This is a genomic window from Crossiella cryophila (genome assembly GCF_014204915.1).
GTDB classification, from domain to species: domain Bacteria; phylum Actinomycetota; class Actinomycetes; order Mycobacteriales; family Pseudonocardiaceae; genus Crossiella; species Crossiella cryophila.
This window is the reverse complement of the sequence record NZ_JACHMH010000001.1, coordinates 5,357,192-5,587,877: the sequence shown is the minus strand read 5'-3', so window position 1 is coordinate 5,587,877 and position 230,686 is coordinate 5,357,192. Positions and strand designations below refer to the sequence as shown.

Genomic DNA, 230,686 nt, shown 5'->3' with positions numbered 1-230,686 from the left:
CGGCCGGATGCCCGCTGATCTACGCGATCAGCGGGCATCCGCTTGTGATCACCCTGCTGGCCAACCGTTGCTCAGGTCAGTTGGGCACAACGACTTCCTGACCAAGCTTGGCTTCAACAGTGCTCGTATCCAAAGGATCAAGCAGATAATCCCGCGCCGTCACGGACACCTTTACCAGCCCCTCCCCTGTCTGGATCTCGCTCTCCGGACCCACGATCTCGCCGGCACCGGACGAAATCGTGGTCGGGCCATACCTGTCACTGGCAGGAGTCTTTCCGCCAGCGAACACGGATTCATACGCCCAAATGCTCGGCGTCAACTCCGGAACTCCGCCAATCTGAATGTTGCTCATCCTGATCTGATACACCACCTTCCCCTGCTTCCCGTAGGCGCAGAACGTGAAGGTGGCCTTTCGAGTACCGTCAGCCGATGCCTGCGTAACCGGGGCCTGACACTCGAACTGCTCCTGCGGGGCGGCCGAAGCAGCAGCAGGCAGTGCGATCAAAGAAGCACAGGTTCCCAGCAAGGCAGTCAAGGTCACTACCGTCCGATGTAAGCTTGTGCCCATTTCAGCCATTCCTTCCACTAAATAGTCCGAGCCACCAAGAAGGCGCGGCCGACATCCTAGAGAACCACGACATCACTCTTCACACTGGCGGATACCGACTGCGCGGCATCCGCGCTTGTGACTTCCACGTCAGCATTGAGTGTCGCAAGTCCTGGCTTCATTCCAGGATCAGTGGCGGGCAACGTGGAAAGCTCGGTGTTCCCGGCCGCCCCGACAAAAGTTCCGTTGAGGGTGGCGACGATCGGATCCCCGGCAGCAGGCTTGACCGAGAGGTTGGCGCCAGCCGTGTGACTGCCGGTGTCCGCTACCCAATTGACGGAATCGAATTTCTGGAAGTTACCGAACTCGACGCGAACTTTGATCTTTCCAGCCGTGCTGGCCGTCAGCGGACTAGCACACAGTCGAACATCCACACGATGGTTTGAGTCCGCGGAGTATCCCGAGACCCAGTCGCCACACTTGAGATTTTCCTCTTCAGCAGAGGCCCCCGGCGCGAGCAGCACGGATGACACCAGCCCTGCTAATGCGCCCAGAATCAAGCTCCGATTCTTTCCGGTATTCACCAGAACACCCTTTCTGATCCAGCAGAAACCACAGGAACGGTCAGCCATTCTTCAGCAGCAGTACTGCGCATACCCAATTCGCGCACCCAAGCACGCGCAGGCGCCTGCCTACAGGCCGAAAATCTTGAGCACCTTCCTGATGATCGGGATGATGATCTTAAGAAAGGGCCCGATCACAGGAATCGACCCGAGAGCATTACCCAGTGCTTCCATAATCTGATCCAACATCACATACCTCCGACTTTTGGGATGATTTCCGCCGACACGCGGCTGAATGTCGTACCCATACAAGCGGTCTGCCGCGGAAGTCCTGCGGCTCGACCTGACCTCAAGCTAGCGCAGCAATGAATACGATCGCCACCATCCAGCCCATCATTATCCCGATGACCAGAATCGCTTCAAGCTATACGCCACGCCACAACCGCCACCGCGCACTGACCCGTGTGTTTTTCCATCAACCGCCCCGGTCCCCACTTCTGGGTCATCCCCTTGACTTCAAGTTCCGCGCTGACCTGAACTGACTTACCTCGATCAACCTGGCCCGTTTCACCACGTGTCGCCTGATTCCCGAGTTGGAGAACCCGATGGATGACCTGCCGGACTTCAGCCTCACGCAGTTGTTCTATTTCGCCGCCGCCGCCGAAGCGGAAAACATCTCCACCGCAGCCCGGGAACTGCACGTCTCCCAGGCGGCCATGTCCGCCGCCATCAAACGACTAGAGGCGGAGTTCGGCTTTCCGCTTCTCTCCCGTTACCAGTCCCGAGGTGTCACGGTCACCCCCGCTGGCAGACGCCTACTCCCCATGGCCAGGAAGTTGCTCCGCGACGCCGCCGCCCTCACGGCCTATACGCGGCAGGCGGACGAGGTCGCCGGCGTCCTGAAGATCGGCTGCCTTTCCCTGATCACCCCATTCGTGCTCCCCCCGGTACACCGGCAGCTCGCCCAGCGTCACCCCGCCCTGTCCCCGCAGGTGACCGAGGCCGGGATGGAAACCCTGCGCGAACTGCTGCGAGCGGGCACCCATGAGCTGGTCATCACCCATCCCGTGGACCCTGCCGACGAATTCGCCACCGTCCACCTCGCCGACCTGCGCCCCTACGCGATGGTCGCGGCAGATCACCCCTTCGCCGGGATCGGGCGCGCCGGTCTGGCCGACCTTGCCGGGGAACCGCTGCACACCAACGTGGAGCCCGGCCCGCTCCAGTTCGTCCGGCGGCTCTTCGACCGGGCCGGCCTGCCCGCGCCACAGGTCAGCCCAGTCGGTTCGTATGAGATGTTGCGGGGCACGGTGTCGGCGGGCCGGGGATTCGGCATCGTGTACTTCCGGCCGGCCACGCCAGTGACCCTCGACGGCGGCCGCGTCGCCCTGCTCGAACTCACCGACGACCTCGGCACGGCGCCGGTGGGCATCCAGATGTTGCCCGGCCAGCGACCAAGCCGCCGGATCGAGGCATTCATCGCCGCCTGCCGCACCGCGCTGACCACCGGCGCAGGCACACCGGCAGCCCAGGGACCGGCGGAATCATGCACGATATCGCATCCGTTGACGAAGTAAATAAACCTTCCTAACCTCAGCTCATGTCTGAGACTCCGCGAGGCAGAAGGTCTCAACCCACCCGCGACGCCGCCAACGCGCCCCGCCTCGCGGAGCTGTACGACGACGCCATGCGGCGCCCCTCCCGCCGCACCGTCCTCCGGGTCGGCGCCCTGGGCGCCGCCGCACTCGCCACCGGCGGTGTGCTGGCACCCGGGACCGCCGCCGCCGCGCCGGCCGGTCCGACCGTGTTGCTCAACGCCGACATCGTCGCCGGGTCGGCGTTACGGCCGTTCGGGCGGCATCTGGCCTTCGGCGCGGACGCCGCCCGCTCGGTGGTGGTCTCCTGGCAGACGCCGGCCAGGGTGACCGCGCCCTACCTCCGCTTCGGCACCAGTCCCGGCGAGTTCGGCTCGGCCGTGCCGGCCGAGGTGCGCGCGCTGACCAGTGATCTGGCCTGGCAGAAACCGGATCACACCTTCTCCCCGCACCTGGGCAAGGCGGTCACCCAGCACTACCACCACGTCCGGCTGGACGACCTGCTGCCCAACACCACCTACTACTACCTGGTTGGCCACCAGGGTTACGACCCGACCACCAGTGGGCGGATCGGCGAGCTGGCCACCTTCCGGACCGCGCCGACCCCGGCCGGTGGCGGCGCCTTCGCCTTCACCGCCTTCGGCGATCAGGGCGTGAACTACAACGCGCTGGCCACCAACAGCCTGGTCGCCGATCTCGCGCCCCAGTTCCACCTGGCCATGGGGGACATGAGTTACGCGCTCAACGGCGAGGGCGGCCACCCGGCCGAGGACATCTACGACGCGCGCAAGTGGGACTCCTTCTTCGCCCAGAACGAGCCGATCGCGGCGGAGATCCCGTGGATGGTCGCGCTGGGCAACCACGAGATGGAGGGCTGGTACGACAACTTCGGCTACGGCGGGATGCGGGCCCGGTTCTCCATGCCGGACAACGCCTGGGCCGGATCGACCTGTGTCTACTCCTGGCGGTACCAGAACGTCGGGCTGCTCAGCCTGGACGGCAACGACATCTGCTACAACAGCCCGTCCAACCTGAACTACACCGAGGGCAAGCAGCTGCGCTGGCTGGAGGCGCAGCTGGCCAGGTTCCGCGGTGATCCGACCATCGACTTCATCGTGGTCTACTGCCACCAGTGCACCTACTCCACTTCGGACTCCAACGGCGCGGAGCTTGGCGCGCAACAGAAGTGGGCCCCGCTGTTCGACCGCTACCAGGTTGACCTTGTCCTCAATGGACACAACCACGTCTACGAGCGCACCGACCCGATCCGCGGCGACAAGGGCACCCGGACCGCGCCGATCCGCAGCACCGTCAACCCGGTCAAGGACGGCACCACCTACATCACCGCGGGCGGTGGCGGCGAGAGCGTCAACAAGTGGACCGACCGCGCCATCGACGACTCCTACCTGGGCCACGTCCGGGACGCCACCGCGACGATGCGGCTGGACCAGCAGGACGGTCCGACCGAGCTGATCAAGGTGAACTGGTCCCGGGTGCGTTACCGGGGCTACAGCCTGGTCTCCGGCGAGGTCACCCCGGCCGCCAACGGCAATCCCGCCCAGCTGAGGATCCGCGCGCTCACCGAGACGGGCGTGCTGGTCGACGAGATCACCCTGCGGCGCGGCTGATCCCTAGCAGATAAGGCTTCCTCATGTCTGAGACTGCGCACTACTCGCGGCGGGCCTTGTTCACCGCGGGCACGTCGAGCCGTACAACCGTTGCCCCCGGCCAGAAACTGCGCCCACTCGGCCGACACCTGGCCTACGGCGCGGATCCGTCCAAGCAGGTGGTGATCTCCTGGCAGGAACTCGGCGCGGTGACCGGGCCCTACGTGCGGCTCGCCACCGAGCCCGGCAAGTTCGGCCCGCCGATCTCCGCCGAACCACGCACGCTCAAGAGCGAACTGTCCTGGCAGCACGGCGAACACAGCTTCCCGCCACACGCCCCGCCCACCATGAGCCAGTACTACCTGCACGTCCGGCTGGGCAACCTCTCCCCCGGCACCACCTACCAGTACGTCGTGGGCCACCAGGGCTACGATCCCCTTGCCAGCGGCCGCATCGGCGAGATCGCCAGCTTCCGCACCGCCCCGGCCGTTGGCAGCACCGCGCCGTTCAGCTTCACCGCCGTCGGCGACCAGGGCATCGGCTACAACGCGCGCCAGGCCAACAGCGCGATCACCGACCTGGCCCCGGCCTTCCACCTCGCCCTTGGCAACCTCAGCTACGCCATCACCTCGGGCAAGGCGGGCGTGGAGGGCGGGCACACCGACACCGACCAGTACGACGCCGGGCGCTGGGACGCCTACTTCGCGCAGAACGACCTGGCGGCCTCGGGCATCCCGTGGATGATCGCGCTGGGCAACCGCGAGATGGAGGACTGGTACTCCGGCAACGGTTACGGCGGCACCACGGCCCGTTTCGCCATGCCGGACAACGCCTGGAGCGGCTCGGTCGGCGTCTACTCCTGGCGGTACCAGAACCTCGGGCTGCTCAGCCTGGACGGCAACGACATCTCCTACCGCAACACGGCCAACTACGAGTACAGCAAGGGCAAGCAGCTCAAGTGGATCGACAGTCAGCTGGCCAGGTTCCGCGCTGATCGCACCATCGACTTCATCGTGGTCTACCTGCACCACGCCCCCTACTCCACCGCCGACGGCGGCGCGGAGCTGGTGGCGCAACAGAAGTGGGCGCCGCTGTTCGACAAGCACAAGGTCGACCTGGTGCTCAACGCGCACAACCGCCTCTACGAGCGCACCGACCCGATCCGCGCGGGCAAGGGCACCCGGCAGGTCAAGCCGCGCGGCACGGTCACCCCGGCCACCGACGGCACCACCTACGTCACGGCCGGTGGTGGCGGCCAGGCCCTGGACGCGATCAACAAGAACGCCCCGGAGAGCTACCTGGGCCAGGAGAACACCGGCGGCACGCCGACCATGCGCTGCTTCAACAAGAACAGCTCGAAGTTCACCGAGACCAAGGTCAGCTGGTCCCGGGTGCGCTACCGCGGGTACAGCCTGGTGGCGGTCGACGTCACCCCGGCCGCGAACGGCTCGCCCGCCCAGCTCAAGGTCCGCGCGCTGGCCGAGGACGGCTCGCTGATCGACGAGATCACCGTGCGGAGGTAGCCCGAACTATTTAAGTCAGCTGATTGACTTACTTCCTCCTCGTGGCCATGCTGGTGGCAGAAGCACCCACGAGGAGGAGTCGGCGATGACGCAGAGCCAGGCCGGGCAGCTGCCGCGTTTCCCGTTCGAGACCGAGGCCGCGCTGGAGCCACCCGCCGAGTGGGCCCGCTACCAGGCCGAATGCCCGGTCGCGCACGTGCGGCTGGCCAGCGGCGACGAGGCCACCCTGCTCACCCGCTACGACGATGTGAAGAGCCTGCTGGCCGACCCCCGGTTCACCCGGCCGACCGCGGCGGACAACGCGGCCCGGGTCGCCGACACCGAGTCCGGCGGGCTGTTCAACAGCGAGATGTCCAACGTGCTGCCCCAGCACGGCGAGGGGCACCTGCGCTGGCGGCGGATGGTCGGCAAGTGGTTCACCGCCCGCCGGATGAACGCGCTGCGACCGGCGATCGAGGCGATGGCCGAGCAGCTCGTGGACGAGATGGTCGCCAAGGGCGGACCGGCGGATCTCAAGGCGGCAGTGGGCTTTCCGCTGCCGGTGTGGGTCATCTGCGACCTGCTCGGCGTGCCGGACGCCGACCGGGACCGGTTCGCGCACTGGTCGGACACGTTGCTCAGCATGACCCGCTACACCCAGGCCGAGATGGACCTGGCCCAGCTGGAGTTCGCCCAGTACATGGCCGGGCACATCGCGGCCAAGCGGGCCGCCCCCGGCGATGACCTGCTCAGCGCGCTGATCGGCGAGACCGGGCCGGACGGCGAACCGATGTCGGATCCGGCGCTGATCGCCACCGGCATGGGACTGCTGATCGCCGGGCACGAGACCACCGCGAACATGATCAGCAAGATGGTCGCGATGCTGCTGGCCGACCGGAGTCGCTGGGAGCAGCTGCTGGCCGATCCGGTGCTGGTGCGCACCGCGGTGGAGGAGTCGCTGCGGCTGGACGCCAACGCGGGCTTCGGCATGGCGCGCTATCTCACCGAGGACCTGGAGATCGCCGGGACCACGTTGCCCGGCGGCACCACCGCGGTGTGCAGCATGGCCGCGGCCAACCGGGACGAGGAGGTCTTCACCGGCGCCGCCGAGATGGACCTGACCCGCAGCCCCAACCCGCACCTGGCCTTCGGCGCCGGGGCGCACGCCTGCCTGGGTCAGCCGCTGGCCAGGACCGAGTTGCAGGTGGTCCTGGAGGTGCTGTTGCGCAGGCTGCCCTCGCTCGAACTGGCCGTGCCGGTGGCGGAGTTGCGCAAGGTGGAGGGGCTCGCGGTGGGCGGATTGCGGGAGCTTCCGGTTCGATGGCGGTCATGACGACGAGCAAGGCCGCACGGGCGCAGGCGACCAGGGAGCTGATCCTGGCCGCCGCGGAACGGCTTTTCGCCGAGCACGGGGTGTTCGCGGTGTCCAACCGGCAGGTCGGCGAGGCCGCCGGGCAGGGCAACAACACCGTGGTCGGCTACCACTTCGGCACCAAGGCCGACCTGGTCCGGGCCATCATCCAGCGGCACGCCGACCCGGTGGAGGAACACCGCGGCCGCCTGGTCGCCGAAGCCGGTGACAGCCGGGAGATCCGGGACTGGATGCACTGCCTGGTCCAGCCGATCGTCGACCACCTGGCCAAACTGGACACGCCGACCTGGTACGCCCGCTTCGGCGCCCAGGTGATGACCGACCCGGCCCTGCGGGCGATCATGATCGAGGAGGCGCTGACCTCCCCCTCGATCAACCGGATCGTGGACGGCCTGCACCACAGCCTGCCCGACCTGCCTGCCGAGGTCCGCGCCGAACGCAGCGACATGCTCCGCCAGCTGCTGGTGCACATGATCGCCGAACGCGAGCGCGCCCTGGCCGAGGGCACCGACACCCCCAGGTCCAGCTGGCAGGCGGCCGGTGTGGGCCTGATCGACGCGCTGACCGGGCTGTGGCTGGCCCCGGTCAGCACCCCGACCGAGAAGGACGAACGACCATGAAGATCAGCGTGGACCAGGATCGCTGCTGTGGCGCGGGAACCTGCGTGCTGCTCGCGCCCACCGTGTTCGACCAGCGCGAGGAGGACGGCATCGTGCTGCTGCTCGACCAGGAGCCGCCCGCCGACCTGCACGAGATCGTGCGCGAGGCGGTCAGCGTGTGCCCGGCCGCGGCGATCGCGGAGCTGGCCTGATCAGCTTGCTTTCCACACGGTGGCGGCCAGGTGGGCGCCGCCGAGCGCGCCGCCGTAGTCGTCGAGCCGGGTGCGGACGATCTCGGGCTCCGGGCCCCAGTCGCCGAGTGCGTCGAGTGCACTGTGGATTCCCGGCCGGAACAGCGGCAGGTACCGCGCCGCACTGCCGCCGAGCACGACCAGGTCGGGTCCGTACAGGCTGAGCAGGGTGGCGAGCCCCGCGGCGATGCGGGTGCCGTGCTCGCGGAAGGTGGCCAGGGCCAGGTGGTCGCCGTGCGTGGCGAGGTCGGCCAGGTCGGCGATGACCCGTTCATCGGTGCCGGAGCGGCCAAGGACGCGGGCCGCGGTGCGTTGCAGGGTGCTGCGGGAGGCGGCCTGTTCCCAGCAGGCGGTGCGGCCGCAGTAGCAGGGTTCGGTAGGCAGGGCGACGGCGAGGTGGCCGCCCTCGGGGTGGGTGCCGTCGGGCAGGCGGAACGGCGTGCTGCCGGTGAGCAGGCAGACGCCGACGCCGGTGCCGAGGGTGATGTGCAGTGATCGCGGTGACTGCTGGGCGGCGCCGGTGGCGCGTTCGGCCAGTGCCGCGCAGACCGCGTCGTTGTCGATCACCACCGGACCGGGCACCAGGGCGGCGAGCATCGCGGTGATCGGCAGTCCGGTGAAGGCCGGGAGCGTGTCCGGGTTGCGGATGACACCGTGCGGGTCGATCGGTCCGCTGGCGCCGACACCGACCGCGACCGGCCGGAGTCCCTGGCCGACCGCGCCGAGGTGCTCGCGCAGGAAGGCGCGGACGGTGCCGGGGCCGCCGGTGTGCGGGGTGGGCGCGGTGCGCCGGGCGAGCACCGCGCCGCTGGTCGGCTCCACGGCGACGAACCGGCTGCCGGTGCCGCCGAGGTCGATGCCGAGCACCACCGCGGTCATCAGCGGGTCGTGGTGATCTTGCGGCCGTGCACGAAGGCGCCGGGGACGACTCCGTTGGCCTGGGCCAGGGCGACCGCGAAGAGTTCGGCCACCACCGCGCCGGCGGCGAGTGCGGATCCGCCGGGCACGGGGATCGAGGTCGTGGCCTCGACGCGGGGATCGCCGACGACGATCACCTGGGAGCCCGCGGTGCGCAGGTCCTTGGCCAGGCGCTGGAGAGTCGGGTCCGGTTCGTGGTCCGGTGGGAGGAACAGCAGGGCGGTGTGGCCCTCCCCCGCCAGTTCGAAGGGGCCGTGCCGGAACTCGCCGCCGACATAGCCTTCGGCGGCGATCTTGGCGGACTCCTTGATGACCAGTGCGGCGAACCGGGCAGTGGCCGCGGTGTCCCGGATCCCGATGCAGGACAGTCGATGCCGGGGATGCGCTGCCGCGGCGAGTGCCCTCCGCAGCCCGTGATCGTCGAGCACCTGCCGGACGGCCGCGGCCGCCGCTGGCAGTTCGGTCCGCCGCACGCGCTCGACGTCCTCGCCAGCGAAACCGGCACGCAGCAACCGGTGCACGGCGAGGGTGTTGAGGTAGCTCTTGGTGCTGACCGTGGCCTCCGGCCCGCTGTGCAGTGGCAGCAGGAGGTCCGCGGCGAGGGCGAGTGGACTGGTCCGGTCGTCGGTGATGCCGACCAGCGTGGCGGGGGTGATCCGGCCGCCTTGCCTGCGGTCGAGCAGTTCGGTGATCTCGCCGCTCGCGCCGGACTGGGAGGTGACGATGAGCAGCGTGTCGGGGGTGATCAGGCCGCCGTCGTCGAGGAGTTGACCGGCGTCAACGCTCCAGGCCGCGGTGCCTTGCGCGATGAGGTGTCGCCAGGTCGGGATCCCGGCGAAGTGGGAGGAACCCATGCCGGTCAACACGATCCGCGGCCAGGCCCGGCCGGTGAGGGCGTCCAGTGGCGGGATGGCGGCTTCGGCCAGGCGCAGCAGAGCGGCGGGTTGCTCGGCGATGTCGTGTTCGAACGGGGTGGTCATGCCTGCTCCAGCACGGCGTCGACGGGGGTGATGTCCAGCAGGGCGGCGGCGATCCGGGCGCCGATCATGGCGGTGGGCAGGTTGATGTTGCCCCGGCTGATCGCGGGCATGATCGAGGCGTCGGCCACGTGCAGCCCGGCCAGGCCGCGCACCGCACCGCGTGCGTCCACCACCGCCGCGGGGTCCGTGCCAGGCCCCATCTTGCAGCTGCCCGCCGGATGGCAGTAGTTCACGATCCGGTCCAGGGGGTCGCCGGTGCTCGCCTCCCGGCCGAGGATGGCGGCGAGTTCGGGCTGGGTGGTCATCGTGCGGAGCAGCTCGGCCGCTTCGGACAGGACCAGCCGGTCGTAGCCGTCGGGATCGGTGCCGTAGCGGTGGTCGATGCGCGGCAGGTCGTGCGGATCGTTGCTGCGCAAGGTGATCCGGCCTTCGGAGCGGGCGCGCATGGCACCGCCGTAGAGGCTGATCGGCGGCAGGCCGGGGTGGCCGCTGTTCGCGCCGGCGACCATGAAGACGTGGATGTCGTAGGGCCCGTTGTCACAGCGCGAGGAGCGGGCTCGGCCGACGGTCTGTTCGTCGGGGTGCCACGGGGTCCGGGCGAGGTCGTCGAGGAGGCCGTCCTTGCCGTGGAAGTCCAGCTGCACGCAGGAGTGGTCGAGCAGGTGACCGCCCACGCCCGGCAGGTCGGCGACGACGGGGATGTCGAGGGCACGCAGGTCGGCGGCGGGTCCGACGCCGGACCGCAGCAGCAGCGCCGGGGACTGGTAGGCGCCGCAGGCGATGATGACCCGGCCCGCGCGGACGGTCCGCGCTCCGTCGGGGCTATCGATCTCGACGCCGATCGCGGTGCTGCCCGCGAACAGCACCCGGCGCACGGTGGTGTCCCCGGCGATGGTCAGCCCCGGCCGGTGGCGCACCGGGTCCAGGAAGGCCAGGCTCGCGTTCCACCGGACGCCGTCGACGATGTTGACCGGCATGGGGCCGATCCCGACTCCGGCTTCGAGGTCGTCGAGGTCGTCGGCGAAGGGCAGTCCGGTGCTCATCCCGGCCCGGACGAAGGCGGCCTGGGCCGAGGTCAGCTCGTCCATCCGGTAGCGGCGGACCCGGAACCGGTCACGAGTCCAGTGCAGCAACGGTTCCACGGTCGCGGCGTCCCAGCCGGGGTTGCCCAGCCGGGCCCACTCGTCGTAGTCCTCCCTGGCGCCGAGTGCGGCGGTGCAACCGTTGTGCGCGGAACAGCCGCCGATCACCTTGGCGCGGGGCAGGTCCAGCGTCCGTCCGGAGTGGACGGTGCCGGACAGGCCCCAGTCGTGGGACAGCGGGATCGCCTTGGCGTCAAGGACATCAGCGGGCCAGCGTCCGTCGGTGAAGTGGCCGTAGTCGGGCCCCGCCTCGACGAGTAACACGGTCTCGGTGCTGTGCGCGGCGAGGAGGCCGGTGAACGCGGCGCCGCCGGTTCCCGCGCCGACGACGATGGTGTCGACCTCGTCAGGGAGGTGGACTCCGGACATGGCTGTCTCCTGGGAATGGTGATCGCGGGTGCGTTCAGGCCAGGCGGAGCAGGGTGCCACCGGCCTGCACGGCCTGGCCAGCCTCGGCGTCCAGGGCGGCGTCGGTGACGATCAGGTCGGCGGCGTCCAGGCCACCGATGCGGGCGAAGGCGGTCTGGCCGAACTTCGAGGAGTCGCAGGCCACCAGGCAGCGGCCGGAACTGGCCAGCGCGGCACGTTTGACCGCGGCGTCCTCCACGTTCCACTCGGTCAGCCCGGCGGTGACATCGAGTGCGGAGACGGTCATGACGAAGGTGTCGAAGCGGTGGTCGGCGAGCGTGCGCTCGGCCGAGGGCCCGATGAAGGAATGCTCCTCGGGCCGGATGCGCCCGCCGGGGACCATCACGGTGGTCTGCGCCGAGGCGGCCAGGATGTCGGCCACCCGCAGGTTCAGCGCGCAGACCGTCAGCCGCCGCCCGAGGAGTGCCTCCGCGATCGCCATGCCGGTGCTGCCACCGTCCAGGACCAGGGTCTGACCGTCGACGAGTTCGCCGGCGACCTCGGCCGCGATGGCCCGCTTGGCCTCGGCGTGCAGCCGGGTCCGCAGGGCCAGCGGCGGCTCGAAACTCCCGCTCTGCAGGCGGATCGCGCCACCGTGGGTGCGGCTCAGCAGCCCGTCCGACTCCAGCTGGGCCAGATCCCGGCGGATCGTCATGTCCGAGACCGACATCCGGGTGCTGAGTTCGGCGATGGTGAGCCGCCCACGCGCGTTGAGCAACTGCAGGATCGCCTGCTGGCGTTCGCCGGCTTGCACCCGGTTCTCCCTCGCCCACTACCCACCGTATCGAACATCTGTCGTGTGCAAGTAGACATGTTCGTGTTCGTTTTGGCAAGCAGTGTTCGTTTTGATGTTCACTTGCTCGACCGGGCTAGGCCGTGGCCACCGCCGCGATCCCGGCCAGCACCAGTGCCGCCCCGATCAGCCTGCGCACCGGGTTGGCCTCGCCGAACCAGCGCCAGGCCAGCAGCGCACCGAGCACAATGGACAGTTCGCGAACCGGGGCCACCACACTCAGCGGCGCCAGCCGCATCGCGTACAGCACCAGCACATAACCCAGTGGCGACAACACCGCGACCACCAGGACCTCGGTGCGGTAGGTCCGCCACACCGCGGCGACCCGCTCGGGCCTGCGCAGCGCCACCGGGGCGAGCATCAGGCTCTGCGCCAGCGAGCCCAGGCAGAAGTAGATCAGCGGCGGGACCGCGAGGGTGGTCACCGAGTAGGCGTCCCACAGCGTGTAGCTCGCGATCGCCACCCCGGTCAGCCCGCCGTAGACCAGGCTCGCGTTCAACGCGCCACGCTGGGAACTGGGCCCCAGCCCGATCACGAACACCCCGGCCACGATCGCCGCCGCGCCAAGCAGTCCCGCCCAGCCCGGCCGCTCACCCAGTACCAGCACCGCGGCCAGCACGGTCAGCAACGGACCGCTGCCACGGGCCACCGGATAGACCACCGACATCTCCCCCACGGCGTAACCGCGTTGCAGCACCAGCGCGTACACCGCGTGCAGCACCGCACTCACCCCGACCGCCAGCAACCAGGTCCACCGCGCCGGGGTGTCGCCGAAGACGAAGGCCAGCACCGCGACCGGTCCGCAGATCACCACCGAGGCGACCTGGTAGAGCCACACGAACGCGGCTCCGCCGTCCCCGGCCCGCTTGGCCGCGAAGTTCCACAGCGCGTGTGCGATCGCGGCCAGCAGTACCAGCACGATGGCGGTCACCGAACCTCCGGCAGGGTCTCGAATGGACTATTCGGCCTCATCCTTGGCTGGCAGACCGGGCCGGTCGAGTGATTTTGTCCGCACCACTCCCGGCTGATTGACAGCGACGATCTTCACCAGCGACCCTGCAATCAAGGCGAATGCCTTGTGCCACAGGGGGGTTCGAATGCCGGTACGCAGGCTGGGCAAAGTACCCGTGATCCTCGTCGCGCTCTGCGCCCTGATCTCCATCAGCTGGGTCACCCCACAAACCCAACTCCGCATCATGCCCCTGGGCGACTCCATCACCGAGGCCCCCGGCTGCTGGCGCGCCTACCTCTGGGACCAACTCCGCCGCACCGGCCACACCAACATCGACTTCGTCGGCACCCGCACCGGCGGCGGCTGCCCGGTGGGCCACGACCGCGACCACGCGGGCTACAGCGGCTACCAGGCCACCTTCATCGCCAGGGAGAACCTGCTGCCCACCTGGCTGGCCGTGGCCAGACCCGACGTGGTGCTGATGCACCTGGGCACCAACGACCTGTGGTTCGGCCAAGGCACGGAGGCGGTGCTGCCCGCGTACACCAAACTGGTCGAGCAGATGCGCACAAACAACCCGGCGATACGGATCCTGCTCGCCCACATCATCCCGATGGCCCCACCCAACTGCACCTCCTGCGCCAAGCAGGTAGTGGACCTCAACACCGCCATCCCGGCCTGGGCCGCGACAAAGTCCACCGCCCGCTCCCCCATCACGGTGGTGGACCAGTGGACCGGCTTCGACCCGATCACCGACACCTATGACGGCGTGCACCCGGTTGACTCCGGTTTTCGCAAGATGGCGGATCGGTGGTTTCCTGCGGTGAGCGCGGCGGTGTGCGCGGCGACGGGTAAGGTCAACTGCCCGAAGGCCTGACCGGCGAGCAGTGGCGGTTCAATACACAGATCGGGTGCACCGGAGTTTTCTGATGACGGAACTTTTCGAGGACAGCGACTACTACACCGGACCTCAGGTCGATTGGGACATGATCCGCGTGGCTGAGAAGGACCTTGGGGTGCGGCTGCCACGCGGCTACATCGAGATGCTGCTTGTCCGGAACGGTGGCACCCCGCGACGTCGCTGCTGCCCCACGACTTTTCCCACGTCTTGGGCCGATGATCACTTCGAGATCAGCGGGATTCGGGGAATCGGCGGACCTTGGGGAATCGATTCCTCGTCGGGACTGGGTAGTTCTTACCTGATCAAGGAGTGGGGCTATCCGGAGATCGGTGTAGTGTTTTGCGATACTCCTTCGGCTGGCCATGACACTGTCATGTTCGACTACTCCGAGTGTGGCCCGGAGGGCGAGCCCGCGGTTGCCTATGTCGATGAGGACCGCGTTCCTCGACGAGTTGCCTCATCCTTTGACGAATTCATCTCGATGCTATTTGATGACAATGTCACCGATGCGAGCATGGCTTGAGGGCGAGCACTGGCTGTGGCGGACATGTCCGCGTGCGATCCCATTGAGGTCGATGGGATGATCAATCTGGGCTTCGATGGCGACGGACGTCTTATTGGCATTGAGGTTCTGGCGGCCACCTCAAAGCTGCCCCGGCGACTGCTCGACGCAGCGAAACGATTGGACATCGCAACGGAGTAGGCGCGATTATGCGTCTGCTTGAGGGGGGGTGATGATGGAGGAACCTCATGCCGGTCTCGACCGGGCCGAGGTTGAGGCGATCACCCAGCGCTGGGTGCGGAATTCCCATCGGCGCACCGATGATCCGGACTACCCGGACGAGTGGTACTACGAGCAGTGCGGTGGGTGCCGGTACTGGTTTCCGCTGGCCGGTCAGCTCGGGTATGACTTCGGGGTTTGTGCTGGGGCCGGGTCGCCGTTGGTGGACACGGTGCGGTTGAACATGACGGGTGCGCGGCTTTTGTGAGCGCGGGGCGGTGGTCGGTGCCCAAGGACATGTAGCCGGGTCAGGCCCGCAGCCGGGGGAACAGGGTTTCCGCGTTCCCCCGGCTGATCGCCTGACGCAGTCCGGGTTCCAGCGGGTACTGGTCGAACTGCCCGTCCAGGAAGCGGATCGCGGGGGCTGGGGCGAAGGGGTAGTCGCTGCCGTAGGTGATGTGGGTGGGGTCGGCTACTTCCAGCAGGCTGGGGAGGGTGGCGGGGCTGGCGGAGAGGGCCAGGTCGTAGTGGAACTGGCGTAGTACGGCCAGGTGTTTGGGGATCTGGTGTTTTTGGTCCAGCAGGGTCCAGGCTTGGCGGGGTTTGGTTTGTTTGCTCAGCATGGTTAGCAGGATTCGGTAGGCGATGTAGGGGACGAAGCCGCCTGCGTGGGCGAGGATGAATTTGATTCCTGGGTAGGTTTTCAGGGCGCCGGAGAGGATCAGGCTGATCGCGGTTCTGGTGGTGTCCAGCAGGAAGTCGGCGGTGAAGGTGGGGATGCCGGGGACCGGGTCTGCTGGGAGTTCGCCGGGGTGGATGAAGACCGTGGTCTGGCGGCGGTGCAGGAAGTCCAGCAGTGGGGTGAAGGCTGGGTCGCCCAGGTAGTGGCCGTTGTTGTTGGCCAGTAGGACGATTCCGTCGGCGTGCAGGTCGTCCAGGGCGTATTGGGCTTCGGCGAGGGCTCCTTGGACGTCGGGGAGGGTGAGGGTGGCGAAGAAGCCGAAGCGGGTGGGGTGGCGGGCGACCAGGGCGGCGCAGAACTCGTTGACTTCCCTGGCCCAGCGGCGGGCTTCGGGGGTGTTGCCGAAGTGGACGCCGGGGGTGGACAGGGACAGGATGCCGGTTTGGATCTGGTGGCGGTCCATGAATTTGAGGGCGGCGGGTTCGGACCAGGTGGGGAGGTCTATGCCGCCGGGGCGGATTCCCTTGTCCGCCAGCCACTTCGCGTAGCGGGGTGGGACTACGTGCTGGTGGGTGTCGATGCGGTGGGCGGGGGGCATCTGGGGTCCTTGTCAGGGGGCCGGGCGGAGGCGGCGTAGGGGCAGGTAGCGGCGGCGGTCGGTGACCAGGACGGTGGCCAGGGCGCCGATGGTCAGCCAGGTGAGCAGGGCGGTGATGCCCGCGGGCAGGCCGGGGGTGCCGATGGCGGCGGCGCGCAGGGCGAGTACGGCGCCGTGGGTGGGTAGGTAGGCGGCCAGGTCGTGTAGGGGTTCGGGGAGGGTGGAGACCACGCCGGTGGCCGCGCCCAGGACCAGGACGGCCAGGGAGGCGAGGCGGCCTGGGCGGCCGAAGATGGCTGTGACGGCTTGGTTTACCGCGACGAAGGCGCAGGCGGCGAGTAGGGCTACGGCGAGGAAGCCCAGGGTGCCGGGGAGGTCCAGGTCCAGGGTGGGGATGGCGATCGCGGTGATGGCCAGGGCGGCCAGGGCCGCGGCGGTGGCGCCTGGCACGGCGGCGCGGATGATGATGCGCCAGGTGGGTTCGCGGGCGGTGAGTACGGCGTCCGGTACCGCTCTGGTGACCAGGTAGGTGGCCAGGGCCAGTGCCCACAGGGCGAGGGCGGCGAACAGGGTGATGGCGAGGGCGCCTGCGGGGGTGCTCGCGGTGGTGGCGGTGGTGGGTTCGGCGGCGACGGTTTTCAGGTGTGCGCGTTCGGCGGAGGTGTAGGCGGGGACCTGGTCGCGGCCCTGGTCGAGTTTGCCTGCCAGTTGGTGGGCGCCGTCGTTGACCTTGGTGGTGCCTTCGCTGAGTTGGCCGGTGCCGCTGGCGAGTTCGGTGGCGCCGGCGGCGAGTTGGGTGGAGCCGGTGGCCAGTTGGCGGGCGCCGGTGTTGGCCTGCCGGATGCCGGTGTCGAGTTGGCGGGCGCCGGTGGCGGCGGTGGCGATGCCCTTGGCCAGGGCGGTGGATTTGTCTGCCAGCTGGGCGGTGCCGGTGGCTACCTGGCGGGCGCCGGAGGCCAGTGCCCGGATGGAATCGCGGGTTTGGACGGCGGCGGCGCGGACGGTTGCCTTGGCTTTGTCGATCTTGTCGGCGTCGGTGCTGAACTTGGCCGCGGCCCGGGTCAGGTCCTGGCAGAAGCGGGGGTCGCCGCCGCCTGCCTGGCAGTTCTGGGCCAGGCGCTGGAACTCGGCGGCGGCGGACTTGGCCGAGGGCAGGGCGTCGATGGCGGCGATGATCCGGTCGGCCAGTGGCAGCACGGTGGCGGCGAGTTGTTCGTTGCCCTTGGCCACGGCGTCGGCGCCCTGGGCGAGCTGGCGGGTCAGCTTGGGGAGCTGGGCGGTGTCTCGTTCGGCCTGGGTTAGGCCGGTGGAGAGTTGGGCGGATCCGGTGGCCAGTTGGCCGGTGCCGGTGGCCAGTTGGTCGGCGCCGTTGGCTAGTTGGGCCGAGGCGGTGCGGAGTTTTGTGGCGCCGTCGGCCAGTTTGCGGGTGCCGGGGACCAGTTGGCCGGTGCCGTCGGCGAGCTGGTCGGCACCGTCGGCGGCCTGGCCGAGTTGGTCGTGCAGGGTGGAGAAGCCGAGGTAGATGTTGTCGAGGTAGGTCTCGACGATCTGGTTGTTGAGGGCTTGGCGGGTGGCCTGGCTGACTCGGTCGGCCAGGGCCGGGTCCAGTGCTCCGGCGGTGGCCGAGGTGCGGACGTCTAGGACGGCTTTGGTGGCCTGCAAGGGCTTCGCGGTGGCGGTGGAACTCGCGCGGGCGGAGAAGTCCGAGGGGATGGTGACCACGGCGGTGAAGCGGCCCTGGGCCAGGCCGTCGGCGGCGTCGGTGGCGCTGGTGAGCACCCAGGTGTAGGCGGAATCCTTGCTGTGGGTGAGTTTTCCGGCCAGTTCGCGGCCCAGTGGCACGATTTGGCCGTTGACGGTGACCGGTTCGTCGTTGTTCACCACGGCCGCGGTGGCCGCGCCGTGCGCCCGTTCGGGTTCGTGGAAGGCCCAGGCGAGCAGGCCCATCACGATCACCGGCACGGCGATCAGGCCGGCCCAGGTCTTCCAGGTCAGCGGTCCGGCGGCCAGGGCGCGGGCGGAGTTGGCGAATGGCTTGAGCATCAGCGGACCTCGGCTGGCTGGGGGGTGAGGGCGTACAGGTGCGCGGTGGGTGGCAGCAGGTCCCGGATGCGCTCGGGGTCCTGGCAGGTCAGGACAAAGGAGGTGGGGCCGGGCGCGGCCAGTGCGGTGCGCAGGGCGTCCCTGGCGCCGGTGTGCAGCACCAGGTCGGCGTCGTCGAGCAGGACCAGGCCGGCGTCGCCCGGCAGTGCGGCGGCCGGGTCGGCGGTGTCCCGGCAGCGGATGATCGCGACCTCGCGGCGCAGTGCGTGCGTGTGCTGCGGCAGCACCCGGCCGAGCACCTTGAGATCGCCGTTGAGCGCGCTGACCCGGCCGGCCAGGGTGAACAGCAGCGCGGTCTTGCCGACCGGGCCCGCGCCGTGCAGGACAAGGACTTCGCCGCGCGGCAGGTGCAGGTTGACGCCGGTGCAGACGGGGCGGCCGCGGTCGTCGTCCAGGCTGAGGTCGCGGGCGCTGACCGCCTCGTCGACGCCCGGCCAGTCGGTCAGGCGCAGTTCCCGCATCAGCGCGTCGCCCTCGGCGTCGAAGACCGGCAGCGCGCGGTCCAGCTTCGGCGGCAGGCCCCAGGCCCGGTGGCCGAGCAGTTGCAGCACGGCGGGGACCAGGGTCATGCGGACGAGGAAGGCGTCCACGAAGACGCCGACGGCGAGGCTGAACGCGATGGGTTTGATGGTCGCGCTGCCCTCGGGCACGAACGCGGCGAACACGCCGAACATGATCACCGCGGCGGCCACCACCACCCTGGAGGCGGAGACGAAGCCGGTTTCGATGGCGTGGTGCGGATCGCCGTGGTGCACGTAGTCCTCGCGGATCCGGGAGACCAGGAAGACCTCGTAGTCCATCGCGAGTCCGAAAAGGACACCCATCAGGATGATCGGCAGGAAGCTGATCACGCTGCCGGTGTGGCTCAGCCCCAGGACTTCGGCCAGGTGGCCTTGCTGGAAGACGAAAGAGGTGGCGCCGAAGGCCGCGCCGACCGAGAGCAGGTAGCCCGCGGTGGCCTTGACCGGCACCCAGATCGAGCGGAACACCATGGCCAGCAGGATCAGCGACAGGCCGACCACCAGCACGCCGAAGGGCAGCAGCGCACCGCCGAGCTGGGCGGAGACGTCGATGCCGACCGCGGTGATGCCGGTGACCGCGGTTTTCGTGCCGTAGGTGGCCAGGAAGTGCGGGGCCTGCTCGCGCAGGCGGGTGACCAGTTCGTCGGTCTGTGCGGAGTCCGGGGCGGTGGCCGGGACGATCTGGATGATCCCGGTGTCCCCCTTGGGGTTGGGTGTGGCCAGCGGCACCGAGGCGACCCCTGGCAGGGTGCGGATCTCCGCGGCGAGCTTGTTGACAAGGCCGATCGGGTCGGTGCTGGTGATGATGTCGGCGGTGACGATCAGCGGGCCGTTGAAGCCGGGACCGAAGTGCTCGCCGATGACCTCGTAGGTCTGCCTGGCCGGGGTGCCGTGTTCCTCGGTTCCGTTGTCCGGCAGGGCAAGGCGGAGGTCCAGGGCCGGGATCGCGCACACCGCCAGGCCGGTCACCACGGCCAGCACGGTGAGCAGTGGCATCCTGGTCACCGCGCGCACCCACCAGCGCGCCATCTGGGGCGCCGGACGTCGGGGCTTGCCGGAGCGGCGCGGTTTGGCCACGCGGGGGCGCAATCTGTTGCCCGCGAAGGACAACAGCGCGGGCACCAGGGTGATCGCGATGCCCACCGACAGCGCGACCGCGACCGCGGCGGCCACGCCCATGGTGGTCAGGAACGGGATGCCGGCCACCGCCAGCCCGAGCAGCGCGATCACCACGGTCAGCCCGGCGAAGATCACCGCGGACCCGGCGGTGGCGGTGGCCCGTGCGATCGACTCCTCCACCGGCAGGTCGGCGGCGAGCTGGTCGCGGTGCCGGGAGAGCAGGAACAACGCGTAGTCGATGCCGACCGCCAGGCCCAGCATCACCGCGAGCATCGGTGCGGTGGAGGAGATCGGCGTGACCAGGGTGGCCAGGTAGACCAGTCCGGCGGACAGGCCAACCCCGATGACCGCGGTGAGCAGTGGCATCAGCGCCGCGATGAGTGAGCGGAACATCAGCAGCAGCACCAGCAACGCGATCGCCAGGCCAAGGCCCTCGGTCGGGCTGAGCTGGGGCACTCGGTTGGAGAAGGCGTCACCGCCGGTGAAGACCTGGGCGCCGGGCACCAATCCGGTCAACTCGGTGGCGATGCCGGAGAGCGCGGATTTGGTGGCCGGGTCCACCTGGGCCAGTTCGACCTTGAGCGGTACCGCGATCAGCGCGGCGCGCCCGTCGCCGGAGATCGCGCCGGAGACGTTGTCCCCGAACGGATCCACCGCGGTGGCCACCTGCGGGACGGCCTTGATCCGCTCCACCGCGCGGGCGACCGCCGCCCTGGTCGCTGGCTGGTCGACGGCGCTGCCCGCGGGCACCAGCAGCACGAGTTGCGCCGAGCTGCCGCTGACCTCGGGGAAGACCCGCTTGAGGTGGTCGAGGGCGTCCTGGGACTCCGAGCCGGGGATGGCGAAGGTGTCGTCCGTGCCCTGGTTGAGCAGCACCGCCGCACCGCCGGCGGCGGCCAGCACGACCAGCCAGAGCGCCACGACCAGCACCCTGGCCCGCGCGGCGGCCCGGCCCAGCCGGTAGAGGAACGAGGACACGAGCGACTCCCTCGGTTGGATACACCGTGCATCCTAATACACGCTGTATCCTATGCACGATGTATCCGATTGCCTCGATAGGGTGGCGCACGTGACAGCGATCGAGGGCGCGCGAACCACACGACGGCGGGCGGAGACCCGGCGGCGACTGATCGAGGCGGCCCGCGAGGTGTTCAACCAGCACGGCATCCGGGACGCCCCGGTCGAGGCCATCTGCGACCGGGCCGGGTTCAGCCGGGGCGCCTTCTACTCCAACTTCGACAGCAAGGAAGACCTGTTCCTGGCCGTCTACGAGTCGGAGATGGGCGCGCGCACGCAGCGGCTGCGGATCGCGGTGGACCGGGCCGCCGACCGGGTGCACGCCACCGGCCAGGACGCGGTGATCGAACTGGTCGGCCAGGCCGCCGAGTTGTTCATGACCACCCTGGTCGCGGACGAGCAGTGGTACCTGCTGGTCGCCGAGTTCCGCGCGCAGGCCCTGCGCCAGCCCGAACTCCGCGGTCCGACCGCGGCCGCCGAGACCCGGTTCCACCGCGGACTCGGCGAGATCATGGCGGCCCTGCTCGACCGGCTCGGCATGCGGCTGACCGTGGCGCCGGAGGATCTGGTGCAGGTGGTGGTGGCGCTCTACGAGACGATGCTCACCCGTGCGCTGCTGGACGGTGCGGCGGACCGGACGCACGACCGGTACCTGACCCGGATCCTGCCGCAGCTGCTCACCGGCATGATCGCGAGCAACGAGTAGCCGGACCGGGCCTACTCCCCCGCGATCGCCGCCGGCAGGAACTCGCGGCCGCTCAGACTGGTCGCCCCGGCCAGGATCGCCTCCGGCTGGATGCCGTGGCGCAGGCGTTCCCGGTGCACGGCGGCCAGCACCTCCGCCCCCTGGCCTGGCGCGCCGAACTGGTGCAGGGCGGTGGCCAGGGTGGTCAGCACGATGAGGGTGAAGCTGATGTCCTCGGTGCGCAGGTAGCGGTCCAGCGCGGTGCGCAGGGCGGTGAGCGCGGCGGTGGCCAGGTGCGGGGTGGTGCGGGCGCGCAGCAGCAGGGCCTGGCCGAGGTGGTGGGTGGCCCAGCCTTCCAGCCAGGGCAGGTTGTGCCGGCGGGCCAGTTCGGCGGCCTCGGCGAGTTCGGACTCACCGGCCGCGGACTGTCCACTGAGGACCAGCGCGGCGCCGTGGGCCATCCGGGCGCCCGCGGTCAGCCAGGGTTCGGTGACCGATTCGCCGAGGGCCAGGGCGGCTTCGGCGTGGTGGGTGGCGCGGGCGGGGTCGGCGAGGGCGATCGCGCCGAAGGCGGCCTGGTAGTGGGCGCGGCCGCGCAGGGCCCGGTGTTCGGGGGTGTCGCCGGTGGCGGCGAGGGCGATGGCTTCCAGGTAGGGGACTTCGGCGCTGAGCAGGCCGGCGCCGCTGAAGCCGAGCAGGTCACCGCGGACGATCAGGGCGCGGGCCCGGTCCAGGGCGGGTGCGTCCGGGGCGGCGGTGCGGGCGGCGTCGAGCAGGGCGGCGGCTTCGGCGAAGTGGCCGCCGCGGATCCAGAACCAGCCGAGCAGGCCGATGGTGCGCAGGGCCTGGACCGGGTCGTGGGTGATGTCGTGCCGGATGCCCGCGCGCAGGTTGGGGAGTTCGGTGGTCAGGGAGCGGATGATCTGGCCGTCGTGCGGGAAGTTCAGGTCCTCGGCACTGGCGGCGACCAGGGTGCGGACCCAGTGGGCGTGCGCGGCGGCACTGCGGGCGGGGGCCGGGTCGTGTTCGCGGCAGTACTCCCGGACTGATTCCAGCAGCCGGTAGCGGGTGGGGTTGCCGGTGGTGTCGGCGCTGAGCACTGATTTGGCCACCAGGGAGGACAGGGCGGCCAGGGGTTCCGGCTGGTGGACGGCGGCTGCGGCGGTGTAGGTGAAGCCGCCGTCGAAGGGCCAGAGTCGGTGCAGGAAGGCACGATCGGCGTCGGAGAGCAGGTGCACGCTCCACTCGATGGCCGCGCGCAGGGTGCGGTGCGGGGTCAGCGAGCCGCGGGGGACCTCGCCGAGCAGGGTGAAGCGGTCGTCGAGACGGTCCAGGATCTCGCGTGGGCCAAGGATCCTGGACCGGGCGGCGGCCAGTTCCAGGGCCAGCGGCAGGCCGTCCAGGGCGGTGCAGAGGGCTTCGAGGTCGTCGGCTTCGGCCGGACTGGGCTGCCAGCCGGGGTGGACCGCCTGGACGCGGTCGGTCAGCAGCGCCACGGCCGGGCCGGGGGTGCCGTCGGGCAGCCGGATCGCCAAGGGGCGCACCGGGATCACCTGTTCGCCGTCCAGGCCGAGCTGTTCCCGGCTGGTGATCAGCAGGCGCAGGCCGGGGCAGGTGTTGAGCAGCCGGATGGCGAACTCGGCGACCGGGTCGGTGAGGTGCTCGCAGTTGTCCAGGACCAGGGTGCCGGTGCGGGTGGCCAGACCGGCCAGCACGGTGTCCGGATCGGCGCCGGAGATGCCGGTGGCGGTGGCGACCGTGCCGAGCAGCAGCGTGCCGTCGGCCAGGTCGGCGAGCCGGACCAGCCAGGGGCCGTCGGTGTCCCGGACCCGGTTGGCGTGTTCCAGGGCGAGCCGGGTCTTGCCCACCCCGGCGGGTCCGGTGAGGGTGACCAGCCGGTGTGCGCGCAGTCGGGTGCCGAGGTCGGCCAGCTCGGTGTCCCGGCCGGTGAAGGAGGTCAGCGGGGTGACCAGGGCCTGGCGTGGCGGTGTGGTGGGCTGGAGCAGGTGCGGGTCCTGGGCGAGCACCTGGTGTTCCAGGTCGCGGAGTTCGGGGCCGGGGTCGATGCCCAGGTCCTCGGCCAGCACGGTGCGGGCCCGGCGCAGCGCCGCGAGTGCGTCGGCCTGTCTGCCGCCGCGGTAGAGCGCGAGCACCAGCAGCGCCCAGCGGCTCTCCCGGTAGGGCGTCTCGGTGATCAGCAGGTCCAGTTCGGGGACCGCGCCCGCCGCGTCTCCCCCGGCCAGCCGGGCCGCGGCCCGGGTTTCCAGGGCGACCTGGTGCAGTTCGACCAGTCGGCTGGTCTCCGCCTCGATGAGTTCGGCGCCGGGCAGGTCGAGGTAGGGCCGGCCGCGCCAGAGCCGCAGTGCCTGCTCCACCGCGGGCAGGGCGGCGGCCGGGTCGGTGGGCAGGAGCCGGCGGGCGCGGGCGAGTCCGGCCTCGAACCGGGCCACGTCGGTCCACTCCGGCGGGATGATCAGCTGGTAGCCGCCGTGGCCGCGGGCCAGCCGGTGCCGGTCGGCGGGGCCGAGCAGGCCGCGCAGCCGGGAGACGTAGACCTGCAGGGTGGCGGTGGCCCGCGCCGGGCCGGGCTCGCCCCAGACCGCGGTGGCCAGGGCCGGGTAGCTGAGCACGTCCCCGCGGGCGGCGATCAGCGCGGTGAGCAGCCGCCGGGGCACCGGTCCGCCGAGCTGGACGGGCAGGCCGTCGCAGGTCACCTCGGTGTGGCCGAGCACGTGGCAGGTCAGCACCCGAGGACGCCGAGGAACACGCGTTCGACCTCGTCCAGCGCGCCCAGGTCGCGGCGGGCCCTGGCGAGCACGACCGCGCCTTCGACCGCGGCGAGCAGGGCGAGCGCGAGGCCGGGGGCCGGGGGCTTGCCCGCGCCGCCGAGCAGGGTGGCCAGGGGTTCTTCCCAGCTGGTCAGGGCGGCGGTGACCGCGGTGCGCACGTCCGGGTGATCCACCGCGTCGTCGACCACGGTGGCCACCAGTGGGCAGCCGAGGGTGAAATCGGTGCGGCGCAACTCCTCCCGCCACACCCCGACCACCGCGCGCACCACGTCAGCCGGCACCGGCGGCGGGTCGAGATCGCGGGCGGCGCGCAGCAGTCCGGCGATCCGGCCCGCGTTGCGTTCCAGGACCGCGACGATCAGTTCTTCCTTGCCGCCGGGGAAGTGGTGGCCGAGCGCGCCGCGTGCGGTGCCGGCGGCCGCGACGACCTCGCGCAGGCCGGTGCGGGCCACGCCGCGGGTCCGGAACAGTCGTTCCGCGGCCGCGATCGTGCGGTCCCTGCTGTCGGTGCGCTTCCCCATCGGGCGGACTCGCTCCCTTCCCCGTACTCGGACGACTGTCATAGTATCGGCCACTCGACTAGGACGACTGTCCGAGTATCCGAAGGGGGATCACCGTGGCTGAGTTGTTGCGCCGAACCCTGGCTCACCGGGTGGGCGCCGCGCTGGACGTGCGCTGGGGACGGCGGCTGGCCCGGCGCGCGGTGCCGCGGCCGCCAGGGGTCCGGCTCGCCAGGCTGGCCACCGCGACCGTGCGGCATCTGGACACCGATCCGCGTGGCGAGCGGGCCGTGCCACTGGTGGTGCTGCTGGCCGATCCGCCGGTCACCGTGGAGTCCTATGTGGACGTGGTGGAGTTGTTGCGCCCCAGTCATCGGGTGGTGGTGGCCGAACTGCCCGGCTTTGGCTTCAGCGCCCCGCTGCGTGGTTACGACTTCCGGTTCCACCCGGTCAACGACGTGCTCGCCGAGTTCCTCACCGGTCTTGGCGGGTCGCACACCACGCTGGTCGCCCCGTGCGGTGCGGCCTACTGCGGGCTGGACCTGGCCGGTCGCCGTCCCGGCCTGATCGATCGGCTGGTGCTGTCCCAGGCCCCTGGCTGGGCGGCCGAACTGGCCTGGCGGGACGCGCGAAACCGGGTCACCAAGGGAATGCTGCGCCGCCCGGTGCTCGGTCAGCTGCTGCTGCGGGCGGTGCAGGCCGACCGCGGCGGCGAGTGGTTGCGCCAGGTCTGCGCCACCCCGGAGGTGCGGGAACGCCTGCTCGCCGACTTCGCCGCCGCGTCCACAGCGGGTGCGTTGTTCAGCCTGGCCTCGGTGTTCCAGCAGTACCTCGCGGGTCCGGCGCCCCTGGTCGATCCCGGCGGCACCGAGGTCATCGCGCTGTGGGGTGCGGCCGATCCCAGCCACGCGCGCACCGATCCGGACAGCATCAAGACCCTCGCACCGGCGGCGACCGTGCTGCGGCTGCCCGGCGTGGGGCACTTCCCCGAACTCGAACGGCCCGAGGCGCTCTCACGCGTGTTGTAAGGGTTTTGCAGGGGCCGGGTGCCAGGGTGCGGCATCAAGGAGGGAACTCTCATGCACGTAGTCGTGGGCGCCACCGGGGGAACCGGTACGGCGCTGGTGAAAGAACTGCTGGCGCGCGGCGAGAAGGTCAGGGCGGTCAGTCGCGGTGGCGACTCGGCCATCCCCGGCGCGGAGGCGGTGGCCGCGGACGCCAGTGACGCCGGGCGGATGCGCGAGGTCTGCGCCGGGGCCACCGCGGTGTACAACTGCGTCAACCCGCCGTTCCAGCAGTGGCGCTCGACCTTCCCCGAGGTGATCCGGTCACTGGTCGCCGCGGCCGGTTCGACCGGCGCGGTGCTGGCCTTCGCCGACGACACCTGGATGTACGGCACGGTGGACGGGCCGATGACCGAGGACACCCCGGTGCGCCCGGTCACCGATCTCGGCGTGCTGCGCGCGTGGCTGGCGGAGCTGACCATGGCCGCGCACCACCGGGGTGCGGCACAGGTGGTGATCGCGCGCGGCGGCGAGTTGTACGGCCCCGCGGTGGAATCGGTGCTGGGGCAGAACCTGTTCGGCCGCGCGGTGGCCGGGCGCAGGCCGATCTGGTTCGGCAACCCGGACCTGCCGATCACCCCGACCTACATCGGGGACTTCGCCGCCGGACTGGCCACCGTGGCCGCCGATCCCCAGGCCTGGGGCCAGGTCTGGCACGTCCCGCACACCGCGCCGACCACCGGCCGGGAGTTCGCGGCCACCCTGGCCGGACAGCTCGGGCAACCGGCGAGGCTGACCGCGGTGTCGGAGACCATGGTGACCCCGCTCAAGCTGATCTCGACGGTGGCGAAGTTCGGCGCGGCACTGCTCTACCAGTTCGACCAGCCGTTCGTGGTCGACGGCAGCCGTTACCTGGCCCGGTATCCCGGCAGCGCGGCAACGTCCTATGTGGACGGGATAAGCCAGACCGTGGCCTGGTACCGGGAGAACCGGGCGCGGATCCGGACCAGCATGATGCCGAAGTGACCGGACGGCCCAGGCCGGCTGCCCTGTTATGATCCCGCGATGCGGCGGGTCCCCATTGGCGAGCTGATCTCGGTCGCCGGTCACAATTTCCACGTGCGCCAGGACGGCGATCCCACGGCCAGGCCACTCGTCCTGCTGCACGGGTTCCGCGGCTCGATGCACTGGTTCGACCGGCTGACCCCGTTGCTGGCCACCGATTTCCGGGTGATCCGGGTCGACCTGCCCGGCCACGGCTGCACCGGCGGCAGCACCGACCTGGACGCGTTGTCACAGGGTCGCGCCGTCGCGGCGCTGGTGAAGGAACTCGACCTCAGCGACGCGGCGGTGGCCGGTCACTCCTATGGCGCGGACGTCACCCTGGCCCTGGCCGCGCAGTCCGACCGGGTCAGCGCGGTGGTGGTGATCGCCCAGGGCCCGGACTACACCTACGCCTCGACCCCGCGCGGCAGCGCCTTCCTGGTCTCCTTGTTCAGCGTGATCGCCCGCACCATCGCGTACTGGCCGGTGACGCACTGGATTTCCCGTTTCCTGCCAGGGAAGAACTTCGACAACCCCATCCAGGCAGTCCTCGACCAGGCCGCGACCGCGCCCCGCCTGACCCGGATGATCTTCGTTGACCGGGGCCCGATCCTCGCCCAGCACCCGCTCGACGCCCAGCTCCGCGACCTCGGCCTGCCCAGCCTGGTGATCCTGGGCGAGCAGGACCCCTACTACGACTGCGCCAAAACCACCGCCCGCTACACCGCAGCCGGTGTCCAGGTGAAGGTCATCCCCGGCGCGCCGCACTCACCGTTCCTGGCCCAGCCGAGCGCGGTCGCCGGCCTGCTGTGGGAGTTCCTGCGCCGGTGACCTACCCGGTGACGGTCCGCTCGAAGAAGTACCAGTACTGCTGAAGGTGTGGCGGGATCTCGGTGCCCGGGTACGGGTCTCGCCGCACGAACCCCCGCGACTGGTACATGCCCTGGGCGTCGGCCATGAAGCGCGCGGTGTCGAGCCGGATCGTCGAGGCGTCCAGCCGGGCGGCCTGGTCGAGCAGGCCGTCCAGGAGCCGGGAGCCGACGCCCTGACCGCGCCAGGCCGGGCGGACGTACATCCGCTTGATCTCCGCCACGCCCGGTTCCAGGGTCCGCACCGCCCCGGTCCCGGCCAGCTCGCCGGACTCGGCCACCGCGACCAGCAGCACACTCGCCGGCGTGGCGTACTCGGCCAGGCCGGCCCGCATGGCCGAGGGGTCGGTGGGTGAGTCGACGCCGAAGGTGGCCCGGAGCTGTCCGGTGGCCCAGGTCATGTACTCGACCAGGAGGTCACCGACCGCGTCCGCCTCGGTGCGGAGAGCGGCGGGGCGGACGGTGAGCACGGGGTGCGACATGATCGCAGGCTCTCACACCGGCCGGCGGCCGTCGGCCGGCACGTCAGTCCCGCGCGGCCACCGAGCGGCGGTCGGCCAGCACCCGCTGCTTGGCGTTCTCGATGTGCTCGCGCATCCGCGCCGCCGCCCGCTCCGGATCGCCCTCGGCCAGTGCCTGGTGCACCGCGCGGTGTTCCTCGGCGGCCAGGCCGGGCGCGCCGCGGGCCGAGCCGAGGGTGGCGAAGAACCGGAACCGCTGCACCTGGCCGCCGAGTGCCTGGTAGGCCCTGACCAGGAACGGGTTGTCCGCCTGGGTGGCGATCAGCAGGTGGAAGCGCTCGTCGATCAGCCAGTAGGAGCTGAACACCTTGTCATCCGGTGATTTCGCGGCCGCGGCCAGTTCGTCCACAGTGGACAGGACATCGGCCAGGAACTCCGGGGTGGTCCGGCGGGCCGCCTCGTGTGCCAGCGCCGGTTCCAGCACCAGGCGGGCGTCCATCAGCTTGATCAGCTCGTGTTCGCTGAGCAGCGGCGCGACCCGGTAGCCCTTGAGTGCCTCGCGCCGCACCAGGCCGGTGTGCTCCAGCCGGGCCAGGGCCTCGCGCAGCGGGGTCTGGCTGACATCGAGGTCGCGGGAGAGCGCGCCGATGTTGACCGGTTCGCCAGCCGACCACTTGCCGTCGGTGAACTGCGCGAGCAGCACCTCGTACATCTTGTCCGCGAGCGGCTGCCTGCTGGACTTCCGCGGCGAGGCCATCCCCAACCCTCCTTCTCGACGCGTCACGATAGCCCGCCGGTCGAAACTATACTATTGACATCGATCCTATAGTTTCGGCATGAGCAAGCGAGTCCTGGTCACCACGCCCTACCTCGAACCCGGCGGGGAGGTGGACCGGCTGCTGACCGAGGCCGGGTTCGACACCGTCTTCGCCCCCGCCTCGCTGCGCCAGGCCACCGGGCTGAGCCTGACCGGCGTGGTGCGCGAGGCGGACGGGATCGTGGCGGGCACCGACGCCTTCACCGCCGAGGTCATCGCGGCCGCGCCCCGGCTGCGCGTGTTCGGCCGCTGCGGGGCGGGGTACGACAACATCGACGTGGCCTGCGCGACCCGGCACGGCGTCGCCGTCACGCACACCCCCGGCGCGAACCGCCGCTCGGTGGCCGAACACGTCCTCGCGCTGATGCTCAACTGCGCCCGGCTCATCCCGCAGAACACCGCCGCGATCCGGGCCGGTGACTGGGCCCAGCGCAGCGGGTGCGAACTGCACGGCGCCACCCTCGGCCTGGTCGGGCTCGGCGCGATCGGGCAGACCGTGGCCCGGCTCGCGCTGGCCCTCGGCATGCGGGTGCTGGCAACCGAGCCCGACCCGGACCGGGAGTTCCTGGCCGAGACCGGCGTGCGCGTCCTGCCCCTGCCCGAACTGCTGGCCGAGGCCGATTTCGTCAGCCTGCACCTGTTCCTGGCCGAGTCCACCCGCAACCTCATTGACGCGGAGGCGTTGCGCGCCATGAAAACCAGCGCCTACCTGATCAACACCGCTCGCGGCGGGATCGTCGACGAACAGGCACTGGCCGAGGCCCTGGAACGCGGCGAACTGGGTGGCGCGGCGCTGGATGTGCTTGCCCAGGAACCATTACCCGCCGACAGCAGGCTGCGCGGGCTGGACAACGTGCTGATCACCGCGCACATCGGCGGCGCCACCACCCAGGCCCGTTCCCGGTCCAGCCTGCTGGCCGCCCGGCAGGTCGTCGACGTCCTGCACGGGCGGGTGCCCGCACACCTGGTCAATCCCGAGTACGCCCGGGAGGTCCGGTGATCGACATCGACCGGCTGGCCGCGAACCTCGGCTGGCTGTTCACCGAACTGCCCTTCGCGCAACGCTTCGACGCCGCGGCCGCCGCCGGGTTCACCGCGGTGGAGTACGCCGACCCGTACCCCTTCCCGGCCGCCGAACTACAGCGCAGGCTCACCGACGCCGGCCTGGTCCAGGTGCTGATCAACTCGCCGCAGCGCGGCACCGGCACCGCCTGCGTGCCGGAGCACATCGCCGAGTTCCGCGCCGGCCTGGCCCTCGCCCTGGGCTACGCGGTCGAACTGGGGGCGTCCTTCCTGCACGTGCCCGCCGGGATCCGCCCAGCGCACCTGAGCCGGGATCGCGCGTTCGCCTGCTACGTGGCCAATATCGCCTGGGCCGCCCAGCAGGCCCGCGACACCGGCGTGCGGATCGTGCTGGAGGCGCAGAACAAACAGGACAAGCCGGGTTTCCTGCTCGACGACCAGGCGCACGCCGCCGCGGCGGTGGCGGCGATCGGCGCGGACCACGTCGGCCTGCTCCTCGACGTCTACCACGCCCGGCACGACGAACCCGATGTACTGGCCGCGCTGCGTGAGTTCCTGCCGCGGACCTGGCACGTGCAGATCGCCGACGTGCCCGGCCGCGGCGAACCCGGCACCGGCGACATCCCGTGGCCGGAGGTGTTCGCGCTACTGGAAGCGCACCGCGGCTGGATCGGCTGCGAGTACCGGCCGAGCAGTCCCACCGGCCTCGGCTGGCTGCGATGACCAGGGTCGCGCTGATCAGCGCGACCCCCGGCGCCATCGGTCCGGCCAAGTCCGCCCTGGCCGAGCGGTTTCCCGCGGCGGAGCTGTGGAACCTGCTCGACGACAGGCTGCTCTCCGACGCGCGCAACGGCGTCACCCCCGAACTGGCCGAGCGGATGCGGCGGCTGATCGGCTACGCGGTGGACGGCGGCGCGGACGCGGTGCTGCTCACCTGCTCGCTCTACGGCCACCTCGCCCGCACCAGCACCGCGCCGGTGCCGGTGCTCGCCCCGGACGACGCCGCCTTCGACGACGTGCTCGCCCGCCACCCACGCCGGGTGCTGGTGCTCGCCTCGATCCCGGCGGCCCTGCACGATTCGGTCACCCGCCTGCGCGACAGAGCCCCCGGACTCCACGTGGTCGGCGTGCACGCACCCGAGGCTTTCGCCGCCACCGGCGACACCAAGGCGCTGACCGACATCCTGCTGCGTGCCTGCCAGCAGGAGTCCACTGTGGACGCCGTGCTGCTGGCCCAGTACACCCTGGCGCCCGCCACGGTGCCGCTGGCCGCGCAGACCGGCCTGCCGGTGTTCTCCGGCCCACGCAGTGCGGCAGCCCGGCTCAGAACGTTGGTGGGCCAATGCTCGGGGTGATCGCCGACGATGTCACCGGCGCCACCGACGTGGCCGTGTCGTTACGCCGCAACGGGTTGCGCACCCTGCTCTACTTCGGCACCCCACCGCCGGAGACCGAACCACCCGCGGCCGAGGCCGTGGTGGTGGCCTTGCGCAGCCGGATGATCCCGGCCGCTGCCGCGGTCACCGACTCGCTGCGCGCACTGGGCTGGCTGCGCGGGCACCGGGTGCGGCAGGTCTACTTCAAGTACTGCTCCACCTTCGACTCCACCGCCGAGGGCAACATCGGCCCGGTCCTCGCAGCCCTGGCCACCGCACTCGACGCCAGGACCGTGGTGACCACCCCCAGCTCACCACAGCACGGCCGCACCCAGTACCGCGGCCACCTGTTCGTCGGCGACGAGCTGCTCGCCGACTCCCCCATGCGCGACCACCCGCTGACCCCGATGCGCGACTCGAACCTGGTGCGCCTGCTGCAGGCCCAGGTCCCCGAACCGGTCGGCCTGCTCGGCCACGACACCGTGCGCGCGGGCGGCGCGGCGCTCCGCCGGGCGATCCGGCAGGCCACCGCCCACTACCTGCTCGCCGACGCCACCACCGAGGAGGACCTCCGGGTGCTGGGCCGGGTCCTGGCGGAGGACCCCCTGGTGGCCGGGGCGGCGGGTCTGGCGGGCGGACTCGCGGCCGCGCTCGGCCGCGGCCACCCACCCGAGGACGAGTTCGACCTCGGCGGCCCGGCGGCCGTCCTCTCCGGAAGCTGCTCCGCCCGCACCCTGGAACAGGTCGGCGAACTCCTGCGCCTGGGCAGACCGGCCCACCGCCTCGACCCGATCGCCCAGCCCGACCCGGAAACCCTTGCCGCCCAAGCCCTCGACTGGTTCGACACCACCACCGGCCACGGCCCGCTGATCTACTCCACGATGAGTCCGGCCGAACTGCGCCACACCCAGGACGCCCTCGGCGTCGAGGGCTCGGCCCGGATCCTGGAACGCGCCACCGGCCTGATCGCGGTCGGCCTGGCCCGGCGCGGGATCCGCCGGTTGATCACCGCGGGCGGCGAGACCTCCGGCGCGGTGGTGGCCGCCCTCGGCGTGCGCGGCGGCGCGATCGGCCCCGAGGCCGCGCCCGGCGTGCCCTGGATCCGCCCGGTCGACCCCGCACATCCCTTGCTACTGCTCAAATCCGGCAACTTCGGCGCGCCCGACCTGCTCGCCACCGCCTCCACACCCCACCGAACGGACCCGCCATGTCCCCTCGCCCCGTGATCACCCTGTTCAGCGCGCTCGCCGTGCGCACCGCCCTCGACGACGTGCTGCTCCCGGCCTTCACCCTGGACGCCAGGGTCGACATCGAGGCCAGCTACGACCCGACCACCGTGCTGACCCAGCGCATCACCGCGGGCGCCCGCCCCGAGCTGGTGATCGCGATCTCGGACGCCTTCCCGGCCCTGGCCGGGCTGGGCGCCATCGACCCGTCCTCCCGCCGGGTGCTGGCCCGCAGCGGCATCGGCATCGCCGTCCCAGCCGGCACGACCCCGCCCGATCTGTCCACAGTGGACTCCTTGCGCACCGCGCTGACCGCTGCCCGCTCGGTCGCCTACTCCCGCACCGGGGCCAGCGGCATCCACTTCGCCGCCCTGATCGAGGAACTGGGCATCGCCGGGCAGGTGAACGCCCAAGCCACCGTGCTGCCCAAGGGATTCACCGCCACCGCGCTGCTCGACGGCCGGGCCGACCTGGCCGTGCAGCAACTCAGCGAACTGGCCGCCGTGCCCGGCGTGCGCATCGCCGGTCCACTCCCGGACGAGGTCCAGCAGCACAGCGAACTCTCCCTCGCGCTGTCCCCGGACGCCGGCCTGTCAGCGACCGGGCTGGCCCGTTACCTCAGCAGTCCGGTGGCGGCGGCCGCCTTCGCCGCGGCCGGGCTGTTACCGGCATGAACGCCGTCTACGCCCTCGGGGCGTTCATCGCGGTCATCGTGCTGTGGAACGCGGTGTTCAAGCGCAACATCGGCGAGGCCATGGTGGTCGGCTTCCTGGTCACCGCCGCCTTCGCCGGTACCGACGCGCTCGCGGTCGGCTGGCAGGGCCTGCTGGACGGGCTCAAATCCGAGATCACCTTCGCCGCACTGGCCTTCGTCTTCGTCAGCGAACTGCTCACCTGCACCGGCCTGGTGCAACGCCTGGTCGACATCCTCAGCTCGCTGCTGGGCCGCCGCCGCGGTGGCTCGGCCTACGCCGCGACCGTGGCCGCCGGGCTGTTCGGCGCGGTGGCGCACAACGGCGCGGCGATCGTGGCCACCATCGGCTCCATCACCATCCCCTGGCTGAAACGCTCCGGCGCCAGCGGCGAGACCGCGGCCCTGGTCCTGTCCGGCAACGCCGGGGTCGGCGCCACCTTCCCGTTCAGCGGCGCGTTCTTCCTGCTGCTCGCCGCGCCCACCGTGCTGCCCGTGCTGGGCACCGGCGGCATGGTCGCCACCATGTTCGTCACCGGCGCCTGGATGGTGCTGATGCGCCTGATCGTGGCCCGGCTGATCGTGGCCAGGCGCGGGGTGGGCGCGATGAACCCGGCCGATGTGCACCCCGTCGGCCGGACCTTCCGCGCGGGCTGGACCTCGCTGCTGGTGCTGGCCTCGGTGGCGGTGCCGGTACTGCTCACCGCGCCGCCGACCAGAGACCTGGTCTCCGCCCACGTCGGGGTGGCCGTGGACAAGGCGATCCCGATGCTGGTGTGGCTGCCGGTGGTGATGCTGCTGGTCGGCCTGCTGGTCGAACGCCGGAACCTACCGAACGGTCGGGCGCAGTGGTGGGACCTGCTGGGCACGGTCGGCCCGAAACTCGGCCTGGTCGGCGTCACCATGATCGCCGCCTTCGCCGCCTCCAACGTGCTCACCACCCTGGGCCTCGGCGCTCAGCTCGCCCCGCTGCTGACCGGACTCACCGGACTGTCCCCACTGGTCGCGGCCATCGTGGTCGGGCTGGTGATCGTGATCGTGGCCGGACCGCTCAACACCACCTCCACGGTGGCCGCCATCGGCCCGGTCGCTTTCGCCGCGCTGACCGCGGCGGGCATCCCGCCGCACGTGGCCTTCGCCGCGATCCTGGTCTGGGCCTCCTCGGAAGGCTGCTCGCCGCCCGGCGCCGCACCGCTGTACGTGGCCGCTGGCATCGCCGGGATCAACCCGGTCCGGGTCTTCCTCCCGGTCGTCCTCTACTACCTGCTGCCCACCCTGCTCTTCGGCGTGCTGATCGCGGTCGGCGTGCTGTGGCTGCCCAGCTGACCCCCAGGAGCGTGCGCCCGTGTACCGGATCCTGCTGTTCGCCACCCGCCTGTGCCTGCTCGCCTTCCTGCTCGGCGGCGTGGCCGTCATCGCCGGTCAGACCACCGGCATCCTGCTCGGCTCCGGCCGGCTGGTGCGGGTCTTCGGCGACTCGGTGGCCGATGCCGTCTGCGCCACCGCGGCCCTCGCGGGCGTGTTCGCCTTCCTACTGCGCTACACCGGGGAGGGCAGGGCGGAGCTGACCGAGGAGTGACCGGCGGATGTGCCGGTGCGATCATCGCCACATGACGGATGACGGGCGGCGCGATCTGGCGCGGATGCGGGCCTCGGCGCGGGTGTGGCCGGAGCTGCGGTGCGAGCCGGGGCCGGACGCGGGCTTCCCGGAGGACGTCAACTTCGAGCGGCGGGCCGAGGTGCTGCGGGCGTTGCAGCACGACCGGCGGCCGGGAGACCTGGAACTGGTGCGCTGGCTACTGGCCCAGGAGGTGGCGCAGTGCAGGCGGTCGTGGGGGCTGGCCGAGGAAACCCAGCTGGCCGGGTACCTGCTCGCGGAGTACCGGCAGGTCGAGGACGTGTGGTTGCAGTGGGACCTCAAGTCAGCGAACTTCGACACCCAGTGCGGCTACGACGGGCTGTACCTGGTCGCCGCCGGGGTGACGGCCACGATCGAGTTCGTGCGGGCGAGCGAACACGCCGACCGGGACGCGGTGCTGGCGTACCTGCACAACGCGGACGGCGTGCCGGAGTGGTCCGAACCGGAGCTGGCCGCCTGGTTCGCGGCCCGGCGCGAGTGGTTCCCGGCCACGCCGGGCTAGGCGGGCCCGGCCGGACGGTCGGGCGGGTAGCATCGCCGCCGTGCCCGGCAGCGTTCCGCCACCGCCCCAACGCGGTCTGCTCACCGAGACCATCTCCCGGCAGCTCCGCCAGGAAATCCTCTCCGGTGAACCGGCCACCGGCGCCAAACTGCCCTCCGAACGTGAGCTGGCAGTGCGATTCGGGGCCAGTCGCAACGTGGTCCGCGAGGTGCTGCGCCGACTGGAGGCCCAGCACCTGATCGAGATCGCGCCAGGGCGGGGTTCGTTCGTGGCGCAACGGTCCGCGGCGGAGGCACACAGCTACGACGCGCTCTACCGCACCAGCAGGCCCACCGTGCGCCAGGTGATGGCGGCCCGGATCGTGCTCGAAGTGGAAACCGTCGCGCTGGCCACCCAGAACGGCAGCGAAGCCGAGGTGGCCGCGATCCGGGCGGCGCACGAGCGGGTGCTGGCCGCCACCGACGTGGTGACCAAGGCCCAGGCCGACGTGGACTTCCACGACACCATCGCCGCGGCCGCGGGCAACCCGGTGCTGCGGATCATGCTGGCCTCGATCAGCGGGATGATGTTCGAGATCATGCTGCGCTCCAACTCCGACACCGCCGACCCTGGTCCGGGAGTGCCGCACCATCCGGAGATCGTGGCCGCCATCGAGGCCCGCGACGTCGAACTGGCCCGGCACTGCATGCACGAGCACCTCGCCCTGGCCGGGCGCAGCTGGGGGCCGGAGGCGGACCTGAGCGTGGACGTGATGGCCTCCCGGCAGCTGGAGAACCTGCTCGACCGGTCGGCTCAGCGCAGCAGCTGACCGAGCACGGCCTCGTAGCGCTCCCGGTCGAACCTGATCGTCGGCAGCGCGGCGTAGTCCGCCGAGGGTCCGGGCTCCTGGTCGCTGCCGTACTCCCAGGCGAAGTCGGTCCAGCTCACTGTGTCCTGGTCGTGGGTGACGCGGACGGCGAAGACCCCGCAGTCGAGGTCGGCGCAGCGCGCGCAGCCGTACAGCGGCACCCGCCCGGAAGGCAGCACGCCACCGGGCCTGCCGAGCAGCGCGCGCAGGTCGTCGAGATCGCGGGTGGCCAGCACGCTGGAGTCACCGGGAGTCGGGCCCGCGCAGTCGAACCGGGACATCCAGCGGGCCAGCGGTGCGCCGTCGATGTGCCAGTCGGCCAGGTTCGGATCGGCGCTCGAACGGCCGACGGAGAGCAGGTTCGCCATGCGTGCGGAGGCTAGTCGGTGATCGCGTTGAGGTAGTGGGCCAGTGCCGGGCCGCCGCGGCTCATCTCGACCAGTTCCAGGCGCAGGCCGTCGCTGGTCCGGTGGTAGCACACACCCGGTTCGGTGTCCCCGGCCAGCACCACCGCCTCGGCCTCCAGCGGGAAGCCGGCCGCGGTCATCCTGGCCGACTCCGCGCGCACGTCGTGTGCCCAGAAGCCCAGGTGGTGCAGGCCGGGTTCGGACCACACGGTGCCGGGGGTCAGCTCAAGCAGTTCCAGGTAGGGCGGCCCCTGCCTGGACATGGTGAGCATCGGGCCGGTGTGCGGCGGGCCGTCGCCGGTGACCTGGTGGCCGCTGCGCACCGGCGGCAGCCAGCGCAGGCCGAGCAGGTCGGTGAGTTCGGCCATGGCGCGGTGCAGGTCGGACACGACCACGCCGAGGTGGTAGTCCGGAACGATCACGGGCATCGCTGGGTCCCTTCGCCGGGGTGGAGCCTGGGACCCGAACAATACGACCGACCGGTCGGACTTATTGTGTTAGGTTGTTCACATGCCGAACGCGAACTCCGGGGGTGACGGCCGCCGACAGCGTGGCGACCGCACTCGGGCCGCCGTGCTGGACGCGGCCGTCGACCTGGCCTCCACCGACGGTCTCGACGGCCTGTCCCTGGCCCAGCTGGCCGGACGGCTCGGGGTCAGCAAGTCCGGGCTGTTCACGCACTGGCCGGACAAGCAGACCCTGCAACTGGCCGTGATCGACCGCGCCCGCGAGCAATGGGCCGACCTGGTCGTCCGCCCGGCACTGGCCGAGCACACCGGTGTCCGGGCGCTGTGGGCGGTGCACGAGCGCCGGCTGGCCTTCTACGCCGACGGCGTGCTGCCCGGCGGGTGCTTCTTCGTCGCCACCCAGGCGGAGTTCGACGACCAGCCGGGCGCCGTCCGGGACCGCCTGGTCGCGCTGCTGCACGAGTGGGTCGACCTGCTGTGTTCGCTGACGACGGAGGCCATCGCGGCCGGGGAACTGCGCGCGGACACCGATCCCGCCCTGCTGGCCTACGAACTCGACGCACTCGGCCAGTCCGTGGTCACCCGGGCCCGCCTGCACGACGCTGACACCGCCTTCGGGCACGCCCGCGCCGCGGTGCTCACCCGGCTGCGCGGCCTGTGCCTGCACCCGGACCTGCTCCCGAGGCGGTAGCGCCGCCCCCTTGCCCCGGGGCGGGCTCGGACGTACTGTCTGGCCGAACTGGTCCTACCAGTTGGACCACGTGAGGAGGTGGGCCGCCGATGCCGTCGACCCGGCGCGGGTTCCTCACCATGCTCGGGGCTGTTTCCGCTGGTGCCGCCCTCGCGGGCTGTGGTCAGGGCAGTCCTGGGCGGGACACGCCGTTGCGAGTGCTGGCCGCCAACCACGTGTGGACGCGGGCGGTACGGGAGCGGATCGGCGAGTTCGAGGACCTGGTGCGCAGGCGGGTCACCATCAGCATGCTCACCGGCGATCAGCTGGCCAGTGCCTACAACGTCAAGCTCAACGCCTCGGCCACCGACATCGACGTGATGATGGTGCGGGCGCTGCAGGAACAGGCCCTGTTCACCCGCAACGGCTGGCTGGCCGACCTGACCGACCTGGTCGGCGGGGACGCCGAGTACCGCTGGTCCGACTTCCAGCAGGCACCGCGCACCGCCTCGATCGTGGCCGGGCGGGTGCGGTCGGTGCCGGTGGTCACCGAGCGACCGGTCCTCTACTACCGCAAGGACCTCACCGGCCCGCCCGGCACCCTGGCCGAACTCCTGGACAGCGCGGTGCGGCTGCATGATCCGGGGCGCGGGGTGTTCGGCGCGGTCGGGCGGGGGCAGCGGACCGGGGCGGTGACGCAGTGGTCCAGTTTCCTGTACTCCCACGGCGGTGACTTCGTGGTGGACGGGCGCTCGGCCATCGGCAGTCCGGCCGCGATCAGCGCCTACCAGTACTACGGCGAACTGCTCGGGCGGGCGGGGCCGCCGGGGGTGGCGAACATGAGCCTGGAGCAGGCGATGCCGGTGTTCGCGCAGGGCAAGGCGGCCTTCTACGTGGACGCGGACGCGATCTACACCAGCATCGTCGACCCCAAGACCTCGCTGGTGCGGGACCGGGTGGGCTTCGCACCTTTCCCCGCCGGTCCGGCGGGGTCCAGACCCTACAACGTCCCGTCCTGGAGCCTGGGCATCAACCGATACTCCTTGCTGCAAGAGGATTCCTGGCGGTTCCTGCGCTGGGCCTCCTCCCCCGCGATGGTTTCCGCCTTGCAGGCCAAGGGGATTCCGGGAGCACGGGAGTCGGCGTGGGCCGATCTGGCCACGCTGACCGGGTTCCCACCGGAGCTGGCGGCGGCGATGCGGGTCAACGCACGCAACGGGATCGGCTCGGACCGGCCGCGGGTGTTGCAGGTCGGGCGGGCCCGGGACATCGTGGGCGCACCACTGGTGGCCGGGGTGCTCGGGCAGCCGGTGGCCCCGGCGGCGCGGGCGGCCGATGTGGAACTCGCCGCGTTCCTGGTGCGGGACAACCGGCATCGGGAGCAGCGGTGACCGGGGCGCAGCGCAGGCTGCGCTGGCTGATGCTGGGACCGGCGCTGGCCTTCGTCGGGTTGATGATCGTCTTTCCGCTGGTGTACACGCTGTACCTGAGTTTCACCGACGCTTTCGGCGCGGTGAACGCGGAGGCGGGGTTCGCCGGGCTGCGCAACTACGCCGACGCACTCGGTGACGGGCGGCGGTTCTGGCCCGCGTTCTGGCGCACGGTGGTGTTCACCGTGGGCGCGGTCGCGGTGGAGGCGGTGCTCGGACTGGCGCTGGCCATGTTGCTGCGCAAGGCTTTCCGCGGGGTGCGCTGGGTGCGCACGGTGCTGATCGTGCCGCTGCTGACCGCGCCGGTCGCCATCGGTGTGCTGTGGCTGCTGATCCTGGACCCCACCAACGGCGTGGCCAACCACCTGCTGACCGCGATCGGCCTGCCCCGGCAGGCGTTCCTGGGTTCGGTGTCCGGATCGCTGCCCACGCTGATGGCCATCGACGTGTGGCAGTGGACGCCGATGATGGCGATCCTGTTGCTGGCCGGGCTGTCCACGCTGCCGACCGAACCGGAGGAGGCCGCGCTGGTGGACGGAGCCAGTGCCTGGCAACGGTTCCGGCACGTGGTGCTGCCGATGCTGCTGCCCGCGCTGACCGCCGCGGTGCTGCTGCGCACGGTGGACGCGCTCAAGACCTTCGACCTCATCTACGCCACCAAGGGCGCGGGCGGCGGGTCCGCCTTCGAGGCCGAGACACTCAACGTGCTGGCCTACGGGCTCACCTTCGACTACCAGGAGTACGCCCTGGCCTCGGCGGTGCTGGTGCTGTTCACCGTGGTCATCGTCGGGGTGGTGCTGGTCGTGCGCCGCCGCCCGGGACGGGAGGCCGTGTGAGCGCGAAGTCCTGGCTGCGCGGTGGCGCGATCACGGTGGCACTGCTGGTGCTGGTGCTGCCGGTGGTGTGGATGGTCGCCTCGGCGTTCAAGACCAACGTGCAGATCACCGATCCCGGTTCCTGGCTGGTGTTCACGCCGACGCTGGAGAACTTCGGCAACGTGCTCTCCGGCGGCGAACTGCCCTCCTCGATGCTCAACTCGCTGATCGTCGGCGTCACTTCCACCGCGCTCTCGGCGGTGCTGGCGGTGCCCGCGGCCTGGGCGGTCGGCCGTTTCCGCTTGCACGGCACGGGTTCGCTGGTGCTGGTGGCCCGGATCGTGCCCGCGATATCCCTGCTGGTGCCCTGGTACTACCTGTTCGCCCAGCTCGGCCTGGTCGGCAGTCACGCGGTGCTGGTGCTCAGCCACATGTTCGTCTCGGTGCCGCTGATCCTGTGGGTGATGATCAGCTTCTTCGAGGGCCTGCCGGTGGAGCTGGAGGAAGCGGCGCAGATCGACGGGCTCACCCCGTTCGGCACCTTCCTGCGCATCGCGCTGCCGCTGGCCATGCCGGGTATCGCCACCGCCTGCGTGCTGGCCTTCATCTCCAGCTGGAACAACTTCATGTTCGCGCTGATCCTGGCCGATGAGGACACCAAGACCCTGCCGGTGACGTTGTTCTCCTTCGTCTCCTACGCGGGCACCGACTGGGGTGGGCTGATGGCCGCGGCCACCATCACCACCCTGCCCGCGCTGGCGGTGGCCCTGTTGGCGCAGAAGCACATCGTCGCCGGGCTGACCGCGGGCGCCACCAAGGGCTGAGTGCCCGGAGAGAGGTAGCAGTGAAGATCGTCGACGCGAGCGTGCTCGTGTGCGGTCCGGGCCGCAATTACGTGACCGTGCGGATCGAGACCGACGAGGGCGTGACCGGCCTGGGCGATGCCACCCTCAACGGGCGCGAGCTGTCCGTGGCCGCCTACCTGTCCGAGCACGTGCTGCCCACCCTGATCGGCGGCGACCCGCAGCGCATCGAGGACACCTGGCAGCAGCTCTACCGCGGCGCGTACTGGCGGCGCGGCCCGGTCACCATGGCCGCCATCGCCGCGGTGGACCTGGCGCTGTGGGACATCAAGGCCAAGGTCGCCGGACTGCCGCTCTACCAGCTGCTCGGCGGGGCCAGCCGGGACCGGGTCCGCACCTACGGGCACGCCGCCGGCCGTGACCTGCCCGAGCTGTTCGACTCGGTGCGCGCCCGGCAGGCCGAGGGCTATCAGGCCATCCGCATCCAGTCCGGAATCCCCGGCCTGCAACGGGTCTACTCCATCGCGCAGACCGAGAACACGCCGGGGATGCCGGTGGTGGAGGACTGGGACACCGCTGCCTACCTGCGGCACATCCCGGGTGTGTTCGAGGCGGTGCGCAACGAGTTCGGTCCGGAACTGCCGCTGCTGCACGACGTGCACCACCGGCTCACCCCGCAGCAGTCCGCCCGGCTGGCCAAGTCCCTGGAGCCCTACGACCTGTTCTGGCTGGAGGACTGCACCCCCGCCGAGGACCAGTCGGCGCTGCGCCTGGTGCGGCAGCACAGCACGATCCCGCTGGCCATCGGCGAGGTCTTCAACACCGTCTTCGACTACCAGACCCTGATCACCGAACGCCTGATCGACTTCGTCCGCTCCCCCGTCACCCACTTCGGCGGCGTCACCGCGGTGAAGAAACTGCTGGATTTCGCGGCCCTGTACCAGATTCGCAGTGGGCTGCACGGTCCGGCCGACATCTCCCCGGTGGGCATGGCCGCCGCGGTGCACCTGGGCCTGGCCGTGCACAACTTCGGCATCCAGGAGTACTCCGGCTACCCGGCCCAGGCCGCCGAGGTCTTCCACCCCGGCTACACCTTCACCGACGGCCACCTGCGCCCCAGCGAGGCCCCCGGCCTGGGCGTCACGCTGGACGAGCAGGCGATGGCCGCGCACCCGTACCGGCGGGACTACCTGCCGTACAACAGGTTGCTGGACGGCACCCTGCACGACTGGTGACCCACCGGCCCAGGTGCGGCCGAGGACCAGGACGAGGAAGCAGCAACCCCGGGGTTCACCGCCCGGGGCACGGTGGCCTGCCCTGCCCTGGCGGAAAGTGATCCACCCAGCCACGCATACCGAGGCGGCGTGGGGCGGCCGCGCAGATGGTTTCCGCGACGCGGTCGGCGTCGACGTCGAGCACCCGGGCGATGGGGTCGTTGCCGCCGGTGGCCACGGTGCGCCCGTCGGGGTTGAACGCCAGCGTCCACACCGCCTCGGGGTGGCCGGTGACGACCGCGGACTCCGAGGGGTGGCTGGGATCGCCGACATCCCACAGGCGCAGGGTGCGGTCCCAGCTGCCGGTGGCCAGGGTGCGGCCGTCGGAGCTCAGCGCGACCGCGTTGACGTTGTCGGCGTGCCGCACCACGGCCAGTGCGGTGGCCGTGCCGGTGTCCCACAGCCGCACCGTGCGGTCCCAGCTGCCGGTGGCCAGGGTCTTCCCGTCCCGGCTGAGCGCGACCGAGCTGACCCCGTCGGTGTGCCCGGTCAGCACGGCCAGTTCGTTGGGGCGGCGGGGATCGCGGAGGTCCCACAGCCGGGTGGTCCGGTCCCAGTCCGCGGTGGCCATCCTGGTGCCGTCGCCGCTGAAGGCGATCGCGTTGACCCCCTTGCGGTGCTGGGTGAGCACCGACAGCCTGCTCGGCCGACTTCCCGCAGCGACCTGCCACAGCGAGACCGTGGCGTCCAGGGCGGCCACGGCGAGGACCGGACCGTCCCCGGCGAAGGCGACGGCGCTCACCGGCTGGCCGTGTTCGGTGATCTCGTGCAGCGCCACGGGTTTCCGCGGATCGCCGAGGTCCCACAGCCGGGCCGTGTGGTCGTGGCTCGCGGTGGCCAGCAGGCGCCCGTCGGAGCTGAAGTCCAGTCCGCACACCGAACCCCGGTGACCGGCCAGCACCGCCACCTCGGTCCGGTCGCGGGTGTCCCACAGCCGCACCGTGTGATCCCGGCTGCCGGTGGCCAGCAGCCTGCCGTCCCGGCTGAAGGCCACCGCGCAGATCGAGTCGCCGTGACCGGCCAGGGTGGCGCCCGCCAGGTCCCACAGCCAGGTCGTGGCGTTCTTGCTGGCCGCGGCCAGGCCACGGCCGTCGGGGCTGAACGCCACCGACAGCACGTGGCCGGTGAGCCCGCTGAAGGTGGTCAGCTGGCGGCCGCCCGCGACCTCCCACAGCCGGGTCTCCCGGTCCAGGCCGCCGGTGGCCAGCAGCCGTCCGTTCGGGCTGAACGCGGCGGTGCGCACCACGTCGGTGTGCCCGGTCAGCACCCTGGGCGGCGCCTGCGGCGCGGCCAGGTCCCACAGCCGCACGGTGCGGTCCTGGCCGGTGGTGGCCAGCAGGCCGCTGTCCGGGCTGAACGCCACCCAGGTCACCGCCGCGGTGTGGCCGCGCAGCACGCGCGGCGCGCCGAGCCTGCCCGGCCCGGTCACCTCCCACAGCCAGGCGGTGCCGTCCCGGTTCGCGCTGGCCAGGTGCCTGCCGTCGGGGGCGAACGCCAGTGCCACGCTCACCGGCGGAACCGCGACCGCCGGCAGCTCGGCCGGCTGTCGCGGTTCCGCGGCATCCCACAACCGCACCCGGGAGTCGCCTGCCGCGGCCAGCACCCGGCCGTCCGGGCTGAACGCGACGGAGTGCACGCTCCCGGTGAACCCGGTGAGCACGGCCATGGTGCGCGGTGCGGCGGGATCGCCGATGTCCCACAGCCGCACCGTGTCGTCCCAGCTGCCGGTGGCCAGCAGCCTGCCGTCGGCGCGGAAGGCGACGCTGTGCACGTTCTCGGTGTGCCCGGCCAGGATCGCGATCTCCTTGGGGCGGCGCGGGTCCGCCAGGTCCCAGAGCCGGGCGGTGCCGTCCTTGCTCGCGGTGGCCAGCAGTCGCCCGTCCCGGCTGTAGGCGGCCATGTTCACCTCGTCCTGGTGTCCCAGGAGCTGGGTGGCGTACGGCGTGGTGAACGTGCTGAGCAGCGCGCCGCGGGTGCCCGTGGTCTGGGCCATGCGGTAGGCGGCCAGACCCAGCTGGGCCGCGGCCTCCGGATCGGCCGCGCGCAGCGCGTGGGACTGGGCCGCGACCTGCTGGCCGACCGCGATATCGCGTTGCCGGGCGGCGGCTTCGCTGGCCCGCAGCGCGTACACGGTGGTGCAAGCCGCCAGCACCAGGCACACGGTGAGCAGTCCGACCAGCCTGCGCATCCGGCGGGCGCCGCGCCGGGCGGTGAGCGCTTCCCCGGCCCGCGCGGCCATGCTCGCCTCGAGGAACTCCCGTTCCCGCCCGCTGAGCACCGAAGCGCTGTCCCTGGACAGTTCGGCGGCCTGGTCGAGGTGGGTGCCGCGGTAGAGCGCGCCGGGTTCGCGGCGCACCTGCTCCCACGCCTCGGTGGCCTCGGTGAGCCTGCGGTGCAGCCGGATCAGCTCCCGGTTCTCCGCTGCCCAGCGCCGCAGCCTCGGCCAGCGGCGGATCAGCGCCTCGTGGGTGATCTCCACCGTGTCCTGGTCCAGCGTCAGCAGCCGGGCGGTGGCCAGCCGGTCGAGCACGTGGGCCACCGCCGGGTCGGCCAGGTCCAGTTCACTGCGGCGGATCCGGCGTTTGGTGTCCTCGGTGCCCTCCCCCGGCGCGATCAGCCGGAGCAGCAGGTTGCGCGCGAGGCGTTGCTGATCCGCGGCCAGCCCCGCGTACACCGACTCCGCGGTCTGCGCGAGCGCGCCGTCGATGCCGCCGGAGGCGAGGAACCCGATCAGGGTCAGGGTGTTCCCGCGTCGCCGCCGCCAGGTCTCCAGCAACGCGTGCGAGAGCAGCGGCAACGCCCCCACCTGGCCGTGCGCGTCCGCGATGAGCCTGGCCAGCAGCGCGCCCTCCACGGTGCTCCCCGCGGTCACCGCGGGCTGCACGATCGCCGAGCGGAGTTCGTCGGTGGTCATCGGGCACACCGCGACCTGTGCCTGCCGCAGCTTCCCGAACAGCTGCGGATAGCCGGTGCAGTGCGGGTAGAAGTCGGCCCGGACGCCCAGGATCACCCGGCACCGGCTCTGCCGGCCGGCGGCCAGGGCCAGCAGCAGGTCGATGAACCGGCCGCGTTGCCCCGGATCGGCGCACAGGGTGAAGACCTCCTCGAACTGGTCGACCACCACGACCAGCTCGGCGGCGTCCGGCGCCGCGGCCAGGCGCGCGTGCGCCAGCTCCACCGCGGACCGCGGCTCCGTCGCCACCGGCGTCCCGCCGAGGGCCAGGCCCAGCTCCTCGACCGGATTCGCGCCGGGTGAGAACAGCAGCACCGGCCAGTCCGCAGGCAGCCGAGGGAGCAGTCCGGCCCGCAGCACCGAGGACTTGCCCGCGCCCGAGGCGCCGAAGACCGCGACCAGTCGCCGCTGCCGCACCAGCGACCGCAGCTCCTCCACCAGCCGTTCCCGGCCGAAGAACCAGTCCGCGTCCGCCCGCTGGAAGGCCGCCAGTCCGACGTAGGGCGCGGCCTCGCCGTCGGCGGCGGGCGGGGTCTCGGTGCCGACCTCGACAGCCACCTCGTGCCAGCGGCGTTCCCACCCGGCCTGGTCACCGGCGCAGCCGCGGACGTAGGCCAGGGTCACGGCCAGCGTCGGCAGTTTCCGGCCTGCCGCGGCCTGGGACAGGCTGGCCACGGAGTAGTGCACCCGCTGCGCCAGCACGCGATAGGTCGGGCTGCCCGCGGCCTCGCGCAGTGCGCGCAGATCGGCCGCAAAGCGCAGCAACGCGTTGTCCCCGTTGTCCAACGGACGTTCCACCCGTGGCACGGCGTTCACCCCCCAGTTTCGCCCGCGCCATTGTGACCGGCGGAAACAGGGCACACATCGGCCAACCGGCCGCACCGGGTTGTTCACGCCTTGGTTGTTCACATCGGCCCGACGACCGTGAACAACCGCCAGCTCCTAGAACTACCCCCACGCCACACCCGCTCGTCCTAACTGGGGGAAAGAGCAACCATGGGAACGTCTTCCGCACCCGTACGCGGCCGGTCCACCACCGGCCGCGTCGTGTTGTCCGTCCTGGTCGCCGCGATGGTCGCGAGCGTGGTGTCCTCGGTCCCACCCGAGCCGGACCGGCCACCGGCGCCCACCCCGGTGGCCGCGGCGCCCGACGCGGCCACCGCCGTCGCGGCGGCCGTGCGGCAGAACTCCCCGGTCGAGGTGCTCGGCGAACGCACCGGGACCCGGACCGTGCTGGCCCATCCCGACGGCAGGCACACCGCGAAACTGACCGCCCAGCCGACCCGGTTCCAGCGGGACGGCGCCTGGGTGCCGATCGACCGGACCCTGCACGCCCGGCCGGACGGCGCCATCGCGCCCAGGGCGGTGGCGGAGGACGTGGCCCTCTCCGGTGGTGGCACCGCGCCGTTGCTGAGCCTGGCCGACGGGGAGAACCGGCTCGCCCTGCACTGGCCGGACAAACTGCCCACGCCCCGGCTGGCGGGCAACGAGGCGACCTATCCCGAGGTGCTGCCCGGCGTGGACCTGCTCATGCGCGCCGAACCACACGGCTACCAGCAGCTGGTGGTGATCAAGACCGCGGCGGCGGCGCGGAACCCCGCGCTGGCCAGGATCGGGCTGCGGGCCGAGACCAGCGGGCTGTCCCTGACCGCCGACGAGCACGGCGCGCTGCGGGCGGTGGACCGGGCGGGCAGGCTGGTCTACAGCTCAGCGCCCTCGGTGATGTGGGACGCGGGCCGCACCCGCACCGCGCCGGTGGGCGTCGAGGTCGCCAAGGGCGTGCTGACCCTGGTGCCGGACCAGGGTTTCCTGGCCGACCCGGCCACCGTGTACCCGGTGACGGTGGACCCGACCGTCACCCCCTTCCACAAGTCCCAGTGGGCCACCACGCTCTCCGGCAAGCCGGGCACCACCTACTGGGGCAAGAGCGCGGACCCGAACCACCCGGACTGGGCCCAGGTCGGGCAGTGCTACAACGCGCACGGCGACTGCCGCGGCATCGGCGAGGCGTGGGCCTACTTCCAGTTCGAGACCGGCTTCCTCAGCGACAAGAACGTGCACTGGGCCAGGTTCTACACGGTGCCCGCGCACAGCCCGAACTGCAACACCTACACCCACCTGATGCGGCACTTCCACCACGGCATCAACGGTGACATCCGGTGGGACAACCGGCCGGTCGGTCCGGCCTGGACGGAGTTCCCCGCGCCGCCGGGCGTGGGCTGTGCCGGGCACCGAGGGGTCGAGATCGACGTCGCGGGCGCGCTCAACCGCGGCGGTACCACCACGTTCTCCCTGCAGGCCCTGCACGGCGGGGTCCAGGAGGCCTGGCGCAAGTACTACTCCGGCAGCACCTGGGTGGAGGTGGAGTGGAACCGGATCCCGCTCGACCCGACCGGTCTGCGCACCGATCCGCCGCTGCCCCAGCCTTGCCGGTGGTGTGCGGGCGTGTCCTACACCGGCGACGCCTCGCTGCGGATGATCGCCGAGGTGGCCGACCCGGACCAGGACCAGGTCAGGGCGAGCTGGCGGGCCCAGGTGCAGGGCAGGCCGCTGTGGACGAAGGACGCCGATGACTTCAAGCCCTCCGGGGTCAGCCACGACTGGGTGCTGGACCTGAGGAACGAGCACGGCAAACAGGTCGCCTGGTGGGTGCACGGCGTGGACCGGGCCACCGGCGGCGGGGCCAGCCACGGACAGGCGTTCGCGGTGGACCGGGTCGGCGTCACGGCCAAACCGGAGGTGCGCAGCGCGGCCTACCCGGAGGACAACGACTGGCACGGTGGAGTGGGCGTGCCCGGCTCGTTCACCTTCGCCCCCGGCGCGACCTGCGACGCGCAGAACTCCCAGGGCGTCTGCGATATCGACCACTACCGCTACGGCTGGACGAACCCGCCATCGGCCGGGTCCAAGGTGAACGCCGACGCGCTCGGCGGCCCGGCGACCGCGCAGCTGGCCCCGCCGGGGGACGGGCCGCGGACGCTGTACGTGCAGAGCGTGGACCGGGCCGGGCACGCCAGCCCGATCAAGGAGCACCGGGTCTACGTGCGGCCGGGCACCGGCCCGTACGCCAAGTGGTCGATGGAGGGCAATGTCAACGACACCGCCTTCCTCGGTGACCGGCACGGCAGCACGCAGGGCACCGTGACCTACGCGCCGGGCGCGGTCGGCTCGGCGATGGTCACCGACGGCGCGCCGGGAACCCAGGTCACCGCGCCGAACGCGGTGCGCACCGACTCGGGCTTCTCGGTCTCGGCCTGGGTGAAGCCGGCCCAGACCGACGGCGCCCGGCGCACCATCCTGCGCCAGGACGGCACCACGCAACCGGGCTTCGAACTCCGCTACGACGGTGCCACCAGGTCCTGGGTGATCGCCTTCGCGCAGGAGGATTCGGCGCGGCCGGACCAGGAGGTCTACCTGGTCCGCTCGACCATCGAGCCGGTGGCCGGCATCTGGACCCACCTCGCCGCCACCTACGACCCCGCCTCCCGGCAGATCGCCCTCTACGTCGACGGCGTGCCCGCGGGCACCGCGCAGCGGCGGGTGGCCTGGCACGCGGGCGGCCAGGTGCGGATCGGGCCGGACTGGAGCGGCGCCCTGGACGAGGTGGCGCTCTACGACCGGGTGCTCTCCCCGGCCGAGGTCGGCGCCGAGGTGCGCAGGGACAACGTGCAGACGGGGTACTGGCGGTTGGACGACAAGGACGGCCGGACCGCGGCCAACTCCGCGGAGGGCGGCGAGGCCGGGATCCTGCACGGGGACGCCAGATTCACCGAGGGCGGCGCGGTCAACCGGTCGCTGCAACTCGACGGTGACGGCGACCACGTGGCCACCACCAGGCCCGCGGTGCGCACCGACCGGAGCTTCTCGGTGGCCGCCTGGGTCAAGGCGGACCGGTTCGTCACCGGCGGCACCTCGATGACCGCGGTGAGCCAGGACGGCGACCGGCACAGCGGTTTCTTCCTGCAGTACAACAGCGAGCACAACGGATGGCTGTTCACCAGGTTCGTCGAGGACGAGGACGAGATGCCGCCGGTGGCCTGGATCGGGTTGAAGGCCAAGCAGAAACCGGTGGCCGGTGTGTGGACCCACCTGGCGGCCACGTTCAACGCCGCCGACCGGAAGATGACCATCTTCGTCAACGGCGAGCACGGCGGCGAGATGACCCTGCCCACCGCACCCTGGCACGCCGGCGGTCCGCTGGTGATCGGGCGCGGCAAGTTCAAGGGCAACCCGGTCGATCACTGGCCGGGCGCGGTGGATGAGGTCCGCACCTACAGCCGGGCGCTCTCCGCGGCCGAACTGGAGGGCATCGTCACCCGCAACCAGGTGCTGGCCGGGTCCTGGAAGCTCAACGGCGACCTGATCGACGACAGCCCGAACGCCCGCAACGGTGAGGCCAGGGGCAATCCGGCGTGGACGGCCGGTCAGGCCTCGATCCCCGACCCGGCGGACATGGCGCTGAGCCTGGACGGGGTCGACGACCACGTGCGCACCGCCCCGGTGGTGGACACCACGCAGAGCTACTCGGTCTCGGCCTGGGTGCGGCTGACCGAGCGGCAGTCGGGCTGGCACGCGGTGGCCAGTCAGGTCGGGGCGAAGGTGCCCGCGTTCACCATGGGCTACAGCGGTTCCGACGCGAATCCGCCGCACCGCTGGGTGGCCCAGATCAACGGTCCGGACGCGAACAACCCGAGGGTGACCAGGACGACCTCGGACGTCCAGGCGCAGACCGGGGTGTGGACCCACCTGGCCGCGGTCTACCGGGCGGGCACCGGCGAGCTGACGCTCTACGTCAACGGCGCCCAGTCCGCCTACGCCAAGCTGACCGATCAGCCCACCTTCAACGCGCAGGCCGGTTTCGAGATCGGGCGTGGCCTGTGGAACGGCGGGTTCGGTGAGTTCTTCCGCGGCGCCGTCGACGATGTGAAGGTGCACAGCCGGGCGCTGTTCGGCGAGGAGATCCGGGTGATGGCCGGTCGCGATCCGGCGCTGGTGCACCACTACCGCTTCGACGAGGGCGGCGGCAGCACGGCGGCGGACGCGGTCGGCGCGCGGCCCGCCACGCTCAGCGGCGCGGTGTACGGGCCGGGGCGGGTGGGCAACGCGGTCCGCTTCGACGGCAAGGACGACGTCGCCTCCACCACCGGGGTGGACCTGCGCACCGACAGCGCGTTCACCGTCTCGGCCTGGGTCAACCTGGACAAGCCCGGACCGTGCGCCGGGGTGTGCACGATGACGGCGGTCAGCGCCGACGGCGGGCGGACCGGCCAGTCCAGCAAGTTCCGCCTTGGCCACCGGATCGACAACGACCAGGCGCCGGACGGCAAGTGGGTCTTCGAGATGCCCGAGCGCGACGGCTCGGTGACCGAGGCCGCGATCTCGGTGCGGCCCAGTCAGTTCAACACCTGGGTGCAACTGGTCGGGGTCTACGACGCCAGGGCCGGTCAGGTCTGGCTGTACGTACACGCCGGTGGCGAGGAGGCCGATGTGGACGATGGCACGCTGCTCGGCCCCTGGCATGCCGAGGACGGCGCGCTGCGCGTCGGCCGGGGCCAGCGGGACGGTGCGGCGGCGGGTCACTGGCGGGGCAGTGTGGACGATGTCCGGCTCTACGCGACCGGGCTGGAGGCGGAGCGGATCACCGCGCTGCACCGGTCCTACGCGGCCAGTGCCGCGGCGCCGGAACTGCCGGTGGCCGGTGGCGGGCACTGGCGGTTCAACGAGAACAGCGGCAGCACCGCGGTGGATGCCAGCGACCGCGCCCAGCCCGCCACGCTGCGCGGCGGGGTGAGCCGGGCCTCCGGCCGGGAGGGCACCGGGCTGCGGCTGGACGGCACCAGTGGGTTCGCCGAGACGGCCACCCCGGTGGTGAACACGGCGCAGAGTTTCTCCCTCAGCGCCTGGGCCCAGGTGAGCCGCAACTCCGGCGACCACCAGACCGTGGTGGCCCAGGACGGCGCCACGCAGAGCACTTTCCTGTTGCAGTACCAGCCATCCACCGGCCGGTGGACCTTCGAGGTGCCGGTGGAGGGCAAGGACAGCATCGTGGTCTGGTCGGCCGAGCCGGGGCAGGTGGGGCTGTGGACACATGTCGCGGTGACCTATGACGCGGTGCTCAAACAGGCCCGCTTCTACCTCAACGGCATGGTCTCCACCGTCCACGTCGGACTGTCCATTCCGGAGTCGACGGGGAAGTTCACCATCGGGCGGGGCAAGCGCAAGGGCGGTGACATCGACTTCTTCGCGGGCAACCTGGACGATGTGCGGGTCTTCGACCGCAGGGCGCTGACCGAGGGCGAGATCCGCAGGCTGCACGACGACGTGCCGGTCCAGAACCACGGCACCTGGTCCTTCGAGGGCTCGGTTGCCGACACCTCGCCCAGGGCCGCGCCGACCACCGTCTCCGGCAGCACCCGCTACGAGCCGGGGATCCGCGGTCAGGCGCTGTGGCTGGACGGCCGCACCGGCTCGGCGGCGACCCAGCAGCCGAGTGTGAACATGCTGGACAGCTTCACCGTCTCGGCCTGGGCCAAGCTCACCAGTGCCGGGGCCGACGCGACCATCCTCGGCCAGGACGGCGCCCGGATGAGTGGTTTTGTCCTGCAGTACAACAAGGACATCGGCCGCTGGGTCTTCGGCGCGGCCAAGCAGGACGCCGACCTGGAACAGCTCGTGCACGCGCATTCCCCGCGCGCGCCGGAGCTGAACACCTGGACCCACCTGACCGGCGTCTACGACAACGCCGCCCGCGAACTGCGGCTCTACGTCAACGGTGAACTGGTCGACGTGCAGGACAACGCGCCGCTGTGGCCGGCCTGGGGTGGCTTCACCCTCGGCCGGGGCAAGGTCAACGGCCAGGCAGCGAGTCACTTCGCCGGTCTGCTGGACGAGGTGCGCACCGACCTCGGGATCGTGCCCGCCCAGGAGATCGCCCAGCGGGCCGCCACTCCGGCTCCCCCCGGCGGGCAGCTGGCCCGATTCGTCACCGCCTCGGGTCAGCGCGGCACGGCCAACTCCGCGGCCAACCCGGCCGATCCGTTCGACCCGGTGCCGGCCGGTCACCGGTTCGACCGGCCGCTGGGCAGGCTGCTCCCGGCCGAGCAGCCCGAGACCCGGCTGCTGGTCACCTGCCGGGCCGGGACCGAGGAGTTCACCTCCACCGACCCCACCTGTGCCGGTGGGACCAAGGTCGCCGACCTCGGCTGGGCGTACCAGAGCCCACCGGAGACGGTGCCCACGGTCGCGCTCTACCGCTGTGTCAGCGGAACCGACCGGTTCGACTCGCTCGACCCCGGCTGCGAGGGCGGGACCCAGCAGGAACTGCTCGGCCACACCGTCGCGCAGGCGCCACTGGCCACCTACCGGCACACCCAGGACGAGGAGCTGACCACCACGATCCTCGGCGCCGCGCCGGGCTATCGACTGGAGGGCACGCCGGGCCTGGTGCTGCTGGCCGAAGTGGACGGCACGCGACCGCTGTGGGCCTGTCGCAAGGGCCTGGACTCCTACCTCAGCGCGGACACCGCCTGCGGCGGGGACACCCAGGTCGGCGCGGTCGGCCGGGTGTGGACGGAGCCGCGGCCCGGCTCGTCGAGCACGCCGCTGCACCTGTGCCAGACGGCCCGCGGTGAGCGGTTCAACTCCACCGATCCGAACTGCGCGGCGGCGGGCACCCCGCCCGCCGTGCTGCTCGGCCACCTGCTGACCACGGGAACCAGGGCGGATGGGCGATGAGACAACACTGGATGAGACGCGTTGTGTCCCGGGCGGTGCTGGTCGTGCTGACCGCCGCACTGCTGCCCGCACTGCCGGTCGCCGCGGCCGCGGCGGCCTCCCCCGGACCGTCGGTGCCGTTGCCTGGCACGAACTCGGCGGCCGTGGCGGCCGAACCGGGTCAGTCCCGCGGGCCGGACGAGGCATCCCGCCGGGCGCTCTCCGGCGACCAGTCCCCGATCGCGAACACCCCGGACGCCGGCACCCCGGCGGCGACCTCGCTGTCCCCCTCGGCGACCTGGGAGGTGGCCGCGCACAGCGGTGACTTCAGCTGGTCCTACCCGCTGCGGGTGCCACCGGCGCCCGGCGGGCTGGAGCCGGATCTCGCGCTGTCCTACCGTTCCTCCTCTGTGGACGGTCGTTCCAGCGTGACGAACAACCAATCCTCCTGGATCGGCGAGGGCTGGGACCTGTGGCCGGGCTTCATCGAACGCAGCTACGGCAGCTGCCTGGACGACGGCCACCAGACCGGGGACCTGTGCTGGCGCAACGACAACGCCACCGCCTCCTTCCCCGGCTCGGGCGGCACGCTGATCCGCGGCGAGGGCGACACCCGGTGGCACCTCAAGTCCGACGACGGGGCCAAGGTCGAGCGGATCCGGGATCCCGGCCACCGCAACGGGGACAACGACGGCGAGCACTGGAAGATCACCACCACCGACGGCACCCAGTACTGGTTCGGCTCCCAGCCGGACTCCAGGTCGACCTGGACGGTGCCGGTCTTCGGCGACGACCGCGACGAGCCCTGCAACCGCGGCACCTACGACACCTCGCACTGCGTGCAGGCCTGGCGGTGGAACCTGGACAAGGTGGTGGACCGCAACGGAAACGCGATCCGCTACTTCTACGAGCCGGAGACCAACCGCTACGGCCTGAACATCAAGAAGGCCGGCGTCGACTACATCCGCGGCGGCACCCTGCAACGCATCGACTACGGCCTGCACGAGGGCCTGTCCACGCCCGCGACCGGACGGGTCGAGTTCACCCTGGCCGACCGCTGCGTGCCCGGCCTGCCCGCGGCCTCCTGCGGGCAGGACAAGACCGGGAACTGGCCGGACACCCCGCTGAACCTCGGTTGCGGCACACCGGAATGCGATGACCACGTGCCCTCGTTCTGGACCACCAAACGACTGACCGCGATCACCACGATGGTCCGGCGGGGCACGGACTACACGCCGGTGGACCGGTGGACGCTGGGCCAGCTCTACCCCGAACCCGGCGACCCCAGCGGCCAGCGCAAGGAGAACGCCGCGCTCTGGCTCAAGGAGATCAGGCACACCGGCCTGGTGCACGGTTCGATCGAACTGCCGCCGGTCACCTTCGAGGGCACCCAGCTGGCCAACCGGGTGGACGGGCCGGGCGACGGCCGCTCCGCGATCTGGCGGTACCGGGTCACCGGGGTGATCTCCGAATCCGGCGGCGTCACCTCGGTCAACTACGCCCCGACCGAGTGCACCCCGGCCAACGTGCCCGCCAAGCACGAGGACAACCGGATGCGCTGCTACCCGGTGAAGTGGAAGAAACCCAGCGGCGCGGTGGAAACCCAGTGGTTCCACAAGTACGTGGTGTCCTCGGTGATCCAGTCCGACCTGGTCTCCAGCAGCACCCAGACCGAGACCCGCTACGAGTACCTGGACGGCGCGGCCTGGCGCTGGGACAACTCGGAGTTCGCCAAGGAGGAGACCAGGACCTGGAACGAGTTCCGCGGCTACGGCCGGGTGCGCACCCGCACCGGCGCCACCGACGACCCCGGCGGCAGCCCGGTGGCCATGATCGAACAGCGCTACCACCGCGGCATGCACGGCGACCGCGGCCGCCAGGAGATCCGGGTGTCGGACTCCCTCGGCGAGTCCGGCACGAGTTCCCGGGTGGACTGGGACTGGTTGCAGGGCATGGAATTCGAGACCACCACCTACGCCGACGGGCAGAGCGCGGACCCGGCGGTGCTGGAACGCACGGTCAGCCACCCGGTGTGGCACGGCCCGACCGCGAGCCGGGATCCGCACCAGTCCTACATCGTGCGCAACGGCACCGAACGCCGGTTCACCGCGCTGGCGTCAGGCGGCTTCCGGCAGACCAAGACCGTCACCTCCTACGACCACCCTGTCGCCCCCGGCCTGTTCCCGACCAGGGTGGACGACCTGGGTGATGTGGCCACCGGCGCGGACGACCGGTGCACCACGACCGCCTACTCCCCCAACACCACCACCTGGCACCTGGACCTGCCGGTGGGCGAACGGGTCGTCTCGGTCGGGTGCGGCAGCACGCCGAGGTTCCCCGAGCACGCCCTGTCCGAGGGCCGCTTCGGCTACGACGACCGCGGCAACAAGACCAGCGTCGAGGTCGCCAGGGAACGACCGGCCTCCGGTCCGGTGTGGACCTCCGCGGGCACCGCCAAGTACGACCGGCACGGCCGGGTCACCGAGTCCACCGACCCGATGGGCAGGCGGAGCACCAACGGGCACACCCCGGCCGAGGGCGGCCCGGTCACCGCGGTCACCGCGACCAGCCCGGCCACCCAGACACTGCCCCAGGGCCTGGTCACCACGACCACCCTGGAACCGGCCACCGGGACGGCGGTCAAGGAGGTCGACCCCAACGGCCGGGTCACCGAACTGGCCTACGACGCACTCGGCCGCCGCACCCAGGTCTGGCTGGCCAACCGGCCCCGCTCGGACAATCCCAGGGGCAGCACCGAATACGCCTACCAGATCCGCCGGGAAGCGCCCTCGGTGGTGACCACCAGCCAGGTCGGCCCCAACGGCGCGCACACCACCAGCACCGCCCTGTTCGACGGGTCGCTGCGGCCACGGCAGACCCAGCGGGCCGCGGCCGGTGGCGGACGGCTGCTGGTGGACACCCGGTACGACTCGCACGGCCGCGCTTACAAGACAACCCAGCCCTACTTCAACGCCGACCCGGTGGACGGCGTGCTCCGGGTCGCCGCCGACACCGAGATCCCCGGCCTGACCCGCACCAGGTTCGACGGCCTCGGCCGGCCGGTCAGCGCGGTGTACCAACAGGGCGCGCACGATGCCTGGTCGAGCACCACCGGCTACGGCGGCGACCGCACGCACAGCACACCACCGAACGGGGGCACCGCGACCACGGTGCTCACCGACGCGCACGGCCGCACCACCGAGCGCCGCCAGTACCACGCGCCAACGCCGACCGGGAGTTTCGAGGCCACCAGGTACGCCTACGCGCCCAGCGGCCAGCTCGCCGAGGTGACCGGACCGGACGGGGCGGTGTGGCGCTTCGGCTACGACCTGCGCGGCCGCCGGACCAGCTCCACCGACCCGGACGCGGGCCTCACCACGATGGAATACGACGACGCGGGCAGGCTCACCTCGACCAGGAACCAGTTGGGCCGCAGCACCTTCCGCGGCTACGACGAGCTGGGCCGCAAGACCGAACTGCGGGAGTCCGGGCCCACCGGGCCGGTGCTGGCGCGCTGGACCTACGACACGGCGGGGGCGGGCAAGGGCCTGCCAGCCACCGCGACCAGGTTGCTCGGCGCGGACAGCTACACCAGCAGGATCGGTGGCTACACGGCGCTGAACAAGGTGCTGAACACCTCGGTGACGCTGCCCGCCAGCGCCGGACTGCTCGCGGGCACCTACACCTGGGGCTTCGGCTACGGCGCCGACGGCACCGTCACCGGCGAGACCTACCCGGGCGTGCCGAACGCGGACAACCTCGGCGCGCAGACGGTCAACCACGACCACGACCACTCCGGCAGGCCCACGGTCACCCGCACCGGCGGCGGGGTCAAGCTGGTCAGCGGCACGCTGTACACCCGCTACGGCGAGGTCGAGCGCCTCGAACAGGGCGCCGAACCGCGCCGGGCCTGGCAGTCCTTCTACTACCACACCAGCACCCGGCGCCTGATGCGGTCCATTGTGGACACCGAGACGGCGGCCCCGATGCGATCGGACGTGCACTACACCTACGACAAGGCGGGCACGATCACCTCGATGGCCGACCGGACCCTGGAACGGCCCGCCGACATCCAGTGCCTGCGGCACGACCACCTGCGCAGGCTGACCGAGGCGTGGACCACGGCGGCCGCGCAGTGGCGGGAACCCGACGGCACAACGGATGGCGGTTGCACGGCCGAGCCCGGCGACTCCGCAGGGGCTGACGGCCCCGCGCCGTACCGGCACTCCTACCGGCACGGCCCCGGCGGCAACCGGGTCGAGGAAACCCACCACGTGGCAGGAGCCAAGCGCACCAGGGAATACCGCTACCCCACCGGGTCCCAGCCGCACACGCTGCGCACGGTGGCCGGTCCGGCAGGCACCGAGAGCTACGACTACGACGCCATCGGCCAGCTCACCCGGCGGGTCACCCCCGGCTCCGACCAGACCCTGGAGTGGGACGCCGAAGGCCGTCTGGCCAAGGTGACCGGCACCGGCGGCGAGACCGGCTACGTCTACGACGCCGACGGCACCCGCCTGCTGCGCAAGGATTCCGGTGGCACCACGCTGTACCTGGGCAAGCAGGAGGTCTTCCTGCCCGCGGCCGGTGGCAAGCCGACCGTCACCCGCTACTACAGCCACGGCGGGAGGATCGTGGCCATGGCCAAGGGCGCCACGATGACCTGGCTGGCCGGCGATCACCAGGGCACCGGCCAGGTGGCGGTCAACACCGAGACCCTGGCCGTGTCCCAGCGCCGTCAGCTGCCCTACGGCGGCCCGCGCGGGGAGCAGCAGGGGGCGTGGCCGGGGGAACGCGGTTTCGTCGGGGGCACCATGGACGCCTCGACCGGGCTGACCAACCTGCGGGCCCGCGAGTACGACCCCGGCACCGGCCGGTTCATCAGCCCCGACCCGGTGATGGACGTGGCCGATCCGCAGCAGATGCACGGCTACTCCTACGCCAACAACAACCCGGTCACCTTCAGCGACCCCTCCGGCCTGGCCTGCAGCGGCCCGGACGGCATCGGCTGCGGTCACAAGGTCAGCAAGGAGGGCTACGGCGACCAGCGGGACGACGGCAACCGGACCAGGTACAAGGCGGCCCAGAACAGGTGGGTCAACAACTACCGGGCCGAACGGGCGCGGATCCAGGAGAAGCTGCGGCAGCCGGTCCGGCGCAACGGCGACGGCATCCGCTGTGCCGACGGCGCCAAGACCTGCAAGACCTCCGTTGACGCGGACGCGGCACGGGAACGCCACCGGCGGGATCTGGAACGCTCGCAGGTCATCAGGGAGCAGATGAACGCGACCTTCCCCAAGGAGGCCAAGGCGTTCATCCTCGAACTCGACGGGGTCAACTGGGCCAGTTTCGAGTCGGGCTCGGTCTGCATCGAGGCGGGCGGGGGCGTCCTGGTGCACGCCTCCGTGACCGGGTGCATCAACTGGGACTCGGTGGGCTTCACGGTGAGCGGCAACGTCAAGGGCGGCCTGAAGTTCGGTGGTGGCGCCAGCATCACGGTGGTCGTCCGGGCCAACGACCAGGCCGCGGACAAGGTGGACGCGGGCCTCAACTTCAGCGGAGAGGTCGGCCCGAAGGTGATCGCCGGGGTGGGCGGCGGGGTCAAGGCGGCCGCCGAACACAGCCTGCTCGACGGCGGTCGCAGCGCCTCGCTCGAATTCGAGTTCGGCACGGGCGCGGACGTCAGCCTCGGCGGCGGGTACGTCCAGCTCGGGCTCAACCCTGGGTACCGGAAGAAGTGGGACGAGTTCTAGTCCACTGTGGACAGTCTCCGGCGGGTACTGACCCCAACGCGGGGTCAGTACCCGCCGGATGCCTCGGCGAGTTCCCGCCAGATCACCTCGGCCGGGCGTTGCGCGGAGTTCTGGTTGACCACCACGGCGATGGTGAGGCCGCGGTCGCGGTCGGTGCCCGCCATGGCGGTGCAGCCGACGTAGCTGCCGCCGTGGCCCTGCCAGCTGCCGCCAGCCGTCTTCGTCCGGTAGGTGCCCATGCCGTAACTGCGCTCGAAGTCCTGGCTCCGCAGTGCCTGCGGGGTCGGGGTGACCATGTGCCGCAAGGTCTCCGGGCGCAGCAGGTTGCCGCGGGTGAACAGCGCGTCGAGCACCAGCCCCGCGCCCATGGCGGTACCGGCCAGCAGGCCGTCGGTGAAGGGCAGGCCGTACAGGTCGGTGGGGATGCCCCTGGCGCCGTGGGCGGTGAAGAAGTCGGTCAGGGAGCCATTGTCGTGGCGGGTGTAGCCGTGCGCGAACCGTTGCAGGGCCTGCGGGGAGCGTTCCGCGGTGACCTGCTGTTCGGTCAGCGGTGCGCGCGGGGTGCCCGCCCGCCGCAGGAAGTCCCGGTACGCCTGGCGGAATGCCTCGTCGCCGCCGGCGATCGTGGTCAGGAGGTGGCCCAGCACCAGGTAGCCGGTGTTGGAGTAGTGGAAGTTCGCCCCGGGGTTGGCCGGTTCGCGGATGGCCGGTCGCAGCATCTCGAAGGTGTAGGGGCGGTTCGGGTCGTACCGGTCACCGGGTGGGAACAGCGGTTCGGTGGCCGGGTCGGCGTAGACGTCCGGGTAGCCGGTGGTGTGGGTGAGCAGCATCCGGACCGTGACGACCCGCGCGCCCGGCAGGTCGTCGCCGAGGTAGGCCGAGATCGGCTTGTCCAGGTCAAGCACCCCGTTCTCGGCCTGGTGCAGGGCGAACGGGGTGAGCATCAGCTTGCTGAGGCTGGCGAAGGCGAACATGGTGTCCGCGCCGACCTCGCGCGGCGGGCTGATCACCGCCAGGCCACGCACGCCCGACCACACCACCTGGCCACGGCGGATCGCCACCGCCTGGACGCCTGCCGCGCCGAACCTCCCGGCAGCCCGCTCCAGTGCCTTGTCCATCCGTTCGTCCATCCTCTTCGTGAGTTCGGGACCCGGCACCGCGGCGGCAGGCAGCACACCGGCCAGGCCGAGCACCAGGACGAGCACGTACTGCCGGATCCGGCCCCTCATGCTCGCTCCTCCTGGTCGCTGGCGCACGGCCCGGCCGTCATCGCAGCACGCCGTAGCTGGTCGGCAGCCCGTCGATCCGGACCGTCGCCCGCCGTTGTCCCGGCCCGGCCAGGGGGTCGCGGTCGTCCACGGTCAGGGTGAACGCGCGTTCAGCGCCGGTGCCGAGCCTGCCGACGCCGGTCACGCTGAACCACCCGTCGGCGGTCTGCAGCCTGCCCAGCCGCACCGAGCGCAGCACGCCACTCGGCCCGGCGACCAGGACCCCGCCCGAGGCGTACCTGGCGCCCTTGCGCTGGGTGAGCGCGGCCGCCACCACCGTGCGACCACCACCTTCCAGTGGCCGCATGACTCCGGCCGTGGTCACCGAAAGGTCCTTGCCGACGTTCTGCGGGCGGGTCGGCATGCTGGAGGCACGCCGCAACGCCTGTCCGGCGGTGGCGTGGGTGGGTTCGCCGTTGGCGAGGGCGAGTTTGCCGTTGACGAAGACCCAGCGCACGCCCACCGAGTACTGCCTGGGCTGTTCGAAGGTGGCCCGGTCGGCGATGGTCTTCGGGTCGAACACGGTGACGTCGGCGGCCATGCCCTCGGCCAGGTAACCGCGGTCGACCATGCCGACCATGGTCGCGGGCAGGCCGGTCATCTTGCGGATGGCCTCTTCCCAGGACAGCAGGCCGCGCTCGCGGACGTAGCGGCCGAGCACCCGCGGGTAGCTGCCGTAGTGGCGGGGGTGGGTTTGCGCGGACTCGGTCACGCCGCCGTCGGAGGAGAAGGCGACGAACGGGTCGGTGATGAAGTTGGCCAGGTCCGTTTCCGAGCCGATGTGCATGACGGCGAGGATGGATCCGTTGTGCGCCTTGAGCACCCGCATGATCGCCTCGCCGATGCTGACCCCGCCGTACTCGGCCATCAGGTCGGCGATGGACTTGTTGGCCAGATCGGGCAGCACCACCTTGTCCGGGGTGCCGACGTCGTCGCGGACGAACGCGCTGGTCTCGGCGTCGATGCGGGGTCGTAGCGCCGGGTCGGCGAAGCGGGCCAGCATCGCCGCCGTGCCACCGTCCTTGGCCCAGCCCGGCACGTAGAACTCCAGCGCGGTCGAGGCGGCGGTGTACGGGTAGACGTCGCCGCCGGCGTGCGTGCCGGAGTCCCGTGCCTCGCGGAGCAGGCGCAGCATGGTGGCGGATTTGCCCCAGTTGCCCGGACCGGCCACCTTCAGGTGCGTGATCTCCGGCATCAGTCCGGCGGCCTTGCCGATCGCGATGTCCTCGGCGGTGGATTCGACCACCTGGTTGGTTTCGTCGCGGATGTGGTCGGTGAACATCGCCCGCCAGGACCGGGCGCCGCGCACCACCTCGGCGACCTCCTGGGTGCGCGCGTAGGAGGCCGGCGGGTAGCCCAGTCCACCCGAGACACCCCAACCTCCTTGGCGCATACCGCTTTCGATGCGGGCGCGCATCTGGGCGGACTGGGCCGCGGTGGGGCGGGTGTCGCGTTCGCCCATGGTGGCCTGCCACACCGTGTTGAAGCCGACGTAGGGGGCGACGTTGATGCCCTTGGGTTCCGCGTCGAGTTGCCGGAGCTGCTGGTCGATCTCGTACGCGCCGCCGCCGTCCGGGCCGATCAGTTCGGTGGTGACGCCCTGGGTGAGCGAGCTTTTCGCGCCTGCCAGTGGCGGGCCGGTCTCGGTGTGCGCGTGCACGTCGATGAAACCAGGGGTGACGTACTGGCCGGTGGCGTCGTAGCGGGCGCGAGCGCGGACCCGGCCGAGGTCGCCGATCCGGTGCACCCGGCCGTCCCGGATGCCGACATCGGTGATCCGGCCGGGTGCGCCGCTGCCGTCGAAGACCTTGCCGCCGTGGATGATCGCGTCCAGTTCGGGTGGTGGGGCTGCGGTGGCCGCGGCGGGCCAGGACAGCAGGAGTCCGGTGGCCAGCACGGCCGCCACCGCTCGCCGGGACTGCACGGTCATGGCGCGTTCTTCCCTTCTTCGCGAGCAGTCAGCCGCGAGTGGTGGCGGCTGTAGAGCAGGTACACCGCGAGCGCCAGTGCCAGCCAGCCGCCGAAGAGCAGGTAGGTGGCGGGCGGGAGCTGGTAGATCAGGTAGGCGCAGCAGCCGATCGACAGCAGTGGCACCACCGGGTAGCCGGGCACCCGGAAGCCGCGTGGCAGATCCGGTTCCCGGCGCCGCAGGATGATCACCCCCAGCGAGACCACCGCGAAGGCGACCAGGGCGCCCATGCTGGTCAGGTTCGCCAGCGCATCAAGGGGGACCACGGCGGCGATCAGCGCGACGAAGCCGCCGACCAGCACGGTGCCGGTCACCGGGGTGCCGCGGCGGGGTTCGATCCGGCAGAACACCGGCGGGATGATGCCGTCCCGGCCCATCGCGTACAGGATGCGGGTCTGGCCGTAGAGCACGATCAGGATCACGCTGACCACCGAGATCACCACCCCGGCGGAGAACACCGGTCCCGGCCAGCCCATCCCGGTGACCTTGGCCAGGATCGCGGACAGTCCGGCGGACTGGCCCTCGAAGGCCGTCCACGGCTGCGCGCCGACGCCGACCAGCGCCACCAGCACGTACACCGCGGTGATCACCAGCAGTGCGCAGAGGATGGCCAGCGGCAGGGTCCGGCGCGGGTTGCGCACCTCCTCCCCCGCGGTGGACACCGTGTCCAGGCCGATGAAGGAGTAGAAGACGGTGGCCGCGGCCGCGCCGATACCGGCGAAACCCATGGGGGCGAACGGTTCCAGGTTCCCGGCGTCGAACCCGGCCGCGCCGACCACCACGAACAGCACCAGGATCGCCAGCTTGAGCAGCACCATCACCGTGTTGACCACCGCCGACTCGCGCGCGCCCCTGACCAGCAGCAGGCAGCACAGTCCGACCAGGACCACCGCGGGCAGGTTGAGGTAGCCGCCGTTGCCGGGTGGCGCGGAGATGACCGCGGGCAGCTGGGCGCCGAAGAGGCGCTGGGTCAGGTCGTTGAGGTACTGGCCCCAGGTGACCGCGATGACCCCGGCGGAGACCGCGTACTCCAGCAGCAGGCACCAGCCCACCGCGACCGCGGCCAGTTCGCCCAGGGTCGCGTAGGCGTAGGAGTAGGAGGAGCCCGCGACGGGCACGGCGGAGGCGAGTTCGGCGTAGCACAACGCGGTCAGCGCCGCGGTGACCGCGCCGAGCACGAAGGAGAGGATCACCGCGGGTCCGGCCTTGGGCACGGTGGTGTTGAGCGCGAAGAAGATGCCGGTGCCGATGGTGCCGCCGATGCCGATCATGGTGAGCTGGAAGACGCCCATGCTGCGGCGCAGGCCACCGCTGTCCGCCTCGGCCTCGACCGCGAAGGCCCGCACTGGTTTGCGCCTGAGCAGCTGGTGCCGCAGCGGAACGCCGGTTCCCAAGTGGACCTCTTTCCGTCGCCGAGAGGTCCCGCCATCCTGGCCGCCCGCGCCCGGCCCGTCGTTGGCGGAACCGCCTACAGTTGCGCGGCCCAGATGGCGGAACCGCCCAACATCCGCCGGTGACCGCAACCGGTCACGGAAACATCGCCGAAACCTGCCGACTGGTCGGCTGCTCGCATGACCTACACGGCGAAACGCCGGACCTTCCTGGTGACCGGTGTCAGCGTGGCGATGGTGCTGGCGGGGGCTGCCCCCGCGGCGGCCATCAGCGGCGGCAAGCAGGCCACCGGGGTGTACCCGTTCATGGCCTCCCTGCAACAGTCCGACGGCACGCACTTCTGCGGCGGCACCCTCATCCGTCCACAGTGGATCGTCACCGCGAAGCACTGCGTGCTCGACCGCGACGGGAATCCCAAGGACCCCGCCAAGATCCGGGTCCGGCTGGGCAGTGACAACCGCACCCAGGGCGGCGAGATCCGCCATGGCGCGCGGATCGAACCGGACCCGGTGGCCGACTCGGACCTGGCCCTGCTCAAGCTCGACACACCGTCCCGGCGGACCCCGGCGGCCTTGCCCCGCACCGAGCTGTCCCCCGGCGACGCGGTGCGCACGATCGGCTGGGGCGACCACGAACTGCCGGAGAACCCGGGCGACCCGTGGCCGCCGCCCCCGATCCAGCTCCGGCAACTCGACAGCCGGCTCCTCGACCCCGCGCGCTGCCTTGGCATGAGCGGCGAGCCGATGTCGCCGGGCGAGTTGTGCATGGCCGCGCTGCCGGGCGCCGGGAAGTGGCCGCAGACCACCCGCGCCGGTGACTCCGGCGGCCCGCTGCTCAAGCGCGCCAACGGGATCTGGACGGTGCACGGCGCGGTCTCCCGCGGCACCCGCGATCAGCACGGCGTCTACGGGTCGGTGCACGGCGCGCTGCGGTGGATCAAGGACACGCTGCGCCGGAACTGAGCACCTATGCTGGGCCGGTGCGGATGACCGAACCGCCCAGCATCGGCGGCACCAGCGAGGAGCTGTACGCCCTCGCCGACGCCATGGCCGCGGTCATCGGCGGTTCGGTGTCCATCGAGGACCTGGACAACCGGGTGCTGGCCTACTCCTCGGTGCCCGAGCAGCGCATCGACGAGCTGCGCCGCCGCGGCATCCTGGACCGCCGGGTACCCGACCAGCCCGAGCAGCTCAGCCAGTACCGCCAGGTCCTGGCCGCGCCGGGGATCGTCCGGCTGCCGGTGCTGGCCCCCGACGAACTCCCCCGCGCGGCGGTGGCCATCCGGGACGGGGAGCGACCGCTCGGCACCATCTGGGCCATCGAGGGGCACACGCCGCTGGGCGCCACGGGTGAGTCCGCGCTGCTCGACGGCGCCCGGCTGGCCGCCACCCACCTGCTGCGCCACCGCGGCGCGGCCGAGTTCGACCGGCAGGTCCGCGAGGACGCCCTGCGCGGCGCGCTGACCGGCGACGGCCCGATCGGCGACACCAGGGTCCGGCTCGGCCTGCCCGCCCCGCCGCGGCTGACCCTGCTGGCCTTCGCCCCGGCCCGCCCACCCGAGGGCGAGCCCACGGTGGACGGCCGGCTGGCCGCGGCCGCCGCCCGGCACTGGGCCGCGGTCTCCGCCGAGGCGGCCACCGCCACCATCAACCGCACCGTCTACGTGCTGCTGCCCGACGACCTGCCGGCCACCGCCCGCCGCCTGGCCGAACAGGCGGTCGCCGCCCTGGACCGCGGCCTGGACGCGCCGGTGCGCTGCGCGCAGAGCCGCACCACGGCCGAGGTGGCCGACCTGCCCGCGCTGCGCACCGAGGTCGACGGCATCCTCCGGGTCACCACCGCCGACCCTGACGGACGGCCGGTCGCCGCGCTCGGCGAGGTGCACGCCGGGGTACTGCTCGCGCACCTGTCCGACGAGCTGGCCCGGCACCCCGGCCTGCGCCACCCCGGCATCGAGGCGATGGTCGAACACGACCGCACCCGCCGCACCCACTACACCGCCTCGGTCACCGCCTGGCTGGACGCCGCAGGCAACATCGGCGAGGCCGCGCGCCGCCTGACCGTGCACCCCAACACCCTCAAGTACCGGCTCCGCCGCGCGCACGACCTGTTCGGCCTCGACCTGTTCGGCCACCCCGACGACCGACTCTCCTGCTGGCTGCAACTACGCCTCCAGCCACCCCCACCCCGCTAAACCAACCCCCCCCCCATCGTGTTGGCCGTTCTCGTACCCAGTCTTGGCCGTTCTCGTACACAGTCTTGGCCGAACTGGTACACCCCTCGGCCAACACACCGACCACAACGGCCAACACAGCGCCCATAACGGCCAACACACCGTCCAGTTCGGCCAACACACCGTACGAGAACGGCCAACACGGTGTTCAGGCTGCTGCGCGGGGTTGGGTGAGGCGGAGTTGGGTTAGGAATTCGGCGTTGGAGGTGGTGGCGCGTAGGCCGTCGAGGAGTTTGTCCACGGCGTGGGCTGGTTCGGTGTGGAGTAGGGCGCGGCGGAGGGTGTGGGTGGCGGCCAGTTCGGCTGGCGAGCACAGCAGTTCGTCCTTGCGGGTGCTGCTGCGGCGGACGTCCACCGCGGGGTAGCGGCGCTGGGCGGCGATCTTGCGGTCCAGGGTGAACTCGGCGTTGCCGGTGCCCTTGTACTCCTCGTAGATCAGCGCGTCGCCGAGTGAGCCGGTGTCCACCAGTGCGGTGGCCAGGATGGTCAGCGAGCCGCCGCCCTCGATGTTGCGCGCGGCGCCGAGGAAGCGCTTGGGCGGGGTGAGCGCGGCGGCGTCGACCCCGCCGGAGAGGATGCGGCCGGACAGCGGCGCGGCCAGGTTGTAGGCCCGGCCCAGCCTGGTCAGCGAGTCCAGCAGCACCACCACGTCCCGGCCCTGCTCGACCAGGCGTTTGGCGCGTTCGATGGCCAGTTCGGCCAGCAGGATGTGCTCGGCGGGCGGCTGGTCGAAGCTGGCCGCGATGGTCTCGCCGGGCATGGCCCGGCTGAAGTCGGTGACCTCCTCCGGGCGCTCGCCGACCAGCACCGCCATCAGGTGGCACTCCGGGTGGTTGCGGCTGATCCCCTCCGCGATGGCCCGCAGCACCGTGGTCTTGCCCGCCTTGGGCGGGGCCACGATCAGCGCGCGCTGGCCCTTGCCGATCGGGGTGAGCAGGTCGATCACCCTGGTGGTCAGCAGGTGCGGTTCGGTTTCCAGCCGCAGGCGTTCGCGAGGATAGATCGGGGTGAGGTCGGTGAAGGCCGGTCGGCGGGCACTCTGCAACGGGCTGAGTCCGTTGACCGTATCCAGCTGGGTCAGGCGGGGTGTGCCGTTCCCGGCGGACTGGGCGAGGCCGGTGACGAGGTCGCCGCGGCGCAGGCCGTGTGCGGCGACCAGGGCCGCCGGGACGGCGACGTCCTCGGGTCCCGGCAGGTAGCCGTCGAGGCGGAGGTGGCTGCGGTTCGCCGAGGTGTCGAGCACCCCGGTGACCGTGTTGGCGTGGTCGGTCATGGGATTTTCTTTCGGTTCGATGGATCACTGTTGATCACTGAGGTTGATCGAGACACCCGTTCGGACTGGGGGAAGGCCAATGCTCAGGCCACATCCGGCAGTGCTTCTCCGGGATCTCACACACACGCTTCGGGGGACATTTGTCCGGAACCCGCAAGCGGTAGACAACGCCAAGCTAGCAGAGGCCGGGCCGGGCGACCAGTGGGTTACCGCGCGGCCCGCCCCGCCGCCCCGGCCCGTGATCTAGGCGTTACCGCAGGTCCGGGTAGTGCGGAGGTTGTTTGTACGGCGGGAGCGCCGACACCAGACAACCTCAACCCGCGTAGACCTTGAGCCGTCCGGGTCCTACCGGGGAGTTCTGGACGTGAGGGGTCAATGTGAACACAACGAGGGTCAGCACGAACGCACTATCAGTCGGCCCGGTCAGCCGGGCCTGGGACACGGCGGCGGTCACCGGCACCGTACTGGGCACGGGTCACCCGGCACGGTGCGAACCGCAGCAGGTCCTGGCGGTCTCGCACCGCATCTCCTGGTGACCGGCCGGCGGTAGTCCAGCAGTCGGCTCCACGCGCTCCGTTCCCCGGGCGCGTGGAGCCCGCGGAACGAACTAACCCGGGCCGAGCCCGCGCAGCAGGGCGTCGAGGCCCAGCCGCCAGCGCCGGTCCACCGACTGCTTCGAGCCGCCGAGCCGCAAGGCGCTCTCCGCCGCGGCCAGGCCCTGGACCATGGTGAAGTAGACCAGCGCGACATCGGCCGGGTCGCCCACGATCAGTCCGGCGTCCAGGGCGGCCCTGATGTGCTGGACGAAGATCTTGCGGACCTTGACCCCGGCCTTGACCTCGGCCGCGGTCGGGTCGAAATCGGCGAACGGCCGGGCGAACATCACCTCGGCCAGCACCGGGTGCGCGCTGACGAACCGGCGGAAGCCCTCGGCCAGCCGCCGCAACGCCCTGAGCGGATCCTCGGTCGGCGGCAACGCGGACAGCTCGGCGGCCAGCAGCCGGAAGCCCTCGAAGAAGACCTCCCTGACCAGGCCGGACTTGTCGCCGAAGACCTCGTAGATGGCGGGCACCGAGGCGTTCGCCCTGCTGGCCACGGTGCGCGTGGTCAGCCCGGCCACGCCCTGCTCGGCGAGCACCTCCAGCGCACTGGCCAGCCCGCGCTCGCGGAGGGCGTCGGTGCGCTGTTTCACCCTGGGCACACCGCCGACCCTAGCACTTCGTCCACATAGGCTGGACAGACGTTACGGAACAACGATACGGAACGGTGGTACAAAGGACCGGTGACCCTCTCCGTGACCCAGCTGCTGCGCGAGCGCAGGCGCCAGGGCAGCATCCCTGGACAGCGGCGCGATGACGCGCGCCTGGTGCTGTTGATCGAGGGCGGCAGCTCTCGCGGCGCCTACTCCAGCGGCATGACCATCCCGATCGAGCGCCAGGGCCTGTTGCCGCTGTTCGACGCCGTCTACGGCAGTTCGGCGGGTGCGCTCAACGCCGCCTGGCTACTGTCCGGGCGCGCGGAGCGCACCATGCACGCCTGGTGGGACCCGGTGGTCATGGGTTCGACCATCAACCTGCGCAACGCGCTGCGCCGCAAGCCGGTGGTGGACACCGGGTTCCTGGTGGACACCGTGTACACCAAGATCATGCCGCTGGGGTTCCAGGAGATCCTGGACAATCCGGTGGAGTTCCACCCGATGGCCACCGACGCGCTCACCGGCCAGGCCGTTGACCTGCACGAACACCTCCGGGACCAGGCAGGCGTGCAGGCCGCGCTGCGCGCCTCGACCGCGATGCCGATCCTGGCGGGCGACCCGGTGCGGATCGACGGGCGGTCCTATGTGGACGCCGGACTGAGCGAGACGGTCCCGGTGCGCACCGCGCTCACCCAGGGCGCCACGCACCTGGTCGCGTTGCGCACCCGGCGTACGGACGAGGTGGCCACTCCCCCGTCCTTCGTGGAGCGCCTGGTGGCCAGGCGCTGGTTCACCCGGCACGCGCCGGGCACGCTCGAACCGTGGCTGCGCGGCAATCTGATGCGGGCCGAGGAGGAGCGGCTGCTGGCCGAACACCCGGCGACGCTGCAGATCCGCCCGCCGCTGGGCAGCACCCGGATCGGCCGCACCGAACGCCGCCCGCACCTGCTGCGGGCAGCGGTGGAGGCCGGTCACCAGGCCGCCGCGGCCGAGCTGGCCGACTGCGTGGACGAGCCGCTGCCGCGCTGACTCAGTCCGCGGCCAGCACCCGCGCCAGCAGTGCCGCCGGGGACAGGCCGAGGGCGGCGTGGGCCTGGTGCGCGGTCAGCGAGGCGATGCCGTGCACGCCGACCAGGCGGGTGAGCGCGTCGGCCTCGCTGTCCGCTGGATGCCGCGTCAGCCAGGCCGCGCACCAGCGCCGGACCAGCGGAATGGTGGTCGAGCGCAGGTCGGCGCCGGAGGCTTCGAGGAGGTCGTGCCGGAAGAGCAGGTCGAAGGCGTGCGGGCGGCGCACGGCGAAGTCGAGGTAGCCGCGGGCGAGCCGCTCCGGCGATTCGTCGGTGCCGTCCAGTTCGGCGCCCAGTTCCCCGGCGATCCGCTTGGCCAGGTGCCCGAGCAGTACGTTGCGCGCGGGGAAGTGCCTGCGTGGCGCCCCGTGCGAGACGCCGCAGCGGCGCGCGGTCTCCCGGATGGTCACCGCCTCCGCCCCGCTCTCGTCGAGCAGTTCGGCGGCCGCGTTGAGCAGCTGTTCCCGGAGATCGTCCGCCACCATCGGCCAGTCCCTTCGTAGACAGCGTCTACTCTAGCTTGTAGACACTGTCTACGTGATAGCTCTGGGGTTGTTGGCGGTGGCCGCGCTGTGCCACGCCGGATGGAACCTGCTGGTCAAGTCCTCCGCGCAGCAGGGGCCCGAGTTCGTCTGGCTGTACTCGGTGATCACCGCGCCGGTCGCACTCGGCCTGCTGGGCTGGGCGATCGCACGGGGCCCGGTGCTGCCCTCGGTGTGGCCGGCGCTGGTGAGCATGCTGCTGCACACCGCCTACGCCGTTGTCCTGCAACGGGCCTACCGGGCCGGGGAGTTCTCGGTGGTCTACCCGGTCAGCCGGGGCACTCCGCCGGTGCTGGTCACCCTGGCCGGCATCCCCGCGGCGGGCTGGCCGGGGCTCCAGGTGTGGAGCGGCGTCGGCCTGGTACTCGGCGGCGTGCTGGCCCTGGACCGGATGTGGACCCGGCCGGGGGTGGCCCGCGGCACCCTGCTGGGCCTGGCGGTCGCGGTGTGCAGCTGCGGCTACACCCTGTGGGACGCCTACGCGATCACCACCCTCGGCGCCCAGGTACTGCCCTACCTGGCGGTGGCCAACCTGGGTCAGGTCCTGATGCTCACCGCGGTCATCCGGCCCCGCCGGGAACGCCTCGGCCCGGTGCTCGCGCACTGGCGGCGGGCACTGCCGATCGCGGTGCTGATCCCGGCGAGCTACGGCCTGGTGCTGGTGGCGATGACGCTGGAACCGGTGTCCGCGGTGGCCACCGGCCGCACCCTCAACGTGGTGCTCGGCGTGCTGCTCGGCGTCCTGGTACTGCGCGAACGCCTGACCGCCTGGCGCGTGGCCGGGTTGGCCGCCGTCATCGGCGGCGTCCTGCTCGTCTCGACCTGACCCGGAGGATCCCCATGCCCGACCTCGTCTGCCTGCACGCCGCCGCCAGCAGTCCCGCCACCTGGGACCGGCTGCGCCCCGGACTCAGCGGGATTGCTCGGCCAAGGGGCGCAACGCATCCAGGAACTCCGCGTTCACCGGCGGCATGGTGCCGTCGTTCCGGCCGGTGGATTGCAAGGTCACCCTGGGGCAGCCCAGCTGCTCCGGCTCCCGCCGCTCGGTGCTGATGAACCGGCTGGCCAGGTCGAAGGTCGCCACCTCGCGGGCGGTCCGCGCCTCGCGCACGACCACCGTGTAAGTGGCGCTGTGCAACAGGATCGCGCTGCCGTGGTAGCGGCACATCCGTTCGTCCGTGCCCAGTGCGGCGTAGTACACGCAGGCCACCAGCCGGGCATCGGTGCCGCGCTCCGCCGTGGGCCGCCACCGCGGCGGCAGGGTGAACCCGGTCAGCTCGTCCACGCCCACCGGGCGGTGCGGGAGCTGACCGCCGGCCAGCAGTTGCCGGTCGGCACTGGCGCGATCGAACACGGCGATGGGATGCGGACCGGGTCCGGTGTAGGCGGGACCCTCGGGGTGGTGCGGCACCGCGGCGGGCACCGGCTGACCCGGCGCGGGCGCGGCGGGACACACCTGGTGCGGCGCACCGAGATCCGGTCCGGTGGGTCGCTGGAACGGCCACCACCTGGCCGCCGAGGCCAGCACCAGCCACCCGATCAGCAGCACCAGCAGTGCCTTGAGCCACCACAACCTCGGCATGCCCGGACGCTACCGCGAGTGCCCGGGATCGATCCCCGCCCGGTCAGCCCCCGCAGGGCGGGGCGTAGTCGAGTTCGGGCAGGTGCCGGGCCCACTGTTCCCGGCTGATCGGCCGGGCGCCCGCGCACAGCCCGGCCTGCGCGCGGGTCACGTCGGTCTCCCACAGCCGCGCCGTCCGGTCCGTGCCGCTGCTGGCCAGCAATCGGCTGTCCGGGCTGAACACCACCGCGCCCACCTGGTCGGTGTGCCCGGTCAGCGTGCCCACCTGCTCCGGCCGGTGCGGCTTGGTCACGTCCCACAGCCGGATCGTCCGGTCCGCGCCCGCGGTGGCCAGCAGCCTGCCGTCCGGGGAGAACGCGAACATCCACACCACGCCGGTGTGGCCGGACAGCGTGGCCAGTTCCCGCGGGCGGCCAGGGTCGGAGATGTCGAGCAGCCGCACGGCTTTCGCCGGTTCGTGCCAGGTCGCCAGCAGGCGGCCGTCGGGGCTGAAGGAGCGGGCGGTGACCATGTCCTCCCTGCCGGTGGGGAACTCCACGACGACGGGGTTGGCGGGATCGCGCACGTCCCACAGGCGGGTGTGCCACTCGCCATCGCCACCGGTGGCCAGGGTCCGGCCGTCTGGACTGAACAACACGGTCCAGACCATCCCGGTGAAGTACGGGCGGCGGACGATCCGGCGCGGCTGCTCGTCCATGGCCCACAGGCTCAACGCGCCCGGACCGCCGATGGCGAGCAGGGTGCCGTCGGGGGAGAAAGCCACCGCCGCGCCCGATTCGGGCAGCACCGCCAGGCGCCGGGGTGCACGGGGATCCGCCAGGTCCCACAGCCGCACCGCGTCCTCCTGGCCGACCGCGAGCAGCTTGCCGTCCGGGCTGAACTGCACCGACCGGATCGGGCCGACACCGCCGGTGACGGTGGCCAGTTCACGCCGTTCCCTCGGGTCGGCGAGGTCCCACAGCCGGGCGGTGCCGTCCCAGCTGCCGGTGGCCAGCATCCGGCCGCCCGGCGCGAAGGCCACCGCGGCGACCACATCGCGGTGGCCGACCAGTGGCAGCGCCCGTAGTTCCTGCAGGCGCACGCCCTGGTCGGCGTCGGTGGCCGCGATGGTCGAGCCGTCGGGGCTGAACACCGCCGAGGCGCGGCCGCCGGGGATGGTGGTGATCGCGGTGGGCGCGCCGCGGTCGCGGACGTCCCACAGGATGGTGCCGCCGCCGGTGGAGGCCAGGGTGGTCCCGTCGGGGCTGAACGCGATCGACCACACCGCGCTGGGGTGGCCGGTGAGCACGGCGCCGGGCACCGGTGTGGCCGGGTCGCCGACCGCCCACAGCCGGACCCGGTTGTCCCAGCTGGAGGTGGCCAGCCAGCGGCCGTCCCGGTCGAAGGCCACCCCGGTGATCAGGCCGGTGTGTCCGGAAAGGACTCCCAGCGGCCGGGGCCGCACCGGATCGGCCACCTCCCACAGCCGCACCGTGTCACCGGAGGCCACGGCCAGCACCCGGCCGTCCCGGCGGAAGGCGACCGTGGTCGAGCGGACCGAGTCCGAGGCCGAGGCACTGGCCGGGGCGGACAGCTCGCGTGGCCGCCGCGGATCGCGGATGTCCAGCAGCCGCACCGATTTCTGGTTGGTGGCCACCGCCAGCAGTCCGCCGTCGGGGCTGAAGGCCACCGAGGCCACGGCCGCCGCGCCACTGGGTTCGGCCCACACCTGCGCCGGTTTGCGCGGATCGCTGACATCCAGCAGCCGGATGCTCGACTCCCCCACGGTGGCCAGCAGCGGACCGTTCGGCGCGAAGGCCACCGCCAGCAACTTCTCCGACAGCCTGGTCAGGCTGATCTCCGCGGGCGGCCCGGCGACCTCCCACAGCCGCAGGGTGGCGTCCCCGCTGACGGTGGCCATCCGCCTGCCGTCCGGGGCATAGGCGGCGTAGACGTCGGTGCTGGTGTGCCCGGACAGCCGGGCCGAGCGCGGCGCGGCGTAGGCGCTGAGCAGGGTGTCCCTGGTCTCGGCCAGCGGCGCGATCCGGTGCGCGGCCAGCACCAGCTGACCGGACAGCGCCGGGTCGACCGCGCGCACCGCGTCCGCGCCGGTGAGCACCCGCCGGGCGATGGCCACGTTGCGCTGCTCGGTGGCCTCCTGCTCGGCCCGCACCGCGTACCCGCCAGCCGCGGTGGCCAGGATCAGCAGCACCGACAGCAACGCGACCAGCCGCCGCAACCGGGTGGCCTGCCGCCGGGCTGCGGTCGCCTCGGCCTGCTCGGCGGCCACGCTCGCGGCCAGGAACCGCTGCTCCACGTCGGTGAGCACGGCCGTGGCCGAGAAGTCCCCGGCCACCGCCAGGCGGCTGCCGCGGTAGAGCGTGCCGGGGTCGTGCTCGTGCGATTCCCACACCTGGGCGGCCTCGGTGAGCATCCGGTGCACCCGCAGCCCGGCCCGGTCCTCGGCGATCCACTCGCGCAACCGCGGCCAGCAGCGCAGCAACGCCTCGTGGCTGAACTCCACGGTGTCCGCGTCCACGGTCAGCAGCCGGGCCGCGGTGAGCCGGTCCAGCACCGCGCCGGTCTCCAGCTCGTCCCGGCGCACCCGCCGCTTGGCCGGTTCGGCGCCGTCCGGGAAGGCGATCAGCCGCAGGAACACCCGGCGCGCGATCTCCCGTTCCGGCCCGGTGAGCCCGGTGTAGACCTGTTCGGCGGTGCGCGCGATGGCGTGCTCGATCCCGCCCGCCGCCTCATATCCGGCCAGGGTGAGGGTGGCCCCGCTGCGCCGCCGCCAGGTCTCCAGCAGCGCGTGCGAGACCAGCGGCAGCACCACCGGCTGACCGGCGGCGTCCGCGATCAGCCTGGACACCAGCGCGGCCTCGACCATGCAGTCCGCGTCGGCGGCAGGCCGGGTGATCACCTGCCGCAGTTCCTCCGGCCCCATCGCGCCGATGAGCAACTGCCCGCCACGCAGCGCCGCCACCAGTTCCGGGTACCGCCCGCAGCGCCCGAAGAAGTCGGCCCTGACCCCGATCACCACCCGGGCCCGGCCCTGTTCCGCGGCCGCCACCAGTGCCTCGACGAACTCGGCCCGCTCGGCCTCGTCCTCGCAGAGGGTGAAGACCTCCTCGAACTGATCCACCACGACCAGCGGATCGTCCCCGCCGACCCGTGCCGTGAACTCGGCCATCGGGTGCTGACCAGGGGTGAACAGCACCGAGGGCCCCTGCGTGCGAGCCAGCAGCCCCGCCCGCAGAACCGAGGACTTGCCGGCCCCTGAGGCCCCGAACACCCCGGTGAACCGGCGCTCGCTGGTCAGCCCGAGCAGCTCCCCGACCACCGCGTCCCGGCCGAAGAACCGCCCGGCGTCCGCGGCCTGGAACGGCGCGAGCCCGACATAGGGCGCGCCCGTCTCCACCGGCTCGTCACCGGCGGTGAGTTCGGCCGACACCCGCCGCCACCGCTCCTGCCACTGCCCGGCATCGCCGCCACAGGCGCGCACATAGGCCAGGGTCACCGCCAGGCTCGGCAGGGCCCGGCCGGCGGCGGCCTTGGACAGCGCGGCGACCGAGTAGTCCACCCGCGCGGCGAGTTCGCGGTAGGTCGGTGACCCGGCCGCCGCGCGCAGCTCCCGCAGCTCGGCGGCGAAGCGACCGAGCGCGCTGTCCGCCGCGTCCAGCGGCCGTTCCCCCCGTGGCACGACGGCCTCCTGATCGCACTTTGGGGCAGCCGAGCGTTGTTTCTGATCATCGCCCCGGCGGTAAACAACGCGGTCACGGTAGACCCACCGCACATACCCCGTACAGCCGAAAGAGACTTCCTGATGACGAATCTGACTGGGTTCGCCAGACGCCTCGCCCTGGTCACCACGGCGACCGCGATGCTGGCGAGTGCGGTGGCCGTGCCGAGGGCGGTGGCGGCCGATCCGGGGATCTCCCCCGAGCAGTTGTCCACCGCGTTGTTCAGCGCGGCCGTGCAGCTCAAGGACAACGGCCGCACGCACGATCGGAACCTGCTGCTCAGCGCCGAACTGGTGGACTGGCGGGCCAAGAACCCGGGTGCCTCCGCGGACGCGCTGGACCGGCATGCCGCCGACGTGGAGCGGGTGGTCGGTCTGACGGTGGCCCCGGCCACCGAGCGGGACCTGGTGCCGGACGCGCTTGGCCGGGGGGTCGAAGCGCTCTACGCCATCCCGGAGGTGGACAAGGGCGGTCCGCAGCTCAAGGTGCTGCTCGGCGCGCTGACCACCCGCGATCTCAAGGCGACCACCGCGCCGGAGGAACTGCGCGGGGTGCTGACCCAGATCACCGCCTCCTCCATCGAGATCGCGCCGACCATCTGGAAGGCCCTGCGCGAGGCCGCGAGCCAGGACGCCACCCTCAACGGCGTCTGGAAGAACCGGCTGGGCAAGGCCACCGTCGCGGAGACCGCCGCGGTGGACCCGGCCGCGCAGCTGGACGCCCTCAAGCAGCTGCCGCAGATCAAGAAGGTCATCGACGTCGAGGCCATCCAGGCCGGGTTCCAGCAGGGCTTCCCCGAGGGCATGGCGGCACTGAGCAAGCAGATCAAGCCGCTGATCAAGGTGCTCGGCGACCCGAACTCGCCGGACACCCCGCTGGGCAAGGCGCTGGCCTGGGTCAAGGAGCACGTCGACCCGGTCACCGGGGAGATCAAGCGGCCGACCGAGGACAAGCTCAAGCAGTACGCCGAGGACGCCAAGAAGTTCGACGAGTACCTGGACAAGGTCAAGGGCGGCCTGTCCGCCCTGGCCACCGTGGCCAAGGTGCTCAGCCCGCGCTACGCCGCGGACCTGGTCAAGTTCGCCGACGCGCTCTACAAGATCGGCAAGCACGTGGCGCCGATGATCAACGCGGTGGCCGCGCTGGGCACCGCCATCGCCGCCGGTGCGGCGATCGGCTCGATCGTGCCTGCCATCGGCACCGTGATCGGCGCGGCGGTCGGCCTGGTCACCACCCTGGTCGCGTTGCTCGGCTCCGGCGGCGGCCCCAGCCCGGAGCTGGAAGCCATCCGGAAGATGCACACCGAGATGCGGGAGAGCTTCAAGCAGCTCAAGGACTTCCTGATGGCCTTCCACCAGGACGTCAGCGTCCGGTTCGACCGCATCGACGCCACGCTGAACCTGATGTACGGCGACATGCTGCGCATGTTCGACGAGGTGCTGCTCGCCATCGCGGGGGCGGACTGGCGGTTGACCCAGCGGATCAAGGACCTGCATGGCGAGCTGCTGGGCATCGCCTCGAACATGCAGTCCAACCACCAGCAGCTGATGGCCGCCATCCAGGCCGTCGGGGCCACGAACTTCCGCGGCGCGGTCCGCAAGTACCTGGACTACGCCGCCCGTGAGGGACGTCCGATCCCCTCCTTCGACCAGGGCAACGACAACTACAAGGAGGCCGCGCAGGCGTTCTCCGACGCCGGCGACGATCTCGCCCGCACCGCCCTGTTCATGCACAACGGCCAGGACGCGGCGCCGGAGAGTGTGTTGCCCGGCAACAACTCCACCTTCCTGGTGAACTACCTCAAGACCTGGGCGGTCAACAACGCCGGCACCCAGTACGGCAACGGCCACCCCGGCTCCGGGGTGCCCAACGCCGACCTGCTGGCCACGGCGATGCGCTCCTACGCCGTGCTGATGGAGCAGAACCCGGCGCTGGCCGCGCAGGAACAGCTGGTCGAGCTGAACGGCAAGAAGACCGTGGCCAGGGTGCAGGACCTGCTCAACGCGGGCGAGGACGTGATCGAGGCGGCCCGGCGGTTCAACCAGCCCCGGTTCAAACCGGCCGCCGGACCGTGGGTGGCCACCAACACGCTGCTGGAACGGCTCAAGCAGGACAACGCCGCCCGGCTCACCGAGCTGGCCAACGGGCTGAAGCGGTACGAGTCCGACCCCGCCGTGCAGAAGCCCGATCGCCCGTTCAACCTGTGGGCCGACCGGAACCAACAGGTCGAGGGCTTCATGAAGCCCGACGACGTCCCCGTCCTCCGGTGCGAGAACCCCACCGACGACTCGACCATCCCGGACATGCCCGCGTTCATCAAGAGCGACAAGCTGCCCGCGCCACTGCGGCTGCTCAAGCAGCTCCACGACGGCATGGACCTGCGGACCTGCTGGGACCGCGTACGCGACAACCGGACCGACTACGAGCAGTACGAACTGCCGCACGAGGTCATCATCCCGTGCAAGTGGGGCCAGCCCGCGCACGTGGTCTGCTCGAAGTTCACCAAGGTCGCGTACCGGAAGAAGGTGCAGCTCGACGTCTCGTTCCAGGTCCGGGGTGTGCTCCCCGGCCACTCCGGCAAGTTGGACCTGGCCACGGCCCACGGCCTGGGCACCGTGACGTTGTGCGAGTTCCCGGGCAAGATCATCGCCGATGACGAACCGGGTGAGGGTCCCTGCGTCCCGCACGAGCCCGGACTCACCAAGAAGATCCGCGAGCCGCGGTACGAGCCCAAGGCGAGCACCGTCCACGAGGGCTACACCAACCTGACCCACCCGCTGATCGACAAGACCCTGGCCGAGCGCCGGGCCGCCTACTACGGGCTGATCACCAACGACGTCAAGGACCCGACGCCGCGGCTGCCCGAGGCGGTCCGGGTGGACACCAACCTGCGCCTGCTGCGCGCCTACCTGGAGGTCGGTTTCCCCACCGCGTTGCAGAGCGACGCGCGGTTCCGGGAGCTGATCTACGGCACCAAGGCGATCCCGTCCTCGCTCAACGTCCGGCCCTCGGTGGTCGGCGAGGTCAACCCACTGGCCACCCTGTTCGCCAAGGCAGCGCAGAACGCGGCCGCCCAGCTGCCTCCACTGCACGAGCAGACCGTGTTCAACCGGTCCGAGCTGCCCAACTGCACCGCGGCCCCGGAACAGGTCACCACCCAGGACCCGGTGGCCCGCTGCCTGGTCACCATCTCCGGGCTGCGCCGCGGCGCGCTCGGCGAGCGGATCGAGTTCCACTCCACCGATCTGGTCACCAACCCGGCCGCCCAGGACCCGCAGGTCACCACCGCGCTGATGCGGGCGCTGCGGATCCAGACCAAGGCCACCCACCCGGACTACCCGCTGGATCCCCCCGGCGAGCCCAACCCGGTGCCGCCTGCCGAGATCGGCAAGACCGTGGGCGGGACCGGCGCCTCCGCGCGGGCCACGCTGAACGGCAAGCACTTCATGGTGTGGCAGGGCAGGCAGGACGAGGTGCTGGTGGCCACCAGCGCTGACGGCAAGGCGTGGTGGCCGCCGGTCACCATCTCCGGTCCGCACACCTCCGGTGAACTGCCGGTGCTCGCCGCCTTCCAGAACAAGCTGGTCGCGGTGTGGCGCAGTGGCGCGTTCTCCTGGTCGGACGGCAACAACGACCGCACCCTGGCCATCTCCACCAGTACCGACGGCCGGACCTGGACCACACCCGCCCGGCTGATGCCGATCACGGTGGGCAGCAGCGGTCTCAGCCTGTCGGTGCAGAACGACCGGCTGCAGCTGATGTTCCGCGGTCCCGGCGCCGACCAGGGCAAGTGGATCACCTCCAGCCACGACGCGAAGCACTGGAAGCGGCCCCGGCCAGCCGAGAACAACGGCGGCACCAACGCAACGCCCGGACTGGCCACGCTCAACGGCACCCTGGTCCAGCTCTGGCGCGGCGCGCACGACGATCAGGCACTGTGGTTCGCCACCAGTGGCAACGGCATCGACTGGAACAACCAGCAGCTGCTGCCCGGCGCGCTGGCCGAGTCCGGGCCGAGCCTGACCGAGTTCAACGGCAAGGTGTTCGGCCTCTGGCGCAACGGCCGCGACGACGGCCTGTCCGTCAGCGACACCGCCAACGGCGGGGCCTGGGCCGCACCCAGGGCGGTGCACGCGCAGGCGCACGCCGTCGGGGTGCCCTCGCTGGGTGTGGTGGGCGGCAGGCTCGCCGCGATCTGGCGCAACGCCACCGATCCCGACCGGGTGGACGTCTCCACCAGCGCCGACGGCATCACCTGGTCCGCGCCCGAGCCGATCGGCAAGCTGGCCTTCGAGGCCCGGCACCAGCACACCGAGGCGATGATCACCGACGCGACCCAGCTGTGGGCGCGCAACGAGCGGGAAGCCGCCGTGGCCAGGGCCAAGGAAGCCCTGGCGCTGGCCAGGGAACTGGTCCGCGAGCGGCCCTCCTACGCGGCCACGTTCGCGCAGTGGATCCGGCACCCGGTCGGGCCCTACCTGTCCGAGTCCGGCAAGCTGGACGAGTCGATCGCCCTCTACGACGAGGCCATCGCCGCCTACCGCAGGCTGTCCCAGCAGGAGCCGCAGAACCTCGACCACAAGCTCAACGAAGCCGCCACCATTGTGGTGCAGGGCAGCCGGATCTGGGACAAGGGCGAGAAGGACCGGGGCCGCGACCGGGCCCTGGCCGGCGTCGACCTGGCCCGCCCGCTGGTGTCCAAGGGCCCGCGGTACGCCTCGGAGTTCGCCACCTGGATCCGCTGGCCGGTCAGCGCCTACCTCGCCGAGACCGGCAAGGTGGACGAGTCGATCGCCCTGCTGGAGGAGGCCGTGCAGGCCGCCCGCCAGGCGGGCAGGCAGGAGCCGGACAACCCCGAACACAAGCTGCACGAGGCGGATGCCCTGGTGTGGCAGGGAAATCGCCTGTGGTACAAGGGCGAGAAGGCCCAGGGGCTTGGCAAGGCGGTGGAGGGCGTCAACGTCGCCCGCACCCTGATCGGCAAGGGACCGCGCTACGCCGCGCACTTCGCCACCTCGGTCCGCTGGCCGGTCAGCGCCTTCCTCGCGGAGAGCGGCAGACACGACGAGGCCATCGCCCTGCTGGGTGAGGCCGTGACCGCCGCACGTCAGGCGGGCCAGCAGGAACCCGGCAACCACGAGCACAAACTCAACGAGGCCGATTCCCTGGTCTGGCAGGGCATCCGCACCTGGGACAAGGGCGAGAAGGACAAGGGCAGGGACAAGGCCCTGGAAGGCGTCACCGTCGGCCGCGTCCTGGTGGACAAGGGCCCGCGCTACGCCGCCCAGTTCGCCACCTGGATCCGCTGGCCGGTCAGCGCCTACCTCGCCGAGACCGGCAAGGTGGACGAGTCGATCGCCCTGCTCGGCGAGGCCGTCGCCGCCGCACGTCAGGCAGGCCAACAGGAACCCGGCAACCACGAGCACAAACTCAACGAAGCCGATTCGCTGATCTGGCAGGGCATCCGCACCTGGGACAAGGGCGACAAGCCCGGCGCGCTGGCCAAGGTCCAGGAGGGCCTCACCGAGGGCCGCAAGGTCGCCGACAAGGGTCCGCGCTACGGCGAGCAGTTCGGCACCTGGCTGCTGTGGCCGGGCACGGACTACGCGGTGGCCAACGACAAGAAGCCGGTCGCGATCGCCATGGCCACCGAGGCGGTGGAGGTCTTCACCCGGCTCACCGCGGCCGATGCCAGGTACCAGCCGAAACTCGACTCCGCCAAGCAGCGGCTCGCCGCGCTCCAGGGCTAGAAGGAAACATCACCATGGGACAACGCATGCGCACACTGATCCTGGCCGCCGCCATCGCGCTGGTCGGCACCGGCCTCACCCCCGCGGCCTCGGCCGCCCCTGCCGAGGACCTGCGGGTCGTCACCAGCGGGAATGGTTGCCTGGCCCCGCTGTGGGGCAGCCCGGATCCCGGCGCCTACATCAGTTTCGAGCTGTGCGACAAATCCAGGCCCCAAGCGTGGCGCATTCTCCGCCACGACGGGACCTGGTTCGGCCTCCAGTCGGCGGCCTCCGACCTGTGCCTGACCGTGCTCAACAGCGGCGCCGGCCACGGTGAGGACATCGTGCAGCAGCCCTGCGCGGGCAGCCCGAACCAGCGCTGGCGATCCGTCGCACGTGACCCCTTCGCCAAGTTCCTCGAGCAGCACGCCCAGCACAGCGACAAATGCCTGAGCGCGGGCTACATCCAGCACACCGTGCCCACCGAGGTGGTGCAGATGGACTGCCAGAACATCCACTGGCAGAAGTTCTCCCTCGAGGTCTGGTCACCGGCCGGCTGAGCACTCCGCACCCCAATCCCTTACCACGAAAGGATTTTCCCATGCGGAGATGGTTATCCGCGCTCACCTGCCTCACCGCCGCACTGGCGGTCACGCTGCCTGCCGCACCGGCGACGGCGTCCACTGTGGACAGACAGGCCGCCCCGCCCGTGGCGAAGGCGGTGCCGGGCAGCCAGGTCGCGCTGGCCAAGCAGCACGACGACCTGACCACCGCCGCCTACGTCGACGACGGCGGCGCGCTCACCGTCTCGTGGGCGACCTACACCAACCCGTGGCACCCGGCGGTGCGGATCAGCGGGCCGCTGGCCAAGCCGGGTTCGCCGGTCGCACTGGCCAAACAGGCGCCCAAGCGGCTCACCGCGGCGTTCATGGACACCACCGGCAGACTGATGGTCGCCTGGGTGGACGACACCGCGTCCTGGCACCCGCCGGTGGCGATCAGCGGCCCGGTCGGCGTGCCGGGCGGCCACGTGGCACTGGTCCCGTGGCTGGTCCCTGGCCTGTCACCGGTCGAGATCGGTCTGACAGCCGCGTTCCTGGACAAGGACGGCAAACTGAGGTCCACCACGGTCTTCCAGACCGAGGACTGGCCGGAGCCCACCCTGATCGATGGCCGGGAAGGCAACCCCGGTCAGGAGATCGTCGGCACCATCCAGGACGTGGACGGCTCATTCCGGCAGGTCTTCGGCTGGACCGTGCCGAACGGACTGGTGGCAGGCCACCGGGACGGCAAGACCGGGCAATGGAGACTGCCGAACCTGGTCGCCAGTGAGCCGGAATCCGGCAGCACCAGCGGTGGTGTGGCGATGACCCGCATCGCCCCTGGCACGGTCGGCGCCGCGATGGTCTACGGAGCCGGGACGGGCGGCCAGGTCCGGGTCACCGCGGGCGTCGACGATCGGCCGTGGTTGTGGCCGGCGCGGATCGGGATGGGTGGGCTGAGCCTTCCCCGCGAGGCCAAGATCGCCCAGGCCATGCACGACGACGAGACGATCACCGCGGCCGTACTCGGCAGCGCGGGCACGTTCAACGTGGCGACCGCGCAGGTCGGCCGCGCCTGGGGCGACCTGCGGGCGGTGAGCGGCCCGGTGGGACCCGCCGGAGCGCCGATCGCGATGACCAAGCAGACCGACGAGCAACTCACCGCGGCCTTCATCGGCGAGGACGGACAGCTCACCCTGCTGTGGGCGGATGAGAACCACAGCTGGCACGGCCCCGGCAAGGTCCCCTCGGCCGACGCCGAGGTCAACCGGCTGCTGGACGACGCGCGGGCGCGCTGGGTCCGGGGCGAACGCGACCAGGCCATCGCCACCACCCGCCAGGCGATCACGCTGGCCCGGCTGATCACCGGCTACGACCAGCGCTACGCGGTCACCCTGGGCGACGCCCTGGCCGACCCGCTGGCGACCTACCTGGCCGAGACCGGCAACCGGGACGAGGCGATCGCCACTCTGCGCGAGGCCGCCGAGATCTTCACCAGGGCCGGTGACCGGGCGCGGGCGGACGCGGCCAAGCAGCGGCTCGCCGGGTTCGGGGTGTTCACCGGCCGGTGGATCCTCCAGCAGAGCAACGGCTACACCGTGCACCTGGACGCCGGCCTGGCCGACACGGCAGGCGGGTTCACCGCGACCGCCTCCTTCGACGGTGTCAACGGAACGATCGTCGGCGGGAAGGTCAGCGCCACGGGCACCTCCTTCGAGATCCACTGGGCCGACGGCGTGGTCGGCAGGTACACCGGGCAGCGCGGCGCGGACGGCCGGTGGACCGGCGAGACCGTCCGGCTGACCGGTGAGCCGATCACCGCGCGGTGGACGGCGACCGTCGCCACTCCGTAGCCCGCTCCCTTACCACGAAAGGACTTCTCCCATGCGGAGATGGATATCCGTGCTCACCGCGGTGCTGGTGGCGAGCGTGCTCGCCCCACCCGCGCAGGCCAAACCCAAGGCACCGCAACAGAACCCGGCCGCGGTGACGCTGCAACGCGCCGAGGTCTTCTTCCGCACCAACGACGAGGACAAGGACCACGACACCCGGGTCAAGATCGTGGTCACCGACCAGAACGGCACCGAGGCGGCCGTGGTCGAGGACACCTTCGGGCACTTCGACGACAACAGTGACAACGGCCCGTTCCCGATGCGGATCAACCCGATCCCGAAGGATGTGATCAACGCCGGGATGACCACGATGGTGATCGATCCCAACGGGAACGACACCTGGAAGTTCAACCTGCGGGTCGGCCTGTTCTTCTCCGACGGCACCCGGATCGGCACCGATCGCGACGGCCTGGAACTGTCCGAAGGGGACACCACCAAACGCTGGGCCATCGCTGACTACCCCGGCGAGTACCAGCGGATGGACTTCAGCTGGATCGCGCAGCCGGACACCCTCACCGACTCGGTGCGGGACGGCTACGCCCGGCGGATTCCGGCACTGCTGTGGGAATCCTGCGTGCAGCCGGACAACACCGGCCGGGGTGAGGGCTCGGCGAGTCACGTGGCTTCCAGCGCCGCGCTGCTGAAACTGATCGAGGACCCGACCGGGCGGGCCGAGATGGCCAGGGCGCTGGGCACCGACCCGCCGCTGATGGCCGATCCGACCGGGCTCTACCGGCGCTGCCTCGACCGGCTGGCCCCTGGCTGGCGGCCGCCGCCGACCGGCGCCCGCGACCAGCTCAGCACGCACCCCGGCTGGCGGCGGGTGATCAGCGACCTGATGCGGATTCCGGCGCACGCCGGGAAACCGGGCACGGACGCGGTGACCTTCTGCCGCACCGACGGATCCGACACCGAGGACTGGGACATCACCATGTCCCTGGCCATGCGGGCCTGGGGTCAGGTGCGCACGGTGCCGCACTCCGTCCTCTTCGGACTGGAGGATCCCGGCTCGCACCCGGCCAAGATGGCCGAGCTGGCGAAGGAGGTCGCGGCCAGGTTGTGGTTGCAGGGCGCCGGCGCCGCGGTGGACGAGGTGGTGTGCAACATCTCCGGGGTCGACGTGCCGGAGACCGAGAACCACACCCTGATGATCCGCAGCACCCGGTTCCTGCACAACGAACTGCTGCCGCCGACCCAGATCCCGGCACACCGGCCGAAGTACATGGTGGAGTACAACCGGGACTCGAACCCGGACAACGGGAGCAACGGGCTTCGCGGGTACCTGCGGGACTTGACCGCGCAGTGGCTGCGGGAGGACTTCAAGGAGTACAACGCCCGGCCCTACGCGCGCTACCAGATGATCGGGCTGCTCAACCTGTACGACTTCGCCCTGGACCAGGCGATGCGCCAGGATGCCAAGAAGGTGCTGGACTTCCTTGCGCTCAAGCACGCGGCCACCTCCCAGGACAACCAGCGGGTGGCGCCGTACCGGCGCAAGCTGGTCGAGCAGTCGCCGTACCTGTTCCAGGGCAGCACCACCGATTCCATGTTCGAGGCGTGGGTGGGCGGGCTGCCGCAGCCGGTCCGGCCCGCCGCGGGCGCCGGCAGCTTCAGCGGGGAGATGGCACTGGCCGCGACCGCGAGCTACCGGCCGCCGAACTGGATGGCCGATCTGCAGCTGGACACCCGGCACCGGGACTACCTGCAGTACTTCAACGGCCGCAACCAGCACGAGGTGGCCTACGGCGGAAAGGACTTCACCATCACCGGCGGCGGTCGCCGGACACCGTGCCCCTACCCGGGACCCGGCGGCGTCTGCGTTGGCGCGGGCAACGACGAGGGCACCATGCAGCCGACCGTGCTGATCCCGCGCCAGCTGCGCACCGACACCGCCAACACCACGGACAACCCGAAGTACTTCGACAACGTGCGGCTGCAATCCTCCTGGGGCAAGCACATCTCCTGTGTGGAGCGCAACATCGCCTGCGGGGAGAAGCTGATCGTGCCGGACCGGGTGGTGCGGGACAGCCTGGACTGCCGGATCACCCTGTCCCAGCCCGGACAGCCGCTGGAGATCGGGCTGCGGTTCGACCGCTCCTGCTCACCGGAACCCGGACTGTCCTACACCGGGGACTGTTTCTTCGCCTACGGCAAGCAGATCGCACTGGCCACCGGCCTGCCGGAGATGGCCTACCTGGTGACCCACTCCTGCGAGCCGGGCAGCAGCGACGCGGACCGCAAGAAGTGGTTCGAGGCGTTCGTGGAGTACATGGCCATCCAGGGCAACCCGCGTTCGGAGTGGGACCGCTGCGAGGGGCCGAACCAGTACTGGATCAAGGTGCACACCAAGCAGCCGCCAGCGGACCGGATCGACCTGACCGGGGTGACCGAGGGCAGGCCGGTGACCGCGCACGCCACCATGTGCACGGACGAACCCGGCTTCGAGCTGATCATCAACGGCCAGGGCGGTTTCCCTGGCGCCGGCGCGCTCAGCGGTGACCTCACCCTGACCGGCGGCCGCTATCCGGTGTCCAGGGTCTCCCTGGCCACCACGCCGGACCGGACCTCGGCGGCCGGTGAGCAGATCGCGCTGACCGCCACCATCCACGACACCGACAACCGGGTGCCCACCGGCAAGGTGGCCTTCCTGGACGGCGCGCGGGTGATCTCCGAACAGCCGGTGACCGTGGCGGCCGACGGCACGGTGTCGGCGAAGATGCTCACCATCCGGGGCTTGCAGCTGGGGGCGCGGCGGGTCACCGCGGTCTACAGCGGGGACGCGGTGTTCACCGGGGCCGCGGTCACCGAGACGCACACCGTCCGCCCGAACCTGGCCTACGCCCAGGAGCTGATGCAGGTGGGCAAACAGCTGTGGGACCAGGGTGATCGGCAGGGCGGATACGTCCGGGTCGCCGCGGCGATCGAACTGATCCGCGCACTGGCCACAGCTGATCCGGCGCACCGCCAACAGATGGCGGAGTGGCTGGCCAACCCGGCGGCGAACTACCTCGGCGAGCTGGGCCGCCACGGTGAGGCGGTCGAGTTCGTCACCGAGTCCACCGCGCTCTACGACCAGCTGCTCCGGGAGAAACCGGGTGACCGGGGCCTGCTGGACGGACTGATCGGCGCACTGTGGGAGGCCGTGGCCATCCACACCCGCACCGGCGACACCGCAAAGGCCGAGGCCGCCCGGCAGCGGCTGTACCAGCTCGGCGTGTTCACCGGGCGGTGGATCATGACCCAGTCCAACGGTTACGTGGTCACCCTGGAGATGACCGGCGACCGGACCGGCGCGCTGGGTGGTAGCGGCACCTACAACGGCGTCGCCGGGGAAATCCGGGACGGGCGCCGGACCGTGGACCGGGTGGAGTTCGTCATCCACTGGATCGACGGCGCGATCGGCAAGTACACCGGGCAGCGCGGGGCCGACGGCAAGTGGTCCGGCGACTCCGTCCGGCTGACCGGCGAACCGATCACCGCCACCTGGACGGCGATCCAGCCCTGAGCCGCAGCCACCGCGAGTCCCGGTGACTGGGACTCGCGGTGGCCCGGCCCGCCCGGCCGCTGCCAGCCTGACCGTCAGCACGCAGGACGGGAGGAACGCATGAGCGACCGGGTGATCGCCCTGCCGGAACCGGATGCCGACGAGACCGGGCCGTACGCCCACCTCGGCTTCGCCAAGGCCCGGCCGGGGAGCGCGGAGCGGGTGGAGGAGCTGATCCTCGGGCTGGCCGGGCCGTTGCGCGCGGCGCCGGGAGCCATCGAGTTCCACGTGCACCGGGACCGCCAGGAGCCGGACCTGTTCGTCATCTACGAGGTCTTCCGCAGCCGGGAGGACCTGGCCGAGCACCTGGCCCAGCCGCACACCCAGGAGTTCATCCAGGCGATCCAGCCGCACGTCGAGGGCCCGCTGCGGCAGCAGTTCCTGCGCATGTGCAGCACGCTTCCCGCCCAACCGGTCGGTAGGGAGTGACGTCGTGGGACTGCTGATCATCGTGCTGGTCACCCTGACCGCCCTGCTGCTCCGCCGCCTCTGGGCGAAGCTCACCCGGACCCCGCTGCCGGTGGTCACCGCGCGCCCCGGCCGGACCGGGGCGGTACGCCGGTTCCTGGACGGCCTCGGCAAGGCCAAGCAACCTCCCCGGACCGCCCCGGTGCTCACCGCGCCGGAGGTGGACCGCTGGCGGCGGGCCGCCGAATCCGCCCGGCGACCGCGACAACCACAGTCCACAGTGGACTGCGAGGTGCTCGTGGTCGGCGCGGGCCCGAGCGGGCTGATGACCGCGGCACTGCTGCTCCGGCAGGGCGTCAAGGTGCGCATCGTCGATACGAACGCCGGTCCGGCCACCGAATCCCGGGCGTTCGCCGTGCAGGCCCGCACCATCGAACTCTTCCACAGCCTCGGCCTGGCCGAGGAGCTGTCCCGCCGCGGCGTGGTCACCACCGGCATCCGCTTCCACATCAAGGGCCGCGAGGTCGGCGGTCTCGACTTCGACCGCTCGAAGGCGGCCGGCACGCCGTACCAGCACATCCTGATGGCCCCGCAGGCCGAGGTGGAGGAACTGCTGCTGCACGACCTGGCCCGGCACGGCCTGACCGTCGAACGCGGCACCCGCCTGGACTCCCTCACCCAGACCGGCGCCGAGGTCACCGCCCACCTGATCCGGGACGGCCACCCCGAGCCAGAGCTGGCCATCAGCTGCCGCTACCTCATCGGCGCGGACGGCGCGCACAGCGCGGTACGCAAGGGTTTGGGCCTGGCCTTCGACGGCGACCGGTACGCCCAGCGCTACCTGCTCGCCGACTGCCGGGTGGAATGGCCGTTCGACCACGCGCACTTCCGGGTCTTCATGAACCGCGAACGGATCGGTCTGTTCCTGCCCCTGCACGGTGCCACCACCTCCAGGGTGATGACCACCGACCTGTCCACTGAGGACGGTGCACGCGGCCCGCTGTCCCTGGCCCACCTGCAGGAGGAACTGCGCGCGGCCATGGGGGTGCCGGTCACGTTGAGCGATCCGGTGTGGACCAGCCGGTACCAGGCACACCTGCGCCAGGTGGCGGACTACCGGCTGGGCCGCTGTTTCCTGGTCGGCGACGCCGCGCACATCCACTCCCCCGCCGGCGGCCAGGGCCTCAACACCGGCCTGCAGGACGCGGCCAACCTGGCCTGGAAACTGGCCGCCGTACTGCGCACCGGCGCGGACCCGGCCCTGCTGGAGAGCTACAGCCGGGAACGGCACCCGGTCGGCGTGCAGGTGCTCAAATTCTCCGACCGGCTCTACAAGTTCGCCGCCGGATTACGCGGCCGGCGGGCCCGGCTGCGCGATGCGGTCGGCCCGTTCCTGCTCGGCCGGATGTCGGCCGCACCACTGCCGCACCGCAAATCCTTCGCCAGGATCTCCCAGCTCGGTCTGGCCTACCCGCCCAGCGCCTACAACGTCAACGAGCTGCTGTACTCCCTCAAGGGCCCGCTCGCCGGCACCCGCGCCCCGGACGCCCGGATCAACCAGGGACGGCAGCTGTTCGACCTGCTCCGCGACTACCGGCTGCGGGTGGTGGCCCTCTCCCGCGTGCACCTCACCGAACCCGAGATCGCCGCGCACACCGCCCAGCTGCGCAGCATCGCCGACTTCGGCGGCGGCCTGGCCACCCACCTGATCGGCCGGGTGGCCGGACGGCGGGACGACCGGGTCGAGCAGGCCGACAACGTCCAGGTCTTCGAGCACTACGGCCTGACCGAACCGGACTCGCAGGCGCTCTACGTGATCCGCCCGGACGGCCACATCGCCTGGCGGATGGACACCATCGACTACGACGCCTGCCGCCGCTTCCTGGCCACCCTGCACGGCGGAATAGCGGCCTGCGAGGACTACCGCCAGGACCAAGCTGCCTGAAAACGCCCAAAATTGGTGGCGTGCGTGCGAATAATGGGAGCCGATGTCCGTACAGCTCGCATTTGGCCTGGCCGCGGGAGCTGGGCTGCGCTGCTGGCTGCCCACCTCCGGCGGCCGCCTCGCACCCAGACCGGCCGAGGACCGCGCAGGCGCGCACCCACCCGGCGCACCCGTCGCCATCGGACCGGCCGAGGCCGGACCCGAGGCGGTCCGGGAGGCGTGCCGACAGCTCATCCTGTTGCTGGACAAGGGACCCGAGGCGGCCGCGGCAGGCGTTGACCTCGGCGGCGGCTTCACCTCGGCGCGCCTGGCCGGGGCGCACGGCGACCGTCGGGACGCGGTGCTGGCCGCACTGCGGGTGCTCGGCACCGACGGCGCGGACCGCCTGGGCGACCGGACTGCCCGCCTGGTCGCGTTGTTCGGACCGTCGGCGACCAAACGGGTCGGCGCGGCCGCACACGCCGCGGTCACCGAGGAACGCTGGGCCGCACTGGGCCTGGCCGCCGCGGCCTCGGACCTGCTCGGCCCGGAACAACTCGAACGCCTGCTCGAACTACGCGCCCCGGACGGCATCGACCCGTTCCCGCGCGGCGCGGCCTCCACCCTGGCCGGACACCTGTCCCTCGCCCTGAGCGGCTATCCCCAGCCCCGGCGACTCGCGCTGATCCTCAGCCTGTGGGAAGAGGTCTGCGCCCGACTGGTCAAGCGGCAGCGCCTGGCCGGCCTGGCCTCGACCCAGACCAAGGCCGACCGGATCGAGAAACTCCGCACCCGCCACCAGGACTACTTCAACACCGCGATCCTGCGGCAGGCGACCTACGCTCTCGGCAACAGCATGACGCTGGCCACCGCGGCCCGCTGGCAGCCGCCCCGCTGGTGGGCCACCTGGGAACTGACCTGGTTGCTGCACGACGCCATCGCGTCCACCGCGCTGCTGCGGTTCGCCAGGACCGTCTTCGACGAGGGTCTGGCGGCCGCCGCCGAGAAGCACCGCGGCGAACTGCTCGCGGCCGACTCCCTCCTCGACGAGGAAACGCGATCCAATGCCGCCCGCCGCCAGGAAGGCGTCTACAGCCACCCGGCACGGCCGGGGTGCTATGTGCACCAGGTGCTCCAGCTCCTGGAGCCGGGACGGGCGATCACCCCGAAGACCGAGACCGCGGTGCGGACCCGGATCGCCATGGCCCGCAACTACGGCGAGGTCGTCATCGACGCGGTGACCCAGCACCTCCCCACCTTCGAGCGGCAGTACCTGCACCACTGCTGGAACCGCCAGCAGCGCTGGCAGGCAGGCCACCTGCGCAGGTGGCGGGCTGCGGCGGGGTACACCAGGGCGCCGGGCGGCTGGGAGCAGCCGCCGCTGGAGGACTCGCACGCCAAGGAGCTGACGCAACCCCTGGCGCAGCGGCTGGCCGCCAACCCGGATGCGGATCCGGTCACCGTGGAGGAACCGCACGACCTGCTGTGGTACGCCGACCTCGCCGACGCGCTGGCGCCCTTCGACGGCCACGAGTCGGCCACCGCGGTGCCCGGTGAGTCGATGCCCGAGCTGTCCTACGCCGGGCCGCCACCGGGTCAGGAGCAGCCGCGGCCCGACTCGGTGCCGCTGGCCGTCGCCGCGGTGGCCCAGCTGGTCGCCTTCGGCGCGAAACCGCCGCCCCGCTGCCGGAGCTGGACGGAACTGGCCGAGGGGGTCAGCGCGGCCGCGGTGATCGCCGAGGCCAGCGTGGGCGCCTTCCCCATCCCGGCCGAAGTGTCCACTGTGGACAAGCAGGTCATCCCGGGCGCGGACCTGGTGGTGGAGCTGGGCCGCGAGCCGCGGCAGCTCGCTGCCTGGTCCGGCTACATGGGCAACTGCATTGGCGACGCCTGGTACGCCGACCTGGCCCGCAGCGGGCAGTGCGTGCTGATGGCCCTGCGCGACCCGGTCCAGGACCGCATCCTGGCCAACCTGGACATCCGGCGGCAGACCGGCGGCTGGCACGTCTCCGACCTGCGTGCGCGCTTCAACGACAGTCTCGACGCGGACCTGGTGGCGCACATCAAGACCTGGGTGGCCGCCCTCCCCGCGCCCGCCCCGCCCGAACCCGAACCCCTGGAACCCGCCCCGCCGACCCGGGCCCGCGGCGGCTCCCGCCGGACCGCGGCCGCCCGCCTGCCCGCCGACCTCACCCGCGGCCTGGCCGCCGAGGTGGAACGGGAACTGGCCAGCACGGCGGTCGCCGCGGCCCGCCGCACCTACGTCGTACTCGCCCGCGGCCTCGGCCGGGCCGGACACCCGGCCGACTTCGAGCCGGAAGCCGCGGTGATCGCGCTGAAACGCCTCCGCCCGGCCGAGCACGTCGACCTGGTCCGCACCGCCCTGGCCACCGGACTCGGCGCCTCCGCCCTCTGGCACGCCACCCGGGTCCGCCCGCTGACCACCGCGGTGGGCCGCCTCGACCCGGCACAACGCGAGTACGACCGGGTCGCCACCCTCACCGGCCCCGGACCCCTGCCACGTTCACTGCGCGCCCTGGTGCGCCGCGCCGCGATCACCCCCGCGCACGCCATGGACGAGGTGGCGCGGGCGATCAGGACGGCCATCGGCGCACTGGCCCACGACGAGATCCTGGCCCGCTCGGTGGCCCGGCGGCCCGCACCCGAACTGGTGTGCGCACTGGCCATCGCGGCCACCTGCGCTTCTCCGTCCACAATGGAGGGACTGGTGCGGGTGAGCGAGCCGAAGAAGGTGACCGTGCCCGGTTTTCCCGCGAGCACGTTGTTCGACGAGGACGGCCCGTGGCAGCGAGCCCTGCCCTCGGCGGCCGAACTCGGCGCGCCGGTGCGGGACTTCGCCGAGCGGATCGCCGAGCACGGGCTGCTCATCCCGTCGGCGTTGCTGGGCAAGGGCGGCTGGCCCGCACTCTGGCAACGGGCCCACCGCTGACCTGAGCCCGGTCGGGCAAACTGCTGAGAGTAGGTTGGGTCAATGGCCTGTCGGATCAGTGAACTCGTGCTCGGTTGTCACGATCCCGAGGTGCTGGCGCGATTCTGGTGCGCGGTCCTGGACTTCGTCGTGCTCGATACCGAGGACGACGGCTCGATCGAGATCGGGCCGAGGGAGGGCTTCGGCGGGGCGCAGCCGACGCTGGTCCTCAGCCGCCAGGACGAGCCGGAGCAGGGCAGGTCCCGGCTGCACATCGACGTCAACGCCACCGACCGCGATCGGGACGCCGAGCTGGCCCGCCTGCTGGCGCTCGGCGCCCGCCCGGCCGAGGTCGGGCAGACCGGCCAGGAGCAGTGGCACGTCCTGCTCGACCCGGAGGGCAACGAGTTCTGCCTGCTCAAAGCCCGTCTCAACCCGCTCTGACGCCCACTGCCGGGCTGAGGTCCATGTGCACCCGGTAGTCCACGATCCGGTCCCCGTCCAGCCAGATCACCGTCACACACGGCAGTGCCAGCTCGCCGCCGCCGGGCGCCTCGGTCTTGATGGTGAAGCGGCAGAACAACTGCTGCCCCACCACCGCGACCTGTTCGACCACATGCCGCACCCACGGCAGCACACCCGCCGCGCCCGCGGTGGCCTCGACGATGGCGGCCCGGCCGGTCAGGGCAGGGTTGTTGGCGAAGGTGTAGGTGGCGTCCTCGGCGAACCAGGCGCCGAAGGCCGCGGCGTCACCGGCGTCCACCGCGGCGCACATCGCGTGCACCATCGCCTCGTACCTGGCCCTGCTCATCGTTGCAGGGACAGGCCGTGGCGGGCCATCACCTGCGCCACCAGGGCCATGTCGCGCGGGCCGGGCGGCAGTTCGCTCAGCTCGCGGTAGTAGTTCTCCAGGCCGGGCGGGGAGACCACCGCGACGATCCGGGTCTCCTCCTCGAACGGGTTGCTGAACACGTGCGGCACCCCGCGCGGCATCAGCAGCGAATCCCCTTGCCCCAGCACGTGTTCCACTCCGTCGAGTACCACCCGGACCCGGCCCTGCACACAGGTGAACAGCTCGTCCTCGCGGCTGTGGATGTGCGTGGGCGGGCCGCCCAGTCCCGGCGGCACGATGTACTCGAACAGCGAGTACGCGCCCCCGGTGTCGGCTCCGGTCAGGCGGACCTTGATGCCCAGGCCGATCGCGCCCACGTCGACGCCCTCGCCGGAGCGGCAGACGTGCTGTGCCGACCGGGTGGTCGTCTCGGCGTTCCCGTTGGTGTCCATGGTGTCCCTTCGTGCGATCAGAGCGTGACGCGGGCGGCGGTCTCCGGCGCGGCCAGGCGCTGGAGCAGGGCGGGGGTCAGCGCGCGGTAGGCCGCGGGCGCCACCGGGTTCAGCCAGTGCGTGGCGCGGACCCGGCTGGGGATCTGCACGCCGAGGTCGCCGAGCACCTCGTCCACGTTGCGCATGGAGAACGGGATGATCTTGGTGCCGCGGCAGTGGTGGGTGTCGGTGGCCTCGTCCATGAAGGCGAGCTGGCCGAGCACATCGGCCCGCCGGGTCGCCACGTCCGGCAGGGTGAGCGCACCCGCCAGGTCGGCGGCGATCCACAGGGCGGCCATCTCGGCGTTGAGCGGGCTGAAGAAGGAGGAGTTGTAGCCGTTGAGGTACAGGCCGGGCACTTCGAGGGGCTGGATCTGGCGGTACAGCAGGAAGTTGCCGCGCTCGTCGAAGAGCCGCTGCTGCACGGACTCGGTCAGGAAGGGCACGCCCTGGGTGAAGCCGGTGGCGCAGACGACCAGGTCGGCGGGCAGCACCGAACCGTCGGCGAGTTCGGCGACCGGCCTGCCGTCCCGCTCGCCGAGGCTGGTGATGGTCTGGTCGCGGCGCACCTTGATCGCACCCGCGGCCACGCCCTCGAAGAAGCCCTCGGTGGCCAGGCCGATCGCGCCCTTGACGATGTCCTCCATCCGCCCGCCCGGCACCAGGTCGTGCCGTTTGAGCCCGAACTGGCGCACCGAGACCGTGCCAAGGGAGTTCAGCAGTGCGCGGCGCAGCCGGTTGCCGGGGCCGTGCAGGAACTTCTCGAAGCCGCGCAACCAGCGATAGCGGAACAACGCCTCGCCCATCCTGGTCAGCAACAGCATCTTGAAGTTCACCACCCCGGCGATCTTGCGCGGCACCTTCCACAGCAGCTGCCGGGCGATCACGTCGGTGCTGGCCGCGACCTTGCTGATCGGCACGGTCACATCGCACGCCGACTTGCCGTAGCCGACCACCAGCACGTGCCTACCGAGGGCTTGGTCGACGTCGTGGAAATCCGAACCGGCCAGCAGCCGCCCACCCACGGCGGCGAACTCGGCGCGGCCGGGGAACTCGGGCACCGAGGGCTCGCAGAACACGCCGTTGGCCACCACCACCCGGTCGAAGGTCGCGGTGCTGGTCCCGGCCGCCGACCGGGTGGTCACCGCCCAGGCATCACCGTCCTGGACGACCGCCTCCACCGTGGCCGCCAGCCGCAGGCTCGGTTCGAGTCCGAATTCGGCCACATAGGACTCCAGGTACTCCTGCACCTGGGCGCCGGTCGGCCACTCCGGCAGGTGCCGGGGCATCGGGAAGTCGGTGAAGGAGTACTGCGCCTTGGGGCTCTGGGTGGTGAGACCGGGATAGCGGCGGGTGCGGCTCCACACCCCGCCGACATCGGGGGTCCGGTCGAAGACCAGGATCTCGTGGCCCGCTGCCAGCAGAACCTTGGCGGTAGTGAGTCCGGCGACCCCGGCGCCGATGATCGCGACCCGCATGCTGTGTCCTCCTGGTCCGACCTGGTGGGACCACAGTCTCTGACCGGCGGCCGCCGGGACCAACCGAGAGTCCCGGTCAGCGGGACTCGATCTTTCACTCACGGCCCGGCCCAGCGCCTGCTGGAGTAGGCCCGGCTGGCCGCCGCCGCGGCCATCCGCACCGCGGGCCCGATCCGTTCGGGCAGCACGACCGCGCTGGGACCGGTGACCGACAGCGCCGCCACCACGCCGCCGACCGCGTCGAAGATCGGCGCGGCCACGCAGCTGATGCCGACGATGCCCTCCTCCCGGTCATAGGCCCAGCCCCGGTCCGGGATGGCGGCCAGTTCCCGGCGCAACGCGGTCGGGCTGCTGATCGTGCGCGGGGTGCGCCGGTGCAGTCCGGCGGCCACCACGGTCTCGAAGGTCTGCTCGTCGGAGTAGGCCAGGATGGCCCGGCCCAGGCCGGAGCAGTGCGCCGGGATGTTGCCCCCTACCTGGTCCAACATCGGCATCGGGCGGTGCCCGGAGATCTTCTCCACCACCAGCACCTGGGCGCCGTCGAGCACGCCGAGCTGCACCGTGGTCCGGGCCGCCGCGTAGAGGTCCTGCAGGAACGGCAGCACCGCCTCACGCAGTTCGCGCCGCACCGGCACCAGCCCGGACAGCTCGAAGAGCCGGTTGCCGATCCGGTACCGCTCGCCCTGCTTGTCCAGCCAGCCGAGCTGGATCATCCGGGCCGCGGTGCGGTGCGTGGTCGAGCGCGGCAGGCCCGAACGGCGCACCAGTTCGGCCAGGCCGAGTTCGCGGTGGTCGGCGTCGAAGGCGTCCAGCAGCGCGGCGGCGCGTTCCAGCGAACCACCGGCCACCTCGGCCGCGGAGTCCCGGCGAGTGGGACTCATGCTTGGTCCTGCTCGGTCATGACCGGACTGTAGGACGCGTGACGGAGAACAACCAGTCCACTGTGGAACGCACCGCGCTGGTCGGCGGCGGCGCGGGCGGGATCGGCGCGGCCACCGCGGCCGCGTTGCTGGCCGCCGGGCACCGGGTCGTGCTGGCCGGGCGCACCGGGCACACCCTCGCCGCGACCGCCGCGGCCCTGGGCGGCGGTGTGGACCACCTGGTGTGCGACCTGGCCGACCCGGCGGCCGCGACCGCCGCCGTGGCCGAGGTGCGGGCCAGGCACGGCTCGCTCGACGTGCTCGTGGTCAACGCGGGCGGCCCGGCGCCCGGCCGGATCCTGGCCATCGCCGACGACCAGTGGCACCACAACCTGGACCTGCTGGTACTCGGCCCGCTCGCCCTACTGCGGGCCGCGCTGCCGCCGATGGCCAAGCGGGGTTTCGGCCGGGTGGTGGTGATCGGCTCCACCGCGGTCCGCCAGCCGCAACCGGGCCTGGCCGCCTCCACCGTGCTGCGCTCGGCGATGACCGCGGCGGCCAAGCTCGCCGCCCGCGAGTACGCCCACCGCGGCGTCACGGTCAACACCGTCGCCCCCGGGGCCACCGACACCCCGCGCCGCCTGGCGGTGCTGCGGGCCAGGGCCCGGGCCGCGGGCCTCGACCTGGCCACCGCGATCACCCAGGACCAGGCCGAGATCCCGGCGGCGCGGGCAGCCGATCCGGCGGAGATCGCCGCCGCGGTCGCGTACCTGGCCTCGCCGGCGGCAGGCTACGTCAACGGCACCGTGCTCACCGTCGACGGCGGCCGCACCGAGCACCCCGGGTGAAAGGACACCACCGATGGCCACTTCCGGCCCCGCCTTCAACATGGCCGACTTCCTCGCGGGCATCACGCACGCGGTCGCCCCCGGCGGCCAGCGCCCACTGGTCGTGCACGACGAGGACCTCGACACCATCCCGCCCGGCTCGGTGCCCAACCCCACCACGCTGCGCATCGCGGGCACCCTGCCCACCGCCACGTTCGAGTTGTTCCGCCAGGTGATCCCGGCCGGGGAAAGCTCGGACATGCAGCGGCACTACCACGAGACCGTGCACTTCGTGCTGTCCGGCGAAGGCCACAGCGAGATCGAGGGCGAGGCCGAGCCCGTCACCTGGCGCACCGGCTCGTTCGTCTACACCCCGCCGTGGGCCTGGCACCGCCACCACAACGGCTCCGCCACCGAACCGGTGGAGTTCCTGACCATCGAGAACTCCCGGCTGCTCGGCCTGTTCGGGCTCGCCCGCAGGCAGAGCGCCGGACTCGTCACCCTCGCCGAGGCCAAGGCCCGGTTCGACCACCAGGAGGACACGTGAGCGCTGCCACGCCGATCCCCGAGCACGTCAGCGTCTGGGCCGAACTGGCCGATCTGGACCACACCCTGCGGCACGTCGAGGTCCCCCTGGGCACGGGCACCGTGCGCACCAGGGTCCTGCAGGCGGGCGCGGGCCCGGAACTGGTGCTGCTGCACGGCACCGGCGGGCACCTGGAGGCATACGCCCGCGACCTGACCGGTCTGGCCAGGGACTTCCGGGTGACGGTCTATGACATGGTGGGTCACGGCTGGTCGGCACTGCCCGACCAGCCCTACACCATCGACGTGCTGGCCGAGCACCTCGTGTCCCTGCTGGACGTGCTCGACATCGAGCACGCGCACCTCTCCGGCGAATCCCTGGGTGGCTGGGTGGCCGCCTGGACCGCAGCGCACTACCCGGAGCGGGTGGACCGGCTGGTGCTCAACACCCCCGGCAACATCGCCAACAAGCCCGAGGTGATGCACCGGCTGCGGGAGAGCACGATGGCCGCGGTGCTGGACCCGAGTGCGGACACGGTGCGCCGCCGGGTGGAGTTCCTGTTCCACCACAAGGAGATGGTCACCGAGGAGCTGGTGAACCTGCGCCGCCAGGTCTACTCCCGGCCCGGCTTCGTGCAGGCCATCACCAACACCCTGGTCCTCCAGGATCCCTTGGTGCGCAAGGACTTCGCCTGGGACCCGTCCTGGGTCTCCCGGGTGCACGCGCCGACCCTGTTGCTGTGGACCAGCCACGACCCCACCGGCGGCCTGGACGAGGCCGAGTTGCTGCTGGGCTGGCTGCCCGACGCCCGCCTGCACGTGATCCAGGACGCCGGGCACTGGCCGCAGTGGGAGAAGGTCGGCGAATTCCTCGACGTCCACCGCACCTGGCTGCTGCTCGGAAAGGACCCCTCCTGATGGCGGAGATCATCGGCTTCGTCGGCCTGTCGCACAGCCCGTTCGCCGCCCTGCTGCCGCCCGCCGACGAACACGGCCCCGGCGGCCGGTTCCTGCGCGACGCCGAACGCGTGCACCGCGCGGTGCGACGGCTTGAGCCGGACGCGGTGGTCGTCATCGGCCCCGACCACTTCCACGCCAACTTCTACGACGTGATGCCGCCGTTCGTGCTCGGCGTCGAGGAAGCCGTTGGCTTCGGCGACTTCGGCAGTACTGCGGGGCCGCTGCCGGTGGCGGACAAACTCGCCTGGTCGGTCCACAGTGGACTCGCCGAGGCCGGGTTCGACCTGTCCCTGTCCTATTCGCTCACCGTCGACCACGGCATCGTGCAGAGCTACGAGATGGTCACCGGCGGCACCACCGTGCCCATGGTGCCCCTGGTCGTCAACACCGCCGCTCCCCCACTGCCCGCACCGCGACGCTGCCTGGAACTGGGCTGGCAGCTGGGCACCGCGTTGCGGGCCGCGGAATTCCCGGGGCGGGTGCTGGTGGTGGCCAGCGGCGGGCTGTCGCACTGGTTGCCCTCCAACGATCCGCGCGATCCGGCCGTGGTCGGCGAGCGCCGCGCCGCGCTCATCCACGGCCGGGCCGACGCCCAGGCATTCGCCGCCGCCCGCGAACCCCGGGTGCGCGCGATGGGCGGCAATCCGCAGGCCAGGGTGGCCGAGGAGTGGGACAACTGGTTCCTGGAGCGGCTGCGGGCCGACGACGCGGGCGCGATCGCCGCACTCGGCCACCAGGGCATCGAGGAACTCGCGGGCACCGGCGGGCACGAGGTGCGCTGCTGGCTGATCGGCCAGGTCGCGGTCGGCCTGCCGCTGGTGTGGACCAGCTACGAGCCGGTGCCCGAGTGGATCACCGGCATGGGCATCGGCGCGACCTTCCCGGTCGACTGAGGGCCTTCAGTCCACCGGCTGTGCGAAGCGGGGGCCGCGGCGTCGGCCCCCGCTTCTGTTGTGCGCCAGTGCTTTCAGTGCTGCGCGAGGTCCAGCGCGATGTCACCCAGGAGGTCTTCCTGGCCGCCGACCAGTCGCCGCCGCCCGGCCTCGGCCAGGATCTCCCTTGCCTGTACACCGGTTCGCTCGGCCGCGGTCTCGGCGTGCCGCAGGAACGAGCCGTACACCCCCGCGTAGCCCAGCATCAGCGTGTCCCGGTCCACCCGCACCGGCCGGTCCGGCAGTGGCCGCACCAGGTCCTCGGCCGCGTCCTGCAAGGCGAACAGGTCCGCGCCGTGCGCCCAGCCGTGCAGTTCGGCGACCGCGGCGAAGGGTTCGATCGGGCAGTTGCCCGCGCCCGCGCCAAGTCCGGTCAGCGAGGCGTCCACCCTGGTGGCGCCCTCCTGCACGGCGACCACCGAGTTGGCCACCGCGAGGGAGAGGTTCTCGTGCGCGTGGATGCCGATCTGGGTGGTCTCGGCGAGCACGTCCCGGTAGGCCCGGACCCGGTCGCGCACATCGGTCATCAGCAACCGGCCACCGGAGTCGGTGACGTAAACACAGTGCGCGCCATAGGATTCCATCAACCGGGCCTGGGCGGCCAGCTCGGCGGGCGCGGCCAGGTGGCTCATCATCAGGAACCCGGCCACGTCCATGCCCAGCCCGCGCGCGGCGGCGATGTGCTGGGCGGCCACATCGGCCTCGGTGCAGTGCGTGGCCACCCGGACCGAACGCACCCCCAGCTCGTGCGCGCGGCGCAGATCGGCCACGGTGCCGATACCGGGCAGCAGCAAGGTGGTCAGCCGCGCGGTGCGGATCGCGCCAGCGGCCGCCTCCAGCCAGGCCCAGTCGGTGTGACTGCCCGGCCCGTAGACCAGGGACCCGCCGCCGAGGCCGTCGCCGTGCGAGACCTCGATGGCGGCCACGCCCGCCGCGTCCAGCGCGCCGGCGATCCGGGCGACCTGGTCCGGGGTGATCCGGTGCCGCAGGGCGTGCAGGCCGTCCCGCAGGGTCACGTCTTGCAGGTAGAGCTTCACGTCCGGACCTCCGCTGCTGTCCCGACCAGGTGGTCGGCGATGGCCTCGCCGGTGCGCAGCGCGGCGCTGGTCATGATGTCGAGGTTGCCCGCGTAGCCGGGCAGGTAGTGCGCCGCGCCCTCGACCTCCAGGAACACCGAGACCTGGTGCGTGACCGGCTCGCTGGTGAGGGTCCTGGGCTGGTCGGCGGGCACCGGGGTGAGTTGCACGGGCTGTTTGAGCCGGTAGCCGGGCACGTAGGCGGCGACCGTGGCCACCATCTCGGCGACCGCGGCCCGGATCGCGTCGTGGCCGGCCGGGTCGGGGGCGTTGACCAGGGCGAGCACCGTGTCCCGCATGGTCATCGGCGGTTCGGCCGGGTTGAGCACGATGATCGCCTTGCCCCGGCCCGCGCCGCCGACCTCGGCCAGGGCGTGGCCGGTGGTCTCGGTGAACTCGTCGATGTTGGCCCTGGTGCCGGGTCCGGCCGAGCGGGAGGCGATCGAGGCGATGATCTCGGCGTAGGGCACCGGGACGACCCCGGCCAGGGCGGCCACGATCGGGATGGTGGCCTGGCCGCCGCAGGTGACCATGTTGACGTTGTGGGCGTCCAGGTGGCGGTGCAGGTTCACCGCGGGCACCACCATCGGGCCGATCGCGGCGGGGGTCAGGTCCACGATGCGCTTGCCGTGCGCGGACAGTACCGCCGCGTTGTCCAGGTGCGCTCGTGCGGAGGTGGCATCGAAGACGATCTTGATCTCGGCGAAGCCGGGCAGCCCGAGCAGCCCGTGCACGCCCTCGGCGGTGGTCGGCACACCCAGCCGGGCCGCACGCGCCAGGCCATCGGAGGCGGGGTCGATCCCGGCCAGGGCGGCCAGTTCGAGGGTGCCGGACAACCGGAGGATCTTGATCATCAGGTCGGTGCCGATGTTGCCCGAGCCGAGCACCGCGACCTTGGTCCGGGCGCTCACCCGGTCACCGCCGCGAAGCTCGCCCGCACCCGGCCGAGCCCGGTGATCGTGGCCGCCACCCGGTCCCCCGCCTGGACCGGCACGACCGGTCCGAGCGCGCCGGTGAGCACGACCTCCCCCGCCCGCAGCGGATCACCCAGTTCCAGCGCGGTGGTGGCCAGCCAGGCCAGCGCGGTCAGCGGATCGCCGAGGGTGGCCGCACCGGTCCCGGTGGACACGACCACGTCATTGACGCTCATCGACATCGCCACCTCCCTCGGCACGAACTCCGCCAGCCGGACCCGCTCGGTGCCGAGCACGAACAACCCCGCCGAGGCGTTGTCCGCGACCGTGTCGGCGAAGGTGATGTCCCACCCGGCGATCCGGCTGTCCACGATCTCCAGCGCGGCCACCGCGTACGCCACGGACGCCGCCACCGACTGCTCGTCGAAGGGTCCGGCGGTGAGGTCGGCGCCGAGCACGAAGGCCACCTCCGCCTCCACCCGCGGCGCTACCAACCGTTCGGTCGGGAGAGCCGCGCGGTCCGGAAAGGCCATGTCGGCCAGCAGCACGCCGAAATCGGGCTGGTCCACGCCCAGCTGTTGCTGCACCGCGGGCGAGGTGAGCCCGATCTTGCGGCCCAGCACGGCCGCGTCCACCGGGATACCCAGCCGCTGCACGGTGTAGGCGGCGATGACGTCACTGCCGATCAGATCGCGGACCGGGGCGCAGCCAACGCGGGTGCGCCGGGCCTCGGCGAGCCGGTCCGCGGCCAGGCGCACCGGCGTGGCCACGGGACTGAGGTGCGGGTTCATGCCGCCATCGTCACCGCCCCGACCGCCCGGACGGCAGGGAAAAGTTCCGCTCAGCGGAACTCCGTGCGACCATCAGCGAATGACCGTCCCGAACACCCTGCTGGGCAAGGTGATGATGGTCCTGCACGCTTACGGCATCGACGACGAGGAGCTGGGCTTCGCCGAACTGGGCAGGCGCACCGGCCTGGCCAAGGCCACCCTGCACCGGCTGCTCGGCGAACTGGTCGAGGTCAGGCTGCTGGACCGGGGTGAACGCGGCTACCGACTGGGCGGTCACCTCTTCCAGCTCGGCATCCGCGCCTCGGTGGAACGCCGCCTGGTCGAGGTCGCCACCCCGTACCTGGAAGACCTGTACGAACGTACCCACGAGACCGTCCACCTGGGACTCCGCGAGGGCCACGAGGTGGTCTACGTGGCCAAGATCGGCGGCCACCGCCAGGCCGCGTCGCCGTCCCGACTGGGCGGTAGGTTGCCGTTGCACGCCACCGCGATCGGCAAGGCCCTGCTCGCGCACGCCCCGCCGCACGTGCTCGCCGAGATCCTCGCCGCGCCACTCACCCGCCGCGCCCCACGCACCGTCAGCACCCCCGGCGCGCTCCGCCGCCAGCTCCGCCAGGTGGCGAGAACCGGGGTGGCCTATGAGTTCGAGGAGTCCCGGATCGGCCTGGCCTGCGTGGCCTGCCCGGTGCTGGACCAGGACGACCGGGTGGTGGCCGCGGTCAGCGTCGCGGGCCCCACCACCCGGTTCCACCCGCAGGCCCACGCCGCCTCGGTGCAGGCCGCCGCCACCGGCATCGCGCTGACCCTGGCCCGGCGCGCGGCCCTGACCGCGGACCCGGCCAGGTGACCCGCTACGCCCGCGGTGCGGCCTGATCGAGCTGTTCGCGCAGGATGTCGCCGTGGCCGGCGTGCCGGGCGAACTCCTCGATCATGGCGAGCAGGGTCCAGCGCAGGCTGACCGTTCCCTCCAGGGGCATGTGCTTGGTGTCGTCGAGGTCGAAGCGGGCGGCGATCTCCCGTGATCGCAGGCTCGCGCGCTCGAACTCGGCGATCACCCCGGCCAGGGTCTCGTCGTCGGTGACGGTGAAGGTGCCCTCGTCCCGTTCGGAGTATCCGTCGCATTCGGACGCCTCCAGTCCCGCCCAGAACCGTTGGAACCAGATCCGTTCGGCGCCCGCGGCGTGCTTGAGCAACGAGATCGGCGTGGTCAGGGAGGCGACGAGCCTGCGGCGGGCGTCCGCTTCGGAGAGGCCGCGGACGGTCTCGATCAGGGCCGCGCGGTTGCGATCAAGCATGTTCTCGATGATCGCTCGTTCGGTGCCGTCGGTGATTCTGTTGGTGGTCATGGGCTTTCACTCCATTCTCGGGCGAGGCGGGGTTCGCGGACAGCGACATGTGTCCAGAAGGTGGAACAGGAGGGGAACGACGAGGCGTTCGATGCGGGTGGAAGCACAACACCGCGGTGGCCGGGCAGATCCATTGAAGGCGCCGACGTCGTCACCGTACCACCCGGTCCCGGCACGCGGCGGCCACCCCTCCGGGTGATCCACCTACGACTTTGGTGCTACCCAACAGTGCCGTCAACGCCGATGCCCCCACCCACCCCACCAACAATGCTGAACCTGTCCCCCCACCGAAAGGCCCCCAATGCGCCGGATAGTGCTGGCCCTGTCCCTGGTAACGGCTGCCCTGCTCGTCCCGACCGTCAACGCCGCCGCCCTCGACACCGCTTCCCCCGGCGCGCACAGCCTGGGCGACCGCCTGTTCCCCGACCTGGGCAACGGCGGCTACGACGTGCTCGACTACGACATCCGAATGACCTATGTGGACGGTAGCCAGCTGATGCCGGCCTCGGTCACCATCCGCGCCAAGGCAACCCAGCCCCTCTCCACCCTGAGCCTCGACGCCGCCGCCCAGCAGATCAAGTCGGCCACAGTGGACGGACGCCAAGCGGAGTTCCGCCAGGACAAGGAAAAACTGCTCCTAGGCCCGGCGGAGCCACTCCGCGCGGACGGACTGTTCACCATCCAGATCGACTACACCGCCGACCGCGGCAAGAACCCGACCCCGCCAGGCGTCAACCTGCCATCAGGGATGAAGTGGCCGATCACAGCCTGGGTGGAGACCCCCGACGGCTTCGCCGTGATGGGCCAGCCCGACCGCGCCCACCTGTTCTTCCCGAGCAACGACCATCCCAGTGACAAGGCCAAGTTCACCTTCCACCTGACCGTGCCGAACGACCGCACCGCCGTGGCCAACGGCGACCTGGTGACCAAGGAGCCGCACCCGGACGGCACCACCACCTGGACCTACCACACCAAGGACCCCATGCCCACGCACGTGGTGCAGCTGGCGGTAGGCCGCTTCCGCGCCCTCAACCAGGTAGGCCCGGACAACCTGCCGATCCGCAGCTACCTGACCACAGCCCCGTTCCAGAACATGAACCTCACCGACGACATGGAACGCACCGCCCGCAAAACCCCGGACCACGTGGCCTGGCTGACCAAGGAACTGGGCCCGTACCCCTTCACCCGCTACGGCGTACTCGGACTGTCCAGCACCTACAACTCGGTAGCCCTGGAAACCGCCACCCTGTCCACCTACGGCGCCGCACTGTCCCTCCCCCCGGAGAAACAGGCCCCCACCATGGTCCACGAGCTGACCCACCAGTACTTCGGCGACTCGGTCTCAGTGTCCACCTGGGACGACATGTGGCTGAGCGAGGGCCACGCCCGCTTCTACGAACGCCGCTACGCGGCCAGCCAAGGCTGGATCAACCTGGACCAGGAACTGAAGTCCCAATACCAGTCCGACCAGAAGAACCGCACCACCACCGGCCCCGCAGGCCACCTGAAAAACCCCTACAGCGTCCTGTTCGACACCAACGTCCCCGGCCAGCTAACCCTGGAAGGCCTACACACCCTGGTCGGCCCCGACACCTTCCACCGAATCGAACAGACCTTCCTAGACCGCTACCGCCACAAATCCGCCAGCACCCAGGACTACATCACCGTCGCCAACGAGATCTCCGGCCGCGACCTGACCGACTACTTCCACAACTGGCTCTACGGCACCACCACCCCACCCATGCCCGGCCACCCGGACTGGACCAGCTGACCCCACCCCCGCCACAGCCCCGCAGGCTGTTCCCCGCCGTTCTCCCCGTGCTGTTCGGTCTCCTGGTCTATGGGCTGGCTCTGGTTGTACTTGGCCGTCACGTTGGTGACTGGGTGCGGTTGAACCGCTCGATGCTCCTATGTGTGTCAAGTGGTTCGTGGGAGTGCGTGGAAGATCTCTCGGGCGACGCAGCGTTTGAGGCATCGGATGATCTCGCGTTTGGTGAGGCCCTCGGTGGTGCGGCGGTGCAGGTAGGCGCGGGTTGGTGGGTGTTGCCGCATGCGGGTGACGGTGGCCATGTAGATGGCTGATTTGGCTGCGCGGTCGCCGCTGCGGGAGAGGCGGTGACGGCCGGTGGTCCGTCCGCTGCTGGCCGGTTGGGGTGCGACGCCGCAGAGTCGAGCGAAGGATGCCTCGCTGGCGAGTCTGTCGGGCTTGTCGCCGACTGTGACGAGGAGTTGTCCCGCAATTTCGGCACCGATGCCGGGCAGGGCCATCAGCTGGGGTGCTGCTGTGGTGAGGAGTCGGCGGAGTTGGCGGTCGAGCGTGGTGATCTGCTCGGTCAGGGTGTGGATGCGGCGGGCGAGTTCGTGGATGGCGGTGGTCGCTCCGGTGTGCAGTAGCCGGGCGGGCTGGTCGATCAAGGTGGCGAGGTCATCGTGGTCGGGACGCAGGTTCAGGCAGTGGTTGATCAGCGTGCGACCACGGAGCGTGCGTAGTGGTTCGCGGAGGTTGTCGGGTGCGGTGACGATCAGCACGTGCAGCGTGTTCACCGCCTGGGTGCGGGCCTTGACCGCGGACCCGCGGGTCAGGCGCAACATGCGGATGACCTCGACCGCGCCGTCGCGGGACTTCGGGATGGCGGTGGCCCCCTGGCCCAGCACGGCGCGGGCGGCCTGCTCGGCGTCGAGTCGATCGGACTTTGGACTTTCCGGCTGCCCGCCTGGCATGCCGGTTGGGTCGGTTGATCTCGATGACGGTGACGTCATTGCGGGTCGGTGACCAAGCCGGCGCGGCGCCGTAGCTGCCGGTGCCTTCGCCCCCGACCGCGATGACCCGGCCGTGGGTGTTGAGCCAGGCCAGCAAAGCGCGATGGCCCTCGACCGTGGCAGGGAACTGCTGATCGGCCAGGACCGACCCGCTCTCGTGCAGGACAACTGCGTGATGGGTGTCTTTGTGGGTGTCGACACCCCCGATGACACCCGCGATGGTGCTTCTCATGCTTGAACCGCTCCACTCGTTGCCGCGATGGCAGCACTACCCGACCGGGTGGGTGGACAAGCCTGTGACGGGGCTTCTGGCCAAGCTCCTATCAGGTCACGCCCACCTGGTCGGGGTGCTCAACGGCGGCGTGGACCTAGTCATAGCCCAGCCCCGGACCGCTCGAGGACGGCGGCCGCGGCCATGGACTCGCCGGCCACCACCGGGCGGGATCTTGCCGATCTTCTTGACGTCGAGGTGGATCAGGTCACCGGGGGCCGGGTGGCACGGATGCGCTGCCCGGTCAGCGGATCGCACTCGGCCAGCCGTGGCATGTCCCGCCGGGTGAGGATCCGCGAGACCGTGCGGGCCGGGACACCGGTGGCCGCGCTGATCCGGGCCGGGCCGCACCGCAGCTCGATCCGGGTGGCCACGACCTGGTCCTCAACCTGGGTGCAGGTGTGTGCGGGCATGCGGTGTGACCGGCTGGAGCGATCGTCCAGGCCCGCGACTCCTTCCTCGCGAAAGCGGCGGACCCGGCGATGCGCGCATTGCCGGGAGACACCCAGCACTTTGGCCACGTGGGCGACCGGTCTGCCAGCGGTGATCCGGTGAAACCAGGACCAGGCGTCCATGCGCGGTCAGGCGGGCGTTGGCGGGTCCCATCGAGGCCTCCGGCTGTGGTGACTGACGTCGCAATCACCACCGCACCCGGCGGCCGCACCCATGATCAAGCCGACACCCCGTCACCAACCTCATGACCAGATACACCTGGTCGCCCACACGCCGTTCCCCATTACGGCACCCGGCAGGTCTGGAGCGCCGCGCACCAGCTCGGCGCCTCGTTCGGCATCCCGCCCGGTCCAGCGCCGCGCACCATCCCGGTCACCGCCAGGCGCGGACTGCCCGGCACAGTGGTCGACAGGCTCCGCCGCGCCGGCCTCGGCGTCTGGCCCAGCGACCTCAGCGCGAGCCGCTTCCCGAGCGTGCCCCTGGCCAACCGGCTCCCAGCGGTTCTACTGCTGCCCCTGTCTTCACCCAGACCCCAACACTTCAACGGCGGATCAGCGCCACCATCGAGAAGCCACTGGGCCGGAACGTCACAATGGCCCCACCGGAGGTGCGACCACCCGATCCCGCCGCACGAACAACACCAGCACCGCCGCCACCAAACAGGCCGCCGCCAAGGCATACAGCCCCCAGGTGACCTCCCCGGTGGCCTCCTTGATCAGGCCGAAGCCGTACGGGGCGACGAAACCGCCCAAATTACCCAGGGAGTTGACCACCGCGACCACCGAGGCGATCGCCACCGGGTGCACGTTGCCCTGCGGGATGGTCCAGAACAGTGGGCTGGCGCTCTTGAAGCCCATCGCGGCTACGCACAACAGCACCAGCGCGAACACCGGCGAGGCCACCGCCGCGAGGTAGGTCGCGATGGCGGCCACCACCAGGGCGGCGATCAGCAGGGGTTTGCTGCGGCCGGTGCGGTCGGAGGCGCGGCCGGTCAGGTACATCGCGACGATCGCGCAGATCCACGGTAGTGAGGACAGCAGGCCGACGGTGACGTCGTCGGCGCCGGAGATGCGATGCACGATGGTGGGCAGCCAGAAGGTGTTGGCGTAGATGGAGAGCTGGATGGCGAAGTAGATGAGGCAGAACAGCAGGATCTGCGGGTGCAGCAGCATCCGCCAGCGGGAGACCGGGCCGTCGGCGGTGGCTCGGCGGCCGGCGTCCTCCTGTTCGATCGCGTTGGATAGCGCTTTCTTCTCGTCCCCGGAAAGCCAGGTGGCGGTCTCGATGCTGGTGTCCAGCCTGCGGTAGGCGAACAGGCCGACCACCACCGACAGCGTGCCCTCCAGCACGAAAAGCCATTGCCAGCCGGGGATGCCGAGGAAGCCGTGCATGGCGAGCAGGGGTCCGGAGAGCGGGCCGGAGATGGCCGCGGCGATCGAGGAGCCCGCGACGAACAACGCCGTGGCGCGGCCGCGGTGGGAGGAGGGCAGCCAGCGGGAGAAGTAGTAGATGATCGCCGGGAAGAACCCGGCCTCGGCCGCGCCGAGCAGGAATCTGAGCAGGTAGAACGACATCGGGCCCTGCACGAACACCATGGCCGCGGACACCACGCCCCAGCTGACCATGATCCGGGTCAGCCAGATCTTGGGGCCGTAGCGTTCCATCAGCATGTTGCTCGGCAGCTCGAAGAGCGCGTAGGCGATGAAGAACAGCCCGGCGCCGAACCCGTAGGCGGCCGCGCCGAGACCGACATCGGCCTCCAGGTGCCGTTGCACGTAGCCGATGTTGCCGCGGTTGAGCTGGTTGCAGATCAGCATCACGATGAACAGCGGCACCACCCGCCGGAACACCTTGCCCACCGCGAGATCCAGAGGTCCGACCATCCCCGGACTCTAGGTACTGCCCGGGAGATCGGTAACCGTCATCAGTCGGGGAACAGTGCCCGCGGTGTGCTGGGCAGCCAGGCCGTGACCAGCAGGCCACCGGCCGGGCGGGCCGCCAGGTCCAGGGTCCCGTCGTGGGCGCGGACGATGCTGCGCACGATGGCCAGGCCGAGGCCGACGCCGACCTGGTCGTCGGTGCGCACGCGTTCGGTGCCGCGCTGGAAGGGTTCGGTGAGGGTCGGCACCAGTTCCGGCGCCAGCGGCCGGCCGGTGTTCGACACCCGCAGCACGCTCGCGCCGTGCCGCGATTCGGTGTGCACGGTGACGGTGCCGCCGACGGGCAGGTTGTAGACGATGGCGTTCTGCACCAGATTGGCCACCATCCGCAGCAGCAGCGCGGCCGACCCGGTGGTCGGGGCCGGATCGCCGGTGACCTCCAGGGTGATCTCGCGCCGTTCCGCCAGCGGCAGCAGGGTTTCGGCGACCTCCTCGGCGAGCAGCGACAGGTCGACGGGGTCGCGGGTGAAGCCGCCGCGGTCGCTGCGGCTGAGCAGCAGCAGCGCCTCGGTGAGGTCGATCGCCCGCTTGTTGGCGGTGTGCAGGCGGTCGATCAGCTCGCCCCGGTCCTGGCTGGGATCGGTGCGGGCGACCTCCAGGAGGGCCTGCGAGATCGCCAGCGGGGTGCGTAGTTCGTGCGAGGCGTTGGCTGCGAAGCGTTGCTGTTCGGCGACGTGGGATTCGAGCTGTTCGAGCATGGTGTCGAAGACGTCGGCGAGTTCGCGGAACTCGTCCTGGCGGCCGGGCAGCCGGATCCGGTGGGACAGCGAGCCGTTGGCGGCCAGCCGGGCCGCGTCGCCGATCCGGTTCAGCGGCGCGAGCATCCGCCCGGCCAGGAACCAGCCGCCCACCAGGCCGATCAGCAGCAGCACGACCATGGCCACCGCCACCGCCTCACCGAAGATGCGCGACAGCAGGTACCGGTTGGGGCTGATCCCGAGCAGGCCCTGCTCCTTGTTCGGCACGTGCCGCAGCAGGTACAGCCAGGCCACGGCGATCAGCACACTACCGGTGACCAGCACGACCCCGGCGTAGCTGACGGTGAGATTCAGCCGGGCGCTCGCGCCAGGACGCCTATCCACGGGCATCGCCGGTGTCGATCCGGTAGCCGACGCCGGAGACGGTGGCGATCAGCCAGGGTTCGCCGAGCCGCTTGCGCAACGCGGAGACGGTGATCCGCACGGCGTTGGTGAACGGGTCGGCGTGCTCGTCCCAGGCCCGCTCCAGCAGCTCCTCGGCGCTGACCACCCCGCCCTCGGCCGCGACCAGGACCTCCAGCACCGCGAACTGCTTGCGGGTGAGCGCGACGTAACGCCCGTCGCGGAAGACCTCGCGGCGGAACGGGTCCAGCCGCAGGCCGGCGATCTCGCGCACCGGCGGCCGGGCGTGCCCGCGCCTGCGGTCCAGGGCCCGCAACCGCAGCACCAGCTCCCGCAGCTCGAAGGGTTTGGTGAGGTAGTCGTCGGCGCCGAGCCCGAACCCGGACTCCTTGTCGTCCATCCGGTCGGCGGCGGTGAGCATGAGGATCGGGATACCGCTGCCGGAGGCCACGATCCGCCGGGCGACCTCGTCACCGGAGGGGCCGGGGATGTCGCGATCGAGCACCGCGAGGTCATAGGAGTTCACGCTGAGCAGCGCCAACGCGGTGTCGCCGTCGCCGGCGATGTCGGCCGCGATCGCCGCCAGCCGCAGCCCGTCCCGGACCGCCTCGGCCAGGTGCGGCTCGTCCTCCACGATCAGCACACGCATACCCGGAGCCTATGCAGCCTGGCAGATCGGCGACACCCGGACCTCGGATCTGGCGCGCCACCAGCGGCGGGAGATCAGCGCGGCCAGCACGGCTCCGGTGGCGTTGAGCAGCACATCGTCCACAGAGGACACCCGATCCAGCCACAGCACGTACTGGAGGATCTCGATCATCAGCGAGCTGCCTGCCGCGACCGCCAGCACCCGTCTGAGCGACCCCATCGCGAAGAACCGCATCGGGGCGCAGAACCCCAGCGCCGAGAAGACCAGCAGGTTGCCGATGATCTGGCCGGTGTCCATCTCCAGCAGGTCCTGCAACGGCACCAGGCTGGTCCGCCCCGGCACCAGACCGGCCTGGCTGCCCGGCGTCAGGGTCAGCACCACGAACGGCAGCGTCCCGTACACCAGGAAGACCTCGGCCACCGACCGCCGCCAGGCCCACCCCGTCGGCGTGCCGCCTGCCCGCCGGAACACGGCCAGCGCGCACACCACCAGCCCGGCCACCGGTAGCGCGAGCACCGTGCTCGCCACCAGGCCGGTCTCCGTGCCGATCCAGTCCTGCCACTTGTCGAGCACTCTTACTCCGCTTTCCTCAGAACGAGATTGTCTTGCCGTACCAACAGAAGTCAGGGCGGGCCCATGATCACGTTCTGCTCCAGCTCCAGGATCTCCCCCAGCGGGATGTCGTCATAGTTGCTGAGCACCACGCCGACCCAGCCGCTGTCCAGGTAGAGGTTGTAGTTGACGCTGGTGCCGGGGTTGGTGCCACCGCGCCCGGTCACCCACTGTCCTTTGTGGATCGACATCGGCATGGTGTAGTTCGTGAACGCCGGGAAATCGGGCGGCGGGCCACCGAACTTGCCCCGGCCGATCGGGAGCTTGGCCTGGGTCAGCAGATCCGCGTAGGCCTTCTGCAACACCGTGCCGTCGCGCAGCCCCTGGGCGAACCGGGCCAGGTCGGCCGCGGTGGCGAAGCCGCCGTTCCCGGCGTGGTCGATGAAGGCGCGGGCGTTGTTCTTACCCGGCTCGAACGGACTCAGGCCGCCCTTGTCCAGGTTCCGGACCGCGTCCACCCGGCTGCCGTCGGCCTGCCGCATGTAGGAGTGCGCGATGTGCGGCTCGGTGAGCCACTGCGTCCTGGTGAAGAACCCCGACCCGGTCATGCCCGCCCGCCGGAAGATGTGCTCGTGCACGTAGTCCCAGTAGGTCAGGCCGGTCACCGCCTCCACGATCTGCGCGGCGACTACCAGACTGCCTTCGGTCCGGTCGGAGTCCGAGCCGGGGGCGAATTCCAGCTTGCCCTGCCGGGCCCATCGCTCCCAGTACTCGTGCACCTCTTCCTTGCGGTGGAAGACGCGCTGCAGGTCGTGCGGCGGGTGGACCATCCCGGAGGTGCCGCTGAGCAGGTGGTGGACCTGTACCTGCTCCAGGATGCCGGTGGCGAAGCCCTTGAGGTGGGTGCCCACCGGCTCCCACAACCGCACCCGGCCCTGCTGCGCGAGCTGCAGGATGGCCACCGCGGCGAAGGGCTGCACCGCCGAACCGAGGTTGACCGCCACACCATCGTGGTTGCGGATGCCCTTTTCCTTGTCCGCCATGCCATAACTGCGCGAGAGCACCGTCCGCCCCCGGTAGGACAGCAGCACCGTCCCGCAGAACTTGTCCTCAGCGGCCAGCTTCGCCACGAACCGGTCGTAGGCCCCGCCGGGCAGGGTGTCCGGCGGCAGCCGGTCCTGCCGGGAGGACTCCTCCGGCGCCGCGTGTCCCAGCCCGGCGCCCGCCAGCGGCGCCCCGGCCACCACACCGGCCGCCAGCCCGCCCCAGCCGAGCAGCCGCCGCCGGTCGATGGCACCTGCGGAATCCGAGTTCATCCCCACGGTCCTCTCCTGGCCGGCGCACCGACCGTTGTCGCTGATCGGCTCCACTGAAGTCCTCGGACTGTTGTCAGGGCGTATGCGGTTTTCGATACGCCCGCGATACATCCCGCCCCACCGCGAAAGACCCGGCCCCATGGCGGACATATGCCCTCCGAGGAGCAGTCCGTCCTAAGGAGAAGCCCCCGTTGAGACACCACCGCCCGCGGGCCGTGCTCGGCCTCGCGCTGAGCACGGTCCTCGCCCTCGTGGTCGGGACACCCGCCGCCGCGACCACGGCCCCCACCAGCCCGCCCTCCGCCACCGGCAACGCCGCTGGTGGCCACTGGATCACCCTGGTCACCGGTGACCGGGTACGCACCGACGGCCAGGGCCGACCAACGCAGTTCCGGCCAGCGCCGGGCCGGGAACGCATCCCCGTCACCGTCCGCTCGGTCGGTACGCACGTCTACGCGGTGCCAGCCGACGCCGAGGTGATGATCGCCGAGGGCAAGCTCGACCGGCGGTTGTTCGACCTGGCGCTGTTGAGCCGTCCCGAGTACACCGCACGCAAGGGCCTCGGGCTGCTGGTGTCCGCCCAGGGCGGGGCGCCCGGGTGGCGGCGGAGTGGCGCGGAGGTGACCCGGTCGTTCCCGCGGATCGGGGCCGAGGCGGTGACGGTGGCCGCTGATCGCGCCGGCAGCATGTGGGAAGCGCTTACCGTCGGTAGTGCCAAGGAGCGTCGGCCCGCGCCGGGCGTGAGCACGATCTGGCTGGACGCGGTGCATCGGGCCGCGCTGGATCGCAGTACCGGGCAGATCGGTGCGCCCGCGGCCTGGCAGGCCGGGCTGGACGGCAAGGGCGTCAAGATCGCGGTGCTGGACACCGGGGTGGACCAGACCCACCCGGACCTGGCGACACAGGAGATCGCGGAGCAGAACTTCACGCCCGCGCCGGACAACAAGGACCGGGTTGGGCATGGCACGCACGTGGCTTCGATCGCCGCGGGTAGTGGGGCCAGGTCCGGGGGGAAGTACAAGGGTGTGGCGCCCGGTGCGCGGATCCTGGACGGCAAGGTGCTCGGGGATGACGGCTCGGGGGCGGAGTCCGGGATCCTGGCCGGGATCGAGTGGGCGGTGCAGCAGCAGGCGGACATCGTCAACCTGAGCCTGGGCGGCCAGGACAGCCCGCTGCTGGACCCGATGGAGATCCTGATCAACAAGGTGTCCGAGCAGACCGGCACGCTGTTCGTGATCGCCGCGGGCAATGACGGGCCTGACTCGGTCGGCTCGCCCGGCAGTGCGCAGGCCGCGCTGACCGTGGGTGCGGTGGACCGTGGCGACAAGCTCGCCGGTTTCTCCAGCACCGGGCCGCGCAACGGCGATGGCGCGATCAAGCCCGACCTCACCGCACCCGGGGTGGCCATCGGCGCGGCGGCCGCGGCGGGCAGCAGGCTGGGTGCGTCCCGGCCCAGGCCCGCCGAGGGCTACATCTCCCTGGACGGCACCTCGATGGCCACCCCGCACGTGGCCGGGGCCGCGGCGATCCTGGCCCAGCGGCACCCGGACTGGCGGGGTGAGCAGCTCAAGGCCGCGTTGATGTCGGCGGCGAAACCCGGTGCGCACAACCCGTTCGAGCAAGGCGCGGGCCGGGTGGACGTGGCCAAGGCGATCACCCAGACCGTGTCCGCGGACAGCTCGCTGTCCTTCGGCACCGCGTTGTGGCCGCACGGCGACGACACGCCGATCAAGCGGGATCTGGTCTACCGCAACAGCAGCGACCAGCCGATCACGCTCTCACTCAGCGCAGAGGGCAAGGGCCCCAACGGTTCTGCCGCACCGCAGGGCTTCTTTACCCTGGGCCATCAGACGCTGACCGTGCCCGCCCGCGGCACCGCGGGCACCTCGCTCACCGCCGACACCAGGCTGGGCGGGGACGACGTGGGCACCTTCAGCGCCTACGTCACCGCCACCGGCGGCGGCCAGTCCGTCAGCACCCCGGCCGCGGTCACCCGCGAACCCGAGCGGTACAGCGTCACGATCAAGGCCATCGACCGCAAGGGGCAGCCCGCCGCGGACTGGCGGGCCGAACTGCAGGGCGTCACCGGGGAGGGCAAGGGCTCCTACCACCAGCTCGGCACCGGTCTGGAAACCCTGCGGCTGCCCAAGGGCCGCTACCTGATCACCGGGCGGAGCTGGGTCGGCCCGGAGCAGCCGGACGCCAACTACAACTGGTTCAACGGCGGCAACATCGAGGTCGGCGCGGACACCACGCTCACCCTGGACGCCCGCCAGGCCAAGCCGGTGGACATCCGGCTGCCCGATCGCGAGGCCGTGCAACGGCATTCCTACATCCGAGTGGGTCACAAGACGCCGGGCATGGAGTACGGATTCGGGTTGCTGGGTCTGCCGTTCAACGTGCTGCACACCGCGCACGTCGGTCCGGCGGGCAAGGCGGGTGAGACCGAGGAGCTGCTCGTCGGCGCCTACGCCGGGACCGCCGAACGCACCGAGTTCCACCTGATCGACCAGTCCAGCACGCTCACCAGTTTCTGGACCGGCTACCGCAAGCACCTGACGAACCGGGACCTGGTCACCGTCACCGCCGCGGCCGGTGGCACCGCGCCGGATCGCACCGGCTTCCTGTTCGCCAACGCCGCCACCGGCGACAGCACGGTGATCGCCGGCGCCTTCGGTTACGCCCTCCCGCACACCCGGACGATGCACCTGTACTCGCCAAGGCAGGAATGGGGTTTCCGCTTCGAGCAGGACCACGGCAACACCACCGAGGCAGCCTGGGAAACGGAGGACGAGGTGCTCAAGCCGGGCCGCACCCACCAGAAGACGTTCAACACCGGCGTGTTCGGCCCAGCCCTGCCCGAACAACGCCGGGCCGGGCTGTTCCGGGACGGCGACATCCTGCTCGGCGGCCTGCCGTTCTTCGCCGACGGCCAGGGCCGCACCGGCGGTTCGGTCGTCGACTCCGGCTCGACCGTGCTCAAGCGGGACGGCCAGGTGATCGGCTCCACCGACCGCCCACTGGACCCGGAGACCTTCTTCTCCCTGCCCTCGACAGCAGGCCGATACGAGTTCAGCACCACCGCCAACCGCAAGGACCTGGCCACGATCAGCACCTCGGTGACCACCACCTGGGGCTTCACCTCGGCGCACACCGAGGGCCTGACCAGGGTGCCGGTCTCGATGGTCCGGTTCACCCCGGCGCTCGGCCTGGACGGCACGCTGCCCGCGCACTCCTGGCAGCGGGTGCCGCTGACCGTGCAGGGCGCGGCAGCCGGTGACCAGCTCAAGTCACTGACCGCGGCCGTCTCCTACGACCGGGGCACCACCTGGGAGCAGGCCTGGGTCGCGGGCGGGGCGGTGTTCCTGGTCAACCCGGCCAAGGGCAGGAGCGTGTCACTGCGGGCCACCGCGGTGGGCAAGGGCGGGGACACGGTCACCCAGACCGTGCTCGACGCGTATCTGACCAGGTAGCGCGGGGAAGAACACGAGGCGCCCTGCCGACTCCCCACGGCCGGGCGCCTCGTGCTGTTCAGCGGTCATGCGGAAGTCATCGATTCTCGGTGCTCATTTGTACTGTCCGGCCAATTGCGGATCGCCATAGTGTTCGCACAGTCACTCAAGGTGAGAAGCAGAAAGCCAATCGTGCACACCGCAGGAAAGGACTCCTCGTGAATCTGCCCAGGTTCATCCGCTCGACGTCGGTGGTCGCTGTCGTCACGACGGCGATCGTCCTGTCCCTCACCTCCGCGGCCAGCGCTTCCAGCGCGTTGTACTGCCCGCCGGGCCTGACCCTCGACACCTCCAGCATCACGCACAATCAGGGAGTTCCGTGGACCACCACCTATACCTGCAAGAACTCTGACGGCTCAATCAGCGCAGTGAACACTGTTTCCGGCTATCACTGAGAAATCCCGCTCGTGGTGTCCTGGGCCCCGTTTCACGGCGGGGCCCAGGACACCATGTGTTCAGCGACCCGGAAACGCCTGGTCGTACAACGCTCGCAGCTCGTCATCCGCCGGACCGCTGTACCCGCAGCCCATCACCTGCCGGTCCGCGGCCGCGACCAGGTAGGTCTGACCAGGCTCCGGCGCCAGTCCGGCCAGGATCGCCGAACTGGCCGCGCCGGCGTTGCGGACCTCGGCGAGGTCGGTCTCCGCGCCGGTCCAGGTCCGCTTGACCTGCAACGTGACCAGGTTGTCCACCACCCGCAGCACGGTGCCCTCGAAGGCCAGTCCGGCGGTGGTGGCCAGGTGCTGGGCCTCGGGTTTGGGGCAGCGGCCGCCGGTGTTGTCCTCGCGGTCGGTCAGCGCGTTCACCGTGGTCTTGCCGCCCGGCGGCGGCGAGGTGGTCGCCAGTGGCGGGCTGGTGGAGTGTGGGGTGCCGGTGCCAGAGGGCGGCCGGCCGGTGGGGCTCGGCTGGGTCGCGCTGCTGTCCGGCACGCCCGTGGCCGTGCCCGGGAACGTGCCCGTGACCGGTCCCGGCCGCCCGCTCGCGGTGGGCAGGGCGATGAGTGGACCGGGGCCGGGTTCGGTGCCGCCGCTGCCACCGCTGGTCAGGGCGATCACCACGACCGTCGTCGCGACCAGGGCGCCGGCGCTGATGAGCACCAGCGGACGTCGGAGGAAGGGCGGGCGGGGTGTGCGGACCTCGAACGCGGCGGTGCTGGCGTCGGCGAGCAGGCGCCGGGTCTGCTCGGGTGGCAGGGGGCGCAGGCCGGCTGCCGGGTCGGCGCGGCGCAGCCGGTCGCGCAGGTTGTCCTCGGTCATGGCCGCTCCACTTCCGCCTGCGCCCGCTCGTGCTCGGGCAGCATGGACCTCAGCTTCTGCCGTGCCCGGTGCAGGCGGATGCTGACCGCGTTCGGGCTCAGCCCCACCACCAGGGCGATCTCGGCCGGGCCGAGTTCCTCCCAGGCCCACAGCCGCACCAGTTCGGCGTCCACCGCGGACAGCCTGGCCAGTGCGGCGGCCAGTTCCGGATCCGGATCCGACCCGGCCGGCGGCGGCTCGGGCGGGGCCTGCTCCGGCGGCCTGGCCAGCTGCCAGATCCGCACCAGTAGCCGGTCCTGCCTGCGGCGCGCCCGCTCGGCGTTGGCCAGGCAGTTCCGCGCCACGGCGTAGGCCCAGGCCAGCGGCTCGACCGGGAGTTCGGCCCGCCGCCGCCAGCAGACCAGCAGGGTCTCGGACAGCACGTCGTCCGCGGTCGCCGGATCCGTCCGCCGGGCCAGATACCGCCGCAACGGCTCGATCAGCCCCTGCGCGACCGCCTCGAACCCGGCCTGGCGCGGCTCCACGTCCACCTGCTCCACCCTGGGATATGTCCGGCTGCGCACCCAGTCTTTCAGGGACGCCTCAGCGAGTCGGGCCAGGCTCCGGGGGCAGGCCAGGAGTCCTCGACCAGGCGGCGCAGCCGGTGCAGCGAGGGGCTGGCCGCCCGGTCCGGCGGGTGCACGATCAGGTCGCGGATGGCGTAGGCCAGGGTGTACAGCCGCAGCCGGGCCGCGGGGTGCGGTCCGGTGAAGGCCGCCGGGTAATCCTGTTCAAGCCAATGCAGCACCCTCGGATGGGTGTCGGTCCCGACCAGGTGGTCGGTGTCGGCGCGTTCGCAGAGGCGTTGCAGGTCCAGCAGCGGCGGCCCGAACCGCACCCACTCCAGGTCCAGCACGGTCAGCTCACCGGAGTCGGACCACAGCAGGTTGCCCAGCTGGAGATCGCCGTGCATCAGCCCGTGCGCCGCCGGATCGTCGACCGGCTGGCCCAGCGGTGCGAGCTGGTGCAGCAGCCCGGCGGCGGCGCGGAGCAGGCCGGGGTCGACCTGCGGCAGGCCGGTGGCGTGCTCGGCCAGCTCGGCCGCACGCGCCACCGGCAGCGGGGTGAGGTCGGCGCCGAGCAGGCCGGTGATCCGGTTCTCCGGGCGGTAGGGGCGGTCCAGCAGCAGTGCGGTGAGATCCGGCGGTGGTGTCCACTCGTGCAGTTCCCGCAGCATGGCGGCGAGCTGGGACACCGCCGACCGGCGTTGCCCGGTGCTCAGCGCGGGCCAGCACTCGTCGAGCGGGCGGCCGGGCACCAGGCGGGTCAGCGAGTAGGCGAGCTGAGCCCCGTGGATGAACAGCGTGCCGTGGTCCAGGACCTCCGGGCGGCGGATCGTGGCGGGCAGCTCCCTGGTCACGGCGACCTCGCGGCCGATCCGGGCGACGTCGCCGCGCCAGGACACCCGCAGCACCACCGGGCCGCGGTGCTCGTCCTCGATCGACCAGGTGTCGTTGGAGTGACTGAGGATCCGCCGGGGTGGCGCGAGTGGCCGCAGTCCGGCGGTGGCGCACACGTGGTCGAGGCGGGCATCCTGCGGCGGGACGGTCACCGGCTGATCCTCGCACCCGGCCTCAGTCCTTGAGGAAGCGCGACAACTCCGCGATGACGAACCCCGGGTTCTCCTCCACCAGCCAGTGCCCGGCCTGGGGCACGTCCACCGCGCGCACGATGTTGGTCAGTCGTGGCGCGGCCGTGGCCTTGATCGCCTCGGCCTGGCCCTGCGCCGCCAGGACCAGCGCCGGGACCCGCACCGGCGCGGCCGCCACGGTGTCGCGGACATCCTGGTCCAGGCTGCGGTACAGCTCGAAGCCGCCGGAGAGGGCCCCGGGACGGCGGTAGGTGCGGGCGTACTCGGTGATCTCGTTGTCGCTGAACGGGGATCGGTCGCTGGTGCCGCCGAAAGCCGTGCCACCAAAGGAGACCTGGGGGTAGAACAGGGCCAGGTACTCGCGGACGTTGTCCCCCACCACGGCCTCCGGCACGCGGCGCTGGGAGTGGAAGGCGATGTGCCAGCTCAATGATCGGTAGGTGGCGGCGTTGATGCCGGGGCCGGGCAGCGGCAGGTCGAGGTAGCCGAGCTGTTTGGTGTCGGCAGGAAATTGGGCGGCGTACTGGAAGGCCACCGCCGCGCCCAGGTCGTGGCCGATGACGCGGGCGTCGCGGATGCCGAGGCGGTCGGCGATCAGGGTGTGCACGTACCGGGCCAGGGTGGCCTTGTCGTAGCCGGTCGGGGTGCCGGTGCTGTCGCCGAGTCCTGGCAGGTCGATGGCGTAGACGGTGTGGTTCTCGGCCAGTGCGGGCATGATCGGCCACCAGCCGAACCAGGTCTGCGGCCAGCCGTGCAGCAGCACCACCGGGGTGCCGCGGCCGCCGGTGACGTAGTGCATCCGGACGCCGTCGACCTCGGCGAACTCGTGCCGGAAGGTCTTGGCGAAGGCCGGATCGCCGTGGGTGGCGGTGGCGTGCGCGGGAATCTCGGCGGCGGGCGGTGTGGTGCAGGCGGCGGTGCCGATCAGCAGGGCCAGGGCGGTGGCGGCGATCCGGCGGGCGGGGCGGCGGGTTGCGGTGATCATGGCGTCCTGTCCTGGGGGTGGCGGGCGGTGACGCGGCCAGTCTCGCCAGGGGTTGCCGGAACTGGCACGGATTCTTGCCGTTCTGGCAACCTGGGGCCATGGACGACGATCTGGATCAGGTGCTCGACGCGGTCGGCCCCCGCCTGCGCGCGCTGCGCACGGCCCGCGGTCTCACCCTGGCCGAACTCGCCGCGGGGACCGGGATCTCGGAGAGCACACTGTCCAGATTGGAGGGTGGGCAGCGCAAGGCGACCCTGGAACTGTTGCTGCCACTGGCCCGCGTCCACGACGTGCCGCTGGACGACCTGGTCGGCGCGCCACGCACCGGCGATCCGCGGATCCACCTCAAGCCGATCCGGAAGTTCGGCCTGACCTTCGTGCCGCTGTCCCGGCGGCCGGGCGGGGTGCAGGCGTTCAAGATGCTCATCCCGGCCCTGCCCGAACCGGCCGAACCCACCCCGCAGACCCACCCCGGCTTCGAGTGGCTCTACGTGCTCAACGGCCGGCTGCGCCTGGTCCTCGGCGACCGCGATCTGACCCTGCCCGCCGGCGAGGCGGCCGAGTTCGACACCTCCGCGCCGCACTGGCTGGGCAGTGCCGACGGCGCGGCGGTCGAGGTGCTGGTGCTGTTCGACCCGCAGGGCGTGCGGGCGCACGTGCGGACCACGCCGGAGCGCTAGCACAGGGTTACGCTACAACATGTAGCTAAATTAGCCCGATTGGCGTATTCCCTGCCACCGTCGACTCGGATAGCGTCTTTTTCCAGGGGGGCAATTCCGGGACCAAATCCCGCAGAGGGGAAAACATTCGAGCAATTCCGCACACCTGACTTCACGCTGGGCGAAAATCGCCATGCAGGTTGCCGCTGTTGTCGGCATCGCTTTTGCCGGGGACGTCATCGCGGCTCCGACCTGCACCGGGACCAACCTGAACCGCGGTGGCCCGATCTTCTTCATTCGAAACTCCTTACCTCTTAGGGGATAGATTTATGAAAATCAGTTCGCGCTGGTCGAAAATGACCAAAAAGGCCACCGCAATCGTCGGACTGGCCATTGCCGGCGGCCTCCTCGCGGCCAGCCCGGTCAGCGCCGCGCCCGCTCCCGCCGCATCGGCGCCCACCTCGCCGGTCACCACCGCGGGTGCGCTGAACTGGGTCTGCGCCGGCTCGTCGATCCCGGCGAACCACGTCATCACCATCGTCGGCAACGGGTGCAGCGGGCTCGGCAACTGGTTCGTGGTGCCCGTGAATCCGACCGGCATGTGGGTTTGCCAGATCTCGCCCATCCCGCCGGGCTACGTGATCAGCCTCTCCGCGCCCGCCTCGAACTGCGGCGCCTTCGCCGGCCGCTACTTCATCCGGCCCGCCTGATCGTCAAACCGAGTTGCGCCCGGCCGGAGACTGATACCAGGTCCGGCCGGGCCGTCTTGCCAGGGGGAACACGGAGATCAGCGCATGGGTGCGATGGACGCGGTGGCGAGCCGGGTCGCCGGTGGGGCCACCGTGACCTTCCGGCCCAGCGGCTCCTCGATGGTGCCGCTGATCCGCAGCAAGCAGCAGGTGGTCGTCGCCCCGGTCGACCCGGCGAAGGTGGAGGTCGGCGACATCGTGCTGGCCAGGGTCACCGGCACGGTCTACCTGCACCTGGTCTCGGCGGTGGATTTACCCCGCAAGCGGGTGCAGATCAGCAACAACCGGGGCCGGATCAACGGCTGGACCAGCCACGATCGCGTCTTCGGCATCTGCGTCGAGGTTGAGGGCGTCGCCAGGTCCGGCGCCGCGGGCAAGACCCGCACGGACGGCCCGGCTACAGCTGCTGGCGGCGCACCATCTCGTTGATCCAGCTCGGCGCGAACGGCGAGGTGCAGTTCGGCGGCGTCGGGTAGTCCTTGAGCACCTCCAGGCGCTCGCCGATGTCCAGGGCGCGGGCGCGGTGCTCGGGGTGTTCGATGCCGATCTGGGCCAGGCAGTGGTTCATCGCCCACTGCAGGCGTTCCGGGGCGTCCTTCATCTGGGCTTCGATCAGGTCGAGCAGCCCCGGCAGGTCCAGGCCCTCGGGCTTCTTGACCACGCGTTCGCTGGTCAGCGCCCAGCCCGCGCTGGCGATCACCGGGTCCGGGTCGGCGAACCAGGTCAGCCGCAGCTCCTCGGCGTGCGGGCCCTTCTTCACCACGTAGTTGACCAGCCAGTCGTGCACCTTGGGCCGCCGCGCCTCGCGCAGCATGCGGTCCAGCTCGTCCCGCTCGAACGCCTTGGGGCGGCAGATCAGCAGGGCGAGCAGCCGGGCCGGGGTCTCCCCCGTCGCCCACAGCTGGCGGGCGAGGTCCTGCTGGGTCTTGAGCCGTTTCGCGATCGCGCGCAGCTTGCCCAGGTTCACCCCGTGGTCGTCGCCGTGCTTCTCGTTGACCGCGCGGGCCTTCGGGTCCTCCAGCGCGGCCAGTTCGGCCAGCAGCTCGGGCACGGTGGTCCCGGCCAGGGTGGTCTCGGCCATCACGCTCTCCCTCGTCCGTCCCGGATGCGGCCCAGCCTACGAGCTGGCGGCGCGCGGCGCGTGGCCGTTCACCCGTAGTAGGACAGGAACATGTCCACGCCGTGCGTGATCAGCCGGTCGGTCAGCTCAGGACCGGGCGGCGGGCCGTAGGCGCCGTAGACCTGGTGCGGGGAGAGCACCAGGCCGGAGAGTTGCAGCGCGGCCAGGTCGAGATCGGGGATCTTCAGCTCGGCGCGCTCGACCAGGCGGGTCAGCGCCGCGGTGATGCTGGCGTGGAAGCGTTTGGGGCCGCGTTCCAGCCACGCCTCGCCCAGGGCCGGGAAGCGCCGGATCTCGCCGGTGACCAGGTTGCGCAGGGCGAGCACGTCGGGGTGGCTCAGGCCGCCGACCCAGGCGCGGCAGGCCCGGATCAGGTCCGCGCGCACCGTGGTGCCACCGTCGAAGCCGGATTCCAGCAGGGTCAGCGCCTCGCCGAGGGCCTCGTCCAGTGCCGCGCCGACCACGGCGGTGAACAGCTCCTCCTTGGTGCGGAAGTGGTTGTACACGGTCACCTTGGACACCTCGGCCGCCGCGGCGATCGTGTCCATGCTGACCTCGAAACCCTCGCGCAGGAACGCCGTGCGCGCGGCCCGCACGATGGCCAGCCGCTTGCGTTCGGCCCGTTCCCCGCTGGGCGGACGATGCTCGGCCACAACCCCTCCTCCGGTTCCCGGCCGACCCTACCGCATAACTGAACTGTACGGTTGAGTTCATATGAACTCGGGAGTACAGTTCTGGCGACCGAGTTGGGAACTCCGCATCGGAGGCGAGTGATGACGGACGTGACACGTCGTGGACTACTGGGCATGGCGGCGGCCACCGGGGCGGTCGCGCTGGGGGCGCCGCAGGCGCTGGGCGCGACCGATCCGGCGCGCTCGTTCCAGCGGCTGCTGAGCGCGGAGAACGCGGTACTGCTGCTGGTAGATCAGCAGGTCGGGCTCTACACCGGCGTGCGGGACCGGCCGGTCGGCGAGCTGAAGCACAACGTGGTGGCGCTGACCAGGGCGGTGAAACGGCTTGGCGTCCCGATCGTCACCACCGCCACCGGGATCAGGAACCAGTGGGGGCCGGTGATCCCGGAGCTGGTGGCCGAACTGCCCGCCGGGCACCAGACCATCGAGCGCACGGTGATCAACGCCTGGCGGGACGAGCGGGTGCGCGACGCGGTCCGGAAGACCGGGCGCAGGCAACTCCTCATCGCCGGGGTGTCACTGGAGGTCTGCGCGGCCTTCCCGGCCATCTCGGCGCTGGCCGACGGGTTCGAGACCTTCGTGGCGGTGGACGCCTCTGGCACCTTCAGCGAGGCCAAGTACCAGACCGGGTTGCTGCGGATGACCCAGGCGGGCGTGGTGCTCAGCGACTACGCCACCATCGGCGTGGAGTTGCTCGGCGACAACGCCAACCCGGCCGCGCACGACGTGTACACCGCGCTGGACCTGCCGTTCGCGACCCTGGTCGGTCAGCTCGCGGCCGCGTTCCGGCCGAAGTAGTCCACTGTGGACGGTCAGCGGCCCGCGGTCGCCCCCGCGAGCCAGGTGCGCAGGGCCCACCAGGTGTGCAGGGTGGTGAGCACGTTGGAGCGGCCGGTGGGCGAGGTCTCGCTGAGGTCGATCTCGGTGAGTTCGGCCAGCCGGTCCAGGCGGTAGCGCACGGTGTTGGCGTGGATGTGCAGGGCCGTTGCGGTGGCGGTGAGCCTGCGGCCGTGGTCGAGGTAGCACAGCGCGGTCGCCGCGATCTCCTGGTGGAAACCGCTTTTCTCGTCCAGCGGGCGCATGAGTTCCGCGGCCAGGGTCTGGGCCAGCGCCGGGTAGGCGGCCAGCGCGGTTTCCCCGGCGAGGTCGGTGAGCCGGTGCACGCCGCGGACCCCACTCCTGGCGGCGACCGCGAGGGCGCGCACGCACATCGGGTAGACCTCGCGCAGCCCGGTCAGCGCGGTGGCCGGCGCGGCGACCAGGAGCACCTCGTCCTCCTCCGCGGCCGACGGTGGCTGCTGGGCCAGTCCGGCCAGGCGGCCCTCGACCAGTCCGTACACGCCGCCGAAGGGTTGCAGGCGGGCCTCCAGTGCCCTGGCCCGGCCCGGATCGGTGACCTCGGAGACCACGCAGTGGTAGTGCTCGGCCGGTCGCAGGCCCGCCCGGCCGAGTTCGGCCGCATCCGGGAAATCGCCGTCCGGTACCAGCAATCGGCGCAGCACCTGGGTGTTGAGATCGCGCGCGGTGCGGGAGAGCTGGAGTTCGGCGGTGTGGTAGCCGCTGATGATGTGCCGTTCCACCGCGCCGACGTAGCGGTCCAGGTCGACGATGAAGTCCAGGATGGTCGCGTCGTCGGCGGCGGTGGCGCGGGCCAGTTCCACACTCGCCCTGATCAGCTCGGTGCGACCGGCGTGCACCCCGCGCAGCAGGCCGCCGATGGACACGCCCTGGGCGGCCCGGTCCGCGCCGAGTGCCTGGGCCGCGGTGAACTCGCCCTCCTCGTGCGCGTCCCCGCGTTCCAGGTGCGCGATGCCCTCGGCGAGCAGGGTGGCGATGTGCCGCCGGTTCTCCGCCTCCGGCAGCCGGGCCACCTCCGGCGAGTGGGCGCGGGCCGCGCTGGTCACCCTGGCCACGACCCTGTCGTCGGCGGCCACCACCGCCAGCGCCCGCAGGATCACCTCGGTCATCCGCCCAGTCGGCACAGCACCCTCCGAGACGTCGTTGTGTGGCGGCCACAACGGGGTCGACGGCCTTTGGCTGGACGAGCCTATCTTCGCCTCGGCCACTACTGGTTACCTGGGATCACGCGAGCGTAACAGCGCGGCCTACCGGCCGGTCGGTTCGTGTCGACACCCCCTTCAGCGCGGAAAGGTGTGTTCAGCGTGCCCAATTCCAGTCAGGACACCGGTGCGGGATTCAGCAGGCGCACGCTGTTGAGCGCGGGCGGCGCGCTCGCCGTCGGCGGCACCCTCGGCATGGGTCAGGCCAGCGCGGCACCGGCCGCCGGGCCCGCGGCCGACGCGGACGTGATCGTGGTCGGCTCCGGGCTGGCCGGGCTGGTCGCGACCTCGGAGCTGGCCGCCGCGGGCAGGCGGGTGCTGTTGCTGGACCAGGAACCCGAGGCGAGCCTGGGCGGTCAGGCGTTCTGGTCGCTGGGCGGGCTCTTCCTCATCGACTCCCCCGAGCAGCGCACCGCCGGGATCAAGGACTCCCTGGAACTGGCCCGCAACGACTGGTTCAACACCGCCGGATTCGACCGGGGCGTGGACAACCCCCTGGGTGAGGACTACTGGGCCAAGCGGTGGGCCGATGCCTACCTGGAGTTCGCCGCCGCGGAGAAGCGGAACTGGTTGCACGGCCTGGGGGTCCGCTGGGTGCCGATCGTCGGCTGGGCCGAACGCGGCGGCATGCTGGCCGACGGGCCGGGCAACTCGGTGCCGCGCTTCCACCTGACCCTGGGCACCGGTCCCGGCGTGATGGAGCCGTTCGAGAAGCTGGTGCGCGACCAGCACGCCAAGGGCAACGTGTACTTCCGCTTCCGCCACCAGGTCGACGGGTTCCTCACCTCCGGCGGCGCGGTCACCGGGGTGCGCGGCAGCGTGCTGGCGCACAGCACCGCCGCCCGCGGCACCCCCAGCTCCCGGGTCAAGGTCGGCGATTTCGAGCTGCGCGCGCCCATGGTCATCGTCACCTCCGGCGGCATCGGCGGCAACCAGGAACTGGTGCGCCGCAACTGGCCCAGCCGCCTCGGCGCGCCGCCCACCCGCATGATCACCGGCGTGCCCGCGCACGTGGACGGGCGGATGCTGGGCATCACCGAGCAGGCCGGGGCCAGGGTGGTCAACCGGGACCGGATGTGGCACTACACCGAGGGCATGGCCAACCACACCCCGATCTGGCCCGGCCACGGGATTCGGGTGCTGGCCGCGCCGTCCTCGCTGTGGGTGGACGCCACCGGCCGCCGCTTCCCCGCCCCCGGCATGCCCAGCTACGACACCCTCGGCACGCTGGAGCTGATCAAGCGCTCCGGGCACGACTACTCCTGGTTCGTGCTGAACAAGCGGATCATCGACAAGGAGTTCGTGCTCTCCGGCTCCGAGCAGAACCCGGAGCTGACCGCGAAGAACCTGATCGCCTACCTGGCCAGCCGCCTGCTCAACAGCACTCCCCCGCCGGTGAAGGCGTTCATGGACAAGGGCGAGGACTTCGTCATCGCCAACGCGCTGCCCGAACTGGTCGCCGGCATGAACCGGCTCACCGGGAGCAACCTGATCAACCTGGACTTCCTGCGCAGGCAGATCACCCTGCGGGACGGGCAGGTGGACAACCCGTTCACCAAGGACAGCCAGATCATGGGCATCCGCAACTCGCTGGCCTACTCCGGCGACAGCCTGGCCCGCACCGCACCCCTGCACAAGATCCTGGACCCGGCCGCGGGCCCGCTGATCGCGATCCGGATGAACATCCTCACCCGGAAAACCCTGGGCGGCCTGCAAACCGACCTGTCCGGCCGGGTGCTCGGCGCCAACGGCCAGCCCATCCCCGGGCTGTACGCGGCCGGCGAGGTGGCCGGGTTCGGCGGCGGCGGCGTGCACGGATATCGGGCCCTGGAGGGCACTTTCCTCGGTGGCTGCCTGTTCTCCGGGAGGCAGGCCGGGCGGGCCGCGGCCAGGGAGGGCGCGTAGCGGCTACTTCCCTCCGGGTGACTGGGTTGCGGCGTACGAGGCGAGGCCGTCGGCCATCCGCTGCATGACCTCGCGCATCGTGCGCCGCAGCACCCATCGCAGTCCCCAGCGCGGGTGGTAGGTGCCGTGCCAGTGGATGGCGGTGCCGCCCTCGGCGGTGGGTGCGAGGTCGACCACCGCCCGGTAGTCGCGCAGGGCCCAGTTGAAAGCGTCCACATAGGACAGTTGGCGCTCCTCGACCAGCCAGGTCAGGCGTTCGCCGGTGACCACCCGGCCGGCGCGGAAGGCGCGGACCGAGCCGACGGGATCCCGGCCGTCCGGGTCCAGACCGCTGGAGCGCTCCGGCACCAGACTGTCCACTGTGGACCAGGCGGGCCAGGTGCGGGCGTCGAGGAGCAGACGCCAGACGACCGCGGGTGGCGCCGTGCTGGTCGCGGTCGCCTTGTAGTTCTCCATGATCGCGAACCTAGGCGGCCGGACCGGGCGTGGACATGCGCTCGATTGCGGAGAGGCGGTCAGTTCTTGCGGTAGGCCGAGGGCCGGACGCCGACCTGGGCCAGGAAAGCGGTGGACAGCGCGCCGGGGCTGGCGAACCCGCAGCGCTCGGCGATCTGGGCGATGCTCAGGGTGTTGTCGGAGAGCAGTCGCCGGGCCTGGTCGATGCGCAGGCGGGTCAGGAACCGGTGCGGGGTCAGGCCGGTGGCGGCCCGGAACACCCGGATGAAGTGGTACACGCTGAGGTGCACCTGCGCGGTGATGACGGCGCGGACCGCGGCGTGCTCAGGCCCTGGCGGATCGGCCCGGCGGCCCCGGGTGAGCAGGTGGGTGGCCAGGAAGGCCGCGGCGGTCTCGACGTAGAGGTCGTCGGTGTCCCCGGCCGCGGCCAGTGTGCGCAGGAGTTGCTCGATCACCGGATCCCCTGTGCGCAACTGTGCCGACAGTGCCTGGAAATCCGGGCGCGCCACCGAGCTGGGCCGCGGTCCGGGCGATGGTGGCACCTGGACCATGCGCATCGCCGACTTCGCCCGGTAGCCGCGTTCGCCGGCCTGGCCGGGCACCACCAGGTCCAGGTTGCCGGGCAGCCAGCGGTGCCGGCGCAGCTTGCCGTCGGAGCGGATCCGCAGAGGGCCTCGACCACGTGCCGGATCATTTTCTGATCGCAGCCGACGATCTCCGCAGCCGCCACGAACTCCTCAGCCAACAGGTGGTCGCAGTAGCGGTGCACGGCCGCTCCGACCTCGGTGCGCGCAGGGCGCTCCGCTCAGATCATCATCGTCGAAACCCTGGACGGCCCGGTCACCAGTAGGTCCCCGGCGGATTCAGGATCCAGCCCGCATCGGTCTGCTGGAACCAGAAAGCCAGCTCCACCTCGAGTTTGCGGCCACGGTAGGTGAACGCGACCCAGACATGGCCGTGGCCCGGGTTCCAGGTGGGCTCCTGGAGCTGGAGTTCACGGAGCCAGGAGAAGTCCTCATCCCACGGGTCTAGGTCGTCCTCCTCCTGGTACTTGAGGCTGTCCGCTTCGACCGAACCTCGCCAGAGTGCGTTGACCACGTGCCGGATCTGTTTCTGATCGCAGTCGACGATCTCCGCGGCCGCCACGAACTCCTCGGCCTGCAGGTGGCCGACATAGCGGCGCACGACCGCCTCGATCTCGGCGTTGGCGGGGCGTGCCGTCCAGATCCTCACCCTCGGGACTGTAGGGGGTCAGGCTGACAGTTCCGCGTGGACGCGGGCGGTGCGGGCCAGGCCGGCCTCGGCCAGGATCTCGCCGCGGGTGTAGGCGCGTTCCACCGAGATCCGCCGGGCCCGCTGGTAGAGCTGTTCGGCCTGCGCGGTGTCGCCCAGTGCGAGTGCGTCCCGACCCAGCCAGGACAGGGTTTCCACCGCCTCGGTCCACAGCCCCAGCTCCTCGGCCACGGCCAGCGCCGCCCGGTACCGGGTCCGCGCCAGGGTCTCGTCGCCACCCAGTTCCGCGGCCATCGCCAGTGCCCTGGTCGCCCGGAGCTGACCCCAGCGGTCGCCCAGTTCGCGGAACAGCGCCGCACCGGCCTCGGCGTCGGCGCGCATGGCCTCGGGTTCGGTGCGCGCCGCGCGTTCCACCAGTGCCACCGCCTCACCCCAGCTGTCTCCCGCCGCCCGCGCGCCGGTGAGGGCCGCGGCCAGGAGTTCCCGGCCCGGTGTCTGGCCACTCAGCGCTGAGCCGAGGAACCAGCTCAGCCGGGCTCGCCGCACCGGGTCGGCGATCGCGGCCACCAGTTCACCGGCCCGCTCCCCCGCCCCGGCCGCGTGCGTGCGCAGTTCGACCCCGGCCAGCCAGGCCCGTGCGACCGCGGTGGCCTGTTCCGGGCCGTCGGGCACGGCGAGGGCGGCCTGGAACCAGCGGCGGGCCTCGGTGAGTCGGCCACGCAGGAACCAGTACCAGGCAAGGGAATTGACCAGGTGCAGGGCGGCCGCGGCGTCCCCGGTCCCGACCGCGGTGTCCAGGGCCCGGCGCAGGTTGACCGTCTCGGTGTCCAGCAGTTCCAGGTGCCGATGCTGTTCCGCGCCACGCAATTGGCGGTCGGCCTGCTCGGCCAGGTCCAGGCCGGCGCGCACGAACAGGGCACGCGCCGAGGTCAGCGCACCGGACTCGGCCAGCCGGTCCAGGCAGTAGGCGGCCACCGACTCCAGGAGCCGGAACCGGGCCCCGTCGCGTACCACCAGCGACCGATCGACCAAGCGGGACAACAGGTCCAGCACCCGCTCGGCCGGGATGCCCGAGCCCGAGCAGACCGCCACCGCCCCGGCCAGCACGCAGCCGTCGGGGTGCACGGCGAGTCTGCTGAGCACGGTGCGCTCGGCCTCGGTGAGCAGCTCCCAGCTCCAGTCGATCATCGCCCGCAAGGTCTGCTGCCGCGCGGGCCTGCCCCGGCCCCGACCGATCGGTAGGTTGAACCGGTCGTCCAGGCATTCGGCGAGCTGGTCCGGGCTGAGCACCCGCAGGCGCGGCGCGAGCAGTTCCAGGGCGAGTGGGATGCCGTCCAGGCGGCGGCAGATGGTGACCACGGCGTGCACGTTGTCCGCGTCCAGCGCGAAGCCGGGCACCGCGGCGGCGGCCCGCTGCACGAACAACTCCACCGCACCCGCCCGAGCGGCCAGCGCCGGATCGGGCTGGTCCGGCACGGCCAGCGGCGGCACCGGGCGCACCACCTCGCCCGGGATGTCCAGGGCCTCGTGGCTGGTGATCAGCACCCGCAGCCCGGGTGCGGCCGCCAGCAGCGCGGCGACCAGGGCGGCCACCGGTTCGAGCACGTGCTCGCAGTTGTCCAGCACCAGCAACGGGGATCTCTCCGCCACCGCCTGGCCCAGCCAGTGCACCACGTCCACCGGTTCGGGTTCGGCGGTGGTGGTGTCGCACAGGCCGAGGGTGGCGATGATCCGCTCGGCGAGGTCCTCCTCGGTCAGGCCGGGGCTGAGACCGGCCAGCTCCACCAGCCAGGCGCCGTCCGGGCTGTCCCCGGACAGGCTGTGCGCGGCGGCCACCGCGAGCCGGGTCTTGCCCACCCCGCCGGGTCCGGTCAGCGAGACCGCGCGGGTGCCGGAACCCCTGACCAGCAAGCAGGACACCTCCTCGATGGCCTGCTGCCTGCCGATAAGCGCGGTCACCGGCGCGGGCAGGTTGCTCCGGCATCTCACCGCGGGGACGGGTGCGGCCAGCTCGGGTTCCTGGCGCAGGATCGCCTCGTGCAGCCCGGCGATCTCCGGTCCCGGCGCCACCCCCAGCTCCTCGGCCAGCCTGCACCGCAGGTCCTGGAAACAGGCCAGGGCCTCGCCCTGCCGCCCGGTCCGGTACAGCGCCCGCATCTGGATCATGCGCAGCCGCTCCCGCAGCGGGTGCTGTCGCACCAGCTCGCCGAGTTCCTCGGCCACCGGGGCGTGCTCACCCAGTTCCAGCCGCGCCTCGGCCCGCTCTTCCACGGCACTCAGCCGCAGTTCCTCCAGCCGGGTGATCTCGGCCCTGGCGAACGGCGCGTCGCAGACGTCCAGGTAGGCCGCCCCGCGCCACAGCGCCAGCGCCGCACCGAGCAGCCCGGCCCTGGCGCGGGCATCAGCGGTGGCCCGAGCCTGGCGGAGCAGATCGCGGAAGCGCTCGGCGTCCAGCGCGTCCGCGTCCAGCCGCAGCCGGTACCCGGCGGGCTGGTGCAGCACCTCGTCCCTGCCGAGTGCCCGGCGCAGCTGGGAGACCTTGGCCTGCAACGCGTTGCGCGGCCGCCCCGGTGGACTGCCCGCCCACAGATCCTCCACCAGCCGATCCACCGGAATCGGGTCGCCATTGTGCAACAACAAATTCGCCAGCAATGCGCGGACTTTCGTTTCCGGGACCGGCACCGGAATTCCCGCACTCGTCCAGACGACCAGCGGGCCGAGCACCCCGTAGCGCATGCGATCAGCATAACGTCAGCCGACCATCAGCGGTTCCGGAACGGACCGGGTCAGGGTGATTCCATGACTACTGTGGCCGCCCGAAAAGCGGGCCCCCGGGAATGGGCGGGACTGGCCGTGCTGGCCCTGCCCACCGCACTGCTCGGCCTGGACGTCACCGTGCTGTACCTGACCATGCCGAGCCTGGCCGCCGACCTCGCGCCCACCGGCACCCAGGTGTTGTGGATCATGGATGCCTACGGGTTCCTGATCGCCGGGTTCTTGATCACCATGGGCACCCTCGGCGACCGGATCGGCAGGCGCAGGCTGCTGCTGATCGGCGCGGTCGCCTTCGGCCTGGTCTCGATCGTCGCCGCCTGCTCAACCAGCGCCGAGATGCTCATCGCCACCAGGGCCGCGCTCGGCATCGCCGGGGCCACCCTGATGCCCTCGACATTGGCCCTGGTCAGCAACATGTTCGCCGATGCAGGACAGCGTGCGCTGGCCATCGGGATCTGGGTCACCGCCTTCGCCATGGGCATGGCGGCCGGGCCGGTCGTGGGCGGGCTGCTGGTCGAGCACTACTGGTGGGGTGCCGCCTTCCTGGTGGCGGTGCCGATCGTGCTGGTGCTGCTCATCGCCGCGCCGCTGCTGCTGCCGGAGTACCGGGCGCCCGGCACCGGCCGGTTCGACCTGCCCAGCGTGGCCCTGTCGCTGCTGATGATCCTGCCGCTGATCTACGCGATGAAGCACTTCGCGCACGAGGGCCTGGACGCCGCCACCGTGATCGCGCTGGTGGCCGGGATCGGGTTCCTGGTGGTGTTCATCCGGCGGCAGCGCAGGCTCACCGATCCGCTGGTGGACGTCAGCCTGTTCGCCGGCCGCACCTACACCGCCGCGCTGGCCGTGCTCACCATCGGCCTGATCGGGGTGGGCGGGGTGATGCTGCTGGTCACCCAGTACCTGCAGCTCATCGCCTCGCTGCCACCGCTGGAGGCGGGCGCCTGGATGGGGCCGCCGGCCCTGATGATGTTCCTGGCCGCGATCGCCACCCCGCTGATCGCCCGCCGGATCCGGCCGGGGTTCGTGGTCGCGGGCACGCTGTTGATCTCCTCGGCCGGTTACCTGCTGCTGGCCCAGGTGAGCACCACGGCTGAGGTGCTGCCGGTGGTGCTCGGCTTCGGCCTGGTCTACCTGGGGCTGGGCACGATCGCGGCGCTGGGCACCGACCTGGTGGTGGGTGCGGCCCCGCCGGAGAAGGCGGGCGCGGCCTCGGCGATGACCGAGATGGTGCAGGAACTGGGCCTGGCCATCGGGGTGGCCGTGCTGGGCAGCCTGGCCACCGCCACCTACCGGACCGAGATCACCGCGCGGCTGCCCGAGGGGCTGTCGAGCACGGTGGTGGACACGGTGCGGGACAGCGTGTCCGGCGCGCATTCGGTGGCCGGTCAGATCCAACCGGAACTGCTCCAGCAGGCCAAGGAGGCCGCGATCAGCGGGCTCAACCTGGCCACGGTGGTCGCGGGTGCCGGGATCGTGCTGCTGGCCGTGCTGGCCGCGGTGGTGCTGCGGCACATCGGGCGGCTGGGCAGCGCCGGCTATTCCGGTCCGCACCGCGAATAGCCGATTGAGGTTTTGCCGGAAACACCTCCCGGATTCCGCTGATTCACGGTTTCCCCATTGACCCGGCGAGCCCCATTGTCAGCGGGGCTCGCCGGGAACAATTCACTTCGGTTCGAGCACGAACACCGGGATCTGCCGGTCGGTCTTCTCCTGGTATTCCGCGTAGGCGGGGTAGGCCGCGACCGCTCGCTCCCACCACTGCGCCCGCTCCGCGCCGTCGACCTCGCGGGCCTGGAAGTCCTTGGTCACGGTCCCGTCCTGCAGCGGGAACTCCGGGTGCGCCTTGAGGTTGTGGTACCAGGTGGGGTGCTCGGGCGCGCCGCCCTTGGAGGCCACGACCGCGTACCGGCCGTCGTGCTCCACCCGCATCACCGGGGTGTAGCGCAGCTTGCCGGACTTCGCGCCGCGCAAGGTCAGCAACACGATCGGGGATCCCAGCACCAGGATGCCCTCGGTGGTCCCGGTCTCCAGGATCCGCTTGGTCTGGTCCTGGACCCAGTCGGTCGGGCTGAACTCAACGTTCTCGTCTGCCATGTCCACGATCAACACCTCGCGCCCGGCAGCCATTCCCCTCCCACCGTCCGGGTGACGGCAGGCTGGACCCGGCGCGGCGTGGTGTGTTTCGCTGCCGCCATGTGGGAGCGCGTGACGGTCGCGGACAAACTCGCCCTGGCCAGGCGGTATCGCCTGCGCGGCCTGCTCATGGCACTCGCCGGACTCCCCCTGCTGGTCGGCTTCCTGGTCGGCGCGGTCCTCCTGGAGAACCGGTCCGCCGACCTGGCCGCCAACGGCGTGCCCGCGCCCGCGGTCGTGGTCGAGGCGCACCCGGGTGCCCGTGGCCTGCCGGGATCGGTGGCGGTGCGCTTCGCCGTCAACGGGGTCGAGCGGACGCGGTCGCTGAGCCTGGACGACGACAGCCAACCACTGCGGGCAGGCGACCGGATCACCGTCTTCCACGACCGCGCCGACCCCGACCGGATCGCCGCCCCGGGAGCGTCCAACGACCCACCCCTGGCCACCATCCTGATGATCGCCGCGCTGCTGCTGGGCGGTTTCCTGTTCCTGTTCGGACTCTTCGACGTCCTGCGCTGGACCCGCCGCGCCCGCGCGGCCCGGCAGCGGGGCTGAGGCTCACGCCACCGGGAGCACCGCCGTGAGCAGCGGCAGCGTGGTCGGCTGGGCCGAGCCGCCGGCCGGTTCCACGGTCAGCCCGATCCGCTCCCCCGGCGCGACCCCATGGGCGACAAGGGTTTTGCCCGCGCCGAGCAGTCCGGCCGAGCGAGCCCCGGCCACGCCGATGACCCACGCCTGGTAGCCGCGTCCCGGCGCCGGGGCCGGCAGGCCGCTGGCGAGCAGCACCACCGCCGCCCGCGTCGGGGAGTGCACCACCGACAGCGTGCCGCCGCCGGGTGCGGTGGCGTTGAGCACCCTGGCGTCCTGGGCGGCCAGCAGCGCGGCGGCCTCGGCGGAGAACTCCTGCGCGGCCACCTGACCGGCCACCTGGTCACCGGGTGCGGTGCTCTGCATGCCGAGCAGCAGCACCGCGAGCACCGCCGCGGCGGCCGCGAGCAGCACCGGGCGGTACCTGCGGGGTTCCGGTGCGGGCAGTGGCGTGGCCGGCGGGAACTGGGGGGTGCGGGCGGCCGCGGTCAGCACCCTGGCCCGCAGTCCCGGCGGCGGGGGTTCGGCGAGGGCCTCGGCGAACAGGGCGGCGGTCGCGGTGAACTCGGCCACCTCCATCACGCAGCTCGGGCAGTCCAGCAGGTGGCGTTCGTAGTCGGCGTGATCGGCCAGGGAGAGCGCCCCGGCGACAAAGGCGCCGGTCAGCGCGTGCGCGTCGGCTGCGGGTTTCATCAGTTCACTCCCAGGCGGTCGCGGAGGCGGATCATCGCGTCCCGCAGGCGTCGGCGCACCGTGGGCACAGGCAGGTTCAGCAGTGCCGCGATCTGCGCGCAGTCCCGTCCCTGGTAGTAGGCCAGGACCAGGCAGTCGCGCTGTTCCTGGGTGAGTTCGGCCAGGTGGCGGCGGAGCTGGTGCCTGCGCAGGCTGGTGCCACCGGGTTCCGGTTGGGGCGCTTCGGGTTCCGGTGTCTCGGCCGGTCGTGGCCTCGGCACCGGGGCGCCGCCGCGCAGGTGGTGCACGGCGGCCCGGTGCGCGCGGGCCACGATCCAGGCCAGCGCGCTGCCCCGGCCGGGGTCGAAGCAGGCCGCCTCCCGCCAGGCGGCCAGTAACACCGCCTCGGTGATCTCCGCCGAACCCGGCTCGTCCCGCACGAGCTGGCGGACGATGCCCCAGACGGGGCCGATCACCACGTCGTAGAAGCGGGCGAAGGCGGCACTGTCCCCACGGGCGGCCAGCACCAGCAGTTCCTCGGCACTGGCCGGGGCGGGCTGGCCGGACTGGGTGCAGCGCAGGCGGACGGGCTCCGGCATGACGAGTTGGCTCCCACTTCCGGTCGGTGGACGAACACTGTCTTGTTCGCACACCGGGGCAGTCCGGTTCGAGCCCGTTATCGTCCTGTTTCCCGCAGGTCAGCCCGGGTCAGTCCAGGCAGAACTCGTTGCCCTCCGGATCGGTCATCACGATGTGCCCCGCCCCCATCGGCGGCTCCGGGTCGTGCCGGTGCACCCGGGTCCCGCCCAGCCCGACCAGCCGCGCGCACTCGGCCTCCAGCGCCGCCATCCGCTCCGCACCCCGCAACTCCGGCGCCGCGCGCACGTCCAGGTGCACCCGGTTCTTGGCGATCTTGTCTTCGGGCACGAGCTGGAAGAAGATCCGCGGCCCTCGGCCCTCCGGGTCCTCGATGGCCGAGCGGGTGTTGCGCTGCTCCAGCGGCACCCCGAGCTGGGCCAGGAACACATCCCAGGCGGCCAGCGGGTCGGCGCCCTCGGCCAGTTCGACGCCGGGCGGGCCGGGGTGCACGTAGCCAAGCGCCGCGCGCCAGAAGATCGACAGCGCCTTGGGGTCGTGCGCGTCGAAGGTGAACTGGACCTCGCGGCTCATCGGGTGGCTCCGTTCGTGTGCAGGTGGAGGTCACGCAGCAGGGCGACCTCGGAGAGATGGTGGATCAGTTCGCGGTGGATGTGCAGCACCAGGTCGGCCATGGTCAGCTCGGGGTAGGGCTCCTTGTCGCCGACCGGCACCCGCAGGCCGTCCGCGCCCAGGCCGCGCACCCCGGTCAGCCACAGGTCGAGCTGGGTGTTGAGCTGGTCGAGTGCGGTGGCCGCGTCCCCGGCGTACTCCCAGGTGTCGTAGGCGACCGCGGGGGCGCCGAAGTGCGCGGCGTTGCGCATGGCGAGCACGCCCACGATGACGTGGCTCAGGCGCCAGGCGATCGTGCTGAACGGCGCGGGCGACGGCGCGGGGTAGGCCCAGTCGATGACAAAATCGCCGCCGCCGGTGGCCAGCGGCGTGATCGCGGTGCCGCGCGGGCGCACGCTCCAGGCGTCCGGGACCGGCGAGAAGAAGTACTCCTCGTCGGTGAGGCCGTCCAGCCGGGCGCGCACCTGGTGATCCCAGTGGAACTCCCACTGCTCGCGCAACCGCTGGTTCCAGTCGAGTTCGTCCATGGCCCCACCCTGACACGCCTAGCGGACAGTATCGGTCCGCTATCTCTGGCAGGCTCCCCGATATGGACCTGACGGGTGACGCGGAGCGGGGCACCACCGAGCGCGTGCTCACCCTGCTCGGCCTGCTGCAACAGCGCCCGGTCTGGACCGGCCCCGAGCTGGCCGGACGGCTGGGCGTCACCGCGCGCACGGTGCGCCGCGACGTCGAGCGGCTGCGGGCGCTCGGCTACCCGGTGCAGGCCAGTCAGGGCGTCGGCGGCGGCTACCAGCTCGGCCCCGGCCAGGACATGCCGCCACTGCTGCTGGATGACGCGGAGGCCATCGCCACCGCGGTCTCGCTGCTGGCCGGTGCGGGCGGCGCGGTCGCGGGTGCGGGTGAGGCGGCGTTGCGCGCACTGTCCAAACTGGACCGGGTACTGCCCACCCGGCTGCGCGCCGAGGTGCGGGCGCTGGCCGATTCGGTGGTCTCCTTCGACGGCGGCCGCACGCCAATCGACGCCGAGGCGCTGCTGACCCTGGCCAGGGCCTGCCGGGATGAGGTGGAGGCCGGTTTCACCTACCCGTCCCGGGGCGAGGTGCGCCGACGGCGGGTCGAGCCCTACCGCCTGGTCGCCTCCGACCGCCGCTGGTACCTGCTCGCCTACGACCTGGACCGGGACGCCTGGCGCAGCTTCCGCGTCGACCGGATGACCGAGGTGGCCGCCCGCTCCTGGCGGTTCCGCCCCCGCCCGGTGCCCGACGCCGCGACCTACGTGCAGGAGGGCGTGGCCAGCCGCGTCTACCCGCACCAGGCCCGCTTCCTGGTGCAAGCCCCGGCCGAGCTGGTGCGCAACCAGATCCCGGCCGCCGCGGCGGTCGTCCGGCCACACCAGGACAATCACTGCGAGGTGCTCAGCGGCGGCGCGAACCTGGACCTGGTGCTGATGCACATCCTGTTGCTGGGCCACGACTTCCAGGTGCTCGACCCACCCGAACTCGGTCAGCGGGCCCGTGAGTTGGCGGAGCGGCTGCGGGCGGCCGGGTCATGACAGGTGGGCGGGCAGTCCGAACCGGGTCAGGTCGGCGGTGAGGAAGGCGGTCACCTCGACCACCCGATCACCTTGCAGGGTAAGGATATCCAGGCCACCCGGCCGGTAGTGGCCTGCGGCCTCCGCCCACATGTAGGTGCCGAAGGCGAGCTGCCCGTTGGCCGTGGTCGGCAGGAACCGCCAGCCGTACCGCAACGGGCCGTCGAGCAGGAAGGCGCGGATCGCGTCCCGGCCCCGGTACCACTCGGGCAGCGGCGGCATCGAGTACCGCGCGTCCTCGGCCAGCATGGCCACGATCGCGTCCACATCACCGAGCTGCCATGCCTCGGACCACCGGGCCGCGATCGCCGCGACCGACTCCTCCCCCAGCTCCCGCAGCACGCTCTGCTGGGTCGGCGCGGCCGAGCCGATCACCTTCCGGGCCCGCTGCAACGCGCTGTTCACCGAGGCGACCGAACTGTCCAACTGACCGGCCACCTCCGCCGCGGAGAACCCGAGCACCTCGCGCAGGATCAGCACCGCCCGCTGGGTCGCGGTCAGATGCTGCAACGCGGCCACGAACGCCAGCTCAACACCCTCCCGCGCCAGATAGTGCTGCTCGGGCGAGGGATAAGGCTCCAGCCAACTGACCTCGGTCGAAGGCATCGCCGGATCCAGGTCCACCGGCAACTCCCGCCGCCCCCGCCGCTCGACCATCGTCAGGCACCGATTGGTCGCGATCTTGTACAACCAGGCCCGCACGAACCCACGATCATCCAGGTTGTCCAGCCCCCGCCAGGCCCGCACCAACGACTCCTGCAGCGCGTCCTCGGCGTCGTGCAGCGAGCCGAGCATCCGGTAGCAGTGCGCCAGCAGCTCGCCCCGGTAGGGCAGGACCAGCTGCTCGAACGCGTCGGCATCGCCACGGCGGGCGGCGGTGAGCAGTTCGGCAGGCGCGGTCACCCGCCCATCTTGCAAGGAACTTCCCGCCACCGCGATGAGTTCCGCCGATTCCCCGGGTTCCACCGGTATCAGTCACCGATCAGAGGGACCCGACATGACCGACGAACAGCAGATCCACGACCTCATCCACCGCTGGGCCACCGCCGTACACGCCGCCGACCTGGAGGCCGTCCTCGCCGACCACGCCCCCGGCATCGTCATGTTCGACGTGCCCCCACCCGAGCAGGGCCTCCGCGGCCTGGACGCCTACCGCGACAGCTGGCCCGGCTTCTTCCAGTGGCAGTCCACCGGCGCCCTCTTCGAGATCGAATCCCTGGAGGTCACCGCGGGCCCCGAGGTCGCCTTCGCCTTCGCCCTACTGCGCTGCGGCACCCCAGCCGACTTCGCCCGCGTCCCCGACCGCAGACTCCGCCTGACCCTGGGCCTGACCAAAACCGGCGGCCGCTGGAGCGTCACCCACGAACACCACTCCTTCACCGACCGCTCCACCGCCCCGGAAATCGCCGCCACCGAGATCCGAACCGTGCACGAGCAGTGGACCGCACAAACCGCGACCAAGGACCTCGACGGCCTGATGTCCACCATCGCCCCGGAAATCGTCTCCTACGAACACGCGGGTCAACTGGAGTACGTCGGCGTCGAAGAGGTCCGCGAAGTCTGCCGCCAGGGCCTGGAATCCACCCCGGAGGAGATCACCTTCGACACCCCCGCCCTCACCATCCACGTCGACGGCGACCTGGCCGTGTCCTGGGGCCTTGACCGGATCAGCACCGACGGCGTCGAGGACCGCTCCCGCGGCACCCGCGTCTTCCAGCGTCGCGAGGGCGGCTGGCAACTGATCCACCAGCACCTGTCCCATCCGGCGGTGGAGAAGTAAAAACACTCAGGACAAGGGCGTGCGGCCAGCTACCCGAGGCAGGAGAGCGCGGCGGGGTTCGCCAGGGAGACACTGGCCACCCGCCTCGGTCGGCAGCGCAACTTCACGATGCTGGTAGCCCGTTGAGTCGCAGCGGGTACCGTCGTCCGACGGCCCAGAGACAGCACCGGGTGGATCTTGACTGCGCTGACGTCCCTGTCGCGGAGTTGACCGGCTAGTCGGGCTGAGAACGACCACAGCCAGTTACCGAATAAGGCCGGATTCGTGACCGTCAAGTGGGATCTTCCGGAGATGGACTGGGACACTTGGTCGAAGATTCTGGTCGGAGTGTTCGGCGCCATCGCCGCCGGACTCAAGCTCTGGGAGATGCACCGAGCACGATCGGCTCGCCTGAACGAGCTGAAAACCATGCTGGAAATCGCTGGCTCATTGCCAGCGGACAGCGCGGCCAAGATGCTGGTGACACGGCACGTGGAGGCCAGCCTGACCTCGTTCGTCAGCGAGGAGCAGACCAAGCGCCGAGATCCGACGGGAATCGTACTAGGAGTGGCCTTCATCGGTGGCGGCTCGTGGTTGGCCTACACCGCCCTCACCTCAAGTGGTTGGTGGTGGTTTCTAGCGGCTCCGGTGCTCGCCATCGGACTCGCCGGCTTCACGCAGGATGTCACCCGCAGGGAACGGGACGCGAGGGGTCGGCCGGTAAGAATTCGACCTGACCGCAAGAAGAAGTAGCACCCACACTGAGCGAAGCTGTCCACAGCCAGCCCCCAGCCCCGTTCGAACGAACTCATCTGCTTGTCCACTCCGTACACCGCGCTGCTGCACGGCTGACCATTAACCGTCCACTGTGGACTCAACCGGGTCAGCGGTCAGCAGTCGGCGAAGTGCTCCACCGCCTCCGTCCCCGCAGACTCCGCCTGACCCTATGTCTGGCCAAGACCGACAACCGCTGGGCGGTCACCCACGAACACCACTCCTTCACCGACCGCACCACCTCCTGATGCCTCGACCGCATCATCACCAACGCCACCGAAGACCACTCCCTCGCCGGAGAAGTAGAAACACTCAGGACAAGTCCGCGCGGGCACGGTTGGCTGGCCCGGTGCGTACCTTCCGCCTCCTACCCGCGCTCGGCCTGCTCCTGGCCCTGACCGCCTGCGCCCACCCCGGCACCACCGAAACAGACCGCCAGGCCGACACCCTGGCCACCGCGATCGGCTACCCAAGGCAGTCGGACGCGGCGGGCTTCGCCCGAGCGGCACTGGCCACCAGCCTGGGCAGGTCGGCGGACTTCGCGGTGCTGGTGGCCCGCGAGGTCCCACACGGCCTGGACCCGATGGAGCAGACCGCCCACCTGGTGATCCGGATCCACGAGGACGCCAGGGAACCCAGCGGAATTTTCGGCAGCCGCAAACCCGCACTGGACGCCTGCTACGAACTGAACTTCAACTACTACGGGATCATCGGCAAACCCGAGCGCACCCCCTGCCCCAAGGACGCCAAGCCCTACACCCCACCACCACTGCCGGTGTACTGGAAACTCCCACCCGACGCGGGCGACAAACTCATGGCCCTGCTCCGCGGACTGCCCGCCGCACCGGTGGCGGAGGACGTGGTCGCCACCATGCGCAAGGAACTCGCCGTGCCCGCACCAGGTTCACCCGAGGCCCCGTTCCAGGGCGTGCAGGCGAAGGTGGTGGGCGCCGATGTCGGGGTGGCGGCGTGGTCGGGGCGCGGCGAGTCGTTGAACTGCGTCATGGCCGTGCGCAAGGCCGGGAACGTCCGCACCTACGGGTTGTCCTGGCGGGAGACCAGGACCGGCGAAGGCGGCCCTGGCTGCTCCCCGGAAACGGCACTGGGCGGCTGATCGTCCACAGTGGACTAGTTCACGCTCGTGAGGTCGGACTGGTCGCCTGTAGCTGGATCCGCACCAGCAGTTCGGTCAGCAGGTGTTCGGTGGCTTCGGTGCCGCCCTCGGCTCCGGTGTGCGCGACGAGCTGTTCGGCCCGCCTGCGGTCGCCGTTGGTCACCGCGGCCACCAGTTCCGTCGTGCGGCCGCGTAGCCAGGTGAAATCCGCCATGCCTGTCCTCCCCGTTCCGGCTTCTCTCCTGTATAGGGGCAGCTGGTCGTGGCAGCTATTGGTTGCCGCCCGGTTTGTCTGGGAGTCCCGGCTGGTTGCCCGATTTTCCCGGTGGGCGGGGGAAGAAGCCGCTCGTTCGGCGGGTGTAGGCGGCGTAGGCCGGGCGGTGCAGGTGGAGGTGGCGTTCGAGCATGGGTTTGCCGCCGATGCCGCGGGCCAGCAGGAATGTCATCAGGAGGGGGGCGAGGATGGTGGTGGCGCCGAGCCAGGTGTCGCAGGCCAGTAGGTACAGGCCCCACCAGAGGCAGGCGTCGCCGAAGTAGTTGGGGTGGCGGGTGTAGCGCCAGAGGCCCTGGTCGAGGACCTTGCCGTGGTTGGCGGGGTTGGCGCGGAATTGGGTCAGTTGGTGGTCGGCGAGGGTTTCCAGGGTGAAGCCCAGTAGCCAGAGGGTGGTGCCCAGCCAGTGGAGCAGGGTTGGTTCGCCGCCGAGGTATTGGGTGAACTGGACTGGCAGGGAGACCAGCCACAGGTAGGCGGCTTGGACCAGGTAGACGCGGGTGAGCAGGAACCACTTGGGGTGGGGGCGGGCGGTGGCCATGATCGTGATGGCGGCGTAGCGGGGGTCCTCCGGGCGGTGGCGGTTGCGGCGGTGGAGGTGCGTGGCCAGGCGTAGGCCCCAGATCACGGTGAGGGTGGTGACCAGCAGGCGGACGGGCTGGTTGCCGTGGCCGGTGGACAGGGCGAGGCCGGTCAGGGCCACGACCGCGAAACCCAGGCCCCAGGCGGTGTCGACGGTGTCGTAGCGGTTCCGGCGGAGGGCCACCCAGAAGGTGGTCAGGGTCAGCAGGAGTACCAGGGCCAGGGTGACGGTGAGGTTGACGGCCAGGGGGCCGAGGTCAGGCATGGTGGAACCGCCTGGCCTGGTCGAGGTCGCCGTTGGTCAGGCCGTGGCGGGAGTGGAACATGCGGGGGTTGAAGTACACGGCGATACGGGGTGGGCCGTCGGGGGTCTGCTGGGCGCTGAAGTAGGTGTGGGCGTACATCTGGGACTCGGGGTCTGGGCCGGCGAAGGCGTTGGCGCAGCGTTCGTAGGCGGCTCGGGCGGATTCGGGGGCCTGGTAGGCGGTCAGGACCTCGCGGATCATCGTGCGGGACTCGTTGTCGTTGCGGCAGTGCGGGGTCAGCGCGAACTGGTGGGTGACCGAGTCGATCGGTTGCGGTCTGTGGTGGACCAGGGCCAGGTAGGTGCCGCAGGACCAGAAGCGGCGGCTGTTGGAGCGCCATTGCAGCCGGGTGCGGGCGGGGACCCCGTGCGGCCAGCCGGATCGGGCCGCGGCGGCCTCGGCCAGCCGGGCCAGGGTTGGGCCGTCGCCGGCTGGGCGGTGTGGGGCGAGGCGGTCCAGGCGGGCCAGGCGGTCGGCGGAGAGGCGGCCGCGGTGCTGGACGTACAGCTTCACCCTGGCCGCCGGGTCCTCGCCCAGGTCGAGGCAGAGGTAGGAGACCACGTCTTCGGGGTGCATGGCGTTGGCCAGGCGGGGCCACTGGCCGGGGAAGCCGAGGGCGGTCAGGACCTCGTCGCAGGTGGCGCCGCAGGTGCGGGGTGGGGTGCCGCCGAGCCAGAGGTAGATCTTGCCTGCCGGTGCTCGGGTGCGGGACCAGCTCAGGGTGTGGAAGGCGGCCATGGGTGGCCTGCGGGCGGGGTCGGGGGTCAGCAGGTGTTCGATGCGGCGCAGGCGGGACGGGGACAGGTCGTGGGACTCGGTCAGGCGAGTGGTCAGGTGTTGGGCGGCGGCCCAGTAGGTGGCCGGGTTGGCGGGTTCGGCCAGGGCTTCGACGGTGGCGCGCAGGGCGATCGGGCCGTCGGTCAGGAGGACGGAGAGTTCCAGTGGGGTGCTGTCGGAGGTCAGGGTGGACCAGAGTGGCGGCTGGTCGACGCGGCGGTCGCCCCAGGACTCGGTCAGGGTTCGGTAGCCGTTGAGCGCCTGGGGTTCCAGGTCGGTCAGGTTGGTGGCGCGGCACAGGTCGCGCAGGGCGGTTTCGCCGAACTCGCGCATGGTCGTCATCCGGCCAGCACCTTTCGCAGGGCGGTGGCGAAGGAGTAGGGGTGGGTGCGGTAGCCGTCGTGGCCGCCGGGCAGCTCGACCGTGGCGGTGCCGAGCAGGTCGGCCAATGCGCGGGTGGAGCGGGCAAGGAGGGTTTCCCGGGTGAGGCCGTGTGCGCTGACCGCCGGGGTGATCAGCGGGGCGGACGCGCGCAGTTCCGCCCACGCCTGGTTGTCCGGCTGGTACTGCCAGGTGGCCGGGAAGTCGTTGGTGAGGAAGAAATCCAGGTTGGCGGAGGTGCGCTGGGTGGGTGGTGTCCAGGCCACTTCGGCGGTGTGGTCGGTGTGGTCGGTCAGCGGGACGTCCAGGACCTGGCCCATCCGCCGGAATACCGCCTGCCACCCGCCTTCCCGGTGCAGCCGGTCCACCTGGCCGACCACCCCGCGTACCGCCTCGCGGTCCTCGGTGGCGAGCAGAGAGAGCAGTGGTGGTTCGTGGGCGATGAAGCGGCGGATCAGGTCGGGGTGCTGCCGTACCAGGTCGAGTCCGATCACCGCGCCGGTGCTGGAGCCGAACACCATGGCATCGGTCAGGCCGAGGCCAGTGAGCAGGCTGTGCACGTCGGCCGCGTGCTGCCGGATTCCTTTCTGGGCAACGGGATCGTCCACCGTGGTGCGGGTCTGGCCGCGGCGGTCGTAGGTCAGCACGGTGAAGTCGGCGGCCAGGGTCTCGGTGAGCGGGTTGGCGCAGTCGGCGTCGCCACCGCCACCGGGCAGGATCAGCAGGGGCGGGCCGCTGCCGCGGAGCGCGTAGTGCAGTCCGGCGCCGGGCACCCGAAGCACGCCGGTGCGCACCGGGCTCACAACTCGGTCCTGGGGACGGACATGCCCTGGAAACGCCAGGTCTGGGCCAGGTCGCCGTTGGTCAGGCCGAACTCCGGGTGGAACATGCGGGGGTTGAAGTACACCGCGACCCGGGGTGTGCCGGAGTCGTCGTGGCGGGCGCTGACGTAGGTGAGGTTGTACATCTGCTTGGCCGGGTCCGGTCCGATCAGGGACTGCACGCAGCGGGTGTAGGCCGCCCGGCTGCGGTCGGAGACGGCGAAGGCATCGAGGACCTCGTGCACCATCCGGTCGGACTCGGCGTCGTTGCGGCAGCGGGTGGGCAGGGCGAACTGGTGCAGCACGGTGTCGATCGGCTGCGAGCGGCCGTGCACCAGCGCCACATAGGTGTCCGCCGACCAGTAGCGACGGCTGTTGGAGCGCCACTGGAGTTTGGTGCGGGGGGAGGCGCCGGGGGCCCAGACCGAGCGCTGTTCGGCGCGGTTGGCGATTCTGGCGAGTGCTGGGCCCGCCCCGGCCTGGGGGTTGGCGGCGAGGCGGTCGAAGCGCTCCAGGCGTTGTGCGGTCAGCCTTCCGCGGTGCTGCACGTACACCTTGGTGCGGGCCGAGGGCGCGTCGCTGAGGTCCAGGGAGAAGAACGGCACCACGTCATCGGGGTGCAGGGCCTGCGCGATCCGTTGCCACTGGCCGGGAAACCCGAGCCGGGTCAGTGCCTCGTCGTAGATCGGGCCGCAGGCGGCGATCTCGGATCGGGGCACGCACAGGTAGATCTTGCCTTCCGGGGCGCCGGTTCGGGACCAGCCCATGACGTGCAGGGCGACCATGGGTTGCCGTAGGCCGGGGCGGGGGGCGAAGAGGTGTTCGATCCGGTGCAGGTGCTCGGTGTACAGGCCGTAGGTCTCGGCCAGGCGGGCGGTCATCCGTTGCGCGTTGGACCAGTAGCCCTCGGGGCTCGGTGGGTCGGCGAGGGCCTCGATGGCCACCCGGACTGAGACCGGTTCCTCTTGCAGGAGAACGGAATACTCGATCGGGGTGCTGTCCGGGGTGAGGATCGACCAGGGCGGGCCGTCCTCGATCCGGCGTTGGCCCCAGGACTCGGTCATGATGCGGTAGCCGTCGACGGCCTGGGTTTCCAGCTCCGCCAGTCCGGATGCCTGGCAGAGCCGCCGGACGGCGAGTTCGCCGTAGCCGGCCATGGTCGGTGGGATGGCTTCGCCTGTCTGGAACATCATCGGCAGAACCTCATCGGCATGGTGGTGATCCCGTTGATGACGGTGGAACTGAGGTGCTGTGGCTCCTGGGCGAGGCTGAAGCGCAGACCTCGCTGGACCAGTTCCTCGATCAGCGCGCCGAGCAGGAGCCGGGCGGCCTGGGCGCCCGCGCAGTAGTGCGCGCCGCGGCCGAAGCCGAGGTGGGCGTGGGCGGGGCGGCCGGGGGTGAACCGGTACGGGTCGGGGAAAACCGCCTCGTCTCGGTTGGCCGAGGCTACCCAGGCGGCCACCCAGTCGCCCGCCCGCAGTTGCCTGCCGCCGAGTTCGACGTCGGTGGTGACCCGGCGGACCAGGCTCTGGGTTGGGGTGGCCCAGCGCACGCCTTCCTCGACCAGGTCCGGGATTTGGGTGGGGTCGGCGCGGATCGCTTCCCACAGTTCAGGTTGGTCGGCCAAGCGCAGCAGGAGGTGGGCTGCCACGTGCGGGGTGGTGGTGTTGCCGCCGATGAGGGTGCTGTAGAGGTTCAGCAGCACATCGCGACTGGTGGCTGGTCGGCCGGAGAGCGGGAGTGAGCGGAGGTCGGCGGCGAAGGCGTTGCCGGTGTGCAGGGCGGTGCGGATCAGGTGGAAGAGCTTGGCGTGGTTGTGGTTGAGGGTGCCGTTGGCGAACTCCGGGTCGGTGGGGGCGATGCAGCCGATCGCGTGGTGCACCAGGGCGTCCCAGTCCTGCTCGGGCAGGTCCAGCAGTGGGCCCAGGGCGAGCATCGGCAGCCGTCGCAACTTGGGCATCACGTCGTGCACGCCCGGGGTCAGGTCGGCCACCAGGCGGTGCACGCGTTCGCGGATCGTATCGGCCTGCCCGCGTACGGCGGCCGGGCCGAGGTGGCGCATGGTCAGGGCGCGCAGTGGGGCGTGTTGCGGTGGGTCGGCCAGGACCACGGTGCGTCCGCCCGCCGGGTCAGGGGAGCCGATGGAGTCCAGGATGGTGCCGGAGGTTGAGCTGAAAGTGTTGGTGTCGCGCAGGATCCGCGCGCAGTCGCGGTGGGTGAAGGCCGACCAGTAGGGCACGCCGGACGGGGTGCGGTCCAGGCGGACCGGGTCGGTCTGGCGCAGCCGGTGCCAGCTGCCGTGCGCGTCACCGGTGGCATAGGCGGCCGGATCGGCCAGGTCGAACGGGCGATCCGGGGGCAGGCCCGGTTCAGTGCGCACCGGGACCGGCCGCCTGGATCAGCGCGGCCATCTTGCGGATGGTGTTCCACTGGGATGGGGTGTGCCGTTCCAGGGAGACCGCGTAAGTGTGCTGCACGTGCACCATCAGCTGCTCGACGTTGAGCGAGTCGATCAGCCGGTACTCCAGCAGCGGGGTTTCGGCGTCGAACTCGATCTCCTCGCCGTCCAGCAACACCTCGGCGATGAACGTGTGCAGCTGCTTCTCGGTCTCGTTCAACGGTGCGTCTCTCCCTGTGTGTCGGCGAGCAGCCGCTGCCGGTCCACCTTTCCGGTGGCGGTCCGGGGCAGCTCCTGGAACTGGCGGAGGGTGTCGATGACCAGGTGGCGGGGCAGTCGTTCGGCGAGGAACCGCTTGATCTCGATGGCCGACGGCGTGCGGCCCTGGCGGGTGCGGACGCAGGCGCGCAGCCGGGCCGCGTGCCCGCTGCCGGTCACCAGGACCACCGCCTCGACCAGGTCGGGGTGCGTGGTCAGCACCGCCTCGATCTCGCCCAGTTCCACCCGGTGACCGCGGACCTTCACCTGGTGGTCGCGGCGGCCGAGGTAGTCGAAGCCGCCGTCGGCACGCGGGCGGACCAGGTCGCCGGTGGCGTAGGGCCCTTGTCTGCCAACGGTTTCGCCCAGGTATCCGGCCATCAAGGTCGGCCCGTCCACCATCAGCTCACCCACCTCGCCGGGACCGGCCAGGCTGCCGTCCGGGCGGAGGGCCCACACCTGGTTGCCGCAGGCGGCGGTGCCGATGGGGATCGGGGTGGTGTGCTCGGCGGACAGCCAACCGACCGGATGGTAGGTACACACGTTGGTCTCGGTGGGGCCGTAGAAGTTGTACAGCGGCAGTTCGGGCCAGCGGGCCCGTAGTGCCTTGAGGCCGGGCAGCGGGAACACCTCGCCCGCGAACAGCACGGCCCGCAGCGGCAGGTCGGCGATCTCCAGCAGGCGGCCGTGTTCCATCATCAGGGTCAGCGCTGAGGGCACCGAGTACCAGACGGTGATCCGGTGTTCCCGGACGAAGCGCACCAGGGCGCGGGCCGGGGTGCCCTCCGGGATCAGGTGTACCGAGGCGCCCGTGTGGAAGGCCGCGTACAGGTCGAACACCGACAGGTCGAACTGGAACGGGGCGTGGTTGGCCAGGCGGTCCCCGCCGTGCACACCGAGCAAACCGACCGCCCAGTCGACGAAGGCGAGTGCGGCACGATGGGTGACGCAGACGCCCTTGGGCTTGCCCGTGGACCCGGAGGTGTAGAGCACGTAGGCCAGTTCCGCGGGCGTGCCTACCGACTGGTCGGTACCCGAACGGGGCGGAAGCTTTCCAGGGCTCAGGACGGGCATCGCGGTCAGCTCGGGGTTCGCGGCGATGAGTTCGGCCTGTCGCTCCCGGGTGGTGATCATCGCCGTGGGTGTGCAGTCGGTGATCAGGGCAGAGACCCGCCGGGCCGGGCTGAGTGGGTCCACCGGGACGTAGGCCGCGCCCAGCCGCAGCACGGCCTGCATGGCGGCCACGGCGAAGGCCGACTTGTCCAGCCACAGCAACACCCGGTCCCCGCCGCGCACCCCGAGACCGGCCAGCGCGCCGACCAATCGGTCGGCGAGGTCGTCGAGTTCGCGGTAGGTCAGCGGGCCGTCCGGGGCGTTGAGCGCGAGGGCGTCCGGGGTGCGGCGGGCCTGTGCGCGCAGGAGTTGTTCGAGTCTCACAGCCCCAGTCCCCTCGCGATGAGGTCGCGGTGGATCTCGGAGGTGCCGGAGAAGATGGTGCTGGGCAGGGCGTCGCCGAGGGCGTCGACCACGCCGCCTTCGGACAGGAAGCCGCTCGCGCCGTGCAACTGGATGGCGTCGAGGGCGTTCTGGATCGCCGCCTCGCTGACCGCCAGCTTGGCCAGGGAGACCTCCAGGGTGCTGTCCACACCGCGGTCGCGCCGCGAACACGCCCGGTACAGCAGCAGCCGGGCGCCCTCCAGGCGGAGCTTCATGTCGGCGATCCGGTGCGCGACCGCCTGGTGCCGGGACAGGGGTTTGCGGAACTGCTTACGCGTGGTCACATGGCTGATCGTCTGTGCCAGCTGGCGGTCCATCGCCCCCAGGTAGGCCGCGAACAGGCAGCTGCGTTCCCAGGCCATCGAGCCGGCGAAGATCGTGCTGCCCGCGCCTTCCGGGCCGAGCCGGTTCGCCGCGGGCACCCGGCAGTCGTCCAGGTAGACCGGCGCCATCGGCGCGGTGGCCAGGCCCGGCTTGGCGAACCTGGCCCCGACGGTGAGCCGGGGCGAGTGCCGGTCCACCACGAACGCGCTGAGTCCGAGGTGGCCGTCGGCGGGGCTGGTGCGGGCGTAGACCAGGAGGTGGTCGGCGACCGGGCTGTTGGTGACGAAGCTCTTCACGCCGTTGAGCACGTAGTGATCACCGTCGCGGATCGCGGTGGTGCGCAACGCGTGCACGTCCGAACCCGCCTCCGGCTCGGTGATCGCGTTCGCACCGATCCACTCCCCCGAGACCAGCTTCGGCAACAGCCGGGTACGCAGTTCCGCGCTGCCGTGTTCGGCGATCGGCATCACGCAGGCGAACAGGTGCGCGCAGGCGGAGAACAGCAACCCCAGGTCCTGGCAGCCCTTGGCGAAGGACTCGATCACCAGCGCGGTGCTCAGCGAGTCCAGGCCGAGGCCGCCGTCCGCGGTGGGCACGCTCAGGCCGAGCAGTCCGAACTCCCCGCAGCGCCGCCACAGTTCGCGGTCGAACCGGCCCGCGCGCACCCGCTCCGGCAGGCCGTCGTTGAGCGTGGCACCCAGCTCGAAGGCGCGCTCGGCGAGTGCGCGCTGCTCCTGGTCCGGCTCGAAATCCATTGCCCAGTACCCTTTTTCGTCAGTGGACGGTGGCCAGCCGGATGCCGTCGGTGACCTGGTAGCGGTCGCTGTGCGCGGACCAGTCGAGGTTCCCGCGCATCCACGAACGCAGCCCGTCGGCGAAGGTCCGCACGGCGTCCACCGCCGCCGGTTCCAGGCCGCGCCAGTGCCGGAGCAGGGTTTCCGCCTCGGCCTCGGCCTGCCGGAACTCCGCGAGCTGCCTGCCGATGAGGACGTAGGTCGCCTCGACCGCCCGTTGCAGGTCCAGGTCGCCTTCCCTGGCCAGCACCAGTACCCCGTTGCTGACCTCGCCCGCGGCCAGTTCCTTGGGCAGCGACACGATGTCGTTCACCCAGACCACGACGTCGGCCGCCCGGTTGAACATCAGCCGGGTCTCCTCGAACTCGTGCAGCAGCGCGGGAACCTCCTGGCCGGTGGTCACCTCGATCAGGTCCAGCGACGGGGTGATGCCGCCGGAGGCCCGGCGCAACTGGCGGTACCCGGCGAGTTCGGGGACCTGCCGGTGCCGCCGGTTGGCCGCCTCGTACTTGAAGGCGACCAGGAAATGCGCCATGTGCAGGGCGAACCGGTGCCGCCATGACGTGCTCATGCCTGCCGACAACCGTTGCCACACCTCGGAAAGCTGGTCTTCCAGCGGTGTCGCGGTCGCGGGCGGCGCACCGGCCAGGAGGTCCATCGTGCGGGCGGCCGACTCGTCGTGGTCGCACCTGGGCTGGTCGTGGCAGTCGTCGATGACGAACGCCCAGGTGAACCAGCCGGTGACGGCGGTGATCCGGTCCGGGGCGATGGTCGGGTAGCAGCGGGCGATGAGTTCGCCGAGCCGGGTGCGGGCGAGTTTGTCCCGCGCCGCTGGGCCGTCCAGCAGCGGGTACCGGTCGGCCCAGTCCAGGATCCCGGCTTCGAGTTCGGCCAGGTGCGGGGAGATCGCCGAGGACAGGTCGAGCAGCGGGTGCCCGGCTGGCGGGTCGAGGCGGAGTTGCCCGGATAGGTCCGCGGGCGCATCGGTCACGACGCGTTTCCGGGGCGGCGGGGCTGGAGGATCATCGGCAGGTCACCGGTGGTCAGCTCCGCCTTGGCCACCGGGCGCAGCGTGTGGCCCGGCTTGTGCCGCAGGGTCCAGCGGGCGGTGATGGCGGCCAGCGCGATGGTCATCTCGTGGTTGGCCAGCACGTCGCCGAGGCATTTGCGGGTGCCGCCGCTGAAGGAGATCACCGCGTTCCTCGGCAGGGTGCGCAGGTTCTCGGGCAGCCAGCGGTCGGGCTGGAAGGCGTCCGGGTCGGTGAACACCGCCGGATCGCGGTGCAGGGCGTACGGGCTGAACAGGATGCTCGCTCCGGCCGGGATGTCGTGCCCGCCCAGGGTGGTGTCCACGGTGGCCCGGCGGGTGATGAACCAGACCGGCGGGTACAGCCGCAGCGCCTCGTTGACCACCCGGTTGGTGAACGGCAGCGCCGGGAAGTCCGCGTCGGTGGCGGTGCGGCCGTTGAGCACCGAGTCGACCTCCTCGTGCAGCCGGGCCTCGATCCCGGGATGACGACTCAGCAGGTACAGCGCCCAGGTCAGGCCGGAGGCCGGGGTCTCCACCCCGGCCGCGAGCACGGTCATCAGCTCGTCGCGGATCTCGGTGTCGCTCAGGCCCACGCCCTGTTCGTCCCTGGCGGACAACAGGATCGAGAGGAAGTCCTCATCCGGCCGGGTGCCCGCGCGGTAGCCGGCCAGCATCCCGGAGATGACGTCCTCCAGCCGCCGCAACGCGAGCCGGAACTCCCGGTTGGCCTTGGTCGGGACCTGGTGCACCACCGGCAGCGGCACCATCATCCGGCGGTAGACCCCCCGCCACACGACCGGGAAGCTGCGCTGGACCTCGGTGATCGCGGCCACCCCGATCCGCTCGTCGGAGAACATCAGCTGCGCGGTCACCCTGGTGGTCAGCCTGCTGATCTCTTCAGGCAGGTTGACCTCCTGCCCCGGCCGCCAGGACTCGACCAGTTCGGCCACGTGCCGGGCCATCACCGCGCCGTATGCCTCGATCTTGGCCTTCTGGAAGGCGGGCTGGATGAACCCGCGCTGACGTTTGTGCGTCCGCGAACTGCAGGTGCCCACCCCGTCGCCGAGGATGACCCGCATCTTGTCGATGAACTCCCCGCCCTTGTCGAAGACCCGCGGGTTGAGCAGCACCTCCTGGACCATGTCGTGGGTGACCGCCATGTACGCGGTGCCGCGCCCCAGCCGCACCCGCACCACATCGCCCTGCTCGCGCAGCGTGGGCAGGTAGTTCAGCGGATCCCGGAAAATCCGCAACGCGTTGCCCAGCAACGGCAACCGCCCTGGGGCGTCGCCCAGCCGGTACTGACGACGTTCCTCCGCTACGGCCATGTGGATCAGCCTCGCGCGTGCCGCCCGCCCGCCCTATCGGTCAGGAGACCGGAACAACCCCCCGACCGGAGGGAATGCCCCCCGCCGGTCGGCCGGACCAGCCGCGGTCCCCCCACCCGGCGGGGGGTCATCCAGCCAGTCAGAGTGCCCTTTCGGACTCCTGACTGATGTGGCGGCCCGGCGCGGCCCGGGAGGCTGATCCGCATGACACTGAGCGAGGTCGGCATCGGTGGCCCCTCCGTGACCACGGTCCTGGACTCGCCGCACGCCATGCCCGGCCAGGAGGTACGCGGGCAGCTGCGCGTGCACGGCGGCGCCGCGGCGGGTGAGATCGGGCAGGTCGTGCTGTCGCTGGTCACCGAGATGGAGTCGGAGACCGGGCTCGGCGGTGGCGCGGAGTACGCCCGGCTGGTGGTGCGCGAGGGCCTGCGGCTGGCCGCGGGCGAGCCGGCCATCCTGCCGTTCCGGCTGCCGGTGCCGTGGGAGATGCCGATCACCGCGGTCGGCGGCTCGCCGCTGCCGCGCTCGGCCGCGGCGATCCGCACCGAGTTGATGATCCCCGGCACGCCCGGCAAGGGCGATCTGGACTGGGTGCGGGTCAATCCGCTGCCCGCCCAGCAGCAGGTGCTCGACGCGTTCGGGCAGCTCGGGTTCTCCTTGCGCGGCAACGGGGTGGAGGCGGGCCGGGTCCGGGGACTGCCGCAGGAGCTGGGTAGCTACCAGGCCCTCACCTTCCGGCCGCCCACCCGGTTCGCGGACCGGATCGAGCAGGTCGAACTGATCTTCGTGGCGAGCCGGGGCGAGCTGTGCGTGCGGCTCACCGCCGACCGGCGCGAGGCCAGGTTCCCCCACGGCGACAACGACTTCGGCGATTTCCGGATGTCGCACCTGGACGCGCGGGTCAACGACTGGGCGCCGATGATCTCCGGCTGGCTGACCCTGACCGCCGAGCGCGGCCAGTGATCGCCTGAGCAGGCGCTGGACCCGGCGAAGGAGCGTGGCGTGATTCGGGTGGTCATCGTGGACGACGAGGACCTGGTGCGGTCGGGTTTCCGCCTCATCCTGCAGGCGGCGGGGGACATCGAGGTGGTGGCGACCGCGACCGGGGAGCAGGCGGTGCGCGCGGTGGAGTCGCACCGGCCGGAGGTGGTGCTGCTGGACATCCGGATGCCCGAGGTGGACGGGCTCACCATCCTGCGCAGGCTCCAGTCGCTGAGCCCCGCACCCGTGGTGGCCATGCTGACCACGTTCGACTCCGACGAGTACATCGCCACCGCGCTGCGCTCCGGCGCGGCCGGTTTCATCCTCAAGGACACCGCGCCGGTGCAGCTCGCCCAGATGGTGCGCACCCTGGCCGCCGGCGGGGTGGTGCTCTCGGCGAAGGTCACCCGCACGGTGGTGGACGGCTACCTCGGCGCGAGCACGAACTCCGAGGCGGTGGCGCGGGCCGGGCAGCTCTCCGAACGGGAGCACGCGGTGCTGGTGCTGATCGCGGAAGGCTTGTCCAACACCGAGATCGGGGCCAGGGTGCACCTCAGCGCCGGCACGGTGAAGGACCACGTGAGCGCGATCCTGACCAAGTTACGGGTGGGCAGCCGGGTGCAGGCGGCCCTGGTGGCCGAACGCGCGGGACTGCTCACCGCCGAGGAACCCCGATCATGACCGACCGGCCGCGCGAGTGGCGGATCGAGATCGCCGTGCTCGGCGTGGCCACGCTGGAGGCGGCGGCCGCCGCGTTCACCGAGCTGTCCGCGATCGCCGGGTTCGGTGTGCTGGCCGTGCTCGCGCTGCTGCTGCGGCACCGCTGGCCGATGCCGGCCTTCGTGCTGGTGCTGCCCGCGCTGATGTTCCTGGACCTGCTCGTCCCGGCAATCGTCGTCCTGTACACCGTGGCCGCCCGGTTCCGGAGCTGGTGGCTGATCGGCGGCTGCGGGCTGGTCGTGGCGGTCTGCCAGTACTTCCCGCTGCCCGGACCGGGCATGTCCTTCACCACCACCGAACTGGCACTCAACGCGATGGACTCGCTGGTGCTGGCCTGCGGGTCGATCCTGCTCGGCCGGTTCCTGCGCACCCGGCACGAACTGGCCCTGCGGCTGGCAGAGGTCAAGGCGGCCAGGGCGAACGAGCGGCAGCTGGACGCCCAGGTGATCCTGACCAAGGAACGCAACCAGCTCGCCCGCGAGATGCACGACGTGGTCTCGCACCAGGTCAGCCTGATCGCGGTGCAGGCGGCCGTGGTCACGGTGAGCACCGCCGACCCGACCGCGCGGGCGGCCGCGGCGCACATCCGCACGCTGTCGGTGAACACCCTGGACGAACTGCGGCACATGATCAACCTGCTGCGGGCCTCGGGCAGCCCGGCCACCGAACTGGCACCCCAGCCCACGCTGACCGAACTGCGCTGGCTGATCGACAACAGCGGCATCGACACCGAGCTGACCGGCGAGCTGCCCACCGGCGTCGAGGCGCCGGTGCAACGGGCCATCTACCGCACCATCCAGGAAGCGCTGACCAACGTCCGCAAGCACGCGCCCGGCGCCAAGGCCATCATCGAGTTCGGCCACGACGACACCGACCTGACCATCACCGTCACCAACACCGCGTCCAGCCGACCCGCGCTCGCCCTGCCCAGCGCCCGCCACGGGCTCATCGGCTTGCAGGAACGGGCCGCACTGCTGGACGGGCGCTTCCACGCGGGACCCACGGCCGACGGCGGATTCCAGCTCCGGCTGCGACTTCCGCTCACCTGAGGCCCGACCACGAAAGGCCAACCATGACCGAATCCACCGACCACCGGCCGGCCGCGGAGAGCTTGCAGCCACTCGGTTCGCGCCGGGACCGGTTCGCCCCGGACGCCGCGCTGCGCGCGGTGCGGGCGAGCGGGACGAGCTGCCCGGTCACCACCATCACCGGCCGGGTCAGCACCCTGGTGGCCGGGCACGCCCAGGCGCACGCGGTGCACGGCACGGACACGCTCAGCCTGGGCTCGGTGCCACCGCCGGAGGGCACCGCCGTCGGACTGAGCGAGGCGGAGATCCGCCGCCGCCGGGCGGGCATGCTGCTGCTGATGGACGCGCCCGAACACGGCCGGGTGCGGCGCACGGTCGCGCCGCGGTTCACCGTGCGCGCGGTCAAAGCCCTTGCCCCGCAGGTGGAACTCGTCGTCCAGCAGCAGCTCGACGAGTTCCTCGCCGCTGGCGCCCCTGGTGATCTGGTGTCCGGCTTCGCCATGCCGGTGCCCTCGCTGGTGATCTGCCGCCTGCTCGGCGTGCCCTACACCGACCAGGACCAGTTCCAGCGCCGGGCCGCCCTGCTCAGTTCCTCGACCCTGCCGCCTGCCCGGCGCGGTGCGCTGGAGGACGAGGCCCTGGACTACATGCGGGAGCTGGTCGCCAGGGCCCGGCGCGAGCCCGGTGACGACCTGCTCGGCTACCTCGTCCGCGAGCACGGTCAGCAGCCCGTCACCGACGGCGGTGTCGACGATGACGAGATCGCCGGGCTGGCCAACCTGCTGTTGCTCGCCGGGCACGACACCACCGCCAACACCATCGGGCTGGGTGTGCTGGCACTGCTGGAGAATCCGGACCAGCTCAAGCTGTTCCGGGCCGCCATCGCCCAGGACGATCACGAGGCGGTGGGCCGGGCCGTGGAGGAGATCCTGCGCTTCACCAGCGTGGTGTCCAGCGGATTCCCCCGGCTCGCGCTCGCCGACACCACGGTCGGCGCGCACACCTACCCGGCGGGCACGATGATCAGCGCCTCGCTGGCCGCGGCCAATCGCGACCCCGCGTTCGGCCCCGACCTGGACACCCTGGACCTGACCCGGCACTCCCGCGGTCACGTCGCGTTCGGCTTCGGCGCGCACCACTGCCTCGGCGCGCCACTGGCCCGGCTGGAACTGCGCGCCGCGCTCACCGCGTTGCTGACCCGGCTGCCGGAGTTGCGCCTGGCCGATCCCGGCGCTGCCGTCGCCTTCCGCAAGGACTCCTTCATCCACGGCATCGAGTCGCTGCCCGTCACCTGGTGATCGGCTCCCTGGCGTCGACCACCCGCAGGCCGGAGATCAGACCGGAGAAGCCGCGGTGGCTGCGCGGTCGCCAGGCGAGGACCACCGCGGCGAAGGCCAGCAGGCCCGGCAGGAAGCTCAGGCCAGGCCAGTACTGCTCCAGGCCGGTGAACAGGTAGTAGCCGAAGGTGCCACCCAGCAACGCGGGCAGGATCCGCAGGCCGGGGTGGCCGCCGTCTGGACCGGTGCGGCGCAACCGGACCGCCTGCTGGCCGAAGGTGGCCCCGCTGGGTCGCAGGGCGGGGACGGCCAGCAGCAGGACGGCGGGCAGCCAGGTGCTGAGCACGGTCAGCGCCAGCCGCCCGCCGGGGCTGTCGTTGAGCCACACCTGGAAGGCGAAGTGCGCGATCACGTTGGTGGAACCGGCCAGCAGCCCGCCAAGGACCACCACCGAGAGCAGGTCGACCAGCATGCCCTGGAACCGGCGGAAGGTGGTGACCGGCCGGGGATCGCCCGCGGGGATCTCGCTGCTGCGGTCGAACAGCCGCAGCAGTGGCGCGGCCAGCACACCGAGTGCGGCGCCGGAGGTGTTGGTGATCAGGTCGTCCACGTCGAAGAGCCGGTAGGGGCAGGCGAAGAGGAACCAGTTCCCGGTGAGCTGGGTGCACTCGATGAACAGCGACACCCCGAACCCGGCCAGGATGACCACCGGCGCGCTACGGCGGGTGTAGTGCCGCAGGAAAGCGCCCAGCGGCAGGAAAAGCGCGACGTTGAACAGCAGTTGCTGCACCGCCGGGTTGGCCAGCGTGGCGCCGACCCCGGTGCCGCGCTGCAGCCTGGCCACATCGGTCAGCGACTCCAGTGGGATCAGCTGCGGATGGGTGGCGTGCGCCGCGCACCAGGCCGCGTCGATCTGCGGGATCGGGAAGAGCGTGTAGGCCAGCAGGGCCAGCGCGTAGAGCAGGAACCCAAAGGCCAGCACCGCCTGGCCAAGGCCCAGCTCACCGCGGCGGCGGTAACTGCGGACGACGAACGGGGCGAACAACGCCACGGCGAGCAGGCTCGCGCCGAGAATGGCGAGGACCGCGGGCAGCAACCTGGTCAAGGACAACCTCTGCACTCAGCGAACGATCACCGGAGGGATGCCCGGCACGGTGGCGCACGCTACCGGCCGCCGCGGCCCGTCCAGGACCGCGGCACACCTCGACCACTCCACAGTGGACAATCGGGCAACGACTCGGCCCGTTTGTCCATTGTGGAGTCATTCCGCCGGTGTTTCCGCGACGGGCTCCCATGGCACCACCCGCAGTCCGGTCAGGTCGTGGTGGCGGGCGTGCAGCTCGGCGACCTCCTCCTCCCCCATCATCAGCGTCTCGCGCATGAAGTCGCCGCTGAGCCGCACCGAGGCCATACCTCCCGGGTTGAACAGCACGTCCACCCCGTCGGCCAGCAGCACGACCAGCTCGTCCAGGTCGATCCGCCGCCACTCCGGTGCGCTGATCCGCCTGCGGTGCTGCTCCCCGCTGGCCACCACCACGCACAGCAGGTCGTCAGGGGACCGGGTGATCAGCGGCCGGCCGTCGCCGTTCATCCCGATGTCGAACAGCGTGTCCCGCAACATCAACTGGATGTGGTCGACCTCGGCCCGGCCCTGCAACACCAGCCGCAGCACCGCGTCCAGCGGATCCGACGGCGAGTTCTCGTCCGCCGGGATGTACTCCGGGTTGGCCCGGAACTTGCCGACCTGCCCGTCCTCCTCCACCGGCCACAGCCCGACCACGGCCTCCAGTGGCGGCGGCTCGTGCTCGGTGGCCGGGCGCCATTCCGGGTCCATCAGCAGGAACCAGTTCTCGCCCGGCTGGGCGTCCTCGGTCGGCTCGGTCGTGGTGGTCATCGTGCTGCCTCACTCCTGTACTCGGTTGCCACTCTGGTGTCCGGCTCAGCCCACGAGCCGGGCGAACTCCTGCTCGATCGCCAGGATGTTCCCCGATCGCAGTGCCTGCACACCCAGTTCGACCGGCGGCAGCACGATCTCGACGTAGGCCTCCGGGCTCACCGCGCCGGGCAGGGCGGTGAAGTCGAAACCGAACCAGTAGTAGGGGACGGTCTGCGGGCTTGGCAGCCCCAGGTCGGCCAGGCGGGCGAACTCGGCGAAGAACTCGGCCTGGAAGATCGCCTCGGTCTGCTTGGCCAGCGCCACGCCCGCTGCCTGGTCCGGGCCGTACCCGGTGATCAACACGGTCAGTTGCGGCGCGTTCCGGCGTAGCCGCCAGGCCGCGGCCCGCGCCGCCAGCCGGGCGGTCCCCTGCACAGCGGGCACGCCGTTGGCCACCAGCCGGGCCCGTGGGATGTTGCTGGTGGCCAGGTGCAGCAGCGGCACCGGCTCGTCCCTCGGCACGCCCGGCGCCCGCACCACCCGGAAGTGGCCGCCGCCCCGGACGCCCAGCAGGTCGCCGGGGCCGGCGGAGACCACGCCGTCAGCGGCGATGAGCGTGCGCACCGCGTCGTTCGGGGCGGTGTTCGCCTGGAGCTGCTGGGCGAGGCTGGTCCCGGTCGCGGCGACGCGGACGTCGGCACTGCAGGCGAGCAGGGCGAGTTCCACGTCCCTGGCCGAACCGGCGAAGGCCCGCCGGAACGCCTGGGAGCCCAGGACGATGGCGGAACTCTCGGCCCCGGTCAGCACGACGGTGTCACCCATCCGGGTGCGGTGGCCGGTGACCATCGAGAACTGGAAACCCTCGGCGGGGTCACCGTGCATGGTGGCGGACCAGGCATGGGCGGGGTCAGCTCCCCTGGGGCTGAGGAACCAGGCAACGCGCTTGTAGCGCACGCCGGGGCCGGGCGGCGGCATCACGACACTGGCGTAGATGCGGCTGCGGACCGGGTTCTCCATGGCGCTCTGCAGTGCCATGAACTCGCGGTCGTTCGGATTGCTCGGGAAGAACTCGCCGCGCAGGCCCAGCAGGGCGTTCACCCGCTCGAACCTGCGCACCTGGTCCGGTCCCGGCATGATCGGGTCGATGCGGTCGAACCCGTCGCCCGCCATGACGAGGCGGCCGGTCCGCTCGAAGGTCAACCCGCCCCTCGGGCCGTAGAAGGCCCGCGAGTACCCGCCGGGCACGAACTCCGCGGCGATCCCGGCGAGGTCGGCGACGGGGCCGTCGATGGCCGCCACCAGCACCGGGGTCTCGGTGCCGGCCACCCCGCTGGCCGCGCCCTCCGGGCCCAGCATGAGCCGCAGGTCGTCACCATCGCGCAGGTACCTGGCCAGCTCGGCCGGGATCAGCTGGAGTTCCTGGTCGTCGGCGCGCAGCGCCTGGTAGCCGTTGTCCTTGCGCGCCACGAACAGGAAAATCGGCTCCCGCTGCCACGGGAAGTGCTGCCAGCGGCCGTCGGCCTTGACGAACCGCTTGCGGCCCTGCCCGCCCTTGGCTGCCCAGCGCCGCACCTGGTCGTACACCGCGGCGTCGCCGGGGAAGTGCACGAAGATGCCGACCAGCCGTCCCTGCCGCCCCATCATCATCGTCGTCTTCAGGTCGCCGGGCCTTGGCGTGGATACCAGGGTCAGCCTGCCGTCGCCGGTGCGCAGGTGGACCTCGTTGAAGAACTTCTCCGCCCGCAGCGCGCCGGCGAAGTCGAAGCCGACTCCGCCGTAGCCGACCCTGGCCTCCAGCGCGTCGGTCTCGAGCACGACCGGGCGCAGCGGGTTCTCCTTCAGCAGCCTGCGGAACTCGGGCTCGGCCAGCACCAGATCGCCGAGCCGGGCGCCGCTCAGTTCGGCGCGCACCCCGTTGGACAGCGTGATCGTGGCGGTGTCCGCGGTCCCGCTCAGCCCGACCAGCAGCGGCATCCGGCTGTGCACGAAGGTCGGCAGCCGGTTGGTGAAGGTGATGGTGTCACCGGAGCTGAAGTGCTGGACGTCGGCCAGGGCGAGCGGCGTCCACCTGGTCGGCTGCTTGTTGAGCTGCAGCACGCCGTACCTGTTGTGCGCTACCGGGCCGGTGTAGTGGTCGGCCACCCATGGCCCGGTGAGTTCGGTCAGCCGCTGCAGGAAGGCCGTGTTGAGCCGCTGGTCGCCGGGTGCCGCGGTGGTGTCGTGGGTGGTCAGCAACAGCGCGGGCCGGACCGCTCCACCGGCCAGCCGCTGGAACTCCGGACTGGCCGCGACCTGCTCGGCCAGCTGCTCGGCGGTGACCCGCTGATGGGTGCCGCGCTTGCCCATGGCGTGGAACGAACCGTTGTCAGCGGTGAACATCATCCGGACCGGGTTGACGCCGTCGGCCCAGTCGGCGTCGACGATCTGGGTGACCTTGTTGCCGGGCGAGATCTCGCTCTCCAGCACCAGCGTCCGCGAGCCGAGGTCGGTGTACTTGGCCACGGTGAGGGTCATCAGCTGGGTGTGCCGCGCGTTGGGGGTGGTGGCCAGCATGATCTCCTTGCCGTGCGCGTCCTTGAGCAGCAACAGTTCGAGGTCGCGCGGGCCTGCCGCGGCCACCGGCTGCGCGAGTGCCGCCACGGCCGCCGGGGCCGGTGCGGCGGGCGGTGGGGTGCCGAACAGGTCATAGGCGGGGTCAGCGAAGAGATCGGCCGGATACGGGGCATCCAGGTCCAGGTCCATCTCGCCGGGATCGGCCGCGGCGCCCCGCGCCACCTCCAGCGCCTCGGCCAGGCCGGTGACCCCGGTCCGCACCGGCGGCACACCCCAGTTGAGATCGACCCACTCACGGTCGGAGACGACCTGGTTGTCCGGGGCCAGCGACACCTGGCCCTCGGTGACCAGGACTGGCACCTTGAGCGCGTTGACAACCGCCGGGCCCAGGAGGGCGGCGCCGCCGGAGACGGCCAGCACCAGCCGGACGTCGACGAAAACGCCTTCCGGGATGGCCTCCAGGGCGCGAGCGGTCACCTCGCGTGCGGAGAGCGCGTTGGCGAAGACCTCGAAGCTGACCGGCTCGCCGTCCCACATCTCGACGGTGTCCGCGCCAGGGGTGAGCGTGGCGAGCACGACCTCCACACCGGGCAGTCGCGGAATCCGCTGGACGGTGCGCACCGCCTCCGGCACCGGAATCCCCGGCGCCGGGTAGTACCAGCCACGCCCGCCGGTACCGGTGATCATCAACGTGCGCAGGTCGTGGTCGTTCTCGGCGCGCCTGGCCGACCAGAGCGGGGTGAACTCCCGCTCGATCGCCGCCAGGTCCCCCGACCGCAGCGCCTGCTCGCCCAGTTCGACCGCGGGCAGGGTGACCTCGACGATGGCCTGCGGGCCGCCGGGCAGGGCCTGGTAGGTGAAACCGAGCAGGTGGCTCGGTACGGGTCGCGTGCCCGGCAGCCCCAGCTCGGTCAGCCGGGCCGACTCCGCGTCGAACTCGCCCTGGTAGATCTCCTCGGCCTGCTGGGCCAGCGCCTCTCCCGCGGCCTGGTCCTGGCCGTACCCGGTGATCAGCACGCTCGGTGGCGGCGCGTTCCGGCGCAGCCGCCACACCGCGGCCCGCGCGGCCTGCCGGGCGACCCGGTGCACCTCGTCCGCGGCGCCCCCGGCCGGCAGCCTGGCCGACGGGATGTCGTTCGCGGTGAGGTCCAGCAGCGGCACCGGCTCGTCCCGCGGCACGCCCGGCGGCCGCACCACCCGGAGGTGGCCGTCCTGGAGGGCCAGCGGCATACCCGGGTTGAGCGTCGTCACGGCGTTGCCCGCGATGACCGTGCGCACCACATCGCCCGGCGCGGCGACCCGGATCTGCTCGGCGCTGCTGCCGCCGATCGCGGCGGAGTAGGCGTCGGCGCCGCACGCGGTCACGGTGAGTTCGACGCCCTGGCCCGAACCGGCGAAGGCACGCCGGAACGCCTGGGAGCCCAGGACGATGGCGGCACTCTCGGCCCCGCGCAACACGACCTGATCACCAAGGCGGTGGCGGTGGCCGGTGGCCATCGAGAAGCCGAAACCCACGCCCGCACTGCCGTGCAGGTAGGCACTCCACGAACGGCGGGGGTCTGCTGCCCTGGGGCTGAGGAACCAGGAGAGGCCCTTGCGCAGCTCGCCGGAGCCATCCAGCACCGGATCCCCGGAGGCGTAGATGCGGTTGAGGACCGGTCGGTCCATGGTGCTGTACAACGACATGAACCCGCGGTCGCCGGGGGTGAACGGGAAGAACTCGCCGCGCAGGCCCAGCAGGGTGTTCGCGCGCTCGAAGCCGAGCACCTGGTCGGGGCCTGCCGTGACCGGGCCGCTGCGGTCGAACCCGTTGCCGTTGGCGAACGCGGAGCGGTCCATCACGAAGCGGCCGTAGCCGCCGGTGTCCAGGGTCAGCTCGGCGCTGGGCCCGTAGAAGGTCCGCGAGTACCCGCCGGGCACGAACCCGGCGGCGACCGCGTCCAGGTTTACGACGGGGCCGCCGATGGTCGCCACCACCACCGGTGTCTCGGTCCCCTCCACCCCGTGGTTCGAGCCCTCGATGCCCAGCATGCGCCGCAGGTCGTCACTGTCCCGCAGGTAGCGCGGCAGTTCCGCCGCGGACAGGTCGAGTCCCTGGCCATCGGCGCGCAGTGCCTGGTAGCCGTTGGCCTTGCGCGCGACGAACAAGAACACCGGCAATGTTCTCCACGGGACGTCCTTGGCTCTGGCGTTGGCGACGGTGATCTTCCTGCGGGTCTGCCCGTCCTTGGCGGCCCAGCTCCGCACCTGCTCGAAAGCCGCTTCGTCGTCGCGGAAATGCACGAAGATGCCGACATCCTGCTGCGCATACCCCTTGATCACCGTCGTCCTGAGGTCGCCGGCCCTGGGCACCGACACCAGGGTCAGCATGCCGTCGCCGGTGCGCAGGTGAACCTGGTTGAAGAACTTCGCCGCCCGCAGCGCGCCCGCGAAGTCGAAGCCGACTCCGCCGTAGCCCACCCGGACCTCGGACACGTCGGCCAGGTCGGTGTCGAGCACGACCGGGCGATCGGGGTGCCCGGCCAGCAGCCTGCGGAACCCGGGTTCGGCCAGCACCAGCTCACCCAGCCGGGTGCCGCTGACCTCGGTGCGCACCCCGTTGGGCAGCCGCACCCTGGCCGCGTCCGCGGTCCCGGTCACGCCGACCCGCAGCGCAGGCTCGGGCAGGTCGGTCAGGCGCCGATCGGTGAAGGTGATGGTGTCGCCGTCGGCGTGGTGCTGGACCTCGGCCAGTGCGAGCGAGGTCCACCTGGACGGCCGGTGGCTGATTTTCAGGCCACCGTGATTGCTGTGCGTCACCGGACCGGTGTAGTGGTGGGCCTGCACGGGACCGATGAGTTCGGTCAGCCGCTGGAGGAAGACCGGGTTGAGTTGGTGGTCGCCAGGCTGTGCGGTGTCGTTCTCATTGATGAGGAACAGCGTGGGCCGCACCGGTCCTCCGGTCAGCCGCTGGAACTCCGGGCTCGCCGCGACATGTTCGGCGAGTTCGGTGGCGGTGAACGGGACCACGACGCCGCGCTTGTCCGCGCCGAGGTAGGAACCGTTGTGGGATCTGAACAGCAGCCGTGCCGGGTTGGCGCCGTCGGCCCAGTCCGCGTCGATGGACCGGGTGACCGTCCGGCCGGATTCCTGCTCCTGCCGCAGGATCAACGTCCGCGAGCCGAGATCGGTGTACGAGGCGGCGATCCTCGTCGTTGCCGCCTTCGTCGCCTGGTTGCCGTTGGTGGACAGCATGAACTCCCGGCCGTGCGCGTCCCGCAACAGCAGTAGTTCGGGGCCGGACGCGTTGCCCCGCACCACTTCCAGTGCCTCGGCCAGGCCGGTGACCCCGGTGCGCACCGGCGGCACACCCCAGTTGAGATCGATCCACTCGCGGTCGGAGGCCACCTGGTTGTCCGGGGTGAGCGACACCCGGCCCTCGGTGACCAGCACCGGCACCTTGAGCGCGTCGACGACCGCCGGGCCCAGCACGCCAGCGCCGCCGGAAACGGCCAGCACCAGCCGGGCGTCGACCCGGACGCCTTCCGGGATGCCGTCCAGGGCGCGGGCCGTCACGTCACGCCGGGACAGCGCGTTGGCGAAGACCTCGACGGGGACCGGCTCGCCATCCCACAGCCGCACGGCATTCGCGTCCGGGGTCAGCGTGGCGAGCACGATCTCCGCGCCGAGCGGCTGCGGAATCCGCTGGACGGTGCGCACCGCCTCCGGCACCGGAATCCCCGGCGCCGGGTAGTACCAGCCGCGCCCACCGGGACCGGTGATCATCGACGCGCGCAGGTCGTGGTCGTTCTCGTTGTCGTTGGCCCACCAGTCGGTCCAGGCGAACAGTCGCACGGCCTGTTCCTGGGCCGCCGGGCTCAGCGGCAGCAGCTCCAGGAAGCCCAGCAGCAGCTCGAGTGCCGCCTCGGGATCGGCCGGTGTGGTGCTCCGGTCCACCAGCATCGGGTTGGCCATCAGCGCGTCAAGCCGGCGGTGCAGGGCCGGGTCCTTGGCGGCCAGCGCCATCGCGGCGGCCAGTTCGGCGTGCGCCTGCCAGACGGCGGGATCGAGGCTGCCGGCGAAGAACCGGAACTCCAGCCGGTCGCCGGGCTGACCGAGGACGTGCTGGAAGTTGATCGCGTCCTGCTCGCCGTTGCCGAGCCCCGGCACATCGTCGATCCAGGCGACCTCGGACGGCTTGGGCGGCAACGGGTTCGGGCCTGCCTGCCCGAGAATCCGCTGGGGCGCGCCAGGTCCGGGGTGGTTGCCAAGGCGATAGAGGACCGCCTCGAACGCCTTGGCCAGCTGCGCGAGCCGGGCGTACTCCCGCGGCTGGAGCGCTTCAGTGAAGCTGAAGTTCAGGTGGCCGCCGGTGCGGCCCGCATCCAGGACATCGCCGCCGGGGTCCCGGTAGGACCGGATGGCGGCCAGCTCGCGGTGCAGTCCGGTCCAGCTCTCCGGACCGCCCCGGAGCATCGGCGAGACCACCTCGACGCCGTCGGCGCCCGAGGTCTCCGGGACCATCGTCCACTGTAGACGCTGCCCCAGGGTGTGCTGCAGCCCGGCGAGATCCTGCCCGGCCGACTGGAACTCGACCGCGAAGCCGAACCTGGTGTCCGCCCGGCTGCTCACCCCGCCGGGAATCCCGTTGGGGTGGAAGGTCAACGGGTGCCCGCCGCCCGCGATCACCTCCAGGCCGTCGGCGTGGATCGCGCCCAGGTGCCGCAACCGGAACGACCGCAGCCGGGCGGCCAGCTCGCGGGCGCTGGTCAGCCTGCTGGTGAGATCGGGGATGTCCGGACCGGTCCCTGCCCGCAACCGCTCCCCCAGCTCGGTCCAGTCACGGGTCCTGGCCCGCAGTCCAGGCTGGAAGTCGGCGGGGAAGGCCGCGAGGTGCCGGTTGATCTGCGCGATCTCGTCGGTGAGCAGGGCGAGCTGGGCGTGCCAGGCGGTGTCGGTGGCGGGGTCGGCAGGCGATTTGGCCAGTGGCGGGCCGTCGGGACCGGCGCCGGACAGCTCGGCGGGGGTGTCGACCTGGTCCAGGTGCACCGCGACGAGCACCTCGCGGGCGGCACGCTCATCCGACTCGACCGGGTGGATCGGGATGTCGGCCGGGTCGAAGGACAGCCCGAGCCTGGCCAGCTCCTCGGCCTCTTCCGCCAGCGCCGCCCGGAATTCCTGCTCGACCAGCTCCACCGGCCGCCCGTCCAGCGCGTCGGTGGCCAGGGTGACCGACGGGAGCGGACTGCCGGGCTGCAGGGTGGCCCGGCCCGCGGCCGCGCGGGCGGTCCGGTAGGCCAGTTCCCGCAACGCCCGCAGTTGCCCGGCGGGCGTGGCGTCCCGGTCCCGCGCGAACCGCAGCCGCACCTCGTCGAGCCGGTCGGTCAGCAGGTCACTGGCCCGGATCAGCGGCTGCTCGTCCTCGGGCACGCCGACCTCGGCGAAGCTGCCGCCGCCGAGCACCCGGAACGCGCCACCCCGGTACCTCATCTCCAGCACGTTGCTCGCGGCGGTGGCGCCCGGCAGCCGCCGGTCCGCGGGCAGGTCGAGGTTCCACTGGCGCACGATCGACCAGGCGGCCGGGGTCGCGCCGGGGTAGGCGGGCGCGTTCAGCCAGCACACCGTGAACCGCAGCCAGGGCGAGTCCTGTGGGTGGGCCTGCTGGAAGATCGCGTTGTCGCGCAGCACCGAGGCGGCGACCTGGCCGGTCAGCGTGACGAAATCGCCCCTGTGGTGCGGGATGCCGGTCTTGCGGGCGGCGATCAGGCCGGAGCGCAGGCCGTGCGCGACCACGTTCCAGGTGTTGTCGTGGTACGGGGCGGCCAGGGCCAGGTTGCCGTGCTCGGCCCCCTGCTCGTCGAGCTGCTGCTGGAAGTACAGGTGCCCGGCGGTGGCGTCGGTGGTCCGGTGGGCCAGCGAGTCGGCCTGCAGGTCGAAGTCCTCCGAGGGCAGCAGCTGCCCGTCGACCGTGCCGTCCGCGCGCACGGCCGGGTAGCTGAGCACGGTGTCGGCGCTCGCATCCGGCGGCGGCGCCGACCGGAACTCGGCGATGTCGGTGCCCAGGGTGCCGTCGGGGCGGAAGTCGAACTCCCCGGCCGGGGTGTGGGTGGTGCGCGAGTACCCGCCGTAGGCGAAGCCGGCGATGATGTCCTCGCGGCCCAGCACGATTCCGCCAAGGGCGGCGAGCACGATCGAGGGTTCCTGCCCGTGCGCCAGGTCGGCCCGCGCGGAGCCGCGCCCGAGCAGGCCGCGCAGGGTGGCGTCCTCGCCCAGCACACCGGCGAGGTCGCGTGGACTCAGTTCCAGCGGCCCGCCCTGGCGGCGGGTGCCGAGGTAGCCGGTGGGCGTGCGCCTGGCCACCACGAACACCGGTGGCCTGGCCGAGCCGCGCCACGGCGCTGGCGTCTTCCCCTCGGGCAGGGTGACCGTGGCCAGGGTGGCCGGGGTGCTCGCCGATGCCCACTGCCGCAACCGTTCCATCAGGGTCTCATCCCCCGGGGAGCGGACCAGCAGCATTCGCGGGGTGCCGTCGGCGGCACGGATCGGCAGCAGGTCCAGTTCCCCGGCCCTTGGCCGGGACACCAGGGCCAGCTCGGGCGGGTCCTCGGCGTCGAAGTCCAGGTCGCCGTCGCCGGTGACGGAGTACACGTCGGGGTAGAGGCCGTGCGCGTGCAGCGCGGAAGCGAAGTCGAAACCGAAGCCGCCGTAACCGTTGTGCGCGGCGCCGTTCGGGGTGATCAGCACGACCGGGCTCGCCGGGTCGAGTCGCAGCGCGCCGGTGAACTCGGGCCGCTGGGCCAGGCCCTCCCCGGCCCAGTAGCCGTTCTCCTCGGTGACGAATCCGCCGGGGTGCGCCACGGTGGTGCTGCGGCCGGATCCCGAGGCGAGCACGAACAGCGGCTTCCGCCCGTCCCGCCCCACCCCGGCGACCGCGGTGGCGAAGCGCCGCATCGCAGCCCGCGACCACCCGTTCTCCGGCGACGGCAGGCCGAAGACCCGGTCGGCGTGGAAGAGGTCGGCGCCGGGGAACGGGGTGGGCCGGTGCCGGAAGGTGTTGGGCTGGGCGATGATCAGCACGCCGAACGGGTCGAACTCCACCGGGCCGGAGTAGGTGTTGCTCTCCCAGTGCCCGCCGGTGCGGCGGGCCAGCTCGGCCAGGAACCGCTCGACGTGACTGCGCGCCGGGGCGTCGGGCGCGGTGTCGCGGACCACCAGGTTGAGCGCGGGCCGGACCCCGCCGCCGATGGCCTTGACGAAGCCGGGGTCCGCGGCCAGGTCGGCGGCCCGTTGCTCCGGGGTCCGCTCGACGGAGACCCCGGTGGGCAGGCCGACCCGGAAATCGCCGGCGGGAGCCACGTCCAGGTAGATCGCGATCGGCCGGGTCCGGCCCGGTTCCAGCCGCCACTGCGCGGACACCGGCAGCTCCTCGACGACCCGCCTGCCCTGCGGGTCGTAGTGGGTGACGGCCAGTACCCGCTCGGCGTGCGTGGTGGCGTTGCGGATACCGCGCTCGGGCCACGGGTCGCCGGTGAGGTTGAACCCGTGGGCGAGGCCCTCGGCGTTGGTCAGCGCGGTCGGGCGCACCTCCTCGGCACTGGGCGTGGACACCAGGTGGAAATCGGCGTCCCCGGCCGCGGGCGGCTCGGCGGGTGCGGCCGGGTTGACGGTCAGCACCGCCGCTTCCACCTGCCGGTACGGGCCGCCCTGCCGCAGTGCGGTGGCCAGGCCGGCCGCCTGCCGCCAGGCGTCACCGGGGCTGTCCCGGGCGAGCAGGACCATTCGCACCCTGGTGCCGGGGTCCCTGGCGATCTCCCCGCCGTCCCGCAGGATCGTGCCTGCCACCGTGCGCGCGTCCAGGTCCTGGTTGTCACCGACCAGGAACCCGTCCGCGGTGGCCACCAGGTAGACGTAGATCGGGCCCTCGCGGTCCACCGGCAGCCCGGTGTGCACCTGGTACATCCGCCGGGGCCAGCCGTGGGTGTGCGAGCGGTCGGGCACCAGAGCCAGGCCGCCGGGGGTGTTGGCGCTGGGCGGGTAGCTGACGGCGGTGATCCGCCCGCTGTTGCCCTTGGTGACAACGGGGCCCGTCCCCGGCGCCGCGGCGGGCAGTTCCGGCGGCGGGGGCGCCACCGGCGCGCCGATCTCGTGGAACATCCCGTCGTTGAGCACGGTCAGCCTGCCCGTGCGCTCCTTCGTGACCTCCTCGTCGGCGCCCCACAGGGTGACCGGTCCGAACTCCGGCTCCGCCGCCTGCTTGATCAGGTAGGCCACGGAGACCTGGCCGGGGTTGGCGGCCGCGGTGGCGCAGTGGCCCAGCAGCACGGCGTCCCTGGCGCCTGCCCGCCGGTAGGTCTCGCTGCCGAAGATCGCCCGCGCGCCCGCGGATCCGTTGAGCCACACCACATCGCCGCGCACATGCGGCCGCCCGGTGGCCATCGCGAAGCCGAGACCGAGGCCCTGCTCGCCGTGGCCGTCCACCAGCCACGGGTCCCGCCCCGCCCACGGCGCCGCGGCGCCCACGGTCCGCTGCCCGCCGCCGACCTCCCGCTGGTAGGTGTCCTGGATCTCGCCGGCGAAGCTCAGGGCGTTGAGCGAGTCGGCGAGCGGGTCAAAGGCCGAGGTGGGGAAGAACTGGCCGAACACCGTGCCGTCGGGGCGCACGTGCGGGTAGCCGACCAGGTCGGCGGGTCCGGGCGTGATCGGGGCGGCGAGCTGGAACCGCCCGTGCTCGACCCGCAGCACGCCCGGCCGGTCGAAGGAGACCCGGCCGTCCGGGGCGAACATCAGGCGCGAGTAGCCACCGGGCGCCAGCGCGGCGGCGAACTCCCCGATCCCGGTCACCGGCGTGCCGAAGCCGATCAGCGCGAGCGGGCGGAGCCCGTCGGTGCCCAGCAGCCCGCGCAGGGCGGGCTCATCCCGCAGGGCCTGGGCCAGTTCGGTCGCCGTGACGGTGGCCTCGGCCGCGTCCGCGCGCTGGACGGCGAAGCCCGGCCCGGTGGTCCGCGCGAGCAGGAACACCGGTGGCGCGTCCGCTGTCCACGGCAGGTCCAGCGGCTGCCCGTGCGCGTCCAGGAAGGTGGTCAGCGCGGCCTCTCCGGCCTGTTCGAGCCAGGCCCGCAGGTCGGCGACGAACTCCTCGTCCCCTGGTGCGCGCACCAGCAGCAGGTCGGCCTCGCCGTCCTCGCCGGAGAGCACGGTCGTCTTCAGGTCACCGGCGCGCCAGGTCGAGACCAGCTCGAACGCGGAGTCGCCGACCGGCCCGGTGGGCGCGTAGACGTCGGTGAAGTGCCCGGCGGCCCGCAACGCGCCCGCGAAGTCGAAGCCCAGCCCGCCGTGGTTGCGCCGCGCCGCGCCCTCGGCGGAGACCAGCACCACCGGCCGGTGCGGCTCGTTCGCCAGCAGGGCGCGGAATCCGGGATCCGACAACAGCAGTGCGCCGAGCTTGTCGCCCTCGATCTCGGCGATCCGGCCGTTGCCCAGGGCCACGTTCGCGTGGCCGGGGGCGCCGTCGAGTGCCACGTGGATCGGTTCCCGGTCACCCCACGGACCGCCGGTGGCGAACTGCCGCGACCGCTCGATCGCGGTGTCCCGGTCCGCCGCGGCGGGGAAGCCGAAGCGCGGCCCGTCGGCGAAGTGCACCACCTCGCCGAGGGTCAGCCCGATCTCGGTGAACCGCTCGCCCGGCCGCACGGTCAGCTGGCCGTAGTAGCCGTGGCCGACCGAGCCGGTCCTGGCGTGGCCGGGCCAGGGTCCGGCGAGCCGCCGCAGCGCGGCCAGCAGGTCGGTGTTCGGATCGGCCTGGCCGGGGGTCAGTTCGTTGGTGGCCAGCACGATCGGCGGCCGCACCCCGGCCTGGGCCGCCGCGGCGAACACGGTGGTGGCCAGCGCCAGTTCGGCCAGCTCGGGCGCGCTGACGTCGAGTCGCCGGTCGGTTCCCTTGCGCAGCAGCACGTGCCCGCCGTCCGCGGCCTCCAGCAGGAGGTGGCGCGGTTCGGCCCGGCCCGCTTCGGTGGCGGGGGCCCACGGCGCGACGGTCTCGGTCCCCTCCCCCATCTCGCTCCCGGAGTCCTCGGTCCCCGCCGACGAGCTGTCCTCGGCCTGCTCCGCGATCAGCCGCCGCGAGTGACTGGTTGCCGTCTCCGGCAACGCCTCCCAGTCCAGCTTCGCGGTCGCCGTGCCAGGGAAGCCGACGCCGTAGACCTGCCTGCTCGCATCGGTCAGCGGCACCCACTCGACATCGGCCAGGCCCAGCCGGGAGACCCGCTGGAACCCACCGCGGCCCGGCTGGTCCGCGGCGATCACCTCGCGGTAGGGACCGGAACCCCGCACCGCCGCGGCGAACTCCCGCAGCTCCCTGGCATAGCGGGTGGGGTCGGCGCCGAGCACGGCCACGGTGAGGTCCGGATCGGCGGCCAGGGCCTGGCGGTAGGCGTCGGCGGCGGCGAGCCGGGCGGCCAGGTCCGCGCCGTCGACGAGGTCGCGGGCGGCCGCGAAGAGGTAGAACGGGTCGGGCCTGCCGGGCCGCGCGGGCAGCCCCTGGTAGACGGTCCGCCACCGGGTCAGTTCGGCCGGGTCGCGGGCGAAGGCGAGTGCGCCGCGGGCGTTCGGCCCGGCCGGGAACGCCACCCCGGCCGGCTCGCGCCGGGGCCGCTTGGCCTGGCGGCCCTCGGCTGATTCGTCCGATGAGGACGATCCGCGGGTGCCGGGGACGGCGGGCGCGACTTGGGCGGTGGCGGGCTGGGGTGTGCCGGGCGGGGACTGGGCCGGGGCGAGGGCCGCGAGCGCCAGGTTCAGCGCGTCCGTGGCGGCGGCGTCCTGGGGGGTCGCCTGGGCCGTGAGCAGCGCCTGCTCGCCGACGTCGTGCCCGGACAGCCGCACCTCGACCTGGACGCCGCTGTCCTGGTTCAGCCCGGCTTCGTGGCCGTGCACGCGCAGCACCACGTGCTCGGGCCGGACGTCCAGGCCCAGCTCGCCCAGTCGCACGCCGTGCGCGGTCAGCTCGTCGGTGAGCACCGCGGCGACCGCGTCCGCCCGCGCCTGCCCGTTCGCCTGCCCGCGGTGCCGGTGGAACGGGACGGGGCGGCCGTACCCGTCGACGGTCACCTCGGGCGGGGGCACGTTGTTGGCCCGCCGCCAGGCCGCCGCCGCGGCCACCGCCCTGGCCAGGGCGCGCACCTCCGCCACCTCCGATCCCGGCAGGGTGGTGCTCCGGCTGGGGAATCCCACCTTCAGTCCCGGGATCCGGCTCATCGTGAGGTCGGCGATCCGCACCTCCGGCGGTCCGGCCCCGTCCGCTGGCAGCACCTCGGTGAACTCGCCGTTCTCTACCCCGCGGGTCGCGGTGTGCGCCCACACCTCGACCACCCCGGTCGCGCCGAACACCCGCGCGGGCGCACCCCGGAGCTGCCGCCACCTGATCTGGAACTCGGCGGCCCTGGTGGCCTCCGGCAGCCGGAGCGCGTTCGTACAGCACTGCCCAAGCGAGACCGGGCTGGCCGGATCCAGGCCCGCCCGCTGGAACACCTCGGTGCCGAAGACCAGGGTGGCGGCCTCCGCCCCGTCGACCGCGACCGCGTCGCCGATGTGCAGCGGCCGGTCGGTGCGCAGCGCGAACACGAAACCCGCGGCGGAGCCGTGGCCGTCGAGGGACCAGGACCGGCCGGGGATGCCTGCCCACGGCGCGAGGTGGGCGACGCTGCGGATGACGTCCCGGCCTGTCCGGTCCTGCTCGGTGGTCTCCCGGAAGTAGTACTTCTGCCGGGTCGCGGAATCGCGGTAGGCGGCCAGGTGCATCTGGTGGGTGTCGCGTTCGTCGCGCGGCAGGAACTGCCCGTGCACACCCAGCGCCTCGTTCGCCATGGCGTGCGTGACGATGTCCCCCGGGCCGGGCAGCATCGGCGCGCGCGAGGTGAAACCGTTGCCGGTCAAGGTGATCCGGCCGTCCGGGGTCAGGGTGGTCTCCCCCTTCGGCAGGTGGATCCACCGGGAGAAGCCGCCGCTGAGCAGGGATTTGCCGAACGTCCGGGCGCCGGTGCTCTTCCCGTCCAGTCCCAGCAGCACGATCGGCCGGTCGCTGCTGCGGCCCATCCCCCGCCCCAGGATCCGGCGCAGTTCCGGATCGGCGCGCAGGACCTGGCCGAGCTGGTCCGGGGTGAGTGCGATGGCGTACCTGGGATCGGTGTGATCCCGCCACAGACCGCGGTAGCCGAGGTCGCCGGAACTCGCCAGCACGAACAGCGGCAGCTCGCCCTGGGCCCATGGCGTCCGCACGGTCCGGGCGCCGCCCGCCACCTCGGCCTGCCGCACGCTGGCCGCGGTGACGTTCCAGGACCACACGTCGACCTCGTCGTCCACCCGCTGGTCGCCGAGGGACAGGTGCACCGCCACCGGAACGCCGTCGCGGTTGGCGAGCACCTTCCGGCGCAGATCCCCGGCCCGCAGCCGGGAAACCCGGACGAAGCCCACGCCCGGCCCGGTCTGGATCCGGTCCGCCTCGATCCGGGCCGCGCCGTCGGGTGCGTGCGTGTCGTGGAAGAAGCCCTCGGCCCGCAGTTCACCGGCGAAGTCGAAGCCGAGCCCGCCGAAGTTGTCGCGCACCGCGGCATCACGGGCCACCAGCACCACCGGCCGCCGCGGATCAGCCTCCAGCAACTGCCGGAAATCCTGGTCCGCCAGCAACATCCGCCCGAACTGCCTGCCGTCCAGCTCCAGCGCGGGACCGGCTGAGGTCCCGATGCGCACGTGCTTCCCGTCCGGGGAGTCCACCGCGACGACCAGCGGATCAGTGCCCTGCCACGGCCCGCGCAGCGTGGCGGTGCCGTGCTCGACCTCGTCGATGAAGTCCCGCAGTGCGGCCGTTTCCGTCGCGGGGTCGCGATCGCCGCCGCGCACCGGGAAACCGAACACCGAGTCCGAGGACACGTGCACCACCTCGGCCAGCTCCGGCGGCTTGCCCTCGGTGAACTTCGAGCCCGCAGGCACGGTCGTCAGGGCGAACGTGTCGGGTCTGGTGTCACCGGTGACATCCCAGCTCACCCATGGCCCGCTCAGCGCACGCAGCTTGGCCAGGAACCGGGCGTTGGACAGGCCCCTCGCGCCGGGGGCCAGCGCGTCGTCCTTGCCGATCACCAGCAGTGGCGGGCGGATCGGCCCGTCGGTGAGTCGCTGGAACGTCGAGGAGCGGAGCAGCAGCGAGGCCAGGTGTTCCGGGGTGACCGGCAGCAGGGAATCGTCGTCAAGGCGCACGGTGAACTCGGGGCCGGAGCTGCCCACCATCAGCACCACGGGCCGCGTCCGGTCGCCGTCGGTGGCCGGGGCCCAGACCTGGGTGGCGTACTCCCTCTGCCAGTCGCCAGCGGCGTCGACCGACTCGGTGGCCACCGCGCGCAGGCGGTAGTCGGTGGTGTCGGCCAGCTTGTCCGCCGATTCGGCGGCGAAGGCCATCCCAAAGGACCCGCCGTTCTCGCGTTTCAGCTCGTGCCAGTGCAGATCGTCCGGCCCGGCCACGGACACCAGGTCGAAGGAGGCGGTCGCCACGCCCGCCGCGTCCAGCGCCAGCCGGTCGGTGGCCGCGCTGATCTTGCGGTACTTCCCGTTGCCGCGCAACGCATTGGCGAACTCCCGCGCCGCCCGCCGCGACCCCACCGGATCCGCCGGATCCGCGGCGGCCAGCCGTACCGGCACCTTGTGGTTATCGGCGAGGAAGTGGAACCACGGCGAGGTCCGCACCAGCCGGGCGAGTTCGGCCCCGTCGACCAGCACACCGTCGACCAGGAACCGGTCGCCCTGGCCGGTGGCGTAGACGTAGAACGGCTTGGCCCGCTGGGACACCGAAGGCAGTGCCTGGTGCAGCTCGTCCCACTGGTCGGTCTCCGGCGCGCCGGTCGCGCCGAAGCTGAGGCCGCCCGCGGTGTGCGCGTTCACCCCGTGCTCCCCACCGCCGGGCTGGGCGAGGCGCACCGTCGAGCGGCTGGCCGTGGAGGCCACCGAGGCGGTGTCGGAATCGCTGTCGGATGGGGAGAGGGAGGAGGTGCCCGGCTGGACTGACGCCGAACGCCGACCCGGGCGAGGGGTGAGACCGAAACCCTGCCACTCGGCCAGCTCGGCCTCCGGTTCCGGGTCGCCGCCGATCGGCTCGGGCGAGCCGGGGTCGGACCGGGCGTCCTCGTCCTCATCGGTAGCCGGGTCGAACTCGGACTCCTGGTCCGAGGCCGGGTCGAAGTCCGACTCCGCATCCCGCTCCGCGGCGACCGGCTCGATCTCCAGTCTGAAGCCCGTGTTGGGCCGGAACTCACCCAGCTCGCCGTCGGCGCCGACCTCCTGGGCGCCCCGGATGAAACGCGGCAGCACCCCACCGGCGAAGGCGATCTCCGACTCGTGCTCGTGCAACGAGGAATGCGCCAGCATGGTGTCGTTGACGACGATGCCGCCGGGCGCCTGGATCTCGTACCGGAACCGGCCGTGGTAGAGCCCGCCGGTCTGCGGGTGCCGGTGCAGTTCCGGGTCGCTGGTGAGCGAGACGTACACGCTGCCGTTGTCGGCGACAACCCGGGAACCCAGGTCGTAGTTGTTGCGGTCAAGGGGCACGAAACCCGCGGCGAACACCTGCTCCGGGCGGGCCAGGTCATACCGGTACAGCGGCTCGGCCGAGGTCCGCCAGGCCGGGTGCCACTCGTCGATCCGGTCCAGCAGGACCTCGCGCACGGCAACGGCGTTCAGCTCGTGCGGGTCCACGCCGTACCGGCGGGTGGTGGTCCCGTCCGCTGGCGCCGATCGCCGCCCGGGAATCGGCGCGCGCGGGCCCGCGCCCAGCTCGGTCGGCGTCTCCTCAGTGGGGAAGAAGGCCCCGGCCCGCTCTCCCCCGGACCGCGTCACCGGCACCCGCAGGAAGCCGCCGGGGCCGCCGAGGTGCTGCTGCGTGCCGTGCCGGGTGTCGTCCCCGGTGCTAGGGAAGAACCTCGCGCTGACCCCTGCGCTCACCCGGTCCGCCCAGGCCACCAGTTCGGCCGGGGTCAGGCTCGCCGGGGCGGCGAACTTCGGGTCGTTGAGCACAAAAACCCGCCGACCGTCCACAGTGGATGCTCGCAGGTAGGCGGCGTGGAACGGGGTGTCCAGCACGACCCCGGCACCCTCGGCCACCTGCCGCCAGAACTCCGCCCGCGCCCCGCCGGTCGCCAGGTTCTCCGCCAGGCCGACCCGGGGCTGCTTGCCCTCGAACAGGTCGGTGGCACCGAACAACGTGCCGTCCGGCTCCATCGCCAGCTGCGCCTGGAACTTGGCGACGTACTGCTCCTGGTCGACCCCGGTGAGCCTGCGCGCGCCCCGGTCCACCAGCAGTGGCACGGCCAGCACCGCGCTGCCCACCCAGTCACCCTCGCGGACCTTCGGCGTGAGCACCGGGACCGTGGGCCGGTTCAGCTCGGCGGCGGCCAGCTTCTGCATCGACCGGGCCCAGCGGTCGGTCAGCGCCCGCCATTCCCGGCGCACACCGGGGTCGCGCTGATCCGCGCCCACCAATGCCAGTGCCCGCCGCTCGATGGCGTCGAATTCGGCCCGCGCGTCCGCGACCCGTTTCCTGGTCATCTGCTCCTGGCTGCGGCCGAACAGCCGATCCTGGGCGTCCCTGATCTCGGCGGGGACCCGGCCGATGCGGCTCTCGGTGGCGGCGGCCACCACGCGGCCCAGGTGCAGCAGCGCGGGCAGGCCGGGCGCCCTGGTGCGGACTCCGGTGTTGACCGCGGCCGCGACGCAAGTGTTGAGGAAGTACTGCTCCTCGTGGCCGGTACCGGCGAACAGCGCCTCGGTGAGCGCGGCCGGATTCGCCAGCAACGCGGTGGCCAACGGCGTCCCGGCCACCGCCGCCCGCGCCTGCGCGCCAAGGTTCACCTGACCCAGGACGGCCAGGCGCACCGGCAGTTCCGCGGCCGGGATGGCGAGCCCGTGCACCAGGGAGGCGGGCTGGGCGAACGGATCCTCGCCCCGGGCAAGGGAAGCGTTCAGATCGTCGAGGACCTGGGCAAGCCGGGCGGAGCTGAGCGGCCTGATCTCCCGCAGGTCCCTGACCGGGGTCAGCGAGGCGGCCAGCAACGCCTCGGTGACGAACCCGCGCACCCGCCGCACCACCGCCGGATCTCCTTGCCCGGCAAGCGATTCCTGGAGTGTGCCGAGCTGATCCCGGACCCCCTCGGGCAGCGCGTGGTGTTCGAGCCTGCCGTCGGTGGCCAGCGCGGTGTACTCGGCGATCCGGGCGCGCACGGCATCGGTCGGCAGGGTCAGGCCGGGCAGCCCGTGGGTGAGCCGGTCGTACCCGGCCTCGGCCTGCCGTTGCGGGCTGTCCTGGGGCGAGCCGAAAGAGACCTCGATGGTGACCCGGCGCCGGTCCGCCGGTGTGCCAACGCTGTCGCCGGTCCGGGTGTGGATCGCGATGTCCCCGGCCGCCACGGTGGGCCGATCCCCTTGCAGCACGGCGAGTTCGGCGGTCAGCGCGGCGTGGTAGACCGCCCGCACGTGCCCGGCCCGCTGCCGCGCGGCCGGGCCAGGACCGGGGAAACCCCGGCGGCCGTTGCCATAACCGGTGATCGTGACCTCGGGTGCGGGCAGCCCCAGCTCCGCGCGCAGCACCGCCGCGCGGGCCACCTCACGCGCACCCGCCCGGATCCCGCCGCGCTCCGACTCGGGCGTGCCGCGCTGCCCCTGCTCGAACCAGACGCCGACCGCGGCCAGCTCGTGCACGCCGCCCAGTGCCACCGCCACCAGCGGGTTGGCCGCCAGCGCCTGCTGCTCGAAGAAGGACTCCCCGGGTTCCTTCGTGTACATCCGGAAATGCCAGCGCTGTGGCCCCGGCACCACGTTCAGCTCAACGGCCATCGCCTGCCAGGCTCGCCGCCGCCGCTCAGGATTCGCGTTGTCGTAACCGGTGTCCGCGATCCCACCGAGAGCCTCCGCCAGCACGCGGTGGCGTTCCAGTCGCCGCGCCTCGGCGGTGTCCCCGGCCGTGCGGGCCAGTTCCGCCCGGGTGTCGAGTTCCGCGGAAATCCGGTCGAACCCGTGGTGCCGGGCCAGGTTCTCGTTGATCGCGGCCCGGACGGCGGCGTCGAACTCCGCGACGTGCGCGTGGTTCTCCAGCGTGACCTGGGTACGGCCGTCAGCGCTTTCGGCGATCACGGTGGCGAAGTGGTACCCGGCCTCCTCGTGCGCGCCCGGCACCGACACCCGCACGTACAGCTGCCCCGGCTCGGCCCAGGCGAACTGGTTGAGCCCGGCCCGCCGCGCCGCCTCCGCCAGCAGCGCACGCTCGGGCGGGTGGCTGAGCATCCCGCCGTAGCGATCGCCGGGCAGTGGCCTGCCGGGACTGCCGCCCACCTGCCGGAGGTCCCGCCCGGCGAACGCCGCGGCCGCGGCAGCGTCCACTTCGGACACCGCGTCCGACTCAACGCTCTCCGCCAGGCCCTCGGCCAGGTGCAGGGTGCCGGTCACCTCCAGGCCGTCGTCGATGTTCACCGGCACGACCTCGGTGGCGCCACCCGGTTCCCGGAACAGCAACGTGTCGGCCTGGGCGCCGTGCACGATCCCGGCGAAGTCCCGGCCGACCTCGGCCGGCTCCGCGGGCAGTCGCGGTGTCACCCGGTGCAGCACCCGCTGCTCGCCCGCGTCACCGATGATCACCCGCGAGTCCTGAACCTCGAACTCGACCAGGCTGCCCAGCCGCCGCAACGCCTCCCTGGCCCCGGCCAGCACCTCCGGCGTGGCGAAGAACTCCCTGGCCTCGTTGACGGCCTCGGCGCCGGTGACCGACCCGGTGCCGTTGAGCGCGAGCGTGCCGTCCCGCGCGATCCGCAACTCCGGCCGCTCCTGCGTGCGCAACCCGCTCTCCGGACGTCCGGCGACGGGGAAGTCGTTGCTGGGCACCGGTTCGGCGGCGATGGGCCGCAGCGACTCGAACAGCGGTGCACCTTCGGGTTCGGTCCGGTAGGCGCGGGTGAGGTTGGGCCTGGGGGTGAGCGCGGACCCGGCGATCTCGACGAACCGGCCGCCGTTGTCCACGTTGATGGCGCCGAAGGCGGGCACCAGATTGATCGGCTGGGTCGGCGCGAAGACCCGCCGGTCAAACCCGCGTTCGGTCAGCCGCTGCCGGAAGTCGTAGCCACCGCCACCGGATTCGTTGCGCTGCCCCGATTCGCAGGCCAGCAACACGATCGGCGCGTCCGGCCGGTCCCGCAGCACCCGCCGGAAGTCGGGGTCGGCCAGCGCGATCTCGGCCAGGGTGGCACCGTCGATCCGGAGAATGCCCTGGTGCGTGGTGGCCCGGAAGCGCTCCGGACCCGCGTGCAGGTAGAGGAAGACCGGCTTGCGCGCGGGATCGGCGCTGTCCCACTGGGCCCGGTGAACGGCATCAGACTGTCCACTGTGGAGTGTGTGGTACTCGCGGACCGGGTGCGCGCTGGTGCTCTCGGCCCACAGCCTGGCCACCCGGTCATCACCGTCCCTGGTGGGCAGGGCGATGCCGAGGAGGTCCCGGTCGGCATCGCGCATCGGCTCCCGCCGCGCCTGGGGCAGCTCGAAGGCCATCTTCCGGTTGAACGGACCAAGCCCGCTGCCCAGCGGCGCCGTCGGCACGACCGCCCCGTCCGGCAGCCCCGCGGTGACCGGGCTCGGCGCCGCGGTCCCCTGGTCGGCGGCGGGCACGTCACCGATGGCCAGTTCCACCAGCTGGAAGAACCGATCCGGCATCCGCACCGCATCCGGCGCCACCGCGGTGTAGTCGCCCATGAGCGTGCCCTCGACGCGCAGACCGCCCGGCTGGGCCCCGTGCTCGTCCACCAGGCCGAGCATGTGCCCGTACTCGTGCGCGCCGGTCACCGGCTGCTGTCCCGGATGCCAGTTGTTCTGGTCGACCGGGCGTTCCGGATCCATTGTCACCACATGCCGGTGGCCGTCCGCGGTGTCCGGCACCAGCCGGAAATGCAGCCGATCGCCGTTGGGCCGGGTCCGCGGCCCGCCGTCGGCGTCCTGGTTGAAGTACTCGTCAATCCCCCGCCGGGCACTGCGCAGCACCGCTTCCCGCACGGCCTCGCTGTGCCGCCCCTCGGGATCCAGCTCGACCCGCACGGTCACCACGGTCGTCGGCTGACCGTGGATCGGCCCGCGCCACACCTCGAACGCCGACCGCTCCAGCACCGGCTCGGCGGAGTGCACCCCCCGCCTGCGCCCCGGCTGCCCCGGCACCGGCTCCCACCGCCACTCACCCGGCCGGGTCCGCACCCGCCCGCGCCGGTGCGCCCCTGGGAAGAACTCCACCTGCGCCAGGCGGTTCCGCCACCCCGGGTGGCCTGCCCCGGCGGCGGGGACCTCCGTCGACCCGCTGGACTCGCCCGAGGTGCTGGACTCCTCCTCCCAGGGATTCAGCGCGTCCTCGATCCGCTCCCGGTGCTCGGGCAGCAGCTGGTACAGCAGCACCAGTGGTTCCGGTTCCCGGTCGAGCACGCCCGCCCCGCCGACGGGCTCCCGATCGGCGAGGTTCGCCAGCGAGTCGAGCACGGCCTGGACGTCGACCGCGCGGCCGATCGCCCGGTTGTGCCAGATCCGCATCACCACGTCGGCCAGTGCGCGGTTGACCCTGCGCCGCGCGGCGAGGGCGTAGTAGTTGCGCATCAGCTCGACGTCCTCGCGGAAGTCCTCATCGACCCGCTGCCAGGACATCGGCTCGGCCTCGACGAGGTCGGCGAAGGCGTAGGCACGAGCGTCGGTGATCGCCACCACGGGGGTGACGATCGGGTAGTAGTCGTGCCAGTCGTCCGGGTTCTGCTCGCGTTCGGTCATCAGTTGGTCCCGCACGGCTTCGGCGGTGCCCTGGTAGTGCCTGGCGTCTCGCGGGTCCAGGTCCATCGCGGCGAGCCACTGCTCGACGGTCAGCAGCCCGTCGGGGTGCGCGGTCGGATCGATCACCGCCCAGTGACCACCGTGCGGATCGTCCACGAACAGCGTGGTGGCCACGTGGTAGTGCATCGGGACGGGCAGCGGCCGGTTGCCGGTGGCGTGCTCGGCGGTGGTGAGCCGCATGTGCAGCGCGCCGTACCCGGACGCGAAGATCTTGTGCGGCTCGGCGCCGAGCTGCCAGAGGGCCAGCGCGATGCGGTGCGCGCGGAAGTAGCACCCGTCGTCGGGGTAGTCGTGCGGCAGCGCGAGGGCGCCGTAGCGGTGGTGGTCGAAGGTCAGCTCGCGCATCCGCCGGAACCAGTCCTGGGCCTGCTCCAACGGCACCGGATCCGAATTCACCTGGCCCAGCAGGTGTTTCAGGTAGCCCGATTCCTCCGGCCGGGATGCCAGCAGATCCGGGTACAGGTCGCGGCCGAACTCCACCCCATATGCCTCCGTCACGGCCAGGATCGCCTGCGCGTCCCGGTTCAGCCCGCCCAGCAGCGTCACCGCGCCCTCGAAATCGCCGTTCCCGACCCGGGTCCCCACCTCTCGCGCCAGCTCCACCACCTGCGGCAGATCGACCGGTTGCTCGCCAGGAGGCACCGCGGTCGAGTCGATCGGGCGTTCCGCGGCGGGATCGGCGGGGAACACGCTGACCCGGCCCATCACCTGCAACGCCCGCTGATAGTTCACCGTGGAGAGCCGCCCGTCCTCGTGCGCGGCGGAAAGCACCCCGGCCACCCGCGTCGAGAGCCTGCCGGAATCGGGCAGCCCCATCAGGCGGTGCAACCGGCCGAGCAACCTGCCACCGTCGACCGCGGGCTCGGCCAGGGTCAGGACCACGGCCTGGTGCGCGCGAGCGACCTCGGGCGAGGGCAATGGCGCCCGCGGCACCCGCGCACCGCCCGGCAGCTGCGGGGTGACCGCCTGCTCCACCGCGGACCTGCCGGCGGTCGGCGGCGGCTCCCGCGTCCCGGCCTCGGCGGGCTGACGGTTCTCCGCCGCGTACACCCCGGCGATCTCGTTGTCGTACAACGCCTTGGCGTCCCACCACGCCTGCTCCGCCGCGCGCTCGGCCGCCACCGCCGCGCGTTCCCTGGCCACCGCCTCGGTGTAGCGCCGCTTGTCCGCCGCGCTGACGCCGCCCCGGTCCAGTGCCAGCGACTCCAGCTCGCGCCTGCGGTCGGTCAGGCGGCGCAACTCGGTGTCCGCCTTGAACAACGCCTGGCGCCGGTGTTCCAGGTGCTTGCGGGCCGAGGGCAGTCCCCGGGTGCGGGCGGCCGCGGCGTTCCTGGCGATGGTGAACTGCTCGCGGACAGTGTCCAGGTGGGCGCGCTGCCGTTGGATCCGGGTGTCGAGTTCGCCGAGGCGGTCCGCGTTCGCCCTGGCCCGCCGCTGTTCGCCCGCCTCGATCGGCCGCCCGGCCTGCTCGGCCGCCGCGGTCGCCGCGATCCGCCGCCGCTCCGCGTCCAGCCAGGTCTTTCCCTTGTCCGCCAAGGCATCGGTGGCCCTGGCCAGTGACTCCGGCAGGGTCTGCCCGGTCAGCGCGGCGGCGTCGGCCTCGCGCACCCGCAGCGCGTAGGCGTCGTGCACGCGCAGGTCCTGGTAGGTGGCCTGGTCCTGGTCCCCGCCGAACGCGGGCTTGGACCGGCGGCGCGCGACCACCCGGAACTCCGCGCCGGCGAGCAGCACCCGCGAGTGCTGGTCCTCGCCCTTGTTCGTCCACGGCATCAGCGGGTCCAGGACCGGGCCGTTCTCGTCGAGCCTGGTGGCCTTGAGCCGGTCCGACTCGGGGCCGGTGAGCACCCGACCCTGGCGCAGCGCGTAGGCCGACTTGTCGCCGAAGGCCGTCCGGCTCGGTGCCGACGTGGGATCCACGCCGGTGGCCCGCTCGACGGTGGTCGACTGCCCGGCGCTGCCGAACGGCGCGGTCTGCACCAGCGCGGTCTCCTTGCCGGTGCTGACCGCCATCTCCGCGGCCTGCCGGGCCGTGGTGTACGAGCCGATCCGGACACCGGCGCTGGCACTGGCGAACCTCGGCTGTGCCGGCAGCCGGAAGTGGATCTCCACGGTGCGGTCGACGCCACCGGGCAGCGGCACGGCGAAGGTCCCGTCCGCGGCGGCGGACAGCCCGGCGCGCACGGTCGCCGGGGTGATGGCCGCCTGCAGCGCGCGCCTGATCTTCGGGGTGATCCGGATCCCCGACCCGGCCAGCACCTCCCGCACCCGCGCGCGCAGCACCTCGACGTCGCCGAAGTAGTGCTCGGCCCAGTAGTGCTCGAGCGCGGGCAGCCTCGGCGCCGGTGTGCCGTCGGCCAGCCGGGACCGCCAGTCCGCCAGGTCCGGTCCGGACAGCGTGCCGGTCACCGGGCGGGGTCCGGTCGTGGTGCTGCCGAGCCTGCCGCCGTGTTCGGGCGCCGGGTAGGACTCCTCCGCGATCTTGGTGATCCGCACGTCCTCGGTCACCGGGACCGCGGCGATGGTGCGGCCGTGCCGCTGGATCCGCAGGTCCAGCTCCAGCCTGCCCCGGTGCACCGCGGCCGGTCCGCTGAACGTGCCGGAGTGGTTGTGCCGCACCGAATGCTCAGCCGACTTCTTCCGCCGCCGCCGTCCCACCGCGATCTCGACGCCGAGACCGGCGCCGGTCTGACCGTCGGCGTGCCGGGTGCGGGCCACACCCGGCGCGGAGTCCTTCGGCGGCAGCCCGCGGGTCTTCCTGAGCCCCATCGCCGCGCGGACCAGGAACATTCCGTTGAACAGCGTGCGTGCCCTGATCCTGGTGTCCTGGCCGCCGAACTCGGCGCTGACCGTGGCCTTGAGCTTGCCGACGTTGCGCACCACACCCCGTTCGGGGGCCTGGGTGAAGGCCGCGTCCAGGGTCAGCTCGTAGGTCTGGCCGCTGAAGCGGAGTTCGGCGCGGATCGGGTTGGCCTGGCCGCCGTTGAGCGAGTTGTGCACCGCGCCGTTGACCTCGGACAGGAACCGCTTGACCGCGTCGATGTTGCCGTTCTTGGGGTCCAGGCTGCTCTCCGGCAGCAGCCGGGCCGCCAGCTCGGGACCGATGCCGGGCACCTGGGCCAGTTCCGCGCGCAGCTCGGCGATCCGCGGGCTCAGGTCGATCCGGTCGATGATGCCGCCGAGGCCGATCGACTGCCCGGCCGACTCCCCCGGCCGCAGCGAGGGCGGTGGCTCGATCCCCCGCTCCACCGGCGCTGTCGCGTTCGCCGGCGACGGCGGGGTCCCGGTGCTCAGCTCGTGGAACTGGTCCTCGGTGAGCCAGACCAGCGCCGACTCCGGCAGGTCCAGGACCTCGCCCGCGGTCCGGGCCGGATCCGGCTCGGCCAGGCCGAAGCTGAGGTTGCCCTTGTAGCGCGCCTCCGCGACCACGGTGGCCTCGATGTCGACCCGGGCCAGCACCACCTTGCCCGGCAGCTCGCGGAGGGCGATCTTCTCCCCGCCCTTGAGGTGCTCGGCCTGGGACTCGCCGCGTTCGACGGTGAACACCGAGGTCGAGATCCCGAAGATGCCCCTGGGCACGACCCTGGTGTCGCTGTCGGTCCCCGACTCGACGTTGCCGGTCAGGATGGGCACGGCGATGACGTAGCCGCCGTAGCGGTCCAGGGTCCCGGCACCGCCGGTGGCCTTGCTGGAACTCTCCAGCTGCCGGGTGACCTCCTGGTACTCCGCCGCGCTCACCTGCCGCGCGGACAACCGGGGCCGGAAGGACACGCCCAGCGCGCCGAAGAGGTCCGCCTGGCGGCGGCCGTGCAGCAGCTTGGTCGAGTCGATCACGGTGGTGCGGTTGAACAACCTCGGGTCCCGCCGCAGTGCTTCCGGGGCGAGCCGGGAGTTGATCGAGTAGGCGATGTCCCCGACCCGCGAGCGCACCACCGGATCGCGTTCGGTGGCGATGCTCAGCATCTCCTCCGCCGAGCGCTGCACCGCTTCCGCGCCGGTGAAGGCGAGGATCTCGACGTCGTCGAAGGACCGGGACAGCGGTGCGGGCAGCGCGTGCGGGGCGGGCGCGTCGGCCAGCGGGCGGTTGGGCCGGGGCTGGACCGGTTGCTGCTGACGGGGATCCGCCTCGCCGAGCAGCACCTCCGGCAGCAGCATGCGCAGCGGGACGGTGATCGGGTCCGGCGCGGTGAGTCGCGCGTGCGCTGGCAGATCCCGGCCCCGGCGGCCGAAGCTGATCTTGCGGATGGCCTGGGTGTGCCGCCGGTCGGCGTGGATCTCGCTGGTGATGGTCAGTTCGGCCCGGAACTGGCGGACCGGCCGGTCGCCGAGCTTGCCCTGCTCGGTGAGTGAGCCGCCCCGCCACCGCTCGAGGTTGTGCTTGCCGCCCAGGGACTGCGTGGTCTCGCTCGCCCAGGTCCGCGCGCCGCGGGCGCCGAAGTACAGCGCCCCGAACACCGCGGTGCCGCCGGTGGCCCCCAGCGGGCCGAGCAGCCTGCCCTGGGGCCCGCCGGCGACGCCCAGCCCCCGGCCCCGGCCGCTGTCGATGCCGGTGACGTCCTTGGCCCGGTAGATGCCCAGCAGTTCCTCGGCGGTGAGCGGGTTGCCCTCGCTGATCTCGCCGACCTCGGCCTTGAGCACGATCGTGGTGCGGTAGTCGTGGAAGTACCCGGCGCGCTTGACCGGGACGTGCAGTCCGGGGCCGATCAGCCGGTTGGTCAGCCGGTTGATCTCCGGTTCGGACAGCGCCACGGTCAGCGCCTTGCCCCGTTCCAGCGCCGCCAGCGCCTTGGCGGTGAGCTTGCCGTCCTTGATGTCGTGGTCGGTGAAGGAGCGGATGAGCTTGTCCTTGTTGAGATACCAGCCCTTCTGCAACGGCACGGCCTCCAGCAGCGGCCGCAGCGCCTGCGCCAGCAGCTGACCGCTGCTGACCTCCTCCACCATGCCCAGGATGGCCTGCCCGTGCTCGAACTCCCTTGGCCCGAACCGGGTCCGGTCGGCGCCGGAGCGGAACTCGGTGTCCCGCGGATCGGCCTCGACCAGTCCCGCCCAGCCTGCCTCGCGCGCGGTGGTCCACTGCACCGCGTTGACGTTGCCCCGCAACCGCCACGGCTGTTCGCCCTCCCGACCGACCTGCCGCACCTCGATGTCGTAGACCATTTCGTACCGAACGGCATCGCCGGTGATCTTCAGCGCCTCCTTGGCCGCGGTGGACCCGGTGACCCCGCCGGTGGCGCCATGTTCCAGCGTAGTGTCGTAGGTGAGCCCGCCCGCCGCGATGAACGCGGGCGCCAGCTCCGCGCCCCCACCCACGAAGGCGTGCACCCCGGTCAACCGCTGCACCCCGTGCCGCCCGGTGTGCTCGTAATGCTCGTGCGTGCGCTGGGTGATGCTGACCCCGTGCTTGGTCTGATCCACCCGCACCCAGCGCGCGACCGCCCGCATCTCCAGCTGGGTACTGCGCTGCCGCCACTCGAACCCACCCCGGTTCTTCCCCTTGAAGATCACCGGCGACCGGATCCACCTCTTTTCCTGGTACGCCAACTCCTTCCGCTCCCGCACCTCGGATGGATCACCGGGATCCCGATCGTCGTAGAGCGCCATCGCCCGCAACTTGGCCGCGATATTGCGCTCACTCAGGAACTCCTGAACCACCTCCCGCCCCTCGGACCCGACAGCCGTGGCCCCCGCGAAACGCGCCCCCAGCTTCGCGATGACCTGATCGGCGAAGGTCGGGATGTCGCTCGGCAGCGGCCCCCGATTGACCTCAACCGCCTCCACCAGCGTGTGCCCCGGCAACCGAACCAGCTTCGGCCCCGCCAGCCGCCCGTCCTCCCCCAGCAACCGCCGCCGATCAGCCCGCCCAACCGGACTGACCCCAAGCCGCGCCAGCGCCCGAGCCCGTGCGGGCCGGATGACCCCACCCCACCCATCCCGCTCCGCCCGCAGAACCCGGGCCCCCGCGCCGTCCCGATTACCCAGATCCACCGGCATGGCCAGCGTGACCTCGCCATCGGCGGCGACAACCGACCCACCCACCACCGGCCGCACCAGGTTCCCCGCCTCGTCATGGAGGCTGAACTCCGCCCGAAACGGCACCGACACCTCATGCGGCGAGCCATGCTCGATCCCCGAGGACCCACCCAGTTCCTGCCGCACCTCACTGCCAACCTCCTCGGTCGGCGCGGACTGAACCGAAGGAATCACCTGCACAATGACCCCCGGCAACCCGGTGAACCGCAACACCGGAGCGATGTTGTTGTCCCGCCGATCCCCCTCCCGCACAACGGAACTCACCTTGGACTTCGATGCCTGCTCAAGGTGATAACCAGCCTCACCCTTGTCCCGCAACAGCTCCCCAGCCCAGTCAAACCGCGAGACCATCCCCAACTGGTAGTACGCCCCATCCCCCTTGACCCGAACCCGAATCCCCTCCCCCAACGTGCTCCCCACATCCTGGGCCAGCTTCTCGCCGATTTCCTTTACCCCATCCCACTTCTTGACATGCGGCGCGATCTGCTTCAGGTGCGCCTCGATGTCGAGCGCGGGGCCTTGGGCGTGTTCCTTTTGCTGGGCGGCGCCGAGGGTGTGGCTGTCTCGGAGGTATCGCGGGACGCTGTCGCGGAGCTGGTGTGGGGTGAGGGGGGTGTCGTTCGGTGGGGCTGATGGGGGCGGGGGCTCGTGCTGGTCGGGGGTTTCAGTGTTGGTGGGCGCGGGCACGGTGTTGGTGTTGGTGAGTGCGTCGGGGTCAAAGGGGGACGGGGCATCCGGACTTGCCGCGGGTCCGCTGACGGGGGACAGCTGCGGGAGATCGGTTTCGGCGTGGGGTGCGGGGCTGGCCGGGGTGTGTGCGGTGTCCGGGGTGGGCACGGTGGTGCGGAGGGTGTCGGTGCGTAGGGGATCGGTTGAGGTGGGGCTGCTGGTGCTGTGGGTTTCCGGCTGTGGGCCGGTGGGCTGAGAGTTGGCGGGTTGTGGGCTGGCGGGCTGCGGAGCACCAGGCAGCGAGGTGCCAGACTGAGTGGTCTGCCCTCGGGGAGCCTGCGCTTCCGGCTGCCGCGGTGAAACGCCTGGCGACGGCTGGTCTGGTTGCGGCTCAGGCAGACGCGGGTGCGCAACGGGCGGCTGGACGACCCCGGGCACGTCGACACCAGGACCCCCCGCTCCCGGCACAGGCGGACCCACGACCGGAGTGGACGGACCGGCCACCGGAGCAGACGGACCCCCGACTGGGGTGGGCTGACCTACGACCCCAGCAGGCGGACCCGCAACGGGCGCAGGCAGTCCAGAAGCAGGAGTGGGCGACCCCGCCACCGGTGCAGGCGGCCCGGGGGCCGGGGTGGGCAAGCCCGCAGCCGGGGCGGGTGACTCCGGGGTCGGAGTGGGTGATCCCACGGCAGGCGCCGATGGACCCACGACCGGTGCCGGTGCATGCGCGTCGGACGGAGCCGGGACCGCGGCCACCGGCGGCAACCCCGCACCACCCGGCACCGTCGGCGCGCTACCAGGCGAAGACGGCACGGCACCCGGTTGCACCGGCACATCACCCGGCAACGCCCCCACACCACCAGGCGCTCCCACACCGCCAGGCGCCGCCACCCCACCGGCACGCGGCCCCACATCACCTGGTGACGACCCCACGCCACTCGGCGACCCCACGCCACTCGGCGGCGACACCCCACCCGGCGCCACCCCACCCGGCGGCAACAGCGCCCCACCCGGCGACACCGAGACCCCGACCGGTGGCACCGAGGCCCCAGCCGGCAGCGACGGCACCCCGCCCGGCGACAAGCTCACACCCTCCGGCGACGAACCCACCCGCCCCGGCGGCGTCGGCATCCCCCCGGAAGACGACGAACCACCCCCCGACGGCACCGAAACCCGATCCTGCGCCGAGCCCCCACCCTGCTGCGACTCCCCACCACCCCGAACCGCCCCCGCACCACCCGGCGACGACGACACACCCCCTTGCCGCCCCAACCCCCCATCCGGCGAAGAACTCGCGCCACCAGGCAGCAAGCCAACGCCTTCCGGAACCGATCCCACGCCACCAGGCTGCAGGCCCACGCCTCCCGGAACCGATCCCACGCCACCAGGCGACAAACCCACGCTTCCCGGAACCGATCCCACACCACCGGGCGGCAAGCCCACGCCACCCGACGTTGAACTCCCACCCCCGGAAGGCAAGCCCGCTCCTACCGGCGCCGAGCCCACTCCCCCCGGCGGCACCAAAACCCCACCCGGCGCCGACGCCGAAGACGGCAACACCGGCAGCCCCCCAGGCCCCAACGCCCCTCCACCCACTCCACCCCGACCCCCACCAACCCCCTTCTCCCCCAACCCTCCCACCCCACCCCCGACAACCCCCCGATCTCCCCCCACCTCCGAAGAACCATTGCCCCCCTTGCCAACACCCCCACCAACTACCCCCGACCCCCCAACCCCATGCCCAACCCCCTCCGCACCACCAACACCCCCGCCCTCAACCCCACCCCCACCAATCCCCCCTCCCCCAATCCCTCCCGCCCCCAAACCATCCACAGTGGACGGCCCATGCAACGCCCCACCAATCCGCTCCCCAACCCGCCCAGCCCCCCGCTCCGCCCCACCACTGAACGCACCCCCCACCGCCCCCACCCACAAATCTCCAAACCCCCCACCACCAACAGCCGCCCCAGTCGCCCCCGCCGCGATATCCGCGACAGCCTCCGTAGCCCCATGGAACAGAACAGAGTTCCCAACCCCCGGCCGCCAGTTGTTCATGCCGATGTGCATGCCCCCCGCGACACCACCAGCCACCGCGCCACCAAGCGCCGACATGCCAATACTGAAGGTGTCCCAGGCATTCCGGTTGCCTTCGGCGAACTGGATCAGTTGCACCGCGACGTCCTGCAGGACCTCCTCGACACCCTCCTGGATCGCCTCGGCCAGCAGGCGGGCCGCCCAGTGCATTTTCTCCGCGATGCGGCCGATCGCGAAGCGGGCGCTGGTGATGAAACCGGGCACCAGGGGGGCGGTGAAGGGGCTTGCCAGGGCCCAGAGGATGGAGTTTACGAAGAAGATGATCTCGATGAGCATCGAGTAGGTGCCTTGTTCCACGTCCAGGGCCAGTTTGCGGAGGCTGCCGGAGAGTTCGTGGACGGATTTTTCCAGTTGGGGCAGGGATTCCACGAGTTTGTGGATGAAGTCGCGGAAGCCTTTTCCCATCCGTTCGCTGACCGCGCCCTCCACCGAGCCGATCTGCGCGCGGACGCTCTCGCCCAGGTCCCTGACCAGTCCACTGAGGACTTCGTAGGCATCGCCCAGGGCGCGGGCCTGGTTTGGGCTGACCCTGGGGACCTTCGAGCCGGCGACCAGGATCACCAGGGGCTCGTACTTGGGGTCGAACTCGATGGTCACCGGCGGGGTCCTCAGGCCGTGCGGAGGCGGTGCGGCGCGACAAGCCGCTCCGTCCGCTCCGCACCCGGCATCGGCACCCGCGCACCCCTCGTCAGTTGGCCTGTCCGGCAGTAGAACGAGCGCATCCCTGGCGTAGCAACCCGTTTGGCCTAACTCCAGTGCGGAAGTGAAACGCTGTTGCCCTGGATTACCCCGGCCAGGGGCTGGGTCGCCTGGTGGTGGCGGGAACCGCCGAAGGCGGGTGACTTCGGGTCGAACACGCCGCGGCGCACCGCCGACAGTTGCTGGTGCAGGGTCATGGCGAGTTTGTGCCAGGGGTGCCAGCCGCGTTGTTCGGTCACGTAGGCCCAGCCCGCGTTGGCGGTCGCGATCTGGCGCAGCACCTGATCGGTCATCAGCTCGGGGGTGTCGTTGACCAGGTGGCCGAACCGTTCCCGCGGCAACTGCTCGGCCCAGGCAGGCACGTGCAGGTTCTCGTGCGGTTTCATCGGGCCCTCGAAGGGCAGCACCAGGTCGGCGAAATCCAGGTAGCGCGGGTGTGGGTAGCCCGCGGTGTTGAGCACCACCCAGGCGCAGTCCGCGCTGCGGGACATCCCGGCCAGCTGCCGGTAGAGCGGCAACCGGTTCTCGGTGCCCTGCACCCTATCGAAGAACACCCCGTCCACCCGGTACCAGGCGCGGTGCCGGACCAGTTCCCGGTACACCAGCTCCCTGGCGCAGCGGCCGTGGCAGGTGTCGACGTAGCCCAGCACCCGTGCGCCCGCGTACTTGAGCTGTTGCACCATCCACTGGAGCTTCGCCGCCGGCCGGGGGCCCGCCCCACCGTCCACATTGAGCACCACCGCGCACTCCGGGCCCACCGCGCCGATGAGCCGCCGCCAGTCCGCGGCTGCGGTGTCGGGCTGGAAGAACGCCGGAACCAGGAGCCCGCCGCGCCAGGACCCGTTGAGCTGCAACACAATTCCTCCGGAGTGGACAATGACGGCCGCGTTCGCCGGTCGCAGTGGGGAAGGACGAATCCAGGATTCACCAGAGTGCTGCCTGAATCGATATACGAAGACCGTTCGGGCAGAACTGCTTCACGATTCGCCCGGCCGGTCCCGATGTTCGCTCGGGCAACTGTGGAGAACCGATGACCACTTCCCGTCAAGTTCGCTGGCCGGGGCCTGGCCCGTGCGAGTATCGGCGGAGCGGCCCTTCGGCCCCGGGAAGCGAGGAGCGGCAGTATTCGATTTCCCATTCACCCCGCGGGAGACGATGTGAAGACCACCAAGGTCGCGGTGCTGGCCTCGGACCAGCTGATCGGAGCCGAATCGGTCGGCCTCGTGCGCAATGCGCGGGAACTCGAACACGTGGACCTCGCCGCGGCGGAGGTGGTGCTGCTCATCGAACACGTGGTCACCCGCTCGTCCTTCGCCGCACTGCACAGCTGTTACCCGCGGCTGCCCGCGACACCCAGGACCCGCTGCGTGGTGGTGACCGATCACCTGGAACCCGGCACCATGACCTACGCGCTCTCCTGCGGTCTGGCCGCGGTGCTGCCGCTGCACGAGATCGACGGCCAGCGGCTGACCCAGGCGATCCTGTCGGTACGCCAGGGCAACGCGCATTTCCCAGCGCACCTGCAGGGCGAACTGGTCAGCGAACTGGCCCGGATCCACCAGGACGTGCTTGTGCCCAGTGGCCTGACCGCCGCCGGACTGACCGAGCGCGAGGTCGATGTGCTCACCCTGCTCGCCGACGGTTTCGACACCGACGAGATCGCCGCCAAACTGTGCTACTCCGAGCGTACGGTGAAGAATGTCCTGTATCGCATGATGACCCGGTACAACCTGGGCAACCGCACCGAGGCCGTCGCCTTCGCGGTTCGCGCCGGGGTGTGCTGAGCCGCGCCGACCGAAAGTGTGACAGTCCCGTTTCGGCACGGGCGCTGCCACTTCGGCCCGTGCATACTGCGGCAATGTGCGCGGACATTCTCGTGGCCGAGGACAATTCCCGGCAGGCCGAACTGATCCGCCGATATCTGGAACACGACGGGCACACGGTGTCGGTCGTCTTCGACGGCGAGGCCGCGCTGGCCAGGACCCGCCAGCTCAAGCCGGACATGATCGTGCTGGACGTGATGATGCCCGGTCTGAGCGGCCTTGAGGTGTGTGCCCGGCTGCGCGCGGAGTCCGATGTGGCCATCGTGCTGCTCACCGCGCGGTCGATGGAACCCGATGTGCTGACCGGATTCGACCTCGGCGCGGACGACTACATCACCAAACCGTTCCGGCCCCGGCAACTGGTGGCCAGGGTGCGCAGCATCCTGCGCCGCACCAGCCCGCGACCGGCCGAGGCCACCGACAGTCCACTGTTGAGTGTCGGCGAGATCACCGTGGACCGGGTGGCGCACGAGGTCTGCGTCCGGGGCCAGCGGGTCGATCTCACGCCCGCGGAGTTCCAGCTGCTGGGCATCTTCGCCGCGGCGCCCAACCGGGTGTTCACCCGCAAACAGCTCATCGAGGACGCTTTCGGCACCGAGTTCATGACCGAGCGCGCGGTGGATGTGCGCATCATGAAACTACGCAAGAAAATCGAGATCGACCCTCGGCGACCACGACTGCTGGTGACGGTCTACGGCATCGGGTACAAGCTCGCCGACGACAAGGACTGAGACCAACCACATGGCCCGCCGGAACAGCCTCCTGATTCGGTTCTTCGCGGTGTGCCTGCTCATCGCGGCGGTGTCGATCGTGGCCGCCACGCTGCTGACCACCCTGACCAGCACGCCGGAGCAGCATTCCCGCACCGTCGAGGACGACCACAAGCTCTACGAACGGCTGCTCGAACACGCCGTCACGCACCAGGACTGGTCCAGGGTCCAGCCCGTGCTGGACTCGCTGCGGGAGCAGACCGGCAGGGAGATCGTGTTGCGCGGCAAGGACGGCCGGTTCATCGCGGACAACGTGCCAGCGGACAGCACGGCCGCGCTGTCGCTGTCCCCGCCGAGCGCGATGATCGATCCACTGCACGTCGACCTGGCCCTCAAACCCGGTCCGGCCATCGATCCCAGGGCCCTCGGCCCCTACGCTCTGTCCACACCGGACGGAGAGCGGTTGTGGCGGATCGCCGGAGACGCCGTGCGGTGCGACACCCGGCAGCGGATGGAGATCGATCCGGCCGGCCGGCCGCACCTGGTCCTGCCCGACGGCGGCCTGCTGACCTGGACCACACCGGGCACGCCCTGCCTGCCGGACCCGAAGCAGCTCACCCGGTCCACCCCCGGCGAACTGGCCGCCAACACCGCGCTGCTCGACAAGCTCACGGACTGCCTGCGCCACAACGGACCCAAATCGTCCACTGTGGACACAGCCTGGGCCGATCCGGAGAACTCGCGGTGGTTCCTGACCCCACCGCCCCCGGGTACCCCCGCCCGGGTCGCCGACTGCCTCACCGCCGCCCGCCGGGACCAGCTCGCCGCGACGGTCGCGCCACCCGCCCTGCTCTACGCCTCCGCACCGGCACTCCCGGCCCCGGCCCTGCTCGGCTTCGACCAGCTGCCGCGGATCCTGCTGATCATGACGGTGATCCTGGTGCTGGCCGGCGCGGCCGCCTGGGTACTGACCAGTCAGCTGGTCCGGCCGATCCGGGAGCTGACCGAGGCCGCGCGCCGCCTCGGCACCGGCGATCGCGCGGCCAGGGTGTGCACCACCGCGCGGGGTGAGCTGGGCGAACTGGCCCGCGCCTTCAACCTGATGTCCATCCGGGTCACCCTGACCGAGGCCCAGCGGCAGGCGCTGATCAGCGATGTCGCGCACGAACTGCGCACCCCGGTGGCCAACATCACCGGCTGGCTGGAGGCGGTCCAGGACGGACTGGCCGCCCCGGATCCGCAGCTCACCGCCATGCTGCTGGAGGAATCGCTGTTCCTGGAACGCCTGGTCGACGATCTCCAGGACCTGGCCCAGGCGGACGCCGGCACGCTGCGGCTGCACCCCGAACCGATCAACACCGCCGATGTCATCGAGCATGTGGTGAGCGCGCACCGGGTGCTGGCCGAGGGCAACGAGGTGGCGCTGCGGATGGTGGTGGACGGTCCGCTGCACCTGACCGCGGACCCGGTCCGGTTGCGGCAGGCGCTGGGCAACCTGGTGTCCAACGCGTTGCGCTACACCCAGCCCGGCGGCGCGGTGGTGGTGACCGGCCGGGTCGATGAGCACGAGGCCGTGCTGGAGGTCACCGACACCGGGATCGGCATCGCGGCCGAGGACCTCCCGCACGTGTTCGACCGCTTCTGGCGCGCGGACAAATCGCGCAGCAGGCGCACCGGCGGCAGCGGCCTGGGACTCACGATCACCCGGTACCTGGTGGAGGCGCACGGCGGCACCATCCGGGTGACCAGCGAGGTCGGCCGCGGCAGCACCTTCCGGGTCGTGCTGCCGGTCCAGCACTAACACCCGGATCCGTTGCACGCCAACGCCTTCGGGGTCAGCTCGTGCTCGGCCAGGTGCTCGTGGGACAGGATGTGCTCGGCCAGGTCGAGCAGGTGCCGCCGCGGCCGCGGGGCGATGCAGGCCAGGTTGAGGCGCCGGACGGCGGCGGCGTGAGCCTGGTCGACGGCGTGCAAGCAGGCCGCCCGCGCCGCTGTCTGACCGATGAGCCCGACGGCGAGCCGCACCTGTTCCGGGGACAGCTCGGCTGGTTGCCGGTAGAGCGCCCGCAGGCGCTGGGCCTGCGGGCTGGCCTCGGCCAGGGCCACGGTGACCGGGAAGGTCTTCTTGCGGGAGCGGATGTCGGAGGCGGCGGGCTTGCCGGTCTGCCGCTCGGTGCCCCAGACGCCGTGGTAGTCGTCGAGGAGCTGGAAGGCGATGCCCAGGTGGCGGCCGAAGCTGCCCAGCGCCTCCGCCTGGCCGGCCCCGGCCCCGGCCAGCACCGCGCCCAGCTCGCAGGCGGCCTGCATGAGCACGGCGGTCTTGCCGGTGGCCATCGCCGTGTACTCCTCGGCGGCCACCGCCTCCCTGGCCTCGAACGCGACGTCGAGGACCTCGCCGAGGACCAGTTCGCGCAGCGCGCGGGCCAGGCGCACCAGCGCGAGTTCGCCGCGCCGGGGCGCGTGGGAGAGGGTGTCCAGTGCGAGCGCGGTCAGCGCGTCGCCGGCCAGCACGGCGGGGCCAAGGCCGTAGGCCCGCCAGGCGGCGGCCCGGTGCCTGCGCAGGCCGGCGCCGTCGATGATGTCGTCGTGCAGCAGCGAGGCGTTGTGCACCAGCTCGACCGCCACCGCCGCGGGCAGCCCGGCGTCGAGGTGTCCGCAGCCTGCCGCGCACAGCAGGGCCAGCGCCGGGCGCAGGGATTTCCCGGCCTGGCCTGCGGAGTCCAGGCCGAGTTGGTGGCGGGCGGCGCCCAGCACCGGCTCGGGCAGCGAGTCCACCGCCTCGGCGAGGGCGGGGGCCACCCGCGCGGCCAGGTCGGCCAGCAGCGCGGCGGCGGTCATGACGGCTCCAGCAGGAACCGGGCGAGGGCGTCCCATGCCCCGGCCGGGGCGCCCCCAACCAGCGTGCCGGCCAGCCGGAGGGCGCGGTCCAGGACCTCATCGGTGGCCGGTGGCCCGGAGAGGCCGTAGAGGGCGCGGGCCCAGACCGGCAGCATCGCGTACGCGGCGAGGGCGACCGGGGCCCACACCGGGGCCAGCAGGCCCTGCGGCAACTGGACCCGCGGCAGGACCAGGTGGACGGCGGTGCCGATGGCCTCCTTGGTGACGTGCAGGTCGGCCCGGACGCGCTCGTAGTACTCGGCCACCCGCTGGGCGCTGTCCGGGACCGTGGCCGGGTCGAGGCCGACCAGCGCGGCGCGGGCGGTCTGCTCGGCGTAGTACTCGTCGATCTGCCGCGGGCTCAGCCGCAGTCCGGTCCGCATGGCGGCGTCCACATAGGACTCGACCTCGGCCACGTGCACCCAGCGCAGCAGGTCCGGGCTGTCCACCCGGTACTCCTCGCCGGTGGCCGGGTCGTAGGCGGTCAGCGCCGCGTGCACGGCCCGCAGCCGCTGCCCTGCCGCCTGGGCCTGCGCGACGGTGCCCTCGGTGGTGGCCTGGAGGTAGCGCCGGACGGCGGCCAGGCGCTGCAGCGGCTGCTCGCGGTAGGAGCTGTTCTGTGCCACCGCCGCCACCGCCCTGGGGTGCAGGGCCTGCAGGAACAGGGCGCGGAACCCGCCGAGCGCGCTGACCGGCTCCCTGATCACCTGCCGGGTCACCGAGTCCGGGCCGAACATCGGCTCCTCGGGTGCCCGGCCCGTCACGGCTGCCTCCTTCGGGGTTGGCGGCGGTGGTCGAGCAGGACGCGCCACAGCACGCTGGGATGGGCCAGCGCCGCGGGGCTGTCGAGCATGTTCAGCACCCTCGCGAAGCGGAGGAACACGGTGGGGCTGCTGGGGATGAGGCGCTGCAGTCGGCGCAGGTACCAGCGAGCGACGCGGGCCGCCAGTGACGGGCGGCCCGGCTGCCAGCAGCGGTCGGCGGAGCTGGCCAGCAGCCACGGTGCACGGGTGAGGCGGGCCAGGCGGCGTTGGAATCGCCTTGGCAACCCGTCCAGGCTGGGCTGACGGGTGAGCATCTCCTCCAGCAGCTGGGCCTCCATGGCGGCCACGGCCATGCCCTGTCCGTAGATGGGGTTGAACGCGCAGACCGCGTCGCCGAGGGCGAGCAGTCCGTCCGGCCAGCGGCGCAGGCGGTGGTAGTGCACGCGGCGGTTGACCGCGTAGGAGTAGCGGGCGATCGAGGGGGCCGGTTGGCGGGCCGCGGTGGCCTCGGCGAGGCCGCGGTCCAGGGTGGCCACGAAGGCGGTGAACTCCTCGTCGGTGCGCGGGGGTCGTTCGTGGGCGGCGTGCAGGGCGACCAGCAAGTGCCCGTTCTCGACGGTGGTGGCGAAGCAGCCGTGGCGGGCGTCCGGGTGCCGCAGCGGCTGCACCAGGTGCTGGTGGCCGGTCGCGGCGCCGGGCCTGGGGAGGTAGACCCTGGTGGCGTAGCCGACGCCGGGGTCGACGGTGCGCTGGTGCGGGAGTGGGAGCCCGAGGTCGGCCAGCCAGGCGGGCAGCCGGGAGGAGCGGCCGCTGGCGTCGACCACCAGTCGCGCGGTGATGGTGGTGGCCTGGAACGGCCGATGTCCGCGGGCCAGCACGCGTACCCCGCGTACCCGTCGGCCGGTGTGGTCGGGCAGCAGCGCGGTCACCTGGCACCCGGAGCGGATGGTGACGGGGCCCAGCGCGCGCACCCGCTGCCGCAGGAGGTGTTCCAGCAGTGGACGGCTGACCGGCTGGGCGAGGATCCCTGAGGCCGGCTGAGGGGCGAGGCCGGTGGCGAAGCGGAACCGGACGTCCTGACAGAAGTCGATCACCGGCGCTCCTCCGGCCCGCAACTCTTCGCGCAGCCCGGGGAACAGGCTCTCGAAGACCTCCGCGCCCCTGGTCAGCAGGCTGTGCGGGTGCCGGGCCTGGGGTGTGCCCGGCCGGGACGCGGGCTCGTCGGGGAGCAGGTCGCGTTCGAGCAGGGTGACCGTGGTGAAGTGGTCGGCGAGCACGCGGGCCGCCAGCAGCCCGGCGATGCCGGCCCCGATCACCACGGCGTGGTCGTGCCGCGCGTCAGCCAACCGGGGTCAGTCCTTCGTCCAGGGACATCGCGGGCAGGGTGGAGCGGGTCAGCGCGTAGAGGTCGGCCGCGGCCAGTGTGCGGGAAGCCGCCGTGGTCGCCAGGCGGTGGGCCAGCCGGTGGGCACCGCGCGCGGTCCGGTCCTCCCCCTCCGCGAGCAGGTCGCGCAATGCCTCCGCCACCTCTTCCGGCACCTCGTGCCCGCACCAGATCAGCTTGCGCAGGGCCAGTTCCGCCAGTTCCTCGATCTCGTACTCGCCGAAGTCCCAGCGCTCGCCGAAGCAGTCGCCGAGTTCGGTGGACAGCTCGCCCAGGGCGGCCAACGCCTCTGGCTCGCCCAGCAGCAGCACCACCGGGCCTGCCGGGTTGCGTCGGATGGCCTGGCAGAGCGCGTCCACGGCCTCGACCCGGCGTTCCGGCGAACCACCGGCCCAGTCACCGTCGGCGTCCAGGAGCAGCAGGCCGCCGGTGGCGTCCTGGAACGCCTGCTCCACCAGGCTGTTCGCCTGGCCGGGCCAGCGTGGGCAGAGCTGTTCGCCGAGGCTGCGGCGCAGCACCTGCCCGGTGCTGAGCACGCCGAGTTCGGTCAGTGCCTGCGCGTACAGGGCGGCCACCGCGCTGCGTCCCATCCCGGACTGGCCGGACAGCACCACGTTGGCCAGCCTGCCCGGCGGTTTTCCCTTGGCGCGCAAGGCACACAGCCGCACCAGGGTGCTCCCGGCCGCCTCGGCCACCCCGGGCAGGCCGCGGAGCTGGGCGAGTCGTCGCCAGCCCAGGCTGGCCCGGACCGCGGCCTCCGGGTCGGTGGCCGGGTCGGGTCCGGCCTTGCGTGGGGAGACCTCTTCCAGCACAACGAGTTCGGTGTTCAGGTCGGCGCCGGTGAGCCTGCTCAGCTCGGCGTCCTTGGCCGGTGGGCTCTGGGCCAGCCGGGATGCCTGGTTGTTGACCATGGCCTCGAACAGTTTGCGGGCCACCCGGCCGTTGCCGAAGGTGTCGTTCTTGGGCACCCGCTGGAAGTAGTCGGTGAGCGCGTCCACCGCGTCGTCGGTGAGTTCGTAGTAGTGCTTGCCGCACAGGTTGGTGGTGATGGTGACCAGTTCGGCGACGCTGTAGTTGGGGAACTCGATGGTGCGGGAGAACCGGGAGGCCAGGCCGGGGTTGGAGGCCAGGAACCCTTGCATCAGCTCGGAATACCCGGCCACGATGACCACGATCTCGTCCCGGTGGTCCTCCATCATCTTCATCAGCGTGTCGATGGCCTCCTGGCCGAAGTCCGGCCCGCTGCCACCGGATCCACTGGCCAGCGTGTACGCCTCGTCGATGAACAGCACGCCGCCCATGGCCTTGTTCACCACCTCGGCGGTCTTGATCGCGGTGGCGCCGATGTACTGGGCCACCAGGTCCGCCCGCGCGACCTCGACCATGTGGCCGCGCTTGAGGATGCCGAGTTCGGCCAGCACCGAGCCGTAGAGCCGGGCCACCGTGGTCTTGCCGGTGCCGGGCGGTCCGGCGAAGACCAGGTGCCTGCTCATCGGCGGCATCGGCAGGCCCATCTCCTGCCGGCGCTGGGACATCTTGATCAGGTTGATCAGGCCGACGACCTCGCTCTTGACCCCGTCCAGGCCGACCAGCGTCTGCAACTCGGCCAGCGGCCCGTCCAGCACCACCCCGGCCGCACTGCCGATCGCGTCCGCCGGGGCCGTCTCCCGCTCCGGTACCGACCGGGCGGTAGGGCGCGGTGCGGCGGCCGGGGCGGGGTCGCCGGTGACGATCCCGTGCACCGACAGCTGTTCGTGCTCCACGCCCCGGCGGACCGGGCTGCCGCCGCTGCCGGTGATCCGGCAGTCGGCGACGGTGGCGGGTTCCTCGGTGTCCAGCAGCACGCCGTCCCCGGCGCTGCCGGTGATCTCGCACTCCCGCACCTCGCCGCGGGCGCCGCTGAGCAGGTGCACGCCGTGCCTGCGGGCCGAGCGCACCCGGCAGCGGTGCGCCCTGAGCACGCCGCCCGCCGCCACGCTGATCCCGTCCTCGGCCGGGTCCACGATCTCACTGTCCTGAATGGACACTTCGGCGTCCTCGACCCGCAGCCCGCCCCCGCGCAGCAGCAGGGAACTGAACTCACCCCGCGACCCGCCCGCCACGGCGACCAGCCGCGCACCGGACCCGCTCAGCCGCAGATCGCTGACCTCGGCCGCGGATCCCTCGGTGAGCGCGAGCCCCAGACCGCCGGTCAGCTCGACCACCGCGTCGGCCAGCACCACCCTGGACTGGCCCTTGAGCACCAGCCCGGCCCCGGCGGAATCGGTCACCCGCAGGCCGGTCAGCCCGACCCGCGCGCCCGCGTCCAGCAGCAGCGCGGCCTGCGCGGCGCCCTCCACCCGCAGGCCGCCGAACTCCGGGGTGGCGGCCCCGTCCACCGCGATGCCGACCGGGCTGTCGGCCACCCGGCAGTCGTCGAAGCGCGGTGCGGCGCCGCCGGTGACGTAGACCGCGACCTGCGCCGCCGAGGTGAACCGGCAGCCGCGGAAGCGGGGCGCGCAGCCGTCGGCGATGTGCGCGGACTGGATGCCCGCGCCGGTGAAGTCGGAGTCGGCGATGCTCACCTCGCCGGTGGTGCGCAGGTACAGGTCGATGGTGGCGCTGCGGGTGACCGTCAGCTCCCGGATCCGCGCGCCCGCCTGCTGTTCCACCACCAGGGCGGGCTTGTCGGCCTCGATGATCTGGCAGCCCTCGATCACCGCCCTGGCCTGCCCGTTGACGCAGATCCCGTTGCCGCCTGCCTTGCGCACCACCACCTCGCGCAGTCCGAGCGACCCGTGTTCGGTGAGCACCACCGCGGAGGAGGCGACCTCGGTGAACTCGGTGTGCTCCACCGCGCTGGGCAGCGCGGAGGTGACCACCAGCCCGACCCCGGTGGTGTTGGCCACCACGCAGTTGCGCAGCACCACACAGCCCTGTTCCCTGGCCAGCAGCGCGGCCCAGGCCGAGACGGTGATCCGGCAGTCGTCGAAGGCGACCTCGCCGCGCCGCACGTCCACCGCGGCGCACTGCTCGTCCGCGCCGGTGAAGCTCAGCCCGACGAACTGCACCGCGTCCGCCTCGACCACCACCGTGCTGCCGGTGCGCGCCGAGACCTCCACCGTGCCGGGGCCGTCCTCGGCGGTGATGGTGACCATCCGGGTCAGCACCAGGTTCTCCGGGTACCGGCCCGCGCACACCGAGATCGTCGCGCCGTCCCTGGCCTCCCGCAGCGCGGCGCCGATCGTCGGGTACCCGCCCGGCCTGCCGGCCGACACCACCAGCAACTGCCGATTCATCGGCGGCTCACCCTTCCCCACGAACGGTTCTGACCAGACCCGGCAGCAGCTCGAACCGCCGCGCCGCGGACTCCGGCATCCGCTGCTCGCCGGCGGCGGCAGCCCATTTCTCCACGCAGCGCCGCAGCGAGGTGAGCGCGAGTTCGTCCAGCGCGGCCCGGTTGCGGTCCACCCGACCGTCCGCGTCGATCTCGCCGACCGCCAGCTCGCGCAGCACGATCTGCCCGCGACCGCCCTCGGCGGGCTCGGTCACGTCGAGCACCTTGAAGTTGGTGCCGGGTACGAACAACACCCGGTCCGCGGTGGGTTCGCCGTCGGGTTCGAGCAGTTTGGTGCGGCGCGAGGTCATCGACCAGAGCAGCACGTCGGTCTGGTGCCCGGCCTGCTGCCGCGTGCAGGGCGCGGTGAGCGCGTTGACAAAACCCCATTCGGTGAACAGCGTCCGGCTCCGGTACAGCTCCCACTCCCTGGCCGTGGGCGTGGTGGAGAAGATCGCCGCGCCCCGGTGCGAGGGCAGCCTGCTCAGTCCGGAGACCGCGCACCGGGCGAAGGGCACGTGCGGCCCAGCGAGGGCCCGGCGCAGCGGCAGGTCGAGTTCGTCCCCGGCTTCTGACAGATACAGGCGCACCGCGACCGCGTCGGTGAGCACCCGGCCGGAGGAGCGTTCGAGGGCGCTCTGGAAGCCGGGGTGTTCGGAGAGCACCCGGCCGACCGAGTTGGCCACTGCCGCGTACTCCCGGCTCAGTGCCCGGCGCAGCCACTCGCGTTCCTGGTCCAGACCGCGTTTGGGCACCAGCGCGGCGGCCTCGGACACGGGTGCGGGTTGCACGGCCGAGACCCGCTCGACGGCAGGCGCCGGGGGTGTGGGGGCCGCGACCGGCTCGCTGGGGGTCGAGCCGATCGCGGCCGGGGCCTCCGCCGCCTTCGGGGCCGATGGCGGCGGAGGGTGGCGGACCGAGTCCAACTCGGCCGCCGGGGCCGGACCGGCACCGGCGGCCACCACCGGTGCCAGTCCGGCCGGGATGGCGGGGGCTGTGATCCCGGGCAAGAACCCGCCCCCGCCTGGCTCGGGTGCGCTTTCCAGGCGCAGGGTGGCGGGTTCCTCGGGCCGCGGTGCGACGGGATCCGCGGGCCGCGACGTGGCGGACTCCCCGGACCTCGATGTGGCGGGCTCCCCTGGCCACGACGGGGCGAGTTCCGCAGAGCGCGGCGGGGCGGACTCGCCGGACCGCGGCAAGGCAGGCTCCCCTGGCCCAATCTCCAGTCGCGGCCGAGGCTGGATCAGCGTCGCCGCCTCGGCGAAGCTCGCGGCCGCGGTGCCGGGCTCCAGCGCCCCCTTGGCCCGACCCACGACCTCCGCCCGCCGGTGCAGGACCGCACTCGCGGGCGCCACACAGCTCAACCGCTGCGCCGCGTTGTCCAGGCTGCCGAACAAATCCTCGGCGAGCTGGCGCATCCGGGCCGCGGACTCCGGGTCGCCCTCGTCGTAGAGCACCAGCTGGCGGTCGGCGTCGGCCTCGGCCAGCCGGATCGCGGCGGCATTGGCGGTGTCGTAGTGCGGCCGCAGCCACATCCCGGACTGCACGATCTCCAGCAGCGCGTCGGGCGCGTAGGCGTAGACCGCCCGGCCGACCTCCTGCACACCGAAGACCGGCGGCCGATAGCTCACCGGGTATGGCGCCGACGGCTCCTGCCACGGTTCCGCGGGCGTGTAGCCGAGTTCGCCCATGCTGGCCTGCCAACCCAGGGTGCCGTCCGCGCGGACCAGGTGGATGTCCGGCTCGATCCGCGCGCCGACCGGCAGCCCCGGGTAACAGACCACCTTCTCGCCCAGCGCGTCGGCCACGGCCTGGCCGTAGGGCACGCCGCCCCTGCCCTCGACCGGGCCGAAACGGGCCAGTCGCAGCCGGGGGCGCAGGTCCTCGGGCAGCCAGCCCCAGAACCGGGTGATGTCGTCCACGGTCACCGGGGCGGCGCCGGGGCAGCCGATCACCACGGTGCAGATCTCCGGCTGGCAGGGCACGGTGGCGATCAGCCGGGCCCGGTGCGGGCCCAGGATGTGCTCGGGTCCGCGCGGCCGCAGCCACACCCCGCCGGGCAGTGGCTCGGCCACGCCGTTGGCGCTGGTCGGCATGATCTCGGCCAGCGAGGACGGGGCTTCCCAGACCGGTCGGGGGAATCGCTTGCCGTCCCGTTTGGGCGGTCGGCCCGGCTGGAAGCGGACCCAGCCGCTGCCCCAGCCCGCGTCCACGAACAGCGAACCGCCCACCCCCGGCATGATGTGCCCGTCCGGCGCGATGACCACCCGGTTGAGCCGTTCGGACAACCATTGCCCGGCAAGGGCGGTGGTCTCCCGGGACCGGCTGCCGATCACCAGGCGGATGCCGGAGCGCTTGCGCGGCAACAGTTTCGCCGTGGACTCCCACACCGAGAACGGGCTCTCCCCCGGCAGGTCGACCACCACCAGCTGGTGATCGGGATCCTCGGCCAGGCCGAGGGCCAGATCGCGGATCTCGTTGCGCAGCGCGGCCCGTGGGTGCACCACCAGTGCGTTGCCGATGGTCTGGCTGGTCATGCCGCGGCCACCCTCCGGACCGCCGCGGCGCTTGGTCAACACACTCACCTCAGCCAGTTCCTCTCTGCGACACGCCCACCTCGGCCCGACTCAGCACCGGTCCACTGGGCAGCGCGGCCAGCACCTCGGCGGCCACCGGGCGCGGGGTGATCCCGCCGAAACCCAGGGCCTGGATGGCCTCGTCGTCGGCGAGCCGGTACTTGAACCCGCGGTCGGTGATCAGGTAGCGGTCCGGTTTGACCCCCGCCTTGGCCGGCGCGGGCACGGCGGCGGCGAGCAGTCCGGTGCCCGGTTTGAGGTAGGCGCCGGTCTGCTCGGTCATCCCGGTCCAGGCCATCCGGCGCTCGGCGGTGACGACCTGGCTGGCGATCCGCGCGCCGCTGGTCTCCTGCCGCAGGCAGAAAGCCCGTTCCCCGCCGGTGATCGGCTTCATCATGAGCAGATCCGGGATCCGGGTGGTCAGCGAGTTGTCGGCGGAACGCGGGGCGGCGGCGATCGCGGCGGCGTCCACCTCGACCGCGGCCGAACCGCCGCGGGCCCGCAGCAGCGCCACCTCGGTGCGGGACAGCGGCGCCAGGCCGTCCCCGCGCAGCACGAGCAGGTTCTCCGCCCCGTTTCCCACGGCGTGCCGGAAAACCGTGCCCACCGCCCGGTGCACGCCACCCACCGAGGTGCCGCCGCCACCCGCGCCGGGGATCGTCGCGGCGCCGATGGGCGGCCCCTCCGGCAACGCGGCCAGCCACGCGGCCGCGGCCACCGGCGGGGTGCCCGCGCCCAGGCCGAGCGCGATGGCCACGGTGGCGTCGGCGAGCCGGAGTTTCTGCTGTCCCCACACCAGGTACTGCTCGCCGGAGGCGGCGGCCACCCACAGGTACTCACGCTCGCCGATCGGGGTGGACTCGGCCTCGGGGCTCAGGTTCATGCTCAGCGACCCGCCCTCGGTGCCGCCGGTGCGCGGCAGGCACAACAGCCAGGAACCGGTGACCAGGGAACCGGGCCCTGGCACCGAATCCGGGGCGTTCGGGATGCCCACCGGGCGGCCTCGATCGAGTTCGGCCAGGGAGGCGCGGGTGATGGTCTCCACCGTGGATCCCTGGCCCTGCACCAGCATCGCCGAGGCGTGGTTGAGCACCGGCACGAGCAGCCCGCGCTGGTAGACGTAGCGGGCGCCGCTCTCCTTCTCCACCAGGATGACCCCCGGCTTGCGCCACGCGGTGTTGCCGCCCGGGTTGATCAGCCCGTACACCCAGAACGCGACCCCGATGAGCAGCCCGAGCACCAGCCCGAAGATCACCCCGGTGACCGCGCGCCTGGCCGGCGGCTCACCGTAGTTGGTGTCCCCCAGCAACAGTGCCGCGCTCATCCGGCCGACCAGGGTCTGGTAGGCGTGCACGTGGTCCTTGCGGGTCTGCACCGGTGCTCACCCGGCCAATCCACGCGCCCAGGCGAAAACACCCAGCGCGTGCATCAGGAACGGGATCAGCGCGAGCGCGAGCAGCTTCTCGGCCACATCGCCGGTGTGCGGCCAGATCGGCAGCAGCCTGCGGTGCGCGGGGCGCAGCGCGGCCAGCACCAGCAGCAGCACACCGCCCAGCAACGCGGCCACCCCGACCACCCGCCACAGATCGGTCCACTCGGCGAGCAGGGACAGCGCGAACAGCGCCAGGCCCCAGGATCCGGCCAGCGCGAGTCCGGTGCGCTGGCCGATGTTGAGGAACTCCCTGGCGCGCAACAGCACCAGCACCGCGAGCAGCCCGGCGAGGGTGTGGTCCAGCCAGGTGGGCGCGGCCAGCAGGTACCACAGGGCCACCGCGATGACCGTGGCCGAACCAATGGCCAGCACGCTGAGGTAGCGGTCGGCGTGCCCGGTCTGGGCGACCACCTCGGCCGCGGGCTCGGGCGCCACGTCGATCTTGAGTTCCTCGGCGGTGCGCGGCAACTGCGGTCCGCGCAGCCGGGCCGTCCGGGTGGCCAGTTTGGGCGCGGCCAGGGTCAGCAGGAAGAAGGTGGTGGCCACCACCACCGCGTTCTGGGTGGGGGTGAGGCCGACCCCCAGGTGCAGCCACATCGCGAGGATCCCGCCAAGACCGGCCACCGCGGCGCAGCCGAAGGGCACGATCGGCAGGTCCGGCGCCAGCAGCCGTTGGGTCAGCAGCAGGGCCGCCGAGACCCCGGTCAGCGTCAGCGCGCCCACCAGCACCCCGAACGGCGCCAGCGCCAGTGTCCCGGCCACGCCCTCGGCGGCCAGCGCGCCGCAGAGCGCGGCGAACAGGCAGCCCGCGGTGCCCACCACCCCGGCCAGTGCCCGGTCGGCCAGCATCCGCGCGACGACGGTGGCCGCCACGCACAGCACCAGCGCCAGCTCCCCCGCGACGATCGCGGCGAGCAGCCCACTGGCGTTGCTGAACAGCGACACCCCGATCACGCCGAGCAGCGCGCCGGTGAGGCTGAGGAACAGGGTGCGGTTGACCTTCTCGTTCCACCGGTTGCCCTGGCGGCTGACCGCGGTGGCCATGCCGTCGGCGATATCGTCGAAGTCCAGTTCCGGCAAGGCTTCCTCGGCCCGCAGCAGGTGCAGCCGCTCGCCGTCGAGCCAGTCCAGGGTCGCCGGGGTGCCGTCGGCGTCGAACGGGGCCTCGCCGAGCCGTTGCAGCACCCAGGCCCCGGCCTCATCGCCCGCCGGGGCGCGTTCGGCCTCCCGGAGCACGTGCTGGACCAGGGTCGGCAGCAGGGCCGAGACCGTGGTGGTGACCGGCACCGCGAGATCGGCCCGGCCGCTGGGGCCGAACACCGTGACCCGGCACAGTTCCGCGTTCCTGGTGGCGCTCATCGCTCCGCCTTCCCCGGCCAGGCGCTCACCGCGACCGGGTCGTTGTGCTGGGTGGATTCCACCGGTACGTAACCGGTCTGGATCAGCCGGATCCCGCGCCGGGTGACCAGTTGGGCGCGGCCGGGCGGCAGCGTGCGCGGCGGGGCCTCGCCGAGGAACTTGCCCTCCTCCTTGGGGTAGGAGAACAACAGCGCCGGGCTGCCCAGTTCCCACAGCCGCCGCAGCAGCGGATCCATCATGCCGCGCAGGGCGTTCGCGCTGCTGCGGGCGAGAATGAGATGGAAGCCGATGTGCACGCCCTGGGCCAGCAGCGGCAGCAGGGTGTCCAGCGGGGTGCCCATGGCCATCCCGCCGCCGAACAACTCGTAGTCGTCGACCACCACGAACAGTTGCGGACCCTGCCACCAGTCCCGCCTGCGCAGGCGTTCGGAGGAGATGTCCGCGCCGGGCACCCGCCGGTGCAGGGACACCGCGGCCTTGTTCGCCAGTTCGGTCAACGCCTCCGCGCTGATCGCGTGGCCGACCCGGTAGGCATCCGGCACGATCTCGTCGAGGTCGCGGCGGGAGTCACCCAGCACGATCTTCGCCTCGTCCGGGCCGTGGCCTGCCACGATCTGGCGCAGCAGCAACCGCAGCGCGTTGGTCTTGCCGGTCTCGGCGTCGCCGAGCATGAACAGGTGCGGGGTGGTGTTGAAATCGTGCCAGACCGGGTTGAGCCGCTGCTCGTCCAGGCCCAGGCAGAATCGCAGATCCCCTTGGGAGCGCGGCAGTTCCACCATCGGCAGCTTGGTCGGCAGCAACCGCACACCCGGTGCGCTGCGGCCGGGCCAGAAGATCCGCACTTCCTCCACAATGGACTTGGTGGCCGCGGCCAGATCGTCCACATCGGACATCCCGTCCAGCCGGGGCAGGCCGGCCAGGAAGTGACAGCCCGAGCTGGTCAGGCCGCGACCCGGCTGGTTCGGCACGGTGGCGGCCTTGCGGCCCTGCACCTCCGACTCCATCGCGTCGCCCAGCCGCAGCTCGAACCGGGTGCCCAGCACATCCCGCAGCCAGGGCCGGATCTCCGACCAGCGGGTGGAGGAGACCACCAGGTGCACGCCGTAGGACAGGCCGCGGGCGGCGATCTCGGTCAGCTTGGTCTCCAGGTCGCCGAAGTCCTGGCGCAGGGTGAACCAGCCGTCGATGACCAGGAACACCTCGCCGTGCGCGTCCTCGACCCGGCCCTCGCGCCGAGCCTGGCGGTAGTCGGCCATGGACTCGAAACCCAGTTCGGCGAACCGGGACTCGCGCATCTCCATCACCTGCACGACCTCGGACAGGGTGCGCACCACCCGGTCGCGGTCCATCCGGGTGGCCACCGAGCCGACGTGCGGCAGTCCGCTGATCGACATCAGCCCGCCGCCGCCGAAGTCCAGGCCGTAGAACTGGATCTCCTCCGGGGTGTGCGTCAGCGCCAGGCCGAGGATGAGCGTGCGCAGCAGGGTGGACTTGCCGGTCATCGGCGCGCCGACCACGCCGACGTGCCCGTCCGCGCCGGAGAGGTCGGCCACCAGCAGTTCGCGCATCTGCTCATACGGCAGGTCGACCAGGCCGACCGGCACCCGCAGCCGGGACCGCACCGCCGGATCGTCCACGGTCATGCCGAGGTCGGGGTGTGGCACCACGCTGGGCAGCATCGAGTCCAGGCTGGGCGAGTGCGACAGCGGCGGCAGCCACACCTGGCGGGCGGCCGGGCCCGCGCCGGCCAGCCTGCCGATGAGCACCTCGGCCAGGCTCGGCGCGTCCTCGGCCGCGGCTTCGGCCTCGACCGCCGCGGTCTCCTCCTGCTCCGGCTCGGTCTCGGCGGCGCGGATCTCGTGCTGCCGCGGGTTGGGCTGGGTGTAGAAGGGCGCGACCTCACCGGCCACGATCTCCGCCTCGGCGCCAGGACCGCCGGTGGGCGCGGTGGTCCGGCAGGGGCCGGAGACGTAGGCGCCCTTGAACCGGATCAGCGTGGTGGTGTCGATCTTGAGGTAGCCGTTGCCAGGCCCAGGCGGCAGTTCGTAGGCGTCGGCGACCCCGATGACGCTGCGGGATTCCATCGAGGAGAAGGTGCGCAGCGCGACCCGGTAGGACAGGTGCCCCTCGACCCGGTGGATGCGGCCTTCGTCAAGTCGTTGCGAGGCAAGGAGAAGGTGCACGCCGAGTGAGCGGCCGAGCCGCCCGATGGAGACGAACAGCTCCATGAACTCCGGTTTGCTGCCCAGCAGTTCGCTGAACTCGTCCACGATCACCAGCAGGGTGGGCAGCGGGGTGAGCTGGCCACCGGTGGTGCGCGCCTTCTCGTAGTCGAACAGCGAGGAGTACCCGCTCTCCCGCAGGATCTCCTGGCGACGGGTCATCTCCCCGTTGAGCGAGTCCTGCATCCGGTCGACCAGGGGCAGTTCGTCGGCCAGGTTGGTGATCACCGCCGAGGTGTGCGGCAGCTTGTCCATGCCGAGGAAGGTCGCGCCGCCCTTGAAGTCGACCAGGACCAGGTTGAGCACCTCGGAGGAGTGGGTGGCCGCGAGCGCGCAGACCAGGGTGCGCAGCAGTTCGCTCTTGCCCGAACCCGTTGCCCCGATGAGCATCCCGTGCGGTCCCATGCCGCCCTGGGCGGACTCCTTGAGGTCGAGTTCGACCACCTCGCCGTCCTCGGTGACCCCGATCGGCACCTGCAACCTGGCCCGCTGCGGGGTTTTCTGCCGCCACTGCGCGGCCACATCGAAGGTGTGCACATCGCGGATGCCGAGCAGGGTGGTCAGCTCGAAGTCGTTCTCGAACGGCCGGTCCACGATGTCCACCGTGCCGCTGGTGCGCTTGGCCGCCAGCAGCCGGGCCAGGGTCTCGGCCTGCACCGGGCTGAGCTGATCGCAGGTGGCCGAACCGGTGTCGGTGTCGGCGGGGTAGGACACCCGGCCGTCCTGACAGGTCAGCCGCAGCACCTTGGCGCCACCGGGTAGCTCCCCGGTGGCGTCCAGCAGGACCACGTTGCGCAGTCCCGGTCCCAGCAGCGGGGAGTGCGCAGGGATGGCGGCCAGGTGCGCCAGGATCACCACGAACGGCTCAGCCGCGCCGGGCAGCACGCTCTTGTCGTGATCACCCCTGGAGAGCACCTCGGGGCCGAGCAGGTCGAGCAGCTCGTCGTGCTCGCAGGAGAGCAGACGTAGGGGCCCGGCCGCGTCGTGGGCGACCGGGTGCGCGGTGTGCGGAAGCCATTTCACCCAGTCCCACTCGGACTGGTTGCGTGCTCCGGTCAGCACGGCGATCCGCAGTTCGTCCGGGGCGTGGAAACTGACCAGCTGGCCGAGCATGGCGCGCAGCAGCCCGGCCACCGCGTCCGGGTCACCGGCGAACTCGACGCTGGTGAAACTGCGCAGCCCCACCGGGATCGGGATGCCGGTCACCGTCCGGTAGGTCTCGCTGAAGCGGCGCAACGAGATCGCCGACAGCGGTTCCAGGTCCTCGATCGGTTTGGTGGCCGGCGGGGTGAACTCCATGACCGCCTGCTGGGTGCCCAGTCCGAGCCGCACCCTGGCGAAGTCGTCGTGACTGCCCCGCCGCTCCCACAGCCGGGGACCACCGGCCAGCGACCACAGCCCGGACGGCGCGGGGTTGTTCCACACCACGGCTTTGCGTTGCGCCTCAGAGCTTTCCCGCGCCTTGCGGCGCAGCTGGCCGATGTAGCGCAGGTAGTCCCGGCGCTCGGCGTTGAGCTTGCGCTTGCGCTCCATGGAATCCCGCAGGAACTGGGTGATCCCCATCGCGACCATGCCGATGCCCATCGCCCCGGCCATGATCAGGATCAGCGGTGACGCGCCGCCACCGCCCGCCGAGGAGAACATCAGGATCATCACCAACGGCCCCATGGCCATCGGGATGAACATCAGCACCGAGCTGAGATCCCGCGCCGCCGGCTCCGGCATCACCGGCGGTTCCTGGAGTTCCTCCTCCCCCTCGGGCAGTTCCGGCCCCGCCACCCGGGGCCCGCGTTTGACCGTGACCGTGCTCATCCGATCACTCCCGGAGCCGCCGCTTTCGGTGCGCCCCAGGCACTGCTGTCCCGCCGGAGCAGATCGGCGGCCGTGCGTTCGGGCGCCTCCTCCTCGGTCGGCTCGGGCTCGACCTCCGCCACCGCGGGGTCCTCCGCACTGCACGTGCCCTGCTCGTCCGGCTCGAACGGCCGGGGCAGGAACAACGCGGGATCCGCGGCCCGGTCGGATTCGGGTGCACGCGTGGCGCGGGCGGAGGCGGAAACCCCGCTGTGCGCCCAGGCCGTGTTCTCCCGCAACGTGTACTCCGGCGCCTCGGGCTCCTCGCCCCGCTCCGCCCGCTGCCCGGCCAGCCCACCGAGCCCGAACAGACTGCCGGCCACCGGGAGGTCCCAGGAGCTGGTGTCCTCCTCGTTCTCCGCGGGCGCGACCACCGCGATCCGCTCCTCGCCGCCAACCGCCCACTCCGCGGTGGCGCCGGCCGGGGTGTCCACCCCACGCGGGTCACCCAGTCCAGCCACCTCCTGGGCCTCCCAGGGCTTCACCTCGCCACCGATCAACCCGGAGGCGTCCGACCGCTCACTCTTCGAGTCACCACCCGGAGCCGTCGGCATCCCGGGTGGCGGCATCATCGGCATCCCGGCCGGATCCGGCGACTTCGCCCCCGGCCCGGCAGCCCACTCCTGCCCGGCGGCCGCCGGGGTGTCCACCCCACGCGGATCACCCAGCCCAGGAGCCTCGGGGGCCTGCCACGGCTTGACCTCCCCGCCGATGAGCCCGGCGGAATCCGACCGATCCCCGCCACCGGCACCACCGGGCGCACCACCACCGGGAGCAACCGGCGTGCCCGGCGGCGGCATCATCGGCGCGCCGGCCGGACTCGGCGACGCCCCACCCGGCCCGGCAGCCCACTCCTTCCCCGCGACCGGCGGAGTGTGCACCCCCACCCCGGGCGCCTCCGGCCCCTTCCAGGGCTTGATCTCCGCATGCGGGGCACCACCACCGGGAGCAACCGGCGCGCCGGGCGGCATCGTCGGCACACCGGGCGGATCAGGCAACGACACACCCGGTACGACCACCCGCTCCTTCCCGACAACCGCCGGAGTGTCCACCCCACGCGGATCACCCAATCCCGGCGCACCAGGCCCCTTCCACGGCTTGACCTCACCACCGATCAACCCGGAGGAATCCGACCGATCCCCGCCACCGGCACCACCGGGCGCACCACCACCGGGAGCCATCGGCATCCCCGGCGGCGGCATCATCGGCATACCAGGCGAATTGGGCTTCAACGCACCCGGCGCGACCCAGTCCTTCTGCGGGTTGGACGGCATCTGCGGATCACCCAGGCCGGGCATCTTAGGGCTCTGCCAGGGTTTGCCGTCACCGATCGGCCCGTGCGAGCCGTGCCGGTCCACGATGCCGCCACCGGGCAGACCGCCCGTCCCCGGACCCGAGCCCGGGTGGAACGGCATCGGCGGGGCCACGGGGGCCTCTCGACGGTCGGAGAGCTTGGGCGCGTCGGGGTGGTTGCCCGCGGCCCAGTCCTTGGGGTTGGGCAGGTTCTGCCCGCCGGGCGGCTTGTCGCCGGTCCACTTGTGCAGCTCCGGTGCGGGCGGCTTGTGCGGCTCGGGCAGCGACGGCGGTTTGACCCCATCGGGCGGCGGCGTCGGCTGGAAGCGGGACGGCAGGTCACTGCCCGGCAGCTTGGGGGGCGGGGTGACCGAACCCGGCAACTTGGGCGGCGGGGACACCGCACCCGGCGACCGGGGGGACGGCGTGCTGCTGCCCGGCGACCTGGGGCCACCGGCGGAGCCCGGCGGCGGGGTCGGCAGGAAGGGCAACGGTGGCGCGACCGAGTTGTTGTGCACCGGCGGTTTCAGCCCCGCACCACCGGGCAGGCTCTTCGGCGCTGACCCGGGCAGGCCGGGGTTGCCGCTGCCCGGCTTGCTGATCGGGACGTGGGCGAGCGTCGGCGAGAACGGCGGCATCGAGCCGCTGTGGCCGGGCGTGTTCGGCCCAGCCCCACCGGACCCTGGCACGCTCTTCGGCGTGAACTCGCTCGGCGCCCGATCGCCGATCCCCCCGCCACCGGGCGGCGAACCAGCGTGGAAACCGGGCGGGGCACTGGCGGTGAAATCACGCCCGGCGTGCTCCCCCGGTCCCTTGCCACCACCCGGCGGCTTGATGGCGAAGGCCGGGTTCAACGGCGGGCCGGTCACCTCCGACGGCGGTTTGATGGCCAGCGCCGGGCTCAGCGGCGGACCGGACTTCAGCTCGGGCGGCGGCAGGTGGTCCAGCCCCAGCTTGTTCGGCCCGCCCAGCCCGCCGCCGAGCGGATCGGGGGTCGGCACCTTCTGCAACTCGGTGTCGAACCGCTTCTCCTGGTAGTTCCCGGCGAGGGTCTTCAGCACCGACCGCATGTCCTTGGTCATCTGTTCCACGACCAGTGGGAACTCGCTGACCTTGGTCTTGTTGTTCTCCAAGGTGATGTCGATGCCGTAGTGGTGTGCCTGGGTCTCCGCCGCGATGCGCCGGGTCTCGGCGGCGTAGTGCACGTCGATGTCGTGCACGGTGCGACGCGCCCATTCGAGGTAGTTGCCTGCCGACCACAACTGCTCGGGCACCGGGTCCATTCCGGACGGTCCGCCGCCGATCTGCTCGGCCTGCTGCAGGAACGCCTTGGCGAACGGGGTCATCAGACCCAGGAACGCGGTCGCGGCCTCGCCCTGCCAGGGACGGCCTTCGCCTGCCAGCGCCTCGGCCTGGTCCCGGATGCTGTTGCCCACCATGGTCAGCACCACCCTGGCCTCCTGGAAGGTCAGCGCGGCATTCCACAGGGTGCTGGGATCGGACTTGCCGTCCAGCTCGTGCACGGCCTTCTTGCCGTGCCCGCCCGCCACCCCGTGGATGGCGGCCTTGATGGTCTTCCAGTCCCAGGAGTCGTAGTCCGCCCTGGACATGGTCTGCGAGCCATCGCCGGTGGCGACGACCGCGCCGTCGACGACCTTGAAACCGGTGTTCTTGGACTGGTCGTTTGATTCGTCAGCCATTGTCCAGAGCTTTCGTCCAGGGCGGAGCGGACCGCGGGGTGCAGGGGGAACGCGGGGTCAGCGGGCGAGGGTCACTTGGTGCGGGAGTCCTCCCCGCCACCACCCTTGGCACCATCACCGGCGCCGCCGATCCCGCCGCCACCGACCGCGCCCGCGCCGCCGACCATCGAGATGATGCGCTGCCTGGCGTTCTCGATGTGCTCGCCGAGATCCTTGCCGGTGGCGGAGTTCAGCTCCTCCGTGGTCGCGTACGCGGTGGCCAGCTTCTCGAGTTCCTCGGCCGCCTGCGTGATCGCGTTGATCGCGTTCATGGTGAACTTCTCGGTGGCGTGCTGGATCGAGGTCACCCCGCCCGAGCTGTCCCCGGTCTTGGACCCGGTCACCTTCTTCACCAGGTCGAAGGCGTCGTAGAACACCCCTGGCGCGAGCTTGGTCTCCCTGATCTTGTGCAGCACGTCCTTCAACGGCGGGATCAGCGAGCGGATGTTCGTCGCGAACTCCTTCAGCGCCTCCGTGCTGACCCGCGTGCCCGAACCCGAACCGTCCTCTGTGGACGGCACCGGCGGCGGCGGGAACCTCTTGCCGACATCGCCGTCGGAAAGCCCGCCCCAGGCCGGGTCGGCCTTGGTGTTGATGTCGTAGTCCTTCGCCGACATCCCCTTGATCTCGTCCCTCTTGCTTGCCACTCCCGCGCTCCTGTTGTCTCTGGTGAGGTCGTGCTCGCGATCAGCCGGACTTGCCCTTTGGCAGCTTCCGGCCAAGGTCCACCGCCACCGCTTCGCCCTGTTGCTCCGCTTCCGCGGCGAGCTTTCCCAGCGCTCCCATGGATTCCGCGGTCGTGCCGACCGCGGTGCCGATGGCGTACAGGACGTTGATGACCGAGTTCACGCCTTTGGTGTACTCACCCTGGAACTTGTCCCATGTCTCGTCCGTCTCGCCGTTGACCAGTGGCGGATGGCTGAGCAACTCGCCGAACTGCCCGCCGAACTGGGCGAAGGCCACGCCCAGGTGCCGGAAGTTCTCCGCAGCGCCGGCCAGGGCGTCGGTGTCGAACCTGATGTCCTCCCCGCCACCACCCAGGTCCGCGCGGTCACCGCCGCCCGCCGGGGGCTTTGGCGCGGCGACGTCCCCGGCACCACCGCCGGGAGCGGGTTGCCTGGTCGACACCGGGGTCACTCCCCGCTCTTGGCGCGGTCACCGGAATCGGTGCCCGGACGTGGTTCGGCCGACATCAGTTCCTGCAGATCCAGCTTGCCGCTGAACAACTTGTGCGCGTCAACGCCCTCGGGCAGGCTCGGCGCGAGCAGCTCCGCGGCCGCGTGCGTGGCCTGGTCCTGGGCCTTGCGCAGGGTGTCGAGCAGGGCGGCGGTCAGTTCCCTCGGCGCCATGTTCTTGTACGCGCCGGTGGGGAAGGCGATGTCCTTGACCACACCGCCGTGCCCGACGGTGACCGACACCGTGTTGCGTGGCGCGGACACCGTGCAGGAGATCTCACCGAGCAGCCGCTGGGTCTCCCGCACCTGGTCGAACTGCCTGCGGTACTGCGCGTAGAGCTGTTCGGTCTGCTCCGATCGCGGCGTGGACACCGGTGCCTCCCAACGATTTTCCTTGGCGTGAAACGGTTTCCGTCATGAGCGGAGCACCGCCGGGTGGCTTCGCCTCGACGGTGCTCCTGACCTCACTTGACGCTGTAGCCACCCCAGGCGTTCATGCCGGTGTGCTCAACCTTCAGGTAGCCCTCGGTGATCTGCTGCAGCGCGGTCTCCGCGGCGTTGAGGCTGTGCGGCATGCGCTGGGCGGCCGCGTCCCACTGCGACTTGGCGGTCAGGTACTGGTCCTTGGCGCCGTCCTGCCAGTCCTGCAGGGTGCTGGTGATCTGCTGGTGCATGTTCTCCAGCTCGTTCTGCAGCTGCTTGGTGATCGCGGCCATCTGGTCGCGGACCGAGTCGGCCATACCCCGGTTGAAGGTATAGGTGGGCAAGGCGCTGTCCTCTCGTTTCGCTGACGGGGTAAGGGAATGACGCGCTCAGACGCCGGGGAGGCCGCCGCCGCCCGCGCCGACCGGGATCCGGGCCGCGGTGTCCGCGTTGGCCTGCTCGCCCTCGGTGATGACCTTGCGGTTGCCGTTCATCATCTCGATCATCTCGCCGAGCTTGTGGACGATGAGCTTGCAGTCGTCCATCCACGCATTCATCGAGGCGTCGTAGGCCTCGCAGGCACGGCCGGTCCAGGTGGACTTCAGGCTCGCGAGGGCGCCGGACACCGTGTTCATGCCGTTGCGCGCGACGCTCTGGGTGTCGCCGAGGTGCCCAGCGGCCTGCAGCATTCCCGGGGTTGTTGTTGACACACCTGCCATGGAAAAACCATCTCCCTTAGTGAACGATGCCACTTCACACGAAGCCGCTTCGCCGCCAGGAGACCTGATGAATGCATCAAGCACAACGCGCATGGTCTAGACATGTACAAATGAGCTGCCTGGCTGCCCGATCTGACCGACAACAAGGCACCGAAGCAACGTCGGACCTGGTCGATTTTCCACCATTTCCGGACATTGCGGAAAATCGCCTACCGTGTTGCCCGAAGGAACCCCGGCACCTGCCCGAGCGGGCAACTGTGACAAACCTATGACCGCGTTCACCCTGGCCAGGTAGTTCACCCGATCGCATGTGACCATCGGAGAATGCCGCCGCATAATCTGCTGAATCCGGACTTGATCGGCACGGAGATCACCTCGCGAGCAGAGAATGGGAATTCGATTTCCCGGTCTTCGCCGCCGATCAGGGTAGCGGTGAACGCGACCGACTGGCTGAGCAGGCGAGGGCTGCGGACCAGGCTGGAATGCCACCCTGAGCTGCGGGTTCTGGACGACACGGGCACCGCCGACGTCGTGGTGGTGGCCACCAGGTTCGGCACCCCGTCCGCGGTGGCGCTGCTGCGCCGGGGCTGTCCCACGGTGGACCGGGACACGCCGACCGTGCTGGTCACCAGCCAGGTGGACAACCTGCGCCTGCTGGTCGAGCAGCAGGTGGTGGAGGTGCTGCCGCGCAACTCGGCCACCTCGGAGGACCTGTTCGCCGCGGTGGCCGCGGCCAGCGAGCGCACCGAGGTCAGCCCGGCCAGCCTGCAGACCATGCTGGCCGACCGGGCCGCCACCCATTTCGGCCAGCAGGGTCAGGTCGAGGTGAACGTGCTGAATGACCGGGAACAGGCCGTGCTGCGCCTGCTCGCCGAAGGCTGGGACACCAATCGGATCGCCGAACAGCTCTGCTACTCCGAGCGCACGGTGAAAAACGTGCTGTACGGAATGACCAGCCGGCTGAGCCTGCGCAACCGGGCGCACCTGGTGGCCTACGCCATCCGCACCGGAATGATCTGAACCGGCCCGCCCTGGAAAACCAAAGATCAGCCACCGGTCGCATTCGACCGGTGGCTGATCCTTTTTACCAGGGGCGCGGGCTCAGATCATCCCGGCCCGCAGCGCATAGGCCACCGCGTGCGTCCTGCTGTTCAGCTTCAGCCGCTGGGCGAGGCCGAAAACGACGTTCTTCACGGTGCGTTCGGAATAGCAGAGCTGGGCGGCGATCTCCGCGGTGTCCCAGCCGTCGGCCAGCAACCGCAGCACGTCCACCTCGCGCGAACTCAGCCCGGCGGCGTTCACGCTCTTGGCCGCCAGCAGATCCCGCTGCATCCGCTCCACGTGCTTGAGCAGTTCGCCGAGCATCGCGGGCGGCAGCACTCCCCCGCCCGCGGCGGCCGCGCGCACGCCGTGCACCAGCCGGTCACCGGTGGCCGCCGCCCTTGGCAGCACCGCGACCACCCGGCACTCCACCGCGGCCAGCAGCTGGGACTCCTCCAGCTTCTCCACCACCAGCACCACCGGCGCCCCGTCCTCGCCTGCCACCCGGCGCAGCAGGGACAGCAGGTCGGGGGTGAGCGCGTCGGTGGCGACCACCCTGACCTCGGCGGGCGCGGACTCGATGCCCGGCTCGACCAGGAACTCCGGCTGGGCGGCCAGGGTGCTGAGGATGCCGTCGGCGGTGAGCGGATCCGGTGCGTGCACCGTGACACGAATGGCTCGCACTGCGCTCTCCCCACACCTCTGCGGCAACCTGACCATCCTGGCGGGCACCGGCGCCGGAGACATCAGCCATCGGACACCTGCCCAGCGACACCGGGACAACCTGCGAGAACCAGGCCGGTACCGGGCTTTCCAGGCGGCGACCGCCGACCAGCCGCGGCACCCCGTGGTGGCACCTGCGGAGTACTCCCGGTGTCGTCCCGGGTGATCATCCGACCTCAGCGCCCTCGCGGCGGCGGAAGACCTCACCGGCGATCTCCACCCGGCTGCGCACACCGAGTTTGGCCAGGATGTGCGAGATGTGAGTCTGCACCGTGCGCGGCGACAGGTACAGCCCCGCCGCGATGCCCGGCGTGGACTGCCCGTCGGCGACCAGGTCGGCGATCCGCAGTTCGGTGCGGGTCAACGCGTCCCAGCCGGAGACCTCGCGCCCGCCCCTGCGGCCACGCACACCCCGGCGGACACCGTGTTCGCGCAACCTGCCCTCGGCGCGGCGGATGTCCCACTCGGCGGCACACTCGCGGTAGCGGGTGACGGCCTCGTGCAGTGCTTCCCTTGCCTGGCCCGGTTCCCCGCCGATGGCGAGCACCACGGCCAGGTCCTCCAGGGACGCGGCCAGGTCGACCGCGGCGCCGACCGCGCGGTAGTGCTCGACGGCGGCCCGCAACGGCCCTGGATCACGGTCGAACAGGCCCTGACAGCGTTGCAGGGCCACACCGGCCCGGCCGGGAGTGGTCTCGGCCCCGGCCTCCGCCCGGCAGGCGGTCAGCGCGGCCAGAGCGAGGTCCGGCTCGGCGAGTTCGGTGGCCAGGCGGAGCAGATCGGGCAGCCACTGGTGGCTCAGCGACATCTCGCCGGGACGGCGCGCCAGCAGCAGTTCGGCCAGCAGTGCCAGGGCCGCGCGTGGTTCACCGTCCTGTTCCAGCAGCACACTCCGCGCCAGCACCAGGAAATCCCGGTTCTCCCGGTCCCCGGCGGTGGTGATCGGCAACGCGGCCCCGGCACGCAGGTGTTCCTCGGCGGCCTCGCGGTGGTCCCGGCGGGCGGCGATCAACGCGGAAACCCCGTGCCGGCACAGGGCGGGGCCCGGATCGCGCAGTCCCGCGTGGCTGAAGTCGGCCAGGGCCGGGCCGAGTTCGGCCAGTGCCTCGGACCAGCGGCCGAGCCAGTACCGCAGCACCGCCGCGCTCACCCCGGCCACCGGCGCCTGGGCGGCCTCGGCCCAGCGGTCCAGGTTCTGCAGGGTGAGCAGGCGCGCGTCCTCGGCGTAGGCCCGCAGGTCGGCGTGCTCGCCTCCGGTGCGCAGCTCGGCCAGCGCACGGTCCACAGTGGCCAGTGCGGTGCCGTGGTCGCGGCGGACGGAACAGTTGGCCCACAACACGATCAGCGCGTAGGCGGTGCCGAAGGGGTCGCCCGCGCTCTCGGCCAGGTGCAGGGCCTGGGTCGCGCTGTGCTCGGCGGCCTCGACCTCGCCCGCACCCGCCCGCTGGAACATGGCCAGCGAGGCCAGCAACCGGGACCGCCAGATCACCGGCAGGTCGTTGCGGGAGAGCATCTGGCGCACCGCCGTGACCGCCTCGGTGCCGCGGCCAAGGCCGAACAGCGATCGCGCCAGCACGAAGCACATCTCGGCCCGCTGCCCTGCCCTGGGCGCCACCGCCACGCCGTGCCGGGCCCGCGGCACCGCCTGCTCGTACCGGCCCGCGCTCAGCTCGGCCCAGGCCAGTGCCAGCAACAGGATCGCGCCGTGCTCATCGGGCGCGGGGGCGTGTTCGACATCCCGGGTGAGCAACTCGATCGCCAGTTCCGGCGCCCGCCCGACCAGCACGGTCGCCTGCGCCGCCAGCCATTCCCGCGCCCACGCGTCCCCCGGCTGCCCGGCGGCGAGCAACTGTCCGGCCACCCGCGGCAGGTCACCCCCGGTGGCCGCCAGCACCTGGGCCGCCTCCCGGTGCAGGGCGGCCCGCAACGCGGTCGGCAGAGCATCGTAGAGCGCCTGCCGGATCAGCGGATACCGGAATTCCAGGTGACTGCCCCGGTCCAGCAGGATCCCCGCGTCCACCGCCTCCCGCAGCACCGGCGCCAGTTCCGCGGCGGCGGTACGCGTCAGCGCGAGCACCTCGGTGACCGCGAACGCCTCGCCCAGCACCGCGGCCATCCGCAGGACCTCGACCGATCCCTCGGGCACCAGCCGCTCGACGAGTGCCGCCGGCAACCGCGCCAGGCCGTCGAACCGGGCCGCCTCGGCCAGTTCGCGCAGGAAGAGCGGATTGCCCATGGCCAGTTCCCGCACCCGCTCCGGCAGCTGCCCGGCCAGTCCGCGCACCAGCTCCGCCGCCTCCGGTTCGGTCAGCGGTGCAAGCGATAGCACGGAGTTCCCGTGCCGCAGCACGGCCGCACGCAGTGCGCACAGCTCGCGACGGCGGGGCGCGGGGCGGCAGGTGGTGATCAGCAACAGCGGCAGCTCGTCGGCCACCCGCAGCAATCGTTGCCACAGCAGGAAAGAGGTCTCGTCCAGGTGCTGCACGTCGTCCAGCGCCAGCACGGTCGGCCCGGCCACGCACAACTCGGCCACCAGCCCGGCGACCAGTTCGATCTCCGCGGCCCGGTCCGCCGCAGGCTCGCCCGGCCCCAACCGGCGCTCCCGCAACGCGATGGCGATCCGTGCCCGCCGCGGATCGGGCGAACGCGGGCAGATCCGCACCAGGTCCAGGATCGCCTGCAACGGCGTGCGCCGGGTGAGTGGCTCGGCGAACCCGGTCAGCACCTGGTATCCGGCGGCGCGGGCGGGCGCCAGTCCCCTGGCCACCAGCGCGGTCTTCCCGATACCGGCCTCGCCCTCGATCCAGAGCGCCGCGCCGTTGCCGCAGGCCAGTCCCTCGACCGCGGCGGCCAGCGCGCCGAGTTCCGCCGCCCGGCCGACCCACACCGCCATCGCGGTCCGCGACACCATGCCAGGCAACCTACGACCTGACCGGGCTTCAATGCTTTCTAAGCGGGCACCGCGACGGGGGTATTCGGGCATACCGGCCGGTTTTCCGGGCAACCTGGCCGGTTTCGCGGGTCCGATCGGCCGGCGGGTGCTGGACTGCTGGCGGGTTGACCGCGGAACCGACTGGAGGAGAGATGGCGAGCAGCGACACCGGGTACAGCGGGCTGGCCGGCGATCTCTTCCTGCGTCTGGCCGAGGACGGGCGGCTCGCGCTGGGCCGGGAGCAGGCCGGGGCCATCGTGGACGACCTGGTCCGGACCCTGGACTCGGTGCACCTGTTGCTGCGCGGCAGCAGCACGCGACAGCGCGGCCTGGAAGCGGCCCGGCGGGAACTGCCCAAGTACATCGAGGCGTTCCGCCTGGTGCGGGACCGCGCTCGCTAGCCGATCTCCGGGCCGGTCCAGCCGAGCAGGTCGTGCCGCCCGGTGATGGCCAGCTTGCGGTAGACGCTGGAGAGGTGGAATTCGACCGTGCGGCGGGCCAGGCCCAGGTCCGCGGCGATCTCGACGTTGCCGAGGCCACCGGCGGCCAGCCGGGCGATCCGCCGTTCCTGCGGGGTGAGCAACGCCCTGGGCGGCGGGGCACCGGCCGGGTCCTCCACGCTGCCTGCCACCGGCACGCCGCCGCAGCGCTCGAACAGCTCGCGGGCCCTGGCGAGATGACGGAGGGCTTCCTGTTCCCTGGCCGCACCCGCCTCGCGCAGGGCCAGGGCCAGGTCGTAACGGGCGTGCGCCGCCGCCATCGCCGCACCGGCCTCCTCGAACAGGCGCACCGCCTCGGCGAGCAGGGCCATCCGCATGTCACCCCGGCTGGTCAGGGCCCGGCCGTAGGCGCCGAACCCCAGCGCGCGGACGGTGCCCCAGGCCGAGGCCGCGGCCTGCCCCGCCTTGGCCATGGCCACCGCCTCCTCGTGCCGATCGGACCGGAGCAGGATCCCCACCAGATCGAATCGCCAGGTGGCCGGTTCGGCGTTGAGTTCGGCCCAGCCGTCGACCAGCCTGCCGCAGTCGAGCTGCGCGGACAGCGCGGCCGCGACATCGCCGTTGGCCAGGGCCACCGCGCTCCTGGCCCGTAGCGCGGTGATCGTGTGCCCGGCCTCGCCGTCCAGGCCGTGGTCCGCGAGCACCTGTTCGGCCCGCCACAGCGCACCGCGGTGCACCAGGGTCTCGGCCAGCAGTGCCGCCGCCTCGAGCACGATCGGATGGTCCTTGGCCAGGCCGCGCTCCGCGCAGTCGGCCAGTAGTCCGTCCACAATGGACACTGTCGCGCGCAGATCCCCGCGCCGTCGCACGGTGTGCGCGCGGTACACCACACAGCTGAAGCGCTCCAGGTCAGCGCCCTCCAACGGCAGTGCTGCCTCCAGCCCCCGGCAAGCGTGTTCGGTGGCCTCGTCGTTCCCGGCCAGCAGCAGGGCGGAGAGCGCGAGCCAGCAGGTGTCCCACTCCCGCCGGAGGTCGGCGGCCACCAGCACCGAGGTGGCCAGCTCGACCGCGTCACCTGCCCTGGGTTCGCACAGCGCGGCCAGGCAGACCCGCACCGCGGCCAGTCCGCGTTCGGCGGCCGCACCGGTCAGGCCGGTCTCGGTGAACCAGCTCACCAGCCTGCTCAGCCGGGCTTTCGCGCCGGGCCGGAAGAACGCGGACCTGGCCCCGGCCAGCAGCAGCCGCACCGCCGCCGCCGGATCCTGCCTGCGCACCTGGTCCGCGGCCTCCTCGATCAGGCGCTGGGCGTCCTCGGTGCCGGGCAGCCGATCGATGAGGCGGTGCAACAGTCCGCAGGTGACCTCGACCTCGGCCGGGGTGTCCGGCCTGCGCAGTTCCTGGAGCAGGCAGCCGATCGCCGCCACCGGGTCGCGCTCGACCAGGATCGCGGCCAGCCGCTGGGTGCAGGACACCCGTTCGGCCACCGGCAGCGGCTCACGCAGCGCGTGCCGCAGGTAGTCGGCCGCCGCGGGCAGATCGCCCCGGTCCTGGGCCTGGGCGGCGGCGGTGCCCAGTGCCTCCCCCGCCCAGTCCAGCCCGATCGGCCCGATCAGCACCAGCTGGTCCGCGGTCCGTTCGGCCGCCCCCGGCAGCGCGCGCAGCAGTTCGGCCGCGCGCAACCGCACGGTGACCCTGGCGCCCACCGACAGTCCATTCAGGACGGTGTCGGCGGTGCCGGGCTCCCGGAAGGACAGCGGGACCCGGTTGACCAGCACACCGGCCGCGGTCAGCACGTCCACCGCGGCGAGGACCTCCGGCAGGCCCAGCCTGGCCAGTTCCGCGGCCTCGTGCAGCGGCACCTCCTCGCCGAGCACGGCCACCGCGACGGCCACCGCGCCCGCGTGGGCGCCCAGTCCGTCGAACACCGCCGCGGTCGGCGCCAGGTCGTCGGGGCTACCGGCGACCGCGCGCAGGGCCTCGACGTTCGGCCCGGCCCATCTGCTCCAGTGCGTGTCCGTCACCGCACACTCCCGCCTGAGGTCGGCTCCGATCCTAGTCCGCTGGGCGGCGGTGCCCGAAGTGGTCGGATTAACCTGTTCAGGGGGGTTGCATCTCAAGTCGGTTGAGGTTCCACAGTGGACGACATGAACGAGAACGAGCTGTACCCCATCGGGGACGCGGCGCGACGGGCCGGGCTGAGCGTGAGTGCCATCAGGTACTACGCCGACGCCGGGGTGATCGCGCCGACCAGACAGACCGACAGCGGACACCGGTTCTACGACATCGGCGCCATCGCGCGGCTGGACCTCGTGCGCACCCTGCGCGATCTGGGTGCGGGCCTGGAGGACATCCGCAAGCTGCTGGCCGAGGAGACCAGCCTGGGTGAGCTGGCCGCCACCCATCTGGAGCTGATCGAGCGCCAGATGCGGGATCTGCACGCCCGGCGGGCAGTCCTGCGCACCATCGTGAACCAGCCGACCACCACTGAACGGGTAGCCCTCATGCACAACCTCGCCGCCATGTCCGACGACCACCGCAACCAGCTGCTGGACGCCTTCTGGACGGAGGTCACCACCGGACTCACCGTGCACCCCGCCTACACCGAGCAGCTGCACCGGCTGCGGCCCCAGCTCCCGGCCGAGCCCAGCACCGAGCAGCTCCAGGCCTGGATCAGGCTGGCCGATCTGGTGCAGGGGCTGGAGTTCCGCGACGCGGTGCGCCGGTACCTGCACACCGCCTTCGCCTCGCCAAGGGCGGTGGACCAGACCGCGCCACCGAGGATGGCCCGTGCGGAGGAGCTGCGGCAGGTCCAGGTGGAGGCCTGGCAGGCGGAGCGGTCCGGGCTGGCCCCGGACACCCCGAAGGCCAGGGAGATCGCCGAACGCCTGCTGTTCTCCCTCGGTGAGTTCACCGCCACCGCCACCGGGCAGCCGGTCAACGCGGAAGGACTGGCCGAACTGCGGAACTCCATGATCAACTACGACCCCGCCGACGCGGGCAGCCAGGCCGGTGCGCGGGCGGCGGCCGAGTTCACCAGCCTGTTCGACCCGTTCCTGGAGTTGATGGCCGCCATCAACGGGACCCCGCACCCGGATCCGGCAGGCGAGGTGAGCGATGCATGGCTCGCCGCCGCCCTCGACGTGAGCTGAGCAGGCACGCGTCGCCGATCACTTCGGCGGACTGGTTCGGGCAGAGGTCTTGCCCGAACAACTCCGGAAGCTCCCGGTCTCCTGTTGCCGCGCAACACAATCGGGCGTCACCTGAACCACTTTCCGGAAGGGTCAACGATGTCGAAGATCAAGAAGGCGCTGGGCGTGGCGGCGGTGGCCGCCGCGCTCACCCTGGGTCTCCCCGCGGGCGCCGCCCTGGCGCAGGAATCCGCGACCGACGCCACCGCCGCCGCCTTCTTCTGCAAGGCCAACCAGGTGGGCGTCACCATGAGTTCGGGCCAGCGGCGCTGCTACGGCCCCTTCCCGGTGGACGCCAGCCGGGGGCCGCTGACGGTCAAGTGCGTGCACACCGGGCCGAAGGCGGCCGGTTACCGGATCAAGGGGCAGAGCCGGGACGTCCACCAGGGCCCGAACCAGACCAACTGCCGGGGCGGCTTCCTGGTGAAGCTGTACGTCAAGCACCGCTGACCGAACCCGCTGAACCGAACCCGGCCGCGGCGTGTGTCACGCCGCGGCCGGGTTTCGCGCGCAACGTTCACCCGCGCCAGGCGTCCGGGCAGTTCTGGATCTCGGTGCTGGAGTTCTTCCTGGTCCGGAAGGTCACGAACTTCTCCTCGGAACCGCTTCCCCTGGTGAAACTACCCCGGAAAGCCCAGTTCTTGTAGCCGCCGTCGCCGGACCTTCTGAAGGTCCCGTGCACGAAGGCGATGGTCATGAAACTGCCGTTCCGCGTGCACTGCTGCGGACGCCGGAGCCGCACCGTGTGGTTCGGGCTCCACTGGAACGTGATGACGTTGTACTTGCCGCCATGCTGGTTGTACATCACCCTGGTGTAGCGGTCCGCCGCGGTTTCCGTTGCCGCCGCCCCCGCCGCCGGGGCGAGGAGGGCACCCGATGCCGCCAGGAACACACCCGTCAGTGCCAGCACAGTCTTCTTGCCACGCAAGCTGATTCTCCCTTCAGATACTGCCTTCGGGTTCATCGGTCACGCAGATGCAAACAGCGGGTAATCCCCGGGGCAAGCACTTGTCTGGACCAGTGGACAGGCACACACCGGCGGGGGCACAGACGGGCAACAGTTCGGCGACCTCGAGGATCGTGGCCCGCCAAGGCAGCTCGTGACCGGCCATGACCAGCAGCACCCGCTGCCCAGGGCGCAGCACGCCGGTGCTGTTCTGCCACAACCGATCCATCGGGATGCCCAGCAGCTTGCCGACAATTCGCCAGGCCGCGGCGCCGGCGTCCGGCGGGACCACCCAGTCGATGTCGTCGGTGCCGATCCCGGCCCTGGCCACCACCTCGCGGACCAGTTTCGGCAGCCGCACGTAGCAGAGCCCGGCGGAGTCCCCGGGTTCACCGGTGGCGAGCTGGTGCGTGGCCACGACACGGAACACGCCGGTGGCCGCAGGCACCGGGCAGGCAGCGAATGTGGAGTTCATCAGCGCCGGATTCTCGGCGACCCGGCGACCGGCCGTCCACGAACCTGACCTCGATCTGACATCGCGGTGTCAGAAGGGCACGTTCACCGGCCGGGCGTACAGCAGGTCCACCAGCACGGTGGCCGCGGCCGGACTCAGGTGCACGATGTTCCTGGCCGTGGCCGTGGTCGCGTTCACCAGTTCGTCCACTGTGTACTCACCGCGGACCAGGAAACTGCGCGCGCCCGCGGCCAGCAGCTTGGGCACCAGCGGGACATCCGGCCGGTCGATGATCACCAGCACCGGCGCCAGCATGGACAACGGGCGCACCAGGTGGCGGCAACACCCGCCGCGGCGGTTGCCCAGGCTCAGCACCACCACGGCAGGCCGGTACAGGCGGGTCGCGGGCACCCCGTCCGCGCAGGCGCTCACCGTGTCGACGACCTCCACCCGATCGCCGAACCGCAGTTGCAGCCGCAGTTGTTCACACATGGCCGGGGCACCGCTGATCAGCACGGCCCGCACCCGTCCGCCGCCACCGAAGCGCATCGGCGGGTTCACCACTCCGGCATGCGCATCGGGCGGACAGCGACCCGGAGCGCGGCCGAGGCGAGCAGCGCGCCCTCGGCCGGCTCACCGCGGTACAACTCGAACCGGGCGGCGCCCGGCCCGGCCGGTGTGACCACAATGGACAGTCCGATCCGGTTCGGCCAGGTCTGGCCCTTAGCCAGGTACAGGTTGTCGACCTCGATGTCGGCGCAGCGCAGGCGGAAGAACTCCGCACCGGCGGCCAGCGCGAGTTCCCCCGGCGACGCGCCGATCGTGCCACCCCGGCCGTAGCAGTCCCGTTCCGGCCAGGCCGGGGCGGTGACGGCGGATCGCCAGGCCAGTCCGCCGTCCGCACCCGGCGCTGCGGCCGGGATGCCCAGCACGGGGTGCACGCCAGGATCGGCGGCCACCGGTGGCCGCGCGATCGTCCGGCGCCTGCCCGCGGATCCGGTCGCGGGGCGACCAAACACGTATTTCAGGTACATCGGGCACCTCACACCTCAGTCAGCCAGGTCCTTTCCCAGACAAGCACCGCCGCGCCGCGTACCGGCCGGTGCCAGGGCGGAACTGTCCATCCACACGATCGTTTCTGCCCCAACGACTCAATTCGCCTCGCTCGGCTCGGCGCCGGGCAAGGTGATCCAGTTCCCCGGGGCCACCGGGATGGAGACCTTGGAGAGGTCCCTGGCGCCCAGCATCGAGGTCACCGCGGACTTCCAGGCGTCCTGGTCGCGGGCGGCATCCTGTTGCTGCACCTCGGCGAAGCGGATGATGCCCTCGGTGTCGATGAGGAAGGTGCCGCGCCGGGCCACCCCGTTGCGGTCGTCGAAGGTGCCGTAGGTGGTGGCCACCTCACCGTGCGGCCAGAAGTCCGACAGCAGCGGGAACGGGTAGCCCTGCTGGCTGGCCCACGCCTTGAGGCTGAACGGGGTGTCCACCGAGACGCCGATGATCTGCACGTCGTACTTCTGGTAGATGTCCAGTTCGTCGCGGAGCTGGCACAGCTCACCCCGGCAGATCGGGGTGAACGCACGCGGGTAGTACACCAGCAGCACGTTCTTGTGGCCGGCGAAGGAGGACAGCGTCACCGGTTCGCGATGACTGTTCTCCAGGGTGAAGTCCGGGGCCGGGTTGCCGACTTCGAGTCGCATCACTGCGCCGCCTTTCCCGCCACCGAGGCGCAGACCTGGTCGGGATCGAGTTCCTTCGCCTGCCGGATCACGTCGTTGAGTGCCTGGGCGCTCAGCGAGCCCTCGTGCAGGAAGATCAGCACCCCGCCGCGCATCACCGCCACCGTGGGGATCGCGGTCACGTTGAACGCCGCGCCCAGTTCGGGCTGGGTGTCGGTGTCGACGTGACCGAACACCACGCCCTCGGTACTGGCCGCGGCCTCGTGGAAGACCGCGGTGAAGGCCTGGCACGGCCCGCACCACTCCGCGGAGATGTCGATGACCACCACCCCGCCGGACTCCACCGTCGGGCTGAAATTGTCCACATCGAGCGAGATCACCTCGCGATTTCCGTTGCCCACAAACGTCAACCTTCCTGCTACGACCTCACGCCATCGAGGGCTCGGTCAGCTTCTCCACCCGCTCCATGACGTACTTGATCAGCCCCAGCAACGTGCTCTTGACCTCGCCGCGCATCCGCGCGTCGCAGCGGAACACCGGGATCGACGGGTCGATCGCCATCGCCCGCCGCACGTGTTCGAGGGGGTGGTGCAGGATGCCGTCGAAGGTGTTCACCCCGATGACATAGGGGATGTTGCGGTTCTCGAAGAAGTCGATCGAGGTGAACGAGTCGGCGAGGCGGCGGGTGTCGGCGAGCACGACCGCGCCGATCGCGCCGCGCACCAGGTTGTCCCACATGAACCAGAAGCGTTCCTGGCCCGGTGTGCCGAACAGGTAGAGCATCAGGTCGTCCTCCACCGCGACCCGGCCGAAGTCCATCGCCACCGTGGTCGATCCCTTGTCCGGGATCCGGCTCAGGTCGTCCACCTTGTCGCTGGCCACGGTCATCACCGCTTCGGTGGTGAGCGGCTGGATATCGGAGACCGCGCCGACGAACGTTGTCTTGCCGACCCCGAAGCCGCCTGCCACCACGATCTTCGAGGAGATCACCGGGCCCCGCGAAGACATCCTCGGGCGTCCGATTCCAGTGTTGTTCATCTGAGTACGTCCCTTTCCGATTGCGCGGTCAGTTCGACTGGGCGCCAGCCGTGACCGCGGACGGGCCCTCCTCGTTCACCCGGGTGCCGGGGGTCAGCATGTGGCCGAACCGTTCGACCAGCAGCGTCATCTCATAGGCGATCTGGCCGATGTCGTAACCGGGATCGGCCAGAATGGACAGACAGGAACCGTCGCTGATGGCCATCAGCAGCATGGTGCCCGCGTCCATCTCCACGATGGTCTCGTTGACGTTGCCTGCCTGGAAGCAGCGCGCCGCGCCCTCGGTCAGGCTCACCAGGCCGCAGGCGACCGCGGCGAGCTGGTCGGCGCGGGCCTCCGGCAGCGAGCTGGAGGCCGCGATGAGCAGGCCGTCGGAGGAGACCGCGACCCCGTGCGCCACCCCGGGCACCCGGTCCACGAAATCGTTGATGAGCCAGGCGAAGTTTCCCCGCTTCTCGTCCTTCTCGGTCATCACTTGTCACCACTTTCCGGATAGTTGTTCTCCAGCACCGTCCAGCCGCCGGAGTCCGGCGCGGGCCGCGACCGGTTCTCCTGTTCCTTGGCCTTGCGCACGCCCTGCTGGTAGCTGGACAGGCGACTGCGGGTGGTCTGCGCGTCGCGGGTGATGGCGGCTGCCGGACCCGGGGCGTCCGAAGTGGACCCGGCGGCCGGGCCGCCGGGGATCAGCTGCGCCCCCTGCCGCCGCAACGGCAGGCCGTCCTCGGTGTAGGTGTGGCCGTCCTCGCCCCGCACGATCCCCGCCGACTCCCACTCACTGTCCACTGTGGACCTCCAGTTGTCCGGTCCGGACTCTCCGCCCGGCGGGCGCAACGGCACCGCCTGCTGGCGCAGGGCCACCGCCTCCCTGGCCTGGAACCAGCGGGAGGTGGGCCGGACGGTGCCGGGCATGGGCCGTGACTCCGGCGCGGCCCGCTGGGGCACCCGGATCGGCAGCTCACCGGAGACTCCCGCGTGCACCTTGGCGACCACCTCGGCGGAATCCCGCCACGCCTGGCCCGCCCGCACCGGCGTCCTGGACCTGCTGTACCAGGAGGACTGCCGCCGGGAACTGGCCCGCACCGGCGTTCTCGCCTCGGACTCGGCCCGCCGCAGCGTGGTGGTCACCAGCACCGCGGCGTCCGGCCGTTCCGCCGGCACGCCGCCCGCGCCCTGGGTCAGGCCCCGGCGCGGATCGCCGGGCAGCGCGGCCCGCACCTCGTCCTCCTCCAGCAACGCCGAACTCGGCACGGTGATCAGCGCCGAGACCCCGGTGACGGTGTTGCCGCCGAAGAGTTCCACCCGGATCCCGTACTTGCCAGCCAGCCTGCCGACCACGAGCAGCCCGACCCGGCGGGTGCGCGCGATCTCCTCCGAGCCCAGCCGCCGCAGCTGCCGGTTCACCCGGTCCAGGTCCTCATCGGACATGCCGATCCCGTTGTCGAACACCCCGATCGAGAGGCCGTGGTGGCGGCCCAGTTCGGCCTTGACGGTGACCTGCTGGTCGGGTGCGGAGAAGGAGGTGGCGTTGTCCAGCAGCTCGGCCACGATCCGGATCAGGTCACCGGCCGCGGTGTTGGACACCCGCACCGCCGGGGTGTCGAGCATCCGGACCCGTTGGTAGGAGCCGATCTCCGAGATCGCCGCGCGCAGCAGGTCGCCGACCGGGACCGGCTCCTTGGTCTTGCGGACCAGTTCGGTGCCGGAGAGCAGCAGGATGTTCTCGTTGTTGCGCCGCATCCTGGTGACCAGGTGGTCGAGCTGGAACAGCCGGTTCAGGTCGGTCGAGCTGCGGTCGCCAGCCTCCAGCTGTTCGATGATCTGCAGCTGGCGGAGCAGCAGGGACTGGGTGCGCCGGAACATGGTGACGAAGACCTCGGAGTAGCCGGAGCGGATCTCGTCGTGTTTGGTGGCCAGCTGCACCGCGTGCGTGCAGACCTGCCGGACGTCGTCGATGAGCATGGCCAGCTTGCCGTCGGTGGGGTTGGGCAGCTCCAGGCCGACGCGTTCGGGATCCCGCCCGTCCACGACCTCGCCCACGATCTCGGAGAGCCGGCGCGCGGACAGTTCGTCCACCTCGGCGCGCAGGGTGTCCATCGAGTGCCACAACCGCCGCGCGCCAACGGCTATCAGCGCGCCCAGCAGCAGGGAGCCCACACCGACGGCCGGCGCGATCCAGCGCGACCAGGGAGTCCCGGACGCGGCGGCGGCCACGGTGGCGAACTGCAGGGCGCACAGCAGGACGAAGGCGAGCAGCAGCAGCCTGCCCTGTCCTCGCGCCTGGTCTCTGTTCATCGTGCCTCCGTCAGCCGTGGGGTTCAGATCAGCCGGGCGAGTCCGGCGTAGAGGCGCCGCAGCAGCTCCAGCGAGGGCAGGCCGCCGGTTGTCGGGCCCGAGATGCTGTGCACCAGCAGGTATCCCTTGTCGATGCCGTCGCTGATGATCGTGCGGGCCAGGCCGAGCGGCGCCTCGATGGCCACCGCGATCTCGGCCACCGACTGCGGCAGCGCGCAGGTGCGGCACACCAGCCGCTCGTCCGCGCTCATCTCCCGCAGTGGCAGGGTGGCGTAGGGCCGGGCGGCGGCGATCATGGTCTCGAACTCCAGCTCGTGGCTGGACTCCGAGCGGCCGCCGGAGCGGACGTAGGGCCGGATGAGCTGGGCCGTGCGATCCAGGTCGAGGGTCAGATCGCCTGCCTCGAACCGGATCCCGTCCTCGTGCTCGGCCGCCGGGGCGATCCGGCAGGACCGCCGGGTGCCCGACTCCGCGTCGGTCTCGGCCGGCACCCTGATCGGGGTCACCTCGGTCAGCGCCTCGACCACGACCGGCCTGCCGCCGCCCGGCCCCGCTTCCTCCGACGGTGACCGGTCGCGGAAGTCGTGGTCGGCCCACTCCCCGTAGTCCGACCAGCCGCCGAAGCGGACCGGCTCCATCCCGTCCGGCCGTTCCCCCGGCGGCGCGACCGCCCGGCCGCCACGCATCACCGCTCCCCCTGGTGCGGGTGCGCGGCCGCGGGCACGAGCAGCTCCTCGGGTGCGGGCGCCCGCGCGATCCGGGCCCGCTCCCGGTAGGGCAGCGGCACGGTGGCGGACTGGTAGTGCGGGTCCTCGGTGACGAGCACGGAGATCCCGGCCGTCCGCGAGGTGAGGTTCGGGGACTGCTGGACCGCGATCGCGGCAGCCGCGGCCAGTGCGACGAGCGAGAAGATCGCGAGCACGTTCGGTCGC

Annotated in this window: 170 protein-coding genes and 4 pseudogenes (1 of these 174 only partly in view); 72 read left to right on the top strand and 102 right to left on the bottom strand. The window is 71.6% G+C overall.

The window, feature by feature from the left end; genetic code table 11:
* Positions 1–76 precede the first annotated feature (76 nt).
* Together HNR67_RS24455 and HNR67_RS24450 are read right to left on the bottom strand one after the other, a co-directional pair.
* Positions 77–535, bottom strand: coding sequence for a hypothetical protein (locus tag HNR67_RS24455; protein WP_185004567.1), 459 nt, complete (start codon positions 533–535; stop codon positions 77–79).
* A gap of 89 nt (positions 536–624) precedes the next feature.
* Positions 625–1,131: a hypothetical protein gene (locus tag HNR67_RS24450; RefSeq protein ID WP_185004566.1), complete on the bottom strand. Its 507-nt coding sequence runs from the start codon at positions 1,129–1,131 to the stop codon at positions 625–627.
* 584 nt (positions 1,132–1,715) lie between these two features.
* Here HNR67_RS24450 and HNR67_RS24445 point away from each other — a divergent pair.
* The 6 genes from HNR67_RS24445 to HNR67_RS24420 all read left to right on the top strand — a co-directional run bounded on the left by HNR67_RS24445 (position 1,716) and on the right by HNR67_RS24420 (position 7,997).
* On the top strand, positions 1,716–2,687 hold the full coding sequence (locus HNR67_RS24445; protein ID WP_185004565.1) for a LysR family transcriptional regulator: 972 nt from the start codon (positions 1,716–1,718) through the stop codon (positions 2,685–2,687).
* Positions 2,688–2,710: 23 nt separating this feature from the next.
* Positions 2,711–4,333 carry a purple acid phosphatase family protein gene (locus tag HNR67_RS24440; RefSeq protein WP_185004564.1) on the top strand — a complete coding sequence of 541 codons (1,623 nt, stop codon included), beginning with the start codon at positions 2,711–2,713 and terminating at the stop codon, positions 4,331–4,333.
* 23 nt (positions 4,334–4,356) lie between these two features.
* Positions 4,357–5,835, top strand: coding sequence for a purple acid phosphatase family protein (locus HNR67_RS24435; protein WP_185004563.1), 1,479 nt, complete (start codon positions 4,357–4,359; stop codon positions 5,833–5,835).
* A gap of 85 nt (positions 5,836–5,920) precedes the next feature.
* Positions 5,921–7,147: a cytochrome P450 gene (locus tag HNR67_RS24430; RefSeq protein WP_185004562.1), complete on the top strand. Its 1,227-nt coding sequence runs from the start codon at positions 5,921–5,923 to the stop codon at positions 7,145–7,147.
* Positions 7,135–7,806, top strand: coding sequence for a TetR/AcrR family transcriptional regulator (locus HNR67_RS24425; RefSeq protein WP_185004561.1), 672 nt, complete (start codon positions 7,135–7,137; stop codon positions 7,804–7,806). Before HNR67_RS24430 ends, HNR67_RS24425 begins: the two co-directional genes overlap by 13 nt.
* Entirely contained in the window at positions 7,803–7,997 is a 195-nt protein-coding gene (locus HNR67_RS24420; RefSeq protein ID WP_185004560.1) for a ferredoxin, read from the top strand. The genes HNR67_RS24425 and HNR67_RS24420 overlap by 4 nt, the downstream gene beginning before the upstream one ends.
* Here the strand turns inward: HNR67_RS24420 and HNR67_RS24415 are convergent, their stop codons facing one another.
* From HNR67_RS24415 to HNR67_RS24395, 5 genes are all read right to left on the bottom strand, one after another.
* Positions 7,998–8,915, bottom strand: a complete 918-nt coding sequence (locus HNR67_RS24415; protein WP_185004559.1) for an ROK family protein — start codon at positions 8,913–8,915, stop codon at positions 7,998–8,000.
* The gene (locus HNR67_RS24410; protein ID WP_185004558.1) at positions 8,915–9,934 is read right to left on the bottom strand and encodes an SIS domain-containing protein; all 1,020 of its coding nucleotides are present in this window, start codon (positions 9,932–9,934) and stop codon (positions 8,915–8,917) included. Before HNR67_RS24410 ends, HNR67_RS24415 begins: the two co-directional genes overlap by 1 nt.
* Positions 9,931–11,445 (bottom strand): GMC family oxidoreductase, encoded by a 1,515-nt coding sequence (locus tag HNR67_RS24405; protein WP_185004557.1) that lies wholly within the window; start codon positions 11,443–11,445, stop codon positions 9,931–9,933. Before HNR67_RS24405 ends, HNR67_RS24410 begins: the two co-directional genes overlap by 4 nt.
* 34 nt (positions 11,446–11,479) lie before the next feature.
* Entirely contained in the window at positions 11,480–12,238 is a 759-nt protein-coding gene (locus tag HNR67_RS24400) for a DeoR/GlpR family DNA-binding transcription regulator (protein WP_185004556.1), read from the bottom strand.
* A 115-nt stretch (positions 12,239–12,353) separates the two neighbouring features.
* On the bottom strand, positions 12,354–13,208 hold the full coding sequence (locus tag HNR67_RS24395) for a DMT family transporter (RefSeq protein WP_312987935.1): 855 nt from the start codon (positions 13,206–13,208) through the stop codon (positions 12,354–12,356).
* Between the two features lie 166 nt (positions 13,209–13,374).
* Here HNR67_RS24395 and HNR67_RS24390 point away from each other — a divergent pair, with 166 nt between their 5' ends.
* Genes HNR67_RS24390 through HNR67_RS24375 form a run of 4 tightly spaced genes read left to right on the top strand, consistent with a single transcriptional unit; the run spans position 13,375 to position 15,119 of the window.
* Positions 13,375–14,106 (top strand): SGNH/GDSL hydrolase family protein, encoded by a 732-nt coding sequence (locus HNR67_RS24390; RefSeq protein ID WP_185004555.1) that lies wholly within the window; start codon positions 13,375–13,377, stop codon positions 14,104–14,106.
* A gap of 52 nt (positions 14,107–14,158) precedes the next feature.
* Complete coding sequence (locus tag HNR67_RS24385; RefSeq protein WP_185004554.1) at positions 14,159–14,653, top strand: SMI1/KNR4 family protein; 495 nt, start codon at positions 14,159–14,161, stop codon at positions 14,651–14,653.
* Positions 14,654–14,677: 24 nt separating this feature from the next.
* On the top strand, positions 14,678–14,833 hold the full coding sequence (locus tag HNR67_RS46710; RefSeq protein WP_185011044.1) for a DUF2283 domain-containing protein: 156 nt from the start codon (positions 14,678–14,680) through the stop codon (positions 14,831–14,833).
* Positions 14,834–14,864: 31 nt separating this feature from the next.
* Positions 14,865–15,119, top strand: coding sequence for a DUF3027 domain-containing protein (locus HNR67_RS24375; protein ID WP_221490030.1), 255 nt, complete (start codon positions 14,865–14,867; stop codon positions 15,117–15,119).
* 40 nt (positions 15,120–15,159) lie between these two features.
* Here HNR67_RS24375 and HNR67_RS24370 read toward each other — a convergent pair whose 3' ends face one another.
* From HNR67_RS24370 to HNR67_RS24360, 3 genes are read right to left on the bottom strand one after another with little or no spacing between them, the layout of a single operon-like run.
* Entirely contained in the window at positions 15,160–16,131 is a 972-nt protein-coding gene (locus tag HNR67_RS24370) for an amidohydrolase family protein (protein WP_185004553.1), read from the bottom strand.
* 12 nt (positions 16,132–16,143) lie between these two features.
* Positions 16,144–18,174: a YhgE/Pip family protein gene (locus HNR67_RS45790; RefSeq protein WP_185004552.1), complete on the bottom strand. Its 2,031-nt coding sequence runs from the start codon at positions 18,172–18,174 to the stop codon at positions 16,144–16,146.
* Positions 18,174–20,852 (bottom strand): MMPL family transporter, encoded by a 2,679-nt coding sequence (locus tag HNR67_RS24360; RefSeq protein WP_185004551.1) that lies wholly within the window; start codon positions 20,850–20,852, stop codon positions 18,174–18,176. The genes HNR67_RS45790 and HNR67_RS24360 overlap by 1 nt, the downstream gene beginning before the upstream one ends.
* A gap of 91 nt (positions 20,853–20,943) precedes the next feature.
* On the opposite strand from HNR67_RS24360, the gene HNR67_RS24355 reads away from it, so the two are divergent.
* On the top strand, positions 20,944–21,597 hold the full coding sequence (locus tag HNR67_RS24355) for a TetR/AcrR family transcriptional regulator (protein WP_312987930.1): 654 nt from the start codon (positions 20,944–20,946) through the stop codon (positions 21,595–21,597).
* An 11-nt stretch (positions 21,598–21,608) separates the two neighbouring features.
* Here the strand turns inward: HNR67_RS24355 and HNR67_RS24350 are convergent, their stop codons facing one another.
* Both HNR67_RS24350 and HNR67_RS24345 read right to left on the bottom strand, forming a co-directional pair.
* A complete protein-coding gene (locus tag HNR67_RS24350) occupies positions 21,609–24,323 on the bottom strand; it encodes a BTAD domain-containing putative transcriptional regulator (protein WP_185004549.1) in 2,715 nt (904 codons plus the stop codon).
* Positions 24,317–24,886 (bottom strand): TetR/AcrR family transcriptional regulator, encoded by a 570-nt coding sequence (locus tag HNR67_RS24345; protein WP_185004548.1) that lies wholly within the window; start codon positions 24,884–24,886, stop codon positions 24,317–24,319. The genes HNR67_RS24350 and HNR67_RS24345 overlap by 7 nt, the downstream gene beginning before the upstream one ends.
* A gap of 95 nt (positions 24,887–24,981) precedes the next feature.
* Between HNR67_RS24345 and HNR67_RS24340 the strand changes: the two genes are divergently transcribed.
* The 3 genes from HNR67_RS24340 to HNR67_RS24330 are packed head-to-tail and all read left to right on the top strand — an operon-like array spanning position 24,982 to position 27,744.
* Entirely contained in the window at positions 24,982–25,893 is a 912-nt protein-coding gene (locus tag HNR67_RS24340) for an alpha/beta fold hydrolase (RefSeq protein WP_185004547.1), read from the top strand.
* Positions 25,894–25,944: 51 nt separating this feature from the next.
* Positions 25,945–26,895 (top strand): NAD-dependent epimerase/dehydratase family protein, encoded by a 951-nt coding sequence (locus tag HNR67_RS24335; RefSeq protein ID WP_185004546.1) that lies wholly within the window; start codon positions 25,945–25,947, stop codon positions 26,893–26,895.
* Positions 26,896–26,934: 39 nt separating this feature from the next.
* Positions 26,935–27,744, top strand: coding sequence for an alpha/beta fold hydrolase (locus HNR67_RS24330; RefSeq protein WP_185004545.1), 810 nt, complete (start codon positions 26,935–26,937; stop codon positions 27,742–27,744).
* A 1-nt stretch (position 27,745) separates the two neighbouring features.
* Here the strand turns inward: HNR67_RS24330 and HNR67_RS24325 are convergent, their stop codons facing one another.
* Both HNR67_RS24325 and HNR67_RS24320 read right to left on the bottom strand, forming a co-directional pair.
* Positions 27,746–28,264 carry a GNAT family N-acetyltransferase gene (locus HNR67_RS24325; protein WP_185004544.1) on the bottom strand — a complete coding sequence of 173 codons (519 nt, stop codon included), beginning with the start codon at positions 28,262–28,264 and terminating at the stop codon, positions 27,746–27,748.
* A gap of 43 nt (positions 28,265–28,307) precedes the next feature.
* Positions 28,308–29,000 (bottom strand): GntR family transcriptional regulator, encoded by a 693-nt coding sequence (locus HNR67_RS24320; protein WP_185004543.1) that lies wholly within the window; start codon positions 28,998–29,000, stop codon positions 28,308–28,310.
* Positions 29,001–29,079: 79 nt separating this feature from the next.
* Between HNR67_RS24320 and HNR67_RS24315 the strand changes: the two genes are divergently transcribed.
* The 9 genes from HNR67_RS24315 to HNR67_RS24275 are packed head-to-tail and all read left to right on the top strand — an operon-like array spanning position 29,080 to position 36,325.
* Complete coding sequence (locus HNR67_RS24315; protein WP_185004542.1) at positions 29,080–30,060, top strand: phosphoglycerate dehydrogenase; 981 nt, start codon at positions 29,080–29,082, stop codon at positions 30,058–30,060.
* A complete protein-coding gene (locus HNR67_RS24310) occupies positions 30,057–30,806 on the top strand; it encodes a hydroxypyruvate isomerase family protein (protein WP_312987926.1) in 750 nt (249 codons plus the stop codon). The genes HNR67_RS24315 and HNR67_RS24310 overlap by 4 nt, the downstream gene beginning before the upstream one ends.
* Positions 30,803–31,438: a hypothetical protein gene (locus tag HNR67_RS24305; RefSeq protein ID WP_185004541.1), complete on the top strand. Its 636-nt coding sequence runs from the start codon at positions 30,803–30,805 to the stop codon at positions 31,436–31,438. Before HNR67_RS24310 ends, HNR67_RS24305 begins: the two co-directional genes overlap by 4 nt.
* Entirely contained in the window at positions 31,426–32,685 is a 1,260-nt protein-coding gene (gene otnK / locus HNR67_RS24300; RefSeq protein WP_185004540.1) for a 3-oxo-tetronate kinase, read from the top strand. Before HNR67_RS24305 ends, otnK begins: the two co-directional genes overlap by 13 nt.
* Positions 32,667–33,359 carry a molybdate ABC transporter substrate-binding protein gene (locus HNR67_RS24295; protein ID WP_221490029.1) on the top strand — a complete coding sequence of 231 codons (693 nt, stop codon included), beginning with the start codon at positions 32,667–32,669 and terminating at the stop codon, positions 33,357–33,359. The genes otnK and HNR67_RS24295 overlap by 19 nt, the downstream gene beginning before the upstream one ends.
* Positions 33,356–34,702: a TRAP transporter large permease subunit gene (locus tag HNR67_RS24290; RefSeq protein ID WP_185004539.1), complete on the top strand. Its 1,347-nt coding sequence runs from the start codon at positions 33,356–33,358 to the stop codon at positions 34,700–34,702. The genes HNR67_RS24295 and HNR67_RS24290 overlap by 4 nt, the downstream gene beginning before the upstream one ends.
* 19 nt (positions 34,703–34,721) lie before the next feature.
* Positions 34,722–34,955, top strand: a complete 234-nt coding sequence (locus HNR67_RS24285) for a hypothetical protein (RefSeq protein ID WP_185004538.1) — start codon at positions 34,722–34,724, stop codon at positions 34,953–34,955.
* A 31-nt stretch (positions 34,956–34,986) separates the two neighbouring features.
* The gene (locus HNR67_RS24280; RefSeq protein ID WP_185004537.1) at positions 34,987–35,517 is read left to right on the top strand and encodes a hypothetical protein; all 531 of its coding nucleotides are present in this window, start codon (positions 34,987–34,989) and stop codon (positions 35,515–35,517) included.
* A 40-nt stretch (positions 35,518–35,557) separates the two neighbouring features.
* Entirely contained in the window at positions 35,558–36,325 is a 768-nt protein-coding gene (locus HNR67_RS24275) for a FadR/GntR family transcriptional regulator (protein ID WP_185004536.1), read from the top strand.
* Here the strand turns inward: HNR67_RS24275 and HNR67_RS24270 are convergent.
* Both HNR67_RS24270 and HNR67_RS24265 read right to left on the bottom strand, forming a co-directional pair.
* Positions 36,310–36,732: a hypothetical protein gene (locus HNR67_RS24270; RefSeq protein WP_185004535.1), complete on the bottom strand. Its 423-nt coding sequence runs from the start codon at positions 36,730–36,732 to the stop codon at positions 36,310–36,312. The two genes, HNR67_RS24275 and HNR67_RS24270, sit on opposite strands and share 16 nt — an antisense overlap.
* A gap of 11 nt (positions 36,733–36,743) precedes the next feature.
* A complete protein-coding gene (locus HNR67_RS24265; protein WP_185004534.1) occupies positions 36,744–37,199 on the bottom strand; it encodes a VOC family protein in 456 nt (151 codons plus the stop codon).
* An 82-nt stretch (positions 37,200–37,281) separates the two neighbouring features.
* On the opposite strand from HNR67_RS24265, the gene HNR67_RS24260 reads away from it, so the two are divergent.
* From HNR67_RS24260 to manD, 5 genes are all read left to right on the top strand, one after another.
* Positions 37,282–37,929 carry a TetR/AcrR family transcriptional regulator gene (locus HNR67_RS24260; protein WP_185004533.1) on the top strand — a complete coding sequence of 216 codons (648 nt, stop codon included), beginning with the start codon at positions 37,282–37,284 and terminating at the stop codon, positions 37,927–37,929.
* An 89-nt stretch (positions 37,930–38,018) separates the two neighbouring features.
* On the top strand, positions 38,019–39,299 hold the full coding sequence (locus HNR67_RS24255) for an extracellular solute-binding protein (RefSeq protein ID WP_185004532.1): 1,281 nt from the start codon (positions 38,019–38,021) through the stop codon (positions 39,297–39,299).
* Positions 39,296–40,174: a carbohydrate ABC transporter permease gene (locus tag HNR67_RS24250; protein ID WP_221490028.1), complete on the top strand. Its 879-nt coding sequence runs from the start codon at positions 39,296–39,298 to the stop codon at positions 40,172–40,174. Before HNR67_RS24255 ends, HNR67_RS24250 begins: the two co-directional genes overlap by 4 nt.
* Positions 40,171–40,977 (top strand): carbohydrate ABC transporter permease, encoded by an 807-nt coding sequence (locus HNR67_RS24245; RefSeq protein ID WP_221490027.1) that lies wholly within the window; start codon positions 40,171–40,173, stop codon positions 40,975–40,977. The genes HNR67_RS24250 and HNR67_RS24245 overlap by 4 nt, the downstream gene beginning before the upstream one ends.
* A 20-nt stretch (positions 40,978–40,997) precedes the next feature.
* Positions 40,998–42,191 carry a D-mannonate dehydratase ManD gene (gene manD / locus HNR67_RS24240; protein ID WP_185004531.1) on the top strand — a complete coding sequence of 398 codons (1,194 nt, stop codon included), beginning with the start codon at positions 40,998–41,000 and terminating at the stop codon, positions 42,189–42,191.
* Positions 42,192–42,246: 55 nt separating this feature from the next.
* On the opposite strand, the gene HNR67_RS46330 is transcribed toward manD, so the two are convergent.
* A complete protein-coding gene (locus HNR67_RS46330) occupies positions 42,247–45,990 on the bottom strand; it encodes an nSTAND1 domain-containing NTPase (RefSeq protein ID WP_185004530.1) in 3,744 nt (1,247 codons plus the stop codon).
* A 189-nt stretch (positions 45,991–46,179) separates the two neighbouring features.
* Between HNR67_RS46330 and HNR67_RS24230 the strand changes: the two genes are divergently transcribed.
* Together HNR67_RS24230 and HNR67_RS24225 are read left to right on the top strand one after the other, a co-directional pair.
* The gene (locus HNR67_RS24230) at positions 46,180–52,917 is read left to right on the top strand and encodes a LamG domain-containing protein (protein WP_185004529.1); all 6,738 of its coding nucleotides are present in this window, start codon (positions 46,180–46,182) and stop codon (positions 52,915–52,917) included.
* An 11-nt stretch (positions 52,918–52,928) separates the two neighbouring features.
* On the top strand, positions 52,929–58,649 hold the full coding sequence (locus HNR67_RS24225) for an RHS repeat-associated core domain-containing protein (protein ID WP_185004528.1): 5,721 nt from the start codon (positions 52,929–52,931) through the stop codon (positions 58,647–58,649).
* Between the two features lie 44 nt (positions 58,650–58,693).
* Here the strand turns inward: HNR67_RS24225 and HNR67_RS24220 are convergent, their stop codons facing one another.
* The 3 genes from HNR67_RS24220 to HNR67_RS24210 are packed head-to-tail and all read right to left on the bottom strand — an operon-like array spanning position 58,694 to position 63,280.
* Entirely contained in the window at positions 58,694–59,878 is a 1,185-nt protein-coding gene (locus HNR67_RS24220; protein ID WP_185004527.1) for a serine hydrolase domain-containing protein, read from the bottom strand.
* Positions 59,879–59,915: 37 nt separating this feature from the next.
* Entirely contained in the window at positions 59,916–61,847 is a 1,932-nt protein-coding gene (locus HNR67_RS24215; RefSeq protein WP_185004526.1) for an N-acyl-D-amino-acid deacylase family protein, read from the bottom strand.
* Complete coding sequence (locus HNR67_RS24210) at positions 61,844–63,280, bottom strand: APC family permease (protein ID WP_246492582.1); 1,437 nt, start codon at positions 63,278–63,280, stop codon at positions 61,844–61,846. The genes HNR67_RS24215 and HNR67_RS24210 overlap by 4 nt, the downstream gene beginning before the upstream one ends.
* 177 nt (positions 63,281–63,457) lie before the next feature.
* Between HNR67_RS24210 and HNR67_RS24205 the strand changes: the two genes are divergently transcribed.
* Entirely contained in the window at positions 63,458–64,240 is a 783-nt protein-coding gene (locus HNR67_RS24205; protein ID WP_185004525.1) for a S1 family peptidase, read from the top strand.
* A 23-nt stretch (positions 64,241–64,263) separates the two neighbouring features.
* Entirely contained in the window at positions 64,264–65,472 is a 1,209-nt protein-coding gene (locus HNR67_RS24200) for a PucR family transcriptional regulator (protein WP_246493474.1), read from the top strand.
* 187 nt (positions 65,473–65,659) lie between these two features.
* Here the strand turns inward: HNR67_RS24200 and rho are convergent, their stop codons facing one another.
* Both rho and HNR67_RS24190 read right to left on the bottom strand, forming a co-directional pair.
* Positions 65,660–66,784, bottom strand: coding sequence for a transcription termination factor Rho (rho, locus tag HNR67_RS24195; protein ID WP_185004523.1), 1,125 nt, complete (start codon positions 66,782–66,784; stop codon positions 65,660–65,662).
* Between the two features lie 607 nt (positions 66,785–67,391).
* Positions 67,392–67,985: a TetR/AcrR family transcriptional regulator gene (locus HNR67_RS24190; protein WP_185004522.1), complete on the bottom strand. Its 594-nt coding sequence runs from the start codon at positions 67,983–67,985 to the stop codon at positions 67,392–67,394.
* Between the two features lie 81 nt (positions 67,986–68,066).
* On the opposite strand from HNR67_RS24190, the gene HNR67_RS24185 reads away from it, so the two are divergent.
* A complete protein-coding gene (locus HNR67_RS24185; protein WP_185004521.1) occupies positions 68,067–69,008 on the top strand; it encodes a patatin-like phospholipase family protein in 942 nt (313 codons plus the stop codon).
* A gap of 1 nt (position 69,009) precedes the next feature.
* Here the strand turns inward: HNR67_RS24185 and HNR67_RS24180 are convergent, their stop codons facing one another.
* The gene (locus tag HNR67_RS24180; RefSeq protein WP_185004520.1) at positions 69,010–69,531 is read right to left on the bottom strand and encodes a TetR/AcrR family transcriptional regulator; all 522 of its coding nucleotides are present in this window, start codon (positions 69,529–69,531) and stop codon (positions 69,010–69,012) included.
* A 52-nt stretch (positions 69,532–69,583) separates the two neighbouring features.
* Here HNR67_RS24180 and HNR67_RS24175 point away from each other — a divergent pair, with 52 nt between their 5' ends.
* Positions 69,584–70,414: an EamA family transporter gene (locus HNR67_RS24175; RefSeq protein WP_185004519.1), complete on the top strand. Its 831-nt coding sequence runs from the start codon at positions 69,584–69,586 to the stop codon at positions 70,412–70,414.
* A gap of 84 nt (positions 70,415–70,498) precedes the next feature.
* On the opposite strand, the gene HNR67_RS24170 is transcribed toward HNR67_RS24175, so the two are convergent.
* The gene (locus tag HNR67_RS24170; RefSeq protein WP_185004518.1) at positions 70,499–71,170 is read right to left on the bottom strand and encodes a hypothetical protein; all 672 of its coding nucleotides are present in this window, start codon (positions 71,168–71,170) and stop codon (positions 70,499–70,501) included.
* 43 nt (positions 71,171–71,213) lie between these two features.
* Positions 71,214–74,849, bottom strand: coding sequence for an nSTAND1 domain-containing NTPase (locus HNR67_RS24165; protein WP_185011808.1), 3,636 nt, complete (start codon positions 74,847–74,849; stop codon positions 71,214–71,216).
* A 123-nt stretch (positions 74,850–74,972) separates the two neighbouring features.
* Here HNR67_RS24165 and HNR67_RS24160 point away from each other — a divergent pair, with 123 nt between their 5' ends.
* From HNR67_RS24160 to HNR67_RS24125, 8 genes are all read left to right on the top strand, one after another.
* Entirely contained in the window at positions 74,973–80,639 is a 5,667-nt protein-coding gene (locus HNR67_RS24160; RefSeq protein ID WP_185004517.1) for a sialidase family protein, read from the top strand.
* Between the two features lie 26 nt (positions 80,640–80,665).
* The gene (locus tag HNR67_RS24155) at positions 80,666–81,178 is read left to right on the top strand and encodes an RICIN domain-containing protein (protein WP_185004516.1); all 513 of its coding nucleotides are present in this window, start codon (positions 80,666–80,668) and stop codon (positions 81,176–81,178) included.
* A 41-nt stretch (positions 81,179–81,219) separates the two neighbouring features.
* Positions 81,220–83,013 (top strand): tetratricopeptide repeat protein, encoded by a 1,794-nt coding sequence (locus HNR67_RS24150; protein WP_185004515.1) that lies wholly within the window; start codon positions 81,220–81,222, stop codon positions 83,011–83,013.
* A gap of 31 nt (positions 83,014–83,044) precedes the next feature.
* Positions 83,045–86,557, top strand: coding sequence for an Ig-like domain-containing protein (locus HNR67_RS24145; RefSeq protein WP_185004514.1), 3,513 nt, complete (start codon positions 83,045–83,047; stop codon positions 86,555–86,557).
* Between the two features lie 99 nt (positions 86,558–86,656).
* Entirely contained in the window at positions 86,657–87,025 is a 369-nt protein-coding gene (locus HNR67_RS24140) for a putative quinol monooxygenase (RefSeq protein ID WP_185004513.1), read from the top strand.
* A gap of 4 nt (positions 87,026–87,029) precedes the next feature.
* Positions 87,030–88,949 carry an FAD-dependent monooxygenase gene (locus HNR67_RS24135; RefSeq protein WP_185004512.1) on the top strand — a complete coding sequence of 640 codons (1,920 nt, stop codon included), beginning with the start codon at positions 87,030–87,032 and terminating at the stop codon, positions 88,947–88,949.
* 43 nt (positions 88,950–88,992) lie between these two features.
* The gene (locus HNR67_RS24130; protein ID WP_185004511.1) at positions 88,993–91,878 is read left to right on the top strand and encodes a hypothetical protein; all 2,886 of its coding nucleotides are present in this window, start codon (positions 88,993–88,995) and stop codon (positions 91,876–91,878) included.
* Positions 91,879–91,920: 42 nt separating this feature from the next.
* Positions 91,921–92,301, top strand: coding sequence for a VOC family protein (locus HNR67_RS24125; protein ID WP_185004510.1), 381 nt, complete (start codon positions 91,921–91,923; stop codon positions 92,299–92,301).
* Here HNR67_RS24125 and HNR67_RS24120 read toward each other — a convergent pair.
* From HNR67_RS24120 to HNR67_RS24105, 4 genes are all read right to left on the bottom strand, one after another.
* Positions 92,288–92,668, bottom strand: coding sequence for a nuclear transport factor 2 family protein (locus HNR67_RS24120; protein ID WP_185004509.1), 381 nt, complete (start codon positions 92,666–92,668; stop codon positions 92,288–92,290). The two genes, HNR67_RS24125 and HNR67_RS24120, sit on opposite strands and share 14 nt — an antisense overlap.
* Positions 92,665–93,141 (bottom strand): cupin domain-containing protein, encoded by a 477-nt coding sequence (locus tag HNR67_RS24115; RefSeq protein WP_185004508.1) that lies wholly within the window; start codon positions 93,139–93,141, stop codon positions 92,665–92,667. Before HNR67_RS24115 ends, HNR67_RS24120 begins: the two co-directional genes overlap by 4 nt.
* Positions 93,142–93,158: 17 nt before the next feature.
* Positions 93,159–94,658 carry a flavin-containing monooxygenase gene (locus HNR67_RS24110; protein ID WP_185004507.1) on the bottom strand — a complete coding sequence of 500 codons (1,500 nt, stop codon included), beginning with the start codon at positions 94,656–94,658 and terminating at the stop codon, positions 93,159–93,161.
* A gap of 98 nt (positions 94,659–94,756) precedes the next feature.
* Positions 94,757–95,539, bottom strand: a complete 783-nt coding sequence (locus HNR67_RS24105; protein ID WP_185004506.1) for an IclR family transcriptional regulator — start codon at positions 95,537–95,539, stop codon at positions 94,757–94,759.
* Positions 95,540–95,577: 38 nt separating this feature from the next.
* Here HNR67_RS24105 and HNR67_RS24100 point away from each other — a divergent pair, with 38 nt between their 5' ends.
* Genes HNR67_RS24100 through HNR67_RS24085 form a run of 4 tightly spaced genes read left to right on the top strand, consistent with a single transcriptional unit; the run spans position 95,578 to position 98,723 of the window.
* Positions 95,578–96,366 (top strand): SDR family oxidoreductase, encoded by a 789-nt coding sequence (locus HNR67_RS24100; protein ID WP_312987919.1) that lies wholly within the window; start codon positions 95,578–95,580, stop codon positions 96,364–96,366.
* 13 nt (positions 96,367–96,379) lie between these two features.
* Positions 96,380–96,892 (top strand): cupin domain-containing protein, encoded by a 513-nt coding sequence (locus HNR67_RS24095; protein WP_185004505.1) that lies wholly within the window; start codon positions 96,380–96,382, stop codon positions 96,890–96,892.
* Complete coding sequence (locus HNR67_RS24090; protein WP_312987917.1) at positions 96,889–97,788, top strand: alpha/beta fold hydrolase; 900 nt, start codon at positions 96,889–96,891, stop codon at positions 97,786–97,788. Before HNR67_RS24095 ends, HNR67_RS24090 begins: the two co-directional genes overlap by 4 nt.
* On the top strand, positions 97,788–98,723 hold the full coding sequence (locus HNR67_RS24085) for a DODA-type extradiol aromatic ring-opening family dioxygenase (protein ID WP_185004504.1): 936 nt from the start codon (positions 97,788–97,790) through the stop codon (positions 98,721–98,723). The genes HNR67_RS24090 and HNR67_RS24085 overlap by 1 nt, the downstream gene beginning before the upstream one ends.
* A 74-nt stretch (positions 98,724–98,797) precedes the next feature.
* Here the strand turns inward: HNR67_RS24085 and dmpG are convergent, their stop codons facing one another.
* The 3 genes from dmpG to HNR67_RS24070 are packed head-to-tail and all read right to left on the bottom strand — an operon-like array spanning position 98,798 to position 101,543.
* The gene (dmpG, locus tag HNR67_RS24080) at positions 98,798–99,799 is read right to left on the bottom strand and encodes a 4-hydroxy-2-oxovalerate aldolase (RefSeq protein ID WP_185004503.1); all 1,002 of its coding nucleotides are present in this window, start codon (positions 99,797–99,799) and stop codon (positions 98,798–98,800) included.
* The gene (locus HNR67_RS24075) at positions 99,796–100,749 is read right to left on the bottom strand and encodes an acetaldehyde dehydrogenase (acetylating) (protein ID WP_185004502.1); all 954 of its coding nucleotides are present in this window, start codon (positions 100,747–100,749) and stop codon (positions 99,796–99,798) included. The genes dmpG and HNR67_RS24075 overlap by 4 nt, the downstream gene beginning before the upstream one ends.
* Positions 100,746–101,543 carry a 2-keto-4-pentenoate hydratase gene (locus tag HNR67_RS24070; RefSeq protein ID WP_185004501.1) on the bottom strand — a complete coding sequence of 266 codons (798 nt, stop codon included), beginning with the start codon at positions 101,541–101,543 and terminating at the stop codon, positions 100,746–100,748. The genes HNR67_RS24075 and HNR67_RS24070 overlap by 4 nt, the downstream gene beginning before the upstream one ends.
* 79 nt (positions 101,544–101,622) lie before the next feature.
* Between HNR67_RS24070 and HNR67_RS24065 the strand changes: the two genes are divergently transcribed.
* Positions 101,623–102,390 (top strand): IclR family transcriptional regulator, encoded by a 768-nt coding sequence (locus HNR67_RS24065; RefSeq protein ID WP_185004500.1) that lies wholly within the window; start codon positions 101,623–101,625, stop codon positions 102,388–102,390.
* Between the two features lie 4 nt (positions 102,391–102,394).
* On the opposite strand, the gene HNR67_RS24060 is transcribed toward HNR67_RS24065, so the two are convergent.
* Positions 102,395–102,889 (bottom strand): DinB family protein, encoded by a 495-nt coding sequence (locus HNR67_RS24060; protein ID WP_185004499.1) that lies wholly within the window; start codon positions 102,887–102,889, stop codon positions 102,395–102,397.
* Between the two features lie 301 nt (positions 102,890–103,190).
* Between HNR67_RS24060 and HNR67_RS24055 the strand changes: the two genes are divergently transcribed.
* Positions 103,191–104,660: a M1 family metallopeptidase gene (locus HNR67_RS24055; protein WP_185004498.1), complete on the top strand. Its 1,470-nt coding sequence runs from the start codon at positions 103,191–103,193 to the stop codon at positions 104,658–104,660.
* Between the two features lie 146 nt (positions 104,661–104,806).
* Here the strand turns inward: HNR67_RS24055 and HNR67_RS43640 are convergent, their stop codons facing one another.
* The 8 genes and pseudogenes from HNR67_RS43640 to HNR67_RS24020 form a co-directional block, all read right to left on the bottom strand.
* Positions 104,807–105,610 (bottom strand): transposase, encoded by an 804-nt coding sequence (locus HNR67_RS43640; RefSeq protein ID WP_246492581.1) that lies wholly within the window; start codon positions 105,608–105,610, stop codon positions 104,807–104,809.
* A 43-nt stretch (positions 105,611–105,653) separates the two neighbouring features.
* A pseudogene (locus HNR67_RS46705) lies at positions 105,654–105,881 on the bottom strand (IS110 family transposase); the annotation flags it as partial.
* Between the two features lie 139 nt (positions 105,882–106,020).
* A pseudogene (locus tag HNR67_RS24045) lies at positions 106,021–106,526 on the bottom strand (leucine zipper domain-containing protein); the annotation flags it as partial.
* A 434-nt stretch (positions 106,527–106,960) separates the two neighbouring features.
* The gene (locus HNR67_RS24040) at positions 106,961–108,256 is read right to left on the bottom strand and encodes an MFS transporter (RefSeq protein WP_185004496.1); all 1,296 of its coding nucleotides are present in this window, start codon (positions 108,254–108,256) and stop codon (positions 106,961–106,963) included.
* A 41-nt stretch (positions 108,257–108,297) separates the two neighbouring features.
* On the bottom strand, positions 108,298–109,395 hold the full coding sequence (locus HNR67_RS24035) for a sensor histidine kinase (protein ID WP_185011024.1): 1,098 nt from the start codon (positions 109,393–109,395) through the stop codon (positions 108,298–108,300).
* Positions 109,388–110,062 (bottom strand): response regulator transcription factor, encoded by a 675-nt coding sequence (locus HNR67_RS24030; protein WP_185004495.1) that lies wholly within the window; start codon positions 110,060–110,062, stop codon positions 109,388–109,390. The genes HNR67_RS24035 and HNR67_RS24030 overlap by 8 nt, the downstream gene beginning before the upstream one ends.
* Before the next feature lie 9 nt (positions 110,063–110,071).
* The gene (locus HNR67_RS24025) at positions 110,072–110,635 is read right to left on the bottom strand and encodes a VanZ family protein (RefSeq protein WP_185004494.1); all 564 of its coding nucleotides are present in this window, start codon (positions 110,633–110,635) and stop codon (positions 110,072–110,074) included.
* Positions 110,636–110,685: 50 nt separating this feature from the next.
* Positions 110,686–111,930 (bottom strand): serine hydrolase domain-containing protein, encoded by a 1,245-nt coding sequence (locus HNR67_RS24020; RefSeq protein ID WP_185004493.1) that lies wholly within the window; start codon positions 111,928–111,930, stop codon positions 110,686–110,688.
* A 191-nt stretch (positions 111,931–112,121) separates the two neighbouring features.
* Between HNR67_RS24020 and HNR67_RS24015 the strand changes: the two genes are divergently transcribed.
* Both HNR67_RS24015 and HNR67_RS24010 read left to right on the top strand, forming a co-directional pair.
* Positions 112,122–115,403: a S8 family peptidase gene (locus HNR67_RS24015; protein ID WP_185004492.1), complete on the top strand. Its 3,282-nt coding sequence runs from the start codon at positions 112,122–112,124 to the stop codon at positions 115,401–115,403.
* Between the two features lie 197 nt (positions 115,404–115,600).
* On the top strand, positions 115,601–115,837 hold the full coding sequence (locus HNR67_RS24010; protein WP_185004491.1) for a hypothetical protein: 237 nt from the start codon (positions 115,601–115,603) through the stop codon (positions 115,835–115,837).
* A 60-nt stretch (positions 115,838–115,897) separates the two neighbouring features.
* On the opposite strand, the gene HNR67_RS24005 is transcribed toward HNR67_RS24010, so the two are convergent.
* Genes HNR67_RS24005 through HNR67_RS23990 form a run of 4 tightly spaced genes read right to left on the bottom strand, consistent with a single transcriptional unit; the run spans position 115,898 to position 119,313 of the window.
* Positions 115,898–116,698 carry a hypothetical protein gene (locus HNR67_RS24005; RefSeq protein ID WP_185004490.1) on the bottom strand — a complete coding sequence of 267 codons (801 nt, stop codon included), beginning with the start codon at positions 116,696–116,698 and terminating at the stop codon, positions 115,898–115,900.
* Positions 116,695–117,228 (bottom strand): RNA polymerase sigma factor, encoded by a 534-nt coding sequence (locus HNR67_RS24000; protein ID WP_221490024.1) that lies wholly within the window; start codon positions 117,226–117,228, stop codon positions 116,695–116,697. Before HNR67_RS24000 ends, HNR67_RS24005 begins: the two co-directional genes overlap by 4 nt.
* A gap of 41 nt (positions 117,229–117,269) precedes the next feature.
* Positions 117,270–118,289 carry a phosphotransferase family protein gene (locus HNR67_RS23995; RefSeq protein WP_185004489.1) on the bottom strand — a complete coding sequence of 340 codons (1,020 nt, stop codon included), beginning with the start codon at positions 118,287–118,289 and terminating at the stop codon, positions 117,270–117,272.
* Between the two features lie 22 nt (positions 118,290–118,311).
* A complete protein-coding gene (locus HNR67_RS23990) occupies positions 118,312–119,313 on the bottom strand; it encodes an alpha/beta fold hydrolase (RefSeq protein WP_185004488.1) in 1,002 nt (333 codons plus the stop codon).
* Between the two features lie 98 nt (positions 119,314–119,411).
* Here HNR67_RS23990 and HNR67_RS23985 point away from each other — a divergent pair, with 98 nt between their 5' ends.
* From HNR67_RS23985 to HNR67_RS23975, 3 genes are all read left to right on the top strand, one after another.
* Positions 119,412–119,993 (top strand): helix-turn-helix domain-containing protein, encoded by a 582-nt coding sequence (locus tag HNR67_RS23985; RefSeq protein ID WP_185004487.1) that lies wholly within the window; start codon positions 119,412–119,414, stop codon positions 119,991–119,993.
* 308 nt (positions 119,994–120,301) lie between these two features.
* Entirely contained in the window at positions 120,302–120,682 is a 381-nt protein-coding gene (locus tag HNR67_RS23980) for a hypothetical protein (protein WP_185004486.1), read from the top strand.
* Positions 120,683–120,766: 84 nt separating this feature from the next.
* Positions 120,767–121,150, top strand: a complete 384-nt coding sequence (locus HNR67_RS23975; RefSeq protein ID WP_185004485.1) for a S24/S26 family peptidase — start codon at positions 120,767–120,769, stop codon at positions 121,148–121,150.
* On the opposite strand, the gene HNR67_RS23970 is transcribed toward HNR67_RS23975, so the two are convergent.
* Both HNR67_RS23970 and HNR67_RS23965 read right to left on the bottom strand, forming a co-directional pair.
* Positions 121,119–121,802, bottom strand: a complete 684-nt coding sequence (locus HNR67_RS23970) for a DNA alkylation repair protein (protein WP_185004484.1) — start codon at positions 121,800–121,802, stop codon at positions 121,119–121,121. The two genes, HNR67_RS23975 and HNR67_RS23970, sit on opposite strands and share 32 nt — an antisense overlap.
* A gap of 68 nt (positions 121,803–121,870) precedes the next feature.
* A complete protein-coding gene (locus HNR67_RS23965; RefSeq protein ID WP_185004483.1) occupies positions 121,871–122,494 on the bottom strand; it encodes a TetR/AcrR family transcriptional regulator in 624 nt (207 codons plus the stop codon).
* Between the two features lie 120 nt (positions 122,495–122,614).
* Here HNR67_RS23965 and HNR67_RS23960 point away from each other — a divergent pair, with 120 nt between their 5' ends.
* The gene (locus HNR67_RS23960; protein ID WP_185004482.1) at positions 122,615–123,331 is read left to right on the top strand and encodes an isochorismatase family protein; all 717 of its coding nucleotides are present in this window, start codon (positions 122,615–122,617) and stop codon (positions 123,329–123,331) included.
* A gap of 14 nt (positions 123,332–123,345) precedes the next feature.
* Here the strand turns inward: HNR67_RS23960 and HNR67_RS23955 are convergent, their stop codons facing one another.
* Positions 123,346–124,500 (bottom strand): PucR family transcriptional regulator, encoded by a 1,155-nt coding sequence (locus HNR67_RS23955; protein WP_185004481.1) that lies wholly within the window; start codon positions 124,498–124,500, stop codon positions 123,346–123,348.
* A 288-nt stretch (positions 124,501–124,788) separates the two neighbouring features.
* Between HNR67_RS23955 and HNR67_RS23950 the strand changes: the two genes are divergently transcribed.
* Complete coding sequence (locus HNR67_RS23950) at positions 124,789–126,498, top strand: FAD-binding dehydrogenase (protein WP_185011020.1); 1,710 nt, start codon at positions 124,789–124,791, stop codon at positions 126,496–126,498.
* A 3-nt stretch (positions 126,499–126,501) separates the two neighbouring features.
* Here the strand turns inward: HNR67_RS23950 and HNR67_RS23945 are convergent, their stop codons facing one another.
* The 4 genes from HNR67_RS23945 to HNR67_RS45785 form a co-directional block, all read right to left on the bottom strand.
* Entirely contained in the window at positions 126,502–126,954 is a 453-nt protein-coding gene (locus HNR67_RS23945; RefSeq protein WP_185004480.1) for an SRPBCC family protein, read from the bottom strand.
* A 59-nt stretch (positions 126,955–127,013) separates the two neighbouring features.
* Entirely contained in the window at positions 127,014–127,559 is a 546-nt protein-coding gene (locus tag HNR67_RS23940) for a helix-turn-helix transcriptional regulator (protein WP_312987913.1), read from the bottom strand.
* A gap of 235 nt (positions 127,560–127,794) precedes the next feature.
* Positions 127,795–128,187 carry a hypothetical protein gene (locus HNR67_RS23935; protein WP_185004479.1) on the bottom strand — a complete coding sequence of 131 codons (393 nt, stop codon included), beginning with the start codon at positions 128,185–128,187 and terminating at the stop codon, positions 127,795–127,797.
* Positions 128,188–128,205: 18 nt separating this feature from the next.
* Positions 128,206–130,923 (bottom strand): AfsR/SARP family transcriptional regulator, encoded by a 2,718-nt coding sequence (locus HNR67_RS45785; protein ID WP_185004478.1) that lies wholly within the window; start codon positions 130,921–130,923, stop codon positions 128,206–128,208.
* Between the two features lie 63 nt (positions 130,924–130,986).
* On the opposite strand from HNR67_RS45785, the gene HNR67_RS23925 reads away from it, so the two are divergent.
* Entirely contained in the window at positions 130,987–132,525 is a 1,539-nt protein-coding gene (locus tag HNR67_RS23925) for an MFS transporter (RefSeq protein WP_185004477.1), read from the top strand.
* 102 nt (positions 132,526–132,627) lie between these two features.
* On the opposite strand, the gene HNR67_RS23920 is transcribed toward HNR67_RS23925, so the two are convergent.
* Complete coding sequence (locus HNR67_RS23920) at positions 132,628–133,059, bottom strand: nitroreductase family deazaflavin-dependent oxidoreductase (protein WP_185011016.1); 432 nt, start codon at positions 133,057–133,059, stop codon at positions 132,628–132,630.
* A 99-nt stretch (positions 133,060–133,158) separates the two neighbouring features.
* Between HNR67_RS23920 and HNR67_RS23915 the strand changes: the two genes are divergently transcribed.
* Entirely contained in the window at positions 133,159–133,653 is a 495-nt protein-coding gene (locus HNR67_RS23915; protein WP_185004476.1) for a DUF3592 domain-containing protein, read from the top strand.
* Between the two features lie 3 nt (positions 133,654–133,656).
* Here HNR67_RS23915 and HNR67_RS23910 read toward each other — a convergent pair whose 3' ends face one another.
* The 4 genes from HNR67_RS23910 to HNR67_RS23895 form a co-directional block, all read right to left on the bottom strand.
* Entirely contained in the window at positions 133,657–134,379 is a 723-nt protein-coding gene (locus tag HNR67_RS23910; protein ID WP_185004475.1) for an anti-sigma factor, read from the bottom strand.
* Positions 134,379–134,957 carry a sigma-70 family RNA polymerase sigma factor gene (locus tag HNR67_RS23905; RefSeq protein WP_185004474.1) on the bottom strand — a complete coding sequence of 193 codons (579 nt, stop codon included), beginning with the start codon at positions 134,955–134,957 and terminating at the stop codon, positions 134,379–134,381. The genes HNR67_RS23910 and HNR67_RS23905 overlap by 1 nt, the downstream gene beginning before the upstream one ends.
* Positions 134,958–135,066: 109 nt before the next feature.
* The gene (locus HNR67_RS23900; protein WP_185004473.1) at positions 135,067–135,528 is read right to left on the bottom strand and encodes a VOC family protein; all 462 of its coding nucleotides are present in this window, start codon (positions 135,526–135,528) and stop codon (positions 135,067–135,069) included.
* Entirely contained in the window at positions 135,525–136,094 is a 570-nt protein-coding gene (locus HNR67_RS23895) for a DinB family protein (RefSeq protein ID WP_185004472.1), read from the bottom strand. The genes HNR67_RS23900 and HNR67_RS23895 overlap by 4 nt, the downstream gene beginning before the upstream one ends.
* Before the next feature lie 62 nt (positions 136,095–136,156).
* Between HNR67_RS23895 and HNR67_RS23890 the strand changes: the two genes are divergently transcribed.
* Positions 136,157–137,122 (top strand): helix-turn-helix transcriptional regulator, encoded by a 966-nt coding sequence (locus HNR67_RS23890; protein WP_185004471.1) that lies wholly within the window; start codon positions 136,157–136,159, stop codon positions 137,120–137,122.
* On the opposite strand, the gene HNR67_RS23885 is transcribed toward HNR67_RS23890, so the two are convergent.
* The gene (locus tag HNR67_RS23885; RefSeq protein ID WP_185004470.1) at positions 137,117–138,064 is read right to left on the bottom strand and encodes a sigma-70 family RNA polymerase sigma factor; all 948 of its coding nucleotides are present in this window, start codon (positions 138,062–138,064) and stop codon (positions 137,117–137,119) included. The genes HNR67_RS23890 and HNR67_RS23885 overlap by 6 nt on opposite strands.
* A gap of 94 nt (positions 138,065–138,158) precedes the next feature.
* Here HNR67_RS23885 and HNR67_RS23880 point away from each other — a divergent pair, with 94 nt between their 5' ends.
* The 3 genes from HNR67_RS23880 to HNR67_RS23870 all read left to right on the top strand — a co-directional run bounded on the left by HNR67_RS23880 (position 138,159) and on the right by HNR67_RS23870 (position 140,808).
* A complete protein-coding gene (locus tag HNR67_RS23880; protein ID WP_185004469.1) occupies positions 138,159–138,941 on the top strand; it encodes a YybH family protein in 783 nt (260 codons plus the stop codon).
* A 264-nt stretch (positions 138,942–139,205) separates the two neighbouring features.
* On the top strand, positions 139,206–139,673 hold the full coding sequence (locus tag HNR67_RS23875; RefSeq protein ID WP_185004468.1) for a hypothetical protein: 468 nt from the start codon (positions 139,206–139,208) through the stop codon (positions 139,671–139,673).
* 370 nt (positions 139,674–140,043) lie between these two features.
* Entirely contained in the window at positions 140,044–140,808 is a 765-nt protein-coding gene (locus HNR67_RS23870; RefSeq protein ID WP_185004467.1) for a hypothetical protein, read from the top strand.
* A gap of 19 nt (positions 140,809–140,827) precedes the next feature.
* Here the strand turns inward: HNR67_RS23870 and HNR67_RS23865 are convergent, their stop codons facing one another.
* The 11 genes from HNR67_RS23865 to HNR67_RS23815 are packed head-to-tail and all read right to left on the bottom strand — an operon-like array spanning position 140,828 to position 151,574.
* On the bottom strand, positions 140,828–141,022 hold the full coding sequence (locus tag HNR67_RS23865) for a hypothetical protein (RefSeq protein ID WP_185004466.1): 195 nt from the start codon (positions 141,020–141,022) through the stop codon (positions 140,828–140,830).
* A gap of 55 nt (positions 141,023–141,077) precedes the next feature.
* Entirely contained in the window at positions 141,078–141,926 is an 849-nt protein-coding gene (locus HNR67_RS23860; RefSeq protein ID WP_185004465.1) for a DUF1295 domain-containing protein, read from the bottom strand.
* Positions 141,919–143,085 (bottom strand): hypothetical protein, encoded by a 1,167-nt coding sequence (locus HNR67_RS23855; RefSeq protein ID WP_185004464.1) that lies wholly within the window; start codon positions 143,083–143,085, stop codon positions 141,919–141,921. Before HNR67_RS23855 ends, HNR67_RS23860 begins: the two co-directional genes overlap by 8 nt.
* Positions 143,082–143,927 carry an alpha/beta fold hydrolase gene (locus HNR67_RS23850; protein ID WP_185004463.1) on the bottom strand — a complete coding sequence of 282 codons (846 nt, stop codon included), beginning with the start codon at positions 143,925–143,927 and terminating at the stop codon, positions 143,082–143,084. Before HNR67_RS23850 ends, HNR67_RS23855 begins: the two co-directional genes overlap by 4 nt.
* Positions 143,924–145,138 (bottom strand): hypothetical protein, encoded by a 1,215-nt coding sequence (locus HNR67_RS23845; RefSeq protein WP_185004462.1) that lies wholly within the window; start codon positions 145,136–145,138, stop codon positions 143,924–143,926. The genes HNR67_RS23850 and HNR67_RS23845 overlap by 4 nt, the downstream gene beginning before the upstream one ends.
* Entirely contained in the window at positions 145,135–146,325 is a 1,191-nt protein-coding gene (locus tag HNR67_RS46325; protein ID WP_185004461.1) for a cytochrome P450, read from the bottom strand. The genes HNR67_RS23845 and HNR67_RS46325 overlap by 4 nt, the downstream gene beginning before the upstream one ends.
* The gene (locus tag HNR67_RS23835) at positions 146,315–146,563 is read right to left on the bottom strand and encodes an acyl carrier protein (RefSeq protein ID WP_185004460.1); all 249 of its coding nucleotides are present in this window, start codon (positions 146,561–146,563) and stop codon (positions 146,315–146,317) included. Before HNR67_RS23835 ends, HNR67_RS46325 begins: the two co-directional genes overlap by 11 nt.
* Entirely contained in the window at positions 146,560–148,038 is a 1,479-nt protein-coding gene (locus HNR67_RS23830; protein WP_185004459.1) for an amino acid adenylation domain-containing protein, read from the bottom strand. The genes HNR67_RS23835 and HNR67_RS23830 overlap by 4 nt, the downstream gene beginning before the upstream one ends.
* The gene (locus HNR67_RS23825; protein ID WP_185004458.1) at positions 148,035–149,177 is read right to left on the bottom strand and encodes an acyl-CoA dehydrogenase family protein; all 1,143 of its coding nucleotides are present in this window, start codon (positions 149,175–149,177) and stop codon (positions 148,035–148,037) included. The genes HNR67_RS23830 and HNR67_RS23825 overlap by 4 nt, the downstream gene beginning before the upstream one ends.
* A 19-nt stretch (positions 149,178–149,196) precedes the next feature.
* Entirely contained in the window at positions 149,197–150,207 is a 1,011-nt protein-coding gene (locus tag HNR67_RS23820) for a terpene synthase family protein (protein ID WP_185004457.1), read from the bottom strand.
* Positions 150,204–151,574 carry a cytochrome P450 gene (locus HNR67_RS23815; RefSeq protein ID WP_185004456.1) on the bottom strand — a complete coding sequence of 457 codons (1,371 nt, stop codon included), beginning with the start codon at positions 151,572–151,574 and terminating at the stop codon, positions 150,204–150,206. The genes HNR67_RS23820 and HNR67_RS23815 overlap by 4 nt, the downstream gene beginning before the upstream one ends.
* A gap of 204 nt (positions 151,575–151,778) precedes the next feature.
* On the opposite strand from HNR67_RS23815, the gene HNR67_RS23810 reads away from it, so the two are divergent.
* Genes HNR67_RS23810 through HNR67_RS23795 form a run of 4 tightly spaced genes read left to right on the top strand, consistent with a single transcriptional unit; the run spans position 151,779 to position 155,601 of the window.
* Entirely contained in the window at positions 151,779–152,537 is a 759-nt protein-coding gene (locus HNR67_RS23810) for a sporulation protein (RefSeq protein WP_185004455.1), read from the top strand.
* A gap of 39 nt (positions 152,538–152,576) precedes the next feature.
* The gene (locus HNR67_RS23805) at positions 152,577–153,236 is read left to right on the top strand and encodes a response regulator (RefSeq protein ID WP_185004454.1); all 660 of its coding nucleotides are present in this window, start codon (positions 152,577–152,579) and stop codon (positions 153,234–153,236) included.
* Positions 153,233–154,324: a sensor histidine kinase gene (locus HNR67_RS23800; RefSeq protein ID WP_185004453.1), complete on the top strand. Its 1,092-nt coding sequence runs from the start codon at positions 153,233–153,235 to the stop codon at positions 154,322–154,324. Before HNR67_RS23805 ends, HNR67_RS23800 begins: the two co-directional genes overlap by 4 nt.
* A gap of 23 nt (positions 154,325–154,347) precedes the next feature.
* Positions 154,348–155,601 (top strand): cytochrome P450, encoded by a 1,254-nt coding sequence (locus tag HNR67_RS23795; RefSeq protein ID WP_185004452.1) that lies wholly within the window; start codon positions 154,348–154,350, stop codon positions 155,599–155,601.
* Here the strand turns inward: HNR67_RS23795 and HNR67_RS23790 are convergent.
* The 5 genes and pseudogenes from HNR67_RS23790 to HNR67_RS23770 form a co-directional block, all read right to left on the bottom strand.
* A complete protein-coding gene (locus HNR67_RS23790; protein WP_312987905.1) occupies positions 155,591–156,700 on the bottom strand; it encodes a VanZ family protein in 1,110 nt (369 codons plus the stop codon). The two genes, HNR67_RS23795 and HNR67_RS23790, sit on opposite strands and share 11 nt — an antisense overlap.
* A 141-nt stretch (positions 156,701–156,841) precedes the next feature.
* A complete protein-coding gene (locus HNR67_RS23785; protein WP_185004451.1) occupies positions 156,842–157,474 on the bottom strand; it encodes a type VII secretion system-associated protein in 633 nt (210 codons plus the stop codon).
* 45 nt (positions 157,475–157,519) lie between these two features.
* Complete coding sequence (locus HNR67_RS23780) at positions 157,520–186,244, bottom strand: scabin-related ADP-ribosyltransferase (protein ID WP_185004450.1); 28,725 nt, start codon at positions 186,242–186,244, stop codon at positions 157,520–157,522.
* A gap of 2,685 nt (positions 186,245–188,929) precedes the next feature.
* Positions 188,930–189,220: pseudogene (locus tag HNR67_RS46845) on the bottom strand (WXG100-like domain-containing protein); the annotation flags it as partial.
* A 185-nt stretch (positions 189,221–189,405) separates the two neighbouring features.
* On the bottom strand, positions 189,406–190,212 hold the full coding sequence (locus HNR67_RS23770) for a spherulation-specific family 4 protein (protein WP_185004445.1): 807 nt from the start codon (positions 190,210–190,212) through the stop codon (positions 189,406–189,408).
* Positions 190,213–190,515: 303 nt separating this feature from the next.
* On the opposite strand from HNR67_RS23770, the gene HNR67_RS46320 reads away from it, so the two are divergent.
* The 3 genes from HNR67_RS46320 (at position 190,516) to HNR67_RS23755 (ending at position 193,692) form a co-directional block, all read left to right on the top strand.
* Positions 190,516–191,142 carry a helix-turn-helix transcriptional regulator gene (locus HNR67_RS46320; protein WP_185004443.1) on the top strand — a complete coding sequence of 209 codons (627 nt, stop codon included), beginning with the start codon at positions 190,516–190,518 and terminating at the stop codon, positions 191,140–191,142.
* 74 nt (positions 191,143–191,216) lie between these two features.
* Complete coding sequence (locus HNR67_RS23760; protein WP_185004442.1) at positions 191,217–191,912, top strand: response regulator transcription factor; 696 nt, start codon at positions 191,217–191,219, stop codon at positions 191,910–191,912.
* A 10-nt stretch (positions 191,913–191,922) separates the two neighbouring features.
* Positions 191,923–193,692, top strand: a complete 1,770-nt coding sequence (locus HNR67_RS23755) for a sensor histidine kinase (protein ID WP_185004440.1) — start codon at positions 191,923–191,925, stop codon at positions 193,690–193,692.
* On the opposite strand, the gene HNR67_RS23750 is transcribed toward HNR67_RS23755, so the two are convergent.
* The 14 genes from HNR67_RS23750 to HNR67_RS23685 form a co-directional block, all read right to left on the bottom strand.
* On the bottom strand, positions 193,689–194,729 hold the full coding sequence (locus HNR67_RS23750) for a polyprenyl synthetase family protein (RefSeq protein ID WP_185004439.1): 1,041 nt from the start codon (positions 194,727–194,729) through the stop codon (positions 193,689–193,691). The two genes, HNR67_RS23755 and HNR67_RS23750, sit on opposite strands and share 4 nt — an antisense overlap.
* Positions 194,726–195,532: an oxygenase MpaB family protein gene (locus HNR67_RS23745; RefSeq protein ID WP_185004437.1), complete on the bottom strand. Its 807-nt coding sequence runs from the start codon at positions 195,530–195,532 to the stop codon at positions 194,726–194,728. Before HNR67_RS23745 ends, HNR67_RS23750 begins: the two co-directional genes overlap by 4 nt.
* Positions 195,529–196,878: an NAD(P)/FAD-dependent oxidoreductase gene (locus HNR67_RS23740; protein WP_185004436.1), complete on the bottom strand. Its 1,350-nt coding sequence runs from the start codon at positions 196,876–196,878 to the stop codon at positions 195,529–195,531. The genes HNR67_RS23745 and HNR67_RS23740 overlap by 4 nt, the downstream gene beginning before the upstream one ends.
* Positions 196,871–200,194 (bottom strand): right-handed parallel beta-helix repeat-containing protein, encoded by a 3,324-nt coding sequence (locus tag HNR67_RS23735; protein WP_185004434.1) that lies wholly within the window; start codon positions 200,192–200,194, stop codon positions 196,871–196,873. The genes HNR67_RS23740 and HNR67_RS23735 overlap by 8 nt, the downstream gene beginning before the upstream one ends.
* A gap of 7 nt (positions 200,195–200,201) precedes the next feature.
* Positions 200,202–202,808, bottom strand: a complete 2,607-nt coding sequence (locus HNR67_RS23730; RefSeq protein ID WP_185004433.1) for a hypothetical protein — start codon at positions 202,806–202,808, stop codon at positions 200,202–200,204.
* A gap of 10 nt (positions 202,809–202,818) precedes the next feature.
* The gene (eccB, locus tag HNR67_RS23725) at positions 202,819–204,183 is read right to left on the bottom strand and encodes a type VII secretion protein EccB (RefSeq protein ID WP_185004431.1); all 1,365 of its coding nucleotides are present in this window, start codon (positions 204,181–204,183) and stop codon (positions 202,819–202,821) included.
* 6 nt (positions 204,184–204,189) lie between these two features.
* On the bottom strand, positions 204,190–205,599 hold the full coding sequence (gene eccD / locus HNR67_RS23720; RefSeq protein WP_185004426.1) for a type VII secretion integral membrane protein EccD: 1,410 nt from the start codon (positions 205,597–205,599) through the stop codon (positions 204,190–204,192).
* Entirely contained in the window at positions 205,596–209,633 is a 4,038-nt protein-coding gene (gene eccCa, locus HNR67_RS23715; protein ID WP_185004414.1) for a type VII secretion protein EccCa, read from the bottom strand. The genes eccD and eccCa overlap by 4 nt, the downstream gene beginning before the upstream one ends.
* The gene (locus HNR67_RS23710) at positions 209,630–212,665 is read right to left on the bottom strand and encodes a WXG100 family type VII secretion target (RefSeq protein WP_185004412.1); all 3,036 of its coding nucleotides are present in this window, start codon (positions 212,663–212,665) and stop codon (positions 209,630–209,632) included. The genes eccCa and HNR67_RS23710 overlap by 4 nt, the downstream gene beginning before the upstream one ends.
* Before the next feature lie 71 nt (positions 212,666–212,736).
* Positions 212,737–213,351: a hypothetical protein gene (locus HNR67_RS23705; RefSeq protein WP_185004411.1), complete on the bottom strand. Its 615-nt coding sequence runs from the start codon at positions 213,349–213,351 to the stop codon at positions 212,737–212,739.
* 40 nt (positions 213,352–213,391) lie between these two features.
* A complete protein-coding gene (locus tag HNR67_RS23700) occupies positions 213,392–213,832 on the bottom strand; it encodes a hypothetical protein (protein WP_185004409.1) in 441 nt (146 codons plus the stop codon).
* Positions 213,833–213,837: 5 nt separating this feature from the next.
* Positions 213,838–214,251, bottom strand: coding sequence for a YbaB/EbfC family nucleoid-associated protein (locus HNR67_RS23695; RefSeq protein WP_185004407.1), 414 nt, complete (start codon positions 214,249–214,251; stop codon positions 213,838–213,840).
* Positions 214,252–214,343: 92 nt separating this feature from the next.
* Complete coding sequence (locus tag HNR67_RS23690) at positions 214,344–214,646, bottom strand: WXG100 family type VII secretion target (protein ID WP_185004405.1); 303 nt, start codon at positions 214,644–214,646, stop codon at positions 214,344–214,346.
* A gap of 45 nt (positions 214,647–214,691) precedes the next feature.
* Positions 214,692–215,012, bottom strand: a complete 321-nt coding sequence (locus tag HNR67_RS23685; RefSeq protein WP_185004403.1) for a WXG100 family type VII secretion target — start codon at positions 215,010–215,012, stop codon at positions 214,692–214,694.
* Between the two features lie 441 nt (positions 215,013–215,453).
* Between HNR67_RS23685 and HNR67_RS46315 the strand changes: the two genes are divergently transcribed.
* Complete coding sequence (locus HNR67_RS46315; RefSeq protein WP_185004401.1) at positions 215,454–216,041, top strand: response regulator transcription factor; 588 nt, start codon at positions 215,454–215,456, stop codon at positions 216,039–216,041.
* A gap of 81 nt (positions 216,042–216,122) precedes the next feature.
* Here the strand turns inward: HNR67_RS46315 and HNR67_RS23675 are convergent, their stop codons facing one another.
* Positions 216,123–216,746, bottom strand: a complete 624-nt coding sequence (locus HNR67_RS23675; RefSeq protein WP_185004400.1) for a helix-turn-helix transcriptional regulator — start codon at positions 216,744–216,746, stop codon at positions 216,123–216,125.
* Positions 216,747–216,951: 205 nt separating this feature from the next.
* On the bottom strand, positions 216,952–219,696 hold the full coding sequence (locus HNR67_RS23670; protein ID WP_185004398.1) for a helix-turn-helix transcriptional regulator: 2,745 nt from the start codon (positions 219,694–219,696) through the stop codon (positions 216,952–216,954).
* A gap of 173 nt (positions 219,697–219,869) precedes the next feature.
* Between HNR67_RS23670 and HNR67_RS23665 the strand changes: the two genes are divergently transcribed.
* Positions 219,870–220,118, top strand: a complete 249-nt coding sequence (locus HNR67_RS23665; protein WP_185004397.1) for a hypothetical protein — start codon at positions 219,870–219,872, stop codon at positions 220,116–220,118.
* Here the strand turns inward: HNR67_RS23665 and HNR67_RS46310 are convergent.
* A complete protein-coding gene (locus tag HNR67_RS46310) occupies positions 220,115–222,178 on the bottom strand; it encodes a helix-turn-helix domain-containing protein (RefSeq protein ID WP_185004395.1) in 2,064 nt (687 codons plus the stop codon). The genes HNR67_RS23665 and HNR67_RS46310 overlap by 4 nt on opposite strands.
* Positions 222,179–222,301: 123 nt before the next feature.
* On the opposite strand from HNR67_RS46310, the gene HNR67_RS23655 reads away from it, so the two are divergent.
* Both HNR67_RS23655 and HNR67_RS23650 read left to right on the top strand, forming a co-directional pair.
* A complete protein-coding gene (locus HNR67_RS23655) occupies positions 222,302–223,306 on the top strand; it encodes a helix-turn-helix domain-containing protein (RefSeq protein ID WP_185004393.1) in 1,005 nt (334 codons plus the stop codon).
* 138 nt (positions 223,307–223,444) lie between these two features.
* Complete coding sequence (locus tag HNR67_RS23650) at positions 223,445–223,795, top strand: hypothetical protein (protein ID WP_185004391.1); 351 nt, start codon at positions 223,445–223,447, stop codon at positions 223,793–223,795.
* Positions 223,796–223,862: 67 nt separating this feature from the next.
* Here the strand turns inward: HNR67_RS23650 and HNR67_RS23645 are convergent, their stop codons facing one another.
* The 11 genes and pseudogenes from HNR67_RS23645 to HNR67_RS23595 all read right to left on the bottom strand — a co-directional run.
* A complete protein-coding gene (locus tag HNR67_RS23645; protein ID WP_221490023.1) occupies positions 223,863–224,273 on the bottom strand; it encodes a hypothetical protein in 411 nt (136 codons plus the stop codon).
* A 13-nt stretch (positions 224,274–224,286) separates the two neighbouring features.
* On the bottom strand, positions 224,287–224,766 hold the full coding sequence (locus HNR67_RS23640) for a hypothetical protein (protein ID WP_185004388.1): 480 nt from the start codon (positions 224,764–224,766) through the stop codon (positions 224,287–224,289).
* Positions 224,767–224,835: 69 nt separating this feature from the next.
* Positions 224,836–225,294, bottom strand: coding sequence for a response regulator transcription factor (locus HNR67_RS23635; protein ID WP_185004386.1), 459 nt, complete (start codon positions 225,292–225,294; stop codon positions 224,836–224,838).
* 8 nt (positions 225,295–225,302) lie between these two features.
* Positions 225,303–225,779 carry a hypothetical protein gene (locus HNR67_RS23630; protein ID WP_185004384.1) on the bottom strand — a complete coding sequence of 159 codons (477 nt, stop codon included), beginning with the start codon at positions 225,777–225,779 and terminating at the stop codon, positions 225,303–225,305.
* Positions 225,780–225,989: 210 nt separating this feature from the next.
* Positions 225,990–226,445, bottom strand: a pseudogene (locus tag HNR67_RS23625) (peroxiredoxin); the annotation flags it as partial.
* Positions 226,445–226,825 carry a thioredoxin family protein gene (locus tag HNR67_RS23620; RefSeq protein WP_221490022.1) on the bottom strand — a complete coding sequence of 127 codons (381 nt, stop codon included), beginning with the start codon at positions 226,823–226,825 and terminating at the stop codon, positions 226,445–226,447. The pseudogene HNR67_RS23625 and the gene HNR67_RS23620, both read right to left, overlap by 1 nt.
* A 25-nt stretch (positions 226,826–226,850) precedes the next feature.
* Positions 226,851–227,462, bottom strand: coding sequence for a GTP-binding protein (locus HNR67_RS23615; protein ID WP_185004381.1), 612 nt, complete (start codon positions 227,460–227,462; stop codon positions 226,851–226,853).
* Positions 227,463–227,490: 28 nt separating this feature from the next.
* Positions 227,491–227,934, bottom strand: coding sequence for a roadblock/LC7 domain-containing protein (locus HNR67_RS23610; protein ID WP_185004380.1), 444 nt, complete (start codon positions 227,932–227,934; stop codon positions 227,491–227,493).
* On the bottom strand, positions 227,934–229,754 hold the full coding sequence (locus HNR67_RS23605) for an ATP-binding protein (protein ID WP_185004379.1): 1,821 nt from the start codon (positions 229,752–229,754) through the stop codon (positions 227,934–227,936). The genes HNR67_RS23610 and HNR67_RS23605 overlap by 1 nt, the downstream gene beginning before the upstream one ends.
* A gap of 23 nt (positions 229,755–229,777) precedes the next feature.
* Positions 229,778–230,440, bottom strand: coding sequence for a DUF742 domain-containing protein (locus tag HNR67_RS23600; protein ID WP_185004378.1), 663 nt, complete (start codon positions 230,438–230,440; stop codon positions 229,778–229,780).
* A protein-coding gene (locus tag HNR67_RS23595) for a hypothetical protein (protein WP_185004377.1) crosses the window boundary here: on the bottom strand, positions 230,440–230,686 show its 3' portion. The gene runs 2 nt beyond the window's last position; the window shows 247 of its 249 coding nt (coding positions 3–249); the start codon is cut by the window's right edge — 1 of its three bases falls inside, at position 230,686; it ends in the stop codon at positions 230,440–230,442. The genes HNR67_RS23600 and HNR67_RS23595 overlap by 1 nt, the downstream gene beginning before the upstream one ends.

Excerpts from the sequence above, each read along its gene's own strand:
- HNR67_RS23800 (WP_185004453.1), top strand. The coding sequence starts at position 153,233 with ATGACCGACCGGCCGCGCGAGTGGCGGATCGAGATCGCCGTGCTCGGC.
- HNR67_RS23655 (WP_185004393.1), top strand. The coding sequence starts at position 222,302 with ATGAACGAGAACGAGCTGTACCCCATCGGGGACGCGGCGCGACGGGCC.
- HNR67_RS24140 (WP_185004513.1), top strand. The coding sequence starts at position 86,657 with ATGAGCGACCGGGTGATCGCCCTGCCGGAACCGGATGCCGACGAGACC.
- HNR67_RS24370 (WP_185004553.1), bottom strand. The coding sequence starts at position 16,131 with ATGCCCCCCGCCCACCGCATCGACACCCACCAGCACGTAGTCCCACCC.
- HNR67_RS24085 (WP_185004504.1), top strand. The coding sequence starts at position 97,788 with ATGGCGGAGATCATCGGCTTCGTCGGCCTGTCGCACAGCCCGTTCGCC.
- HNR67_RS24415 (WP_185004559.1), bottom strand. The coding sequence starts at position 8,915 with ATGACCGCGGTGGTGCTCGGCATCGACCTCGGCGGCACCGGCAGCCGG.
- HNR67_RS24105 (WP_185004506.1), bottom strand. The coding sequence starts at position 95,539 with ATGAGTCCCACTCGCCGGGACTCCGCGGCCGAGGTGGCCGGTGGTTCG.
- HNR67_RS24065 (WP_185004500.1), top strand. The coding sequence starts at position 101,623 with ATGACCGTCCCGAACACCCTGCTGGGCAAGGTGATGATGGTCCTGCAC.
- HNR67_RS24215 (WP_185004526.1), bottom strand. The coding sequence starts at position 61,847 with ATGACCGTGCAGTCCCGGCGAGCGGTGGCGGCCGTGCTGGCCACCGGA.
- HNR67_RS23630 (WP_185004384.1), bottom strand. The coding sequence starts at position 225,779 with ATGTACCTGAAATACGTGTTTGGTCGCCCCGCGACCGGATCCGCGGGC.
- HNR67_RS23650 (WP_185004391.1), top strand. The coding sequence starts at position 223,445 with ATGTCGAAGATCAAGAAGGCGCTGGGCGTGGCGGCGGTGGCCGCCGCG.
- HNR67_RS24030 (WP_185004495.1), bottom strand. The coding sequence starts at position 110,062 with ATGCGTGTGCTGATCGTGGAGGACGAGCCGCACCTGGCCGAGGCGGTC.
- HNR67_RS23905 (WP_185004474.1), bottom strand. The coding sequence starts at position 134,957 with ATGCCGGAGCCCGTCCGCCTGCGCTGCACCCAGTCCGGCCAGCCCGCC.
- HNR67_RS24070 (WP_185004501.1), bottom strand. The coding sequence starts at position 101,543 with ATGAACCCGCACCTCAGTCCCGTGGCCACGCCGGTGCGCCTGGCCGCG.
- HNR67_RS23795 (WP_185004452.1), top strand. The coding sequence starts at position 154,348 with ATGACCGAATCCACCGACCACCGGCCGGCCGCGGAGAGCTTGCAGCCA.
- HNR67_RS23600 (WP_185004378.1), bottom strand. The coding sequence starts at position 230,440 with ATGCGTGGCGGCCGGGCGGTCGCGCCGCCGGGGGAACGGCCGGACGGG.
- HNR67_RS24225 (WP_185004528.1), top strand. The coding sequence starts at position 52,929 with ATGAGACGCGTTGTGTCCCGGGCGGTGCTGGTCGTGCTGACCGCCGCA.
- HNR67_RS24230 (WP_185004529.1), top strand. The coding sequence starts at position 46,180 with ATGGGAACGTCTTCCGCACCCGTACGCGGCCGGTCCACCACCGGCCGC.
- HNR67_RS23855 (WP_185004464.1), bottom strand. The coding sequence starts at position 143,085 with ATGACGACCATGCGCGAGTTCGGCGAAACCGCCCTGCGCGACCTGTGC.
- HNR67_RS24305 (WP_185004541.1), top strand. The coding sequence starts at position 30,803 with ATGACCAGGGTCGCGCTGATCAGCGCGACCCCCGGCGCCATCGGTCCG.
- HNR67_RS23970 (WP_185004484.1), bottom strand. The coding sequence starts at position 121,802 with ATGGCCGAGACCACCCTGGCCGGGACCACCGTGCCCGAGCTGCTGGCC.
- HNR67_RS24125 (WP_185004510.1), top strand. The coding sequence starts at position 91,921 with ATGGCCTGTCGGATCAGTGAACTCGTGCTCGGTTGTCACGATCCCGAG.
- HNR67_RS24155 (WP_185004516.1), top strand. The coding sequence starts at position 80,666 with ATGCGCACACTGATCCTGGCCGCCGCCATCGCGCTGGTCGGCACCGGC.
- HNR67_RS24440 (WP_185004564.1), top strand. The coding sequence starts at position 2,711 with ATGTCTGAGACTCCGCGAGGCAGAAGGTCTCAACCCACCCGCGACGCC.
- HNR67_RS24180 (WP_185004520.1), bottom strand. The coding sequence starts at position 69,531 with ATGGTGGCGGACGATCTCCGGGAACAGCTGCTCAACGCGGCCGCCGAA.
- HNR67_RS24445 (WP_185004565.1), top strand. The coding sequence starts at position 1,716 with ATGGATGACCTGCCGGACTTCAGCCTCACGCAGTTGTTCTATTTCGCC.
- HNR67_RS23920 (WP_185011016.1), bottom strand. The coding sequence starts at position 133,059 with ATGGCAGACGAGAACGTTGAGTTCAGCCCGACCGACTGGGTCCAGGAC.
- HNR67_RS24040 (WP_185004496.1), bottom strand. The coding sequence starts at position 108,256 with ATGGTCGGACCTCTGGATCTCGCGGTGGGCAAGGTGTTCCGGCGGGTG.
- HNR67_RS23915 (WP_185004476.1), top strand. The coding sequence starts at position 133,159 with ATGTGGGAGCGCGTGACGGTCGCGGACAAACTCGCCCTGGCCAGGCGG.
- HNR67_RS24120 (WP_185004509.1), bottom strand. The coding sequence starts at position 92,668 with ATGAGCAGGGCCAGGTACGAGGCGATGGTGCACGCGATGTGCGCCGCG.
- HNR67_RS24150 (WP_185004515.1), top strand. The coding sequence starts at position 81,220 with ATGCGGAGATGGTTATCCGCGCTCACCTGCCTCACCGCCGCACTGGCG.
- HNR67_RS24420 (WP_185004560.1), top strand. The coding sequence starts at position 7,803 with ATGAAGATCAGCGTGGACCAGGATCGCTGCTGTGGCGCGGGAACCTGC.
- HNR67_RS24130 (WP_185004511.1), top strand. The coding sequence starts at position 88,993 with ATGTCCGTACAGCTCGCATTTGGCCTGGCCGCGGGAGCTGGGCTGCGC.
- HNR67_RS23890 (WP_185004471.1), top strand. The coding sequence starts at position 136,157 with ATGGACCTGACGGGTGACGCGGAGCGGGGCACCACCGAGCGCGTGCTC.
- HNR67_RS23665 (WP_185004397.1), top strand. The coding sequence starts at position 219,870 with ATGGCGAGCAGCGACACCGGGTACAGCGGGCTGGCCGGCGATCTCTTC.
- HNR67_RS24110 (WP_185004507.1), bottom strand. The coding sequence starts at position 94,658 with ATGCGGGTCGCGATCATCGGCGCCGGGGTCGCCGGACTCACTACCGCC.
- HNR67_RS24115 (WP_185004508.1), bottom strand. The coding sequence starts at position 93,141 with ATGGACACCAACGGGAACGCCGAGACGACCACCCGGTCGGCACAGCAC.
- eccD (WP_185004426.1), bottom strand. The coding sequence starts at position 205,599 with ATGAGCGCCACCAGGAACGCGGAACTGTGCCGGGTCACGGTGTTCGGC.
- HNR67_RS24375 (WP_221490030.1), top strand. The coding sequence starts at position 14,865 with ATGATGGAGGAACCTCATGCCGGTCTCGACCGGGCCGAGGTTGAGGCG.
- HNR67_RS24435 (WP_185004563.1), top strand. The coding sequence starts at position 4,357 with ATGTCTGAGACTGCGCACTACTCGCGGCGGGCCTTGTTCACCGCGGGC.
- HNR67_RS24410 (WP_185004558.1), bottom strand. The coding sequence starts at position 9,934 with ATGACCACCCCGTTCGAACACGACATCGCCGAGCAACCCGCCGCTCTG.
- HNR67_RS24330 (WP_185004545.1), top strand. The coding sequence starts at position 26,935 with ATGCGGCGGGTCCCCATTGGCGAGCTGATCTCGGTCGCCGGTCACAAT.
- HNR67_RS43640 (WP_246492581.1), bottom strand. The coding sequence starts at position 105,610 with ATGCCAGGCGGGCAGCCGGAAAGTCCAAAGTCCGATCGACTCGACGCC.
- HNR67_RS23610 (WP_185004380.1), bottom strand. The coding sequence starts at position 227,934 with ATGACCGAGAAGGACGAGAAGCGGGGAAACTTCGCCTGGCTCATCAAC.
- otnK (WP_185004540.1), top strand. The coding sequence starts at position 31,426 with ATGCTCGGGGTGATCGCCGACGATGTCACCGGCGCCACCGACGTGGCC.
- HNR67_RS24280 (WP_185004537.1), top strand. The coding sequence starts at position 34,987 with ATGACGGATGACGGGCGGCGCGATCTGGCGCGGATGCGGGCCTCGGCG.
- HNR67_RS46710 (WP_185011044.1), top strand. The coding sequence starts at position 14,678 with ATGTCCGCGTGCGATCCCATTGAGGTCGATGGGATGATCAATCTGGGC.
- HNR67_RS24055 (WP_185004498.1), top strand. The coding sequence starts at position 103,191 with ATGCGCCGGATAGTGCTGGCCCTGTCCCTGGTAACGGCTGCCCTGCTC.
- HNR67_RS23960 (WP_185004482.1), top strand. The coding sequence starts at position 122,615 with ATGACGGACGTGACACGTCGTGGACTACTGGGCATGGCGGCGGCCACC.
- HNR67_RS23825 (WP_185004458.1), bottom strand. The coding sequence starts at position 149,177 with ATGGATTTCGAGCCGGACCAGGAGCAGCGCGCACTCGCCGAGCGCGCC.
- HNR67_RS24265 (WP_185004534.1), bottom strand. The coding sequence starts at position 37,199 with ATGCCCGTGATCGTTCCGGACTACCACCTCGGCGTGGTCGTGTCCGAC.
- HNR67_RS23605 (WP_185004379.1), bottom strand. The coding sequence starts at position 229,754 with ATGAACAGAGACCAGGCGCGAGGACAGGGCAGGCTGCTGCTGCTCGCC.
- HNR67_RS23925 (WP_185004477.1), top strand. The coding sequence starts at position 130,987 with ATGACTACTGTGGCCGCCCGAAAAGCGGGCCCCCGGGAATGGGCGGGA.
- HNR67_RS24290 (WP_185004539.1), top strand. The coding sequence starts at position 33,356 with ATGAACGCCGTCTACGCCCTCGGGGCGTTCATCGCGGTCATCGTGCTG.
- HNR67_RS23950 (WP_185011020.1), top strand. The coding sequence starts at position 124,789 with ATGGGTCAGGCCAGCGCGGCACCGGCCGCCGGGCCCGCGGCCGACGCG.
- HNR67_RS24160 (WP_185004517.1), top strand. The coding sequence starts at position 74,973 with ATGACGAATCTGACTGGGTTCGCCAGACGCCTCGCCCTGGTCACCACG.
- HNR67_RS23980 (WP_185004486.1), top strand. The coding sequence starts at position 120,302 with ATGAAAATCAGTTCGCGCTGGTCGAAAATGACCAAAAAGGCCACCGCA.
- HNR67_RS24220 (WP_185004527.1), bottom strand. The coding sequence starts at position 59,878 with ATGAGGGGCCGGATCCGGCAGTACGTGCTCGTCCTGGTGCTCGGCCTG.
- HNR67_RS23945 (WP_185004480.1), bottom strand. The coding sequence starts at position 126,954 with ATGGAGAACTACAAGGCGACCGCGACCAGCACGGCGCCACCCGCGGTC.
- HNR67_RS23780 (WP_185004450.1), bottom strand. The coding sequence starts at position 186,244 with ATGGTCTCGCGGTTTGACTGGGCTGGGGAGCTGTTGCGGGACAAGGGT.
- HNR67_RS23860 (WP_185004465.1), bottom strand. The coding sequence starts at position 141,926 with ATGCCTGACCTCGGCCCCCTGGCCGTCAACCTCACCGTCACCCTGGCC.
- HNR67_RS23910 (WP_185004475.1), bottom strand. The coding sequence starts at position 134,379 with ATGAAACCCGCAGCCGACGCGCACGCGCTGACCGGCGCCTTTGTCGCC.
- HNR67_RS23750 (WP_185004439.1), bottom strand. The coding sequence starts at position 194,729 with ATGACCGCCGCCGCGCTGCTGGCCGACCTGGCCGCGCGGGTGGCCCCC.
- HNR67_RS23640 (WP_185004388.1), bottom strand. The coding sequence starts at position 224,766 with ATGAACTCCACATTCGCTGCCTGCCCGGTGCCTGCGGCCACCGGCGTG.
- HNR67_RS24295 (WP_221490029.1), top strand. The coding sequence starts at position 32,667 with ATGTCCCCTCGCCCCGTGATCACCCTGTTCAGCGCGCTCGCCGTGCGC.
- HNR67_RS23760 (WP_185004442.1), top strand. The coding sequence starts at position 191,217 with ATGTGCGCGGACATTCTCGTGGCCGAGGACAATTCCCGGCAGGCCGAA.
- HNR67_RS23615 (WP_185004381.1), bottom strand. The coding sequence starts at position 227,462 with ATGAACAACACTGGAATCGGACGCCCGAGGATGTCTTCGCGGGGCCCG.
- HNR67_RS24255 (WP_185004532.1), top strand. The coding sequence starts at position 38,019 with ATGCCGTCGACCCGGCGCGGGTTCCTCACCATGCTCGGGGCTGTTTCC.
- HNR67_RS23755 (WP_185004440.1), top strand. The coding sequence starts at position 191,923 with ATGGCCCGCCGGAACAGCCTCCTGATTCGGTTCTTCGCGGTGTGCCTG.
- rho (WP_185004523.1), bottom strand. The coding sequence starts at position 66,784 with ATGACCGACCACGCCAACACGGTCACCGGGGTGCTCGACACCTCGGCG.
- HNR67_RS24005 (WP_185004490.1), bottom strand. The coding sequence starts at position 116,698 with ATGACCGAGGACAACCTGCGCGACCGGCTGCGCCGCGCCGACCCGGCA.
- HNR67_RS24260 (WP_185004533.1), top strand. The coding sequence starts at position 37,282 with ATGCCGAACGCGAACTCCGGGGGTGACGGCCGCCGACAGCGTGGCGAC.
- HNR67_RS24405 (WP_185004557.1), bottom strand. The coding sequence starts at position 11,445 with ATGTCCGGAGTCCACCTCCCTGACGAGGTCGACACCATCGTCGTCGGC.
- HNR67_RS23810 (WP_185004455.1), top strand. The coding sequence starts at position 151,779 with ATGACACTGAGCGAGGTCGGCATCGGTGGCCCCTCCGTGACCACGGTC.
- HNR67_RS24145 (WP_185004514.1), top strand. The coding sequence starts at position 83,045 with ATGCGGAGATGGATATCCGTGCTCACCGCGGTGCTGGTGGCGAGCGTG.
- HNR67_RS24315 (WP_185004542.1), top strand. The coding sequence starts at position 29,080 with ATGAGCAAGCGAGTCCTGGTCACCACGCCCTACCTCGAACCCGGCGGG.
- HNR67_RS23975 (WP_185004485.1), top strand. The coding sequence starts at position 120,767 with ATGGGTGCGATGGACGCGGTGGCGAGCCGGGTCGCCGGTGGGGCCACC.
- HNR67_RS24020 (WP_185004493.1), bottom strand. The coding sequence starts at position 111,930 with ATGAACTCGGATTCCGCAGGTGCCATCGACCGGCGGCGGCTGCTCGGC.
- HNR67_RS24200 (WP_246493474.1), top strand. The coding sequence starts at position 64,264 with ATGACCGAACCGCCCAGCATCGGCGGCACCAGCGAGGAGCTGTACGCC.
- HNR67_RS23990 (WP_185004488.1), bottom strand. The coding sequence starts at position 119,313 with ATGATCACCGCAACCCGCCGCCCCGCCCGCCGGATCGCCGCCACCGCC.
- HNR67_RS24385 (WP_185004554.1), top strand. The coding sequence starts at position 14,159 with ATGACGGAACTTTTCGAGGACAGCGACTACTACACCGGACCTCAGGTC.
- HNR67_RS23955 (WP_185004481.1), bottom strand. The coding sequence starts at position 124,500 with ATGACCGAGGTGATCCTGCGGGCGCTGGCGGTGGTGGCCGCCGACGAC.
- HNR67_RS24320 (WP_185004543.1), bottom strand. The coding sequence starts at position 29,000 with ATGGCCTCGCCGCGGAAGTCCAGCAGGCAGCCGCTCGCGGACAAGATG.
- HNR67_RS23635 (WP_185004386.1), bottom strand. The coding sequence starts at position 225,294 with ATGCGCTTCGGTGGCGGCGGACGGGTGCGGGCCGTGCTGATCAGCGGT.
- HNR67_RS23670 (WP_185004398.1), bottom strand. The coding sequence starts at position 219,696 with ATGGTGTCGCGGACCGCGATGGCGGTGTGGGTCGGCCGGGCGGCGGAA.
- HNR67_RS23880 (WP_185004469.1), top strand. The coding sequence starts at position 138,159 with ATGACCGACGAACAGCAGATCCACGACCTCATCCACCGCTGGGCCACC.
- HNR67_RS23865 (WP_185004466.1), bottom strand. The coding sequence starts at position 141,022 with ATGGCGGATTTCACCTGGCTACGCGGCCGCACGACGGAACTGGTGGCC.
- HNR67_RS24325 (WP_185004544.1), bottom strand. The coding sequence starts at position 28,264 with ATGTCGCACCCCGTGCTCACCGTCCGCCCCGCCGCTCTCCGCACCGAG.
- HNR67_RS23985 (WP_185004487.1), top strand. The coding sequence starts at position 119,412 with ATGGACGACGATCTGGATCAGGTGCTCGACGCGGTCGGCCCCCGCCTG.
- HNR67_RS24335 (WP_185004546.1), top strand. The coding sequence starts at position 25,945 with ATGCACGTAGTCGTGGGCGCCACCGGGGGAACCGGTACGGCGCTGGTG.
- HNR67_RS23785 (WP_185004451.1), bottom strand. The coding sequence starts at position 157,474 with ATGACCACCACGACCGAGCCGACCGAGGACGCCCAGCCGGGCGAGAAC.
- HNR67_RS45785 (WP_185004478.1), bottom strand. The coding sequence starts at position 130,923 with ATGCGCTACGGGGTGCTCGGCCCGCTGGTCGTCTGGACGAGTGCGGGA.
- HNR67_RS23735 (WP_185004434.1), bottom strand. The coding sequence starts at position 200,194 with ATGAATCGGCAGTTGCTGGTGGTGTCGGCCGGCAGGCCGGGCGGGTAC.
- HNR67_RS23845 (WP_185004462.1), bottom strand. The coding sequence starts at position 145,138 with ATGATGTTCCAGACAGGCGAAGCCATCCCACCGACCATGGCCGGCTAC.
- HNR67_RS23710 (WP_185004412.1), bottom strand. The coding sequence starts at position 212,665 with ATGGCTGACGAATCAAACGACCAGTCCAAGAACACCGGTTTCAAGGTC.
- eccCa (WP_185004414.1), bottom strand. The coding sequence starts at position 209,633 with ATGAGCACGGTCACGGTCAAACGCGGGCCCCGGGTGGCGGGGCCGGAA.
- HNR67_RS23895 (WP_185004472.1), bottom strand. The coding sequence starts at position 136,094 with ATGGACGAACTCGACTGGAACCAGCGGTTGCGCGAGCAGTGGGAGTTC.
- HNR67_RS24170 (WP_185004518.1), bottom strand. The coding sequence starts at position 71,170 with ATGCCGAGGTTGTGGTGGCTCAAGGCACTGCTGGTGCTGCTGATCGGG.
- HNR67_RS23900 (WP_185004473.1), bottom strand. The coding sequence starts at position 135,528 with ATGAGCCGCGAGGTCCAGTTCACCTTCGACGCGCACGACCCCAAGGCG.
- HNR67_RS24060 (WP_185004499.1), bottom strand. The coding sequence starts at position 102,889 with ATGACCACCAACAGAATCACCGACGGCACCGAACGAGCGATCATCGAG.
- HNR67_RS24095 (WP_185004505.1), top strand. The coding sequence starts at position 96,380 with ATGGCCACTTCCGGCCCCGCCTTCAACATGGCCGACTTCCTCGCGGGC.
- HNR67_RS45790 (WP_185004552.1), bottom strand. The coding sequence starts at position 18,174 with ATGCTCAAGCCATTCGCCAACTCCGCCCGCGCCCTGGCCGCCGGACCG.
- HNR67_RS24345 (WP_185004548.1), bottom strand. The coding sequence starts at position 24,886 with ATGGGGAAGCGCACCGACAGCAGGGACCGCACGATCGCGGCCGCGGAA.
- HNR67_RS24430 (WP_185004562.1), top strand. The coding sequence starts at position 5,921 with ATGACGCAGAGCCAGGCCGGGCAGCTGCCGCGTTTCCCGTTCGAGACC.
- HNR67_RS24205 (WP_185004525.1), top strand. The coding sequence starts at position 63,458 with ATGACCTACACGGCGAAACGCCGGACCTTCCTGGTGACCGGTGTCAGC.
- HNR67_RS24270 (WP_185004535.1), bottom strand. The coding sequence starts at position 36,732 with ATGGCGAACCTGCTCTCCGTCGGCCGTTCGAGCGCCGATCCGAACCTG.
- HNR67_RS23815 (WP_185004456.1), bottom strand. The coding sequence starts at position 151,574 with ATGGCCGTAGCGGAGGAACGTCGTCAGTACCGGCTGGGCGACGCCCCA.
- HNR67_RS24425 (WP_185004561.1), top strand. The coding sequence starts at position 7,135 with ATGGCGGTCATGACGACGAGCAAGGCCGCACGGGCGCAGGCGACCAGG.
- HNR67_RS24390 (WP_185004555.1), top strand. The coding sequence starts at position 13,375 with ATGCCGGTACGCAGGCTGGGCAAAGTACCCGTGATCCTCGTCGCGCTC.